A 227,582-nucleotide genomic window follows, 5' to 3' on the forward strand; every position below is an offset into this window, starting at 1 on the left:
CACCTCGATTTTAGCCAAGTCACAGATATTGAACCGGCGCTGGCGCGGCTGGATCGCCAAGGCTGTTTGCAGGGAATGGAGCTACTGGCGATCGCCCACCTGTTGAGTGCGGCGCGGCAACAGCGGCGTCAAATTGAGGAACACGCGCAACTCAATGAACTCCAACAACTAGTGGCCGGTATCCGTACCTATCCTGAGGTGACTCAGGAGATTTACCGCTGTATTACTGATCAAGGGCAAGTGAGCGATCGCGCCAGTCCAGAATTGGCTGAGATTCGCCAGCAGCAACGGCAGTGCCGTGCCCAGATCCAGCAGCAACTGCAGCAGATTCTGCAGCAGCGAGCCAGTGCCATTCAAGAGGCAGTGGTCACCCAACGGCGCGATCGCTATGTGTTGGCAGTCAAAGCCACCCACAAAGACCAGATGCCGGGAATTGTCCACGATCTCTCCGCCAGTGGTGCCACGCTCTACATTGAGCCACGGGAAACCATTGACCTGCAAAACCGCCTGCAACAGCTTGCCCATCAGGAGGCTGAGGCCGAACGCGCCATTTGCCAAGCCCTCTCGGATCAGCTGGCCACGATTAGTGATGATTTGTGGTATCTGCTCGATGTCCTGACCACCCTCGATATGGCGGTCGCCCGTGCCCACTATAGTCTCTGGTTGCAGGGCAATCCCCCGCAGTTTGTCAGTGACACGCGACTGCACCTGAAGGCGTTGCGGCATCCCCTGTTGGTGTGGCAAGAGCACCATGAGCAAGGACAGACCGTGGTTCCCATTGACATTGAATTGCCCCCCCCCACCAAGGTAGTGACAATCACTGGCCCCAACACCGGCGGCAAAACAGCAACCTTGAAGGCCTTGGGCTTGGCAGCACTGATGGCAAAAGCAGGGTTGTATGTGCCAGCGGCAGCGCCCGTAGAGTTGCCCTGGTTTACAGGGATTTGGGCAGACATTGGGGATGAGCAGTCCCTGACCCAAAACCTGTCCACCTTTTCCAGTCATATCTGCAATATCCGCGATATTCTCACAGAGCTCGAGATGACAGGGGGCAATACGTTGGTGCTCCTCGATGAAGTGGGGGCCGGCACCGATCCCAGTGAGGGTACAGCCCTAGCGATCGCCCTGTTGCGCTATCTGGCAGAGCACGCCAGTCTCACCTTTGCCACCACCCACTATGGCGAACTCAAAGCCCTCAAGTATCAGGACAGCCGCTTTGAAAATGCCGCCGTTGAGTTTGATGAGACCACCCTTGCCCCGACCTATCGGCTGCTGTGGGGCATACCGGGACAGTCTAATGCCCTAGCGATCGCCCAGCGGTTGGGGCTACATCCCAGTATTGTTGAAGGTGCCAAGGCCTTTTTAAGCGGTGACAGCAACAGTGTCAACGAGATGATTAGCGGGCTAGTGGCACAACGCCAAGTGCAGGAGTCGAAAACCACCGCTGCGGCAACCCTGCTTCGCGATACTGAAGCCCTCTACCAAGAAATTGCCACCAAAGCGCAGGAACTGCGACAACGCCAGCAGCAACTTCGTCAACAATTGGAAGAAGAGGTACGCACGGCTCTTCGTAGAGCACAGCAGGAAATTGCCAAAGTCATTGCTCAACTGCAACGCGCCAACAGTCCCGAACAGGTACAAGCTGCCCAAACGGCGCTGCATCAGATTGAGAAAACTTACTTACCACCACCTCCGCCCGTTGGCTTTATTCCTCAACCGGGCGATCGCGTTCGCTTGCCCCAATGGCAACAGGTGGGCGAAGTTCTCAGTGTCAGCCAGCAGGGGGATATAGTCGTCCAAGTGGGTTCCGTGAAATTTACTGTGCCGCCCCACGCCGTAGAGTCCCTCAAGGGCGAACCAGTACGCACACCATCTAAACCCAAGTCCGACCCAGCTCAAGCTCCCCCCCCACCCCCTTCTCGCACCCCAGCACCCGCCATTCGCACAGAGAGCCGTACCCTCGATCTGCGGGGCAAGCGCACCCATGAGGCAGAACCTCTCCTAGAGGAATTTCTCAACCGCCAGCAGGGAACGGTTTGGATTATCCACGGCCACGGCAGTGGTGCCCTCCGCCAGTTTGTGCATCAATTTTTAGAGCAGCACCCCAGCGTTCAAAGCTATCACCTTGCGCCTCCTGAAGAGGGTGGCCGGGGAGTAACCATTGTGCAGTTATAGGAACAAGACCCATGCAGCAGCGGATTAAGGATATTCTTCATCAAGGTCAAGTGGGCGATCGCGTCACCGTCAAGGGCTGGGTGCGCACCAAACGCGAACTCAAGGAATGTACGTTTGTCAACGTCAACGATGGCTCAACCCTAGCCGGATTGCAGGTGGTCATTCCCAACACCATGGCAGCAGCAACGCCAGCCATTAAAGACCTGACCACAGGGGCTGCCGCAGAATTCAGTGGCGAACTGGTGCGTTCTCCCGGCAAAAACCAAACCATTGAACTCCATGCCCAGCAGATTCACCTTTGGGGCGGTGCCGATCCAGAAACTTATCCCCTGCAAAAGAAACGCCACAGCTTTGAATTTCTACGCACCATTGGTCATCTCCGACCGCGAACCAATACCCTAGGCGCGGTGATGCGCGTGCGCAATGCCTGTGCCACTGCCATTCACCAGTTCTTTCAGGAGCGGGGATTCCTCTGGGTACACACCCCGATCATTACCGCCAGTGACTGCGAAGGGGCTGGGGAACTCTTTACCGTCACCACCCTGGATTTAGCGCAGCCGCCCAAAACCCCAGAGGGGAATATTGACTTCAGTCAAGACTTTTTTGGTCGTCGTGCCTACCTCACCGTCAGTGGCCAACTGGAGGCAGAAATTATGGCCACAGCCTTTACCAATGTCTATACCTTTGGTCCCACCTTCCGCGCTGAAAACTCCAATACCTCGCGTCACCTTGCCGAGTTTTGGATGGTGGAGCCAGAGATGGCCTTCTGTGACCTGATGGGAGATATGGAACTGGCGGAGGCCTTTTTGCAGTTTGTCTTTCGCCATGTCCTTGACCACTGCAGTGAGGATATGGCCTTCTTTCAGGAGCGCATTGACAATAGCGTCATGGCCACCGCCGAACAGATGGCAACTCAACCCTTTGCCCGCCTTAGTTACAGTGAAGCCATTCAAGTCCTAGAAAAAAGTGGCCGCGCCTTTGAATTTCCCGTGGCTTGGGGGCTAGACCTGCAATCGGAGCATGAGCGCTACCTTGCTGAGGAATACTGCCAGCGCCCTGTGATTGTCTATGATTACCCCGCCAATATTAAAGCCTTCTATATGCGCCTCAATGACGATGGCAAAACCGTAGCAGCAATGGATGTCCTCGCCCCCAAAATTGGCGAGATCATTGGTGGCTCCCAGCGGGAAGAGCGCTTTGACGTGCTGCAGGAGCGAATTGTGAGCCAAGGCCTAGACCCTGCCCCCTACTGGTGGTACTTGGATTTACGCCGTTATGGCAGTGTCCCCCATGCTGGCTTTGGGCTGGGCTTTGAACGGTTGGTGCAGTTTATGACGGGCATGGACAATATCCGCGATGTCATTCCCTTTCCGCGTACACCGGGGAATGCGGAGTTCTAGCTCAGGGGGCTTGCTGTGCCTCAAAATAGCGGCCAATCGTTTCCACGTCCTTGTCGCCGCGTCCTGAACAGTTAATGACAATGCGCGGCTGCCCTGTCAATTGCGGGCATAGCGTTTCCAGATAGGCCAAGGCATGGGCGGTTTCGAGGGCAGGGAGAATTCCCTCCAACTGAGCTAGGCGCACACAGGCAGCCACGGCCTCAGCATCAGTGACACTGTAGTATTCTGCCCGACCAATGTCCTTGAGGTAGCTATGCTCTGGCCCCACGCCCGGATAGTCTAAACCGGCACTGATGGAGTGGGCCTCAACCACCTGACCATCGGCATCCTGCAAGAGATAGCTCATGGCACCGTGGAGTACCCCCACTTCCCCTTTGGTGAGGGTGGCAGCATGGTGACCCGTGTCCACCCCTTGACCCGCAGCTTCAACACCAATTAAGCGCACCTGCGGTTCCTCAACAAACTCATGGAAGAGTCCCATGGCATTGGAGCCGCCGCCAACACAGGCGAGCAAAATATCGGGCAGCCCGCCCCATTTCTCAAGGCACTGCCGCCGCGTTTCGGCCCCAATGACGGCATGGAATTCCCGCACCAGCATCGGGTAGGGATGGGGCCCCGCCACTGAACCCAAGATGTAATGGGTGGTTTCAACATTCGTCACCCAATCGCGAATTGCTTCGGAGGTGGCATCTTTTAGGGTGCCTGTACCGGCACTGACGGGCGCCACTTCTGCTCCCAATAGACGCATCCGCAGCACATTTAACCGCTGCCGCTCCATATCCTGTACCCCCATGTAAATCACACATTGGAGGCCAAAGCGGGCACAGACGGTTGCCGTGGCTACCCCATGCTGACCAGCACCCGTTTCCGCAATAATGCGCTGTTTGCCCATGCGCTTGGCAAGGAGCACTTGACCGAGGGCATTGTTGATTTTGTGGGCACCCGTATGGTTGAGGTCTTCCCGTTTTAGATAGATCTGGGGTTGGGCTTGATCATGGGCATAGTGGGCACTGAGGCGTTCGGCAAAGTAGAGGGGACTAGGACGACCCACATAGTCTTGCAGAAGTTGCTGCAATTCGGCTTGAAAATCAGGGTCTTGGCGGTAGTGGGCAAAGGCCGCCTCGAGTTCACTGAGGGCGGGCATCAGCGTTTCGGGAACATACTTGCCACCAAAGCGACCAAAGCGACCACGGGGATCGGGGCGAGCAGCGGCACTGAGGGCAGCAGAGGGGGCAACAGTCACGGGCAAAGTCCTTTCTTCATCAAGGGTTCCTTATGTGATTGTGCCACGCTACGGGCGGGAACGGCGGGCAGTGCCTAGGGGATTGAGCCACTCCAACAGACACTCCTCCAGAATCTGCATTTCGGGAAAGAGACTTTGCTTGATCCACTGGCCGACGGCATCTAGGGGAGAAAATTCTGCGCCGACTTGCCACTTGAGTCCTTGGCTGAGGGGGGTGAGGTGATTCCCCGGTAGCTTCAAGGCAGTGACCATATCGCCAAATTTGGCTCTGAGGAGACTGCGCAGGCGGGCTGTTTGGTCAATATCGTCCTCTTGGAAACGGATCAAGAGATTACGGCGCACAGGATAGCGCTCTTGAATCAGTTTTTCGGTTTCTGTCGGGCTGGGACTGAATTCGGCACCCACGGGGGCAAGGTTTTCCATCCAAGGAATGGATTGACTGGCGGGGTAGTTGTTGAAGGCCATGAATATATTCCCAGCGCGATCGCCATCGTAGAGGCTATTGATCAGCAGGTGGAGCTTGCAGCCCATACTGTGTCCCAAACCATAGATGGGCAATGCCGGTGGGTAGCCTCGGCGATAGATCAACCAATCAAGGGCATAGTCGAGTTTATTCAGCACATCGAGGGCGATCGCCCCATGGTCAAAGGTGTTCACAAAGGGCGTGGCAATAATGCCATAGCCCGCCTCCGCTAGGTGCTCCAACAAGCGCCGATAGGTCAATTGCGGTGCCGCTGCCACAAAAGCTCCCCCTAGAAAGTGAATCCACCCCAAGGGACGCTGGGGAAGACACAGCCAACTGCCGCGAACCTCTTGCCACTCCAAAATCCAGTCACTCCAAAAATGCCTAACTGACTGTAATCTAGCGAATACGGGAAATGCAGTGGTACAGGACACGTGATGATTGCAACAGTTATCGGCATAGGGGCAGCCGCCCTAGGATTCCTAGCCCTTTTGGTGGCGATCGGTTTGGAAGGGCGGTATCGCCAGCGGCCAGCCCATCCCCTTGAAGTGATCCGTGCCACTTGGAATCTGGAAATCTATGAGCCAACCCACTACCGTTTTGTCGGGCTATTGGGACTGAGCAACCCCCACCGTGGCCTTGAGGTGATGGTGCCAGACTTACGGGCAGAGGTGGTGCTATTGTCCGATGGCCGTGTCGATATGATTCAGACGGATGTGCAGGTCATCCCCCGCCACCCGGAGCCAGAATTTCTCCCCCGTGCCGATGGCTATTGGTTTGCCTATATCGTCAAGTCCACCAAGCAAACGAATGTCGAGATTTGTGTGGATTTGCAGGGAATTGGCGTGAGCGAGGTCAAGGCTGCTTGGGTCAAGATTCACTACATTGCCTATGGCCCCCACGGTCGCTTTGCCAAAACCCACCATGAATTTATCCCCCTCAAGTTTCCGGCCACGGGAGATACAGGTGTGTGGCGACAGGCGGAGAGATGTCAGGTACTCCCCATTCGCACCCATTTACTGACGCCGTTGGATATTCCCCTAGAGGTGCTCAATCGCTATGTGATGCCCCATGCCCAACCTGGAGACATTGTTGCCATTGGGGAAACACCCCTTGCCATTATCCAAGGTCGCCTCAAGGATCCGGCACAAATGCAACCGGGGTGGGTAGCAACGCGGGTGTGTCAGTTTTTCTTGCCCACCTCAAGTTTGGCCACCGCCTGTGGCATGCAAGCGCTGGTGGAGGAAGTGGGAGCGCTACGGGTACTCTTGGCCTTTTTGGGGGGGGCGATCGCCAAAGTCTTTGGCCACAAGGGCGGATTTTATCAATTGGCTGGCGAACAAGCCCGCCTCATTGACGATGTGACAGGTACTCTGCCCCCCTACGATCAATTTATTGTTATGGGACCTGTTAACCCCCAAGCCGTCGTGGAGGATCTAGCAGCAAAAACGGGTTTGGGCGTCGCCATTGTGGATGTTAACGACCTAGGGGCAGTCAAGGTGCTTGCCGCTAGCCAAGGAGTCTCCCCTCACTTCCTCACGACTGCTCTGAAGAAAAACCCCGCCGGTAATGCCGATGAGCAAACACCCATTGTCTTAATCCGGCCTTGCGGTGTTTCTCCGAGCTCGACTGAGGGTTTCCTAGACAAGATGCATTAGCTCTTATGGCCAAGTTTCCATTAATTCGGCTGGGAAAGAATCCCAGCACGCTAATTCTAAAAGCTCATAGGAATAAACCTTAGAGTTTCCATTAATTCGGCTGGGAAAGAATCCCAGCACTCTGCGCCAAATTATTGAGCGCAACCAAGATGTTTCCATTAATTCGGCTGGGAAAGAATCCCAGCACTGATCTTTTTTGATGAATTGAATGCGGCTCCACGTTTCCATTAATTCGGCTGGGAAAGAATCCCAGCACAAGTCCGACCAAAAGGTAGAAACTCTCTCCAGTGAGTTCGTTTCCATTAATTCGGCTGGGAAAGAATCCCAGCACCTTGCCAAACCCTTTATTACTGGCAGGAGACCAGTGAGTTCGTTTCCATTAATTCGGCTGGGAAAGAATCCCAGCACCTTCCTGATCCACAAACGGAAAGAACCTCTACCACGTTTCCATTAATTCGGCTGGGAAAGAATCCCAGCACGAGCCACACGCCACCAAATCTATAGCTTTTTAGAAGTTTCCATTAATTCGGCTGGGAAAGAATCCCAGCACCAACGAGTAAACTCGAATATTCGAGTTTATGGAAGGTTTCCATTAATTCGGCTGGGAAAGAATCCCAGCACTTAGCGGAACCTGTCGAAACGAAAGCCAAATCAAAGAGTTTCCATTAATTCGGCTGGGAAAGAATCCCAGCACCTTGGCATGCGCTGAGCGGGAATTTCTGTCGGGGTAGTTTCCATTAATTCGGCTGGGAAAGAATCCCAGCACGTCAGTGCGGTCAGAAAAAGCCGCTTGCAGCGCTGTTTCCATTAATTCGGCTGGGAAAGAATCCCAGCACGTCTAGCAGAGTCATTAATGCAGTTTTTGATTAAATGTTTCCATTAATTCGGCTGGGAAAGAATCCCAGCACAAATTGACGCTCACCAAACTGATGATCATAAACAAGTTTCCATTAATTCGGCTGGGAAAGAATCCCAGCACCAGAACAGACTAGGAAGGTCAAGTTCTCTGACCTTTTGTTTCCATTAATTCGGCTGGGAAAGAATCCCAGCACGACTCTCATTGTTCGTCAACCAGTTGCTTATAAGTTTCCATTAATTCGGCTGGGAAAGAATCCCAGCACATATGACAAGTTGAAAGGTCGGCAAGTAAGAAGGTTTCCATTAATTCGGCTGGGAAAGAATCCCAGCACGGTTTCATCCCGACTGGCCAGAATGTCCTTATCTAATGTTTCCATTAATTCGGCTGGGAAAGAATCCCAGCACTTAACACACATCTTGGAGTGATATCAGGAAAAGTAGTTTCCATTAATTCGGCTGGGAAAGAATCCCAGCACAGCAAAGGTTACTGAGGATGCTCTGGCACTAGTTCGTTTCCATTAATTCGGCTGGGAAAGAATCCCAGCACTATCTATTTCATTTTCTCCTGCGGTCTTCCCCTCCAGTTTCCATTAATTCGGCTGGGAAAGAATCCCAGCACAAGTAATGGTTGGTCAAGTTTAAATATTGTTAATGATCGTTTCCATTAATTCGGCTGGGAAAGAATCCCAGCACGGCTGTAGAGGCTGAGGAATAGATCGCAATAGATCGTTTCCATTAATTCGGCTGGGAAAGAATCCCAGCACTCTATGGATTCTATTTAGCTTGGTGACGGTGGCGGGTTTCCATTAATTCGGCTGGGAAAGAATCCCAGCACATAAGATAACAGGAGTAAAAAAATGCGCACTAAAAGTTTCCATTAATTCGGCTGGGAAAGAATCCCAGCACATCCTAAAAACTACAAAGCCCAAACTACTCATTCGGGTTTCCATTAATTCGGCTGGGAAAGAATCCCAGCACTCCGAATTCTTGCGCCTCTTTGGCGGGGGGTTTGGCTTGTTTCCATTAATTCGGCTGGGAAAGAATCCCAGCACAGGAGTACCTACCGAAGTTTGGATCGACGGAAAGTTTCCATTAATTCGGCTGGGAAAGAATCCCAGCACAAATATCCACTGCAAAAATACCTTTTCCCAGAAGAGTTTCCATTAATTCGGCTGGGAAAGAATCCCAGCACGAGGTTCGGTTATGGACAAGTATCTTTTCCCAGAAGAGTTTCCATTAATTCGGCTGGGAAAGAATCCCAGCACGGCACCCTCCTAGAAGGTGCTCTACGACTACTATAGCACAGGTCATTTTCAAGCACCTAGACGGGATCATTTTTTTGTTTTTGTAAAATTTTTAGATCCGTAGGGTCACAGGACGTGAAAGTCACTCTGGAACTGAATTTCGGGAAAATTCAAGCACCTCCAAATCTGTTAGAAATTGCTCAAAGCGTTGTGGAGACTGGGTTTGAGAAAATTGCCGAGCTGAGAGGATATTTTTGTCCAGAGGTGCTTGCATGGCTGGCTAACCACTGCCCCTTTGGCTTGAGCACTAAAGACGAATGGCTAAAGCAATGACGCCAAAAGCAATGAGGAGCACACCGCTCACAGGGGTAATCCAACTCGACCACTGCCGCAGTGCCAAGAGCCTTTGCAAGGCACCGCTAAATACTCCGACTAAAATCAGCGGCGCGACATACCCTGTTGTATACGCCAACAGCAGACCAGCCCCCACCACTAGCTTTTGGGTTGTGGCCACCCATGCCAGCAGCGTTGCCAAGACCGGCGTACTACAGGGTGCTGCCACAAGGCCAAATGTTGCCCCTAGGGTATAGGCTTGCAATCCCGCAGGAACCCGATCCGGCAGTTCCTCTAGGAAGCGACTGCGGGGAAAGCTCAGGGGCAAGGCATTGAGCAAATTTAAGCCCATGGCGATCGCCACCAAGCTCACCACGATCGTTAACCCCCAGCCCACCTGACCGTAGATGCGACCAGCAACAGCAGCAATCATCCCCAACAGGGTTAAGGTGGTTGCGAGGCCAAGGGCAAACCCAAGAGACTGGCGCAAGACGGAGCCATTTTGCTTTGTGGCATAGCCAGCAATATAACCAACGGTAATCGGCAGCATGGAAAGGGTGCAGGGGGTCAGACTTGTGAGCAGTCCCGCCAGAAACACAATACCGACACTGATCACGGTGAGATCACTCAGTTGAGCCGTCACCCATTGGTTGGCCCACTGTTCTAGGTGGTAAAGTCCTAAGGTTAAGCTGGCCATCGTTCTAGGGGCTAAAGGAAACACTAGGACCGGCAGTGACAATCACCAGTCGCTCTGGATCAATCAGATCGCGCAGGGTGTGATTGACTTCATCCAAGGTCACCTGCTGCAGGCGATCGCTAAACTGCTGGAGTTCTTCTGGGGGTAAATCCACACTGGCATTCCCTACAAGCGTCCGCGCCACCACATCCACATTGGCCAATTCGACAAGGTAAGTATTACTGAGGCTGCGCTTGGCGGCTCCGAGTTCGGCGGCGGTGAATCCTTGGCGGTGGGCATCCCTGAGAAGTTGCAAGGTGGCCTGAATGGCCTTGGCGGTATCCTCAGGGGCGGTTTGCAATTGAATGATAAAAGGCCCTGCTTGACGACTGGCACTAAAGAAGCTGTAGATGCCATAGGTCAACCCCTGGCGATCGCGAATCTCTGTGCCCAAGCGACTGGCCAGCGTGTCTCCCCCTAGGATGTGATTCATCAGCATCGCTGCGTAGAAGCGAGGATCGCGGCGATCGATCCCCGGCGTCCCCAGATAGGTAATCGCTTGGCTCTTACCGGCAATCACCGCATTCTTAAAGAGGGTTTGCTCGGGCGGTGAAACTGCAGGAAAGGTTAGGGACAGGGGATCCGTTTGGGGTTGCCACGAGCCAAAAATTTCATTGAGGCGCGATCGCACCTCCACAGGGTCAAAATCTCCCACGAGGGTCAAAATCGTGTGATCGGGGGTATAGGCGGCACGATAAAAGTTCAACAGGTCTGGGCGTTGAATTGCTTGTACAGATTCAGGAGTGGCAAAGGGATGCAGGGGATGATTGGCGGGATAGAGAGTTTCTTGCAGGACGCGGCGCCCCCAGCGCACAGGATCATCCGCCTCAAGACTCAGAGCCGTGAGATAGCGTTGTCGGCTGAGCTGAAACTCCGACTCTGGGAAGGTGGCTTCTTGAAGCACTTCACCAAGGGTTTGCAAGAGGATGGGTAGCTCACTGGCAAGGGCATAGGCCTCAATATCCACTCCATCGCGGAAAGCATTGAATTCTAGGCTAATGCCGCGATCCTCAAGGGTTTGTGCCAACGTCAGGGCATTTTTACGTCGCGTGCCATTGAGCAGGTTCGCAGCCGTCAGGTGAGCCACCCCCGGTTGGGTCAAGAGATCGTAGGCTGTTCCTGCGTCAATGCGCCCCGCCAGCGTAATCGTTGGTGTACTGCGATCCACGAGTAAGAGCACCCGCAGGCCATTTTTCAGGGTGAAGGTTTCCACCCCGTTGTTTTTGACCTCAGGGGCAGCCTGCCCACTCCCTTGGGGTAAATAGGCGGCAATGGTTTGCGGATCCACTGGCTCACCAACAAGATTGTGGGCGGTGGTTTGGGTACCTAGGCGACCTGAAGGCTCAACATCGGCAAACTCACTGGGAATAAATTCCCCCACAATCCAGCGATCGCGCCCAAAGTAGGTTTGCACCACTCGTTGAACACCCGCAGCCGTGACTTTTTCAATGGCCGCAAGGTGGCGATCGCTAAAGCGGTAATCTCCCGTCAGGGTTTCATCGTTGGCTAGTTGACTGGCTTGGGCATCAATGTCGCGATTGCGCAGGATAAAGTTGGCCTTGAGCTGTTGTTTGGCGCGTTGCAGTTCAGCAGCACTCAAGGGGCGCTCTGCCAGTTGGTTGAGAATCTGGTCAATGGTCTGCTCAATGGTCTCAAGGGATTGCTCCGGGGCCGCGATCGCGCCAATTTCAAACCAGCCCCCCGCCTGTAACGCGGCCACATAGGAGTAGGCCGAACTGGCTTGACCCGTTTCCATCAATTCCTGATACAAGTACGAACTGCGTCCGCCACTGAGGAGCATATCCAGCACATCCAAGGCCGCCTGATCTGGATGGGTCATCGCTGGAATGGGTACCAAAATCTGTAATAGCGGCGCACTTCCCGGTTCTGTGAGGCGAATTCGCTGGGCTTGACCTGCCGTTGGCGGCGGTAATGAAGGAGACTTTAGAGGGTCGGTTGGCCGAGGAATCTGCCCAAAGGTTTTCTTGACCAGTTCCAGTGCCCTTGGGGGACGGACATCGCCAGCAATCACCACAACGGCATTATCGGGGCGATAGTACTGGTGATAAAAACTCTTCACCGCTGGCAGCGTAAACTGCTCCACATCACTGGCCGTTCCCCCCACTGGCAAGCCGTAGGGATGATGGGGATAGAGGGCGGCCATCACAGCACGACTGAGGCGATATTCAGGACTATTTTCATAGCCTTGCAGCTCCGAGATCACCACCCGCTTTTCACTCTCAAGGGCATCGGGGGTCATCAGGGTATTGCGCAGGCGATCCGCCTCGAGAATCAGCAGTGGTTCTAGTTGGTCAGCGCGCACCGTATGGTGGTAGGCGGTCATGTCATAGCTGGTAAAGGCATTGGAAGAACTGCCAAGGGCATAAAACAACTGACCAAACTGGACGGGACGGCTCTTGGTGCCCTTAAACATCAAATGCTCCAGTTGGTGGGCAATCCCATTTTCCCCCTTGGGCTCATGACGAGAACCGACGCGATACCACACCTGTAAACTCACGACGGGTGCTGTGGGAATCTCTTTGATCAGCACCGTAAGGCCATTGTCTAAAACGGTTTTGGTCACACCACTACCGAGTCCTTCTACCGTGTGCAGGGGAACAATCACCGCCAAACTGGTACTCAAGAGCATCAAGCCAATGGATAAGAAGATCTTAACGAATTGTGGAACCAGCCCTAGGGTCATCGTTGTAGTTAATTCCCTTGGTGGGCGATCGCGCTCACAAGGGTAGTAATTGCCGGAGAAAGACTCGCCAGAACAACAATGGATGCCGCCGCAATAATAACAATAATAATCGTTGTTGCCATCCGCACCATGGCATCGGTTCCCCGTTGATAAACTTCAAACTTGTACTCTTGATTTTTCACCTGAGTGGCTAACTCACTCACATCCCCTTGCAGTTTGTGCACATCAGTTTGGAGCTTTTCGACATCCGTTTGTAGTTTTTCAACATCGGTGCCGAGTTTCTCCACATCTACACGCAGCGTCTGCAACTCGCTGAGTACCTTGGCTTGAAATTCCTGCTCGCTCATCCTACACATTCTCTGCACTACCTCGTCTTCATTCTCGCAGAGAATGCCAACCGCCACCTAAGGTACAAAGCGCAGGAATTTTTTCTTACCCACTTGCAGCACTTGGTTCACATAGGGTTCCGGTGCCGTGAGGGTAAAGTCCACATCCGTAATTTTTTCGCCGTTGAGACGCACCCCACCCCCTTGGATCTGTCGCCGCGCTTCGCTGCTACTGGGGCAGAGCTTGGTGTGACTGAGTACATAGGTCAGCTTCACAGGGAACTGAAACTCCCCAAGGGAATACTCTGGAATGGATCCTGCCTGTGCCGTTTGTCCTTGGGTGACGATCGCGGCTAGTTCCGCTTGGGTTTGCAGGGCGAGATCGCGCCCATGGTACTGACTCACGACTTCTAGGGCCAAGGCCTTCTGGCGATCGCGGGGATTGGTGGGTAAACTGTCCAAGGGCAAATCCGTGAGCAACTCAATGTATTGGTTCACCAAGGCATCGGGAATTTTCTCCAGCTTGGAGTACATACTGGCTGCCGACTCCGTAAGCGCCACATAGTTGCCAAGGGACTTCGACATTTTCTGTACTCCGTCCGTCCCCACCAAAATCGGCATCAGCAGACCAAATTGCACGGTGGGCAAGCGAAAATGGCGCTGTAAATCGCGACCCACAGCAATGTTAAATTTTTGATCGGTACCCCCCAGTTCCACATCTGCCGCCACCGCCACTGAATCATAGCCCTGCATCAATGGATAGAGAAACTCATGGAGAAAAATGGGCGTTTCCTTGGCGTAGCGTTCGGCAAACCCCTCCTTGGCCAGCATTTGGCCAACAGTCATCGTTCCCAGTAGCTCGAGAATTTTCCGCAAGTCCAGCTTGGCGAGCCACTCCGAGTTGTAGCGAATTTCTAAGCGACCGGGGGTCTCAAAATCCAAAATGGGCTTCACTTGCTCAAGGTAGGTTTGCACATTGGTTGCCACCTCCTCAGGGGTGAGTTGTTTGCGCACCTCCGACTTCCCTGTGGGATCGCCAATTTGAGCCGTAAAGTCACCAATAATCAGTACGGCACAGTGCCCCGCATCCTGAAACTGGCGTAACTTGCGCAGGACAATGCTATGACCGAGGTGAATTTCGCTGCCGGTGGGATCAATGCCAAACTTAATTCGCAGCGGGCGCTCCGTTTGCCGCAAATAGGCCCAGAGATTTTCTTCGGGTTTGGTGGAATCAGGGACATGGGGAAACGTTTCGACAACACCGCGCTGCAGCCGTGCAATTGTGGCCTCAAGGTCTGAAGACATCACTTGATTGGGCATTGGATTGGGCATTGATTTGGGCGAGGACATTTTCTGGTCTAGGATGGCTATGATAGCAATCAATTGCGATCGCGCGGCAATCTTGCCATCCCTTACTTTTATCCCAATAAAAAAATCATATACGAAGCAAAAAATAATTGGCGTCAGGAAGCGACTGTCGTGTCCACCACTACCCTTGGCAAACACCCCTCCCAAACCCGCCCCCAAGATGAAAACTTCTGGCGTGGGGTACTGCGAATTGCTAACCGTACCTTCCTTGTCGGGATGACCTTTGGTTGTGCGGCAATCGGCGGGGGGCTGCTGGGCTTGGCAATTAGCTTTCGGAATTTGCCGGATGTGCGATCGCTGCGGGGCTACATTCCCAGTGAAACGACACACATTTACGATGCTAAGGGCACCCTCCTTGTCAGCCTTCACGATGAAGAAAACCGTGAAGTCGTTCCCCTCAGCGAAATTTCGCCCAATTTGAAGCTGGCTGTGATGGCGATCGAAGACAGTAGCTTCTATCAGCATCGCGGTATTAATCCCATTGGTATTTCCCGTGCCTTAATGGTCAACCTCACCTCGGGGCGTACCGTACAGGGTGGCTCTACCCTGACGATGCAATTGGTGAAAAATCTCTTTTTGTCTCAAGATCGCTCCATTAGTCGTAAAGTGGCTGAGGCTGTCCTGGCCATGCGCCTCGAGCAGATCTTCAGCAAAGATGAAATTTTGGAGATGTACCTCAATCAAGTCTATTGGGGACATAACACTTACGGCGTACAAACCGCCGCCCAAAGCTACTTCAAAAAAAATGCCGCTGATCTCACGCTTGCCGAAGCCGCCATGATGGCTGGCATTATTCAAGCGCCCGAGGCCTATAGCCCCTTTGTGGATTTTGACCTCGCCAAAGAACGGCAGCAATTGGTGCTGGATCGGATGGTGGAATTGGATTGGATCACCCCCCAAGAGGCGGCTGCCGCTGCCCAAGAACCGATCAAGCTGGGGGAAATTACCTCCTTCCAGCGCAGTCGCAGTCCTTGGATTACCGATGCTGTGTTGCAGGAGTTGACCCGCCAATTTGGTCGTGAAGCGGTCATCCGTGGGGGAATGCGGGTACAAAGTAGCCTTGATGTCAAGGTGCAAAAAATGGCCGAAGAGGCAATCCAACGCGGCTATCAAACCCTACGGGGCAGTGGTGTGCGCGCCGATCAGTTGGCTTTGGCGGCGGTAGATCCACGAACGCACTATGTCAAAGCCCTTGTCGGCGGTGTGGACTACAACCGCAGTCAGTTTAATCGCGCCACCCAAGCGATGCGTCAGCCGGGGTCTGCCTTTAAGCCCTTTGTCTTTTATGCTGCCTATGCCAGTGGCAAATATACGCCCGATTCTGGAATTAACGACTCACCCGTTAGGTATCGCGATGGCAGTGGGTGGTATGTGCCGCGAAATTACGATGGCTCCTTTATGGGTGGGATGTCTATGCGTATGGCTTTGGCCACGTCCCGCAATATTCCTGCGATTGTTCTTGGCCAAGAGGTGGGCATTGAGCGCGTCATTGAAATTTGCCGTACCCTTGGCATTACCAGTCCCATGCTTCCTGTGGTTTCTCTACCTCTGGGGGCTGTGGATCTGACGCCCTTGGAAATGGCCGCTGCCTATGCCACATTCGCCAACAATGGCTGGCAATCCCCCACCACGACGATTATTCAAGTTACGGATAATAATGGCAATTTGCTTTTGGATCACACCCCTCGCCCCAAACTGGTGCTGGATCCTTGGGCGGCCGCAGCCATCAATGACACGATGAAAAGTGTGATCACCAGTGGGACAGGCACAGGTGCCAACATTGGCCGACCCGCCGCAGGGAAAACAGGCACCACCTCTTCTGAGCGGGATATTTGGTTTGTCGGTTATGTGCCGCAACTCTCAGCCGCGGTTTGGGCAGGGAATGACAACTATGCGCCCCTCGGGCAGGGGGCAACGGGGGGTGGCTTTATGGCACCCATTTGGCGGGATTTCATGAGTCAGGCACTCAAGGATGTGCCCGTCGAAGACTTTACCCCGATGTCGAAGTTCCAGCGACCCAAGCCGCAGCGGCAAACAAATTAAGGATTGGTTTTTGAACTGGGTTCTGCGCCATTGAACCCATTGATGATTGCTTGGGTTGTGCTTGGGCGTTGCAACTCATTTGCAGAAAGTTCAGTAAAGCTATTGTAATTATTCTCAATAAGCTGGGATTGTTGCAAATGACACTTGTTGTCGGCTATCATGCAAACCAAATATCGGCAGATCAGGCGAATCTCCTATGCCACTTTATACAGCAGCAGCCTTAAAGGCAGAACTGAACGAGAAGGGCTGGCGGTTGACGCCACAGCGAGAAACCATTCTCAATATTTTCCAGAATCTGCCTAAGGGCAACCACCTGAGTGCTGAAGACCTGCACCATGAGTTGCGTAAACAGGGACACTCCATTAGTTTATCCACCGTTTATCGCACTGTGAAGTTGATGTCCCGGATGGGTATTCTGCGGGAGTTGGAACTGGCCGAGGGACACAAGCACTACGAACTCAATACAATGTCTCCGCACCACCATCACCACATGGTGTGCGTGCAATGCAACCGCACAATGGAGTTCGACAATGATACGATTCTCAAGCAGGCTCTGAAGCAGACGGAGAAGTATGGTCTGCAATTGATTGATTGCCAACTGACGATTTACACCATTTGTCCAGAGGCGCTGCGGCGCGGTTATCCCGGCCTGCCGGAAAACTGGGTCTGTAGTAGCGCGATCGCCCACGGCACAGAACCCCCCTCGCGGGGTAAATAAGGGATGCGACGACCCTTCGCGATCGCCCTTGTTGGCATAGCTGCTTTGCCCCCTCAGAGCCTAGGGGTTGAGTTTCCCGATGGTCAGGTGGCCTTTGATCAGCCACCCATTTTTGTTGAAGCCAATACCCGCTATCCTCAAGTGTGGCTAACGAATACCACCTACAACTTCATTGTGCAGATACCGACCACCGCAGGCGAACCCCTTGCCCGGCTTGACATTCAACAACTGCCCGGCATTGAGACGATTTACTTTTTGCCCCAACGTACCCGTGCTTTTATCGGCGATCGCTCCCGCCAGCCGATTCCCTTGGGCAAGGTGACCTTTGATGGCCATTCAGCGCTGCTCACAGTGACCTTTGATCCCCCTGTGCCACCGGGGTGGTACCTGCGGGTTGAGGTTGCTCCTGTGCGCAATCCCCAATGGGATGGGACGTATCTTTTTGCTGTGACAGCCTTTCCTCGGGGGGGAGATCGCGCCATAGGTCAAAATATCGGCACGGGGCGCTTGCAGTTTTACCGCAATTCTAATTTTTTCTAACGTGACCGTCTTTGCAACATTACCGCCGCCGCTTCAGCCGGGCGATCGCCTTGCCGTCGCCTTTCCCAGTGGTGTCCTCCGCCAAAGGGAACCTTTTTGGCAGGGAGTGGCCTGTTGGCAAGCTCAGGGCTATGAGGTGATTGTCGATGAGGCGGCCTTTGCCGGCTGGGGCTACCTTGCGGGTGCCGATCAACAGCGGCGCGATCGCATGCGGCACTTATTGCAAGATGATTCTATTAAGGGTATTCTCTGCGGGCGGGGCGGATTTGGAGCGACTCGTCTGTTGGAGCAGTGGCAGTGGCCAGCGGTATCGCCGAAATGGCTGATTGGTTTTTCGGATATTACGGCTTTGCTGTGGAGCTATGCTAACCAAGGGGTGGCCGGTGTCCATGGCCCAGTACTCACCACGCTGGCGGCAGAACCCCTTTGGAGTCAGCAGCGGCTTTTTGATCTGGTGCGGGGCAAACCCCTAGAGCCGCTCTTGGGAACGGGTTGGGGGGGCGGTGTGGTGCAGGGTCGTCTTTTGGTGGGGAATTTAACAGTCGCGACTCATTTACTGGGGACGCCTGATTGTCCTTCTTTTGAGAATGTGATCTTGGCTCTAGAGGATGTGGGTGAAGCCCCCTATCGCATTGACCGCATGTTGACGCAGTGGCGCCGCAGTGGTGTGTTGCATCAGATTCAGGGGATTGCCCTCGGTCGTTTTAGTCGCTGTGAGGATCCCACCACCCAACCCAATTTTCGCGTGATTGAGGTTTTGGGCGATCGCTTGGCGGATTTGGGGCTTCCCATTGTCAGTGACTTGCCCTTTGGTCATGAGGGGGTGAACGCTGCCTTACCTGTGGGAGTCGCAGCAGAGTTGGATGGTGATCGCGGCTCTTTGCGGCTATTGCTCTGACCCAAAATCAAAATACCACCTCTGCCAGTGCCGAGATTGGTAAAAACTAATCCTACTCATAAGCAGAAGGCGATCGCGGGCAAACAATGAAATGAAAATCTGGGTGATAAGATATGGGGGATTCCATCAAGGCGCGTAAAGAGTTATGGATTTGGTGACACTGGCCGGACAGCTGAATGCAGGCACCATTTTGCCGGAAACCATCGTGATTGTGACGCTGCTTGTTGTCCTCCTAGCAGATTTGATTCAGGGACGCCAAGCGGATCGCTGGACCCCCTACTTTGCCATTGTCGGTTTAGGGGGAGCGATCGCCACGATGATTCCCCTGTGGACTCAGCCCGACACCGTCAGTTTCTTTGGCAGCTTTATTTCTGATCACCTCAGCCTCTTCTTCCGGGGACTGATTGCCCTTTCAGCCTTGGGCACGATTCTCATGTCCATTCGCTATGTTGAGCAAACCGGCAGTTCCCTCGGCGAATTTATGACCATCCTCTTGACCGCCACGGTGGGTGGCATGTTCATTGCCGGTGCCCAAGAACTGGTGTTTATCTTTGTGGCGCTAGAGACCCTGAGTATTGCCTCCTATCTGCTCACCGGCTACACCAAGCGCGATAGCCGCTCCAACGAAGCCGCCTTGAAATATCTCCTGATTGGTGCGGCCAGTTCTGCCATTTTCCTCTATGGATCGTCACTGTTGTATGGCCTCTCCGGTGGGCACACCCAATTACCAGAAATTGCCCAAGCTCTCTCTGCGGAATCCTTGGGTCTAGTCGTAGCCTTAGTGTTTGTTATTGCTGGCATTAGTTTCAAAATTTCGGCGGTGCCCTTTCACCAATGGACGCCCGATGTTTATGAGGGTGCCCCTACGCCTGTGGTTGCCTTTCTCTCCGTTGGCTCCAAAGCCGCTGGTTTTGCCCTTGCCATTCGCTTTTTGACCTTGGCCTTCCCCAGTGTCACCGATCAGTGGCAACTGATCTTTACGGTGTTGGCGATCCTGAGCATGATTCTTGGCAACGTGGTTGCCCTTGCCCAAACCAGCATGAAGCGGATGCTGGCCTACTCCTCCATTGGCCAGGCGGGGTTTGTGATGATTGGTTTTGTCGTTGGCACTGAGGCAGGTTATGCCAGTATGCTCTTTTACCTGCTGGTGTACCTCTTCATGAACCTTGGCGCTTTTACCTGTGTGATTCTCTTCTCCCTGCGCACGGGTACCGATCAAATTAGTGAGTATGCCGGCCTCTATCAAAAAGACCCATTGCTGACCCTCGGCCTGAGCCTCTGTCTGCTTTCCTTGGGCGGGATTCCTCCCTTGGCCGGCTTTTTTGGCAAAATTTACCTCTTCTGGGCGGGTTGGCAAGCCGGTGCCTATGGTCTGGTGCTGCTGGGTCTATTAACGAGTGTGATCTCGATTTACTACTACATTCGTGTTGTCAAGATGATGGTGGTCAAGGAACCCCAAGAAATGTCCCTAGCTGTGCAAAATTATCCCGAGGTTTCTTGGTCAAGCTTTGGCATGCGTCCGTTGCAGGTGGGTCTAGTGATGACGGTGATTGCCACCTCCTTGGCGGGTATCTTGGCCAATCCCCTCTTTAACTTGGTGAATACGGCAGTACTAGATGTGCCCCAAGTGGCTCATCAACCGACGGCGATCGAGGTGGCCTACCAAAGCCTACCGCCGGCAGGTAAATCTTAAGGATGACTTTAGTACGATCCCCGATCTATCCCCCTAGAATCAAGGGGAAGCCATGCTAGGACAAATCACAGTGGTGGAATTGGCGCAACGCCTAGCCACAGAGGCGGATACCTTGCAACTCATTGATGTGCGGGAACCAGAGGAGTGGGCGATTGTTCACCTCCCCCATTTCACCCTTTTGCCCCTGAGTGCGTTTCCCCAATGGTCGCCCCAAATTTGCCAGCTCTTTGATCCAGATCGGGAAACCTTGGTACTCTGCCACCACGGTGTGCGATCGGCGCAAATGGGTCACTGGTTGATTCAGCAGGGATTCCGTAATGTGAAAAACATTGTCGGTGGTATTGATGCCTATGCTGCGGCAGTGGATCCAACCCTACCCCGTTATTAGTTGATTGCCTTGGGAGAGTTTTCATGACCTTGAAAGTCGGTATTAATGGCTTTGGCCGCATTGGCCGCTTGGTGCTACGGGCGGGTCTCGCCTGCGACAATATTCAGTTTGTCGGCATTAACGATCTCGTGCCTGCGGATAACCTTGCCTACCTCTTTAAGTACGATTCCACCCACGGCATCTATCCGGGAACCGTCAAGGCCACGGCAGAGGGCATTGAAATTGATGGTAAGTTCATTCCCTGTACGGCCATTCGCAATCCCGCAGAACTGCCTTGGGGATCGGTTGGCGCCGACTACATTGTTGAATCCACCGGTCTATTTACCGGCTATGATGGCGCCTCTCAGCATCTTCAGGCCGGTGCGAAACGAGTGGTGATTTCAGCCCCCACCAAGGATGCCGACAAGGTGAAAACAATTGTCGTCGGTGTTAATGATGCGGCCTTTGATCCAGCGGTGGATGTGATTGTCTCTAATGCCAGTTGCACGACAAATTGCTTGGCACCGGTGGCGAAGATCCTACATCAAACCTTTGGGCTAGCTGAGGGCTTGATGACCACGGTGCACTCTGTCACCGCAACCCAACCGACGGTGGATGGTCCTAGTAAGAAGGATTGGCGCGGCGGCCGCGGGGCTGGCCAAAATATTATTCCCGCCTCTACCGGCGCTGCTAAAGCGGTGACACTGGTGTTGCCCGAACTCAAGGGCAAGTTGACGGGGATGGCCTTTCGCGTTCCTACGCCCGATGTGTCGGTGGTGGATTTAACTTTCAAAACCGAGAAGGCCACGAGCTATGACGAGATTTGTGCGGCAATGAAGGCAGCGGCCGAGGGGGACCTCAAGGGCATTCTTGGCTATACCGAAGAGGCGGTTGTCTCCAGTGATTTTATCGGTGATGGCCGCTCCAGTATCTTTGATGCCACAGCCGGGATCCAACTCAATGCCAATTTCTTTAAGGTGGTGGCTTGGTACGACAATGAGTGGGGCTATTCCTGCCGTGTGGTGGATCTCCTGAAATTGATGGCCGCTAAGGATGGTCTGCTCTAGCGACCCAAGTCATGGAGACGGTGGATCACTTCGCAGCAGTGCTGTGTGACTGCTTCTAGGGCAGGGCGATCGCCCGAAGCCGGGGGGGGAATGGGGGCACCAATGCGCACCGTAATCGGAACCGGTCGGGGGAATCCACCTTTTTTGAGAATCTCTTGGGTTCCCCAAAGGCAGACGGGCAATAGAGGCGCCTGAGCTTTGGCGGCAATGAGTGCTGCCCCCAATTTCGGATCATAGATGCGCCCATCTTTCGTGCGCGTGCCCTCCAAAAAGACCCCCACTGCCCAACCCTGTTCTAGAGCTTTGAGGGCGGCCTGCAATGCGCGGCGATCGCCGGCTCCCCGCTTCACAGGATAGGCACCATACCACCGAATCAATGTCCGAAAAATGGGAATCTGGAATAATTCCTCCTTGGCCATCCAAGCCACCGGTCGGCGCACACAGTTAGAAATCAGGGGCGGATCAAAGTAGCTGGCATGATTGGCTACCACCACCAGTGGCCCTCGCAGCGGTACCTGATGGGCACCATAGATGCGCCCGCGAAAGTAGGTGTGCAGGAGTGGACTCACCACTGACCATTTGAAAAGATGGTAGAGGAGCAAGCTGATCAGCGGCTCGCGATCGCGACTCACCCAAGGCTCTCCAAACTAGCGATCGTGGCAATGCTGGTAACGGTGATCTCTGGGGTCGTGCGTTTAACCAAGCCTGCCAATACGTTGCCGGGACCAATTTCAAAGGCTTGGGTCACCCCCGCTGCCGCAAGGGCATGACAGGTGTCCACCCACCGCACAGAGCCGGTCATCTGCGATCGCAAGCGTGCCTTGATCACCGCTGCATCTGTTGTCGGTTCAGGTTCGACATTGTTCAAAACGGGAAAGATCGCCTCGTGGAAGGTGTACTCCTCCAGCAGCGTGGCAAACGTGGCTGCGGCCTCCGCCATAAACGGGGAATGAAAAGCTCCACTCACATTCAAGGGAACCGCTCGCTTCACCTTAATTTTGCCTAGCACCGCGTCCACCGCTGCCGACAGCCCCGAAATCACCACCTGCCCCGGATGGTTATCATTGGCCAGAACCACATTGGCTGTGCTGGCGATCGCCTCTTGCAACTGCTCGCGGTCAAAGCCAATCAAGGCCACCATCTTGCCCCCCCCGGCGGCATTCATCAGTTCGGCTCGCCGCTGCACTAACTTCAGTCCTGTTGTAAAGTCAAAAACCTCCGCCGCATAGAGGGCAACATATTCGCCGAGACTATGCCCCGCAACAAAGTCCGCTTTTGCCCCCCGTTCCTTGAGGGCATCCACAAGCAAGCTCTCCACCAGAAACAAACTCGGCTGGGTATAGAGGGTTTGATCTAAATTGCCGACACGCCCTGCACAGCACTCAATGACCGACCACCCCAAAATAGCCGCTGCCTGTGCGCACCGCTCCTCGGCTGGGGGATAGGCCGTTAGCAAATCCGCCATCATTTCTGGATGTTGCGACCCTTGGCCGGGAAATAACCATGCTGTCTTTGTCATCGGCAGTGCTCAACTCGAACCGCAATCTACTTTACCCGATTTGGGATGTCCGTTATACTAGAAAATTGTCGATAAAAATCTGCCCCTTTTATCTCCATAGGCTGACATGATTAAACTGCGTCTCAAACGCTACGGCAAAAAACGGAACGCCACCTATCGGATTGTGGCCATGAATAATACGGATCGCCGCGATGGGCGTGCCCTCGAAGAATTGGGCTTCTACGATCCGATCCGTGATGAAGTGCGCCTTAAGGAAGAGGCTATCAAGCGGCGTTTGGCGCAGGGCGCACAACCCACAGATACCGTGCGGCGGCTGTTTGTCAAAGCGAATCTTCTCCCTGAAACTGCCAAAAAATAGGCAATGACTGAGTCGGCTGCCCCCAATTACGCTGCCTTGATTCGCTTCCTGCTGGAACCCTTTATGGAAGCACCAGAAGCCCTACGGCTGCATGCGGAATTTTCCCCTGCCAATTCTCGCATCTGGGTACGCCTTGCCTTTGCTGGCGAGGATAAGGGACGGGTCTATGGCCGTGGCGGTCGCAATCTCCATGCCATTCGAGCGGTTTTACAGGCTGCTGCCCAAGCCGCCGGTCAGCAGGTTTACTTAGATGTCTATGACGATGCCAAAAGTACACCTAAAATAGATCATCAAGGGAGCGATCGCCCCCGACGATCCCGTCGTCGTTCTTATCCATCATCAAGGAGGCAAAGTTAGCGCGTGTCTGAAGTGCGTTTAGGTGAAAACGAATCCATTGAGTCCGCTCTACGGCGATTCAAGAAAAAAATCCAAAAAGCGGGCATTCTTTCGGAAGTCAAACGGCGTGAACGTTACGAGAAACCCAGCCTGCGCCGCAAACGCAAACAGGAGGCCGCCCGCAAGCGCAATCGCTAAGCCTTGGGTATGACCACGAGGGAAAGCCTCACGATTGACCTCCACAGCACTGAGAGTGCGATCGCCCTTGTCGGTGAGCAAGAAGCCAACCTGCGCATCTTTGCCGCCCAAACAGGGGCGACCCTTGTTTTAAGGGGGCGGGATCTCTACATCACTGGTACCCCTGCTCAAATCCAACTCTGCCAACAACTGATTCAAGACCTCGGTACCCTCTGGCGCGAGGGGCGTCCTGTGTCTGGGGTAGATATTCTCACCGTCCGCCATGCCTACGACACCCAGCAGCGGGAAGCCCTCCAAGAGCTGCAACAGGATATTCTGGCTCGCACCCGTCGTGGCGACATTATTCGTGCCAAAACCTTTCGCCAGCGCCAGTACATTCAAGCCATTCGCAGCCACACACTCACCTTTGGCATTGGGCCAGCGGGCACCGGCAAAACCTTCTTGGCCACCGTTCTAGCCGTCCAAGCGCTACTGTCGGGTACTTATGAGCGGTTGATTTTGACACGGCCTGCGGTGGAAGCAGGGGAGCGGCTCGGCTTTTTGCCGGGAGATTTACAGCAAAAAATTGATCCCTATTTGCGTCCCCTCTACGATGCTCTTTACGAACTAGTGGAGCCGGAGAAAATTAGTAACCTGATGGAGCGGGGGGTGATTGAAGTGGCTCCCTTGGCCTATATGCGAGGGCGTACCCTCAATAATGCCTTTGTCATCCTCGATGAGGCCCAGAACACTACCCCTGCCCAAATGAAAATGGTGTTGACCCGCATTGGTTTTAACTCCTGCTTGGTGGTGACGGGGGACTTGACACAAACCGATCTACCAGAACATCAAACCTCCGGCCTCAGTGTGGCCACGAAAATTCTCAAAGATGTCGAAGGGATCGCGTTTTGTTATCTAACCAAGGGGGATGTGATTCGCCATCCCCTTGTCGAGCGAATTATTGATGCCTACGATCGCCATGAGCAGGCCTTGCTTACTAAGTCAAAAGAGCGCGCATCTGGGCGTAGCGATCGCTCAGCCAAGGCCAATTAACCACCTGCCACCAAGCCTCTAGGTACTGATCGCGACGGTTGCGATAGGTCAGGTAGTAGGCATGCTCCCACAAATCATTGCCCAAGATCGGCACTTGCCCTTGCATCAGCGGCGAATCTTGGTTCAGTGTGGTGGTAATGGCCAGATTTCCTTGGGGCGTCAGCACAAGCCAGACCCAGCCACTGCCAAAGTGCTTCAGACCTGCCTGCTGAAACTGGGTTTGAAACGCTGAGAACGAGCCAAAGGTGGTTGCAATTGCTGTGGCCAACTCCCCCGTGGGTTCACCGCCCCCATTCGGTGCCATACTTTGCCAAAAGAGGGAATGGTTGGCATGGCCGCCGCCGTGGTTGCGCACGGTTTGTTGGATGGCGGTGGGTAGTTGGCGAATGTGGCGCAGTAAATCCTCAATGGGTAGCCCCTGCCATTGCCGGTAGGGCGTCAGTGCCTTGTTCAGCGTCTTCACATAGGCCGCATGGTGTTTGTCATGGTGTAGCTGCATCGTCTCCGCATCAATCACTGGCTCTAGAGCATCGTAGCCGTAGGGCAAAGGCGGCAGCGTATAAATTTCTGACGGCTCACCTTCAGCCACGGCTGGGCGCGATCGCAACCAGAGTGTAGCGGCACTGCCGACGAGGAGGCCGAGGGTTTGACGACGGGTTAGGGGCATAGCGAGTACGTGAAATGTTCCCGCTAATAGTTTAAGTCCCGCAGGATTATTCTTGGCGCAGTAGCAGTTGTTGAGCTTGGCTGGGCGTCAGCAGTTGGCCATCCACTTCAATTTGTAGCACCTTGTCAGCAGATGGTTGCAGCATCGTACTGGCCTCACGGCGGTCTTTAGAACGCCAGTGATTTTGCCAAAGGCGGTTCATTTCCGAGGATTCAAAGCCGGTGGTCGGGGAAATGGGATTCAAGATCGGGGGCAGGGGAGTCGCCAACGTGGCCAAGGGATAACATATCCCCAGCAACACCACGCTCAGCAGCAGTGGACGAGTCATATATCAATACCTCTTAGGAGCGATCGCAAATAATTTTTACAGTAGGCTTCTTCTAACCGCTTATTTTTTTTCACCAAGGTCAGCCCTCATTCTTATTATATCCTCTGGAACTAAAGTCCTTTTTGGGTTTTTTCCCTCGTACTGAAGCGTTGAAGCTACCAAGCTTCTGTATTGTTTCCTAAGTTATGATGGTAAGGCGTACGCACCAGTTTTTTGGCAATTATCAATCCAGAATGACACAGGTATACACCCCTGAAGATGTTTGGCGATTATTGGCAGAGCTACTGGCGGCTCAAAAGGAAACAGAACGCCGATTTCAGGAAACCGAGCGACAATTTCAAGAAACAGATCGGCGTTTTCAGGATCTTGAACAGCGATTTCAGGAAACGGCTCAACGGTTTCAAGAAACAGATCGGCGGTTCCAAGAGACTGACCGGCGTTTTCAAGAAACCGAACGATTGCTCCGAGAAGAAGCACGGCAGCTCAACCAACAAATTGGCAAACTGGGCAATCGCCTTGGGGAGTTTGTGGAGTGGCAAGTCCGCCCAGCCGTGTTGCGCTTATTTCAGAGTCGGGGAATTGCTGTTTCTCAACTCTACAGTGATGTGATTCTTCAAGACGGCAACGAGAGTTTAGAAATTGATCTGTTGGTCGTTAACACCGATGAAGCCGTTCTCATCGAAGTGAAAACAAAACTTAGCCAAGGAGATGTTGATGAACATTTAGAGCGGATTGCGAAATTTCGCCGTCTAGCTCACCAGTATCGTGGCACCAAACTCTTGGGTGCCGTGGCAGGGATGATTGTGCCGCCCGAGGTGGCTCGCTACGCTTATCGGCAAGGTTTGTTTGTGTTGGCGCAGTCGGGGGATGGGGTGACGATTCTCAACGACCCGCAGTTTCAGCCCCGTGCGTGGTAGGCCACTATCCCCTACTTGATTCGACGGCGGAAGCAAGGTGGAGAAAGAGGTCCGTCCCACACCTGTGTGACCTAGGCAGCGCGTTTGACCAAGGAGCGAATGACGTTGTCTTTCATCATCAATAGGCGAGAGGCTTGCAACAGTAGCTCACGCGCTTCCTGAAGGCTCATGGCACTCACTTGCTCCTCCATCACCCGCATTTGAAACTCCTGTTCAAAGCTGAGGTCAACATTCAGTTCGGGGAAGCGTTGCTCCATAGAATGTACTCCTTACTCCATGTTATCGGGCATACGTGTTAAAAAATATAACAAACACATTGACAAAGTTGCCACTCAATGAATATCACCCGTGCAAAGGATAAAATGTTCAGCATGAACGATTTCGCTAAGTTCTTGATCGGTTTCGCAAACGAGACCTGATAGACTGAGCTAAAACTCAAGTTTGATGATGAGGACGGCAAGATGCGGTTGGCAGAGGTGGCCGAACGGTTTGGGGCAACCCTTGATTGTCCAGAGCAGGGCGATCGCCCCGTGTTGGGGGTAGCCCCCTTAGAAACAGCAACAGCCACGGATATCTCTTTTTTGGCCAATCCGAAGTACACCGCTCTATTGCAGACCACGGCAGCGGCTGCTGTGTTTGTCCGTCCCGATTTTCAAGGGGAGGCAGCCTGTCCCCTGCTGCGGGTGCCCCATCCCTACCTTGCCTTTGCCAAATGTATTGAATGGTTTTATCCGCAACCCAAACCCTCCGCCAAAATTCACCCGACGGCAATTCTGGGCGCCGATGTGGTGTTGGGAGCGGATGTGACGATTGGTGCCTATACCGTGATTGGCGATCGCGTGCGCATTGGCGATCGCACAGTAATTGATAGTCATTGCACACTCTACGACGATGTGGTGGTTGGCGCCGATTGCCGTATCTATAGCCACTGTGCCCTGCGGGAGCGGGTACAATTGGGCGATCGCGTCATTCTGCAAAATAGTGTTGTCCTCGGCGGTGATGGCTTTGGCTATGTGCCTCTGCCCGATGGTCGCCACTATAAAATTCCGCAAGTGGGCACCGTGGTGATTGGCAATGATGTCGAAATTGGTGCCGGCACAACGATTGATCGCGCCACCCTTGGGGAGACCACTGTGGCGAATGGCACGAAGATTGACAACCTGACGATGGTGGCTCACAACTGTACCATCGGTGAAAACGCGATTCTCTGTGCTCAAGTGGGCTTAGCGGGTTCGACCCACATTGGTAATCATGTCGTTCTGGCGGGACAGGTGGGGGCAGCGGGTCATTTGACCATTGGCGATCGCACCATTGTCTCCGCTAAATCCGGCATCAGTAGCTCTGTCCCCCCAGATAGTCGCATGGGCGGCATTCCGGCGATGGATCAGACGCTCTACCTAAAGGTTTCAGCCGCAGTCAAGCAATTGCCCGATCTCCTCAAACGGGTTCGCAAATTGGAAGCCAAGGTGGCGGAAGCGGATAAATCCTCTAGCCACCCTCTATAGTGGAAGTAAAGGCTCGCATCCTGTTCCTGATTCTTCAGGGTGATCATTGATGGTGAGGTGGGGATCAATCCATTACACAAATTGGCAACACTCAACTTATGACTCTGCCAGCGGCTCTTCGCTTACTGCCCAGTGATCAAGAATTGTTTCAAGCACTCCTTGGCTACCATGACCTGACCACCAAGGCAGAGAAACAGACGGCCTTGCTCGCTTTGCTGCAGCGCGATCGCGCCCAAGTCATTGTCAAAAGCATTGCCCAAGCTGCTTTTCCCCAAACGGCCTTTAACTTTGCCCTCTGGATGCTCAACCATGACTTGGTGACACTGGATTGGCTCTACGACATCACCTATCGCATTTCCACCCAAGGCTGTCAAGAAACCATTGATTTGGGATTGCTCTACGGCAGTCTCAAGCACTTAAGTGCAGGGGATCAAGCCGTTGTCTTGGGTCAAACTGAGGCTGCCCTCAAGGCGATTCGTCTCGATGAGTTGGATTTAGCAGCGTTGATTAAAACGCTGGAACCAGGGGTGGCCATCAGTTTCCTCTCTTGGTTTGTCACCTTTAAGAAAATCACCACGGTGGATCTGGAGTACCTCAGCCAAATTGTCCAGAAGGTGAAACCCGCAGCAGCAGCCCCCCAAGAGACCACTGAGATTCAGTCACAGCCTCTAATCCCAGAACCGCACATCATTCAACTGACCCTTGAAGATAAATTGCTGGACTTGAATTTGCAATTGGGGGGCACAGAAACAGAGATTCTACCCAAGGTTTTGGATCGCTTTTTGTTCCGGCGCACCCGTGAGGATAAGGTGGTTTATCGTCCAAATACACGGGTGGTTCGTCTGGTCTGTGCGGGGGAAGAACGCCGGGAAATTCCAGTGCCAGTGCGCAGTGCCAAAACATGGCCACCGGGAGTCTATGTGATCTATCGCGAGCAGGAGTCGCTCCAACTGATGCGCTTGCCGGATAATGAGTTCTACGAAATTTTGCCCCTTGGGCCTGATCCCTATCTGCGCGCTGAAACGATCGCCCGCATGGTCAAGGAAGGGCAGCGCTAGCTATAAACGGGCAGTGTGAAGTGAAAGCAACTGCCTTTTCCCGGTTGGGAGTCCACCCAAATCTGGCCGTAGTGCATACGAATAATTTGGCGGCAAAGGGCAAGGCCAATGCCATAGCCTTCAATGGTGCGATCGCGATCGAGGCGAACCGTCTCGCCAAAAATTTTTTCCTGCTGCTCAATGGGAATACCGGGGCCAGTGTCACAGACGGTAACTTGTACTTTTTGAGTCATGCGGTGAAAGGCGCTCAGGTGGATTTTGCCCCCTTCAGGAGTGTATTTACAGGCATTGTCCAGCAGGTTGACCAGTACCTGACGAATGCGATCGCCATCGCCATAAACCAAGGGTAAATCCAAAGGAATGTCGGTGGTAAAGTGCTGCTTTTTACGTTCAAAATTGAGGCGCACATCCTCAACCGTTTCTTGGCACAGTTGTCGCAGATCCAGTTGCCGTGCCATAATTTGCAGCTTATCTTGGGGTCCGCGCGCCGCTAAGAGTAAATCCGTAATCAGTTGTCCCATCATCTGGGTTTGACTGCGGGCATGGTGAAACAGGCGTTGGATGTCCTCAATATGGAGTTGCTGAGTGCTCTCTTCCTGAAGGTTGGCTTCGAGGGTTTCAAGGGCAATGCCAACAGCAGTGAGGGGGTTACGCAACTCATGGGCCAGCAAGCCAATAATCCGATCTTTGAATTGCAGTTGTTCGGCAAGGCGATCGCGCTCTTGGCGCAGTTGAAACAGCTCATCCTTCAGGCGGCTGAGTTCCATCGAGCAATCGGACTGCTCCGCTGCCGACTTTTGCATATCTGCCTGTAGGCCGAGAGCCACTTCCCGCTGCCAGCGCGGCCACCAATAGTCTACTTTTTGCAGCAGCTTACGACCAGCGAGGGTTTGACGCGGTTCAGGACGGACTTTAATCAAGGCAGGCGTGGCAACCAGCTTGTACTCCTCTAGGAGATAGGGCTGCTCACCTATGGGCACCACTTTTAACTCAAAGCCAAAGTTCGAGGGTAGTTGCTGAATGTGGGCTTGAATAGCAGCGGTTTCCTCTTCATCGCCCGGACGATTGGCAACAAACAGGAGCAAACTGAGCGGCGGTGTCGTTTCTTGGGTAGAACTGGCATCCGCAGACGCTTTCATTGAATCACCAGTGAGTATTCTCAAGGGCAATGAATGGCGCTTCCTGGACAGGAAACACTAGAGAGCAATCAAAAGATTAACTAAATGTTAGCGGATTCTCCCCCGCAACCCAACCTAGGATTGTTGGCCATCCCGCCGGCCAAGTTCGTAGATTGCCCCACCGATGGTTGCCATCAGGCCTAAACTCAAGGCCCAACTTTGTCCCAAGCCCAAACTACAGAGGATAAAGCAACCCGTCCCCACCAGAATAAAGGGAACTAGCCCCACCATCCCTGCCCAGAATTCGGCACTTTGGTTTGCTTCACCCCCTAGCCACGTCACTAAACGCTGTATTAAGGCTTGCCCCGTGGGATAAAAGCCCCAGTACAGGGCGATCGCCCACAGACCAGACCCCGCAATGGCAATGGGGGAGAGAGAAACCTGCTGCAAATTGGGAATCATAGGAGTCCTTGAAAAATCTTGGGATCAAACATTTCTCGGAGAGATAGATAGTAGGGGGTAAAAACACTTGTATCATAGCCAGCGGCACGGGTTTGTATTTCCTTACCCAAAAGGTGCACCATTTGAAACACTAGCTCCCATATCACATTCAGCGAAGGATAAAGCATCAAACACAGAGGAAAGAGTTCTCGTTGCAGCGCCTCAAGGCTTTGCTCCAAAAGACATACCCAGAGGTAGATTTGGAACATCTCGACATCGCGAATACTGGAAACACGCACACTGGCTTGGGTCAAAGGGCCACTAAAACAGCGGTGCTGGGGGTTGAGTTCGGCAACACGATCACAAATAGCGGTGGCGATCGCCGTGCTCTGGGGCAACAGATGGCGCACTAAAGCCAAGGCCGGATCATTGTAGTCGTAGTTGGCTGCTGCGTTATAGGCACGGTGCAAGGGCATGTAGAGGTGATCATCAATGACTTTGAAGAAGCTACTGAGGATCGGACGTTGGCTCGTTGGTGCCACTTCTAGCAGTAATACCCCCGTGTGGTGAAACTGCATACTGACAAAGCCAATCACCCGCGGATCGACGGCAGTATAGCGGCGGCGAATCTCACTGATGGCACTAGCCAGCTTGGCGGTCATTTGCTGGGTGCCCTTGCCGGCTTCGTAGAGTTTGAGGGTGCGCTGATAAATGTCATGGATGTCTTTGGAGATGCTCCAAGGATCCACCAGTTCCGCTGGGATGCCATGGCGAATCATCTCTGCGGCCAAAAAGCCTTCAGTGCGCTGCCAAGCCTTGACACTGGCATTCCGCAATTCGGCCAAGAGCCGAGGGGCAACCACCGCTGGATCATCCTCCGCAAGGGCGGTGGTGTTGAGGTTGGTAATATAGCGCTTTGCCCAAGCCTGTGCCAGACTGCTCAAGGAGGTGGTGTCCGGTGGGATCGCGCTCGATCCGTCAGTAGTGGTATTCAACATGAGCACCTCCGCCATTTAGAACAGGGCTATAAGCAGAATTGATGTTAAGAATCGTAACTTGTTTTAAGCTGATCCTGCCACCCTGCGCCACTAGCGATCGTTGACCGCAACTGCCCATACCGTTAATCTGCCCTATAGCAGCAACATCTTTGGAGAAATTGGATGGACTGGCAATCCTTCGCCGTGAGTTTTGCGATTGTGTTCTTGTCAGAACTGGGGGACAAGAGTCAACTGGTGGCGATTACTTTAGGGAGTAATGCCCGCTCCGCTACCGCTGTCTTTCTAGGCGTGGCCTCTGGCTTGGTGTGTACAACGTTTTTCGGTGTGCTTTTGGGCAGTGGGATTGCCACATTGATCCCCGTGAAAGTGGTCAAGGCGATCGCTGCCATGATGTTTGCCTTTCTGGGGTTTTATTTGCTGTCTCAAACAGCGGCTGACAGCCTTGACAAGGAGCGAATTTGATTATAACCAAAGGATTGATTATCATAGTGACTACAGGTTAGCAAATGGATAACCCTAAAACTGCGATTTAACTGCAATAGGCTACTTAGCTAAGCAAAATCTGCTGTTTGAATTTTATTTTTTAGGATAGCGCCGTGTTCACGTCTCCTGCTCCCAGTCCCCTACCCCCCATTCGTTCCCTTGAGGATGCGATCGATCGCTGTCAGCGGCTTGGATTGCGGCTGAGTCGGCAGCGGCGTGCCATTCTTGAACTGCTCTGGGATGCCAAGGATCACCTCTCAGCGCGGCAGATCTACGATCGCCTGAATCAAGCCGGCAAAGACATCGGCCATACCTCTGTATATCAGAATCTCGAAGCCCTTTCCGAGCATGGCATTATTGAGTGCGTTGAGCGTGCCGATGGGCGCCTTTACGGCAATATCAGTGATAGTCACAGCCATGTCAATTGTCTCGATAGCCAGAAAATTATTGACGTTCATGTTGAGCTACCCCCCTCTCTCATTGCTGAGATTGAAGCAAAAACTGGCGTGAAAATTGTTGACTATCGCATTGATTTTTACGGTTATCAAAACACTGATCCGAGTGCCCAAGGATAACTGCCGTGGCCAATCCCCAACATCTTCAGCTTCTCAAGCAGGGGGTTACCGCTTGGAATCAATGGCGGGAGCAAAACAGTGATATTCGCCCTGATCTGGGACAGGCAGATTTAACGGGCGCCAATTTGGAGTTGTACAACCTCACCAATGCCAATCTTGATCAGGCCAATTTGGCAGGTGCGGATCTGCGCCATGCCCTCCTCAAGGATGCCTACATGGCGGGAGCAAACCTCTACATGAGTGACCTGATTGAGGCAGATTTGCAGGGGGCCTGTTTACAACGGGCTACCTTAGCGGGTGCTGATCTCTACAAGTCAAATATTGCCATGGCCGATCTGCGCCAAGCCAACTTGGTGGGCACGCTACTGCGGCGAGTGAGCCTAGTGGAAGCGACCCTTGCCTATGCCAACCTCACCCGTGCCAATCTCTTTCAGGCCAACCTGCACTTGGCCGATCTCAAGAGCGCAATTTTGCAAGAAGCGATTCTCGAAAGTGCCAGTCTCATTGAGGCCAACTTTGAATATGCGGTTCTCATTGCGGCCAAGATGTCGAAGGCCAATGCCCGCCGTGCTAACTTTAAGGGGGCAAACCTCTATAAAGCAGAAATGGACAGCATGGATCTGCGGGATGCGATTCTCGATAAAGCTTAGCACCAGCAACTTGTGAAAAAGCAAGGTTCAGGCTACGTTAGAGGTGAATCATCCTCGCCGATTGCAACTCGAAGGGAATGCCTGTGACTAAAAGCATCCGTAATACAGCACGTATGGTTCTTGGTGTGATTTTTGGAATTATTGGGGTTGTCGGCTTCATTTTACCCCTAGTGCCAGGAACGCCTTTTTTGCTGATAGCGGCAGCTTGTTTTAATTCTATGGAACCTGAGGAGACCGCCAGTGCCCAAGGGAATGAATCGCCACCCGTGGCATGAAATACTTTTTCCTCACTGAGGGGTGGCAGATTGGCCGCGTGTGGGAACCCCAAGGCCTCTGGAATGAGCAAGCGTGGCGGCGATCGCCCGTGATCACCCGTACCTGTCTCTACATTCTAGAGGGGGAGGAAAAGCTCTGGCTGTACCAAGTGGAGGAGATGGTTCTCATGGTAGAAGTGAAGCCCAGCCATCCTGACCCGGCCTCAACCATTGGCCAAGTGGTGCTCAAGCGCCTGATGAGTGCGGAGGATGTGCTGACCTACCTGTGTACTACCCCTGCCATTGCCAAAATTCAAGTGGAGCGAACCTCCCCTTCGGGCGATCGCCCCTAGCGATTCTTAAGCCTTTGACACAATTCGTTAACTCTTCTGGCGCAATTCCCTATCTGCGGTGGCTTAGCAGAGAGAACTTGATCAATGCTAGCCTTGGTGCTCCCTGTTTGAGGTAAACTAATTCGATGTTGTTGCCAACCGATGGAAACGCATTCGGCAACTCAACCCTAGACTTTCGTGATTGATCAATTTTTAAGGTGTCCTTTGGTTGCAAACTCCGCTGCCTGCCTTGATGGCAAATCCTTAGCCCAGTCCATTGAACGCCAGTTGGCTGATCATGTGCGGACGTTTCAAGCCCAGTGGGGGCGATCGCCCGGGTTGGCCGTGTTGCGGGTTGGTGATGATCCCGCCAGTGCCGTGTATGTCCGTGCCAAAGAACAAGCCTGTGGCCGCGTCGGGATTCAATCCTTTGGTGCCCATTTACCGGCCACCATTACAGAAGCGGATTTATTGGCCAGAATTACTGAGCTAAATCAGGACGAACGGGTGGATGGCATTCTGCTGCAATTACCCCTACCACCCCACCTTGATCCCCGTCCCCTGCTATACGCGATTCATCCGGATAAAGATGTGGATGGCCTGCATCCCGAAAATCTCGGTCGGCTCGTGCGCGATGAACCGGGACTGCGCAGTTGTACGCCTGCTGGAGTGATGCAGCTTTTGGCCGCCTATGGCATTGATGTTGCAGGTCGCTCGGCAGTGGTCGTGGGTCGCAGTATTTTGGTCGGCAAGCCCTTGGCCTTGATGTTACTCACTGCCAATGCAACGGTGACGATCGCCCACTCGCGCACCCGTGATCTTGCCAGTGTCACCCGTAGTGCTGAGATTTTAGTCACAGCGATGGGACAGCCGCGGCGGATTACTGCCGACATGATTCGGCCGGGGGCAGTGGTCATTGATGTCGGGATTAATCGCATTCAACGCCCCGACGGTAAATCGAGTCTCTGGGGCGATGTGGACTATGAGGCTGCCTGTGCTGTGGCCAGTTATATTACCCCTGTTCCGGGGGGCGTCGGTCCGATGACCGTTGCCATGTTGTTGCACAATACTGTATGGAGCTATTGTCGCCGTCACAACTGGCACAAGCCCCTGCTCTCGTTGACCTCTATGCCGCCCGCACGCTGAGGAGTTGTTCATGATTTCCGCTGATCCCCCCCAAGTCCATCCCGCCGGCACATTTGATCTCAAAGCCTACCTCAAAGAACGCCAAGCCCTTGTGGAAGCAGCCCTCGAAGCCTCGATCCCCGTTGCCTACCCAGAGAAAATTTATGATGCGATGCGCTATTCACTGATGGCGGGGGGCAAACGGCTGCGCCCGATTCTTTGCTTGGCCACCTGTGAACTGATGGGGGGCACCGTGGAAATGGCCATGCCCACCGCCTGTGCCCTAGAGATGATCCACACGATGTCGCTGATCCACGATGATCTGCCAGCTATGGACAATGATGACTACCGTCGCGGCAAGCCCACAAATCACAAAGTCTATGGCGAAGATATTGCCATTCTGGCGGGGGATGGCTTACTGGCCTATGCTTTTGAATATGTGGTGGAACAAACGAAAAACGTGCCCGCAGAGTATCTGCTGAAAATTGTGGCGCGGTTGGGGCATGCGGTGGCAGCAACGGGATTGGTGGGCGGTCAAGTGGTGGACTTGGAGTGTGAAGGGCAGCCGAACATTGGTCTAGAAACGCTGCACTTTATCCACTCCCACAAAACGGGGGCATTACTGGAGGCCTCTGTGGTTTCTGGGGCATTACTGACGGGGGCGAATGAATCTGATGTGGCTCGCCTGTCGCGCTATGCGGCAAATATTGGCTTGGCGTTCCAGATTGTGGATGACATTTTGGATATTACTTCGACCCGCGATGTCCTCGGTAAAACCGTTGGTAAAGATGTGGCCGCCCAAAAAATGACGTACCCGCGCCTGTGGGGTCTGGAAAAATCTCGCCAAGAGGCTGAACGCTTGGTGGCAGAGGCGAAGGCAGAGTTGGCTGTGTATGGGTCAGCCGCCATTCCTTTGCAGGCGATCGCCGACTACATTACCAGCCGCAGCCATTAACGATCCCGAAGTGGGTTAGGATGGGCGCAGAGTTTGTCCTTGTCCGTAACCATGATGGACGGTCTTCGTGAGCTACTGGCTAACCATGTCCTCTGGGTCGCTTTCGCCGCCAGCGCGATCGCCCAAATGCTCAAGTTACTGATTGACATTGCCAAACATCGCAAGCTCAATTTCCGCGTTCTGGTGGAAACGGGGGGCATGCCCAGTTCCCATTCCGCCTTGGTTACTGCTCTGGCGACTGGGGTAGGGCTGCAGCAGGGCTGGGATAGCATTGAGTTTGCGATCGCCGTTGTCTTTGCCTGCATTGTCATGTACGATGCGGCCGGGGTGCGCCAAGCCGCTGGTAAACAAGCCCGCATTCTCAATCAAATTGTTGATGAATTTTTCCAAGATGGGCACGAATTGGCAGAAGCCCGCCTCAAGGAGTTATTGGGGCACACCCCCATTCAAGTCATCGTTGGTTCCGCCCTTGGGGTGGCGATCGCTTGGCTAGCGGTCTAAGGGTTTGCCCAGCGGTTATCGCCCTGTCTCGCGACCATAGCGATCCTCAAAGCGGACAATATCATCTTCGCCAAGATAGGCTCCCGACTGCACTTCAATCATTTCAAGGGGAATTTTCCCCGGATTGGCCAAGCGGTGCACAGCGCCCACAGGGATATAGGTGGACTCATTCTCCGTCAGCAGAAACGTTTTGCCATTGCAGGTAACTTCCGCTGTACCACTGACAACAATCCAATGTTCTGCGCGGTGATGGTGCTGTTGCAGCGAAAGACTCGCCCCCGGCTTGACCGTAATCCGCTTCACTTGAAAGCGATGACCCGTGTCAATGGAGTCGTAGTGTCCCCAAGGGCGATAGACTACGCGATGATTGTAAGCCTCACTGCGCTTTTGGGCTTGCAGTTGCTCCACCACTTGTTTCACCTGTTGTGCCGCCTCCTGATGGGCAATGAGAACGGCATCAGCAGTTTCTACAACAATGAGGTTTTCCACCCCCAGTAGAGCAACCAAGCGGTTTTGACTATGGACAAAGCAATCTTTGCTGCCATAGGTGAGAACATCGCCACGGCAACTGTTGCCAAATTCATCCTTGGGTGTCACCTCCCAGAGACTCGACCAAGACCCCACATCACTCCAGCCGCACTCTAGGGGCACTACCGCTGCTTTTTGCGTCTTTTCCATCACCCCATAGTCCACCGATAAACTGGGACACTGACTCAAGGGTGCTTTGGCCAAGCGGATAAAGTCCAAATCCTCCTGTCCCTCCCGCAGTGCCAAGCGGCAATGGTGCAAAATGTCTGGCTGCTGCTGTGCCAATTCTGCTAAGAAGCTCTGGGCGCGGAAGAGAAACATACCGCTATTCCAAAGGTAATGGCCATCCGCTAGATAAGCCTCTGCCGTTGCCAAATCGGGTTTTTCGACAAACTCTGCCACCCGATAGGTGTGGGCCTCACTGAGAGCTTCCCCCCGCCGAATGTAGCCGTAGCCTGTATGGGGAGAGGTGGGGGTAATGCCAAAGGTCACTAACCAGTCCTTGGTGGCGGGTGCCAGTGCCCGTTGTAGCCCCTGCTGAAAGGCGGCAACATCCTGAATTAAATGATCCGCTGGTAGCACCAAAAGAATGGCATCGGTGGCGAGGACGTCTGTGACGTAGAGCGCAGCAAGGGTAATCGCAGGAGCCGTATTGCGCCCCAAGGGTTCAAGCAAAATCCGCGTTGGTGTCACCCCTAGCTCTTGAAATTGTTCTGCCACAAGAAAGCGATGGGCGTCATTGGCCACGATCACCGGGGGATGAAGATGGGGGAACCCCTGTAACCGTTGCCAGGTCTGTTGCAGCAGACTTGCGCCTTCGCTCGTTAAACGCATAAACTGTTTGGGGTGGGCTTGGCGCGATAAGGGCCAAAGGCGACTGCCTGATCCCCCGGATAGAATCACTGGAATACAATCCATGCAAGGCTTTCCTTAGGTAGTGTGGTGCTTAAGCGTAGTCTATCGCCAAAGAACTTCGTCTTGGTTCAGACCCCTGTTCTTTTTGTTGCTCATTTGCTGGGGGCTACTGTTTTGGCAGTGCCCGATGAATGGCAGTGAAGGAGTGAGGTGGCGTTTCCCCTTGGTTAAGGTTTGGCAATTGGATTCATCAACAGACTTAAAGCCCTTGGCAATTCTCCTTAGGATAGAATGTGGGCTGAGCAGCGTTAGGGTTTCCTATGGCGATTAAAAAGGGAGATTTGGTAAAGGTCGTTGCTGAAAAATTGGCCAACAGTGTTGAGGCCTTGGCCAGTGATCATCGCTATCCCCCCTATCTCTTTGAGGGACGGGGTGAGGTGGTGGAGATTCGCGGTGACTATGCGCAGATTAAATTTCCAGTGCCCACCCCTACAGTTTGGCTGCGCCTCGATCAACTGGAGGTTGCCAAATAACCGCCATTAGGGTCTCTTGCGAGTCTAGGAGCCAATGAAGAGTACCCGTGTTAGCAATTTTCAGCTTGTCTGGATATGATGGAGGCAATGCTGTTGCTTAACATTTGGTAATGTTAGTTCAACCTTCGCAACCTCAACGCTGGTTTCAGTGGCTCAAGGAGACGCTCCTTTTTGGGCAAGAACCCAGTGGCGAACTCTTAGCCATTTTGCTGGTGTATTTTGTCCAAGGGGTGTTGGGCTTAGCACGGCTGGCCATTAGCTTTTTCTTTAAGGATGAGTTGGGGCTGTCGCCGGCGGAAGTGGCAGCATTAATGGGTGTGGCTGCGCTGCCTTGGGTCATTAAGCCGGTGTTTGGCCTCATTTCTGATAGTGTGCCGCTTTTGGGATTTCGTCGCCGTTCCTATCTTGTCCTGTCGGGCTTGCTGGGCTGTGGGGCGTGGTTGAGCTTGGGGACGTGGGTGGCTAGCCCTTGGCAGGCAACGGCAGCGATTCTCGCAGCCTCGATCGCGATCGCCCTCAGTGATGTGATTGTGGATTCACTGGTGGTGGAACGGGCACGCCAAGAATCGGCCACTGAAATGGGAACGCTGCAATCCCTAAGCTGGGCAGCGACTGCCGTGGGGGGCATCCTCACCGCTTACTTTAGTGGCCAACTGTTGCAGTGGTTTAGTCCGCGTACAGTGTTTCAAATTACAGCGGCGTTTCCGCTCTTGATGTCGGGGGTTGCGTGGGCGATCGCCGAAGCACGGGTTACGGCTCGGCCTCAACTGCGTCAGACTTGGGAGCACATCAACCGTGTGCGCCAAGCAATGATGCAAAAACGGATTTGGTTGCCGGTGGCGTTTCTCTTCCTCTGGCAAGCCACCCCCGGCTCGGAATCAGCCTTCTTTTTCTTCACAACGAATGAATTGGGCTTTGAGGCGGAGTTTTTGGGGCGGGTGCGCCTTGTCACTAGCATCGCCTCCCTCTTGGGGGTGTGGATTTTCCAGCGCTACTTGAAAACGCTGCCCATTCGTACCATTTTTTTCTGGAGCACGATTCTCTCAGCCCTTTTGGGACTCTCTAGCTTGATTTTGGTCACCCACCTCAATCGCCAATGGGGCATTAGTGACCAGTGGTTTAGCTTGGGGGATAGCCTCATTTTGGCAGTTATGGGGCAGATTGCCTTTATGCCGGTACTCGTGTTGGCGGCGCGGCTGTGTCCGCCGGGGATTGAGGCCACCCTCTTTGCGCTGCTGATGTCCATTAGCAACCTTGCCAATCTGGTCTCCCATGAGTTGGGGGCACTGCTGACCCACTGGCTGGGGATTACCGAGCATAACTTCGATCGCCTCTGGTTGCTGGTGCTCATTACCAACCTGAGTACGCTATTGCCCCTACCACTGTTGAACTGGTTGCCGCAGCAGGTGCCGGCGCCCGTCTCTCAATCCTCTGTCACTGTTGAGTTGGAGCCAAGTGTCTCATGACTGGAGTTTTAGATCGCCCCTACACGATGGCGGATTGGCGGGGGGGGACCGAATCTCTCACCCAAGAATATGACTATTGGATTGAGGATGTCGAAGGTACGGTGCCCACGGATTTGGTGGGAACGCTCTACCGCAATGGCCCTGGACGGTTGGAGCGCGGGGGAGTGCCCTTAGCCCATCCCTTTGATGGCGACGGCATGATCTGTGCTTTTCGCTTTGAGAAGGGACGGGTGCATTTTCGCAATCGCTACGTGCGTACCGCCGGATTTTTGGCGGAGGAAAAGGCCAATCGCCTTCTCTATCGCGGTGTCTTTGGCACCCAAAAACCGGGGGGCTGGCTGGCCAATTTCCTCGATACCCGGGTCAAAAACATTGCCAATACCCATGTGATCTATTGGGGGGGCAAATTACTGGCGCTCTGGGAAGCCGGTCTGCCCTACTGCCTTGACCCTGTGACCCTAGAAACCATTGGCCTCGACAACCTAGGGGGTCTCCTCAAGGAGAGGGATGCCTTTGCAGCGCATCCCCGCTTTGATCCTCAGACGCAGCGGCTCGTGAATTTTGGTGTCAAGCCCGGCCTCAGCACCCGCATTACACTCTATGAATTTGATGTCAGTGGTCAGTGTGTTTCGCAACCCGTATTTCAGATTCCGGGGTTTGCTTTTATCCATGACTTTGCCCTGACCCCCAACTACGCCATTGTCTTTCAAAATCCAGTGCAGTTAAATCCGCTGCCCTATCTGCTGGGACTGCGGGGCGCTGCCCAGTGCATTCAATTCCATGCGCAGGAACCGACACGGGTTTGGCTGCTGCCTCGTCGGGGTGGGACTCCCCAGATGTTGACGATGCCCGCCTGTTTTGTCTTTCACCATGCCAATGCCTACGAAGCTGGGGATGAAATTCATGTGGAGTCCATTGCCTACAGCCACTTTCCCAATCTCGAACCGGGCATGGATTTTCGGGAGGTGAATTTTGCGGCGCTGCCCTCAAGCCTGCTGTGGCGGATTCAATTGAACCCCAAAACCAAGGCGGTGGATTGGCAAGTGGTCAGCGATCGCCCCTGTGAATTTCCCGTAGTGCATCCGGCCAAGGTGGGGCAACCCTATCGCTACACCTATTTGGCGGCAGGGCATGATCCGAAAACCAATGCGCCTCTCCAGGCTCTGTGGCGGTGCGATCGCCAGACGGGCGAGGAACAATTTTGGTCGGCGGCGCCGCGTGGCTTTGCCAGTGAACCCATTTTTGTCCCGCGGGGTCTGCAAAAGGGTGACTTTCTCTGGCAGGGTGCCCAAGGGGAAGAAGATGGCTGGCTTTTGCAGGTGGTGTATGATGCCAGTTGCCACAAATCGCAGTTACTCATCTTTGATGCGGCAGCCATTAGCGCCGGGCCAGTGGCACGATTGCGCTTGAAACACCACATTCCCTATGGTCTCCACGGTTCATTTACCACAGCGGTCTAGGCAATGGGCATCGAAATTGAGCGCAAGTTCCTTGTCATAGGCGAAGAATGGCGATCGCTGGTCACAAGTGTGTCCCAATTTGCCCAAGGCTACCTGTCCACAGTGCCTGAGCGCACGGTGCGGGTGCGTCTTGCGGGGGAGGAGGCATGGATCACGATCAAGGGCAAAGCCAGCGGTGGCCAACGCCGTGAGTATGAGTATGCTATCCCCGTTGCTGATGCAAGGGAACTCCTCGCGGAATTGTGCCTACAACCCATCATCCAGAAAAACCGCTATCGTATTCCAGCGGGTGATCTGTGTTGGGAAGTGGATGAATTTACTGGCGCCTGTACTGGCCTGATTTTGGCAGAAATTGAATTGCCCCGTGCTCACTATCCCCTGACTCTACCCCCTTGGATTGGCCTTGAGGTGACCGACGACCCCCGCTATACCAATGCCTACTTAGCGGAGCACCCCTATCAGGAGTGGGCAACCGGCAATTCCTGAGATTCGATAGGATACAAAAATATCGCCACGGCTGCGCTATGCTTGCTCGGATTCGCCAGATTACCCAAACCCTCACCCCCCGTCTCATTGAAATTCGTCGCCATCTGCACCGCTACCCCGAATTGAGTGGTCAAGAACATCAAACGGCTGCCTACGTGGCGGGGGTACTTTCCTCCGCCGGCTTAACCGTACAGCAGGATGTGGGCAAAGTGGGGGTGATTGCGGAACTGGCGGGGAATCCTAAAGAACAGCGGCTCTTGGCCATTCGCGCCGATATGGATGCCCTGCCGATTCAAGAGCGCACTGGACTCGAGTTTAGCTCAAAACATAGCGGGGTGATGCACGCCTGTGGTCATGATGTCCACACCACGGTGGGTCTGGGCACGGCAATGGTGTTAGCAGCCCTCAAGGAGGAGTTCCCCGGACGGGTGCGGTTTATTTTTCAACCAGCGGAAGAAATTGCCCAAGGGGCGAGTTGGATGATTGCCGATGGCGCTATGAAAGAGGTGAGTGCCATTTTGTCGCTCCATGTGTTTCCCACCATTCCAGCGGGGGAAGTAGCGGTACGCTATGGGGCGTTGACGGCGGCTGCCGATGACATTGAGTTAACGATTTTGGGAGAATCGGGCCACGGTGCCCGCCCCCATGAAGCGGTAGATGCGATTTGGATTGCCGCTCAAGTGATCAGTGCTTTGCAACAGGCCATTAGCCGCACGCAGAATCCCCTGCGACCCGTGGTGGTCACCTTTGGCAAAATTCAAGGGGGACGGGCTGCCAATGTCATTGCCGATCAGGTGACGCTTCAGGGAACGGTGCGATCGCTCCATCCAGAAACCCGTGCCACCCTCCCAACTTGGATTGAGCAAATTGTGGCCAATGTCTGCCATGCCTACGGTGCCCGTTACCAACTCCACTATCGGCGGGGCGTACCGGGGGTGGAAAATACGCCCTACCTATCGCAACTGCTGGCAGAGGCGGCGACTGATGTGGTGGGTGCCCCCCATGTGCATATTTTGCCGGAACCGTCCCTTGGGGCAGAGGATTTTGCCCTGTACCTAGAGCATGCCCCCGGTGCGATGTTTCGCCTTGGGGTGGGGTTTCGCGATCGCCCCAACTATCCCCTGCATCACCCGGAGTTTGATGTGGACGAACAAGCTATCCCTGTGGGCGTGATGACCCTTGCCCATGCGGCCTGTCGCTATTGGCAGATTCCCTACTAGTGACGGTTGGCATGATAGAGCATCCCGAGGGCGATCGCGCTGACGACAACCTTCGGTAACCAACTGGCCACGATGGGCGACACTGCTCCCCCCTCGCCAAAGGCGGTGAAAATAAAGGCAGCAACATAATAGCCAAAAATAATCGCCACACTGAGACCAAAGGCACGCCCCTGTCCTTGGCGAGGAGAACTGATGCCCAAAACGGCACCGACAACGGCAAAACTCAGGCACAAAACGGGAAGGGAGAGCTTTTCCTGCAACTGCACCCGCCACTGCCGCAGACGTTTGGCATCGCCACTTTCTGCCAAAACTTGCAAGTACTGATAGATTTCGCGGCTGGTCATAAACTCTGGTGCCCGCGTTTCCATGGCCAAATCAAGGGGAGTGCGGGGGTAGGCAAATGTTCGTTCTGAGAAGGTCTCGGCCACGTCATAGTCGCGATCGCGGGTCAGGTGGTGGTAGGTGCCCTGCCGAAACAGCCACGCCGAACCCTGCCACTGGGCTTCCTGCGCCGTAATAATTTCTCGCAATTGCCCCTGCTCAAAGTTCAACACCGTCACTTGACCCATGACCTCGCCATCAAAACGATGGGCAAAAAAGAGTTGCTGAAGCTGCCCCCCAGCAAAACGACGGTAGAAGATATTGCGGGTTTGAAAGGTAGGTTGCGGGCGTTGAATCGCCACTTCCAAGGTCTTGATGGCGCGGTAGGCCATGGGGGGAGCCACCAGTTCATTGAGGGCAAAGGTAAAGAGCAAGGCACAGAACCCCGCTAGGAGCGCCGGTCGCACTAAACGCAGCGGACTCACCCCACAGCTTTTGCAAGCAATCAGTTCACTGCGACGGGAGAGTTGACTATAGGCAAGGAGCGAACCAAAGAGCATCGCCATGGGAATGCCCAGCACCGCAAAGGTGGGCAAACGCAGAAAAAAGACTTGAAGGGCACTGAGGATGCCAAGGTTGTGCTCCACCATATTGCGAATGAGGTAGAACACTGTACCAATAACGGCAGCGATCGCCGTAAAAATGCCAAAACCAAAGACAAAGGGGCGAATCATCTCCCGCAGAATATAGCGATCCAACAGGGAGAATCGCGGCTGCCAAGGCATCTTCTCAAGGGATCGGGCGATCGCCAGCATCTTTTATAGTCCCAAGCGGGGTTTTGCCAACTTCCAATAACGAAAGAATCGCTTCAAATCGGCATTGGCAGGTAACGTGACAAAGGGTTCTGGCTCTAGGATCTCCACTGGATAGGCCAACTGCTGACAAATGGCGCGAAAGCGCGGGCTAGGACTGGCCATTGTCACCACGCGATCGCCGCCGTGCACCTCAACAAAGGCATTCACCAAGGGAGCGACCTCACCCCGGTACATTGCCACAGGGAGATCCAGCAGGCACTCATAGAGAAAGACCAGCCGCTTCAGGCGAATTTGCCACTCCTTGAGGAGCGCTACATCCCAGACAAAAATGGCCGGCGCGTGGGGATAGCGGTCAAAGATGGGCGCCGTGGGGTCGAGGCAGTCTCCATGAACCCAAAGAATTGGTTGCCCCATTAGCGTTGCATGGCCTCTTTTTTCAACTGTTTGCTGTCCCGCTGCGCCGCTGCTGCCAAGTCGGCATCCAAGAGGGTTTGACCCGTGGCGGCCAAATAGACATCATCTAAACTGGGTCGTGACTGCGCCACGCTAAAGAGGGGAAGTCCTGCTTCCTCTAGCGCCGTTCTAATGGCTGCGATCGCCACAGCCGCATCTGTGACCACCAGATTCAAGGAGTTGCCTTGGTTGGCATTAATCAGCGCCGATTTCACGCAGTCCAATTGACTGAGAAGGGTCTGGGCCATTTGTGCCTCTTGACGCGGTGTAAATTCTCGTACCCGCAACGTGACGCGATCGCCCCCAATATTGGCCTTGAGTTCCTCAGGCGAACCGCTGGCAATGACGCGCCCTTTATCCAGAATCGCCAAGCGATCGCTAAGGAGATCCACTTCCTCAAGGTAGTGGCTGGTCAAGATAATCGTCAGTCCTTGAGCCTTGAGATCCCGCAGCACATCCCAAATCACTTGGCGACTTTCAATGTCGAGGCCTACGGTGGGTTCATCCAAGACAAGCACTTGGGGTTGATGCAGTAGTCCTGCTGCGAGATCAAAGCGTTTGCGAATGCCACCCGAGTAGGTACCACACTGGCGATCGCGCCATGCCAATAAATCCAACCGTGCCAGCACTGCTTCAATGCGCTCTGGAATCAGGGCACGGGGAATGTGGTACAGCGCCGCCTGTAATTCTAGAAATTCCTGACCCGTGAGGATTTTATCAAGCGCCACCTCCTGAGCCACATAGCCTAATTTTTGGCGCACTAAATGAGGTTGGTGGAGAACCGAAAGACCACAGACTTCCAATACCCCAGCATCTGGTCGCGAGAGGGTACACAGACAGCGCAGTGTTGTCGTTTTCCCTGAGCCATTTGGCCCCAGCACCCCAAAAATTTCCCCTTGATGGGCGCTAAAGGAGACATCGGCCACCGCTGTAATGGTACCGTAGGACTTCTTGAGATGTTCGACCTTTACCGTGGCTGTCATGGTCATTCACTCTGTGTGTGATTCCCTTAACATTTTGACAGATCTTCCTCCTTACTTTGGTGCGCGTGCTACAACGGCAGCTAGAGCCTATTGGGTGGGTTTCCCATGGCCACTGCCGAAACTGCGCCGATTGCCGAAGTCATGCACCTCACGGGCGATCGCCTGCGATTGCGGATTCAAGAACTGAAAACGGATGCTGCCTTTCGCGATTCCCTGAGTGCCTATCTGAAAACCCTCCAAGGGATCAAATCTGTTCACGTTAACCCCCTTGCCGCCTCAATTACCATTGAGTATCACCTCGAGCAAATCACGCCCCTACAACTGTTGGCGGCCATTCAATTTTGGGGGGATGTCCAGATCATTGGCCAAGGCAATAAGGGCTTGCAAAACCTCACCCGCGCCTTTGATCTCGAACCTGAAGAGGTGGGCAACAAACTCACCTCCATGGGCGGATTTCTCATGGGCGGCTACGTGGGCGATATTCTTGGTGGCATGGTGGGGGGAACGGCGGGTGGCCTGTTTATGGGGCCTGCGGGTGCGGTCATGGGGGTGCAAGTGGGCACCTTTGTTGGCGGTGTGATTGGTGCGCGATTAGGGATGGAAGCCACGGAGCAAATCACCCAACTGCAATTTACTGCCCTTGAGGCAACGCCGGAACGGGTCGCGAAAGCCTTGGAGATTCACAGCGGTGACAAAATCGGGGGTACCGCCGGTGAAATTGCTGGCGGTTTGGCAGGGCAAGTGGTCTTGGGGCCTGTGGGCGAAACCGTCGGGCGCGTAGTGGGCAATATGGTTGGTTCGCAACTGGGGGAAGATCTCGGGCGACAGTTGGCGGCGCCATCCCCTGAGGAACCTCCTCCCCCATCCCTGCATCTTTTTCTAGAGTGGTGGGTGAAAACCAGTCAAACCTTCACTAAGGAAACGCTATGGGCGACCCTCGGTGGCATGGTAGCACGAGCCATTCTGGGGCCTCAAGCGGAAGCTGAGGGCATCCGAGCCGGTACCCGCATTAGTCGCCATCTCGATATGCAGCAGCCCAACACCGCAGCAAAAGAGAAAAAAGTATAATCCTAAAGTAATGGCCTATGGAGATGTCCAGCGCGACAGGAGCGAACTAATGCTCGATACCATCTTACTCCTCATTATCGTCGTGATGGGAATTGCCGTTGGCTTCAACAGCATTGACCTTCTGCCAGAAACGGTTCTTGCTCAAGTGGCCAATGTGCGGGGATTGCAGTGGGTCATGGCTGGCTTTGGCGCCATTGTTGGCATTGCCCTTGGTTTATTGTTGCAGTCCCTTTACCATCGTCTTGAGCGCAGTATCCGCCAATTGCCCCCAGAAACGCTCTTGTCGCGAGCCGTGGGTCTGGTGGTAGGGTTGCTCTTGGCCAACTTGATGCTGGCACCGATTTTCCTGTTGCCCATTCCCAAAGATTTTTCCTTTATTAAACCCCTGATTGCTGTTCTCACCAGTATTGTCTTTGCCTATTCGGGAACCACCTTGGCCGATAGTCACGGGCCTGCCCTGCTGCGGTTAATTAACCCCAATGCCGTTGCCAGCAGTCTCTTGGCTGAGGGCATGCTCAAACCTGCCCGAGCAAAGGTACTGGACACCAGTTGCATTATTGATGGCCGCATTGAGGCACTGTTGAATCTCGGGGTACTCGAAGGGCAAATCATTGTGCCCCAGTTTGTGCTTCAGGAGCTGCAACTCATTGCCGATGCGGGGAATGAGCAAAAACGGATTCGCGGTCGGCGGGGTCTCGATGTTCTCAATCGTCTCCAAGCCAGTTTGGGCGATCGCATTGTCATTCACTCCGCAGACTATCCAGAATTAACAACGGTGGATGCCAAGCTGGTGCGCCTGTGCCAAGAAATCAACGGCACCCTTGTCACCAATGATTTGAATCTCAACAAAGTTGCCCGCTTCCAAAAAGTGGATGTCTTTAACGTCAACGAGTTAGCGCAAGCCCTGCGCCCCATCTACCTCCCCGGCGATACGCTGGAGTTGAAGATTCTCAAGGAAGGGAAAGAACCAGCGCAAGGGGTGGGCTACCTTGAGGATGGCACGATGGTGGTTGTCGAAGAGGGGGTGGATCACATTGGCGATCAGTTGTCGGTGGTTGTGACCAGTGCCCTGCAAACCTCGGCAGGCCGCATGATTTTTGCTCGCCTGCAAATGCCGACGATGGCCTAAATTTCCTCTTTTTTCCCTAGGGGGTCTCCTTATGACCCATGAGCCACCCAAGCCCACTTCCCCCCCGCAACTGGTTTCACCGTGGGTCTGGGGTCTTTTTGTTTTCAGCATCCTATTCCTCTTTGGTGTGCTGTTGGCGACGGTGTGGCGACCGACGCTCTTTCCCGTTGATTTAGTGAATCCCGATCAGTTGCGGCCTCTGCCTGACCTCCTGCAGATGCCCACCGATGATTTAAGCGTGTGGTGGCCCATTGTCCTTGCAGCAGTGATGGCAGTTGCCCTCAATTTTATTCCCAGCAATAATGTTAGCCGCCTGATCATTCGCTTCATTGTTATTCTCTTTGGCTGCCGCTATCTGGTGTGGCGGGGCTGGGTGACGCTCAATGATGCCCACTGGTTGAGCTTTACTGCCAGTATTGGCTTCTATGGTCTTGAGGTGCTCTACTTTTTCACCTATTTGCTTTACTTCTATCAGACGGCATGGCTGACGACCGCATGGCGATCGCGACAGGCCAATTACTATCAGCAGGCAGTTCTCAGTGGTGAATACTGCCCCAGTGTGGATATTTTTATTCCCACCTATAATGAGCCTCCCTATATTTTGCGGCGGACGATTGTGGCCTGTCAGGCGATCAACTACAGGAATAAAAGTATCTATGTCCTCGACGATGGTCGGCGATCGGAAATTGCGGATCTCTGTGAGCATCTGGGGGTCAACTATCTCACCCGTCCCACCAATGAGCACCGCAAAGCAGGGAACCTCAACCATGCCCTGAAATACACCACTGGTGAACTGATTGCCGTTTTTGATGCCGACTTTATTCCCTTTCAGAACTTCCTGAGCCGCACCGTGGGCTTCTTTCAAGATGATCACGTGTCCATGGTGCAGACCCCCCAGCACTTCTTTAACCCTGACTACCACTCCCAAAACCTTGGCATTGAGTTCATGATGCCCGGCGATATGGAGTACTTTTTTGGCTTTATTCAGCCAGGGCGGGACTTTGGCAACGCCATCATTTGCTGTGGCACCTCCTATGTGGTGCGCCGCCGTGACCTAGAAGCCGTGGGCGGATACTACACCCGCTGTGTGGTCGAGGATTTCCAAACGGGAACCAAAATGCAGATCGCTGGTTATCGCCTCGTTTACCTCAATGAAATCCTCAGCATGGGGGAGTCTCCTCGCAACTTCCAAGATCATCTGGAGCAACGGCTGCGCTGGCTACAGGGGAATATGCAAATCTATTTCTGTGGTGATGATCTCCCCATTTGGTCAAAACTGTCGTGGTTTCAGCGCAGTTGCCACCTCTCGCTGCTCTTGCACAACATTAATCCCTTTATCCGCACGTGCTTTCTCGTTGGTCCGTTTTTGAGCCTAATGACAGGCATCTCCTTAACGGTGGCGACATTGGGTGAGTACCTTTTCTATGCCCTGCCCTACACGCTGTTAGTAATTGCCACCTTTAGCTGGGCGACAGAAGGGCGGTATTTTTCCGTCTGGGGTGAAGTCTATGAGGTGACCTTTGCCTTTCCGGGGATGGTGCAACTGATTAAAATCCTCCGCAATCCCTTCGGTAAAATTGGCAGCATTGTCACTAACAAGGGCACCCTCTCCAATCGGAAGCGGTTGAATTTGCGCTATACATGGCCGCTGGCGGCGTTTGTGATTGCAGTTGGGGTGGGGGTCTTTATCCGCTATGGGGGTTACTGGCTCCATATCTGGCCACCAATGGAGTATGAACGGGCGGGTTTAGAGGTGATGCTGGCTTGGACGCTCTACAACGCCTTTATTGCCTTGATTGCGGTTCTGTCCTCCATTGATCAGCCCACCCGCCGTCAGAGCGATCGCTTTCCCGTTTGCACCGTATGTCGTTTCCAACTGGGGGATCAAACCTACTGGGGCTATACCCGCGATGTGTCGGAGACTGGTGCTGCCCTGTTGCTGACCGCAGGGCGTTTTATCGAAGCCCAAAGAGATACCGTCGGCACGCTGACCTTTTTGGAACAGGACTTTAGCGTCACCGCAGCCGTGGTTCGTACCCGCACTGAAGAGGAGCGGTGCTGCATTTACCTGCGGTTTTTAGAGGTCAGTGATGAGGCACAGCGGCACCTCGTACAACTGCTCTATGGTGGCCTCACATGGTGGCACAAACCCAAAGCCCCCAATGGCCTAGATGCCTTTTGGCCAATGTTGATTCGTCTCTTCGACTTTCGATCGCTCTTTAGCCTCTATAGCAATAATTGACCGATAGGCTCATAGCTCAAAAATTTGCCCTAGGGGAAAATAAAAGTTTGGCAATAGGGGAGATGTCAACGTATAGCTATAGCTGTTTCCAAAGGGAGTGAGATATTTTCAAGAGGCATAGGCTATACTCAAAGCGTCATGAATGTTATAGCCATTTCGAAAGGAGATGAGATATTTTCAAGAGGGATAGGCTATACTCAAAGAGTCATGAATGTTACTCAAGAATATGAGCTATAGCTTGGACTTACGAGAGCGGGTTGTCTCCTATATCAAGCAAGGTGGCAAAATCAGTGAAGCGACTCAAATTTTTCAGGTGAGCCGCGCCACTATCCATCGCTGGCTGAAGCGAGACGACTTAGCCCCCACAGTTGTCCTCCGTCGTCCTTGGAAGCTGGATTGGGCGGCCTTAGCAGCGGATGTTGCTGCCCATCCCGATGACCGTTTAATCGACCGTGCCCAGCGATTTGGCGTCCAAGTTTCCACCATTAGTTATGCCCTCAACCGGATGGGCATCACTCGAAAGAAAAACAGATACGTTACCAAGAACGGTGTGAGGCAGAGCGACAAGCGTATCAACAGCAGCTCGACACATGGGTAGAGAGTCACGGCGAGGAAACGGTGGTGTATATTGACTAGCCAAGGCTGCTCACTGATCGGGGTGATTCCTTGAATGACATTAGCGGTAATTCCCAATTCCCGTGTCAAAATTTGCGGCACGATCGCGATCAGATCTTGATCCGACCCTACTCTGCCACCGGGAAAATCCACCGTAGCTCGCTGAACCCCCACCCGAAAGGTTGGCGGCAAGCAGATTAAATCCTTCCCTTGCAGCGGCAGGACAATCACCGAGTCCGCCTTTTCTACCCGCCAGTATTCTAGGGTTTCACCTGTGTCCGTCAGCCACTTCTCGGCAATCAAGGTCACCCACTTGGCTTGAATGCGTACCCGTTCATCGAGCGATCGCCAATTCACTGTTGCCACTCTTCAGGAACTTGGGCTATTTTCTCATGCCCTGTGGGGGCGTACACCGGTCTGCCGAGGGGACGGTAGGGCAGGGTGCCATTTTCATAGGCCTGAATCCGCTGGCGAGCAATGTTGACATAAGTGGGTTCCTTTTCACAGCCCATCGCCCGCCGATTGTGCATTAGGGCAGCCAAGAGGGATGATCCCACCCCCATATAGGGGTCAAAGACCCAATCCCCTTCATGGCTGAGGGCGAGAACGCACCGCTCCACTAACTCAATGGGAAACTGGCAGGGATGCAATGTTTTTTCAGGATGATTGGACTTGACATTGGGAATATCCCACACCAGTTCTTGCCAATCCTGAAGAACGATTTCCCAGACATCGGATGGATTTTTGCCCAAGGGATTGCCCGAGGGTTTGCCCTTATTGGGACCTTTGAAATGGCGTTTCCCCGGATATTTGGCTGGAATACGCACGGCATCCAAATTAAAGATGTAGTGATCGGACTTCGTGAACCAGAGAATCGTTTCATAGCGGCCAGAAAAGCGCTTTGTGGCATGGAGACCATGGCCAAATTTCCAGATGATGCGATTGCGCAGCTTCAAACCCAACCGCTTGAACAGGGGATAAAACAAAATATCCAAGGGATACACCTCTCCCCCTTGAACAAAATTCCCCACTTGCCAGCACAAACTTCCCTCTGGCCGCAGCACTCGATATAGCTCGGCAATCACTTGGCTTTGGCTTTGGAGATAGTCCTCGATCGCCACCGGCGTTTCATAGGCCTTGCCGAGGTTGTAGGGCGGCGACGTAAAGATGAGCGTCATGGCCTTATCCGGCACCTGACGAATCACCTCACAGACATCTCCACTGGCAACGACTAGCTTAGCCTCTGGAGAAAAACGCTCTTGAATGTGCTGGCCAGAACTCAATAACTATAAGCCATCCTTCCCTGTACCGCCAAAATACCATATTCGTAATCCTGAGATAAAAAAAGAGGCCGACCCCTAGGGAGTCAGCCAGCGGATTACTTGGGAACGCGCGCTAGACAGTACAAAGCAATTGGCAACAGGATTAGCTATGCACCACAAGCTTGACGTTGGCGTTCTGAAGGCCAGGACGCTTCACCTCAGCCAAGGTTTTGTTGATGGCATATTTTTGGTTGATCGAGTTGATCAGCTCCGTTTGGTTGTGTTTTTTGGCCACACCCCAGAGGTCAGCAATCAGATCAAAGGTGCCATCAGCATTGCGAGACCAGCCCAGATCATACTCGCCATCGAGGACAGCGACGATGTCAGAGCGAACACGTTGGCCATTGTAGCCACGCACATCGGCATTGGTTTTCACCGTAATGCCCAGATCCCGCAGAGACGCTTTCAAGATTTCAGCATCGGTAATTTTCGTACGCAGGGTGCTGAAGTGAGACATGTGGATTTCCTCCAGATTGAGACAGAAACATTGGACTGAATGAACCACAATTTATGGCGAACCAAACCCCTGTGGTCGGGTCTTTCTCCCATCTGCGCAGGGCAGACAGAAGGAAGCTTGTCAAAACTCCAGTCGCTGGTATTCAGCCACTGAAGCAGCCGCCGGACGCGCCCGTTGGCGTGCCCAATCCCGCAGTGCCGTGACCTGCTCTTGCATCGTCTTGGAAAGGGGTTGAGTGGCACGGCTAGCGGCAATAATGTCTAACTGGGTAAACTCGCGCCCTTGAGCAAAGGCTTCGTACATGGCAGCAATGATGGCCTGCTCAATCTCGGCACCTGAAAAGCCATCACAGATATTGGCGAGTTGCTCGAGGTCAAAGCGATCAATGTCGCGGCGGCGCTTGGTGAGGTGAATGCGAAAGATTTCCTTGCGCTCCTCGGCATTGGGCAAATCCACAAAGAAAATTTCGTCAAAGCGACCTTTGCGCAAAAATTCACCGGGGAGCCGTTCGACGCGGTTGGCTGTCGCCAAGACAAAGACGGGAGACTTTTTCTCCTGCATCCAAGTGAGGAAGGAGCCAAAGATCCGGCTTGAGGTACCGCCATCGGAGTCCGAGGAGCCTGCTCCGCCCGCAAAGGCCTTGTCCATTTCATCAATGAAGAGAATGGCAGGGGAAATGGATTCAGCGGTTTTCAGGGCATTGCGCAAATTCGCTTCCGATCGCCCCACCATTGAACCGTCATAGACGCGCCCCATATCAAGGCGCAGCAACGGCAAGCCCCAAAGGCGGGAGGTGGTTTTGGCAATCAGGGACTTCCCACAGCCGGGGACCCCCAAAATTAACATCCCCTTCGGTTGCGGTAAGCCGTATTCACGCGCCTTTTCACTGAAGGCGTTGGCGCGTTGGCGTAACCAGACTTTGAGCTCCTCCAGCCCCCCCACTGCATCTATGGTCTCCTCGACTTCCATATACTCGAGGATGCCGTTGCGACGAATAATTTGCTTTTTCTCGGAGAGAATAATATCTACCTCTGCTTCCGTAAGGCGCCCAGCGGTCACTTTGGCTTTGCGAAAGACTTTTTCAGCTTCATCCCGCGTCAGGCCAAGGGTGGCTTTGACGAGTTTTTCCCGTACTTCAGGGGTGAGGCGGCGATTGCGGGGATCCAGTTGCTCCCCGAGAACCTGATCTAGTTCGTTGATACTGGGTAGGGGGTAGTCAACGACAACGATTTCTTTTTCCAGTTCGACAGGAATCCGCTGCGCTGCTTCTGGGGACATGAGAATAATGGTTTTGTGGCTGCTTTTGAAGCTGGCGATCGCGTCCCGTAAAGAACGAGTCACAGGGGGCGAATCAATGAAGGGGTGCAAATCCTTGAAGACGTAGATGCCCGGTTCCCGTTGGTGAACAACCCATTGAATGGCAGCTTCCGGCGAGACAGTGTTGTGGTGACTGTTGTTGCGGGGATGGCCATACTCGACCATGCCGTGGGTCACTGTCCAGATGTAGAGCTTGCGGGGAGACCGCCCTTGAGGCCCGACTTGACTTTGGGCAATGGTGGCGATCGCCTGCTCAGCCCGCTCTTCTTCAGAGGTCAGGAGGTAGATCAACGGATATTGCGCTTGGATGAGGATACTCAATTCTTCTTGCACAGCAATCACCTCCTTCTTTCAAGGCTGACCCAACACCCCCGCCACTAGCGGGCAGACACCAACTCGACGGAGAGCGAAGGAACACTGAGGCTGTCGTCATCAATCACTGTGGGCTGATTGACCAAGGCCGTTAGCTCATCCCCCCGCAGGACAAGGGCACTAGCACACTCTGGGCAGTGGTAAACCCGATGCACATTGCCATGCTTTTGCTCGGCATATTCCGCCAGTACGTCTGGGTGAGCCAGCAGAAATTCAATGGCACGTTCAGCAAGGGTGGACATCGTTTCCTGCTCGACGACAGCGGCAATCTTGAGCTGGCGGTGCACATCGGGGGATAGATACAACGTAACCTTTTGCTTATCTTCCATAGGGGTTAGAGACGTACCTAGGTATGTGTGCCAGTGTAGTGAGCCGATCCGAGGGGTGTCAAGGTGAAATGCTGTCAAAACGGCAAAATCGTAACATTTAGTTACATTAAGCCCCGCGTGCTTAAAACTCAGTTACAGGGCTGAGGGCATCATATCGAATTGAGTGGCGATCGCCAGCCGTACCCCATTGACAAAATCCCACCCCGATTGGGCTTTGCGACCACTCAAGTGCACTTGACTCAGCAGCAGGCGACCCTTGCCTGTCTGTACCACGGGGCCCCATCCCTTAATTAGCTCTACCACCGTACCCGGGGCGGAAGATGCCTCAGGCTCACAAACAAAAGACTGTAAAGGTTCCGGTAATTCGGCCCTCAGTTCGGGCACCAATGGCCACGTTTGCAGCAGTTTCAAGGGGGTGTCTTGCCACTGGGTATAGGCATAGGGGTAAAAGGCGCGCACTTGGTTGTGAAGGGCTAGGGCCGATCGCCCCCAATCAATGGCATAGTCACTTTTTTGAATGAGCGGTGCGTAGGTAGCCTCAGCGTCGTTTTGGGGTTCGGGTTGAAGCTGTGGCAGTTGCTGCAAGGTTTCTAGTAGGAGGTCGGCACCGATGTCACTGAGCTTGGCACTGAGGGTAGCAGCGTTATCTCCTAGATGAATCGTTACTTTGCGCTTCAGGAGCATTGGGCCTGTGTCCATACCCGCATCCATGCGCATCGTCGTCACGCCGGTTTCCCCTTCGCCATGGTAGAGTGCCCACTGAATGGGCGCGGCACCGCGATACTTCGGCAGCAGCGAGCCGTGGATGTTGATGCAGCCGTAACGGGGAATATCAAGGATCGACGGGGGCAGGATTTGACCGTAGGCCACCACCACAAAGACATCAGCGCCTAGCGATCGCAAGACCTCAGGCAGCTCTGGATCCCGACGCAGACGTTCCGGCTGCCAAACCGGTAATCTGTGGCCAAGGGCTAAGGCCTTGACCGGAGAAGGCGATAATTGGTTGCCCCGTCCCCGTCGGCGATCGGGCTGGGTGACCACCCCCAACACTTGATAGGTCTCTGTTTCCAGCAGCCGTTGTAGCGGCGCAAGGGCAAACTCCGGTGTGCCAAAATAAATGATTTTCAACCGCTGCCCACTCCCTGCAAAACGTCAACTGCTGGTTTAGAGAGTCTCAGGAGCGTCATCCTCAGAAGGGGTGAGGGCTTCCCCACCATCACTAGCGCCGTTCAGATCTTCTTCCGTCGCTTGGGAGCCACCACTAATGACCGCCAAATCCACCTGCTGGCGGTAGGAATCCACATTTTTAATCAGGACTTCCACGCGATCGCCCAAGCGGTAGCGCAAGCGGTTACGCCGACCCGTCAAGGTTTGGGCATGGGCACGGTATTCATACCAGTCATCCTTGAGGGAGCTGACGTGGACTAAGCCCTCAACATTAAAGTCAATCAGTTCCACAAAGAAGCCATAGGACTGCACGCCGGTAATAATGCCCGAACGCACTTCGCCGATGCAGGCTTGGACTTGGCGCACCCGTTGCAAGCCCACCAAATCTTTCCATGCGGCGTAGGTTTGCCGCTCCCGCTCTTGGAGGTGAGGGGCTAATTCATTAACTAGGGTGTCCACTTCCCGCTGGGTATCGGTGGTGAAAACAGTCCAGTTCACCTGCTCCAAGCAACTGGACTCGCCAAGATTGACGCGCTCTTTTGCCCGTGGCCCGCGGCGATCGCGTCCTTCCGTCAGGAGAATGTGCAAAATGCGCTGATTCACAATGTCAGTGTAGCGTTGGAGGGGTGAGCAGAAATGGCCATAGCCCTCGCCAGTGGCCAAACTAAAGTGGAGCAGCGCCACGGCGGCATCGCTGGCGGGTTTGAGTTTATCGAGCAACAGTTCCTGCAACACGGCTGCCAGATCCGAGGTGGCCAATTGTGCCATAAAGCGCTGACAGTCGCGGGGCGTGACCTGCGCGGGATTGTCTAGGCTCAAGGGCAAGTTGAGATTTTGGCAGAGCTTGAGAAAATCCTGCACGGCATAGAGTTCGGGCACAGGCTGCGTGCGGTAGAGAGCCGGTACCCCCAACTTCGCCAAATGACGGGCAAGGAGTTCATTGGCAAGGATCACTAAGCTTGTCCAAGGGGTGACCCTCGGTAGGGGAATGGCGGGGGCGAGACCCTCATCGGCATAGGCAAGGCTCAGGGCATCCGCTGGGGTGACTTCAATACTCCCCCGTGCCTGTCGTTGCTGACTCACGGCATTGGCAAGGTGAATCAGGGCACGCAACCAATCACCAGAACTATCCCCTAGGGCAAGGGTGGCCGCCACCTGCTCACTGGTGACACAGGCATCAACGCGGATACAACTGCGGTAAATTCTGTAGGACTGAACTTCACCGGCATTGTTGATCACCATCAGCAGCGAAATGGCAGCGCGATCGCCCCCCGGCAGCAAGCGCAACCTCTCCAATTCCTGCGGCAAGAGGGGCAAACTCAGTTCAGGGGTGGCGAGGGTCATACCCTGACGGCGAGCAGTGCGATCCAGCAGTTCATCGCGGGGGAGCAATCCCCCCACATCGCTAATGTGAATCCCCAACTGCCAGAGATTTTGCTCGAGGGCATCGAGGGAAAAGGCCACTTGGGGTTCTTGGCCGGGAGCCACTAAGGTAATGGTGACCAGTTCCCGCAAGTCTTGGCGATCGCTCAAGTCCAAGGTTTCCAACTGGGCATTTAAGGTGGCGGCTGCTGTCCGCAGGGCGGGGCTAAATTGGCGGACAAGATTATGTTTGCAGCAAATCAAGTCCAAAGCAGGTGCCGATTGGGCATCACTCCCTAGGATCTGGCCAATTTCCCCCGTCGGCAGGTACCCCCCCAAGGGATAGCGGCGAATGTTCACATGCACCAGTTGATCCACCACCGTGGATAGATCGGGGACGAGGTCATTGGGTTCAAGGGCAATTTCAAAGAGCAGGCGATCGTCGAGGGGTGTGGCCCGAAACCCATCTTCGGTCTGTTTCACCCGGGCAATCACCGAGGGGTTTCCCCGCTCAAGGATCAGTTTCACTTCCCCCTCTGGAGATTTCTTGCGGCGGCCTTCACGGGTGACCCGCACCAGCACGCGATCGCCATTCCAAGCAGTGCTGAGTTGATGCTCGCGCACAAAAATATCTTCGGCACCCTCGGTATCCTGAATCGCAAAGCAAAACCCTTTGCTGGAGCAGCGCAGCCGCCCTTCAATCAAGCCATCATCACTGGCGCGGCGATACTTGCCCCGTTCTTTAATAAGCAGACCAATGCGTTCTAGGGCATCGAGGGCAATTTCCAGTTCTCGCTGGCTCTCAGGATCGTCACAGCCGAGTTTTTTTTCGAGAACCTTGGGGGCAACAAATTTATCTTCGCTAAAGTTGGCAAGCAGACTGGCAATCGTAAAATGCATCGGCAACTCGGTGAAGGGAGGGCAATAGTGGATGTAGCGTTGTTGGTGTCAAGTATCCAAACTGTAGCTTATCACAGTTGCGGAAGCATCCTAGGGGATCCCCAATCTGTCCTATAATTATGGCGCGTTGATTCTGGGCACGAAACATCCTAGATTTGAGGAATGGCGATCGCCCGCATCAATTACTGTTCTCAATCGTTGTCCATCCGGTTAAGGCATCTATGAATCAGTCTGAAATTCTCGAAAAAGTAAAAGCCATTGTTGCCGATCAACTCAGTGTTGATGCAGAAAAAGTTGTGCCCGAAGCAAGTTTTGCCGAGGATCTCAATGCTGACTCCCTTGACTCTGTGGAGTTGATCATGGCACTTGAGGAAGCGTTTGGTGTGGAAATTCCCGACGAAGAGGCGGAAAAACTGAAAACCGTCCAAGATGTCCTTGACTTTATCAACAATAAGGTAGCTGCATAGATCCATGGCAAAGGCGCACCAAAAACGGGTCGTTGTCACGGGGATGGGGGCAATTACCCCCCTCGGCAACACCCTTGCGGAGTATTGGGAAGGGTTAATGGCCGGTCGCAACGGCATTGATTACATCACGGCTTTTGATGCCAGTCGTCATGACTGCCGCATTGCGGGTGAGGTGCGTGGCTTTGATCCCACCCTCTACATGGATCGTAAAGATGCCAAACGCATGGATCGCTTTGCTCAATTTGCCGTGGCTGCCAGTAAGCAAGCCCTTGCAGATGCCCAATTGACGATTGACGAGGGCAATGCCACTGACATTGGCATCATTATTGGTACGGGTGTGGGCGGGCTGAAGGTGATGGAGGATCAGCAGGAGGTCTATCTCACCAAGGGGCCCGATCGCTGTAGTCCCTTTATGATCCCGATGATGATTGCCAATATGGCCGCCGGACTCACCGCCATTCACACCGGTGCCAAAGGCCCCAATTCCTGTTCCGTGACCGCCTGTGCAGCGGGTTCCAATGCCATTGGCGATGCCTTCCGCATGGTGCAGCACGGTTATGCCAAAGCGATGATCTGTGGCGGTACTGAGGCAGCGATTACTCCCCTATCGGTGGCGGGTTTTGCGGCAGCCCGTGCCCTGTCCACCCGCAATGATGACCCCCACCATGCCAGCCGTCCCTTTGACCTCAACCGCGATGGCTTTGTCCTTGGGGAAGGGGCAGGCATCTTGATCCTTGAAGAATTGGAATTTGCCCTTGCCCGGGGGGCACGCATCTATGCAGAAATGGTGGGCTATGGCTTGACCTGTGATGCCTACCACATGACTGCTCCCTCACCGGGGGGAGAAGGGGCGGCCCGTGCCATTGAAGCCTGCCTCAAGGATGGGGAGATTGCCCCAGATCAGGTGAGCTATATCAATGCCCACGGTACAAGTACCCCCGCCAACGACAGTACGGAAACTGCCGCCATTAAACGTGCCCTTGGTGAGGAAAATGCCCGTCGCGTTCCCGTGAGTTCGACAAAATCCATGACGGGGCACCTCCTAGGAGGGTCAGGGGGTATTGAGGCGATCGCAACGGTGATGGCGGTTGCCCACGATCGCATCCCCCCTACAATTAACTTGGAGCAACCGGATCCTGCCTGCGATCTGGACTATGTTCCCCATCAGAGCCGGGCTTGTCCGGTGACGGTGGCTTTGTCCAACTCCTTTGGCTTTGGTGGGCACAACGTGACGTTGGCCTTCCGCAAATTTACTCCCGATCGTTAACTGTCTGCTGCAAACCCAATTAGAGAGAGAAAGCAATGCCTGCGGTGACTCAATCCCTTGATGAACTCTGTATTAATGCGATTCGTTTCCTAGCGATCGATGCGGTGCAAAAGGCCAACTCCGGGCACCCCGGCCTACCCATGGGGGCAGCACCCATGGCCTATGTGCTGTGGAACCAGTTCATGCGGTTTAACCCCAAAAATCCGCAGTGGTTCAATCGCGATCGCTTTGTCCTTTCGGCGGGTCATGGCTGTATGTTGCAGTATGCCCTGCTCTACCTCACGGGCTACGACAGCGTCACCATCGAGGACATCAAGCAGTTTCGGCAGTGGGGTTCCCACACCCCCGGCCACCCCGAAAACTTTGAAACGCCAGGCGTGGAAGTAACCACCGGCCCCCTCGGTCAAGGCATTGCCAACGCTGTTGGTCTGGCCGTAGCGGAAGCCCATCTCGCAGCTCGCTTCAACAAGCCCGATGTCAAACTAGTGGATCACTACACCTACGTTATCCTTGGCGATGGCTGCAACATGGAGGGCATCTCCGGCGAAGCCTGCTCCCTTGCGGGTCACTGGGGCTTAGGCAAACTCATTGCCCTCTACGACGATAACCACATTTCCATTGACGGTTCCACCGACATTGCCTTTACAGAGGATGTCTGCAAGCGCTTTGAGGCCTATGGTTGGCACGTGCAGCACGTCGCCGATGGCAATACGGATCTTGCGGGCATTGCCAAAGCCATTGAAGCGGCCAAAGCCGTAACCGATAAACCTTCACTCATTAAAGTCACCACTACCATTGGCTATGGTTCCCCCAACAAAGCCAACACCGCTGGGGTGCACGGCGCTGCTCTTGGGCCTGAGGAAGTCAAGCTCACCCGCGAAAACCTTGGCTGGAACTATGAGCCTTTTGTTGTCCCCGAGGATGTCCTCAACCACTTCCGCAAAGCCGTGGAGCGCGGTGCTAGCTATGAAGCGGAGTGGAACCAAACCCTCGCCACCTATCGCCAAAAGTATCCTGAGGAGGCTGCCGAATTTGAACGGCTGCTGCGGGATGAGCTGCCCGCCAACTGGGATGCCAATCTGCCGAGCTACACTCCTGAAGATAAGGCTGTGGCCACCCGCAAGCATTCGGAAATTTGCCTGAACGCGATCGCCCCCAACCTGCCGGAACTCATTGGCGGTTCTGCCGACTTGACCCACTCCAACCTCACCGAACTCAAGTGCTCCGGTGACTTCCAAAAAGGCCAGTACCAAAATCGCAACATTCGCTTTGGCGTGCGCGAACACGGCATGGCCGCCATCTGCAACGGCATTGCTCTCCACAATTCCGGCTTGATTCCCTACTGTGCCACTTTCTTGGTCTTTGCCGATTACCTGCGGCCTGCCCTGCGCCTCTCAGCCCTCTCCCAAGCGGGGGTGATCTATGTGATGACCCACGACTCCATTGCTCTTGGTGAAGATGGCCCTACCCACCAACCCGTGGAAACCTTGGCCTCATTGCGTGCCATTCCCAACCTACTGGTGATCCGTCCTGCCGATGGCAATGAAACCTCGGGTGCCTACCAAGTGGCCGTCCAACGCCGCAAACAGCCAACCCTCTTGGCACTGACGCGGCAAAATGTCCCCAACTTGGCCGGTACCTCTGCGGCCAATGTTGCCAAAGGTGCCTATACCCTTGTGGATTGCCAAGGTACCCCCGATTTGATCCTGATTGGCACCGGTTCAGAAGTCTCCCTCTGTGTCAAGGCTGCCGAGGCTCTGAGCGCTAATGGCAAGAAGGTGCGGGTGGTGTCCATGCCCTCTTGGGAACTGTTTGAGGAGCAATCCCCTGAGTACAAAGCCAGTGTGCTGCCGGCGGGGGTAAAACGCCTTGCGGTGGAGGCGGCGTCCAGTTTTGGTTGGTGCCGCTATGCCGATGCAACGGTGTCGATCGAGCGCTTTGGTGCCTCGGCTCCCGGTAACGTCCTCATGGAGAAATTTGGCTTCACGGTGGACAATGTGGTGGCCAAGGCCAATGCCCTGCTTGGCTAAGTTGCCAGTGGTACGCCTTTAGACGGAAAATATCAATAGATGCTCAGGGTGGGGGGTATAACTCTCTGCCCTGTTTTGCTTCTTTTGAGTTTTTTTGAGAACGCCCTATGCCACGTCGTCGGAAAAAATTTCCCTGCGGCCACCAAGGCTATGGTCAGGTTTGCCACTACTGTGCTCAGTTGATCCAAGCAAAAGCTCTAGAGGTAGCAGAACGGGAACAGGCACGACTGGCACAGGAACAAGCACGCTTGGCACGGCAGGAATGGGAGGCTTCCTTTGCTAGGGATGTGGTGGATCTACAGGGATTGCCCAAGTGGATTGTCCTCAAAGCCCGCCAAGTGATTGCAGAACTCCTTGCAGGGGCCGACTATCGCCAGTTCAAGGGCAAGCGCCTGAATCACGATCGCCGAATTATTAGTATTCCCCTGAGCTATGACTATCGCCTCATCTGCTATGACACGGGCGATCGCATTGAACCCCGTAGTGTGCTCTCCCACGAAGCCTACAATGTCAAAAAACCCCTCGCTTAGTCTCATGACGGCCAACACGGATCATCCTTGGTATGCAGCGGCACAACTGATTCAACCGGCACTGATTCGCCTGCTTGATCATCTGCGGCGATCGCTAGAAACTTCCCCTTGGCAGGGCACCTATGAAACCGTTGAGATTCCCTGTGGTGAAGCCGAACCACAAATTCTCTACTGGCTGCACTTACGTCAGGGCGATCGCCAAGAGCGGGTGAACCTGTGGGAGCTGTGCTACCAAATTTGTTTTCAGCAGTACACCCCAGAACTGGACTACAGCGGCATCCATGACTTTCAGGTGGGGGAGGTGCAAGCTGACCTCAGCCTCTTTGACCCTGCTGGGGAGGTGGACTGGCACAAGCTCGATCAGAAGGCAGCACAGGTGGTTGCCGCCCTATTTGCCGGCTTAGATTCCCCCTAATTTTAATTTTTTGTAGAAAAATTAACCAAGGCTGCCACAGGGGATGCCCCACGGCGACCCGCTACATGGTATGCTCCAATGCCATAGGGAATCTTTTTACCGAAGCAGCATGGGTTCAAACTATCAAAACCAGCAAAACAGTAATGAGCAGCCCTGGGAGGAGGAAGACTTCGAGGAGGAGATGGAGCAACTCCGCCTTTACGATGATGACGGTCGCTTCCTCGACTGCTACATCGAGTTTCGTCTGAATGTGCAAGGGGAAACCTATGCGCTGCTGCGGCCAGTGGACTATCCCGTAGAAATTTTTGCGGTCGTGGCCGAAAACGACGAGGAAGAAACCTTGGTGCCCCTAGAGGAGCAGGAAATTGATGCGGTCTTTGATACAGCCCGTGCCATCCTTGAAGAACAAAACCTCACCCTCAAGCGCACTGCACTGACCCTCACCGTAGCGGGTGAACTACCGGATCTGGATGAAGATGAGATTCTCACGGTTGAGGTGGAAGCCGATGATGACATTGAGGAGTATCAACCCCTCGGCAGTAGTTTCTTTTGCGGTACGCGAGAATACAGCGTTTATACGCCCCTGAGTCCGACCCTGTACGTTGCCCGTCTTGTCCCCGGTCAAGAACCCGAACTGCTCTCTCCCCAAGATTTTCAACACCTGCAACCCCTCTTGGAACAGCATTTGGTGAGCCATCTCATTGAAGAGGAGGACTGGGAAGACTAGACCCTACAGATTCTTAGGGTTTGTAGCGTAGGATCGGCAGCCCCCACGATCTCTGCCCCCAGCTCTTGGAGGGTTTGCAAGGTTTCAATCACTGATGCAGTGATCCGTTCCCCGGCGATAACAGCGGGAATTCCCGGTGGGTAGGGGGAGAGTGTCTCGGCGCTAATCTTATTGCAGGCCGCCTTGAGAGGAACCGAGACCTGTGGGCAAAAGTAGGCGTCCCGTGGTGAGAGCGTAGGTTCTTCAAGGTTAGGGATTGGGGGGATGGCCAGTGGCGGCAGAGGCGCATTGTGAACGTATTCGGCGTAAACACTTTTCAGGCGATCGGCCAAGATTTCGAGCATTGTTTGGCTGGTACCGAGGCCAAGGCAAAAGGTGAGCGATCGCCCACTGGGCAACTCGGCCATAATTTGCGGTTGCAACAGCGCATCCAGCTCAAAGCCCGTCAGTCCAATTGGCCACGTCCCTAGGGTCAATCGCAGCGGATCCTGAGGGATACCTGTGGGCTGCCAGCACGGTAAAGGCCATTCAGAGGTCTTAACCCACTGGAGAAGTCGGGCGTAGATTTGCTCTCCCTGCTCAGCCATCTGCACCCCCGCCCGCTCAAGGGCTGCCAAAAACCAATAGCTGGGACTGGTGGTTTGCACGAGGTTCAGGGCTTGACTCAAGCGCTCAGGAGACACCCGCTCCCCCTTCAGATGCAGCACTGCCGTTTGGGTTAACGTGCCGAGGGTTTTGTGCCACGACTGCACCACCACATCTGCGCCTGCGGCCAAAGCGGCTACCGGAAAGGCGGGATGATAGGCAAAATGACTGCCGTGGGCTTCATCGACAATGAGGGGCAAACCGTGGTCATGGACGCACTGAGCAATCTCGACCAAGGGTGAGCAAAGGCCTTCATAGGTGGGACTGACAAGCACAACCGCCTTGGTATCGGGATAGGCAGCCAAGCCGGCAGCAACCACATCACGGGTAATGGGCAACGGCAGCCCCCACTGGGGATCAACCGCGACTCCCAAATAGACGGGCTTCGCCCCCGTTAACACCAGTCCCGCAATCACTGAGCGGTGGACATTGCGCCCCACAAGAACGCGATCGCCCGGCCCTACCGTGGCTAGAAGTGCGGCTAAAAGACCACTGGTGGCACCATTCACCAAAAACCAAGCGCGATCGCTCCCCGCCGTCGCCGCTACCGCCGCCTGTGCCTCTGCCAGCACTCCTGTTGGCTGCGCCAAATTATCAAGGCCGGGCAACTCACTTAAATCTTGGGCTAAGGCCGTTCCCCAAAGGGCACGCAACAGCGGCTCCATGCCTCGACCCCGTTGATGGCCGGGCGTGTGTAAGGGAATCGTGTGGTTTTGGTCTAAAAGAGCAGCAAGGAGAGAAATCGTCAACTAGAATGAGTATAAGGGTCTAAGTAATTATACGGATTTAGGGATGTCTATACCGCAAGACGATCGGTTGGAGTATTCACTGCTGTCGGAGCGTGAGCTACAGGTGTTGGAGCTTGTGGCGGCGGGGCTAACCAACCAAGACATTGCCGCCAAACTAGACATCAGCAAGCGTACGGTAGATAACCATATCAGTAATATTCTGATGAAAACAAAATCAGAAAATCGTGTGGCACTTGTGCGCTGGGCTTTAGCGTGGGGTAAAGTTTGCTTGAATGATGTCAATTGTTGTGCACTGCCCACCCCCCCTACCCAGCCCCATGAGTGAACGTGTGTACTACAATCCCCGCCTGCCACTGGCCGTCTATCGTGAGCTGGCTGCCCACTTACAGTTACTTGATGGGATTTCTGTGCGGCTGTTGCCCCAAACCTGTTCCCGCTTTGACTACGAATTGAGCCAAATTGAAGGCATTGCCGTGACTTGGCCGCCAACGCCAAACATGCAAGCACGCTGTGAGGAGATTCTCCAACACTATGGACTGCAGCATGGGGGCTGGCAGGGTTCACAATAGGCTTTCCTAAAAAATCAGACCCATTCAAACCTTGCTCTCTCCCTTAGACTGACGATGGAATCTGAAGAGTTTCTAGCTCGCTATGCCAAGGGTCAAACCAATTTTCAAACTGTGAATCTGGCTGGCCTCAATCTGGTTGGCGCCGATTTAATCGGCATTGATTTGCGGGGTGCTAGTTTACAGGGGGCACACTTGCAGTTCTGTCATTTTGGCCGCGCTGATTTTAGTTATGCTCTGTTGACGGGAGCACGCTTGGAAGGATGCAACTTTACCCAAGCAGTTTTTAACGATAGCCATTTTCGTGATGCCCAATGTCATGGTTGCGTTTTTGATCGCGCCAATTTGCAGGGGGCAGATCTCACATTGGCGGTTTTTCGCGACTGCAACTTCCTGAGTAGTGACTTGCGACAGGTGAATTTAAGCCATACGGTTTTGGCTGGCTCCTGTCTGCGCAGTGCTAACTTTCGCAAAGAGAACTATCAGGAGGGGGCAAGTCTGGTGGGTGCAGATCTGCATCAGGTAGATCTCCAAGGAACGAATTTGGCAGGGGCAGATCTATCGCGGGCTAACCTCAAGGGAGCCAATCTCAAGGAGGCCAACCTTAATGCCGCTAACCTGACCCAAGCCAATTTGGCAAATACCAATCTTCAGGGGGCGATTCTCACCCGTGCCATTCTCTATGAGGCGAATCTGGTGGGGAGCAATTTACGGCAGTCGCGGCTGGCTCAAGCAGACCTGCGGGGAGCGATTCTCACGCAAGCGGATTTAAGTCAAGCGATTCTCTCTGAGGCGCGACTCGATGATGCCCAAGCTCAAGGGGTGAACTTGCGGGAAGCGGTTTTGAATAAGGCGGATTTGCGGCGTACGGATCTCACTAGGGCGGATTTGCAAGAAGCTCGGCTCATTGATGCCTACCTAGCCCGCACGAATCTCAAGGGTGCCAATTTACGTCAAGCCAACCTAATACGTGCTGATCTCAGTAGTGCCCTGTTGCTGGAGGCTTGCTTGGAGCAGGCATTAATGCCCGATGGCAGTGTCTTTATCTAAAGCACTTGCTATAGTACAACAGAGACGCAGTTTCCCTGAGGGGTATGGCAGAGTTTGCAGCGGCACTGGCACCGGAGCTAACGATTCAGTGGGTGAATGCGATCGCCAGCGTTCCCGAGGAGCAGTGGGATGCTCTTGCGTTGCCCCTAGAAACCCCCTTCTTTGAATGGGAATGGCTGCACCAAATTGAAGCCTCTGGCAGTGCAACGCTGCAAACCGGTTGGCTCCCCCATCATCTCTTGGTTTGGCGCGATCGCCAAGGTCAGCGGGAACTGGTCGCTGCCGCTCCCCTCTATGTCAAAGGCCACAGTCAAGGGGAATTTGTCTTTGATCACCAATGGGCAGAGCTGGCGGCGCGGTTGGGCATTCGCTATTATCCGAAGCTGCTGGGGATGGCGCCCTTTACGCCGGCGGTGGGCTATCGCTTTCTCATGGCCGAGGGAGTGGATGTGGCTCTGATGACCAAGGTGATGCTCCACGAAATTGATCGCCTCTGTCAGCGTCACCGTTTTTCCAGTTGCCACTTTCTCTACGTCGATCCCCAATGGCAACCCGCTGCCGAAGCCTACGGTTATCGTGCGTGGCTCCACCACAGTTACATTTGGCAAAATCGCAACTATCAGACCTTTGACGACTATTTGGCGGACTTCAATGCCAACCAACGCCGCAACATCAAGCGGGAACGCAAGGCCGTGGCTCAAGCGGATCTCACGTTTCGAGTTCATCAGGGGGATGAGGTCAGCCGCAGCCTGTTGCGACAGATGTACGATTTCTATGCCGATACCTGCGACAAATTTGGCTGGTGGGGCAGCAAGTATCTAACACGGCAGTTTTTTGAAGCCCTGAGCGATCGCTATCGTCACCGCGTGGTGCTCTTTGCTGCCTATCCCAGCAATGGCGGTCAGCGTCCCATTGCCATGTCGTTTTGTATTACCAAGGGAGCCAATCTCTACGGTCGCTATTGGGGCAGTGTCCAGGAGATTGATTGCCTGCACTTCAATGCCTGTTACTATGAACCCATTGAATGGGCGATCGCCAACAGCATTCAGCGCTTTGATCCGGGGGCGGGCGGACGCCATAAAAAACGGCGGGGCTTCCCAGCGACGCCCAACTACAGCCTGCACCGCTTCTATGCACCGCAGTTAGCGCAAATTTTTGATCACTACATTGACCAGATCAATGACGAGGAGCAGCGGCTCATTGACACAATTAATGCCGACTTACCGATGAAGCAGCGCTAAGACTGGGAGGCCGTCACCAACTCTGGTGAAGCAGGGGTCTCTTGGAGATGGGCTAATTCGGCAACAAAATCACTAATCCCTTGGAACTGGCGATAGACCGAAGCAAAACGAACATAGGCCACTTCACTAAGATGACGCAGCCGTTGGAGTGCTGCTTCCCCCAATTCAGCGCTGGTGACTTCGCGGCGCGATCGCAACTGCAAATCCGCCTCAATATCATCTACGAGGGCTTCAATTTTTTGTTGGGGAATGTTGGTTTTGCCACAGGCGGTCATGATGCCCCGCAACAACTTTGAGCGATCAAAGGACTCGCGATCGCCATTGCGTTTAATGACCGTAATAGGAACGTACTCAATCCGCTCGTAGGTGGTGAAGCGACGGCTACATTGGAGGCACTCTCGACGCCGCCGAATACTTTGCCCCCCCTCTGCCGATCGAGACTCTAGAACCCGACTATCCGTATGGTGGCAATAGGGACACTGCATAGGGATCCCCGCTTATTTAGGCACCTGAGAGTATCATAGCCGATTCTTTCGAGCGATTAACATTTGCAAGGGCTGCGACAGCGTTTGTTAGGCTAGGGGTATCCATCGGGTATCCTGCCATGACCGATCCAAACCCCCAAAAGAAACGTAATCAACCCACGATCATTAACGTCGAGCCAGAAAATTTACTCCTCATTGCTGCCCTAAGCCTCTTTATTCCGCTGGTGATTGTGGGCTTTTTTGCGCACTAGGCTGAAAACACCAACCGCCTTGCCGTTATCGTTCTGAAAAGAGTTTCGTTGCAACGACCCCTCAATGGCCGCAAAAAAGCCTAGGAGACCCTAAGGATTGACTATAAAAAATGTTAAGAATTATAAAGATAAGAGCAAAGGACGAGTCTAATCAATAAAAAAGCAGCAAGAAATTAAAGAAAAATTTAGAACATTGCCTAAGATAGTGTAGCCTAAGCAACCCCTTTTCCCCGAGGTGCGTGGTAGGTTTTGAATGAAGCCAAAATTTTTCTAATTTTTCTATTGTTGCCTTGGCAAAGCAGGCATCAAGTAATTATGCTACACCTATCCATTTCCCAAATTTATTACCTACGGCATCTACTGCGCCAGTATGCGCCAATGCTCAAGCCTGTGATTACTGAAGGGGTGGCTACGGCAGAAGCGGATCTGGACGCTGTACTGGAGAGTCTTTATCCCGAGGCTGAGGAGTTGGCAACCGCTACCGAACAGTTGAGTCGGCTACTTCTTTTACATCAGAAAAAAGAGCTGCTGTCTGCTGAGCAATGTGAGGCAATTGTGCAGCAAATTTTCTGGATCTTGGGATTAAAATATACCTCACCAGAGGTGGGGCAACAATTAGATATTGCTTAACCAGTCAGGTTAGAAAATACAAAAATCTGCGGGGTTTGCAACGAATGATGTCGAAGGAGGCTCCAAGGGGAAGGGGTCTTTCTAGTGCCATTGGCTGGCTTCAGCTGTTATTTCCCAAACACCAAAGCTAGGATAGGATTATGGAGCACGATGCCTCGTTTTTGTTTCCTCAATTCGGTCGGCCAATCATGGGTGGGCAGGCGGGCTATGGTTTTGATTTTCCAGCAAGCGCGGATCCCTATGAGCTGCTGCGGAGTGTTTGTGCCCGTTTACCTCTGCTGATCCTGTTCTATGACAATGAAGGGCAGATTTACTCCATCAACCAAGAGGTGACGACCCAGTTGGGCTGGGATACAGCAGATTTACTGTCGCAGGACTTTTTGAGTCAATGCTTTCCCGATCCAGAGACCCAGCGGCAGATTCGCTACTGGATGATTCATCCCCCCAGCGGTTGGCAGGAGGTACCTGTCCATGGTGCAGATAGCCAAGTCCTAGAGGTGATCTGGGCTTTTGTGCGGTCTCCCAATGGCGCAGGCCTGATCTGCGGCTACAACATCACGGATATGAAGTTGACCCAAGCAGCGTTGCTGGAAACCAGCGATCGCTACGCGTTGCTCACCCGTGGCATCAATGATGGCATCTGGGACTGGAACTTGACGACCAATGAGACGTTTTATTCCTCGCGCTGGAAAAATATTCTCGGCTATCAGGATCACGAAATTGGCAACCACATTGACGATTGGCTCAAGCGGATACACCCCCAAGATGTCGAGCGGGTCAAATTGAATTTAATGCTCCATGTGCGCGGCCAAACCCCCCATTTCCACCAAGAGTTTCGCATTCAACATCGCAACGGCTCTTATCGCTGGGCGTTGGCACGGGGGTTGGTGTTGCGGGATGCCTACGGGAATGCCACGCGGGTTGCAGGTTCTCTGACCGATTTGACAGAACATCGCCTTGCCGAGGCACAGTTGCTCCATGATCCCCTCCATGACTCGCTGACGGGGCTAGCCAATCGCACGCTCCTCTTTGACCGCATTGAACAGGCGGCTCGCCATGGTCGGCGTCGTCCCGACTACAAGTTTGCCATTTTGTTCATTGACATTGATCGGTTCAAGGTCATTAACGACAGCCTCGGCCACAGTTGCGGTGACTTGATTTTGATTGAATTGGCCAATCGCCTCAGCCGCATTGTCCGCCCTGATGACACGGTTGCTCGTATTGGCGGCGATGAGTTTGTGATTTTGCTGGATGATATTCGTGACAACAACGATGCTTTGGGGGTGTGCGATCGCATTCGCTGTGAACTCGATAAACCCTTTATGGTCAAAGATCAACCAATTACGCTGCGGGTGAGTATCGGCGTAGCCACGCGATCGTCCCACATTGAAAAAGCAGAAAACTACTTGCGCAATGCCGATATTGCCATGTATCGTGCCAAGCTGGCGGGGGGCAATCGCTATCAAGTCTTTAGTGAAGAAATGCATTTGATGGCGCGCGATCGCCTCTCCCTTGAAGTCGGGTTGCGCCAAGCCATTGAGCGGGATGAATTTACCCTCTTTTATCAGCCCATCTATCGTCTTAGTGATAATCGTCTCTACGGTTTTGAAGCCCTGATTCGCTGGCAACATCCCACCCAAGGTTTATTACTGCCCGATCGCTTCATTCCCCTTGCTGAGGAAACGGGACTGATTTTGCCTATTGGCGATTGGGTGATCTGGCGGGCTTGCCGCGATCTTCAGCACTGGCACGAGCAATTTCCCCAGTGTCAGTTGTCTGTGAATGTGAATTTATCGAATCGGCAACTGATGTACCCTGCCCTTTTGGAGCAAATCTCAGCCGCCTTGGCGCAAACCCAGATTCCCCCCCATTGCCTGCACCTCGAAATGACCGAAAGTGTAGGCATTGATCAGCCCGATCAGGTGCGCGACATATTACTTAAACTCAAGGCTCAAGACATCAAGCTCAGCCTCGATGACTTTGGCACGGGTTATTCTTCGTTTTCCTACTTGACCAATCTTCCCATTGACATCCTCAAAGTGGATCGCAGCTTTGTGAAGCTGATCACCGAAACTAGCCAAAAACACCTCGTCATTGATGCCATTGTCAGCCTTGCCAAGGGATTGGAACTAGAAGTGATTGCCGAAGGGGTGGAGCATCCCTATCAAGTGACGCGACTGCGGGAACTGGGCTGTGACTATGCCCAGGGCTATTATTTCTCGCAACCCCTGAGTATTGAGCAGGTGGATGCCCTGTTGGCGCAGATTCATGCTACTTAGAAACACCATTTCTTGGAAACCCTAAGCATCTAGTGATGGGCTTCTGAACTGACGCGGTACATCAAGTATGTGCTGATGGCAATAATTAGAATTGCGGTGGCCAGATAGAGTAGGTCAAGGGGCGTTTTGACATTGAAGGCAATCAGTTGCTTAAAGAAAGTCACCACCAGAGCCATGACGATTGTTTTTAGCAGTTTATCCTTAAGCTGATCTAAGCTCTGAGCCTGCATCAGGGAAACATCAGTGGCGCGATCGCGAGCCAGACCCGCATCAATTTTAGAAATAAACAGTTCATAGATACCGAGGGCAAACAGCAACAAAATAATGCCAATTAAATACAAATCAATACCCGTGATGATGTAGCCAAGGGTTTTGATATAAATTGTGGAATCCCCATAATTGCGAAATTGGATGCCCAGCCCTAAAAGAATTTCATGACTGCCGAGAATAAATAGAGCAAAGGTACTGAGTAGGCTAAAAATGACGGGAATAATGACAAAAAGACGGAAATACCAGAGAAAAGGCTCAACAAGCCTCTCCAGTTGGGATAATCTTCGCATTACCAAGCGCACCAAAAGCTCCTAACATCCTAGCAGAGGCACTCGCCAATCAAAGAAGGTGGGAAATGTTGGGAGAGTAATAGCTAGGGGTTAGTAGTTGAAGATTACTAGCAAAGGAGTAGGAGCCTATTGGGATAATTCTTTAATCAAGAGGTTGCCCATTTCGCGACAGCCCACCAGCGTACAGCCCTCAGCCATTAAATCGCCAGTGCGGTAGCCTTGATCTAAAACAGCAGTAATCGCTTCTTCGATCGCTTGCGCTGCTGCTGGTTGGTTGAGGCCATAACGCAGCATCATGGCCGCACTGAGTACCATTGCCAAGGGATTCGCTTTGTCTTGGCCGGCAATGTCCGGTGCAGAACCATGAACCGGTTCAAATAGGCCCGGCCCCGATTCCCCTAGGCTGGCGGAGGGAAGCATACCAATACTGCCCGTGAGCATGGCAGCAATATCGGAGAGAATATCACCAAATAAGTTACTGGTGACAATTGTGTCAAACTGTTTCGGGGCGCGCACCAGTTGCATTGCGGCATTGTCCACATAGAGGTGGCTGAGTTCCACATCGGGATATTCAGCGCTAAGCGCAGTCAGGCGATCGCGCCACAGTTGGGAAACTTCAAGGACATTGGCTTTATCCACCGAGCAGAGTTTGCCCTGCCGTTTGCGAGCCGTTTCAAAGGCCACGTGGCCAATGCGATCAATTTCCGTGGCGGTGTAGGCCATCGTATTCACCCCCCGCTGCTCACCCGTTTCCGTGGTGAAAATACCGCGCGGTTGACCAAAGTAAATGCCGCCAGTCAGTTCACGCACCACCATGAGATCCACGCCGGCAATCACTTCCGGCTTCAGGGACGAGGCATGGAGCAGTTGCGGAAAAATCTTGGCGGGGCGTAAGTTAGCAAATAAACCCAGACCAGCGCGAAGGGCAAGTAATCCCGTCTCCGGGCGCAGATGACGGGGTAAGCTATCCCACTGCGTTCCGCCAATGGCGGCTAAAAGCACGGCATCACTTTGCCGACAGGTTTCCAGCGTTGCTGCTGGCAAGGGTTCCCCCACAGCATCAATGGCAGAGCCGCCCACAAGGGCAGGAATAAAGTCAAAGGCCAATTCAAAGCGAGGGGCGATCGCCTGTAACACATCGAGGGCAACAGCCGTAATTTCTGGACCAATACCATCCCCGGCCAAAACAGCAATGCGATACGTGGTTGCCATGCCTGTCTCAAAATCACCGATCTTCTAATCTACACCAGCAGCGGTCTTCCCTTGAGGCTATTCCGAGAGATAGCCATCCGGCAAAATCGCCTCGCTCATATCCACAGCACTGAGATCAACGCCATTGAGGCTGGCACCGGTAAGAATCGCTTCAATGAGATTGGCTCCCCGCAGATCGGCACCGCTGAGATTAGCCCCCATTAAGTTGGCACCAATGAGAATCGCGGAACTGAGATCGGCTCCCCGCAACAGTGCTTGGGCAAGGCTCACTCCCCGTAAATCGGCACCAACAAGATTGGCTTTGTCCAAACAGGCATGGCGTAAGTTGGCTTCTTTGAAGGCCACTTCCCGCAAATGGGCTTCCTCAAGACGGGCACGACGCAGATTCGCCCCAATCAGGACGGCTCGCTCTAAATTGGCTTGGTACAGATTGGTGGCACTGAGGTTGGCACCGCGCAAATTGGCCTGTACCAGTTGACTTTCCCGCAAGACGGCATCCGCAAGATCAGCGCCCCGCAGGTAGGCTTCCGTTAAGTTGGCACGGGTGAGGTTGGCACGTTCTAGCTCAGCAAGGGTAAGATCCGTGAGCGTCAAATTGGCATCCCGCAAAATGGCTTCACTGAGTTGGGCACCGGTGAGGTTGGCCTCGCTGAGATCGGCATTGGCAAGGTTGGCACGGCTGAGATCCGCCCCCGTCAGGTTGGCCTTGCGCAACGACACCCAGCGCAGATCGGCGCTGATTAAAATCACACCGCGCAGATCCGCCCCCCGCAAATCCGCCTGACTAAGATTCACGCCAGTGAGAATTGCCCCCCGCAAATCCGCCCCTTGCAGGTTCGTGCTCTGTAGGGCAGCATCGGTGAGATCGGCACGGGAAAGGTCAATGCCCGTCAAAATACACCGACTCAGGTTAGCACGGCGCAAGCGTACCCCCGCAAAGTCGCGATCGCCCACACTATATCGTTTCAGCAAAACATCTGGTTCCACAGTAATTCAGTCATGTCCTTCAGTAGCAAATCTGCGTCTAGTTTTAGGGTTCCCCCGGCGTTGGCTGAACCTCCGGTGGTGAGAGGGGTTTTAGGCGAATTCGAGCCATGTAGTGGGTAAACTGATTATCTCGCACCTGACTGGTAATGCCTAGGGCAGCAAAGGGTTGGAGCGATCGCGCCACTTCAGGTGCCAGTTCAGGCAAGAGCAAGTTATTTTGCAGTGACCCAAGGTTACTCAAATTCAGGTAGAACTGCGTGCCCTTGGGATGGGGCAGCACCGCACGATAGAGGGGAGAGTCGGCAAGGGAGCGCTCAGGGCGGGTACTCATATCCGTCAAAGGGCCGAGTCCCAAAAAGAGGGTCTGGTCATTCAGCCAACCATGCTGCCCCACCGGCAAACCTGGGGGAATACGCCAAGTGGTGATCGGTTGCGGTTCTGTTGCCGTTTGTTGTACTTGCCACCGTAGGCGATCGCGAATTTGGGTATCGAGTTGACTCAGGGTTTGACTGGCTTGGGGGCGATCGCTGGTCTGACTCAGAAAGAGCAAACTAGGGGCATTGCCTAGGGCGGGAACGGGCACAAAGGCGGCAGCAAATTCACCATCCATCCAAGGCACAAAGGCCTGTTGCCAATCAAGGCCCGTGAGATCTTTAACCGTATTGGCAATTGTTTCTTGAACAAAGACAGGGGTGTTCTGCCATAAATTCCGAAAGGAACCCGTACTGTAAAAGGCCAAGGTGGTCTCTGGCACCAGACGGCTCAGTTCACGGCTGTCACCTTCACTGAGAAGGGCTTGATCCGGTTGCGAACGCCACGTCACTGCCTCCAATTCGATTTGCTCAGGGGTCATGTCTGCGGTGAGCACTATCCCTTGCAGTTCCCGCGGCGGTTCAGGCAGACTTCCTTCAGGGGCGGCCATCTGACTGGCTAAAAAGGCGGGTAGGTTCAAATAAAGTTCCACCAAAGGGCGATGATCCGATAACCCTTTCACTGCCTGTTGATAGGTGGGCTGGCTGCCAATGCCGTTGTTGGCTTGGGCGGTGGCAATGACTTGTTGCAGGGCGCTCTGGTGCTGACTCCAAATGATGTAGGCCTGATTCTCATGCGTAATAAGGGCGATCGCGCCGCTATCGGGGTCAGGGAGAATCCCCTTGGCCTTGAAGATTTTCACGCCGTTGATTTCTGTGATCGGCTCGCCAATGACGCTTTGCAGCAGTTGCTCCCCCATCGGTACATTTAGGGTCGGCACAATCCAAACGTGGGGCGGTACCGGCAATTCTCTGACGGACTGTGGGGTAATGGGCAACAAGACCACTGTGGCTTGGTCACCAATAAACGGGCGCACATCCTTGAGGTAATCCAGTTGCGCCAGATTCACCCCCTCTGGCGAGAGCGGATCATAGCTGGGGTTCAACCAAGGTTGGGCTTGTAACAGGCCACTTTTGGCAAGGGCTTCCCAAGGCTTGGGATCCGTGGGTAAAGTGAGGGTCAGTAGGGCGCTATTGGGGGCGATCGCCATTCCGGGCGCGATCGGACGTTGACTAAACCGTTGCCACAGGAAGACCCCCGCAGCGGCGGCTGCCCCGACAATAACCACAGCAATACCACCCACCAGCCAAGGGCGGAACCGACGGGGAGACTGAACCGAAGGCTGAGATTCCGTGGTCATCGCAACTCTCCAACGGGATGGTAAAGTGTGGTGCGCTGACATGGGGTTCGCCCTAAGGAGCCAATTGCGGCCACCAGATCTGCTGGACTAACGCCCGTGCCCCCCTGCGCTCCAGCCACTGAGGTAATGTGTTCTTCCATCAGTGTTCCCCCCAAATCATTACAGCCCCAATTCAGGGCCATGGTTGCCCCCTCAAGACCCAGTTTGACCCAACTAGGCTGATGGTTCGGAATCCATCGCCCTAAAAACAACCGTGCCACTGCCGTGAGGACAAGTGTGGGTAATAACTGCGGTTGCGGGTGTCCTACCCATTGTCGCATTGCCTTGGGGGCAAGTTCCCCCACATAGGGCAGCAGAATAAACTCGGTAATTCGCGCGGGATAGTCGTGTTCCAAAGCCCTTTGCTGAAGTTGCTGTAGGTGTTGTAGGTGAGCCACCTGATCCGCTGGCGTTTCAATGTGACCGCAGAGCATTGTGCTGGTTGTCCATACCCCCAAACGATGGGCGGTTTCAACAATCTCTAGCCATGTCGCGGTGTTCATTTTCTCAGGACAGATTTTTGAGCGCACCCGATCCACCAACACCTCCGCAGCGGTACCGGGCATGGAGTCCACCCCAGTCTGATGCAGAACATCAATCACTTGGGCATAGGAGAGGCCATCCTCGCGGGCAATGAATTGAATTTCTTGGGGCGAAAAGGCGTGGAGATGGATTTCAGGAAAGGCCGTTTTAATGTCCCGCACGAGGGATTGGTAATAGCGCAAACTGGAGCCACATTCTTTAGCGGCTGGATTGAGTCCCCCCTGCATACAGATTTCTGTCGCCCCTTGGGCAACTGCATCAGCCACTTTGCTCAGGATCGTGTCAATGTCGAGCCAGTAGGCATCGGCAGCGGTGGCATCGCGACGAAAGGCACAAAAGCCACAGTGTTGCTCGCAGATATTCGTGAAGTTGATGTTGCGGTTGATCACATAGGTGACGGTGTCGCCTACCTGTTGTTGGCGCAGGCGATCGCTCGCGGTTTGTAGTGCCCTGAGGAGGGGGGGCAATGGTTCTTGAGGATCACTGCTTGCGGCTAAGGGAAGAGCGGCTGTCAAAAGGGTGAGGGCTTGTTGGGCAGAAATGCCATTGTTAGCAAGAGCCGCCTCTAGCTCAGCGATCGCCCCTATGGTCTGCATCGAATCTACTCCACCTTTAGGAAATTAGGTCACTCTTTCTTCAGCTTAAGCACAGCCCTTTTCTAAAATATGGGAGACGTGGAAGGGGGAATGGCAATGGCAGCAGAAGCGGTGGGCATGGTGCAGGTCTTGGGGTACCCGGCAGCCCTTGCTGTGGCCGATACCTTGGTCAAAGCGGCTCAGGTTACCCTTGTCAGTTGTGAGGGGATTGGTGCGGGTTATTGGACAGTGGTGATTCGGGGAGAGGTGGCGGACGTGAATGCAGCAGTTCGAGCAGCGCGATCGCTCAGTGGCCAGGAGGTCATTTCCCATCAGATTATTGGCCGTCCCGATGGCAATCTCGAACCGGTTTTACCGATTGTAGTCCCGCAGCAGCCACCCGAGGATTTTCTACTTTAAGGTGTTTTTTTAAGGTGTTTTGAATGGGCGGCTGAGGTAGGAGCCGTCGCACTGACCGTACTAGGCTATCAATGGCGGTAGCTGGAATAAAGTGAGCCGCATTATGCTTTGTTTGAAAACAACCTAGGGCAGCCTCTAGATCCCCTTCAGCACCAATCCATTCCCAAAACTGAGGAAAAGCGGTTTGAATGTCCGCTAAATCAATCGTCATTTTGTGGGTTTTGTCCCGCAGAAAGAGTTCAATGTTGCTATTCACCGTATGGCAATCGTCCCAACACACCTCTAAGGGGTCAGCATTGGCTGGCAAGTTGAGCAAGATGCCCTCGCGGTATGCTTTCATCATCTAGATGCCATAGCGCTGGCGGTAGCTGCGGGCAACACTGAGGTCATCCCGCCGCAGGTGAACGTCGTAGGCGCGATCGCCATAGGTTTGATCGAGTCGTCCCAAAAACCAAGAAAGGCGATTATCCACTTCTAATGTGGCGATCGGGGTAGGCCAAACGCGCCTCACCGAGCAGGAATGTCCGCGACTCATGGGCACTGCTGAAATTGGTGATGAAGGTGGAAGCTTTGGCAAACGTGACCGAACCGCAGCGACCGGTACAGAGGACAAAAACGTTCATAACGCTAGCGGGATCCTTGCAGTTGCTTCACTTGCTCAGGGGTGAGAATTGTCAGCATTTCGACGCGGGTATCCTGCATCACCTTCGAGAGTTGTGTCTTTTGATCAGGGCGCAATGAAACGGCGTCCATGGCTTCACCGGTAGATTTCCCCTGTTTGATGGCATTGCGAAAGATGCGCTGTTGGTCACGATCCAAAATTCTCAGGATGCGATCGTTGGTGCGCAGGGTAAGGCGCAGCACCGCCTGTTTTTGCTCAACACTGAGATTGAGTTTTTTCATTTGCTCAGCGGTCAATAGGCCGCCACTGGTTTGAGCCATCACCTGAGGTGGAATGACTGTGCCACTGATGCCAATAATCAAGGCGATCGCCACCATGAATCGCTGAATATTCTTTTTCATCGCTGCCACCTCACCACTGGTGCTACGCTTGTTGCTACCCCTATTCTAGGTTGTCCAAGCGGGATGATTGAGAAGAGCGTTGATCACCTGTACACCCCGCAGTTGATTGGTCAGGGGTAAATGGCCGCGCGGGGCACTCAAGTCCCAGATAAATTCATTCGGATAGCGCGGCCACCGCTTGCCCTGCCGCCAGCCAATTTTCTCCCACAGCCGATCCCAGTTTTGACCGCAGCCTAGCCACAGTTGCCGTTGCACCGAATAGCCAAAGCGGCCTAGGGAAAAGGCCAGCCATAGCTGATCAATGGTTTGCAAATCCACAATTGGCAACTGCTCCACCTCGGTGAAATACAGCCAGCGGCGTTTTTGTGCCATCGGGCCTGCCAGTTCACAGAGCTTTTGGCTGGTTAGGCGATCGGCGGCTTCAAATTTTTCGGCCACTAGGAGTTCAGCCAGTTCTCGATAGTCCACCCCGCGATCGGAGCGCAGCGGGATCACCCCTTGGGGATAGTGTTGTTGCAAAAAGGCTTGCACAGAGGCTTCTGGGCTGTGGAATAGAAGACGATAGGCCTGACCGCGAATCCAAGGGGCGGGTGGGGGGGAAAAGGTGGCACTGTCTTTGAGGAATTCCTGCAAGAGGTGATAGCCTTCACTGCCTGCCGTACTCAGGGTGGTCATGGCGGCCAGTTGGGATTTTTCGTTGCCGTTGTACAACTGCTCCCGTAAATCGGCTAAGGCTGGTTCTGTGGTGACCATGCGCCCGGTGACTCCTCCCCATGCAACTCTAAAATGCGTTGGACGATCGCCGTTGTCGAACTGGGAACCTCTACTTGAATGAGTTCAATGCGACCACCATAGCGCTGCACAGCCGCCGCTTCCGGTAGGGTCTCCAGTTGGTAATCGCCCCCCTTGACGTAGATCTCCGGTTGGAGAACCTCGATCAGGGTCGTGGCAGTGCGATCGCTAAATAGCAGCACCGCATCTACTGATCGTAAACTAGCCAGCACCTCTGCCCGCTGCTGTTCGGGAATAATTGGCCGTTTTGGCTTTAGAGTTGCCACCGAGCGATCGCTATTCAACCCCACCACCAAGCGTTTACCCAGGGCACGGGCTGCCGCCAGATAGCGCACATGACCCGCATGGATCAGGTCAAAACAGCCATTGGTAAACACCAAAGGGCGCCAGTCTTGGGGCGCAGCATTGATGGTAGCCACAAGGGCTTCAAGGGTGTAAAGGTTCAGGGGACTTCTCCTAAGAACACTAACTGAGTGTGCCACGAAATAGCCCTTGGGGACGTACTAAAAGCACCGCCATCATGATCACTAGGGCAACGGCCAGCTTGTATTCAGAAGGAATCATCAGGGTACTCATCTCCTGAGCCACGCCAATAATCAGGGCGCCAGCGATCGCCCCGTAGGGATTGCCAATGCCACCGAGAATCACACTGGCAAAGAGGGGCAAGATCAAAAACCAGCCCATCGTTGGCCGCACAGCCGTAATCAGGCCATAGAGACCCCCGGCCACCCCCGTGAGCACCCCCGCCAAGAGCCAAGTACACAGCACCACCCACTCAACATCAATCCCCGAAACCCGCGCTAAATCTAAATCATCTGCCACCGCTCGCATGGCTTTGCCCACCTTGGTGCGTTGCAGGATCACATGCACAGTAGCGATCGCCACCACTGCCAAAATCATGACAATCACCTTCGCGTAAATAATTTTCACGCCCCAAAAATCAAGGGCAGGCATCACTGGCAGCCGATAGGTTTGGTTTTCACTGCCCCAGATGAGAATCACGGCATTGCGCAGCAGAAACGACAGACCAATGGAAATAATAATCAGTGTTGTGGAAGTTGCGCGGCGATCGCGCATTGGCTGCCACAGGAGCTTCTCACTCAGGAGCATTAACCCTGCCGTTCCCAAGCCACCGATCGCCATTGAGAGCCAAATATCCAGTCCTGTTGCATTAGCCACCAGCGTTAGGTAGGCTCCCGCCGTCATAAAGTCGCCGTGGGCAAAATTGGGCAGGCGCAAAATCCCAAATGTGAGCGTCAAACCCACTGCTGCGAGGGCAATAATACTGCCCACCGCCAATCCGTTAACAAAGAGTTGAATCAGTTGAATATCCATGAACGATTGCGACTAAAATTTGAGAAAACGTGAAAGGGGCAGCACCTGCTCATAGAATAGCGATCAGTGGGGTGTTTAGACGAGAGCATTTTCTCTCACTGGAAAAAGTGAGTTCTATCTCGAAAGCTTCAAGCCAAACCCAAGATTATATCTTGATTTATACTGCCAAAATGTAGCGACAATAACAAATAATAGTACGGATTCCCGAAGTTTCAGGTAGGGATTTACCCCCTTGGTCTTTTTCAGTGAGATTGCGTACCGTTGAGGCAGCCATGCTGCTGAGTCAATCGCGCGATTAGCATCAAGGCAGCGGTGACCAACCGTATTGTTCGAGGAGGCTTGTATGCGCATTGCTCAAATCGCTCCCCTGTGGGAACGGGTACCGCCGCCAGCCTACGGGGGTGTGGAGTTGGTGGTGAGTCTGCTCACAGAAGAGTTAGTCAAGCGAGGGCACGAGGTCACGCTGTTTGCCAGTGGCGATTCTATTACCCAAGCCAAATTGGTTTCTACCTATCCCCACGCCATTCGCCTCGATCCCAATGTGCAGGAATATGCCGTCTATGAAGCCCTGCAACTGGGAGAAGTCTTTAGTCGCGCCAATGAATTTGATGTCATCCATTCCCATGTGGGCTATACGGCTTTACCCTACGCCAGTCTGGTGAAAACACCCGTTGTTCACACGCTCCATGGTCGCTTTACGACGGATAATGAGCGCATTTTCAGCCAATATCGCAACCAAAACTATGTCAGTATTTCCCATTCCCAGCGGCAACTACGGGATTTGAACTACATTGCCACGGTCTATAACGCCATTGCCGTGGAAACCCATCACTTCTATCCCCAGCCCAGCGATCCACCCTATTTGGCCTTCTTGGGACGGCTCTCCCCGGAAAAAGGCCCTCACCATGCCATTGAAATTGCTAAGCGAGTGGGCATCCCCCTGCGGATGGCTGGCAAAGTGGATCGGGTGGATCGCGACTACTTCAAGGAATTGATTGAACCCCACATTGATGGTGAATTGATCCAATTTATCGGCGAAGCAGATCATCCAACCAAAAATGCTCTCCTAGGTGGAGCGATCGCCATGCTCTTTCCGATTACGTGGCAGGAACCCTTTGGCCTAGTGATGATTGAGTCCATGGCAGCCGGTACGCCAGTGGTGGCGATCGCCAAGGGGGCAGCGCCTGAAGTGATTGAGCACGGCAAAACCGGTTTTCTGTGTCACTCCGTTGACGAATGTGTGGCGGCTGTTGCCCAAGTGCCGCAACTGGATCGCATGGCCTGTCGAGACTATGTTTGGCAGCGGTTCAGTGTTGAACGGATGGTGAGCGAGTATGAAGCAGTTTATGATACCGTTCTCGCCGACACCTTTGTCCATAATGGACATCGTAGGGGGACGATTGAACTGCTGGCCAGTTAAGTGTATCCCTGAACCCTGTGCAAAAGTGTTTTTTTGACCGTTATTCAAAAGGTGTATTTATGCAAGCATTATCAACCCGTACAGCAAAAAATACACTTCCTCGGGCGTTTGCCATGCCCCAACCGCAGGTGCCTGCCCGTCAACCCATTGCCTTGATTTCTGTGCATGGGGATCCCGCCGCTGATGTCGGCCATGAATCCGCCGGTGGTCAAAATATCTATGTACGGCAATTGGGGGAAGCCCTCGCGGCAGCCGGGTGGCACGTGGATATGTTTACCCGCAAAATTCATCCCGATGACCCCAATGTCATTGAGCACAGTCCCCACTGTCGCACCATTCGCCTCGAGGCAGGGTCTTTGACCTATATTCCGCGTGAGAAACTCTTTGAGACCTTGCCGAAGTTTGTCGAAGCCTTCAAGGCTTACCATGCCAAATATGGCTATCCCCTGATCCACACCAATTACTGGCTCTCTGGCTGGGTGGGTTGGCAGTTGCGTCAGGAGTTGAATTTCCAATGGCTGCACACCTACCATTCCTTGGGGGTGGTGAAATATCAAGTGGCTTCTGAGCAAGCCCAACGGGATGAAACCCGCCTCATGGTGGAAAAAGCCATCCTTGAAAATGCCGACTGTGTGATTGTGACTAGCCCCCAAGAGGAAGCTTACCTACGGCGTTGGGTCTCCAAGGCAGGGCAAACACGTCTGATTCCCTGTGGCACGAATTTGCATCTCTTTTACCCCGTGGCCGATGCCCGTGCCCAACTGAATTTGCCTGCCGATGAGCCGATTGTGCTCTATGTGGGTCGCTTTGATCGCCGCAAAGGGATTGAAACGCTGGTGGCAGCGATGGCTCAGGTACCCCAAGGGCGGTTACTGCTTGTGGGGGGGAGTGATCCGCAGCGCAGTGATGGTGCCGAACGGCGGCGCATTGAAGGATTAGTGCAGGAGTACAACTTGGGCGATCGCGTGACCTTTGTCGGGCAAATTGACCATGAGCGCTTGGCGGTTTACTACAGTGCTGCCAATGTCTGCGTTGTGCCCAGCTACTATGAACCCTTTGGCTTGGTGGCCATTGAAGCCATGGCCTGTGGCACGCCGGTGATTGCTTCTGCGGTTGGGGGTCTGCAATTCACGGTGATTCCCGAAAAAACAGGGCTACTGGTGCCGCCTCAGGATGCTCCTGCCTTGGCCAAGGCCATTCAGCGTATCTTGGCTAATCCAGCTTGGGCGCGTACCCTTGGGGAAAATGGCCGCGAGCGGGTGCAAGCCCTCTTCAACTGGGAAGCGATCGCCCTCCAGATGGGGCAACTGTACCGGCAACTCTTTGCTGCCTCCCTCATGGGGAATTCACCGCGCTTAGAGACGGTTAAGAACACAGCCCCACTGACAACCGTGACCAAAGCTGCCTTAGCCTCCTAAGCTTCTTAATGACGTGGCAGAGTGGTTGAGGACAAGATTAAGCAGCATTCCCGTGTGGAGGGATCATCTCTATCTCGCCGCTCTGCCCAATTACTGATTGCCCTTGCTGTGAACAATTTGTTAAATTCTAGGGGGTTGTTTATCATTTTGTATCATTTCTAACATCCAATGGTGCGGTGGCGATCGCTTTCTCCTCTATGGCCTGATGTCATTCTGGCGGCACTGATTCTAGGTCCTTTGTTTGCGCCTTTCTTGGCCGCTAGTCATTTTCTTTTCTTGCCTAAAATTGCCCACATTATCTACACGATGGGCAATCATGTATGTCCACAGCCAGAAATGGGCTTGATGCTCGCTCCCCCTTGGAAAATGGCGGTGTGCATGCGCTGCTATGGCACCCTTTTGGGCGTTCTCCTCACCCGTTGGTGGATTGAGCGTTCCACCACTGCCCGCGAGTGGTACTGGCTGCCGCAGTATGGTCTGGGGGGCTTTTTAGTGGCGGTGTTGTTAATGCTGTTTTATCCCCTTGAGTGGGCACTGCAACACTATGGCGTCTGGGGCTATTCCAATTGGATTGTCTTTCCCTTTGGGGCGATCGCGGGACTGGGCTTGGGATTACTGATCATGCCCCTGTTATATCCCAAACAGCGCCTTGCTACCTCCCGCTAGGGAGCAAACACCGAAATTTTGGTAGCCTCCGATACAAAAATTAACTGGGGCAACTTTCTACCATAGATTGTCGCTGTGGTGCGCCCAATACAGAAGGAGTAACCTATACATGGCAACGCCCCAAGAAATCTTGAATTTGATCAACAGCAAGTACGAGCTCATCGACTTGAAATTTATTGACATGCCCGGCACGTGGCAACACCTGACGGTTCACAAGAGCCAAATTGACGAACGTTCATTTACCGACGGTGTGCCCTTCGACGGCTCCAGTATTCGCGGTTGGAAAGCGATCAACGAATCCGACATGGTGATGGTGCCGGATCCGGATACGGCGTGGGAAGACCCCTTCATGAAAGAACCCACCCTGAGCATGATTTGCACCATCAAAGATCCGCGCACCGGAGAACTCTACGATCGCTGCCCGCGCTCCATTGCCACCCGTGCCATTGAGTACCTAAAAGCCACCGGCATTGGCGATACGGCTTACTTTGGCCCCGAAGCCGAGTTCTTTGTTTTCGATGACGTTCGCTACGACCAAAACCAAAAGTCTGGCTACTACTACGTTGATAGTATTGAAGGTCTTTGGAACACTGGCCGCGAAGAAGAAGGGGGCAACCTCGGCTACAAAATCCGTAGCAAAGAGGGCTACTTCCCCGTTGCGCCCACAGATACGCTGCAAGACCTGCGCACAGAAATGCTCTTGACGATGGCCAAGTGCGGTGTACCCATTGAAAAACATCACCACGAAGTGGCCACAGCCGGTCAGTGCGAGCTGGGTTTCCGCTTTGGCACCCTCATTCAAGCCGCCGACTGGCTGATGACCTATAAGTACTGTGTCAAGAATGTTGCCCGCAAGCATGGCAAAGTGGCAACCTTTATGCCCAAGCCTGTCTTCAACGACAATGGTTCGGGGATGCACACCCACCAGTCGATTTGGAAAGATGGTCAGCCCCTGTTCTGGGGCGAGGGCTACGCCAATTTGAGCCAAATTGCCCTCTGGTACATTGGTGGTATTCTCAAGCACGCTCCAGCGCTGTTGGCCTTTACCAACCCGACAACGAACTCCTACAAACGACTGGTTCCCGGCTTTGAAGCCCCCGTGAACCTTGCCTATTCCCAAGGCAACCGCTCTGCCTCTGTGCGGATTCCTCTCACTGGTCCCAATCCCAAAGCGAAGCGCCTAGAGTTTCGTTGCCCCGATGCCACAAGTAACCCCTACCTTGCCTTTGCGGCGATGCTGTGTGCAGGGATTGATGGCATCAAGAATCAAATTGATCCGGGTAGCCCCTTGGATGTTGATATCTATGACCTCAGCCCCGAAGAACTGGCCAAAATTCCCTCCACCCCCGGTTCACTCATGGCGGCTCTGGAAAACCTGCAAAAGGATCATAGCTTCCTCACAGCAGGCGGTGTCTTTAGCGAAGACTTTATCCTCAACTGGATTCAGTACAAGCTGGACACAGAAGTGATTCCCATGTCCCTGCGTCCTCACCCCTATGAATTCACCCTCTACTTTGATGCCTAGGGCAGTGAATCGCTAGAGCCTTGCATTTAGGGATATAGCACTTAGAGGCACTCATCAAGGGTTGCCTCTTTTATTTTTGCTGCCGATTCTTCTCTAACAGCGGTTTTGGGTGTGCCCGTAGTTGCCTAGGGCTGGAATTTCTGATAAGTTGGAGTGTTATTAAAAATTAACATTCCCATTTTTGGGTGTCATGTTTGGGAAAAGTCTTTCCTTAAGAATGAGGTTGTAGGGTCTGATGCTACGCGCGGGAATTGTCGGCCTACCGAATGTGGGCAAATCAACGCTGTTTAATGCCCTTGTGGCCAATGCTAAGGCCGAGGCGGCCAATTTTCCGTTTTGTACGATTGAACCCAATGTCGGTGTGGTGGCCGTCCCCGATGAACGGCTGGAGGTATTGGCAAAAATTTCCCAATCAGCGCAGATCGTGCCGACGCGGGTGGAGTTTGTGGATATTGCGGGTTTGGTGAAGGGAGCCAGTAAAGGGGAAGGATTGGGCAACCAGTTCTTGGCAAATATTCGCGAGGTGGATGCCATTGTTCACGTGGTGCGCTGCTTTGAAGATGAAGATATTGTCCACGTGGCAGGTCGCGTCAATCCTGTCGAGGATATTGCGGTCATTAACTTAGAGTTGGCACTGGCGGATTTAGCGCAAATCGAAAAGCGTATTGAACGTACCCGTAAGGCAGCGCGATCGCAAAAAGAGGCACAGATTGAACTCACGGCTCTTGAAAAGCTCCTTGGTGTGCTCAATGAGGGACAGCCGGCTCGTCTGTGTCAACTGACGGAGGACGAAGAAGCCGCCATTCGCTTTCTGGGATTGCTCACCCGTAAGCCCGTGATCTATGCCGCTAATGTGGCTGAGCAGGATTTGGCCACTGGCAATGAATGGACAAGGGCGGTTCAGGAGATTGCCCGGCAGGAGGGGGCGGAGGTGGTGATTGTCTCGGCTCAGGTGGAGGCTGAACTTGTGGATTTGCCCGAGGGCGATCGCGCCGAGTATCTCGCCAGTCTTGGCGTCAGTGAAGGGGGCTTGCGATCGCTGATTCGTTCTACCTATAAACTACTGGGTCTGCGAACTTTCTTTACTACCGGCTCCAAGGAAACCCGAGCATGGACGATTCCGGCCGGTGCCAAGGCACCCCAAGCAGCGGGCGTCATTCACAGTGACTTTGAGCGGGGCTTTATTCGCGCTGAGACAGTGAGCTACGCAGACCTAGTGGCCTGTCAGTCCATGACGGTAGCTAAGGAAAAGGGTCTAGTGCGCAGTGAAGGCAAAGATTATGTTGTGCAGGAGGGGGATGTGATGCTCTTCCGCTTCAACGTTTAGTGGCTCCCCCCGATTTATGACAATTTATAACAACGTTCCGACAATGGGGTAAACCAAGGGGGGCACAATTAAGGCCATCGCCACCCCCACCGCTGCGATCGCACTGAGCAGAACCGCACCAGCGGCACAATCTTTGGCAATGCGGGCAAGCTCGTGATATTCCTTGCCAACGGTGAGATCCACCACCGCTTCAAGAGCCGTATTCAGCAGCTCTAGCCCCATGACCATCCCAATCGTGAGCAAAATCACTGCCACCTCAACGGGGGGAAGTTTTAGCAAACCACTGAGGGCGATCGCGCTAAGACCAACTGCGGTGTGAATCCGAAAATTGCGCTGAGTCTGAAAGGTATAGACCACCCCCGCCCATGCATAACGGAAACTATTCAGTAAAGAGGGCGCCACACGGTAGGAGCGCTGTCGCAGTATGGTTATCCCTGATGTTTTCTCAGCGTAGGTGGCAAGAACTTTTTGTGTCATAACGTTATCCATCACACCAAACATTGGTCTTTAAGTGTTGACGCTGGATTCCATACACCTTAAAAAGTTTTTCAAAAAATTTGGCTGTTAACGCCTCCCATTTAAGCACATCCTTTGGGATTTCGTTCCTATGGATTATCGGCAGAATAGGGAGGGGTAAGACCCACTGCCCTAAGACACTCAGCCTGCTGGGCAAGCATGCGCGCCAATTGCGTCTCATCGGGATGATCCCAGCCCAAAAGATGGAGTAGGCCATGGCAAGCCAGCCAAGTCACTTCTATGGATAGAGAATACCCCCTTTCCCTGGCTTGCTTTCGGGCAGTGTCGCCAGAAATAATGATGTCGCCAAGGTATTCAGGTTCCTCTAGGGGCAGCGGCAGAGCGTCATCGCGGGTGGCAAAGGCGAGTACATCCGTAGGGGTGTCGCGATCGCGATACTGATGATTAAGTACCTGAATTTCAGCATCCGTCGTCAAACGCAGTGTTACCTCATAGGCCTTACCTTGGTTTGGTTCAACCATGGCAATCCACGTGCGAAACCACACTTGCCAAGGAAGGGCGGCTATCTCATCGCTCAGGGAAGGATCGTGAAGTTCTAGATAGACGGTAACCGTCATGCATTTTTTCTGCGTTCTCACTAGCGGGTGAGGTAGGACAAGCCCACCAACAACGCCAACAGACCGATACTCGTGAGGGCAAAATGGATCAGAGATTTGCCCCCCTTGCGCACCATGTTCCGCATGGCCAATTTGACATAACTGGGCTGCTCGACAGGGGAGGACGTGGGTTCTGGGGACTCGCTCATGGGATTTCACTGCTATTGGCAATCTTCATGAATTTTAACAAAGAGTGCTTGACTTCAGTAGCGCGATCGCGGGCGATGATTGGCCACCGATTGCACCAAGCCCAAACCAATATAGGTTGCCAAAAGGGCAGAACGACCATAGCTGAGGAAGGGCAAGGGAATGCCTGTCACAGGAAATAGGTTCATGGTCATGCCGATATTGACCACCGCTTGGAACATCAACATGGCAAAAAGACCGATCGCCAGCAGCGAGCCGAAATCATTGCGGGCACTATTGGCAATTTGCAATAGCCGCAGGCCAATCAACCAAAACAGTCCCAAAACCAGCAGCCCCCCCAAAAAGCCTAATTCCTCACCGATGACGGAAAAAATAAAGTCCGTGTGCTGCTCAGGGATAAACCCCAACTGTGTCTGTGTCCCGTGAAACAGACCTCGCCCCCACAGTCCACCCGCACCAATGGCAATGCGGGACTGAATCAGGTGATAGCCCGCTCCCAAGGGGTCCTTATCGGGATCTAAAAACATTAAGAGGCGATCCTTTTGATAGTCCTTCAGCACACTCCACAGCAACTGTCCTAGACCGGCACCTGAAAGGTTCAAAACAATGCCGCCGATCGCCCCAATCCACCCCAAGGGCAGGTTTTGCCATGCCACAACCCCCATCCCTAATGTCCACAAAAACCACAGCACCAAATTCAGTTCATAGGGCAGGGGTAGGGCAAAGAGAATCGCCGCCACCAAAGGGGAGAGCATGAGCACAATCCAGCCCAAACGGGCATTGGCCCAATAGAGCATGCCCAAGGTGATGGCGCCAAAAACAAGGGAGGTCCCCAGATCAGGTTCGGATAAAATCAACCCTAGGGGCAAGACCGTTACCGCAAACACCCGTAGAATGCCGCTGAGGCCATTGGCAGGCACCCGCTGGAGTAGGGCAGCTTGGGTGAGGATGATCGAGATTTTGGCAAATTCTGAAGGCTGGAGGTTAAAGCCCGCAATGGGCAGCCAACTTTGGGCACCGTTAGCTTCAACACCAAATAAGCTTACAGCTAGTAGGAGGGCACAACTGATACCATAGACCCACCAATGGACTGAGATAAAGACCGATGTCGGCACCCGTGCCAGTAGGAAAAGCAAAATCGTCCCCACGCTCGCGATCGCCAGATGTTGGAAGCCATCCTTTTCGCCAATGTGCAGCTCGGCACTGTGAATGGCCACTGCCCCCAACAGCGTAATCAGCCATACGGCAATTAAAAGGAGCCAATCCATCCCCCGCCAAGGGTGGAGCCAAGCAGACCAGCGGCGTTGCCATAGCCGAGTTGTCCAAAACATCGCCCAATATCCTTCGTTCGCACTAGGCTGGAACAGTGGTGGTTTGATCAAGATTCCCATTCTAGCTTGAGTGGATCCATGCTTCGGTGGCGACAGGGTTGGTCAAGGCTTTTGTGGTCAATTTCGGGGCGGCTGCTGCTGGTGATGCTGCTGATTTCCCTATTACCGATGGGGATGGTGGTGCTCTACAACCAAACTGAAAGCGCTGAAATGATGAAGCGTTGGGAAATTGATGCCCTGCAACTGCTGGCGATCAGCAAAGCCCGTTCCCTTGATCAGCTGTTTCAGGATGCCCTCAATGATGCTCTCTTGGTAGCCAATGACAGTGACGTACAGTATTTCCTGAGGCGTGGGAGCCATAGTGCCATCGAGCAAGCGACGATGAATAACTTCCTCGAAGATGTCAAGAACCTGAACCCAGCCTATTATCAGGTGATTCTCCTCAACCGTGATGGCCAAGCGATCGCAGGGACACGGCGTACCCGTCTGGGGCTAGACTACAAGAACACCCCCCTCTGGCAGCAGTCGGCAACAGCAGACTACTTCATTTCTCGGGTCAAAATCAATAGCGCGATCACTGAGCGACCCCTGTTTGTTGTCTTCCAAACGATTATTGATAGCAATAATGAACGATTGGGAGCAGTTCTACTACCTCTACAAGCGACCGCAGTCAAAGACATCGTGACCTACCTAGTGCCCGATATTCACGGTGAATCTTTTCTCATTGATGATCACGGTCTGATTCTGAGCACCACAAATCCTTACCTGAATTTGCATAGCATTGAACCACTCCCCCCCGAGATTCGCGACCAATATTTTCTCTTGACATCACCTCAACCCATTCCCACAGTGGCAGATCGCAGCTACACCTTGCGCAATGTCTTTCTCAAGGCCAAATCAAAAGAGGTCGGTGCTCTCCTCGCCAGTCGTTCTTCCGGAGGCGATGCCGATTATATCTATGCCTATGCGCCCCTGACCCGTCATCAGGGCGTTGTTGTGGTCAGTGTACGGTTGAGCGAGTTTCTAGCGCCCTTAGAGCGGTTGGCGACCCAAGGTTTCCTCAGTCTTTTCTTTGTTGGTGTTGGGGTCATTCTCATTTCCCTGATTGTGGCTCGTTCGATTACTAAGCCGATTCGTGCCCTTGTCGGTGCTGCCCACGCCCTCAAGCATGACCAGTTTAACGAGTTTAATCCCAGAGTTCTCAGGCACTATGCTCAAGGGAGTGATGACATGGCAGAACTTGCCCAAGTCTTTTTGGACATGGCACAGGCGGTAGAGCAGCGCCAAGATCAACTGAAGGAGGAACTGAGTGAACTAAAAATCGAAATTGACCAAGAAAAGCGAAAGAAATCCGTTACCGAAATTACCAGCACCGACTACTTTCAAGAACTGCGCCAACGAGCACAACAACTGCGCCAACGTGCCCATACCCAATCTCCCACTCCTGCCACACATCCACAGATAGGGCATACTGAGGGTGAAGCACGCAAAGATGAGCCACCCCTGCCAACATGAGCTTTCCTGCGCCGACTTTGGCTGAATTGCCCTTCCATCCCTACATTGATGATGCAGGCCGGGTAGCACCGGAGCTTAAGGGGGCGATCGGTCTCTATGCCATTTTTGATGCCACTGGCAGCGTGCAATACATTGGCTATTCGCGGGATATGCGACTGAGTTTGCTGCAACACCTTGTGCGTTGTCCCCAGCAGTGTCGTGGCTATAAGGCGATCGCCATCGAACGTCCCGATCGCCCGTGGCTAGAAGCGGTAAAACAACAGTGGCTAGCGGAATTGGGGACCGTCCCCCTCGGCAATGATCGCGATCGCCCCCAGTGGGAAAATGCCATTGATGTCAGGGAGCAAATGACCGAGGCCGAACGCACTGCATGGGCAAGTGCCGATCCATTGACGCAACCGAAACTGCTAAAACAGGTGGCGCGGCGGGTTGAAGCAGCAATTCTGGAACAGCTAAAGCAGCGATCGCTACAGGAGCCGCTGGTCTTTAACGCCAAACTAAAGGAAAGTGGACGGCTGGACCTCAAATGATGACTTCTCCCCCCCTGACCTCTAGCCAAATCTGGCAAATCAATCAACTCCTGCGCCAAGCGGGGCAGCGGGCACGGCAACTGGCACAGCAACCCTTTGAGGTCATTGAAAAGGGACGCCAAGACTTCGCTACGAGTATTGATCGCTTTTTGGATCGGCTCTTGAGTCAAAAATTTCGCGCTTGGTTTCCTGAGGATGGCATCATCAGCGAAGAAAATGCTGACTCCCAAGCAGTCTTTCAAGAACCGAAAAGCCGCTACTGGCTGATTGATCCCCTCGATGGCACGGATGATCTGATTCACCATCGCCAAGGTTACGCCCTCATGGTGGGCCTGCTGGCGCACTACAGTCCAGTGGCGGGTTGGATCTATGCTCCCAATCTAGATCACCTCTACTATGGCGGTAAAGATTGGGGACTCTTTCAGATGAGCAGTGGTGGCCCCCCTGTCCCCCTATTACCGGTTTGCCCGCCTTCCCCTCGTGAAGACCATTGCCCGATCATGATTGGCTATCGCGACTACCGCACCTACGGCGATGCAATTCATCGGGTGTTGCCCCAAGTGGAATTTCGCTTTCTGGGCAGTTTTGGCCTCAAGGTGATTGAAGTGATTTTGGGACGGGCGGGACTCTACCTCTACTTAAATCAGCGGGTGAAGCTCTGGGACACCACCGCCCCCTTGGCTTTAGCAACGGCAGCAGGTTTGGTGTGCACCGACTTGCAGGGAAATCCCTTGCGCTTTGATGCTACGGGGTTACAGGGACAGACCCTTGCCCATCAGCAACCAATTCTCATTGGCTGGCCAGAGTATATCGCTGCCTTGCGATCGCCCTTGGTGGAGGCGATTACCGCCGTTCAACTGTCCCTTGGCTCTACCTAGCATCTCTGAGAAATAGGCTATCGTGGGGCTAGAGTCTGCTTGGAGGCATCCCGATGGGGCGCTGGCACAGTTGGTCATTGGTAGGAATGGCGATCGCCACCGTCCATATTGCTCAGCCTTTTCCGGCTCAAGGGGTGAGCGTTACAGAAGTTGCCCGCATTGCCAAAAATATCACTGTGCTCATTGAAGGTACCAACAGCCATGGCTCAGGTATCCTATTGCAGCGCAAGGGCAGTACCTACGTTATCCTCACCGCCTACCATGTGGTTGAAAAGGCCGGCCAGTACACGGTGAAAACGGTTGATGGTCAGCGCTATGCCATGCAACCCAACTCCATTCGTCGCTTGCCCGGTGTTGATCTGGCCACGCTGGAAATTGAAAGCAACCGCGATTACACCCTTGCCACACTGGGAAACTCCGTAGAGGCAGTGGAGGGCATGCCCGTTTTTGTGGCTGGTTTTCCTGCTCAGGAGGCCTCGGTTCTGGGGGGCATTTACCAATTTACCGAGGGGCGGTTGACGGCCAATGCCTCGCGTCCGATTCAAGATGGCTATGCCTTGGTCTATAGCAATCCCACCTTGCCGGGGATGAGTGGCGGCCCTGTCCTCGATGAAAATGGCCGTTTAATTGGGGTTCATGGCAGTGCCGATATTGCTTCTACCCTTGTGCAGGAGGGCAGTGGCTCCAGTACTGTCTTTGTGAAACGCGGCTTTAATCTCGGCATTCCCATCAATACCTACTTGAGTTTGACCACACCGTCGCGGGAAACCACGGCTCTGCCTGCCCCGACCCCCCTGAAGGCAGCGGACTATTTCCTCGCCGCTGAGGAGCACTTCCAACGCAAGAATTTTGCCGCCGCCATTGACAACTATAGCCAGGCGATCGCCCTTAATCCTAACTACAGTGAAGCCTATCTGGGACGGGCTGTGGCGCAAATGTTTGCCCTTGTGCCTCACCAAGACTTTAATCAGCTCGGTGAAGAACTGGGAACCAAGTACCTGAGTCGTCTGACCCAAGGCAACCCTATTCTCAAGGATGCCTTTCCCCCCCACCCGCCCACCCCCATGCTGGATACGTTTGTCCGCAATATGGCTGAACGCCCCGGCACGATTCAGCAGGACATTGCCAAGGCGATCGCCCTCAATCCCCAGTACACCGAAGCCTATGGCATCCGTAGCTTTTTGAATTTGCTCCTCGGCAACTTTGGTACTGCCGTTGCGGATAGCGATCGCGCCCTTGCCCTCAGTCCCAACAACAGCGATCTACAGATGATTCAATCCTTGGCGTTGTTTCTCAGTGGCGATTTTCGCCGCAGTATCCCCGTGTTTGATCGTCTCATTGCCGCCAATCCCAAGAGCACCGACTATCATTTGCTGCGGGGAATTGCGGCTTTTCTCATGGGAGACTATGCCCTCAGTCGCCCCAGTTGGACAGCCTTGACGCAACTTACCCCCAAAGATCCCATCCCCTTTGCGGTGCGGGGTGTAACGTATCTCCTTGAACAGAACCCCAAAGCGAGCCTACCGGATCTGCGCCAAGCCGCTGAACTCTATCGCCAACAGGGGAAGATGCAGTCCTACAACGAAATGATGGAGGCAATTCGTCAGATTGAGAACCGCTAGCGTTGCCACTGCTGCAAGAGCCAACGACCGAAACGAATCAGGTGTTCTTCAATCCAGAGAAACAGGCGATCGCACCACAGCAGGAGGCGTTCAAACCAGTGGAGTTCATAGCCAATCAGGGCAGCATCCACATCAAGAATTAACTGCTCTGGATTTGGAGGGACACTGGTGGCCGCAGTTTCCGAGGGTGGCGAATGGGCTAGGGAATCAGAGCGACTGCCTAGGCTAAGAAGGGTCTCCACGGGAGAAAAGACTGGCAAAGGATCCGTAGCCGCCAATAGCGGTGAATTTACGGCTGCCACCACTGGAGGTTGGAATCCCCCTAGCCAATAGGAGAGTTGACTCAGCCCGTCTGGGAAGGGCAGCTTGAAGGGGTTGAGATGACGTTCAATCCAAGCCAGAACTTGCGCCTGTTGGGCAGGGGTGAGGGTATAAAGAATCTCGTTATCGCTGCCGATGAGCACCATCTGCTGGGTTTCTAGAAGGGTGGCAATCCCCTGCACCCGCACTTGGGACAGCGTATTTTTGCGGCCGAAGGGAAGGCGCGATCGCAACCAATGGAAGACAGCGGCTAGGGGAGACACTGGGGGTAGGACTAAATCCCCTTCACTAGCACCTGTTAACTGAAGTTGCCCTAGAAAATTGCCCACCAAACAGGACGGTGGGTTAGAGCCTGCTTTGAGCGATCGCTGCTGCCAACCCCAGAGCCAGTGATGCCGTCGCCGATACCACTGCCGAAGGTGCTGATAGTACACTGCCAAGGCATAGGCAATGCGTTGCTCAATTTGCCGCTGTTCTGTGGCGGTGAAGATTTTCAAGGGACGAGCAGCCTCATCCACAAGCAATAGGGATTTTGCGGCGCGATCGCAGGCAAGGTAAAAGGGCTGCCGCTGTGCCAAAGGTGCATCCTGTGGTGGTAACGTCTTGGACTGGGGTTGAAACCAGCGTTGCACAGTAGCAATCCAGCGCTGCCACCAAGGAAGTGGACGGGCAATGGGGGCGATCGCCACCACCCAAGAGTCATCCTCCCCTTTCGTCAGGGAGAGGGCAGACATCACGGTTAGCAGTGCTTCATCGGCAGGGGGTGCCGCTGTGGGTTGCGCTAGGAGGCGTTGACGCATTCGAGAGACGCTGCCCATGAGTTGGGGGAGTCCCCGCTGCCAAACCTGTGCCAGAATGGCGCCAATCACCTGCAGCGTGCCACTGAGGCTGCTTTCAATTTGCCATAGTTGGCGTTGCCAGTGTTGCTGCCAACGGTGCCATTGCTGTTGCCAAAAGCTCAAGAAGCGACTCTGATAGGAAACTGCCATCGCAGCTTTGGGGGTAGAGGAATATAAAACTAGATTAGCGTTCTGAGGTGCTCAATAGGCACCTAGTATTGATCCCGTTTACCCCGCAACCGTGTAAAGGTTTGGAGGGGGGTGGTTGCCCCCACTGCTGCTTGAATGGTGTTGACTTCACAGCGTAAAAAAGGATTCGTTGCCTTTTCAACGCCAATCGTACTGGGAATCGTGCTTTTTCCTTGGGTGCGATCGCGACAGACTTGAGCATAGCGCTCTTGCAGGGCAGGATTATTGGCATCCACTGTCAGGGCAAAGCTGAGGTTCTTTTGGGTATATTCGTGGGCGCACCAGACCCGCGTTTGCTCCGGCAATTGCCGCAGTTGATTCAAAGACTCCAACATCTGTGCCGGTGTCCCCTCAAAAAGACGACCACAGCCACCGCCAAAGAGGGTATCACCGCAAAACAGATCGCCCGTTACTGGCCCATAGTAGGCAATGTGACCGCGGGTATGGCCGGGAACAAACAGCACCTCAAAAGCATGTTCGCCAAAGGGCACGCGATCGCCGGCACTAAGAAAAACCGTTTGCTCTGGAATGCGGCCTTGATCTTCGCGGCTGCCATAGACTTCGATATTGGGGAAGCGCGATCGCAGGGCACGATTGGCCCCCACATGATCCCAGTGGTGGTGGGTATTGAAGATTGCCGTCAGTGTTGCTCCCAATTCCGCTAATTTGGCAAGAACAGGTTCTGGCTCTGCCGGATCCACCACTGCCGCTGTCCCCGTTTGCGGATCATGGAGCAAAAAAATGTAGTTATCTGTAAGGGCATTGAGGCGATAAATCATCATGACCGTTGTTCCTGTACCCAGCGTCGCCAATTTTTCTCTGCCTCTACCTCATCCATTTTGGCCTCTGCCAAGAAGCGATAAAGGCATTCCTTGGGCACCCATGGAAACAAAGGGGAGCGATCGCACCCTTGATAGCATCCGTCCCACAACTGGAAAATTTGCCATTCCCGACCATTGTACCGCCATAGCTCCGGTACCCCTAAGGCTGCATACAGCTGGTTTTTATCGATATCGGTATGGGTCATGTCCACCTCAATCACTAAATCAGGCGGTGGATCAATGCTCAGATCAATGCTGCGGCCAGCCACCTGTGGTTGATGGTGGATGTAATAGGCATTATCTGGTTCTGCTCCTCGCTTCAGATCCGGTCGCCACAGGGTTGTTGAGCGCAGCGATCGCAGCCGCAGTCCTGTTTCCACCACCAGAATGCGCAAAAATAGACCCATTAGCTCACTGGCAAACTCATGCTCTTCAAGGGGCATCGTAATTTCAAGGGTTCCACAATCAAATATCAAGTGGGCAGCACGGGTTTGCGGCAGGGCATTAAGAATCTCTTGGTACTGCTGCCAAGTGAGGCCGTGGAGCGTGACACGCTGTTCGCCCGTAGTTGTGGTTAGGGTTTTCATGGCAAATCCCCTATGACTTTGGTATCAGCTTCCTACCTGTGGCACACAAATCAATGAGTTCACAGCCTTCGCACTGGGGTTGGCGCGCTTGGCAAACGGCGCGGCCATGGTAAATCAAGCGAATTGACCAGTTTTCCCAATCGGGCTGGGGAATCAGGCGCATTAAGTCCCGCTCAATTTTCACGGGATCCGTTTCTTGGGTCAGCCCCAACCGCCGACTCAGCCGCTTCACATGGGTATCCACCGTCACTCCCCCCAAAATGCCGTAGCCATGGGCAAGAACCACATTGGCTGTTTTGCGAGCTACCCCCGGCAGTGAAAGCAAATCTTCCATCACCTTGGGCACTTGACCCCCATAGACTTCGACAATGCGGCGACAGGCGCCTTGGATATGGCGGGCTTTATTGCGATAAAAACCAGTGGACTTGATGTACTGTTCTAGCTCAGCCAAATCAGCCATGGCAAAGTCCTCGGCATCACGATAGCGAGCAAACAGCGCCGGTGTGACTTGATTCACCCGCTCATCCGTACATTGGGCAGAGAGAATCGTGGCTACCAGCAGTTGCAGCGGATTGGCAAAGTTGAGGCTACAGGTGGCATCCGGATAGAGGCGTTTGAGGCGGGTGAGAATTTCCAATGCTCGCTGTTGCTTGGCCGCAAGACGACGGGTAATCGCCATAGAAGCCCTTAAAAGAGTTGCTGCACCCAGCCCAAGCCCGTGAGGTTCACGGTGTCCCGCACGATGAGGAACATCCCCAGTCCAAGGAGCAACACCAGCCCCGTTTGCATGACGCCCTCTTGAATGCGATTGGGTAAGGGACGACCCCGCAGCGCTTCCACCAGTAAAAAGAGCAGTTGACCGCCGTCAAGGGCTGGAAAGGGCAGAATATTAATAATTGCAAGGTTAATACTGATCAAGGCGGTAAAGGTAAAGAGCTGTTCAGCATTGGAGCGGGCAATATCCGCGCCCATCGCTACGATCGCCACCGGTCCAGAGACCTGTTGAGCCGCTTGATCAAAATGCTGGAAAAGTTCGCGAAACCCCTCTAGGGTCAGCACAATCACCCGCTGAAACTCCGCCGCAGCCGCCGTGACTAATTTAATCGGGTTTAAGGTGTGTTCACGGTGAATGTCGGCATGGGGGGCTAATTGAACGCCAATCCGGGCTTGACCATCCTCACTCACTTCTGGCGTGACGGTAATCTCTTGGATGTGCCCTTGACGTTGAATCGTCAGTGTCAGGGGTTGCTGCGGATGCTGCTGAATGGCTCGCATCAGGTTTGGTAAGCTATTGGCATCGGCACCCAAGGGTTGGCCATCCACCGCTAACACCAAGTCCCCCGGCTGAATGCCCGCTTTGGTGGCCACAAGGCTACTTTCCGGGACAAGCGCTGGAATGAGGACACCCTCATAGTAGGTGGCCTGACTAATCCCCATGACGCCCACTTGCACCAGCAGTAGCAAATAGGCAAAGACCAAGTTGGCAATCACCCCCGCGCTGATGACAATGGCGCGATCCAAAATCGGCCGGTTGCTCAGGAGATTGGGATCGTTGGCGGGAACGCTGCTATTGGGGTCATCGTCTGGGAATCCCACATAGCCCCCTAGGGGAATCAGGCGCAGGGCATACTCCGTATCCTTGCCTTGAAACTTCCAGAGGATGGGGCCAAAGCCAATAGAAAAGCGGTTGACATGAATGCCTTGGCTGCGGGCAGCGATAAAGTGCCCCCACTCATGGACAAAAATCAAGATTCCTAGGATGGCGATCGCCACCACGACTGCAACCATGGACATAGATTCAACCCAGTGCTACGCTGCGAATTGTTAACTCCCTTTTATTGTGACACCGAACTTCCCCTTGGATCGGTGATCTCGCCACAGCCCCTTGCATAATTTCTCAAACTTGTGCGATATATTGCAAAAATGCAACAAAGTGGGATGATAAGTAATTATTCTTAGTGGACGCTCCTGAGAGAGACCCATACAAACGTGCTATTTGAGACCTCAACGTTAAAGGGAATTTTCTACAATGTCTTTATTTGATTGGTTTGCAAATCGCCGTAAAGAAACCGCCTTGACCCCCATGCAGCCAGAGCGGGAGATCGCTGATGGTCTCTGGACAAAGTGCGAAGCCTGTGGCGTCATGATCTACAGCAAAGATCTGCATAGCCATCAACTGGTGTGCCCAGAGTGCGGCCATCACCATCGCGTCAGCAGTAGTGAGCGTATCCAACAACTGATTGACCCCCACACATGGCGCCCCCTCGATGAAAATTTAGTCAGTTGTGACCCCTTGCAATTCAAGGATCGCAAGCCCTATAGCGATCGCCTGCGGGAATATCAAGAGAAAACCGGTCTCAAGGATGCCGTGCAAACCGGCCTCGGCCAACTCGAGGGTCTGCCAGTTGCCTTGGGGGTGATGGACTTTGCCTTCATGGGCGGTAGCATGGGCAGCGTGGTCGGCGAGAAAATCACGCGCCTGATTGAACGGGCCACTTGGGAGCAGATTCCCCTTGTGATTGTCTGTGCCTCTGGCGGTGCCCGCATGCAAGAAGGGATGCTCAGCTTGGTGCAAATGGCTAAAACGGCTGCTGCCCTCGAACGGCATCGCAGTGCAGGTCTGCTTTATATCCCCGTCTTGACCCATCCCACTGCTGGGGGCGTGACGGCTAGCTTTGCCATGTTAGGGGATATTATTATTGCCGAGCCAAAAGCAACGATCGCCTTTGCGGGGCGGCGGGTTATTGAGCAAACGCTGCGGGAAAAACTTCCCGATGACTTCCAAACCGCCGAATTTGTCCAGAAATGCGGCTTTGTGGATGTGATTGTGCCGCGGACTCACCTGAAGTCAACTTTGGCACAGTTAATTCGTTTACATCAACCGGTGACGCGCCATGTTTCCTCAACCCTGTTGCCCAAATCATTTCCTGTGATGGCAATGGCTGAGGAATAACAGCAGCAACCCCCAGATCAAGGGCTGTCCTAGGGCGATCGCTATACAATAGGGGATACCGCTCCCACACCGCAAGGGGTGGTCGTCACTGTGCTGTCTTTGCTGGCTCACCTGCTCTAATGCCTACCGCTCAAACTGATCAAAACCTCAAACTTTGGTGGGGCGTTCTCTATCCTGCCTATACCGATCACCCCATTTTGGCTGTCTCCAACCGTAACTCTGAGGGCACTGTGTTTGAGCAGGACACCAATCCTCCCAATGCCGCCGCTTTTTTTGACCCACAGCACCGCTACCAACGCTGGGATCACCGTTACGCCTGTGATTTGCCCCAACTGGTGCAGGATCTACAGCCTGAGGAACCGACGCTCTTAGAAGCCCTCCGCGAAACGGCTCAGGATTGGGCACAGGGGTTAAACATTCTCGACCCCAGTGTGGTCATTTCCCATTTGCAAGCTCAATACCCTGACCTCAGTGCGGTGGCGATCGCCTACCTTGCCTTGCACCTTGTCTATCCCGAAACCATTCCAGCCATTCACGATGCGTGGCTAGATACCGTTTCCACAAGCAACTTACCGGCCAACTACTGCCACGGCATTATTCTCGACTACAATCACACAGCGCGCCCTCTGCAAGATGTCTGGCAAGACGACAACATTTCCGATGAGCAAATTTTCCAGTACCTAGAGGACATGATTGAGCTGTGGAAGACTCTAGAACCGTGGCACTGCCATTATTCCTTGCTCACAGTTAGGAATTTAGCCGTCAACCCTGACGATCAATTGCGGCTGCATCAACTGGACTTCACCTTGCCCTTAGTGAAAACCTTTGAGCGACCCACGCCACCCCCCAGCCTCGTTACTGTTTGGGAAGAGTTATTTCGCCATGCCTCTAGTCGTCGTCAAGCCGTTTTTATGCCGCTCTTGGTCTCCTTGAGCACGGCTCCTCTGGAGAAAATCTCAGAAATTCAGATGTTGCTCGACTCTCTCGCCTCCACCCTGCGCAGTGAACCCCTGCCAGACTTTGAGGAGGAGACAGGTGAAAGTACGGGTGACTTGATTAATGAACTGCCAGACATCACCCTCTCATCAGAATCACCAGAAGAGGACCATACCGCTATTGAGGATGCACCCACTGCCCTCTTACCGCGACAACTGGTTCAAGTGGATGTTGCTGCCCAGACAGACACCGGGCGCGATCGCCACCACAACGAGGATTTCTATCTCATCAATCATCGGCAGCAGGTGCGCATGACCCCCAACGGTCAACAACTAGAGGTTCAGGGGGTGTATGTTCTCTGTGACGGCATGGGCGGCCATGCCGAAGGAGAAGTCGCTAGCTCCTTAGCCACTAAAACTGTTCATGAATACTTCGAGCAGACTTGGCCGTGGCAGGGAGAACTGCCGAGTGCGGAGGAAGTACGCAACGCTATTTACCGTGCCAATGAAGTCATTTTTGCTACTAATGATCAAAAAGGGAAAACCGGCAGTGGTCGCATGGGGACAACGCTTGTCATGGCTCTACTGCATAACTACCACCTACGCCTTGGCCATGTCGGTGATAGTCGCATTTACCGCTTCACCAAACGCCAAGGACTGCAACAACTCACCATTGATCACGAAGTCGGTCAACGCCTGATTCAACAAGGGGTAGAGCCTGAAATTGCCTACGGTCGTCCCGATGCCTATCAACTCACCCAAGCCCTTGGCCCCCGCAGCAATGAAGCCATTGCCCCTGAGGTTATAGACTTGGACATCGAAGAAGACACCCTGATTCTGCTTTGCTCCGATGGCCTTTCCGATAACCGCTGCCTCGAAACCCACATTATTAGCCATTTGCTGCCAATGCTGGATTTTAGCCTCCCCCTCAATCAGTCGCTTCATAAACTCATTGATATTGGAAATCAAGTCAATGGCCACGATAACTTGACGGCGATCGCCCTCCGCTTCAAATTGCGCTCTGTTCTTAACGCCCTATTTTAGACAGTATCTCCAGCAGACACTTTACCAAGTGGTACATTGCCTTGATCGCACTTAAAATAGTCCCTGAGGATAAAACTATCCTCATTAGCAAGTTTTTTACATAACGTCATATGAATTCTCGATGCTTAACAAAAGTGTTGCCCTACAGCTGGGTGATCCTGACTAGCTTGACCTCTTTTCTTGGTACACCCGCCCTTGCTGAAATTACCCCCGCTCCCAATGCCACTGGCACCACCGTAGAAACCGTCAACCATCAGTTCAACATTGGTGGCGGACAACGTTCTGCCGATGGCCAAAACCTCTTTCACCTGTTTCGTGATTTCAATGTCCAGCAGGGGCAAACCGCCAACTTTCTTTCTACCCCGCAAATTCGCAACATTCTTGCTGGCGTCAATGGTGGCAGTGCTAGTTATATCAACGGCGTGCTGCAAGTTACAGGCGGAAACAGTCATCTCTACCTCCTGAATCCTGCAGGTATTGTTTTTGGTCCGAATGCGCAGTTGAATCTACCAGCGGCATTCCATGCCTCGACAGCCCAGCGCGTTCACTTTGGCAATGGCCTCTTTGATCTCAATGGTTCAAACACCTACAGCCAACTCAATGGCTCCCCGATTGGCTTTGAATTTGCCAATAGAGGCATCCTAATTAATGAAGGCAATCTTAGGGTCAATGCTGGTCAATCCCTGACCCTGATGGCGCATCAGGTGATCAATACAGGTACCCTTGGCGCAGCAGGGGGCACGGTCAATGTTGTGGCGGTACCTGAATCAGGTCTGGTGCGCATTTTCCAAGAGGGCATGCTCCTCAGTCTAGAGATTCCCAAAGAGCGATTACCCGCCGCAGGCATTATTCAGCCAATTGATCTCCCGACGTTACTCACAGGGGGTAATGGCTATCCTGCCGTCAATAGCGTGATTCAAAATCCAGATGGCACGATTCATTTGGTTCACGACAGTACCAAGATTCCCCTAACCACAAATACAGCAGTCATTGGCGGCACGATTGATGTGAGTCATACCACCGGCGCCGGGGGTAAAATCACCATTGCTGGCCAAGGCAGTAATATTGCTCTGATTAATGCCCAACTGAATGCTGCGGGTAATACAGGGGGCGGCACAATTCTCATTGGTGGTGACTATTTAGGGGGAACAACAGGAACTGGCCGGCTAGGCAGTAGCTTCAATGCGCAAAACCTTTTTGTTAATGCCGGTACTCTTTTGAATGCTGATGCCACCCATCAGGGTAACGGGGGCACAATTATCAATTGGGCAGAGCACAACACACGTTTCTATGGCCAGATCAGTAGCCGTGGCGGTGCGCTTGGGGGAGATGGCGGCTTTGTCGAAGTTTCTGGCAAACAGTTTCTAGATTTTCAAGGCACAGTCGATACCACTGCCCTAAATGGCAACACAGGAACATTATTACTTGATCCGACAGACATATACATCACTGACAGCATGTATGATGTCAACATTACTTCCTCTTCGCCCTTTAAAGCACTATCAAACTCTTATCCAATTTCTGTGTTAACTATAGGAACGCTGTTATCAGCACTCAATTCCACAGACGTTGTCATAACAACAGACAGTACGGCGCTAACTACTGGGAATATCTATGTAGAAACCTCAATTTCCAGCAGCTCGACAAACTCACTCACGCTACAGGCTGATAATGATATCATCATCGGCTACCCCATCTCGCTTCAGGGGAGCTTGGTATTACAAGCAGAGGGAGTGATTCAAAATCAATCATCCTTCAATAATCCAATTAATATCAGTGCAGCAAACATTAGTGCCAATGCTCCCATACAAACTAATGGCGCCAATATCACCCTCCAAGCTAGTGGCAATATCTTCCTTCCTTCTAGTGGCAATGTTCTCAGTACATCAGGTGGAAGTATTAATCTACAGAGTAGTGGGGGTACGATTTCCCTTGGAGGTTTAGTTAATGCATCTGCAGGCAGCATTCAATTCAGTGGTAACACAGCTCTACTGAACTCAACGAGCTTTTCAGGGAAAAATATTACATTCAATGGCAATATCAACGGCAATCATTCTTTGAATATTGACTCAACAGGTCAAACCGTAGTTTTAGGAACAATCAACACTGCAAGTCTAAGCATCAATGCTCTTGGTGATATTCAGCTGAACAATGTCACCACTAGTTCAGATATTAGTCTAGACTCTGTACTTAATATTACTGCTGGTAATTTGCAAGTAACTCAAAGTAGTGGTACTATCGGCGTAGTTGCTTTTAATGACATCACTCTCGGCAACCTAATCAGTGCAGGCGGAGCGATCGCAGTCTTTTCAAGAAGCGGGGGTATTTCAACTGGCAATATCAACAGCAACGGTGGTTTTGTTTATCTTGATTCCATAACTGACATAACAACTGGCAATATTACGACTCACGGCGGTGATTTGGCTGCTGTTGCCTACAGGGGTGCTTTAACAATAGGTAATATCAATACAGCTGGCAGTGGTGGCAATGTTACACTGTTTGCGCCTACGATTACGACGGGTGATATCTTCACCAACGGTGGTAACTTCTTAGCTTGGACTGGTGATTTCCCTATTCCAACCTCTAGAGGTACGATTGATCCAATTCCGGATGATGATGATGATTTAACACTGCCTGATCTATTCACTAACCTCCAGACAATACCCAGCGGCAACTTAACGCTGGGCCATTTGACGACTGGTGGTGGGGATGTCAACCTAAGGGGCGGCAATCTAGTTTTCAACTGGATTAATGCTGGGGCGGGCAGTGTTGATATTTATGCGCAAAATTCACTGCGTGGCTTGGGTACGTTTGTTTCCAATGGTGTACCTACCACGATATGGGGTGACTCAGTGAATATCTTTATCAACAATGCCACTCCATTTTTAGTGGGCAATTCCGAAAGGAATGGAACTGCAGGAGCAATTCAAGCCGAGGGATCGATTATTCCTGTACCCACAACACTTTTAGGTCTTGTGGAGGTCGGAAATATTCGTTTTGAAAATACAGGTAAAAATCTTGCCGATAGGAGCTTCGTTCCTTCTGAAAAAATCAATCCTCTCTTAGAACCCCCTACACCAGCCATCTCCGATCCCCTTAAAGTACCTACCGCTCCCCCTGAAATTCTCTTGACTAGAGATATCGAGACTGCCCTAGCTAGCAATAACATTGAGGGTGCGCTGGCGTTACTCGATCTACGGGGCTGTCAAGAAGTCAGCAGTTACCTACAACGTACTTGTGATAGGCAAGATTTCTCCCTTGAGGATTTACAGGCAGCCCTCAATGAAATTGCCAAGCAAACAGGTAAAAAGCCAGCGGTCATTTATACCCTAGCCCGGCCTGACCAATTTGATCTCATCTTGGTTACCCCAGAGGGGAGGCCGCTTTATACACCCCTACAGAACGTGGGACGTGAACAGTTATTGAAAACAGTGGATACTTTGACTAACAGGGTGCGTGATCCACGCCTGATCAATACCCGTACTTATCTACCGGCGGCACAACAGCTTTACCAATGGTTGATTGCCCCCTTGCGTGCTAACTTGAATGCCCAGGGCATTGATACACTGGTCTTTGTTCTAGACAGTGGTATGCGTAGCCTTCCCTTGGCAGCGCTCCATGATGGTCAAAACTTTCTTGTAGAGCAATTTAGTACGGCGCTGGTTCCCAGTATAAGGCTCATAGATATTCGCTACCGCAGTATTCAACGGGAACCCATCTTAGCAATGGGGGCATCGGAATTCCCAGATCAGTCCCCCTTGCCGATGGCGACCCTAGAGGTGGCGCAGATTGTTAAAAACCTAGGAGGAGGCCAAGCCTTTCTCAATGAGGCCTTTACAATTGCTAATTTTAGACAACAGCGCCGTCAAGGAATCTATCCTGTGATCCATTTGGCCACTCACGCTGAGTTTCAACCGGGGGCTGCAGAAAATTCCTACATTGCTTTTAGGGATGGGCGATTGAATCTTTTGCAGTTCCAAGGCCTACAGCTTAACCGTCCCCAAGCAGAATTGTTGACCCTCAGTGCCTGCCGCACGGCGGTTGGAGATTTGGATGCAGAACTGGGGTTTGCAGGTCTGGCGGTACAGGCGGGGGCGAAGTCGGTGCTGGCCAGTTTGTGGTATGTCAGCGATGAGGGGACGTTGGCGCTGATGACTACTTTCTACGATTTGTTAAATACGGTACCCATTAAGGCCGAGGCGCTACGGCAAGCGCAGCTAGCAATGCTGGGCGGCAATATTCGCATCCAAGACAATGAACTGCAAACAATTCGTGGCCGCATTCCGTTACCCCCAGAAGTTACCCAAGGGGCTGGTCGTCGTTCCCTCGATCATCCCTACTACTGGGCTGCCTTTACCATGGTAGGGGTTCCATGGTAGGGATAAACTAACGCTCGAGACGGGCAGTAGCAAAAATCTCTTCCAAAATCTCTGAGGCTCCCTGTTCCCGCAGCTTCAAAGCAAGGCGCGTCCCTAGTGCTTCTGCACTGGCAGGCTCCCCTGTGAGAGTGTCTTTGACAAGGCGTTGGCCATCGAGACTGGCGACCAATCCTGTGAGGGTGAGTTGACCATTTTCAATCACCGTATGCACCCCAATGGGCACTTGACAGCCCCCTTCCAATTGCCGCAGGAAGGCTCGCTCTGCTAAGCAACGGGCTGCTGTTTCTCGATGTTCAAGGGTCTTGACCAAGGCTAAAATGTCGGGATCGTCGGCGCGGCATTCAATGCCTAAGGCACCCTGACCAACGGCGTAGAGGGACACTGTTGCGGGTAAGACTTGGCTAATGCGATCGCCAAAGCCCAAACGCCGCAGGCCAGCTACCGCCAAAATCAAGGCATCGTATTCCCCAGCATCTAATTTGGCCAAGCGAGTATTTAGATTGCCCCGCACATCCTTAAACGTGAGATGGGGGTAGTGGTGGCGCAACTGTGCCAAGCGACGCAGTGACGAAGTACCAATGACCGTGCCTTCAGGTAGGGTATCAATGGTGTGTCCTGTCCATTTTGCACCTAAAACAAGGGCATCTGCTGGGTCTTCCCGCTCAGTAATCGCGCCTAAAACTAAACCAGCGGGCAACTTGGTGGGTAAATCTTTGAGGGAGTGAACGGCCAAATCGGTCTCACCCCGCAGCATTGAAAGTTCTAGCTCTTTGGTAAAGAGGCCTTTATCGCCAATTTTGGCAAGGGCGACATCAAGGATATTGTCTCCTTGGGTGGTCATGGTCACCACCTCAAAGGCGCGATCGCGATGATGGGCTTGTAACTGCGCCTGTACCCATTCCGTTTGCACAAGCGCCAGTTGACTTTTGCGGGAACCAATGCGAACTGGGCGGGAGGAGGTGGCAATCATAGGGTTGAGTGTGCAGCGGACAGCATCCAGCCATTATAGGTTGCGGGGATCCCAAGGGGCAAGATCAGGCATTTTCGGGGTGAGTACAAGCAGCAATAATCGCTGCCGCGCCACCAGAGACCACTTGAATGGGGACCCCTAGCGCTTCCTCCACAGTGGCTAAAGACACATCATCGAGAAAAACGGGTTCATCGTGCTTGAGCATCAGACTGGGCAGAAGCAGGCGATCGCCCAAGGGTTTGCCCTTCAGGTGATAGATCAAATCATGGCCGGTTAATAGCCCTGTCACGGACATCTGCTGTCCCCAATAGTCGCTAGCAAGGGCATAGAGATCAAGGCGCAGGTTCTCAATTTGGTTAAGGCGAGCCACCAAGGGTGCAAAGGCCTGTTCCACGGTATTACCCACCACCCAACTCAGATGACGCGGCTGCGGTAAGCGTTGGGGAAGCTGTTGGGCGTGAAGCTCAAACTCTTCTAAAAACAGGCGAATCGTTCCCACGCCATTACTGAGTTGCGGATAGTCCTGATAGTGGGCGGCGGGGGGTAAGGGCGATCCGGCAATCAAGAACCATTCATCTGCTAGCCAAGCAAAGGGGGTTTGCCACTGCTGTTCAAACCGCTGTTGGAGTGCCTGTACCCGTTGAATCACCGCTTGGGCGTGATCAGGGGTGACGGGAATCAGTTCATCCTCAGCAGGGCGAAAGCGAGTCAGCCCCACCGGCACCACTGCCACTGAAAGCACGGTTGGCCATTCAGGATCATAGAACTGGGCTAAATCCCGCAGTGTTTGCTCAAGGCACTCGCCGTCATTAATCCCCGGACAGACAACCACTTGGGCATGGAGTTGCAGCCGTTGCTCTTGAAACCAGCGCATCTGTTGCAGAATTTCCCCCGCCCGTGGATTTTTCAGTAGGCGTTGGCGAACACTGGCTACTGTGGCATGGACAGAGACATAGAGGGGGGAAAGGCGCAAGCGAGCAATGCGTTGCCATTCTGAGGGAAGCAGGTTCGTCAGGGTAATGTAGCTGCCGTAGAGGAAGCTGAGGCGGTAGTCGTCATCCTTGGCGTAGAGGCTTTCCCGTTTGCCGGGGGGCTGCTGATCAATAAAACAAAAAGGGCAGCGATTGTTGCACTGCATCAACCCATCGAAGAGGGCAGTGGTAAACTCCAATCCTAAGTCTTCATCAATGTCTTTTTCAATTTCGAGAACGTAGGTTTGGCCGTCTTTCCCTAGCACTTCTAGGGTGAGGTATTCCTCGGCACAGAGAAACCGATAATCAATCAAATCGCGGGGGCGATCGCCATTAATGGCCACCAACGCATCACCGGGTTCAAATCCCAACTCAGCGGCAATGGAGCCGGGTTCCACAGCAGCCACAACAGCCGGGCGAAGGGCGCGATCGCTCATGGTTGATTGTTGAAAAGAGGGGGGACAGTCAGCAAAACTTCTTTATCTTGTACTGTACCTTAGGCAGCACAGCCGCTTCCAACTCTCAGGATTCTCAAAGCAACCATAGGGTTGATATAGTGGTGTTCTACATATTTCTAAAAAATGTTAACGAGGACGATGATGGGGTCATTGGGGATTAGCTTTACCGTTGGTGCAGGTAACTTTGTCCCCTTTTATGGGGTATTGCTGCTGGGTCTTGTGGCGGCCGTGAGCATTGGCCTCATTGCATGGTACAACTCGAAGCGTCCCCCCGGTTGGGAAAATGCCGATCGCCCCAGTTTTATTCCCAAGTTGAATCTCGAAGAGTCTGAGTCCAATCCCACCCCTGATGAGACAACAGATTCGTGAAGCTCTTTCGGATTCTTTTACGGGCAGCTTGGCCGACGATTGTTGCGGCAGCGATCGCTGGACTTCTCAACGGTGGCAGTACGGCTGCGCTCATTGCCCTGATGAATGCCGCCCTGCAGAAAACCCCTGCCCTCCAACACCTCTTACCTTGGGGATTTATTCTCCTCGGAACCCTCCTACTGCTGACCCACTTTAGCTCTCAAGTGCTCCTGGTGCGGGCTGCCCAACAGGCGGTTTATGAAATGCGCCTCCTCCTCAGCCGCCAGATTCTCGCTTCACCCCTACGCCAGTTAGAAGCCATTGGCAATCCGCAACTCCTTGCGACGCTGACAGAGGACGTGGATGCCGTCTCCCGTTCCTTTTCTGTCCTGCCCAATCTTTTTAATGCCATTGCCATTGTTATTGGCTGCCTGATTTACATGGGTTGGTTGTCGCCGCCCCTCTTTTTTGCCCTTGTGGGCTTGATTGTCATTGGTACTGGCAGCTACTTGTTTCTAGCGGGCAGAGCACGCAAATTTCTAGAGCGGGCACGGCAGCAACAGGATCACCTCTTTCAACACTTTCGGACACTCACCGAGGGCAACAAAGAACTCAAGCTCAATCGGCAACGGCGGTTGGCCTTCTTTTATCGGGAATTGGAACCCACTGCTCAGAAAACACGGCAGCAAAACGAGCTAGGGTACATGGTCTTTGCCATTGCTGCCAGTTGGGGGCAGTTGCTGCTCTTTGTTACCATTGGCTTCTTTCTCTTTACGCTGCCCCATTTGCTGGGAGCCACACCCACAGTTCTCTCAGGGTATGTTCTGACGATCATTTACCTCATGCTGCCGATGCAACAGGTGATTGATGCCATTCCGGTATTTAGTCGTGCCAGCGTTGCCCTCAAGAAGGTGGAATCCCTACAACTGAGCCTTGGAGATCCGCGCCAAAACCTCAACGATACAGGCGAACTCCCTCCCCTTGGCTGGAAAACCCTCTCACTGCGACAGATTCGCCATCAGTACCACGGTACCCACGAGGATGAACCTGCAACCTTTACCCTCGGCCCTTTGAGTTTAACCGTGCAGGCTGGGGAACTCCTTTTTATTGTCGGTGGCAATGGCAGCGGTAAATCCACCCTAGCAAAAATTATTACCGGCCTGTACATTCCCGATCAGGGAGAAATTTGGGTAGATGATCACTGTTTGCAGCCTGAGGACTACGAATGGTATCGCCAACACTTTGCCACCGTTTTTAGTGACTTTTATCTTTTTGAGTCACTGTTGGGCATTGAGTCCCCCGAACGCCTTGCAGAAGTGCCAAGTTACCTCGAAAAATTGCGATTGAGCCACAAAGTTCGCCTAGAAGGTAACCGCTTCTCTACGACATCTCTTTCCCAAGGGGAGCGCAAGCGTTTGGGGTTGTTGATGGCCTATCTCGACGATCGCCCCGCCTACCTCTTTGATGAATGGGCAGCGGATCAAGATCCTGTGTTTCGGGAGATTTTCTACCGCCAACTCCTACCCGAGCTAAAGGCTCAGGGCAAAACGGTATTTGTGATTAGCCATGACGATCGCTACTTTGACGTGGCCGATCGCCTGATTAAACTGGACTATGGCCAACTGGTGGTGGCCTCTCACCCCTAGGTAAACTGCTGGCTCAGCATCAGCGGATTATGCACGGTGATTTTCTTTTTGTGAATTGAGATCATTTTTTGATCGCGGAGTTCCCCCAATAGGCGAGTCACAGTGACCCGTGTCGAACCAATGGCCTCGGCGATCGCCTGATGGGAAAGTTTCAAATCCACCGTCACCCCGGCACTCGTGGGAATTCCAAAATCACGGCAAAGAATCAGCAAAAAGCTCACCAAGCGGGATCCCATATCGCGATGGGCAAGGGTCTCGATCATCATCTCCGTTTGCAGGATCCGCGATGACAGCCCCTGAATCATAAACATCGGCAAATCGGGATCCTCGTGCATCGCCTTTTCCACCTGTTCGATGGGAACGGCCAATAGCTCCACATTCGTAAACGCCACCGCATGGTAAAAGCGATCGGAGCGGGTGCCCGTAATCAGGGACAGCACCCCAAATACGGTATTTTCCCGCAGCAGTGCCACCGTAATTTCTTCGCCCGCTTCATACACCCGTGAGAGCTTCACTGCCCCCTTGAGGAGAAAATAGACCTTTTCCGCTGGATCCCCCGGAAAGAAAATGGTTTTGCCGCGTTCGTAAGTTTCAGTGGTGGATGGAAACAGGCCACTGGCCATGTGGCGAAAGACGGGTGCTAAGGGTTGATCTTTGTTCATGAGTCGTGTGTCAATCCAAGGTGGTTTAACTGGTGGTGTGGCGATCGCATAGGGTGCTGTCGGCATTGATATCCCCCCAACAATGCAACTCTCTCAACGCCAGCGAATCTTGCTCTGGGTGAAGAGTTCAGCATTGACAGATTAGTAAAACCAATTCAGGGGCATTTTTTTGTATCATGCCACACTTTTTTTCGAGAGAATTAAGGGCGGACGCAAAAGCAAGTACCCTAATGCTCCCAAGAGGGGGACAAGGCTCCACCAGCGCCACGGTGACTTTTCCAGCCCTCGCCGTTGCCAGTCATCCACTAGTAGCACCGGCAAGAGCAACGACAGGAGGCAAAAGTCTAGGCTCATCACATGAATAAAGCGGCTGGTTTGCCACTGCTGCCAAAAGTCTGGCCAATCGCCGCCAACCAAGCCATAGCCAAGAAAGCCCACAGCCAATAAACCAATGACAACGGCAGTGAGCCGTGATTCCCAAAGGCGTATCCCCCGATTGAGTTCTCCGCTGAAGATCGGTGCTGGCTGGCGCAGGATGAAGTAAGGTAACAGGGCAAACGCACCCACGGCAAAACTAAAAACCGCAAATGGCCACGCGGGAAATCGCTGTTCTTGACCATCCACCACCAGTAATGCGGTATAAATCAGTGGCCAGACGCCCATCAAATTAAAAAGACTGACAATGAGGGGGTTAATGCCTTGCCAGTCTCCCGTTGCTAGCCGTTGAATGAGTGTCAGTGTTTGCGGTTGATCGGGGGGGGCAAAACCAAAGCTATAGACAATCAAGCCCAGCCACAGAACCGCAAAGAAAATCCGCATACCGCCCTAAGCTAAAACCGTTTCGGGTACCCCCGCTTTTTGCAGTTGCTTCGTAAATTGCGGCAGCACTCGTTGGCACTGGCGGATAAAGGCCTCTAGCCAACCTTGCAAGTGCTCTAGCTGCTCCTCACTGAGAAACACATCGCGGCTGGACTGGTAAGATTGACAAACCACACGACCGTCATTGGTCACTGTAAAGTCAGCGAACCAACTGCTGTAGGGACGAGTCCCCCGCCAATAGTTGGTCACAATCATCTTGCCAAGGTATTTCTGGGCGATATCGCCAATTTTGTTAAAGTGTTCTAGCACTTCCGCCAAGGTGAGGACTTTTGCTGCGGCGCCTTTTGTTTCTTCAAGCTGCGGCAGGGTAATGTCTGTCAGTTCTTCGCGAGGCTGTCCCCCCAGACCCATGAGGGCAAAGAGTTTTTGTTCCAGATTGGCGAGGTAGCTATTGTAGGTTTGGCCGTTGCGGCTCAGGGTTTGATGCATCCGCACAATGAGATCAATTTCTGCCAACTTAGTTGCCGCCAAGGATTCTAGGCGTGCCAATTGATCGGCAAAGGCTTGACTGTCACTTTCGGTACCACTTACGGTCAACCCAAGGGATTCAGCACGCTTTGCAAGGAGACGGCGAATGTAATAGCGGGTCATGGGTGTGAGCGACATAATCTGAACCTCAAATGCAGCCAATGTGGAACACGAGTGGAATGTGAACTTTTGTAAATCAGCTTAACATGTCTGCTGCCTTTGTTGCAAAATGTAATAGCTCTGTTTAACTAATCCATCCTAAAGGCAGTAGAAATCTAGTGTTAAGCGAAAGCTAGGCCACTCGTCTCTTTACCAATTTAAGAGATGAAGGGTGCCCTATGGCCAGTAATTTTACGGAAATTCACTAACTCTTGGAAAAATTCAATCCCTCTCAAATCAGCTCGGGTTACCGAGGTTTACGGCTGCGGCAACGGTTCTCCCATTTCGCCATTGAGAAATGAAAAAAGGGGGCGATCGCCCCCCTATCACAATACGCTTCAGCCTTAATCAGGTGCTAGCTGGCGCTGACCAACTCCGCTAAGCGTTTCGAGACCACAGCCAAGTGTCCTTTCTCCAGTACCTCATCGGCGTCGAGAACATTGAGTGCCATGATGATCCGTGCAATCAAACCCGTCCAGCCGGTTTGGTGACTCGCACCTAGTCCTGCGCCATTATCCCCATGGAAGTATTCATAAAACAGAATTAGATCACGCCAGTGGGGATCGCTTTGGAATTTTTCGGTGCCACCATAGACCGGTCGCCGCCCCGATTCATCCTTGAGGAAGATACTGGCCAAGCGGCGGGCAATTTCTGCCGAGACCTCCCAGAGGTTGAGCCAGCGGCCTGAACCGGTGGGGCATTCCACCGTAAACTCGTTGCCGTAATAGCCATACATTTTGCGGAGGGCTTGCACCAAAAGGGCATTCACGGGCATCCAAATGGGGCCACGCCAGTTGGAGTTACCGCCAAAGAGGCCGGTGGTGGATTCACCGGGTTCATAGCTAACGCGATAGGCCTCGCGGCCGAGTTGGAAAATATAGGGGTGATCGTAGTGGTAGCGGGAGAGGGCACGGATGCCATAGTCACTGAGGAATTCACTCTCATCCAACATGCGGGTGAGAATCCGCCGTAGTTTGGCCTCGTTGACGGGGGAGAGCAACCGCCGTTTTTTTACACCCGGGCGATCGATGGGGTTAATGTTGGCCAAAAGCTCAGGGTGGCGGGCATTAAAGGCAGCAATGCGTTCCCTAAAGGTGGGTAGGGAGTCCAGCAACTCTTCCGAGAAAATGGCAGTGGCACACAGGGGCAGCAATCCCACCATCGAGCGTACCTTCAGGCGCTGGGCACGACCATCGGGCAGCCGCAGCAGGTCATAGTAAAAGCCATCTTTGTCATCCCAGAGTTCATCTTTCTGGACACCAATGCGATCCATCGCTCCGGCAATGTAAACGAAGTGCTCATAGAATTTGCAGGCAATATCCTCATAAACGGGATTGTGCTGTGCTAGCTCCAGCGCCATAGAGAGCATATCGAGGGCAAACATTGCCACCCAAGCCGTACCATCCGCCTGCTCAAGAACACCACCTGTGGGTAGGGGCGCACTGCGATCAAAGACGCCAATATTGTCTAAACCAAGGAAGCCACCCTCCATGACGTTGTTGCCGAGGGAATCTTTGCGGTTGACCCACCACGTAAAGTTGAGCATGAGCTTGTGGAAGACACTCTCAAGGAAAGCCAAATCGCCTTCGCCTTTTTTCATGGCTTTGTCCAAGAGATAGATTTGCCACGTGGCAATCCCATGCACAGGCGGATTCACATCACCAAAGTTCCATTCGTAGGCGGGAATTTGACCGTTGGGGTGCAGATACAGTTCATTCACCATCAGCTTAAGCTGCTCTTTGGCGAAGTCGATATCCATCAGAGCTAAGGGCGAGCAGTGGAAGGCCAAGTCCCAAGCGGCAAACCAAGGATATTCCCACTTGTCGGGCATGGAGATAATGTCGGCGCTTTCAAGGTGGAACCACGATTTGTTGCGGGTAACGATGCGCTCTTCCACATCGGGGGGCAGCGCTTTATCTTCCAGCCACTGCTTGACAGGGTAGTAGTAGTACTGCTTTGTCCACATCATGCCGGCAAAGGCTTGACGAACCACATTGCGCTGATCAGCCGTGCAGTCACTGGGGATGAGGTGATCAAAGAAGAGATCCGCTTCGGTGCGGGCTTGGTTGAGGCGATCGCTAAAGGCATTGCCAAAGCTGAGGGGGCTACTTTTGGCAGATGCTAGGCGTAGTTGAATGATCTCAACCCCTTGGGCGGCAACTGTGACTTGGTAGTGGGCAGCCACCTTGGTGCCGACTTTGTCGGGGTTGACGGCATTTTGCTCACCATTGATCAGGTAGCGGTGAAAGGCATCCTTAACGTAGGGCGAGGCATTGGGCTGGCCAAAGAGCCGCTCAAAGTTGGTTTCGTTCTCAGTGAAAAGAAAGGGCACTGGGCGATCGCTGGTCAGTTCGTATTCCCCTAGCTCGTCATGGCGTGCCCGCACCAGGGTCGCATCCATTTGCTTCAGTTCTGGTTTGGCGAGAACCTTGTCCGGTGTCCAACTCCACGTATTGCGGTACCAGAGGGTGGGCAGAACGTGCAAATGGGCAGCTTCGTTGCCGCGATTGTGAATGCTGATTTGAATCAAAATGTCATTGGGAGCCGCTTTGGCATATTCGATGAAGACATCAAAGTAGCGATCGCCCTCAAAGACCCCTGTATCCAAGAGTTCATACTCCATTTCAAAGCGGCTGCGGTGGCGGTTGGTCATCACCAGATCAATGTAGGGATAGGCAGCTTGGGGATACTTGTAGAGGTATTTCATGTAGGAATGGGTGGGCGTACTGTCGAGGTAAAAGTAATACTCTTTAACGTCCTCCCCATGATTGCCTTCATTGTTGGTTAAGCCAAAAAGCCGTTCCTTGAGAATTGGATCGTTGCCATTCCAAAGAGCCAAGGCAAAACAAAGCCGTTGCTGTGCATCACAAATGCCACCGAGGCCATCTTCACCCCAACGGTAGGCGCGCGATCGCGCTTGATCATGGGAAAAATACTCCCAAGCATTGCCGTCGGTGGAATAGTCTTCCCGTACAGTGCCCCACTGCCGCTCGCTCAAGTAAGGTCCCCAAAATTTCCAAGGGTTGGCTTGGCCATGAACTTGATTGAGTCGTTCCAGTTCAGGATTGACAGGAGAAACCATTTTTAACCTCGCTTGTTATCTCAAAAATTCCATAAAGGTCTACGAACTTATATGAACTTAAGCGAAAACTGTTAATAAATAAAAAAATAAAAAAAGATAAAGAGCTTAAGCTCATAAATTTTGAGTATAAGCAAAATATCCTAAATTCCAAGAAAGGAAACATTAAGGTTTAGTAATCTGCTAGGGCAGATATAGCCCTTTCCTGAACTAGGGGGACATCTAAGAATCCAATCCGCTACAGTAGGAGTTGTCGCAGTGTTGAGCGTCTTCGTGAAAGAGGTAGTACCCGACCCAGATTTTGCTTGACCTGATGCGCGGCAAGCCCCGGTATTTATGCCGGCGGCGAAGGATAGTGCGGATGGCGGCGGCATCCTAATCATGGTATTGCCACTGAAACCCAAGGTGGCCTACGGCAGGGCATGCCGGCAAGATACAAGCAGCGGTTAGAACCCGCCGAAACGATTGCGCAGTCATCCCCGTCGTAGGAATCTGCGGCTTTCAGGCCGGGGAGGAGGTCAAGTCTTCTCCAATCTCTGCTATGATGAAAGGAAGGGCTGGTTGTTTGCTCGTTAAACGTAGATTGTTTAGAAAGCCATTTCTCTAGGCATCTAGGTAAAAAGCAGTCGTAACCATCTTTGCTCTAAGGGAGCAGCCTACAGGGCTCAACTCCACTTTGAGTTTGTCAATGTGTTCGAGAGTTTTATGACATCTGTTTCTTCGTTGCCTGCGCGCCCCCTGCGTCCCAATTGGGGGGTGATTTTTTTTATGGGCATTGTGCATTTGGGAGCGTTGCTGGCATTGGTACCGGGGCTGTTTTCCTGGCCGGCTGTGCTGTTGTGTGTTGTTCTCTATTGGGTGTCTGGAGGCCTTGGCATCACCCTAGGCTGGCATCGCCTGATCACCCATCGCAGTTTCCAGTGCCCGAAATGGCTGGAATACTTTTTTGGCTTTTGCGGCAGCTTGGCCTGTGAGGGTGGAATTATTGAATGGGTTGGCCTCCACCGTAATCACCACCTCCACTCCGATCAAGAACTGGATCAGCACAATTCCCAAAAGGGGTTTTGGTGGTCGCACATGGGTTGGATGCTCCAAGAAGTGCCCGCCAAGGCAGAGGTAGAACGCCTCACCAAGGACATTAACACTGATCCGGTGTATCGCTTTTTGAATCAGTACTTTGTGCCCATTCAAGTGGTTTTAGGGGTCTTGCTGTATCTGTGGGGGGGACTGCCCTTTGTGGTCTGGGGTATCTTTGTCCGCCTTGTGCTGGTGTATCACCTCACGTGGTTTGTCAATAGTGCCACCCATAAATTTGGCTACCGCACCTTTGAATCGGGCGATCGCTCCACGAATTGTTGGTGGGTTGCCCTGCTGACGTTTGGCGAAGGCTGGCACAACAATCACCACACCTACCCCCATTCGGCACGTCACGGTCTGCAATGGTGGGAATTTGATATTACGTGGATCACGATTCGGGCATTGCAAGCGATTGGTCTGGCCCAAAAGGTGCGGCTCGTGGAAGTCCCCACGAATCAGTAACAGCCCTTAAAAGGGGTACTGGAGTTCCGCCTCTTGCCAAATGCGGATCAATTCCCTCGCCTCTGGGTAGAGGGGATGCGTGGGGGGGATGAGTTCGGCGGTGGCGATCGCCTGCTGGTTGTCCCGCCCCACCCAATAGCGCGCCTGCTCCAAGATATTATTGCCCCACTGCACAATCAACTGGTTGGCGGTGGCATAGACACTGGAGTTGGGGGAGATTTCTTGGGCAATGGCAATGGCAGCAGCAAAGTCGCGATCGCGCCCCCCTCGAGCATGGCGCTGGGCTTCATTCAGGCGAGCCGTATCCACATCAGGCTGCCAGCTCACCGCTTCCGTTGCAACGGGGGGAAAGAGTTCTTTGAGGCGATTTTGAGCCGTTTCATAGAGGGCACGCTGGGGACGAATTCGCTCAAGGAGTTGGCGGGCTTGCAGCAGGGCTTCAGGGGTGCCTTGGCGGGCAAGGGCGTTGGCCTGATCGATCAGGGGTTGATCCTCAGCAATCTCGATTTGACGTTGCCACAGCCGTCGCTGATCGCGGATTTGGTCTTGGCGGTAGGGACTCGCGTCCGCCAAAGGAATGTTGAGGCGGTTGAGGGCAAGGTAGAGGCGATCCAGCGTGCCGCCACGGGCAATGGCTTGAGCTTCTGCGAGGGTTCGCAGTACCTGCAAATCTGTTTGCCAGCGCCGAATGGCCTGCTGGGCTTCAAAGTAGAGGGGGCGTTCTGCCGTAATCGTCCGCGCTTGGGCAATGGCTCGATCAATGTCCTGTCCCATCCCCGCTTGAGCAAATTCTTCCGCTGCGGCTAGCTTGGCTACATCCTCAGCGCTGCGGGCACTCCTGACATCACGGGGAATTAAACCAGCAATGCGCCTTGCCTCTTGGGGGTCATAGCGATTCAGAGCCGCCACTGCTGATGCAAGTAACTGTTCACCCAACTCATTGAGCAATCGCCGCGCACCGGCATAAATATCACTGGTGGGGGGAATTCGCCGCACAATTGCAATGGCAGCGGCCAAGTTATCGGCTCCCCCCTGTGCCATGAGGGCACGGGCTTCATCCAACTGCCGATCTTCCCGTTGGGCACGGATAATCCGCTCATTAAAGGCGCCAAACTGATCCTGTGCCCAATAACGACAGGCAACAAATTGCAACTGGAGCGAGATTTGAAAAGCTTCTCGCCATTCGAGGTTTTTTAAGGCGGCTTCGGCGCGCTGGTAGATGCTCTCCCCCTCTTGCCAAATTTCCTGCCAGCGTTGAATGCGTTCTTCCACCTTGGTATAGGCTTGGACATCCCGAGGAATCCACCGCGCAAAGGCGATCGCCCGATGTAATTGCCCCTCATGAAAGGCTACCTCTGCCAAGGCCAAAACCTGATCTGACCACGCTTCTAGGCGGCGATTAATCTCAGGGGCAAGGGGATGATCGCGAGGCAAGTCATCAATGAGATCAATGGCATGGAGCAAATCTTCAAGGGTGTGTCGCTCCGCCGCTTGTTGGGCGCAGTAGAGGCGAAAGGAGGCCGATGCCAAAGGCCAAAGGACAAAATCACAATTGCCGGGAGTCGTCGGTTGCCGCAGCAGCAGCCACAGGGATAGCCCGGAAATCCCGACGGAGGTGAGGAGGGAGAGGCTGGCCACCACTTGCCAGTGTTGCAACCAAGGTAAGCAGGCATACCACTGCTTTTGGACAAGGGGGACTAGACGATTGAGTTGGCGCGATCGCCCACCAAAGCGTTTTAAGATCGCGATCACTGCGGTTGATTTAGTTTGATCCTGCACCGTCTCCCACTCCCCAACACTCCCTATTGGCATCCCTAACTGTGAGCACAATGCCCAGTGACAGCCCTTTTCTTAGGCGTTAAGGAACTGAAATGTTCCCGACACTCACTTGCGCAGTGTTGCCTGGGTTCCATCCTTGGGAAAAGGGCTGTACCTAGGGAATGGCCGAGCCTTTCAAAATTATCCTAATCAATTTAGAGCGAGAGCTAGACCCAAGACAAACTCAACAAACTAACTGTTCGCCGTTTCACTGGGGGTTGTCGCTTCGCTCGGGGCAGGCGATTGGGAGGCCAGATTGCCTCGGTTAAGGGCTTCTTGCAACTTGGCTTCATCCTCTTTTGACAGGGAGGTGCGCAGGACTTTACCGCCAAAGGGAGCAATTTCCTCAAGGACTTTGTCGGGTGTGGCTTGACGCACCAACGTAAAGATGGCCGAGCTGCCGGGGGCAATGGTTTGTCCCAATTCCTTGATGAAATTATCGTCAATGCCAATATCGGTAAATTTGCCGGAAATCGCCCCGGCCACAAGACCCGCAGCCCAGCCCAAGAGGGGATTGAAGAACAATAGACCAATGAGCAGCCCCCAAAAGCCACCGCCAAGGGCCCCCTGGAGGGTCAAATCCTGAGTCTGGTTGATTTTAACCTTGCCATCTTTGGTGCGCACGACAACAGCCGCGTCCTCAAGGTCAATGAGATGCTCACGCTGGAGTTTTAATAGCTGGATTAATACTTCGTTCGCCTTGTACTCATCATCAAACGCAATGACCACTAAGGTACTCATAACTTTAGGTCTCCCTACGAATGTGGGTCATAGAACCGCTCCTACCCTAGCATTGTCATTAGCAGGTTGGGATTGCGGTATTGTAGCTAAGGGACGAAGCAAGGTCTTTGACAGCCCTTTTCACGGTAAGATAGCGAGACCATGAGCACGCCACAAACCTACACTGTGACCATTCACGTGCGTCCCCTCAAGCCGGGGGATCCACCCACGCGGACGTACACAATTACTGTTCCGAGCGATCGCTATATCCTGCAATACGCTGAGAGCCAAGGCCTTGAGTTGCCCTTTTCCTGTCGTAACGGTGCCTGTACTACCTGTGCCGTGCGCATTCTCTCTGGCCATGTCTATCAACCTGAAGCCATGGGACTCTCCCCCGCCCTGCAAGCCCAAGGCTATGCCCTCTTGTGTGTCAGCTATGCCCGCTCTGACCTTGAGGTAGAAACCCAAGATGAAGATGAGGTCTATGAGCTGCAATTTGGCCGCTACTTTGGCAAGGGACGGGTACAGCTGGGGCTGCCCCTCGATGAGGACTAGTGATCCATGACAGCTGTGAGTTGCCCACTGCCGGCGAGTGAGCGGCAGCGCTATTTAGAAATTGCCACGGAGGCAGCCTTGGCGGGGGGCGCTGTCCTGCAGCACTATTGGGGCAAACTGAGTGAGATTGAGGAAAAGGGGCGCTCTGGTGACCTCGTCACGGTGGCCGATCGCCAGTCAGAAGCAGCGGTACTGGATGTCATTCATCGCCATTGTCCAGACCATGCGGTGCTCGCGGAGGAATCGGGTCTTTTGGGACTGAAGGATAATCCATTTCTGTGGGCGATTGATCCTCTGGATGGCACCACCAACTATGCCCATCAATACCCCTTTAGTGCGGTGTCAGTAGCTCTCTTAGTAGAGGGAGAACCCCACATTGGTGTCGTCTATGATCCCTTTCATCGCGAACTGTTTCGCGCTGCTACAGGCCTCGGTGCCACCCGCGATCGCCAGCCCATTCAGGTTTCCACCACCGCAGAACTGAGTCATAGCCTTTTGGTCACGGGCTTTGCCTACGATCGCCGTGAAACCGAAGACAACAACTATGCGGAATTTTGCTACCTGACTCATCTCAGCCAAGGGGTACGGCGGGGTGGCGCGGCAGCCATTGACTTGGCCTACATTGCCTGTGGTCGCCTTGATGGTTATTGGGAACGGGGTCTGTCCCCTTGGGACTTAGCGGCTGGTGTGGTTCTGGTTCGTGAAGCTGGGGGCGTCGTCACTGCCTACGATCAATCCCCTTTTCAACTGACATCAGGGCGGATTTTAGCGACGAATGGGTATCTCCACACTGCCCTGAGTGAGGCACTCCTGCGGGTAAAACCCTTGGGCTTTTCGTTTCTGCCAGAGGGAGGTTAGGCCTCTAGGCGTATCGCTTCAGCTAAACACGTCCGTACCTGTAGGGGTTGATAGAAATTGGTTTGTTGGAGATCCACCTTAGACTGGGCAGTGAGGAATAGCAGCGCCCAAAAGACCCCCACAGGATCGGGTTTGCGCCGCAGTAGCTCTTGGAAGTCTAGCCATGTCCCTTCGGGAGCCATTTCTCCGAGGAGACTTTCTACTTCGTTAGCTATCTCCGTCAGGTTTTCTTGGTGCGCCAGTTGGGTAATTGCCTTGAGGGTTGTGGGACGGCGACGCCGCCGCGGTTGATGCGGCCGCAGCACCTTTGCACGGTCGTTCTGAACTGCCATGGTTTTCAGGTGGGCAATCAATTCCTCAAGGGTGACGCGGCGCCGTTGTTGGGGGGGAGCCACGGGGCGACGATGCAAATACTGCTCTAGGGCATGGGGCAAGACCACAAAGGACTGGTTTTCGCTGATCTCTGGCGGTTCTGGGAATTCTGTTTCCTCGGGCATCGGTTCAGCAACTGCAACTAGGCGATCGCTCTTCAGGAGCACCAGCATCGCTGCATACAAAAAGGCCTGCCCTGATTCACTGAGATTGGGTTCCCCCCGCCGTGTCAACTCCGCCAAACAGCGATCGAAGACCTCAATCACTTGAATATCCCAAGGGTCAATTTCCCCCCGCTCAGCCAAGTCAATCAAAATGTCAATCGCGGTATCGGCAAAGGATTGGCTCATGGTTGGCTGACCACTCGTTGTTGTCTATCTTAGGAGGCTTGGCAGCCCCTATCCAGAAAAAGGCTCAGCAATGGGAATCGTAAAGTGAAACTCACTACCGCGATCGCGCCCCGCCGACTCCGCCCAAATTTGCCCCCCCAAATTGGTAATGATCTGGCGACAGATCGCGAGACCCAAGCCCGTCCCACCCGTAGAGCGCCGCAGTGCTCCCTCCTCCTGATAAAAGCGATCAAAAATCGTTTCCAAGCGATCCGGCTCAATACCGCGCCCCGTATCGGCAACCGTCACTTCCAATAGACCATCGGGACGAGGCTTGGCAGCAATGGAAACCTGACCCGACTGTTCCGTAAACTTGCAGGCATTATCGAGTAGCTTCGAGAGCACCTCCACTAGCCATTCGCCATCTGCTCGGATCAAGGGCAATTCCTTGGGCAAGACTGTGCGAATGGTCGGTAGTTGATCCTTGGGGGTGCGCAGACTACTGAGGGCTAGATCCACCAGTTCTTGGAGGGGGAGGGGTTCCGGTCGCCACTGCACCCGGCCACTTTCCAACTGCGAGAGGGTAAGGAAGTCCTGAATCAGTTTCCGCATGCGCTCAGCATCAGCGAGAGCCGTACTCAACATCACCTGCCGCAGTTCTGAATCCATATCGGGTTCACTCGCTAGACTTTCGAGGCAGACTTGAATAGTCGAAAGGGGCGTGCGCAGTTCATGACCCGTAATTGCAATCAGATTACTGCGGGTGCGATCTAAGGCCTCCAGTTGCGCGTTGAGTTCCTCCAGATCTGCGTAGGCCTCCGCCTGAATCAGGGCAACCCCCACTTGGGTGGCGATCGCCTCCACTAATTCTGCGTCCATATCGTGCCACGGCAGCGGTTCGCCGCGGTGGAGTTCAACAATGCCCAACAGCCGCCCTTGATAGAGAACAGGCGCCAGTAGGAGGGCTTTGACGCCGGCGGCCTCGAGGGGTTTGAAACGGGTCGCCTCGTAGTGGGGATCGGCGGCTACGTCATCCACCTGAATCACCTGCTGATGCGCCAGTGCCTGCTGGGTGTAGGGGTGCTCACTCACGGGCCAATACTGGTACTGCAATGGCAGTAGGGCACCGCTGGTGTACTCGTGCTCAATGCGCACGCGAGTATCGGTACTGCGGCAACGGTAAATGAGACAGCGATCGCCCTTGAGGGCTTCCCCTAGTTCTGCCACCGCACGAGTGAGAATTTCTGTGGGATTAAGGGAGTTGCGAATCGCCGTGGTAATTGCATTGGTGAGGCGTTCCTTGCGCTCTTGAATGGCAATTTGGCGGTAGGCCTTGATTTGCTTGTACTGGCCAGCTTGGAGATAGGTCACTAGGCGATCGGCAAAGGGGGCAGGATCACTATTGCACCCCGCCACTTGGCGATAGGTCTCAACCCATGCCAGACCTTCCTTGAGTTTCTCCTTCAGTTCAGGGCGGTACTCCCGAATACGGTTGAGGAGGATTTCAGCGGTTGTCGCTGCCACCTGCCGATCAAAGGTCCAAATGCCCTCAAAACGACGCGCCGCATCCATCGGCGGCAACACATCCAAGCGCTGGGCAGGCGATCGCTGGACTTCGCGGCAGACCAAGCAAGTGCTGTAATTTTTGCCCAAGACGGTCAAATGCCATTCTTGACTGAGGGCATCGGCGGGATCAAAGGCAACCATTTCATAGTCTCCCGAGCAGTTCTTAAACTCGGTTTCCGGGGCAGCCAAAACGTAAACGTGGTGGGACTTGGTGGCAATACGGCGGTAGCGATGGGCTTCTTGGCGATAAAAGCGTTCCCGCTGAAAGCAGGCAATAATAATCGGCGCATCCTCATTGGCCAAAACCTGATCCTCCATTGCATGGGAAAGCGCCGTCAGCGATGTCTTGAAGTACAGTTGCGATCGCAAGCGAGGCAACCGCGCCAACAACTCCTCAAGAACAGATGTGGCAATGATCCTGTTGGCCATGGAAAAGTGTGAATAAGAAGATGCCCTACGGTACCATTATCGGCAAATCCGCACCAGCGAACCTATTGAAATTCAGTTCGAGCGGCTGTACCTAAGTCAACCAACGGCTGAATTGCTGGAACCTTCAATCTTAAACTTTTGTTAAGAATTTTATTGATCGGCAGGGCTTATGTGTAGTTTTCTATACTATATTTAAGCAAACCTCAAAAGATCAGCTCCTCTAGCACCGGGGATCAACAAAATCCTCATCATTGCAATGGTTGCTTACAGTGTTCCCAAAAGCGCTCCGTGGAAACACCCATGGCAAAGCAAGAGGGGTGTAGTAAGTTGGGTTTCAGAGAATAAGGTGAGAAAGCTGTGACTGCCCGTATTTCTGCTGTCCCTAGTGCTGGTCATCGTCGGTATGATCCTGAGGCGATCGCCCGCTACTACTGGCGACATCCCTGGCGAGTTATCTGGCGGTTCCTGAACATTGCGGTCTCTTTCCTAACATTTTGGCTGTTATTGCAGTGGGACAAGTGGTTAGGGCAACAGGAAAGTCAGCGTCCTTTGCGGGCAATGCAACTGCGCAAACTCCTAATCCGTTTAGGCCCAACCTTCATTAAAGTCGGTCAAGCCCTCTCCACTCGCCCCGATTTGATTTGTCCCGACTACCTCGAAGAACTGACGCTCCTTCAGGACAAATTGCCCCCCTTTGCCAATGAGATTGCTATTGCCATTATTGAGCGAGATCTGCGCTTAAACCTAGGGGATATTTTTGCCGAATTCTCACCCCAACCGGTGGCCGCCGCCAGTCTCGGCCAAGTCTATCGAGCCAAACTCCACAGTGGTGAAGAAGTGGCCGTCAAGGTGCAGCGTCCCAACCTTTTGCCCGTGATTACCCGCGATCTCTTCTTGATTCGCCTTTTGGTGCAGTGGGTCAAGCCTTGGCTACCGATTAACCTCTGCCATGATTTGCGAGACATTGTCGATGAATTTGGCCGCAAGCTCTACGAGGAAATTGACTACCTCAATGAAGGGCGCAATGCCGAGAAATTTGCTGCCAACTTCCGCGATGATCCCACGGTCAAGGTACCGAAAATCTATTGGGAATACACCACGGAGCACGTGCTTACGCTGGAGTGGATCCATGGCATTAAACTCACCCGTACGGATTGTATGGTGGCGGCGGGCGTCAATCCCGATGAGCTGATCCGTGTTGGCGTGATTTCTGGTTTGCGGCAACTCTTGGAATTTGGCTTTTTCCATGCGGATCCGCATCCGGGGAATCTCTTCGCCATGCCCGATGGCCGTATGGCCTACATTGACTTCGGCATGATGGATCAACTGGAGGAGAGCACTAAAGAATCCTTGGTGGATGCCGTCGTTCATTTGGTGAACAAGGACTATCAAGCCTTGGCGACAGACTTTGTCAAACTGGGCTTTTTGACCCCGGAAACGGATATTACGCCGATTATCCCTGCCCTTGAGTCGGTCTTTGAAGAGGTGATTGGCTCCAGTGTGCGGGAATTCAACTTCAAAGTGATCACCGATCGCTTCTCCGAGTTGATGTATGCCTATCCCTTCCGGGTTCCCGCTAAGTTTGCCCTGATCATTCGCTCTCTAGTCACCCAAGAGGGCATTGCCCTGTGTCTCAACCCTAACTTCCGCATTGTTGATGTCAGCTATCCCTATGTGGCACGGCGTCTGCTGCAAGGAGAATCGCCCCAACTGCGGCGACGGTTATTGGATGTCCTCTTCAAGGATGGTCGTCTGCAGTGGCAACGCCTAGAAAACCTAATTGCGATCGCCCGGCAGGATCAGCACTTTAACCTCGCGCCAACGGCCACCTTGGGCTTGCAGTATCTCTTTTCTGAGGAGGGGCAGTACCTGCGGCGGCAAATTGTGCTAGCGTTAACCGAAGATGACCGTCTCCACACCGAAGAGGTGCAACGCCTTTGGAATTTGGTCAAGTCTGATCTGCGTCCGCTCTTCTTGATTGATGTGGCATGGGAAGCCCTCAAGGCCTCTGTCTCCCACACGCTCGGTAAAGAAGAAGACAGCAATTCCTTGGTGGTGGCCAGCTAAGGGTTGGCAGCGGTTATCAACGTTCCTGAGTGTCCAAGAAGGATTAGGTATCCCGTGTTTGATCCACCCATTGTCTTGCTACTGGCGGGTATTTTTATGGGGTTGACCAGTGGTAAAGCCTTTGAAGCCACCCTCAAGCAGAGTGTCCAAGAATGGAACCGCAGTCGCTCCACCCGTGTTCTGAGTCAATTGCGCGGCCCCCAACTTCAGTTGCCCTACTTGGGGATTTCCATTGGTATCTGGCTCTTCCTGATGGCGGGATTGTGGACCTATGGCTTTGGTGCAGGGCTGAGTATGGTCATTGCCTTTGTGCTGACGATCGCCACCGCCCTTTTGGTGTGGTATCAACTGGGGAAAGTGCTGACCATTTTAAGTACGGGTGGCTCTCGTGCCCTTGATCTCGATGCCCTTGAGGCCAAGGAATAGTTTTTTATAACTCCTAAAGGAGGCGTTGTGGATTTACTGACCCAAGTGGATGAACTGATTGCCAACGCCCCCGATGACCCTGCGACTGTGGCGGCGGTACAGGCGATCGCCCCCATTCTCTACGAGGAAGCCCAGCGCTACGGGCAAACGGTTTACTACGTCCTGCAAACTCCCGATGGTCAGTGGCAGGTGATTACCCTTGAGGAACAGCAGCCCCCCCACCAGCAAAAAAATGTGATCCACGCCTACGGTAGTGAAGCCATGGCTCAAGAGGCCTGTGATGAACAAGTGATCCCAGTGCCCATGCCAATTATTCCCCTTTTGTTTCAACTGTTGGCGGCAGAGCCAGTGGATAGCCTGATGATCCTTGAGGCGGATGGCGAACGAGGCTGGGAAGTGGGGCGAGAATGGTTACTAGCTCAAGTGCGCGCAATCCTCAGTGCCCCCCCGAATATGGCCTAGGACGGAAGTTGCTCACCACGAATCGCCAAGTCTAGCAGTTGCATCGGGTGGTAAATGGGCACGGAGCTACTCTGCTCTTGGAGATACTGCCGCAATTGCACGGTGCAGCCCACATTGGCTGAGACAATGACATCAGGGCGAGTATTCAGCAGGTTGCGTACCTTTTGGCGTCCCAATTCCGCTGCGACATCGGGTTGAAGAATGTTGTAAACCCCGGCACTGCCACAGCACAGGGCTGCATCGAGGGGTTCGCGCAGTTGCACTTGGGGAATTTGTCGCAGCAGTTGCCGCGGTTCAAGGCGAATCTTTTGGCCGTGGATCATGTGGCAGGCATCTTGATAGACCAAGGTCAAGGGGCGATCGCCCAGGGGGTGGAGCGGTGTCACCAAGCCCTGTTTGACCAAAAAGACCTGCACATCCTCCACCTTTTGCACAAAGTCACGGGCGCGATCGCGGTACTCTGGATCGGCAGCCAAAAGGCGATGATATTCCTTGAGGGTGTGGCCACAACCCGAGGCGTTGATTAAAACCGCATCCACCTTGGCCGCTGCAAAACAGTCAATCATTTGGCGCGCAAGGGTTTGCGCCTGATCCTCCTCCCCTTGGTGATGGGGCAGGGCACCACAGCATCCCTGTTGCGGCGGCAGCACCACCTCAAAGCCATTGGCACTTAAGACGGAGATCGTGGCTTCATTCACTTCCGGCAAAAAGAGCCGTTGGACACAGCCCAGAATCACCCCCACGCGGCCACGCTGTTTCCCTTGGGCAGGCAGGACTTCAGGGGAGCGATCGCGAAATGTTTTAACTGAAAGGGGCGGTAGCATTTGATACATGGCCGCAAGGGACTTGGGCAAAAGCCGTTTCAGGAGTCCCAGCCGCTTTTCGAGATTGGCCAAGCCTATTTTTTGGTAGAGCCAGAGCGGCCACAGGAGGGCACGCAGCCGTTGGGGATAGGGCAGCGTTTGGAAAATCAACTGCCGCAACCAGCGATCGCCCACAGGCCGCTGATAATGGCGCTGCACTTGAACCCGCGTGGCCGCAATCAACTTATCGTACTCAACCCCCGATGGACAGGTGGTGACGCAGGCCAAGCAACCCAAACAGGAGTCAAAGTGCTGTACGACATCCGCCAGTTGCACCTGTTCCTCATGAATGGCATCCATGAGATAGATACGACCACGGGGAGAGTCCATTTCAGTACCCAACACCCGATAGCTAGGACAGGTGGAGAGGCAAAACCCGCAGTGGACACAGGCATCAATCAGGTGTGGATCAGGGGGTGACTGGGCATCAAAGCCTGTCACAGGATCAATTGCAGTCATTGAAATGGCCTAAAGATTGCCGACAAAAACGCCAGTGCCAAAGACACCCGTTGCATCCAATTGTTGCTTAAGCTTCCGCATCAATTCAAGGGCATTCCCGCGATAATCCCAAGGATCGAGTTGCTGCTTGAGGTTCAGGGGGGCGGCTAAGACGGTGACATAGCCCCGTGGTAGCCCTTGGCGCAGCCTGAGAATGAGTTGACGGAGATGCTCCTCCTGTCCGTGGAGATAGGCGTAACCGACCCCTGCACTCATTTCGCCTCGGCACTCGCAGGCCAATTCCCTTGCCAACTGCTGAAGCTGGGTGAGAGCGGGCAACATTTCGCTTAGAGGCACACCGATTTTGAGAGTCACTTGATCGGGGGTGGGGTTGAGGGTAATGCCTAGAGGGGCTTGGGGTTCCAGTTGCAGATTATGGGTCTGGGCAATCTGACTCAGGCGATCGCCCAACGTACCCGCAGCAATCACTTCCCGCAGGGTATGGAATTCCAATTCCAACAGCAGCGTCCCCCGTGGTTCAAGGCGCAATACACACCGCGCGGGCGCAAGGGAACTCGTCAAAATCACCTCAAGTCCCTTGGCCAAAGCAGAGACTTCCCCCCGCAACTGCCAGATTTGTACCGCATCCGGCAGAGGATACACCCGCAGCGTCACCTCTGTCAGAATCCCCAGTGTGCCATAGCTGCCGATCAGGAGTTTCATCAGGTCGTAGCCGGCAACATTTTTGACCACCCGCCCTCCCGCTTTGACGATTTGGCCATCACTGCGAATGAACTTCACCCCCAACAATTGATCGCGCCATGACCCATACCGCTGCCGTAGTGTGCCATTGCTTTGGGTGGCCAAGCAGCCGCCAAGGGTGGCCGTTTCTCGAAAGAGGGGATCTGCGGCAATCCATTGTCCTGCGGGTGCTAGGTGGTGCTGGAGCTGCTGAAAGGGAATACCCACTTGGGTGGTGACGGTCATATCGGCAGCCGCATGATCAATGAGCTTCTGCCACGCCGTTGTCCGCAGAAAAATATCTGCCTTGGGGGTGTTCCCGAGCCAGTTGAGTTTGGTGCCTGCTCCAATGGGCAACACTCGCCAGCCTTGGCGCCGGGCATAGGCAATCACTTCTGCCCCCGCTTCTGGGGTGGGGGGAGTCACCAGCAGGGCATGCTCAGGAAGGTAGGGACGCAGGTGGGGGGCGCGATCGCCCAATTCAGCAAGGGAGTGAACCGCTGCATTCCCCAACAGTGCGCTCAGCGTGCGTTTCATGGATTACGGGTGGACAGTTCAAAAACAAACCCTTCGTAGTATAAAAGTTGACCGTCCTCACTTTTGACGGGGCGGGCGCATTCGCAAATGGTGGTGATTGTTTGGTCAGCACGATACACCTTGGAAACCAAGTTGCGCACAAAGCCACGAGTTTCAATTTGCTGTTGGAATTTTTCCCAAGCGCTGTCATCCACGTAGGGACGATGATTATGGTGTTCTATATCCGCTAGCCAGTCTTCAGCATCGGCATAGCCATAGATGCGTGCCAAGGCATTGTTGACTTTGAAGTAAACCCCCTCGGGCGAACTTTGGTAAATCCCAACCACGGCTTCCTCAAACATCTGCCGATACTGTTCTTGCGCTGCTTGCAGTGAGGAAACCAAGTCACGCCGCTCCTCGACGATTTCCTGCAACTGCTGGTTTTGCTTTTGCAAGAGGGCATTTTTTTGCCGCAGCTTCCGCTGTAGGAGAGCGATCGTCAACTGATTTTTTACCCGTGCCAGCACCTCCGCCTGCTGAAAGGGTTTGGTGATGTAGTCGGCACCGCCAATCTCAAAGGCCTTGACCTTGTCAAAGACATCATCGAGGGCACTAATGAAAATAATGGGGATATGCTTGGTCTTGGGATTCTCCTTCAGGGTTTGACAGACCTCGTAGCCATTCATATCAGGCATCATGATGTCCAAGAGAATGACATCCGGGGGTTCGGCCTCAATCCCCATGAGCGCCATTTGGCCACTAATGGCACCGCGCACATCGTAGCCTTCCAGTTGCAGCAGCGTTGTGAGAACTTCAACATTTTCGGGGGTATCATCGACTATCAGAATGCGACCAGCCCCTGAATCAAAGAGGTCGGTGGTCATGCACGGGTCTCCCAATGGCGATCGTTTGTCAGCGCCCTGACACTCCCCATCCTATCAAAGTTTTTTCTGACCGTAGGCGATCGCTAGCCCCTTGAGCGTTGCCAAGATCTAAATCTACTGTGCACCTTTTCTATACCATGGTGATGGCAGACAGCGGCGATAGGTATCGATGACAACGAACTGGAACAACTTTCGCAAAAACCTTGGGGAATGGCATGGCTCCTTTACGGCGGTCAGCCCCAGCGGTGAACTGGGAACCTCTGTCCCTTCAATTCTGATCTTGGCTGATACTGCTGACGGTCAACGGGTGCGCTTTGAACTGCGACGCTTTGGCAATGGTCTCGATCAGCCCCCCACCAGTGAAACGGTGCAGGAGTATGCCACCATTGGCCGCCAAAATGTCTTTTTTCCGACGGGGGCTTTTTCTAAGGGATCGTTGCAGGTGGCGCCCTTTGCCGAGTTTGGTGCGGAGTATGGCTTTGTCATGGGCGATCGCCGACTGCGGTTTGTCCAACTCTTTGACAAAAATCAGCACCTCCAATCCATGACTCTGATTCGCGAGTTTCGTGCCCACAGTAACGCCGTTGAACGTCCTCCCTTAACCGTGGATCAACTCCTAGGGGAATGGCGCGGTACCGCCTACACCGTCTATGCCGACTGGCGATCGCCCACGGAAACCCCGACCCATCTAAGTCTTTGGCGCGAGGGCGATCGGCTCTACCAACTGCTGCAAACCCCCGACCACGAGGTGAAAACAACGGCCACAATTGCTGGGTCGCGCCTACTCTTTACGGATACGGATCAACCCAAGCAGCTTTTGTTGCTCCCCGACGGTACCTCTAGCCTAACCCCCTTGCAGGTGTCCTTTCGTCACCCCTTTTTTGTGGAGGTGGGCTGGTTGTGGGCAGAAGGACAGCGGCAGCGCCTCATTCGCACCTATGGCGATCGCGGCGAATGGGTCAGTGCGACACTCGTTGTCGAAGAACGGATAAGCTAAGCATCCCCAGCAAGAGGGGTAGCAACCAATCCCCATAGCGAGTGTAGAGAGTCTGGGTTTGCCGCCGCAAAATCGTTGCCGCATGAATCACAAACTCATCGGCATTGGAGAGCCAAACAGTTTCCCCTGTAGGCGCAATCACCGCAGAAAGACCCGTATTCGTGGAGCGCACAAGCCAGCGATCGCCCTCGACGGCTCGCAACACATCATGGCCATGGTGCTGGGTCATCAGTTGGCGACGGTAGGGATCATTGTTGGCAACACTGAGGATAAACTGCCCCCCATGAACCAGTTGCCAGCGGCTGCGGTGGGAAAAGGCAGATTCAAAGCAAATCAGGACAACGGCGTTGCCCCAAGGGGTGGTAAAGACCTGATCAGGGTTCCCCGGCAGGAGGCGCGATCGCAACGTGGATAACCGCTGTACTACCCCCGCCAGCCAATCGGGAATATATTCCCCCAAAAGAACAAGGTTGACTTTGTTGTAGCGACTGTAAATCTCCCCCTGCCCATCGAGGGTCAGGAGCACCTGATGATGCCCCCCTAGCGTCTCCATGAATGTCCCTAACCACAGGGGAACCCCTGCCTCGCGAACAGCGCTGGTGATGGGATTGACTTGGTGTGGTTGCCACAAAATCGGCAGTGCCCCTTCCGGAGTCAAGACGGCATCAACCCCTAGAACCACCAGTTGGCGATAGCCACGGGGATAGTCCTGCCAAGCGCGGCGGATACCCTCTGGCGTGAGCTTTTCCCGCGTTGGGATATTGCCTTGGATCAAACCCACCCGTAGGGGTTCCCCTTGATCCGCCATGACCCTAGCGCCTAAAACAGCATTGAGGGCGATCGCCCCCAAAAGAGTAACAACGAGCCATCGCTTTGCCCATGTGTGCCGCTGCAGACTGAGGGTGACCAAGCCATTCAGTGTCATCACGACTGCCGTAATCGTGGTGGGTCCTGCCAGACGACCCAGTTGAAGGAGTCCCGTTGGACTTTGGGTCAGGGATAAACTAATCCACCACAGGGGCGAATAGCTCCAGAGGGCTTCAAGGGCACACCAAAGGGTGACACCCCACCGAAGTTGCCAAGGGGCAGATCGCTGCACCCCATAGCGTGCCATCAAAAAAGCCCAACTCCCACTCAGGACTGCCCCCCAACCACTTAGGAAGAGCCAAATCCCCCGCGAGATCAACCAACTGGGCACTGGCGCAATGCCAATCCACGTCAGGGGATGCAAATCCCACACCCAGACTAAGCTACTGCCGTAGAACCCTAGTCCCCAACACAGGCCGGCGATCGCTGCCCACAGTGGCGATAAAACCTGACACTGCCACCACAGGGGCACAATTCCTATGAAGGCCAAGAACCACCCGCTTACTGGCGGTAGCGCCAACTGCGTTCCCCAGCCCGCGATGCCTAAACCAACACACAGCAGCCACCTAGGCAATACTTTGGCGTTTGCGTTGCTCTTTGGGGGAAGGAGCCACATGCCAGTGTCCTGCTTTAATCAGTTCCCGTTCCAGTAAAGCAAAAAAGCGTTGGCGATCGCTGCCGCGCACAACGGCTAAATTGTGGGCTTCTGCTAATGCCACGGGGTAACCCCGCCCTTTTTCAATTTGTGCTGCCGTCAACGCAACTGCCTGTTGCCACAGGTCTGCATCCCGCGCCACCCATTGAGGAACTTCCAAACGCACCACTTCCGAGCCACCGTGGAGGTAGGCAACGTAGATCTGATGTTCACCGTAATGTTCCAGAATGCGACTGCGGCTGCGCCAGAGGGAACTATACTGTTGCGGTGCCAAGTGTGCTTGCCAGAGGAGCACATCCCGCAGGGGATCAAAGACTTGACAAGGGGGGCGATCGCGAGTCGCCTCGAGGCCAGTCTGACTTGTCTGACCACAGTGGAGGGCACAGTTGGGTTCAGGGTAGGGGCAAACCCCCAAGCGCAGAAAATTCACCGTTTCATGACTGCGAGAGGCGCTGACATAGCCCACCAAGGGAATTCGCTTCGCGCGCAATTCATCCCAAGCAGCTAAGATGGGCGTCAACAATTCCTCACGCACCATTGGCGGCAGTGATTCCCACGCCCAGAAAATCAGTGAACCATCCACGAGTGCTAGGCGGGGGGCTTTCTTGTTTTGCGTTTGAATGAGTTCAACAAGGGCAAGAATTTCCGCTTGAGTGCGGCGGTAGCGTAACCAGTCTTCTATGGTGAGTCCCCAGCCCCGCGATCGCCCCAATTCATCGGGGTCATAAACCAACTGCGGCACACTATCTAAATGGGGGCGTTGCCCTTGACCGTAGGCGATCGCCACCCGTCCCACATTAATCAAATAGCAATAGGCAATTTCGTGGTGACTGGGGGCAATTTGCGAGCCATCGGTGGCAAAAATTGTGTGTGACCTTGGGGCAGGGGGGACAGCGTGCTTCACCGTCAAGGATTCAATGGGTTCAGCAGCATTAAAGGGAAAGGACTCGCCCCACGCTTGGATGGCTTGGCGATAGCGTTCTAAATTTTCTGCCATCGCTGTCAACACTTCGAGGGCACGGGCTTGTTTTTGTTGGCTGGCGATCGCCCCTTGGCGGATCACTTGACCCACCGTTCCCATTTGAGCAGCTACTTTGACGAAGTCTAACACTGTTTTCGTATCTGGAGATACAGCTGTCCTGAAGACCTGCTCCAATACTAAATCTAAACAACATCTCAATAATTGCTCATGGGTACTGAGTTACAGGTGAGCACACTGCTAATCGTTGGAGTCCGTCCCTATGCCGAAGACCCTGTTCAAAGTGGATTTGACTAAGCCCATGGATCAGCAAGAACTGCCGGGGCATAATCGCTGGCATCCAGAGATCCCCGCAGTGGTTTCAGTCAATCCCGGTGATGAAAGATGCCCCTTTATGAGTTTCGCTGCTCTACGTGTGGCATTTTTGAGGAATGGCGATCGCTCGCCCAATCTAGTGAACCCGCCTTTTGTCCAGAGTGTCAGCAGCTTGGCCGACGTATTTTTCCGTACCAGCGGTAAATCTCTCTTCTTCCTTACCCCGACCCTCGCGGGGGAGTGACCCAGAACTGGTGCAGCGATCGCCCCAAGAACCCAAGCCTCCCCGCTTTCAGCAGCACTCCTGTGGTCGCCCGTGGATGCTCAATCACTAATTAACCGCTCACACAGGATGAGGTGAGCATTTTTGCCGCTTTTTCAGCCTTGGCTAAACTGACATCCGAACATCTAGCTTCTCTTAAAAGAGCTGTACTGGCCACGCTGAATTCGTGTGAAGAGATCCCTCTGAAAAAAGCTGTATTAAGATTTATTACAATTAGGAGTTTCGCGTAACTTCAGCTATTGTGAGAGGTACTGTCAAGAGTAACGGATGTATGTCCTTGAAAAAACGGCAGCCCTTTTCTGAAATATGTCATAACATATTGTGCCTAAACACAATAAGCACAAAAATGTGTGACCCGTCCTACAGCGGCGTTGGCTGCTGCAAGGATGTTCGATCTCTGTGAAAGGGGCTGTACCCAATTGATGTCCCATTGTTGTTGAAAGTTGATGATTTTCTACTCGTAGGGGCAATCATGAGAATTGGTGAATTACTACTGAAGGCGGGGTTAATTACACGAGGCCAACTCCAAGTCGCCTTAATGGAAAAAAGCATTTATACCAACTTGCGCTTTGGTGAAATTGTTGCCCTCCATGGTTGGTTGCCCCAAAAAACCATTGACTTTTTTGTAGAAGAGTGGCCAAAACTGATCCAAGACAAAGCAAAACGGCCGATTGGTTTTTACCTGAAAAAGGCAGGCTTATTGACGGAAGAGCAAATAAAACAAATTCTCAAGGAGCAGTGGCAGGTGAACTATCGCTTCGGTGCCTTGGCTGTCCTCAATGGCTGGGTAAAACAGGAAACAGTAAACTTCTTCCTAGAATACGTCAACCCCAATGCCCTCAAAGAAAGGACGCGCATCGAGAAGGCTACACTGTCGGATATCAAGCGCCCAACTCCCCAAAGTCGCAAGCCTTCAAAACAATCCCTTGCCTCCCTGAAGAAGGTGGCCGATCCAGAGGACTTGGCGGAGATCGATCTCGATCTTGATTTTGATCTTAATGAGATTGAATGGCTAAGTTAGGCCAAGTGCAGCCATTGCTTGACGCCCTAGGCTGAAATAAAAAACTCGCACCAGAGATAACTCCCATGCGAGTGCCGTTACGAATCAGTCTTGAGAGAGGACAATCACACCCCTGTGCTAGCTCATCGTGGCATGACTGCGATCGTAGCTTGTCCAGACATGGGGCTTAATTTTGCCCTGAATTTGGTTCCAATAGTGACCTGCGGCCGCAGGTAATCCCATTTGGGCAATCATTCGCGTGAGGAGGGATTGTTCGCGGTTTTTGATCACTTGGTGGTGATGGGTGAGAATGACCCGCGAAAGTTGATTAAGATCAAGCGCTGGCATATTCACTTCCTTGGCTGTGTTGGCAGCAGTGGTTGCTGTCGTATTCACAGCTTCCGTTTGACCCGTACGGTAGACCACACCGCGATAGATTAAATCCCGCACAGGTTGAGCCGGAGGATTCACTGCTCGAGTGCAGTGGTAGTTCCAACCCCGATATTTGGCTACAACATCGGTTGCTTCAGTACGGACTGCCGGAGGAACGTAGTCGTATTGAACGCCGCGATAGGTGAGTGTAGTTGTCATCATCATCGCCCCAAATGATGTACTGGCTAGTTGTTGTCAGCTGAGGCGCGTTCCTTCGGGACAATTGCCCTACTTCCGTCTTCGCTATTCACCTAAGTTTTTTGGTGGTTCATAGCAAAGATGAACGATTTATTTCTGTATCTAATTTAACAGTTTTGCCACTATGAGTGCAAGTGGTTACAAAAATTTACACTAGAAACCTTCTCTTTTGTACCAGAGGTGCCCTGATCAGGGGAGAACTAACCTAAATCACTTAAATCTGAGCGGCGTTGGTGAGAATAATGTGGCGATCGCGATCGTAGGTGAGCCACTGCTCCTTTTTGAGTTTGCCCAACAGACGTGTGATGGTCACTCGACTTGTGCCAATCGCCGTTGCCAGTTGCTGGTGGGTGAGGCGAACACTATAGCGAGTGCCGAGGGGATGGGGTTGACCAATTTCTTGCTTCAAAAGCAAGAGTAAATGGCGTAATCGCTCCTCAATCCGGCGATGGCTGGTAATTCCTAAAAGACCTTCCGCTTGCCGTAGGCGACGAGCCAGACCCCGCACAAGGCTTTGGGTCAAGTTGGGTGAGGATTCTACCTCCACCAGTGTAAAGAGCATCAACTCTGCCTTGGAAAGTGCCTTGGCTTGGTAGGCCGTTAAACTGGTCAAGGGTAAACCAAAAGCAGTACCGGGTGTGGCCAGTCCCACCACCACTTCTTCACCATCGGGGTGCAAAAGGTTTAACAGCACGACGCCCCGGCTCACTAGCCAAATGCGTTCTGGCTCCATCCAGATGCTGTCCCCCATGCCAAACGTGTGTAGTCGAGAGGGGCAACGCCAGCGTCCATCCACAGGGGGAGTGATTGCAGCGGTGGAGACGTTTGCCATGGCAGTAGAACCTCAAGCAAAGGAACCAGCCCTTAGGTGTGTGCCTGAGAGATGGGTGGTTTTTCCAACATTCCCAGTGCCTGTGTTCTGGGTAACGTTAGCAACAACCGCCTATTAGACTAAGGGGTAAATGTAAAAATCAGATGATGGCTCCTTGAACATTTGGTTAAGGCTTGCCGCCCAGCACAGAGATGGCCTCCAATAAACCGCGAGCTTTGTTCAAGGTTTCTTCGTATTCCCGCTGCGGATCGGAATCCGCAACAATACCAGCACCGGCTTGGACGTGAATGAGGTGTTGGTGGTCGCTTAGCAGTTGCACCACCATCGTGCGAATAGCGATCGCGGTATTGAGTTGACCTTCAAAGTCATAGTAACCATAGGCACCAGAGTAGGGGCCACGGCGGCAGCCCTCCAATTCATAGATGATTTCCATGGCTCGAATTTTGGGGGCACCACTGACGGTTCCAGCCGGAAAACAAGCTTGGAGCAGATCCCATGCCGTTTTATCGGGCAATAGTTCGCCGACAACATTACTCACAATATGCATGACGTGCGAGTAGCGTTCAATCACCATAAACTCCTCGACGGTGACACTCCCCTGACGACACACGCGCCCCAAATCATTGCGCCCCAAATCAACGAGCATGACGTGTTCGGCCACTTCTTTGGTATCGGCAAGGAGTTCTGCGGCGAGCTGCTGATCTTCGGCGTAGGTGTGACCCCGCTTGCGGGTACCGGCAATGGGCCGGACAGTGGCAAGGAGAGACCCACGTTTTTCAGGATGGTGTTCGGCTTTGACCATGACTTCTGGGCTAGAGCCAATGATCTGCCACGTGCCAAATTGAAAGTAGGCCATGTAGGGGGAAGGGTTAATCAGGCGCAAGGAGCGATAGAGGGCAAAAGGATCGCCGCTGTAGGTGGCACTGAGGCGTTGGGAGAGAACGACTTGGAAAATATCGCCCGCACGGATGTAGTCCTTGGCCCGCGCCACATTGGTACAGAAGGCTTCGGGAGTGATGTTGCTGGTATAACTAGGGGTCTGGCGACTGGGTTGCCAGTGCAGCTGGGTGGCCGCAGCGGGAATCGGAGTTCGCAGTTGACTCAAAAGCCGCTCTAGGCGATCGCTGGCATGGGTATAGGCCGTTTTCAAGTCCGTCTCACGGGTATCAGCATAGACCACCGCCCAAATTTTCCGCTTCACCTGATCAAAAATCAGGATTTGATCCACCTGCATCCACACGCCATCCGGCAAATCCTTTTCAGTGGCAGGATGAATCGGAACCCGCGGCTCAATCCACTGAATCAGTTCATAGCCCCAAAAACCAAAAAGACCGCCAATGCCCCCCGGCAGTTGGGGTAGCTTCACGGGTTGATAGGGGGCAAGGCAATTGGCCAAAATTGTGAAGGGATTGCCCGTAAATGTGGTGAGTGAGCCATCGCGATGGGTTTGGGTGGTTTGGTTGCCCCGCGTTTCTAGTACCCAGAGCGGATCACAACTGAGGAGGCTGTAGCGAGCCAATTGTTCACCCCCCTCGACGGACTCGAGCAAAAAGTTGTAGGGGCGATCGCGACAGACCCGATACCAAGCCGATACGGGCGTGTCCATATCCGCCACCCACTCCTGATAGATGGGGATGAAGTTACCCTGCTCAGCAAGCTGACAAAAGGTCTGAAAATCGGGGTACATGGTCGCGTCTGTGAAAACCTTTCTATTTTCTCCCTAAAGGGGGGCAACAGCAATCTCAACGCCAAGGGTGAGGTGCTTTTGGGGTGGCACGTGCAGGAGATCTACCCCCGTATTCAAGGCATTGCGGGGGGCAGTCCAAGGTTCTAGACAGTAGTAGGGTTTGCCCTGAACCGTCCAAAAAACAAGGGTTGTAAACGCTGTATCGTAGCGCAGCGTCAGGCAGTACTGTTGTTGCAGATCACAGACGCGAGCCACTTGACCCGTGAGGGGACGACAGGCCAAATCCAGTTCTGCTGCATGCCAGTCAAACGTGCCGCTAAAGGTGAGGGGTTGTTGCGTTTTCTGATCCACCATGGCATGGATTGGCAGGTCAAACTGCAATTGCTGCTTGTCAGCAACGGCAAAGTAGGGATGCAAGCCAAAGCTAAAGGGCAAGGGGGTGTCACCGGGGTTAGCCACCTCAAAGGCGATCGCCAAGGCATCAGCAGCGAGGGTGTAGGTTAAGGTCAGATGAAAGGCAAAGGGATAGACTTGGCGCGTGGCCGGCGTATCCTGCAATCCCAGCTTCAAGAGATGTTCCTGCTGATCTAACACCTGCCATGGCAAATTCCGTGCAAAGCCATGCTGCTTGAGGTGATAGGTTTGGCCATTGTGGTGAAATGTATCCTCGGGCAAATTGCCACAAATGGGAAAGAGAATGGGAATACCGCCACGCACGCTTAACTGCGGGTTGGCAAAGCGCTCCCGATCCAAGTACAGCAGCTCATGACCTTGCCACTGCCAGCGGCTAATCAGGCCACCGCGCTCTGGAATCACTTCAACGCGAGTACGTTCGGCGTGGAGAGTATAGGGCATTACCATAGCTGGACAGTACGCCTGCTTTTTAGGATACACTCGCGACTACGCTAGAATAGCGGCAATGCCCTTGGAGGGAGGCCAATGTCCCTAAGATTTACCCTAAACCCCACCCTGCGTTTTTGGTTCAGTGTGTTGCTGGTAACTTGGTTGCTGGGGCTACTGGGGCTAGGCTGGTTAGTGCAATCCTTTCTGGTGCTGTTTTTCATCTTGATGTTGACCCCTGTACTCCTTTTTGCAGGGTTACAACTTTGGTTTCGCTGGAAGTTGGTGACGGCGGCTTGCCCAGTGTGTGGCTTTAAATTTAGCAGTTTGAAGAATACCCAAACCCAATGCCCCGCCTGTGGCGAAATCCTGATGGTGCGCGATCGCCAGTTTCAACGCTTGGCTCCCCCCGGCACCATTGATGTCCAAGCAGTGGAAGTCAGTCACTCAGTGATTGAGGACTAGCCACAGTGGTATGATTAGCGCAAGATTGTTGGTCGCTGGCAAGAGGCCCGATGCGACAATCCCTGTCTATGCTTAGATTTGTTACAGGATGCCCTATGCGACAACTGAACTTCTTGATGATATTTGTCATTGGCTTGGGCTTAGTTCTCTTTAGTATTCAAAATACCGAACCCGTAAGTATTAAGTTCTTTGAAGGGAAAGTGATTCAAGCCCCATTGTGCATTGAACTCATCGTGGCCATGGGCATTGGTGCCGTCTTTGCTTGGGTCTTTAACGTCTGGGTACAGGTGCAGCGCATCTTTACGATCCGGGTGGAAATGGAAGCCCGCGATGAGCAAATTGCCCACCTTGAGGAGGATGTGGAACGCTACAAAGCTGCCCTTGAGGAGCAACAACGCCTCTTACCCAGTGTCAGCAGTGCCTCGACGGAAAAGTAGCCGAGAGCCTTGAAAATTCGTTAGGCTAGGAAATGATTAACTTTTGTTATTTTGTGTTAATCGGCGTGTCCTATGGCTACCTCTCTGGCTGTTGAAAAGAAAAAGTTAAAAAATCCGCCCCTGCAATTGCACTATTTGGGCGATCGCGTGCTGCGTCAACCCGCCAAACGGGTCAGCAAAGTGGATGACAGTATCCGCGATATTGTGCGGAAAATGCTGCAAACCATGTACAGTGCCGATGGCATTGGCTTGGCGGCACCGCAGGTGGGCATCAATAAGCAAATTCTCGTCATTGACATTCATCCCGACGACCCGGCAGCAGAACCGTTGGTGATGATTAACCCGGTCATTAAGGACTTCAGTGAAGACCTTGAAGTGTGTCAAGAGGGCTGCCTGAGTATTCCGGGGGTGTACCTAGAGGTGCGCCGTCCGGCCATGGTGGAGGTGGCCTACAAAGATGAGTGGGGGCGTCCCCAAGTCATCATGGCGGGTGGGCTACTGGCGCGGGCGATCCAGCATGAAATTGATCACCTGACGGGGGTGATGTTTGTCGATCGCGTCGAGAACCAAGCCCTACTGCGCCACGAACTCAAAGAGCATGGGTTTACCGCCAGTGCCGTGCGTCCCATTGCTGCCTAACCCTGAGGATCATCGTCTGTGGCCAAGAGTTATCTATACCTACTGGGTGCCTGTGTGGCAGCGATCGCCACGGTGGGTTGTGTTTTTGAACTGAGTTCGGGAGAAGCCCAGTTGGGAACCCTTCCAACTACCGTGATTTTGCTCCTCAGTGTGCCCCTTGGTTTAGTAGCCTTTGTAACGGCGGTGCGCCTTGCCCGTGCCAGCGATCGCCCCTGATGGATTGGAATCTGCTATGACGCTCACCTACCCTGACGACCTGCAATATCTCGACAGCCATGAGTACCTGCGCCTTGAGGGCGATACAGCCACCCTCGGCATTAGTGCCTTTGCCGTCGATCAACTGGGGGATATTGTCTTTGTTGAGTTGCCTGCCGTTGGCGATGTCCTAGAATCCGGCGAACGCTTTGGCACCATTGAGTCGGTCAAGGCCGTTGAGGATCTCTATGCACCCCTCGCCGGAACCGTGATTGAGGTCAATCAAGCTGTCATTGACAACCCAGAGCAAATTGCTGCCGATCCCTATGGGGAGGGGTGGTTGGTGAAGGTGCAAGTCAGTACCCCCCCTACGGGACTCCTCTCAGCAGCGGATTATCGTGCCCTTGTGGAAGGAGCGTAGGTGCTAACAAGCGGCCTGCAAGTCCTTGTGGATGGATTGGCCACAGGGAGTGTTTATGCCATCTTTGCCCTCGGCTATACCCTTGTCTTCTCGATTTTGGGCATCATCAACTTTGCCCACGGTGCTGTTTTTGCCATTGGCGCTTATCTCACCTATGCCCTCTTAGGGGGACGCTTTGGCTTTAATGGTCTGTTGGCCAATGGACAGCTTCCCGTTGCCTTACCCTTTGCGCTGGCCTTAGTTCTCAGTGCCCTTGGCTGTGGCCTGTTGGGGGTTGGCATTGATTGGGTCGTCTTTCGACCCCTGCGGCAACAGCGCGCCGATACCCTCTTGACCGTGGTGGCCAGCCTTGGGGCGGCTGTTCTCCTCACCAACCTGATCCAGTATTTGGTGGGTGCCGAAGTCTATACCTATCCCGATCAACTCTGGGGGAGATTGCCCCTCACCCTGCGGTTGGGGGACATTGCCCTGCGCACTAGTCAATTTGTCATCTTTGCCGTGGCCGTGGCTTTGATGATTGCCCTGACCTATTGGGTCAAAGGGACGCGCATGGGGAAAGGATTGCAAGCGGTGGCCGAAAATCCGACTGCCGCGACATTACTGGGCATTGATAGCGATCGCATTATTCAAGTGACGTTTTTTGTCAGCAGTGCTTTGGCTGCCGTTGCTGGTACCCTCGTCGCCTTGAGTGTCGGGATTACGGGGCCGCAGTTTGGCGTGATCTTTGGTCTCAAGGGGTTAGCGGTGATTGTTCTGGGGGGCCTAGGGAGCTTACCGGGGACAATGTTGGCGGGTTTTTTGCTGGGACTAGTGGAGGCAATGGTGCCTGCCGCTGCTTCGGGGTTTCGGGATGCTGCGGCCTTTGCGATTCTCTTTCTGGTGCTGCTTGTGCGCCCCCAAGGACTGTTGGGGCAGCCCCCAGTGGAAAAAGTTTAAGGCTGTTGAATTAGTAGTTGACTGCTGTGGCTAGAGCTGTACTACTGGCGGGCACTAATTCCACCTTCAAACTGACGCCAAATTGGCTTTCAAAGGGTTCTTTTTTGTAGTTGACACTCCAAATTTCCAGTTCACAGCGATCGCTCGGATCAGCGGGATGTACCTGCACACAAAACTCCCGTTGTACAGCGCGCCACTCACAGGTCATGTGATCCACTGCCCCAATTTGTCGCCGATCCAAGGCCGAAGCCAGCCGTAGAATCGCACTCAGTTGCTCGACAATTTGCCGTTCTCGCCGTCCCACCAGTTGGCGGAAGTTTTCATGCTTTTTCTTGGGGGGACTCTTGCGGTGATAGCGACAGAGGTTGGCAATGATCTCGATTTCCGTATCGGTGTAGCCGAGCAGACCCCCATGGCGCACAAGGTAGTAGGAATGTTTGTGGTGGGCAGAATGGCTGACGTAGTGACCGGCATTGTGGAGAATCGCTGCTGCCCAGAGGAGTTCTCGCTCTGCTTCTGTCCAGTTGTGGAGAATCCCTTGGGTGCGATCAAAGAGCGTCAGGGCGAAATCGGCCACCCGTTCACTGCTGGCAAGATTGACATGGAACTTTTGCGCCAAACTGTAGGTACTGCGCTGACGCACCGAGCTTTGATAGCGGAGGCGGTCTTCAATCAGGCCGTGGGTAAGCATCCAGTCCACAATGATGCCTTCCCGCAGGGCGCGATCGCAGGTGATCAGGCTGGTTTGACCAAGCATCTCCATGGCCTCAGCGAGAATCACTGCCCCTGCAACAATAATTTCAGCGCGCCGCTCCGACATCCCCAAGAGTTGACAGCGCTGGTTAAAGTTTAGTCGCCGCAATTTGGCCACAAGTGCCTTTAAGTCCCCTAGCGTCAGTTCATAGCCGCGTAGGGAGGGGGGACAAGCACCAAGGCGATCGCAGGTGTGAATCATCATCAGGCTTTCAATCGTGCCTGAGGTACCCACCAATTGCGGTTTTTCATGGGGGCCAAGCTGCTGCCGCAGGTCTTCAACGGCACGATCCAACATTCCCCGTACATAGGCGCGCAGGGCCGCGTAGTCCTGATCGCTAATGGGATCGCTTTTGACAAATAAGTCCGTCAGGCGTACTGCCCCCACTTTGGTACTGCTGAGGTAGCGGGGTTCATGACCATCCCCCAAGATTAACTCTGTGGAGCCACCGCCAATGTCAATGATGATGTGGGGCTTGCCGTTGAACTCTAGCCCCGAGAGCACGCCCAAGTAGATGCGCCGCGCTTCCTCTTCGCCGGAAATCAGATCAATGGTCAGGCCGGTCTCTTCCTTGACCCGCTCTAAAAACTCGCGACCATTGGGGGCTTCGCGCACCGCACTGGTGGCCACGCCAATAATTTCTTCGGCCTTCAGACCTGTGGCCAGTTCACGACAGCGGCGCAGGGTGGCGATCGCCCGCTTCATCGCTTCCTCTGTCAGTTGCCCCGTAATTTGGCAACGTTCCCCCAGCCGCACCATATCTTTTTCAGCAGCAATGATTTTGAAACTGGGTAAACTGGGCTGAATTTGCACCACCACCATGTGAATTGAGTTTGTCCCAACATCAATGGCCGCTAGAATGCGATCGCTGAGATTCACTGCTCGCCACAGGTGGAGATGTTGTTCAGCCGTCATTGGACTTGTAATAAAGGAGACAAACACCCCCTATCCTACCCTAAGTGTTTCCCGTTAGATGATCCTTAATCTTGGCAGCAATACGCGAGCCTAAATAATCGGGAATCACACTGCCATTGGGTCCCAGCAGATAGAGTAACAGTCGCACCCGTCCCTGCCAAAGCATAAAGTTGATATTCACCACCAGCAATTCCTCTTGCCAAATGGCATGCATTACCTTGTAAAGCAGCGCGGGATGATTCGCGGACTCCACCAACAGTGCCGGCAGATGAAAGACCTGATCCTGATAAAAGCTGGTGGTAATTTGCGGCAGGCCTTCGTTGAGGTTAAACTCCATGGCCAGCATTTCCTCAACGGCAAATTCACCACTGAGGGTCTGTTGGAGGGCACGGCGCACGCTTTCACTACGCTTTTTCGTCAGGGGTTTGCCCTGCTCTGAGAGCACCAGTTTGACAAACACCAGCATCGGTGGTCGCACATGGCCATAGAGCGAGACATTGTGAATTGTCAGCTTGTAGGCGGCCATCACCCCAAAGAGATCACTGAGCAGGTAAGAGTGATTGCGGTGGGCAAAGTGGAGAACAGAGCGATCGCCCTCAGGGACAATCTGAATCACCGCCTGATTGGTCTTATGAATTTGAAACCCCAGTTTCAGGTTTTGCAGTTGGACATCCCGACCGACAAATTGCTCATAAAAGTCCGGAAAGGAGCGGTTGAATCGCTTCAGGACATCAAGGTTACGCAGTTGAAAATCGGAAACCATGGGTGAGAGTCGCTATACTATAGCCTAGGCCGGGTGATACTTGGTCGTTTCCCCATCTCCAGCATACTTGCATGAGCTTCTGGAAATCGCTGTTCAATTCGCAACCGACTGCCAGCGCCACCACGACGTCCCCTAGTGTAGGTTCTCAGGTAGAGCGGGACAATGGCAGCGAAAGCCAAATTATTTTCAGCAAAGAAAAAGATATTGATGTCTATGAACTCGAGGAACTTTGTGATGCCGTGGGCTGGTCGCGCCGCCCCATTCGCAAGGTGAAAAAAGCAATTCAGCATAGCTTTTTAGTGATCTCGATGTGGGAGCAGCGGGGTGCCTATCGTCGCCTCATTGGTTTTTCGCGTGCGACCTCGGATCACGCCTTTAATGCCACGATTTGGGATGTGGTCGTGCATCCAGAGTTTCAGGGACGGGGGCTGGGCAAAGAATTAATGCGGCAGATGATCAAAGAACTGCGCAGCGAGGACATCAGCAACATTACCCTCTTTGCCGATCCCCATGTGGTCGACTTTTACCGTCAGTTGGGTTTTCGCCCGGATCCCGAGGGGATTAAGGGGATGTTTTGGTACCCCAATTCCCGCTAGGCTCGATAATCAATAACGTAGCCGAAATCATCCTTTGCCATGAGCCAAATCCCCCTCGTTACTGAGGCTGAGATTGCTGCTGAAGGCCTCAAGCCCCAAGAGTACACCGAAATTGTCCGCCGCCTTGGCCGCCATCCCAACCGCGCGGAATTGGGCATGTTTGGGGTGATGTGGTCAGAGCATTGCTGCTACAAAAACTCCCGTCCCCTGCTCAAGCAGTTTCCCACCCAAGGGGCACGGGTACTGGTCGGTCCCGGTGAGAATGCCGGCGTCGTGGACTTAGGGGATGGCTTGCGCCTTGCTTTTAAGATTGAGTCCCACAATCATCCCTCGGCCATTGAACCCTTTCAGGGGGCAGCGACCGGCGTGGGGGGGATTCTGCGGGATATTTTTACGATGGGGGCGCGTCCCATTGCCTTGCTGAACGCCCTGCGCTTTGGCGATCTTAAGGAAGCCAAAACCCAACAATTGGTGAAAGGAGTCGTGGCGGGTATTGCCCACTATGGCAACTGTGTCGGTGTGCCCACGGTGGGGGGCGAGGTCTATTTTGACCCTTGCTATGCCGGTAACCCCTTGGTGAATGCCATGGCCTTAGGCCTCATGGAAACCCCAGAAATTGTTAAATCGGGAGCGAGTGGCATTGGCAATCCGGTGCTGTATGTGGGATCTACAACGGGTCGTGATGGCATGGGGGGGGCAAGTTTTGCCAGCGCTGAACTCACTGATGAATCAATGAGCGATCGCCCCGCCGTCCAAGTGGGGGATCCCTTCATGGAAAAATGCCTCATTGAAGCCTGTCTGGAAGCCTTTCAAACGGGGGCAGTGGTGGCCGCCCAAGATATGGGGGCAGCGGGCTTGACCTGCTCGACTGCGGAAATGGCTGCCAAAGGCGGTGTTGGTATTGAACTGGACTTGGACAAAGTGCCCGTACGGGAACAGGGGATGGTGCCCTACGAGTTTCTCCTTTCGGAATCCCAAGAACGGATGCTCTTTGTGGCGGCGCAAGGGCGGGAAGCCGAACTGATTGAGATTTTCCATCGTTGGGGCTTGCAGGCGGTGGTTGTGGGTCGCGTCATTGCTGAACCGCTGGTGCGGGTGCTTTACCGGGGCGAGGTGGCCGCAGAGGTGCCTGCCCGTGCCCTTGCCGAAGATACCCCCCTCTATGAGCGACAGTGTCCCAGTGAGCCACCTGTCTATGTCCAACAGGCGCGGCAATGGTCGGTGGATCAATTGGCGCTACCGGCGCGATCGCCCGCGGAGATTTTGCTCACTCTTCTCGCCACCCCCAGTATTGCCTCTAAAGCATGGGTCTATCGTCAGTACGATCACGAGGTGCAAAACAACACCCTCGTTTTCCCCGGTGATGCTGATGCAGCGGTCATTCGCCTGCGGGGCACCTCCAAAGGGATTGCGGCGACGGTCGATTGCCCCAGCCGCTATGTGTATCTGGATCCCTACGAAGGCGGCAAAGCAGCTGTGGCCGAAGCCGCTCGTAATCTGAGTTGTGTGGGGGCAGAGCCTCTGGCCGTCACCGATAACCTCAACTTTGGCAGTCCCGAAACGCCCGTAGGTTACTGGCAGTTGGCCCATGCCTGCCGCGGTCTTGCGGAGGCCTGCCGGGCTCTACAAACGCCAGTCACGGGTGGCAATGTCTCCCTCTACAACGAAACAATTGATCGCAATGGCCAACCACAGCCAATTTATCCGACCCCCGTGGTGGGGATGGTGGGGTTGATTCCCGATTTGCAGCGGGTTGTCGGTCAGGGCTGGCGATCGCCCGGAGATGCCATTTACCTATTGGGGTTGCCTCTGACCACGCCCTTGAGTGATCCGCGCCTGAGCCTCGGTGGGTCGGAATACCTTGCCCAGATCCATGGCCTTGTGGCGGGGCGTCCACCTCAGATTGATTTAGACCTAGAGCAGCGAGTGCAGGCGGTGTGTCGCTATGGCATTCAGCAGGGGTGGGTTGCCAGTGCCCACGATCTCAGCGAGGGGGGCTTGGCCGTGGCCTTGGCGGAAAGCTGTCTCAGCAGCCAACGGGGGGCAACGATTCAATTGCCAGCGGGCACCTATCCGCGGTGGGATGTGCTGCTGTTTGCTGAAGGGGGGGCGCGCATTCTGGTTTCGGTGCCGCCAGCGGCACAGACGGTGTGGGAAGCCTATGTGCAGGCGCAACTGCCCAATGCTTGGACACGCCTAGGGGTTGTTAATGGTGAACATACAGAACTGTGTATTGACACCTGTGACAATTCTCCGCTTATCAAGGTTACGATGGAAGAGTTAGCTCTTGCGTGGCGATCGCCCCTGCCGAAGTATTTGGACTAAATGACAGAACAACAATTTGCTGATAAGCCGGAAGAAGCCTGTGGTGTCTTTGGGGTCTATGCCCCGGGGGCGGATGTGGCTCGCCTCGCCTACTTTGGTCTCTATGCCCTGCAACATCGAGGTCAGGAATCGGCGGGAATTGCCACATTTGCGGGTGACACCGTCCACTGTTACAAGGATATGGGCTTGGTCTCCCAAGTCTTTGACGAAGAGATTCTTGGAGGGCTGGTGGGAGATTTGGCTGTCGGCCACAACCGCTACTCGACCACCGGTTCTAGTCGCATTGTCAATGCGCAACCCGTTGTGGTGGACACTCGCCTTGGGCCTTTGGCCTTAGCCCACAACGGTAACTTAGTGAATACCTACGCTCTGCGCGAACAAGTCCTAGCCTGTGATGCCCCTACGGCGGTCTTGGCAAGCACAACGGATTCGGAACTCATTGCTTGGGCGATCGCTCAAGCCGTGGCCACCGGTCAATCTTGGTCAGAGGGGATCATTACCGCTGCTCAACAGTGCCAAGGGGCTTTTAGTCTGGTGATGGGGACACCAGCAGGATTGTTTGGCCTGCGAGATGCCCATGGCATTCGTCCCTTAGTGATTGGCCGCCTCATGGGTGAGACCACGCCCCATTACGTGCTAGCTTCTGAAACCTGTGCCCTCGATATTATTGGTGCGGACTATGTGCGGGAGGTGGAGCCTGGGGAACTCGTCCACATTAGTGCCGACGGGATTGGCAGTGTGCAATGGGCAGAGTCGCAACGCAAGCTGTGTGTCTTTGAGATGATTTACTTTGCCCGCCCTGACAGTGTGATGCAGGGGGAGAGCCTCTATAGCTACCGGCAGCGGTTGGGACAGCAGTTGGGTCGCGAAGCTCCCGCCGAGGCGGACATCGTCATTCCTGTACCGGATTCTGGTATCCCTGCCGCCATTGGCTTTTCCCAAGCGACGGGGGTGCCCTACGCCGAAGGCCTGATTAAAAATCGCTATGTGGGGCGGACGTTTATTCAGCCCACCCAGTCGATGCGGGAGTCGGGAATTCGGATGAAGCTGAATCCGCTGCGGGATGTGCTGATGGGACAGCGGGTGGTGATTGTGGATGACTCGATTGTGCGGGGCACCACTAGCCGCAAAATTGTCAAAGCGCTGCGGGATGCCGGTGCAGTGGAAGTACATATGCGGATTTCCTCGCCGCCGGTCACTCACCCCTGCTTCTATGGCATTGACACCGATACCCAAGATCAACTGATTGCAGCCACCAAGTCCGTGGCTGAGATTGCCGCTCAGATTGGTGTCGATTCCCTGAGCTATCTCAGTTGGCAGGGAATGATTGCCGCCACTTATGATACGGGCGATCGCTTTTGTTCCGCCTGTTTTACGGGCAAGTATCCCATTAGTATCCCAGAGCCAGTGAAACGGCAAAAGTTGGTGCTTGAGCAAATTCCCCAATGAGTTTGGACTACGGTCACTGGCCTTCGATCCTCTCTGCCGCCGAAGTCAGTGCTGCGGCCACCAGTCTCAGTGAATTGCGCGCCACTCCCCTAGGTTTGGTGGGGTTAGAGCGGCGTCCCCAAGAAAAGGGGCGAGTAGTGCTGGTGCGTCAAGGGCAAGAACTTTTGGCTGCCCCTTGGAGTGCGCGATCGCGCGTGAATGAGTATGGCGGCGGTGCCTACTGGTACCACGGTGATCAGATTTATTTTGTCAATGATGCCGATCAGGGAATCTATGCCCTTGGGGAACCCAGCCCTCAGTTAATCTATCAAGCGGCGAATACGCGCTTTGCCGATGGTTGCGTCGATCCTTGGCGCGATCGCCTGTTGTGTGTCGAAGAGGCGCATTTTGCCGATGGCTCCAGCCAACAGTCCATTGTTGCCATTCACCTGTCGGGAAAACGGACAGTGCTGGTTCAAGGAGCGGGCTTCTATGCGGCGCCACGCTTGAGTCCAGGGGGCAACACCTTGGTTTGGTTGCAATGGTCAGCACCGCAGATGCCTTGGGATGGCTGTGAACTCTGGGGGGCAACCCTCAATGACGACGGCTTCCTTGGTACCCCCTACCGTATTGCTGGCAGCAGCGATGAATCGGTTCAGCAACCCCAATGGCAGGGAGAGACCCTCTACTACATCAGCGATCGCTCTGGCTGGTGGAATCTCTATCGTTACCGTGATGGCCGCCATGAACCCGTTTGGCAGGCCAGTTATGATGCCGGTGTGCCCCTGTGGGTCTTTGGTCAATCCACCTATGCTTTGGTGAACCCGGAAACGGTGGTGTTAACCTATAGCGATCGCGGCCTATGGCGGCTGGCAGTCGTCTCCCTAGCCACGGGTGAGTGGCAAACTGTCCCGACGGACTACACTGAGATTCATTCTCTCGTTCGCCTGAGCGATCGCGCCGTTGCCTTGATTGGCAGTTCGCCCCTGTTGCCCCCCCATATTGTTGAGTTCAATCTGGATGACGGCACCACCACACCGCTGCAACCCATTGCTTCTCCTCTGCCACGGGAGTGGATTTCCCGGCCCGAGGTGATGGAATTTCCGACGAGTGACAGCGCAACCGCCTACGGCTTTTTCTACCCGCCCCAAAATCCCCAAGTACAACCCCCGGCAGACTCACGCCCCCCCTTAATCGTGAGAAGTCATGGCGGGCCAACGGCAGCCAGTGGCACAGGTCTCGATTTGCGCATCCAGTTTTGGACCAGTCGCGGCTTTGCGGTGTTGGATGTCAACTATCGTGGCAGTACGGGTTATGGTCGTGCCTATCGCAATGCCCTGCGGGGACAGTGGGGCGTGGTGGATGTGGCGGACTGTAGCGCTGGGGCAGAGTATTTAGTTCGCCAAGGAAAGGTGGATAGCGATCGCTTGGCCATTCGCGGCAGCAGTGCTGGGGGCTATACCACTCTGTGTGCCCTGACGTTTACGACAACCTTCCATGTGGGAGCAAGTTACTACGGCATTGGTGATCTCCTTAGCCTGCTCAAGGAAACCCATGCTTTTGAAGCCCATTATTTTGATCAACTGATTGCCCCCTATCCCGAAGGGGCAGACCTCTACCGGCAGCGATCGCCCCTCTACCATGCGGATCGCCTCACCTGTCCAGTGATTTTCTTTCAGGGGCTAAAGGATGTCGTTGTTCCCCCCAGCCAAGCGGAACAGATGGTAGCCGCCCTTCAGGCCAAGAGCATTCCCGTAGAATATTACACCTTTGCCGAAGAGGGACACGGCTTCCGCCAAAGCAGCACGATCGCCACCGCCCTTGAGGCAGAATTAAAGTTTTATCAAAGGCATTTACTCAACGGCTAGAAGAACAATGTTTACTGGCATTATTCAGGCGATCGGTGTGCTCCAGCAACGCTCCGAGTCCCAGTTGGCAATTAACGCTACCGATGCCCCTTTTCTTAAGGACGTGGCCATTGGCGATAGTATTGCTGTGGATGGGGTCTGCCTCACAGTGGAAACAGTTGATGCCACGGGGTTTACGGTCAGTGTCTCCCCGGAAACGCTGCAACGCACCACATTGGCGGCCAAAGCGGCAGCAGGCGCAATGGTGAACCTAGAACCTGCCCTGCGCGTTGGGGATAGGGTGGGAGGGCATTTTGTGACCGGTCATGTGGATGGTGTGGGTAGCGTGCTAGCGATCGCACCCACAGGCACGAGTTGGGAATTCACCTTCTCTGCCCCTGCAGTGGTAGCGACGTACATCATCCCCAAGGGCAGCATTGCCATCAATGGCATTAGCCTCACCGTTGCCCATTGCAATGAAAAAGGGGATGAATTCAGCATTGCTGTTATCCCCCATACCTACGCAGAAACGACGTTGCAATTTCTTAGGGTTGGCGATGGTGTGAACCTAGAGGCGGATCTGTTGGGCAAATATACCCGCAAGTTTCTCCAGCCTCAAGACGCCTCAACCGCAGTCGAAATTGACCTCGCCTTTCTCCAAGCCCATGGCTACGCCTAGGGTCATTATTTTTTCTTCTTGGCAGTCCGAGACTTGCCACCAGATTTTTTGGCAGCAGCACCAAATCCCTTACTTTCAGCCGTAGGTTCAGCGACTGGTTCAGGGTTTTTGGCAGCAGGCTCAGCCACTGGTTCCACTGTCTGCTCAGAAACTGTGACAGGTTCTGGGGCTGGCTCGTCAGGTGTTGTTTCCGCTGCTGGTTCAGGGGCACTCACTTCAGGTGGGGCAGTTTCGGCCACTTCTGGGGGTGCTTTGGCCGTTTTTGCGGCAGCACTCATGGCTTGGGTTTGGGCAGCCACCTCTTCAGCAAGGTTGGTTTCTTGCTTCTCAATCCCCTCACCGAGGACAAAGCGTTGGAAGCGGCGAATCTGGATATTTTCCCCCAGTTCGGCAATGTGCTCTTTGACCAACTCTTCAACGGTCTTGGACTGATCGCGGATAAAGGGCTGGTTGAGCAGGCACAGCTCTTTGAGGGTTTTCTCTAGTTTGCCAGCAACGATTTTCTCCTTGACTTCCGGAGGTTTCCCCTTGAGAGCATCGGAGCCAAGGGCAATCTGGCGTTCTTTTTCCTTGTACTCAGCGGGAATATCATTCACTGAGACAAATTCCACATTGGGGCAAGCGGCAATTTGCTTGGCAATGTCTTGGACAAGGGCTTTGAATTTCTCGTTGCGAGCCACAAAGTCGGTCTCACAGTTCACCTCCACCAGCACGCCAATGCGCCCGCCAGTGTGAATGTAGCTATCCACCAGACCTTCACTGGTGACGCGCCCGGCTTTTTTGCCCGCAGAGGCTAGACCCTTTTGCCGCAACCAAGCAATGGCGGCTTCCATATCGCCGTTGGACTCCTGCAAGGCTTTCTTGCAGTCCATCATGCCGGCACCGGTTTTGTCCCGCAGTTCTTTGACTAGTTTGGCTGAAATCTCTGCCATGATCTGTTCCTCAAGGATTAAGCGTCAGAATCATCTGGAATATCTAGGGCGTCAGCATCACCATCGTCGCTGGCGGTCATCCCATCGTCGTCCTCATCACCGAGATCCGCTTCTGGTTCGTCCAACTGACCATGGCGGCCTTCGTAAATGGCATCGGCTAGTTTACCCACAATCAGCTTAATCGAACGGATGGCATCATCGTTAGCGGGAATGGGAATATCCACTTGATTGGGGTCGCAGTTGGTATCCAGCAGCGCCACGATCGGAATCCCCAATTTGTGGCACTCGGCAACGGCGTTGTATTCCCGCTTGACATCAACAATAATCGCGACATCAGGAAGCCGCCGCATCTGTTTAATCCCGCCAAGGTATTTTTGCAAACGTGCCAGTTCTCGCCGCAGGGCTGAAGCCTCCTGTTTTGGCCGCAGATCAATGAGGCCATTTTCCTCCATGCTTTCTAATTCTTTGAGGCGATCGACACGGGTTTTGATGGTATTCCAGTTGGTGAGCATCCCCCCCAGCCAGCGCTGGTTGACGTAGTAACTGCCGCAGCGGAGCGCTTCCTGTTCGACAATGCCGGCGGCTTGGCGCTTGGTACCAATAAACAAAAAGCGTTTGCCTTTTTCAGCGGCGTTGCGGATGTAGTTGTAGGCTTCATCCACCAGTTGGGCGGTTTGCACGAGGTCAATGATGTGCACCCCATTGCGAACCGTGAAGATGTAGGGTGCCATCCGGGGGTTCCAGCGGCGGGCTTGGTGGCCAAAGTGAACCCCTGCCTCCAGCATTTGGGCAAGGCTAAGAACTGCCATTGAGTTGTACTCCTATGGGTTAAACAACCATCCGTCCATCATCCGGTGAGGACACCCAAGGGGACGAATGTGAAAGATTTGCAGATTTACTATCATAGCCAATGATCAAGGCTGTTGGAAAGCTCAATCCACAGTGATTTGGTAGCGTCGTGATCTTGACGCTCAGGGGTGGCCAACCTATTCTGTAAAGATTCAAGACGGCTGGATGGTGCTGAACGTTGGATATTTCCCGCTTGCGATCGCAATGGCAACAAATTCACGGTGACGAAACCTCTGAAGCCGTTATTGAGCAGCACTTTGTGCAACCGCTCCTGAGTGTGTTGGGCTTTGGCGATCGCGATCGCGTCTCCTCTTTTGACACAGGTATGGGCATTGCCGATGTGGCAGCCCGTTTTCCCCGCGAACATCAGCCTCCTTTTTGTCAGACTCAAGTTGACCCCGATTTAATTGTGGAGATTAAACCCCCTGCCCGTCGCTCCCGCAATACCCCCAGTCAAACCGTGGTCTTGAGCCTTGAGAATGGGTCTGCCCATCATAGCCGCGCTCTGCAACAACTCCGCCAACTTCTCAGGGGTTGCCATTGCCAAGGAACCGCTTGGGGGTTGATCACGAATGCTCGCCATCTACAGCTTTTTCAACGCCATGGTCACTTGGTCTATCCAGTGACGCCCAACTATGAACTGACGGGCGATCGCCTTGAGGGCATTATCGAAGACCTCAAAACCTGCTTGCGATCGCGCCCCCGTGCCACCACCCTCTGTCTCTATAACCATAAGGGGGGAGTGGGCAAAACCACCACCACGATTAACTTGGGCGCCACCCTTGCTGTGGCAGATGCCGCTGTCTTGCTTATTGATTGCGACCCTCAGGGGGATCTCAGCCGCGCCCTTGAGCTAACCCCCACCAGTACGACCCTTGCGGCTTGTCTGCAAAACCCTGATGAGCCGATTACGGCTACGATTCGCCCTTTTGACCTGCGCATCCGCACCAGCAGCAGTATCAAGTCTGCCCATATTTTTGATGTCATTCCCGCTGCGCCGCAACTGCAAAGCATTCTTATTCAGGCGATGCAAACCCAACATCCACCCATTACTCGCCTGCGGGAACTCCTCGCCCCCTTGCGCGATCGCTACGACTACATCCTCATTGACTGCCCCAGTGCTTGGCTCTTTTTAAGTAAGAGCGCCGTGTATGCCAGTGACGCCGTTTTGATTCCCACCCGCCACACCGATCTCTCCTCCCTCAACAATGCCGCTCAGGTGATTCACCAATTTCTCTTTAATGAAATTCACACCTTGCGCCGTGAAGGCGGCCCCCTTCCTTTGCCTATTTTCTTTAATGGTGCTCCCACAACCGACAAGGCGATGGCTGTTGCCCAAGCAGAAATTGAACGGATTCTCCAGAAACTTCCCCACCTCACTCCCTACTTTTGGCCACAGTATCAAGCCAATGACACAAGCGTATTTGCCATTCCTGAATATGCCATTATTTCCCGTGCCGCCTTTGCCCGTGTTCCTGCTGTCTTCAAAGATAAGCGCGTCTTAGGCTTTTATCAAACATTGGTGCAGACCTATCTTCGCCCCTTAGCTGCTGTCAATGACCTCCCCTAACCAACAACCTTCCTAACAAGATTTATAAAAAATCTGAAAACAGAAATTGCTTGTTCCCCTAAAATGAAATTACCCCTCCCTGAGCAGCCGTCATGACCGAGCCTGTCACCCAATCCCAACTAGCCGAAGTTCTGGAAACCGTCAAGGCAATCCAGTCGCAGTTGACAGAACTCACCCTTGAAGTGAAGGTGGGGCAAGCAGAAATCCGTGAAAAGTTCAACACCATGGAGGCCAAAATCGAGGCCGTTCGCCTAGAAGTACAGAACAATCGCGAACAGTTAGTGGAGCTAGGGAAACGCCAAAGTTCAACGGACAATCGCCTGTGGGCATTACTGGTGGCACTGTTTTTGATGGTGGCAGGACTCTTGGCCAAAATTACACTGTTTGACAGAGTTTAGAGGAAAATTGCTGTGACTCAGTCCCAATTGGCCGAAGTTCTAGGGCGTATCATCAGATCGATTGACCATCGAGGCAGTGTTTTGCTGAGGCATTACTGGCGGACAAAGCCTATGATGCAGATGAGCGGCAGGTGCTAAGACGACTAGCGGAGAAAGGGTGCGCGGCTGTCATTCCGCCCAAGTCTTGTCGTAAACAGCGTCGTGGTTATGACAAAGAACTGTACAAAGCTCGGCACTTGATTGAGAATTTTTTTGCTAGGCTCAAGCCGTATCAAGGGATTGCCACACGTTACGATAAGACAGCGCGAAACTTTTTAGGTGCGATATATCTCGCTGCCGCTGTTATCTGGCTTAACTGATGACCCACCCTAGGCGATCGCCGCAACCTACAAACCAAGTTTTAGTTGGCACAAAACAACCCCTGACACTGAACTCCACTTGTGGCTAATGTTGCAAGTAACTGGGTACCAAGGGCAGTGCATCCTGAAACAGGGGTGTGGTTAAGTAGCGTTCACCAAAGCTCGGCTGCACCATGACAATTAACTTGCCCGCATTTTCGGGTCGTTGAGCCACCTGAATGGCAGCGCAAAGGGCAGCCCCACTGGAAATGCCTGAAAGAAGGCCTTCTTCACGGGCTAGGCGGCGACCAAAATAAATCGCTTGATCATCAGAAACAGTAATCACTTCATCAATAAGTTCCCGTTTGAGAACGGGGGGCACAAAGCCGGCGCCAATACCTTGAATTTTGTGCGGTCCTGGTTTGCCGCCTGAAAGGACAGGACTATTGCTAGGTTCGACAGCGATCGCCTGAAAGCTGGGCTTCTTGGCTTTGATCACTTCTGCCACTCCCGTAATCGTACCTCCAGTACCCACTCCAGCCACCAAAATATCCACTTGACCGTCCGTATCTTGCCAAATTTCGAGGGCAGTGGTTTCACGATGAATCTTGGGATTGGCGGGATTTTTGAATTGTTGCAGCATGAAAGCATCTTCAAGGGAGGCAGCAATTTCTTCGGCGCGACGAATGGCACCACTCATCCCCTCTGTGCCGGGGGTCAAATCCAGCTCTGCTCCATAGGCACGCAGCATAGCTCGCCGCTCTGCACTCATGGTCTCTGGCATAGTGAGAATCAGGCGATAGCCCTTTGCCGCCGCCACCATTGCTAAGGCAATCCCGGTATTGCCCGATGTGGGTTCCACCAAAACCGTCTTACCGGGGGTAATGAGACCCGCTGCTTCTGCCTCCTGAATCATACTCAGGCCAATGCGATCCTTAACCGAGGCCGCAGGATTCATGCTCTCTAGTTTGACGACAATTTCTGCCACACAGCCTTCCGCTTGGGGAATGCGGTTCAGGCGTACAAGGGGCGTCCGACCAATGAGGGCAGTAATATCGGGGGCAATGTTCATGGGATATCAATCTCCAATTCAAGACAAAAACCTTAGAAAAATTAGATGAATGTCAACCCCAGCCTAGATGTAGTACATGACATCCACTTGCTGGTAAGCCTGCCGCCGATCGCACAAATCTTGAAGGGTATGCTTTTTCAAAACATCATTGGCTGCTGCGCAGGCCTCTAGCCACACTGAACGGATCAGACTACGCTCCAGATCGCCCTTTTCAGGCGGCTTTTGGGCGAGCTTGGACTCAATCCCCTCGATACAGTTGAGCACGTCCAAAATTGAGATTTGCCAAGGTGCTTTTGCCAGCAAGTAGCCACCCCGAGCGCCCCGCTGACTGCGAATCAGCCCCTTGCGGCGTAGGGTCGCCATCAGTTGCTCCAGATAGCGATCGGGAATGTTGTGCAGGGCAGCAATTTGGCGAATTTGTAGCGGCTCCGCCTGTTCATAGGCCGCTGACATTTCCAAGAGCGCCAAGAGGGCGTACTCACTTTTGGCAGACAGTTCCACAAGACGTTTGGCACACGCACGACATTGAGCAGATTGCCCAACCCATAGTATATCCTACTTCTTGATCGGGATTTAGGAGATTCTTAAGAATCTTCACCGTAGCGCTGGTTGCAACCTCGAGAATTCACGGCATTGCGCAAACGCCCTTCAGCAACTTCACTCGAAAAACCGGCTAGACTGAAAAGAGGCTCTAGCTTCATGCCCACGTCTGCCCGATGGTAAGAATTCTGGCCATTGAAACCAGTTGTGATGAAACGGCAGCAGCCGTAGTGTGCGATCGCGCCATTGAAAGTCATGTGATTGCCTCCCAAGTGCGTGCCCATCAACCCTTTGGCGGTGTCGTACCGGAAGTCGCCTCCCGTGCCCACTTGGAAAACATTAACGGCGTGATCACAGCAGCGATGAGTGAGGCCGGTTGTGATTGGTCTGCCATTGATGCCATTGCTGTCACCTGTGCTCCCGGATTGGTGGGGTCGCTGCTCATTGGGGTTACGGCGGCAAAAACCCTTGCCCTTGTGCAGCAAAAACCGTTCTTGGGAATTCACCACCTTGAAGGCCACCTCTATGCCTCCTACTTAGCGGAACCGACCCTTGAACCACCGTTTCTCTGCCTCTTGGTGTCTGGCGGGCATACCAGTCTTATTGGCGTTTATGGCTGTGGCGAGTACCAACTCTTTGGCCAAACGCGGGATGATGCGGCGGGGGAAGCCTACGATAAGGTAGCACGCCTACTGGGCTTGGGCTATCCAGGGGGGCCAGTGCTCGATCGCTTGGCGCAGCAGGGCAATCCAGAGGCCTTTGATCTACCAGAGGGAAATATTCGCCTCCCCGATGGCAAGGTGCATCCCTACGATTCCAGTTTTAGTGGGCTGAAAACCGCAGTGGCACGACTCGTGGAGGAGCTGCGTCAAACCCATGATGAATTGCCGGTGGCTGACCTTGCGGCCAGTTTTCAGAAGGCGGTGGCACAGGCCTTGACCAAGCGGGCGATCGCGGCAGCAGTGGATCATGGATTCAAAACCCTCGCCATTGGGGGAGGCGTAGCGGCAAATTCTGGACTGCGACAACACCTGAGGGCTGCTGCTGAACCCTTGGGGCTACAGTTGATTTTTCCGCCTCTGCGGCTATGTACCGATAATGCAGCGATGATTGGCTGTGCGGCAGTGGATCATTTCCAGCGGGGCGATCGCTCCCCCTTGGAGCTGACAGCCCGTTCACGCCTCAGCTTGCTGGAGATTTCTGCCCTCTATGCAGCCACGCCCCTCGCAGTGAGTTAATCGCGATCGAGCCTAAAAAGAACACCAGTTGACAGACCACAATACTCGGCCCCGATGGCCAATTCATCCCTGCTGACAAGAGCATACCAACAATGGCACTGCCTACCCCTACTAGAGCCGCCAAAACCACGTACTGCGAAAATTGCCGACTCCACAGGCGAGCGCCACAGGCGGGAATCACCACAAAGGCACTAATGAGCAATACCCCCACTGTCTTAATCGAGACGGCAACCACCAAGGCCAATAGGGTGATAAACAGCAGCCGCTGAATCCCCACCGCCGCCCCCCGCGCCACCGCCAAGGCCTCATTCACTGTGATTAACAATTGCACCCGTAACGTGAGCAGGATGAAAGTGCCGACAAGGGCGCAGAGCATGCCACTCATGACGAGATCGGCTGGGCGCACCGCCAAAATATCGCCAAAGAGTAAATTATTTAGCCCCCCCTGATAGCGATCGCTCATACTCAGCAAAATCACCGCAAGCGCTAAGGAGGCTGAGTAGATGATATTCAAGAGGGCATCCGTCCACAGTCGCGTATGCTCCAGCAGATAGGTCACCCCGAGGGCAAACACCACGGCAAAGGGCAGCAACATCACGGAGGGATGCAATCCTAGAATAATTCCTAGGCTAATTCCCAGTAGGGCTGAGTGCCCCAAAGCATCACTAAAAAAAGAAAGTTGCCGCAGGATTGTAAAACTACCGAGGGCACCCGCCATCCCTCCCGTAAAGATCCCTGCCCACAGTGCCCGCTGCATAAAGGGCAACTGCAACAGCTCAATCATTCGTTCCAAAATCATGGGGACTTCTGTTTAGCGCCTGCCAAAGAGGAATAGAAGAATAATATGCTATTGAACGAGGTGGTTGTGAGGATGGGGCTGCGTGTATCGTCTGCTGGCACCTGCCAAAATTAATCTCTTTTTACAAATTGTTGGCAATTGTTTAGATGGCAGTGGCTACCACGAGCTGGTAATGGTCATGCAGGCGGTCTCCCTCATGGATCGCATTGAACTCATCCCGCGGCGCGATCGCCAAATTAAAGTCCATTGCACCAACCCGGCTGTCCCCTGCGATCAACGAAATCTCGCCTACAAAGCAGCGGCCTTACTCCAGCAGCATTTTCCCGATCGCGATGGCGTTGAAATTTTCATTGAAAAACGAATTCCTATGGGGGCAGGCTTGGCCGGGGGTTCCACCAATGGAGCAGCGGTACTCGTGGGCTTAGATCTCCTGTGGCAGTTGGGACTCACCCAAGAGGAATTGCAAACCTTTGCAACGCAATTGGGGGCTGATGTGCCCTTCTGTCTGCAAGGGGGAACCGCCTTAGCCCTAGGGCGCGGTGAACAGTTGACACCCCTAGCGGATTTACAGGGATTAACTGTGATCCTAGGGAAGTATCGCTCCCTTAGTGTGGCCACCCCTTGGGCCTATCAAACCTATCGGCAAGAATTCGCCGCCACCTATGCCCAAACCCCCAACGAGCAGGAAAAAGCCCGCCAAGAGGGGGGATCCGCAACCCTGTTACAGGCCATTCAGCAGCGTGACATCGCCAAATTGGCCGCCAGCCTCCGTAATGATTTAGAGAAGGTAGTGTTGCCCCGCTATCCCTTGGTGGCAGAGTTAAAGGAGCAATTCCTCGCCGCTGGGGCGATCGCCAGCATGATGTCCGGATCTGGGCCAACAGTGTTTGCCCTAGCGCCCTCTGCCGATGAAGGTTACAGCATCATGCAACGGGTACGGCGCGCCCTACCAGACCCCGACCTTGATCTGTGGATCTGTGAGTGCTGTCCCCACGGCATTCAGTTGGAGACGCCCTAGACAAACTCCTCAAGATAGTCTTGAATTTCTCGGCGCCGTTGGGGCTGCCGCAACTTTTGCAGGGCACGGTGCTCAATTTGGCGAATCCGCTCCCGACTCAGTCCCAGCAGTGCCGCAATTTCCGCCATCTCAAGGGCGGGCTGCTCCCCGAGGCCATAGCGCAGTTCCATCACTTGCCGCTCACGGGGCGATAGATCACTGAGGAGTTGCTTCAAAGTAGTACGCAGGGACTCACGCATGATCACTTGATTGGGGGTGGGGGCAGTGGATTCAATTAGCTCCTGCAATTCCGTTTCTTGGTCGGAGCCAACCCGCTGTTCCAAGGCCACGGATTTGGGAACAGCCATGAGCACTTCCCGCACCTGTGACACCTCCAGATTCAGTTCTTGGGCAATGTCCGCTAGACTGGGCATCGCGCCTTGTTGAGCCGCAAGACGCCGTTGGGCACGCTTAATTTTATTGAGTTTTTCCACCATGTGAATGGGCAAGCGGATTGTGCGGCTTTGGCTAGCAACGGCACGGGTGACACTTTGGCGAATCCACCAGTAGGCATAGGTGCTAAAGCGAAATCCCTTGGTCGGATCGAATTTTTCAACGGCACGTTCTAGACCCAAACTCCCCTCTTGGATCAGATCTAAAAATTCCACGCCGCGATGTTGATATTTTTTGGCAATATTCACCACCAAGCGCAGGTTGGCTTGCAGCAATTGGGTTTTTGCCCGCTGTCCTTGCCGCTCAATGTGCTGAAGTTCACTTAGGGTCATATTCGCTGCCTTTGCCCAAGCTTGACGACCCGCCTGCACACAGGTTTGCAATTCAGCCACACTCATCTTAAGTCGCGCAGCCCATTGGGTACGGGTAAGGGGACGCCCCAACTGCCGCTGCTGGCGATCGCGCTCCCTCACAGCCGCCACATAGCGCTTGATCTGGGGGTCATCGGACTGATCTCGCACTGCGAGCAGAGCTTGGTACTGCTGAACCTGTTGGGCAAGGCGCAGTTCTTGGCTAGGGGTGAGCAAGGGCACACGGCCAATTTCCTGCAAATACTGCCGCACCAAATCCGTTGTCAATGGACGGTCGGACACGGGTTGAATGGGGGTAGCCACCATAGGACAACTCAACTCACAACATCGAGAATTCAGCTCGATAGTGGTATTCTCTGCCCTTGGCGAGGGGGAGGGCAGTGATGGAGCTGGTGCTTAAGTTGTGATATTGATCAACCTATTCTGTGCTTTCTGAGGCACCCGTCATAAGCTTTGTGGCTGAAGACGGCTGTTCCTTGAGAATCGTGGTATCAATCACGCAGGGCAATCGGGCAGCCTTGAGACCGCGCTTGATCACGGCAAGGGTTTCTTGAAAGAGGACAAAGAGGGGAAATTGACGATTGGCGCCCTCACTAAAAACATCCCGATGCTGCAAGGGCATATCCCAGCTATAACTGCGACTGAGGAGCACTTGGGACTGGCGCCAGCGGGTCAGCAGTTCCGTAAAGCTTTCCCCTGGCCGATGGATAAAGACCAGCAGTTCAATGTCGGTTTTGACTTTCCACTCGGGATCGCACAGGACAAAGACCAAATCACAGGGCACCATCACCGACTTCACTTGGGGACGTTGGTTCGAGGTTGTGGCAGCAGGCACCTGAATATGGGCGATCGGCAGCGGAATTGGAATTAAACTCTCTTGAGGTCGCCGCATACTGGGAATCATTTCTAGGTACGGGCGATATTGCCGCAGGAGTTCTGTCGCATGCAGCGGATCCGTGTAGCGAACCAAGGTGTGTTCGTAGAGGTTGGGGGCGATCGCCATAGCAGAAAGAGCTTGCAACTATTGCTATCCTAGGCGAGGTCACTGCGCCTCAACAAGCCAACAGAACTTTAATTCACCGCTTGCTGTGCCAATTGCTCTAGTTGCGGCAAATTGAGAATTTGGAGTTGTTGCTTGGCCGCATCAATCTTGATCCAGTTTTTCGCCACCAGTTTATCCAGCAGTTGCTGGGCTTCATCAGGGCTAATGTTGGCCACATCCGCTAAATCCTTGATGGGCACATTGAAAATCACGGCTGTGTTGGCATTGCCCCCTGGATGCTGACCATAGCGCCGTGCCAAATTCACCAAGACATGGGCTAGTTTGACGGCAGGAGGTTTGTGCAACAGTTCAATGCGCGTATTGGTCAAGCGTAGCCGCTGTGCCATCAATTGCAGCATCCGATAGTGCAGATCCGGCTCATGGCGCAGGACATGGACAAATTTTTGCGCCGGCACAGACAAAACTTCCGCTGGACACAGTGCCACCACATCTGTTGAGCGGGGTGATTGGTCAAGAATGGCCATTTCACCAAAAAAATCCCCCGGCCCAAGGATCGCTAGGGTCATGAAATCCCCATCAGCGAGCAGTCGCCGCACCTTCACCCAGCCTGAGAGGATAAAGTAAACCGCATTGCCCCACGCATCTTCAATTAGAATGGCACGCCCCGCCGGGTAGGTGTTATGCCAAGCCACTGACAGCATCGAGGAAAGCGCCTCTTGGGAACTGGCACCAAAAAGCGGAAAGAGTTGACTAAAGTTTTCGGCCTCAATACTTGACATAACGACCTTAAGTGGAGTTGTTCAAAGGTAAAGCTTCTTCCCTACGATACTAGAATACGCGATCGCCTCACTTCTCCCTTGCTAGCCACTGATTCTTGCCAAAGGTCTCGGTAAGGCCTTTGCAGAGAGAGGCCGCCACTTTTCCCCTCAGGATTCAATGGAGTGGAAAAAACTAGGCACCAATAACATACTTACGCCATTCTTGGTGAGTACCCGTGCGCACGTGCTTTGTAACCTCAAAGTATAGGCTACTAATGGGGCGCCGAGGGGTTTGCCGTAGGGGCATATTGGCCTCTTTTGGGGTGCGATTCCCCTTCTTGACGTTACAGCGAACACAGGCGGTCACAATATTTTCCCAAGTGTCCCCTCCCCCTCGCGATTTGGGGATGACGTGATCAAGGGTGAGCTCATCCCCGGTATAGCCACAGTATTGGCAAGAATGGCCATCTCGATGCAGGATATTACGGCGAGTAAGGGGAATTTCTTTGTAGGGAGTGACGACATAATGCCGCAGGCGAATGACGGTCGGCAAGGGAAAATTGTTGTAAACCATCTTGCCGTTGTGCTCGACTTGCTCCGCCTTGCCCTTGATTAAAAGGACAACTGCCCGTTGCCAACTCGTAATATTGAGTGGTTCATAGGAGGCATTGAGTACCAGAACCTTCGCCATATCCGTTGACACGCGGCATTCTCTCAGATGGTAGCATATCCTTTGTGATTGGAGTAACGCTAGGAAAGATTTTTGCAGTTCCCACTCTCCCCTAGGATCGTGATAGTCTGGCAGAAGCTTCTTCTTTGTTATTTGCGTTTTCAATGGCCACTGGGTCTCTAGCAGCACTGCTGCAACCGGATTTAATTCTTGAAAGCACCATTGAACAGTTGCACCCCAGTCTGTTGGAAAAATATCATCTGCGGGGCATGGTGCTGGATGTGGATGATACGCTCCTCCCCACGTGGGATGAAGATCTGCCGCCGAAAATTCTGGCGTGGCTACTGCAGATCAAGCATCAGATGCCGATCTGGCTAGTGAGCAATAACTTGAACCATCGCCGCATTGAACGTATTGCCCAGCAGGTGGAGTTACCCTTTTTGATGGGGGCAGGCAAGCCCTCGCGGCGTAAGATTCGTCAGGCCGTGCAAGCCATGAATTTGCCCTACCATGAAGTTGCGATGGTGGGCGATCGCCTGTTTACGGATATTCTCGTGGGCAATCGCTTGGGGATGTTCACGATCTTGGTGCAACCCGTTCTTGTCAAGCGCCTTGATGGTAAATCTTGGGTACGCAATCTGGAATTTTGGCTGGCACGACAGTTGGGAACACCGCTGGCGATCGCCCCCCCCGCTGAGAATTAGCCTTTTGCTTGTAAATAATTGACCAGTGCCCGTAACCCCAACAAATAACTATCAGCACCAAAGCCAGCAATTTGACCGATCGCCACCGGCGCAATGTAGGAATGATGGCGAAAAGTTTCCCGTTGATGAATGTTACTCAGGTGAACTTCCACAGTGGGCAGGGCAACCGCAGCAATCGCATCTCGTAGAGCTACGCTGGTGTGGGTATAGGCTGCGGGGTTAATCAAAATGCCTTGGGCACGCCCCATTGCCTCTTGAATCGCATCTACCAAGACCCCTTCATGATTGGATTGGAGGCACTCAATGGTTACCCCTAACTCCTGCGCCAAGGCTGCCAAAGATTGGTTGATGCTCGCTAGTGTCACAACCCCATAAATCCCCGGCTCCCGTTGCCCTAACAGGTTTAGATTGGGGCCATGAAGCACCAAAATATGAAAGGCCAAGCTTAACCTAACCGTTCAAAACTGACTCAATGGTGTTGAATGCTGTCGCTCTATCGGCGATCGCGCACGGGAATCGGAATTGGCTCCAGCTCAGGGGTGGGATCGGCGCCACCTAGAAGTTCCAACAGTTTTTTTAACCACGATTTGAGGGTGTCAAGCAGGCTCTCTAGATAATCCATTGATGTCCCTACTGTATCGCTATAGAACTTGCAGATGCCCTGTGTCCTGAATAAAGACAAAAAAGGCATCGTAACTTTAAGCTAGCACAATCTTTTTGAATCGGCACCCGATCAATTTAAGACTGGTTAGGACTTCTGGAAGCCAAGGCCATGGCTGGCAGCGTAGCGATCCATAAAGCGAATAAAGCGATCCCACTCTTGGGGGCTGCGCATCGTGTAGGTGGCCTCAATGGCAACGGGCTGGCCGTTAATGAACTTGGCATTGACATCACGGGTAACAATTTCGCCTTCTTCGTCCACCATGTACATCCCCGTGATCTCCAAATTGCCCTCTTGGACGATTTTCGGGTTATCAAAGTAAAACATGGCTTGACCACTGCTGCCATCCCGTGCCCGCGTCAAACGCACATCGGGAACCACTTCTTCATCAACGCCACGGATAAATTGAATTTCTGCCATTGCACCAATACTTCAAGCAATACTTCTAGGATACCTGTATCGGGAACAACTTAAAGCAAGAAATCGCGCCGCAGGCTGTAGATCACCCATTCGGGTTGCTCCAGATGGGGTAAGACCCCTGCTTTGGGGATCACGTGAAACTGTTGCAGGCGATCGCGGGCGGTGGCATAGAGTCGCTCACCTAGAGAAAGGGGCGTGAGCTTGGCCTTTTCTCCCCAGAGGATCACGGTGGAGATCGTTAACTGGGGTAAATACTGGCTGAGATCAAAGGAGAGATTTCCCTTCAGGGTGGCCAGAGCTGCCCATTCAGCATTGGGACGACAGGCAGAGTGGAGGTACGCTTCTACGGTTTCTTCTTTAAGCCGCTGGGGGTCGGCAAAAATAAACTGGCTCAGGAAGTTGCGCACTGCCAAGGGGTTAGCAGCAGCAACGGTGTAAATGAGGCGATCGAGGATCGGTACCCTCAGCAGGGCATTCGCGATCGCCTGTCCTTGATCTTCACCAAAGTCATTGAATCCACTGGGGCAGACCAGACACAAACGCTCAAAAAGATGGGGTTGCTGAATCGCCAAGCGCACCACAATGCCCGCCGTTAGGGAGGAGGCAACCACCGGCACAGGGGAACCCAGCATCCGCAACAGTTCAGCAATCATTAGCCAGTAATCACTAGTGCTGTAGTCGCGGGCAGGGTGATCCGACTCGCCCCAACCAATGAGATCCGGGGCAATAACGCGGTAGCGAGCCGCAAAGGCAGGATACACCTGCGACCACTCGTAGTGGCTAGACCCACCCCCCAAACTGTGGAGAAAGACCAGGGGAGGGCGAGATTGCACCTGACCCCAGTAGCGATCGCTGGGGGTGTAATAGACCATACGGCCACTGCTGGTGCTAAAGCTCTGCTGGACAAACGTGGGCGGACAAAAGGCCATGCTACTTCAGAGGACGAATCAGGTAACCACAGCGATGTTCACCATCCACAAGCCAATGGGTGCGCTCCACAGCACAATCCCCAAGGGCGATCGCAAACATCTCTAACTCATGATTACAGACGGTGGGAAAAGACTGGGCAACCGCGGAAATTGCACAATTGTATTCCGTAAAGAGATAGGCACCTTGAGGCTCACTTACGGGGTAAAACTCTGCCATATACCCTTCCTGTCGCCGCAGGGCCACCAGTCGTGCCAAGCGTTCCGCCAACGTACCGCTTCCCATTTGCTCGCGATAGGCCAATGCCTTGCGCTGCCAAGCTGCCTGCAATACGTCCTGCATCTGCTCGGGGCCAAGGGTTGCTGCTACGGATTCCAAGAGTTCAACGGCAAAGCCCTTTGTCTGACTCGACTGTTGCCGCAGTTGCAGTTGCCGTAGTTCCTCTCGTCCCGCCTCGCTAATCGTGTAACGGTATTGGGGACGCCCCACCGTACCCGACAGGACTTCATAGGTCACTAGTTGCTCCGCCTCTAGATCCTTGAGGTGCCGCCGCACCGCTTGCGGACTAATCGCCAGTTGTGCCGCCAACTCCTGGGCACTGAGGTGACCGTCGCGGAGAAGGCAGTGTAAGATGTCCTGTTTAGTATCTGATGTGAGCGTCACGCAACGCCCCCTTGACTAAAACAACCGTTTTGTTGCTAAATTAGTCCTAGAGATAAAGCAACCATCTTGTTGCTTAATATACTCTAAATTTTGGCCATTCCTTCACCCAAGAGAACACTCGATGTCGGCAACGGTACAATCCCTCGTCAATCAGCCCTATAAATACGGCTTTGTCACCCAAATTGAGACGGAAACCATTCCCCGAGGTCTCAACGAGGACATTATCCGCCTCATCTCTGCCAAAAAGAACGAGCCAGAGTTCATGCTGGAGTTTCGCCTGCGGGCCTATCGCCAATGGCTGAAGATGAGCGAACCCACATGGCCACGGGTGAGCTATCCCCCCATCAACTACCAAGACATTGTCTATTATTCGGCTCCAAAACAAAAGGAAAAGCTGAAGAGCTTGGATGAAGTGGATCCCGTCCTGCTGGAAACCTTTGAGAAACTGGGGATTCCCCTTTCAGAGCAAAAGCGGCTGAGCAATGTGGCCGTAGATGCCATTTTCGATAGCGTGTCAGTGGCTACCACATTCCGTGAGGAGTTGGCCAAGCAGGGGATCATTTTCTGCTCCATTTCTGAAGCGCTCCACGAATATCCCGAGTTGGTGCAGAAATACTTGGGCAGCGTTGTCCCCATTGGCGATAACTTCTATGCTGCTTTGAACTCCGCCGTCTTTTCCGATGGCTCTTTTGTCTATATTCCCAAGAACACCCGCTGTCCGATGGAGCTATCCACCTATTTCCGCATTAACAATGGGGAGTCGGGGCAGTTTGAGCGCACGCTGATTATTGCTGATGAGGGCAGCTATGTGAGCTACCTTGAAGGCTGTACTGCTCCCATGTTCGATACCAATCAACTCCACGCAGCAGTCGTAGAACTGGTGGCCCTTGACAATGCCGAAATCAAATACTCCACGGTGCAAAACTGGTACGCTGGCGATGAAAACGGCAAGGGGGGCATCTACAACTTTGTGACCAAGCGGGGACTCTGCCTTGGCCGCAATTCCAAGATTTCTTGGACACAGGTGGAAACAGGTTCAGCCATTACTTGGAAGTACCCCAGTTGTGTCTTGGTGGGGGATAATTCCGTGGGTGAATTCTACTCCGTTGCCCTCACCAATCATTACCAGCAGGCGGACACAGGGACCAAGATGATCCACATTGGCAAAAATACCCGCAGCACGATTGTCTCCAAGGGGATCTCGGCAGGGCACTCCCAAAATAGCTATCGCGGCTTGGTGAAAATTGGGCCGAAGGCCACGGGAGCACGCAACTATTCCCAATGCGATTCGATGCTCATTGGTGATACGGCAGCCGCCAATACCTTCCCCTATATTCAGGTGCAAAACCCCACGGCACAGGTGGAGCATGAGGCCTCAACCTCAAAAATTGGTGAGGATCAACTTTTCTACTTTGCCCAGCGGGGCATTTCTACCGAAGATGCGGTCTCAATGATGATTAGTGGCTTCTGTCGCGATGTCTTTAACCAGTTGCCGATGGAATTCGCGGTCGAGGCCGATCGCCTGCTGAGCCTGAAGCTAGAAGGCAGTGTTGGCTAGGTGAATCTTTAAGCCGTTGTTCTCGGTGGCTAGGATGCTTGGGAATCTTAGCCATTTTTTTTTGCAACAGACGTGGCCGATCATGTCCCTGGAAACAGGCGCCACACTTTGATGGTGCTGTCTTCACTGGCGGAGATCAGTTGATCCTGACCAAAGACGACACTGTACACCGCGCCCGAGTGTCCCTTGAGGTTACGTAATGGCTGACCAGAGAGGGACCAAAGTTTGACGGTTTGATCGCCGTGACCACTGGCAATGGTGCTGCCATCGGGACTCACCGCCACACTAAAGACTTGCCCACCTTCGGTGCCAAACTGATGCTGAAGTTCTCCTGTGGCCAAGTTCCAGACTTTGATCCCGTCTTTGTCGCTGCCGCTCACTAGTTGGCTGTTGTCGGGAGTGAAGGCGAGGCTGTTGACATCGCTGGTGTGTCCTTCGAGGGTGCGCAGGAGGCGGCGCGAGGGCAAATCCCAAATGCGGATCAGCTTATCCACTCCGCCAGTGGCTAAAAAACGCCCATCGCGACTAATGGCAACGCTGAGCATGATGCCCTCATTGCCTTTTAGGGTAGTGATTTCCTGACGGCTAGGGAGATCCCACAGTTTGACGGTGTGATCATAGCTGGCACTGGCAAGGGTGCGGCCATCGGGACTAAGAGCTAAGCCATTTACAAAATCTTGGTGGCCAGTGAGGGTGGCTTGGAGCTGGCGATCGCTCACACCCCAGAGTTTGATGGTTTTGTCTTTGCTGCCGCTAATCACGGTTTGACCATCGGGCGTGATCACAAGGGCGTAGATCCAATCAGTGTGACCGGTGGCTTGTCCGAGGGCAGTTCCCGTAGCCAAATTCCAAAAATACAGCTTGCGATCGTCGCCACCACTGACGAGTAAATTGCCATCGGGACTGAGGGCGATCGCGTTCACTTCATCTTGATGGCCGCGCAGCGTCGTAGCGAGGGCAATTTTTTGCCACTTGGAGGTGGTTTCTGTAGGGGAGCCACCATTCTGATCGGGGGAGGGCGTCCAGCGTTGACTGAGTTGCCAATAGGCCAGTGCTGCGACCAAGCCGCTGATGACAAGCGTGCTCAAAAGAAGTCGCAGATCAGAACTGCCTTTGTTCCTCATCCGTCCCGTACCCCAATAGCTTGCGAAAGGGCTGTACCCTACATTAACAATAAAGGCTGTGGCGCGTTTTTGCGTACGACTTGTACGACTTGTGTTGGGCAACCCTATGGGATGGTCGTCAATGAATACCACACCCCTTCGCGACTATGAGCGCACGGTTCATTTTGCTGACACGGATGCCGCGGGGGTAGTTTACTTTGCTAATCTGCTGCGGTTTTGCCATGAGGCCTATGAGGATGTCCTTGCCCAGTTGGGGGTGGATCTGCGGCAATTTTTTAGCAACAATGGCCTGATTGTGCCGATTACGGAGGCGCAGGTGCGCTTTTTGAAGCCCCTCTACTGTGGCGATCGCCTGCGGGTGACCATTGACCCCCAAAGACTGGATCACAGCCGTTTTCAACTCACCTATACGCTCTACAATGCGGGGGGCGATCGCGTGGCCATTGCCCAGACACAACACATTTGCCTGCAAGAACGCCAACGGGTCGCCATCCCTGAACCTTTGAGCCGCTGGCTAAAGTCCGCACTAGAGGAAACCAGCGATCGCGAGGATTAGGGGGATAATAGGAAAGATGTTGCGTCATAGCTCACTGCAAGAATGACCCAAACCTTTCGTGTTGAGATCCTGCACCAAGGACAAACCTACACGTTTGAAGCCAGTGCCGATAAACCCATCCTGCGATCGGCCACCGCTGCTGGCATTGATCTCCCCAGTTCCTGTAATGCGGGAGTGTGCACTACCTGTGCCGCCCAAATTCAAGAGGGTACCGTTGATCACGGCGATGCCATGGGGCTGAGTCCCGAACTGCGGGAAAAAGGTTATGTGCTCCTCTGTGTGGCTCGCCCCTGTTCAGATCTCAAACTCATCTCTGAAAAAGAGGAAGAGGTCTATAACTTCCAATTTGGTCAATTCCAGAAAGCGTAGGCCTATGGAGGAGTCCCCCCTGCCCGATGAGCCTCTGAGTCGTACGCAGGTCTTAGTGGCCATGGCGTTGACGGCCATCCTGTGGCTGATTTTGGCGCGGGTGTGGTTATTGACCCCCTTTTCCGCGGGACTTCTGCCGCTGCGCTGGGATGGTTGGGCAGTGGTTTTAGGGATTGTCCTCTGCTTAGGAATTACGGGGATGGGGGCTATTTTGTATCGGCTCTGGCCCGCCTACCGCCATGCGTCGGATACCTACCTGAAACTGGTACTTTCACCGCTGCTGTGGCCTGATTTATTTTGGATTGGCATTCTGCCCGGCCTCAGTGAAGAGCTGCTCTTTCGCGGGGTGCTCCTACCAAGCTTGGGTCTCAACTGGGCAGGGATCATCGGTAGTTCAGTGTGCTTTGGTATTTTGCACGCTGGATCGCGGCAGCAGTGGCCCTATGCCCTGTGGGCAACCATTGTGGGCGGGCTGTTTGCCTATAGTGCCGTCGCAATGAATAATTTACTCCTAGCGATCGTCGCCCATACCTGTACTAATTGGCTGGCGGCTACGCTTTGGAAAGTCTCCTTTTTGCGATCGTCTCCCCATCAACCCTAGCGCTGGTGCCCCAGCACCCGAAAGACCTCCTGTTGCTCAAAGAGTTCAACGAGATCGGGATTAATCTTAAATTCCTTGGCCTCCTGCCACAGAATCTCTAGGGCCGCATCCACGGGTAGGCTCTTTTTGTAGGGGCGATCCTTGGCCGTCAGGGCATCGTAAATATCGGCGATCGCCAGCATCTGGGTTTGCAAAGGAATCTCCGCCGCCCCAATACCTCGCGGGTAGCCACTGCCATTCAATCGCTCATGGTGACCATAGGCAATGATCGGCACATTTTTTAGGTGGGGTGTCCAGGGAATGCGAGAGAGAAATTGGTAGGTATAGGTCACGTGGGCTTCAATGAGCCGCCGCTCCTGTTGGGTAAGATTCCCTCGCCGCACCAAGAGTTGCTCGAGTTCGCTGGCCGTAATCAGGGGATGGAGTTCGCCATCAGTCCCGCGATAATAAAACTGGGTTAATTCCTGAAGGCGGGCAAGGGGCTCTTCATCAAGAATTTGCGGCTCATTGGCCTGCTCGAGCAACTGCCAATAGACTTCGAGGGTGAGCAGTTGTTGCTGGAGTTCCTGATCGAGGTGCCGTAAAAAGGCGCAGTGGTGACAGGCCTGTTCTGGGCTATGAACCGTGTGGGGATGGCACAGGAGATAGTTCACCTTGGCTTGAGCCGTTTCCATTTCTAGGGTGCGGCGCACAAGGGCAAACCGTTGGCGAATCACCTCCAGTTGCTCAGGGAAAAATTTCTTTTGCTTGTTGAGAATGGCTTCAGGGACGGCCACCTTACCAAAATCATGGAGCAGCGCTGCATAGCGAATCTCTTGCAGTTGGCGATCGCTAAAGGAGACTTCCCGAAACACCCCCCTTGAGGTTGCATGGGTGATCTCCGCTAGGCGTACTGTCAGTGCTGCCACCCGTTCCGAATGTCCCGCCGTGGTGGGATCCCGCACCTCAATTGCTTGTACTGAGGCGGTGACAAAGCCCTCAAAGAGCTGTTCAATACTTTCTAGGAGATGGTTGCGCTCAATAATCACAGCCGCCTGACTGGCCAGCGATCGCACAATGTGTTCTTCCCAAGGGCTATAGGGTTGGGTGAGAGCCACAGTCGTTTCTGGCGTCAGCCGCGCGTCGGGCGATCGCTTGCGGTTAATCAGTTGCAGAACGCCAATCACCTCACCACTGACATTTTGCATCGGCACCACCAGCACCGAGCAGGTTCGATAGCGCAGGGCTGCATCAAAAGAACGATTGAATTGGTACAGCTCGTTTCCCGCTAGGGCATACACATCGGGAATATTCAGGGATTCCCCCGTGAGGGCGGCATAGCCCACCAAGCTATCAGGGGTGAGGGGGACTGTAGTGTCCTGTACCTGCTCAGGGAGAGCAACACTATCATTTTGAGCCGCCTTAAATTCCAGAACTGCTCGTTCGCCCTGAACTAGAAAAATTGTGCCGGCATCGCTAGCAGTAATTTGGCGACTTTTCGTGAGAATGAGATGCAGTAGTTCCTCTAGGGATTGGCTCGCGGAAAGGGCAATGCCAATTTCCAGAAGCTGATCAACAAGCGTTTCGGCACTCGATCCAAGCACCGCTCGTTCAAGGGGACTGACAATCATCGCAAAAGACCCGTGAGGAATGCGCCCATTATAGATGCGTTGCAAGCATGGGGTTGTGATCTAATTGCGGTGGTTGTTGTGGTAAGGAATGCGTGCCCCTGCCCAAGCCAACTTCTCCCGTAGCGTTTGATAGAAAGAGTAGTGATCCCGCAGGAGGATAAAGCGTGCCTGACAATCGGCCCTCGTCACCTGTACCCGCTGTCCCGGCCAGATGGAGGTGGCCAGTACGCCATCCATCCACAGTTTAGTATTGAGGCTGTGATCGTCCAACGGCCAAATGCTCACTGACGAGCGTGCAGGCAAGACAATGGGGCGACTCGAAAGACTCAAGGGGCAAATCGGCGTCACCACAAGCGCTTCCATCCCCGGATGCAAAATGGGGCCATTGGCGGCGACCGTATAGCAGGTGGAGCCGGTGGGGGTGGCCACCAGCAACCCATCCCCCTGGTACTGATCCACCACATCGCCATCAATTTCCATTTCGAGGATGGCGGTGATCATGCGATCGGCAGATGCCGGCTTAATGCACATTTCATTCAGAGCATAGTAGCGATCGCCCACCACTTCAGGATGCAATTTTGATCCCTCAAACACTTGGGCTTGCAGCATCATTCGCTGTTGCATGGCATACTCATCCCGCTCAAGGCGATCCCAAACCGCCTCCATATCGCGAAACAGCTCTAATGGTTCCGTCAAAAACCCCAAATGCCCCCCCACATTGACCGCCAGAATCGGAACCCCCGCCGCAGCCAGATGCCGTGCCGCCGCCAAGGAAGTGCCATCTCCCCCCAGAACAACGGCCAGATCTATCGGCTCTGTTACCGAGGCCATAAAGACGGGGTAGGGGTTGTCCTTAGGTCCACTCGGCCCCACAAGCACATTGGCGCCACGCTGTTGCAGTTGACGGGAGGCGCGATCCGCCCATTCCTTGCTCTGGCGATCGCCCGCCTTATGAACGACAATGACCTGATTTAGTTGCATCCAGCGTGCCTACATGGGGGACATAAACAGGACGTGGCTATAAGGCAAGGGTTGGCGCCTACTCCCTCCTTCTGCAACGGACTCTCTGTTACTCGTTGTCTAGATCCTGCACCTCTTTCACAATGCGTGCCAACTCAGTTTTTTCATCCACAGCAATACGAGTGGGGGTACCGCTAATAATTCCCTCAAAATTGCGGAAGGAATCGCGAATTTCCGCCCCCTTCTCACTAATCACGTACTCACGAATGCCCTTATCGTGCCAAGAACCCCGCATCTTGAAGACGTTAATCGCCCGTGACATTTCACCGCGAATTTCCACATACTGCAACAGCAAAATTGTGTCCGTAATGGTCGAGATATGGGACTCCGTAATCGAGTTCGACCCCATAAATTGATCCGTTGTGTTAGTGAAAAAGCCAGTGATCTCCTCCTGCTTGGCAAAGCCTGTAACCCCAATCACAAACTGCCGGAAGGCATTATTGCTCACCCCCCGATCCAGCGCTGATAGGGAGTCAATGGCCACCCGCGAAGGCTTAAAGTCTGCAATCTCCGACTTGATAATTTGCAGGTGATCCTCAAGACCCGCTGATTCTGGATAGGCACAGACAATCCGCAGCAGACCTTGGCGTTCTAACTCCTCAAAATCAATGCCCCAAGAGGATGCGTTACGCGACAACTGCGCCCGCGATTCTTCATAGGCAAACAGCAGTGCCCGTTCTCCCTGTTGGCAGCCCGTCTCCAAGAATTTGCTGACCAAGAGGGTCTTGCCAGTACCCGTAGCACCCGTGGCCAAAATAATGGAATCCTTGAAGAAACCGCCGCCACACATCTCGTCGAGGGTCTTGACCCCCGAAGACACCCGCACATTGGAGGAGCGCTGGGTAAGACGCATTGCCCCCAAGGGGAAGATATTGATACCGTTGTTGATCGTAAAGGGATATTCCCCCTTCATGTGGGTGGTGCCCCGCAGCTTGAGAATTTCGACCGTGCGCCGCCGCCGTTCTCCCTCCAGCACATTACGCAAAATCACCACATTATCGGAGACAAACTCTTCGACGCCAAAGCGTGCCACTGGGCCATATTCATCAATGCGCTCCGTGGTCATAATGGTGGTGACCCCCAGTTGCTTGAGGCGGAAGGCCAAGCGGAAAATTTCCCGCCGCACCACCGAGGCCGCATCGTATTGCTGAAAGACGGCTGTCACGGAGTCAATGGAAACCCGTGTTGCTTTGTATTTGCGGATGGCGTACTGGATGCGCTCAATCAGCGCCGATAGATCAAAGTCTCCCGCCACATCTTGGCCATCGGGATCTGGGGAGGCATCAAGGATAAAGAGCTTCCCTTGATCAATGAGACTTTGGAGATCCCAGCCAAAGCTCAGGGCATTTTTAATAATGTCGTGGGGAGACTCTTCAAAGGTGACGAAGATGCCCGGCTCATTGAAAATCGTAATGCCGTTGTAGAGAAACTGCACCGCAAAGAGGGTCTTGCCGGTACCCGATGTACCACTGACGAGTGTCGTGCGTCCTTGGGGCAGGCCACCATGACTAATGTCATCAAAGCCCTCGATCATCGTGCGGATTTTTTTGACTTCGGCAGCCACCTTCGGGGTTGAACTGGGCTGGTTTTCTGGTGTATCAGTCATAGAGGTTCTAAGTCGGCACTCTTAAAGGGATTTCCAAAGGGTTATTCTAAACCGAGGGGAAGAAAGGTCTCATTCCAAATCAAGATCGTCTTCGGCTTGCTCACCAATTTCTTCATACAGCAAGTCAAGACCAATGAGCACCTTTTCGCGATTCGAGAGATCGCCAATGATGCGGCGCACCGGTGGGGGCAAGACTTTGGCAAGGGTCGGGGTCGCTAGAATTTTATCCTCCTCCGCCAGTTGCGGATTTTTGAGGACATCAATGACTTTGAGGGCATAAACCCCCTTAAATTCTTTTTCAAGAATATTATTGAGGGTTTTGAGGGCACGCACGGAGTTGGCGGTGTTGCCAGCCACATAGAGCTTGAGAACGTAGGTTTTCCGCAGTGGGGCCATAGAAACTACACCTCACGCGGAATAGAGCGACGGTACATTTCACACAGATGGGCAATGACATCGATGAGCGTCAGGCGATAGTCCAGCAAAATGTCCTCACTACGACCTTCGAGTTTGAGTTGCTTGGAAAAGTTATCCATGAGTTCAACGTGAATCTCTAGCACTTGGGAAACAGAAATATCCGCGAAGAACGCTTTACTAACAAACTCGTCAATATGCTCATTAACTTTGGCATCGGTATTAAAGTATTCAAGGATAATGGTACGATAAATTGAGCGCAATTCATCCAGCAGCTTGCGTTTATCGGCAGTGGACATACGGCGGAAGAAAAATTCCGTGTCTCGCTTGTAATAGACCCCTAGGTAGCCGAGCCGCTCCTTCAATTTTTGGGAAAGACGATGCTGCGGATCGACATTACTACTTTCTTTCAGGGCTGGCATGCGAAACATGACATGGGGCGGCACCGCACAGCCCGGACAGAGTTTGACAAATCCCGTAATGGCTTCCTCAATTTGGTGGTTGAGCTGGTGGAGGTTGTCAGCGGTGAGAATGCTTTCAGCAATGTGGTAGTGCGGCCCCGGCGGAACGGGTGAGGTGCCGGCAGGAAAGATAATGATCGCGGGCAGGAGTGTGGCGCTGTGGTGAAGATAGGTAATGATTTGCGGCGTCCCCTCTCCCCATTCTAAAATTAAACAAGCGACATTATTGCGCCGCTGCTCTAGGTAAGTGCAAAACTCTCTCTCGTCGGAAAAGTAAACCAGTTCATCGATGTCGGAGTTGTGCAAACGGACTAATTCTTGGCCAATAGCGGGCGAGTAAACTAAGCCACAGATTGTTAGTGCGGTTGACTGCGCCACGTGCTTTCAGAACTTGAGTTTGCATCTGATAGCATCCTATCACTTTCTCGCTGGTGGTGGCAGTGTTTTCTGGAGGAGTGTTGCCATTTCATTACAAGCTTAGGACCAACAGCCCTGCTCACAAGGACAGAACACACTCAAGAATGGCAAAGCCGGCGTAAAACGGCATCCTACTTCATTATTTGATGTATCCCCCGTTGCAAAAAAGGGCTGTATCCATGAATTCCCTCTCCCTAGCCAGCTTTACTGAACCTGCAATGACGGTGGGGGCAGGTTTGTCTCTCAGCGAGGTGTGCCAGCGTTGGCAAGAAACCCTCCCAGAGACGATCGTCATTGTGGATGAGGGGCAAAAACCCTTGGGAGTGGTGCAGGGCTGGCGGTTGGCGTTGAGTTTGGAGCGGGAAGGGACGTTAGCCGACTTGGCGGTGGGGAGTGTGACGGCTTCTTGGCGATCGCCCGTGATGGTGGTACCCGCAACGTGGACACTATTGCAGTTTCAGGGGTGGTTGCGCAGCCAAGTCCAGATGCCAGCCTATATTGCGGTTGTGGATGCACAGGGTTGTTTTTTGGGACTGCTGGATCAGCAACGCTTGCTCTATCGCTGGGCGTGCCAGCCCCCTTTGCCTTGGCTGGAGGTGATTGAAGAATTGCCTTTGCCGGTACAAATTCAAAACGCCCAAGGGAGAGTCGTTTGGCAAAATCGCGCTTGGTCAGAACACTTAACTGATTTCTTGCCACTGGTGCAGCCTAAATTTGAAGGCATGAATTGTCAGGCACTAGAGGCGCGATCGCGTAGCGCGCCCTTCGGGCGATCGCTCTGGCAGGTGTGTTCGTTTCCCTTGAATTTAACGTCGTTGGACTGGGAGAAGGCAGAAAGCGGCGTCGCGGTGGCGAGCGATCGCTATTGGTTATTTTTTGCCCAACGGCGGCAGGAGTCAGATCCGACGACCCCCACCCGCTTGCACCAACTGCGCCTCCACCAGCAAAAGCGCCTCCTCCTGAGCTTGGGGCATGAACTCAAAAATCCCCTAACGGCGATTCTCAGCCTCACCCAACTTTTGTGGCAGCACCCTCTACCAGAGCAACAGGACTACCTTGCCCTGATCCAGCGTAGCGGTTGGCAAATGAATCGCCTCATTCAGGCGTGGCAGGACCACACCCGTGCCCTTTGGCGAGAGTTGGAATTGCAATGGGAAACCGTAGAATTGGTGGGTTTGTGGTTGCGATCGCAGGAGTTGGCGGAGCATCTTTACCATCTAACCCCGCCGGGTTGGCAGTGGCAGTGGCACATTGATCAGTCCTTGAGCCATGTGTACCTCTACGGCGATGCTCTGCGGCTACGGCAGATTCTTGCCCATCTCTTGGGGTGGCTGATGCTCTTTCCCAGCGATCGCTATGGACTGCGCTTGAGTCGCTGGCAAAATTGGCTGGCGCTGCAACTGTGGGAAGAGGGACATGGCATTCCCCTCAAGGATCACGATCGCCTGCTGCACGAATGCCTCGAGGACTACGCCGAAGTCACCATGGGGCTGATGCTCGCCCGCCAACTCTGTCGTCTCCACAATGGTGAGCTTTCCTTTATTGCCCAAGCTGACGACTCCAGTGAGTGGACAGTACTACTGCCCTTTGCTGAGGAACTTCCCCCTGAATTACCCACTACGGCTCAATTGATCCTTTTGGTCAGTAATGATGCCACGTGGATCATGGACACGACTTCCGCATTGCAGCGCAGTCACTACGGCTATGTGGTCGCTCGCCATCCCCTTGAAGCGCTGGATAAGCTGGAGCAACTGCAACCCACGGCCATTGTTGTCCGCCCCGCCAGTAGTCTCATTTTGGCTGATGTGGTTGAGAGTCTGGCCACCAGCCCCTTCACGGCCACTGTTCCGTTGATCATCCTCTCCGATGAAGCCACTCCCTTGGGCTTGACCGGTTTTGTGCAACGGCTGCCCTTGAGTAGTCATCCCAGCCTGCTGATTGATGTCCTCGATCGCTGGTGTTTCCCGCGATTGGCTGCTCCAGTCGAAGAATCGACTTTTGAGCGTCCCCTCCTCAATCAAACGGTACTCCGCCTCGGCCTCCTCCATGACATTAGCCTGCCCCACCTGCGGCTCCTCGAAGCAGAAGATCTCGAACAGGCCGATCTCTTGGTGGAGATTTGGCAACCCGATGTTCTGATTTGGGATTTGCCCGCTGACGAGGTCGCCGATCTGGAGAATCATCCCAAACTGCGAAAACTCCCCATGATTACCTTGGCCGAAGATAGCAGCCGAGCCATTCATCAATTGGGGGATGTCATGGTCTTTCCCTGCCTCAACCTTGCGGACTTAATGGATGTGGTGCTCCTTGCCGCGACGGTGAAAGCTCAAAGCTGACTCAGCACTGTCCGCGCTGCCGCAATGGTGCGCTCAATATCCGCCTCTGTATGGGCAAGGGAAGTAAAGCCCGCTTCAAACTGGGATGGCGCAAGGTAAATCCCCTGCTCCAACATACCCCGGTGGAAGGCCGCAAACTTTTTCAAATCGGACTGCTTGGCTTGCTCATAGTTCGTCACCGGACCAGCGGTGAAAAAGAGACCAAACATGCCACTGATGTGCCCACCACACACCTCATGGCCAAATTCCCGTGCGGCCTCTAACAGTCCTTGGATCAGCTTGCCTGTGATCCGATCCAGCTGCTCATAGCTACCGGGGCGGCTGAGAATTTCCAAGGTTTTAATGCCCGCTGTCATTGCCAAGGGATTGCCAGAGAGGGTACCCGCTTGATACACCGGTCCTGCCGGCGCCACCATCTTCATAATGTCAGCGCGACCGCCATAGGCACCCACCGGTAGGCCACCGCCAATCACTTTTCCGAGGGTGGTGAGGTCTGGTGTCACACCAAATTTTTCCTGAGCACCACCATAGGCGATGCGAAAGCCGGTCATGACTTCATCAAAGACCAAGAGGGCACCGTACTGTTTTGTCAGCTCTCGCAGCCCTTCGAGAAAGCCGGCATCTGGCGGAATAAAACCCGCATTGCCGACCACAGGTTCAAGGATCACCCCCGCAATGTCATCGGGATACTGTTCAAAGAGGCGACTGACCGCTTCGAGATCGTTGTAGGGTGCGGTTAATGTGGCGGCGGTGGTTGCTTTCGGCACGCCGGGAGAATCGGGTAAACCCAATGTAGCGACTCCTGACCCTGCTTTGACCAAGAACATATCGGCATGACCGTGGTAGCAGCCTTCAAACTTGATCACCTTTTCCCGCTGGGTATAGGCACGCATGAGCCGCAGCACTGCCATACAGGCTTCGGTGCCAGAATTCACAAAGCGCACCATCTCGACACTAGGGACAGCGGCAATCACCATTTCCGCCAAGATATTCTCAAGCACGCAGGGGGCGCCAAAGCTGGTTCCCTTTTCAAGGGCGGCATGGAGAGCATCAATGACTTCGGGATGGGCATGGCCGACGATCGCGGGTCCCCAAGACCCCACATAGTCAATGTATTGGTTGCCGTCTACATCCCAAATGTGGGCACCCTTGACGTGATCAAAGACAATGGGCTGGCCGCCGACGGACTTGAAGGCACGCACAGGTGAACTGACGCCACCGGGCATGAGTTTTTGGGCAGCGGCAAAAATTTCTTGGGATTTTGTGGTTTGAAAAACGGTCGTGGTCAACGTCAACTCCCTCAAGCATTGGCGTGCTCACAGTATTATAGGCAATTCTTCTGCCCCTTAACCCGACAAAGGCGCATGTTGCAATTCTTTACGGTTTGGGCGGCTCATTTATGGCGTTTGGGAGAATAACACTGGAGTTGTACCCACAGAACGGCTACCTCTGCAAGATGTCTATGTCCTCCACGCCACTTCTGCCCACCTTCTCCATCATCTTGGAAACTGAGCACTTGGCAAATGCGGATATGGCTGGACTCCACCGTGCCCTCCAGTCCCTTGCTAGCCAAGATTTACCCCCCACTGCCGCCAATGAAGTCCTGCTCTTGAAACAGGGGATGCTCCCCAAGCGTATCTAGTGCTGGCTGGGGAAACTGCGATTCGCGGGGCTGGTGTTTACCGCACAGCTATGGCACTGACTGACATTTTTCCGCAATACAGTGGGGGAAGGCAAATGGAACCGGCGGGCGGGCTACTTTTTGAATAATGTGGCTTTTCGCCGTCAGTTTTTGCCGGATCACCCCATTCCCACTGAATTGTCCCTCTATCGCGGTAACTGCGTCATTCATGCCCACACACTGCTGCAACAAGGGGAGTGTATTTGGCGTCAACCCCAAGCCCGTGCGAGTCATGCTCCCCCCAATGGCCTCTGGCACTTCTACTGGCGATTTTTGCTCATTGGCCACGATGACTACTGGCAGCAGCGCTTGTTAGGAAAGCCCTCCCAAAGACCACGGGTGCAAGATCATCAGGGCTGGCGGGGCAAGTTGAAAATTTTTGGCCAGCGGTTGCGGCGCATGATTAGCCATGATCCAAAGCATAGACTGTTCCTGCCCTTGGGGCTACCGATCGCCCTCGTGGCTGTGCTACTGATTTTGGTGGGCTACCAAGTGACTGCTCTCAAGCCCCACTATTTGCTGAAGGCCTACGAAAGAGTTCTCACTAAGCAAGAGTCTAAGCATAGCAATAGCGATCGCGCCCGCCCCGCTTGGCGAGATAGAGCTGCTGATCAGCAAGGGTGATGAATTCATTCACCGGTTGGCCGACTTGGGGCAGCAAGCTGACAATGCCCATACTCAAGGTGACGCGATCGCTCACTGAGGAGGCCATATGGGGAATCTCCAAGGCATAGAGAAGCTGTTGGATGCGTTCGGCGACGCACAGACTGCCAGTGAGATCGGTATTGGGCAAAATCAAGGCAAATTCCTCACCACCGTAGCGTGCGGCTAAATCGGTGGGACGGCGCACCGCTTGGGTTAATATTTTCGCGATCGCGATCAGGCAGCCATCCCCTGCTTGGTGGCCGTAGTGGTCGTTGAAGTTCTTGAAGAAATCGACATCACAAAGAATCAGGGAAATGTTCGTCTGTTCTCGCTGGGCTAACTGCCACTGCTGCTGCAAATCCTGGTCAAAATAGCGCCGATTGGCAATCTGGGTGAGGCCATCAATGGTCGCAAGGCGGGAGAGTTCGGCATTGGCCAATTGCAGTGAGTCATACAAGTTTGTTTGCTGAATGGTAATTGCCAGTTGATCGGTGAGGGAGAGAATGAGTTGGCGTTCCTCATCTGTCCAGCCGCTGGAATGATTAAAACGCTGAAAGGAAAAAGCCCCCCAAATCTGCTGATTGATCCGAATTGGGGCAATGAGCCAGCCACCACCGAGCACTTGAGCAATTGCACGGTTCACTGCATCGGTGGGATCCAGATTCTCTAGGGCAGGCAGCTCGGCAATTTTTCCTTGGCGGAGGATTGCGGCAATGGGATTATGCTCGTCTGGAATCGTTAGCCCCACGCTAGGGGTTATATAGGGTTTGTTGAGAAACTCCACTAGGGGAATCCAGTGGTGCTGTTCTGGCTCGTACTTGACGACAATGGCGCGATCGACCCGCAGGATATGACACACCTCCTGTACCGCCTTGGCAAAGGCCTGATTGAGATCAGGGGCTTCGCGAATCTCCTGAATGAGCTGGTTGAGTTCCCGCTGGCGAACGACTTGATCTTGAAGGTAGGCCTCGTAGTGCTTGCGATCGCTAATATCGCTAAAGGTGAGAATCACCTGCTCAATGCTCCCCGTTGCCGTGACTTCTGGATCAGCGGTCACTTGCAACCACAGCCGCTGTTGGGTTTGTTGATTGAGAATGCCCATCACCCCTTGTACCCGTTGCTTTTGAGCAATGGCAATCATCAGCGGAAAAGCCGCTGGCGGCATTGGTTCCCCGGCATCGTTGAGGGCATCCCAAGCCATTTCTGTTGGTTTTTGACCAATGATGTCCGCTTCCTTGACCCCCAGCAGCTCACAGCCCCGAGGATTAATCACTTTTGCGGAGAGATCGGCAGACAGCAGCATCACTCCCACATCTAAATCGTTAATGAGATTGCGAAAGAGTGCTTCCCGTCGGCTGAGTTCTTTGGCGATCGCCACTTGAGTTTCTTCAAAACGCTTGATTTGTGTAATATCGCGGATGACGCAGAGGACTTGATTTTTGCCTTTGTAGCGCAACCTTGTGGCAAAGATATCCACATCAATAACCTGGCCATCGCTACAGCGATGCTTGCTGACACCGTGCCAAGTGGGCTGATGCCGAATCGTCTCTAGGAATTCCTGAAACTGATCGCGGTAGTCGGGGTGCAGAAAATCCTCAGGTTGGAGTTCAAGGCATTCACTACGACTGAAACCATAGATGTCGCAGATGGCATCATTGACCTCAACGATCTGTAGGTTTTCGGTGTCATAGATCACTAGGCCATCGGCCACAGACTCGAAAACACTGCGATATTGAGCCTCGCGCTCATCCAGTTCAGCAAGGGCACGTTTGCGATCGCTAATATCAGTACAGACCACCACACAGCCGACAATTTCTTCCTCCTCATCCAGCAGGGGAAAAAGGTGGCTGAGCATATCACAGGGAGCATCGGTGCGGCAACGCAGCAGAATTTCTTCGTCGTTAATGGTTTCTCTGTCCAGAACGCGGTCAATCAGGGCTTCCACCCGAGTCACTGATTCTTGGGGATGGAGCAGTGCCGAAAATGGCATACCGGGCACCACTTGAGCCGCTGCCAGTGTCTTCAAGCCAACCCAATTACTGGTTAAGAGAGTTTTGTCGCGATTGAGAGTCAAAATGATGACGGGACAATTGTTCACTAACTGCTCATAGCGGTTGCGCTCGCGATCGAGGGCGAGTTGCAGTTGGCGTTGGCTAGTAATGTCATCAATTAGGGCAATCAGCAGGTGAGGCTCACCATTGGCATTGCGCACACAGGAGAGGGTTAAATTTCCCCAGACGGTGTGCCCCTTTTTGTGGCGGTAACGCTTGACAATTTGATAGGTGTTGCGCAGTCCCAGTTGACACTCTTGGATGAGAGCCGCCTCCTCAGGCCAATCTTCAACAAAGGTGAGATCATGGGCGGTGAGATTTGCCAGTTCAGGAGCGGTGTAGCCGACAAATTGGCAAAAAAAGGGATTGCAATACACAAGGCGGTAGTGGTGAGCAGGGCTAGTGACAATAATCCCGACTTGGGCATTTTCAAAGACCGCCCGCCAGCGATACTCACTTTCTCTGAGGGCTTGCTCTGACTGAATCCGTTCTGTTTCATCCACAATGATGCCCTCAATTGCATAGGCTTTGCCGGTTACGTCATAGACTCCCTGACCGTACTCATGTACCCAACGCTCCGACCCATCGGCACAGAAAATGCGGTAGCCGACACTAAAGGGGAAGCCCTTGGCAAGGGCCTCATGGATTGTGCAATCAACGCGATCGCTATCTTCTGGATGCGTAATACTAGCGTAGCTACGAACCTGATTGTGCACCAGTTCGCTCGGGAGATACCCCGTCAGCTCGGTGAACTTGGGACTTAGGTATTCCATCGTCCACGAAGCATCAATGGCACAGCGATACACCACGGCGGGTAGGTGATCTACGAGGTTGCGATAGCGTTGTTCGCTTTCCCGCAGGCGCATTTCCTGTATCTTTTGGTCATGGATATTGACCATGACGCCGATGACGGTTGTGGTGTTTGGTGGTTCCTGCCGATATTCCCAGCGATCGCGCACCCACACATACGCACCATTGGCATGGCGCAGGCGATATTCCAAATCGCAGGGTGTTGCTCCCCCTTGCTGAGGGATGGCTTGCCAAAAGCGCTCTTGATCCTCTGGGTAAATGAGTTGGTGCCACGCTCGCAGGGTTTTGGGCAATTGCTCTAGGGGGTACCCCAGCACCCCTTGACTGTCACCGTACCAATAACACCACTCTCCTTGGATTTCCCAGAAGAGCTGTTGACCTATCTCCGTCAGGGTGTGAAATCGCTGCCACCATTTTTCCAGTTCATTAACCCGCGCTTCTTGGAGCAGCCAATGGCGATAGCGTTCGGTAATTTCCGTTAGGGTCAGGGTCCAGCCGTGAGCATCAGCGGTTAAATCCAGTTGCCACCACTGCTGTTTGCGCGGATCATAGCAGTCCCATTGTGCCGGGGTTTGGGTGTTGAGCACCTGCTGGAACCGCTCTAGGGAGAGGTCAAAGTTGGCGGACAGTAGCTCGATAACGGAGAGGCCCGCTAAATCGGTACTAGCGGGGTTCAATAACCGTTGCGCCGCAGCGTTGGCATAAAGAATGGTACCCTTGCGATCGCCCGCCAAGACAGGATGAGGTAAATGGTGCAGATGATTGGCAAGGGAGAACTGCTGTGAGTTCATGGTTGGGTCAAAGGAGTTGTGAGGAAACAAGGAACACAGTCAATAGCTACAGGGCGAGGCTAGCGATCGCCAGGGGGCTGGGCATGGTGAAACAATCAATTCCTTCATGAATACTCTCCTGAGGTGATTTCACGAGGAAGATGTCTTAGCGCCATCCTACCCCTATGCTATCGCTTTGCTAAGACAAGATGATTGATAGTCAGGTAGAGGATTTCAGATCTGCTTTTGCATAGGCGGAGCGCTTGGCGAGAACTGATGATTGGCTCAAAACCAAACATAACCGTTTCTAATTGTTCGCTTGCCGAGGAGTGGGGCACATGCCAGTTTTGCAGACCATGGAAACCGTTGATACCCCCCTATTAGCCGCTGCTCAATCCATCTATAATCTCTACCAGCAGGTTCATGGGGCAAAAACGGTGCCTGCGGGTGTCGCTGTTAATCGGCAAACCCTGCGGGGCTATGTGCTGTTTACTAGCCAACCAGTGCTGCTGCCCCAAGAATGCTTTATTCCCTACGATCATCTGCCGGAAGTAACACGCCTATAACTGCACTAACTTTTTTGACCTTTGCTAGCTACTGCCTTGTCTTTGGCCTTGGGGCAGCGGTGGGGAGCTTTCTCAATGTTGTGATCTACCGTGTGCCGAGTAGGCGATCGCTCCTTTATCCGCCGTCTCGCTGCCCGATCTGTTTGACCACACTCAAGCCCTGGGACAATATCCCAATTTTGGGCTGGCTATTCCTGCGGGGGCAATGTCGTTACTGCCATGCACCCATTTCTTGGCGGTATCCTGCGATTGAGCTGTTGACGGCACTGCTGTACGTCCTGATTGTGGCTGTGAGTGGCTGGCAAGTGCAAACCCTTGTGCTCTGGCTGCTGAGTGCGTGGCTCTTGGCCTTGGCCTTGATTGATCTAGACACGATGACGCTGCCCCATCCCCTGACAAAATGGGGGTTGATTGTCGGCCTGCTCGTGAGAGGGTTAACGACGGGTCTAGGCGGACTCACGGAAGGCATCATTGCCGCAGTGATTGGCATTTGGCTCTTTGATCTGATCCGCTGGGGGGGGGCGATCGCCCTCAATCAGGAGGTCATGGGGGGAGGGGATAGTAAACTCGCAGCGATGATTGGGGCTTGGCTGGGTTGGCAAGGGCTACTTCTTACCTTTTTGTTGGCCTGTGCTCTTGGGGGCGTCATTGGTGGTTTGGGGATTGCCCTCGGTTGGATTCAGCGTCGGCAACCCATTCCCTTTGGCCCTTTTTTGGCAGTGGCAGCCATCTTTACTGGTCTGTTCGGGCAGCAATTAATTCAGCTTTACCTTGAAACCTTTTTGCCGGGTGTGTTTGTACCCTAGAGCCTATCAAAGAAGGACAACTTGACAAGATAAGCCAAAATCCCCTGACAAGGGCGACAATAAAACCCCATAGGCGGGCATCTACCACTCGCTGGCGATCGCTCAGATCAGCAACTTTCTCATATTAGCGCGCATTCCTCTCACTTCCTCAAGGAGTTGACCCATTTCAGAGCGGGTGGCTGGCTCAGTCATGGCTATTCTCGTAAATCCTGCCAATGGGGTGCCTTATTCCCAGAGTACAATCCAGTATGATGAAATAATGTTCTTGCCGTTTGTTGCGCTCCGTTGAGACTTTGCTCCAATGACCTCGTCCCCCTCTGCGTCGGCGACAATTGCCCTCACAGGTGATCAAATTCGCCAAAAATTCCTTGAGTTCTATGCCGCTAAGGGACACACGATTTTGCCCAGTGCCTCGCTGATTCCAGAGGATCCGACGGTGCTGCTGACGATCGCCGGCATGCTCCCCTTCAAACCCATTTTCCTCGGCCAAGAAACGCCAAAGGTACGCCGCGTCACCACTGCGCAAAAGTGTCTGCGCACCAATGACATTGAAAATGTGGGTCGCACTGCTCGCCACCACACGTTCTTTGAAATGTTGGGCAACTTCAGCTTTGGCGACTACTTCAAGGCGGAGGCCATTGGTTGGGCATGGGAATTGATGACCACGGTTTATGGTTTGCCCCCGGAACGGCTCGTGGTGAGCGTCTTTGAAAATGACGATGAGGCCTATGACATTTGGCATCGCCAAGTGGGCTTGCCCAAGGAGCGCATCCAGCGCATGGGAGAGGAGAGCAACTTCTGGACGGCGGGGCCAACGGGTCCCTGTGGCCCTTGTTCTGAGATTTACTACGACTTCTATCCGGAAAAGGGGCTAGCTGACGTTGATCTCGATGACGATCGCCGCTTCATCGAACTCTACAACTTGGTGTTCATGGAGTTGAACCAAGACGATCAAGGGCGCCGCACCCCCCTCAAGGCGAAAAACATTGATACCGGTATGGGCTTGGAGCGGATGGCGCAGGTTCTGCAAGGGGTGCCCAACAACTACGAGACAGACTTAATTTTCCCGATGATTGAGGCGGCAGCGCAGCGCGCCGGGATTCAGTACCGCAAAGCCAATGCCAGCACCAAAACGTCCCTCAAGGTGATTGGCGATCACACCCGTGCCGTGGTTCATCTCATTGCCGATGGCGTCACCGCCAGTAATGTGGGGCGTGGCTATGTCCTGCGGCGATTGATTCGGCGCATTGTCCGCCATAGTCGGCTGTTGGGGATCAATGAACTGGTGACCCCTGCCTTGGCTCAAGTGGCGATTGATCTGGCTGCCAATGTCTATCCCAATGTGCGCGAGCGGCAGGCAGTGATTCTCAGCGAACTCCAGCGGGAGGAGGAACAGTTTCTTAAGACCTTGGATCGGGGTGAGAAGCTCTTAGCGGAGATGCTCGCTCCATTGAAGACAACTAAGGGCAAAAAACGCAGTAAACCACAATTGGCAGGGCGCGATGCTTTCGTTCTTTTTGATACCTATGGCTTCCCCTTGGAGTTGACCCAAGAGATTGCCGCTGAGCAAGGCATTGGTGTGGATGTGGCTGAGTTTGAGGCCTGTATGGCCGAGCAGCGGCAACGCTCCCAAGCCGCTCACGAAACCATTGATATTACCGTTCAGGAGGGGATTGACTCCCTAGCGGATCAACTGCATCCGACGCAGTTTCGTGGCTATGACGAGTTTAGTTTGACCACGACCGTAACAGCGATTTTGGTGGCGGGTCATCCGGTAACAACGGCAACAGCAGGGACTGAAGTGCAGGTGATCCTTGAAGAAACTCCCTTCTATGCTGAATCCGGTGGCCAAATTGGCGATCGCGGGTATCTCGCCACCAGTGATGCGCTAGTGCAAATCCACGATGTGCAAAAGCAAAAGGAAGTGTTTGTTCACTACGGCAAAGTGGAGCGGGGCAGCCTCAGCGTTGGCGATCGCGTGAGCGCCCAAATTGATCTCAGTTGTCGGCGGCGGGTACAGGCGCACCACACCGCAACGCATCTCTTGCAGGCGGCCTTGAAAAAGCGGATTGACGAAAACATTTCCCAGGCGGGATCACTGGTGGCTTTTGATCGGCTGCGGTTTGACTTTAACTGCCCCCGTGCCCTCACTCGCGAAGAGCTGCAACAGATTGAAGATCAAATCAACACGTGGATTAGTGAAAGCCATGCCACCCACACGAGTATCATGGCGCTCAATGAAGCCAAGGCCAAGGGGGCGATCGCCATGTTTGGTGAAAAATACGGTGAGCAGGTGCGCGTTCTCGATATTCCCGGTGTCTCTATGGAACTCTGTGGTGGCACCCATGTCCACAACACTGCTGAAATTGGCCTCTTTAAGATCATTAGCGAAAGTGGTGTGGCGGCTGGGATTCGCCGCATTGAAGCCATTGCTGGACCGGCGGTGCGTGACTATTTGCAACAGCGCGATAGCATTGTCCGCGAGTTGTGCGATCGCTTCAAAGCCAAACCGGAAGAGATTCTAGATCGCATTAGCCAACTCCAAGCGGATCTCAAAGCCCAGCAAAAGGAACTGGAACACCTCAAAGCCGAACTAGCTCTTGCCAAAACCCAAGCCCTCTTGGAGCAGGCTGAAGCCATCGGCGCTACCCATCTGCTTATTGCCTCGCTGGCGGGGGTAGATCCCCAAGGGCTAAAAACCGCTGCTGAATGGCTCCTGAATAAACTGGGCAGTGGAGCTGTGGTGTTGGCCACTCAACCGGCTGCTGACAAAGTGAACCTTTTAGTCGCCGCCAGTCCGGATGTTGTAGAGCGGGGGGTTCATGCCGGTCAACTGGTGGCGGAACTCGCCCAAGTCTGTGGTGGCCGCGGCGGCGGGCGTCCCAACTTTGCTCAGGCCGGCGGATCTCAACCTCAGAAATTGGCCGAGGCCTTTGAAAGGGCGCGATCGCGGCTACAGGAAATACTCGAGGGTTGATCGATTGGCATCACTATCTTTTTTGTCGATCTTTGCTCAGTTGGAGTGAGAGCCGTGAAGCACAACTGGCTGCCCCGGAGACAGAAACACTTAACCGAGAGCAGCAGTCTGCTCGTGCAGGCGAGAGGTCACAACCTATCGGTACGTTTAGTATTCAGCTATTGAAATGCAATATACTACGGCATCCACTGCTGTATTGTCTCAACCCCCTGAGTTCCTCAGCACTATTAGACATCTTGATAAGCAGCTACACGATCGGTTCAGAAACAGATTCGACATTGACCCTACACTCTCGCGTTTTTTGGTGAGTTTCCAAGGCAATAAAACTAGACCTTCTTATCGCTGGTACAAGTTCAAAGAAGCGTTTTCAGCTTCTTTAGTCGAACATTTATAGCTATTTCGAAAGGGAGTGAGATATTTTCAAGAGGGATAGGCTATACTCAAAGCGTCATGAATGTTACTCAAGAATATGAGCTATAGCTTGGACTGACGAGAGCGGGTTGTCTCCTACATCCAGCAAGGTGGCAAAATCAGTGAAGCGACTCAAATTTTTCAGGTGAGCCGCGCCACCATCCATCGCTGGCTGAAGCGAGAGGACTTAGCGCCCACGGTTGTCCCCCGTCGTCCTTGGAAACTGGATTGGGCGGCCTTAGCAGCCGATGTTGCTGCCCATCCCGATGACCGTTTAATCGACCGTGCCCAGCGATTTGGCGTCCAAAGTTTCCACCATTAGTTATGCCCTCGCCCAGATGGGCATCACCCGAAAAAAACAGATGCGCTAGCAAGAACGGTGTGAGGCAGAGCGACAAGCGTAATAGCCCCAATGCTGTTTTGCGGATACTTGAATGCGGTAGGGTTTGTGAGCTGGCTGAGTCAGTACTGTTTGCCGGCATTAAAGAGACCGTCGTTGTTGATGATGGATAATGCACCGATTCATCCGAAAGGGGCGATTCAGGAAGCGGTCAAAGCGGCGGGTCACGAGGTGTTATTTTTACCGAAATACTCTCCTGATTTGAATGTGATTGAGCACGACTTCAGTGCGCTGAAGCGAGCGCGGATGTATGCAGGGTCAAACAGTTCGATTGATGAAGTGATTCGCAAGTATTGTGCTGGATGATATCTCATTCCTTATTGGAATAGCTATATTTCATAAGTACGGCATTAACGCAGGTAGAATTCTGGATCCTTTCGCAGGCAGTGGAACAGCTTTGTTTGCTGCAAGTGCAATGGGTATAGATGCAGATGGGATCGAGTTGTTACCCATTGGTCGCGAAATCATTGCGGCTCAACAAATTCTAGATGCCGAATTCACCCCTGAAGACTTCGAGAGATTGTGCCAATGGTCGACGTTGAGAATTTGGAAAGAGTCGCAAATAAGTGTTCCCTTGCCAGAGCTGCGAATCACACAGAGAGCTTATCCCAAAACAACAAAGGAGGCCATCGAAAAATATATAGGCGCGTACCAAGTCGAGAATCGTAGAGTTCAATCCATCTTGCGCTTTGCTTTACTTTGTGTACTGGAATCCATCAGTTTTACTCGAAAGGATGGTCAATACCTTCGGTGGGATTACCGCTCTGGACGCACACAGGGTAAGAAAATTTTCGACAAGGGCGAAATCCTAGAGTTCGATCAGGCTATTTGTGAAAAGATAAACGAGATTTTAGAAGATGTATCACCCAATCATCAAACAACTTTGTTTGCTGCGGAAAAACTTCAGGCTCAAATCCGTTTGTTTGAGGGTTCATGTCTTCAAATATTGCCGCAATTACCCGACAGCACCTACGATGCAATTCTGACTTCTCCGCCTTACTGCAACCGCTATGACTATACGCGTACCTATGCGCTGGAACTCGCGTTGTTGGGCACAGATGAACAAAAACTACTGAGACTTCGCCAAGAGATGCTTAGTTGTACAGTGGAAAATCGCCCAAAAGACTTGTTGGGCATTAACCCGCAATGGGCAACGGCATTGGCTGCTGCTGATGAGGAGGAATTATTACAAGCCATTCTGAAGTACTTGGAAGACCAAAAAGCGCAACGGGCTCTGAACAATAACGGAATTCCTAGGATGGTGAAGGGCTATTTTTATGAGATGGCTTGTGTTATCGCCGAATTTGCGCGTGTGCTGAAACCGAACGCACTGTTGTTTATGGTCAACGATAATGTCCGTTATGCAGGAGCGAGCGTTTCGGTCGATATGATCCTCTCTGATATTGCAGAAAAATTAGGCTTTCATGTTGAACGTATTCTCGTTTTGCCAAACGGCAAAGGCAATAGTAGCCAGCAGATGGGGGAGCATGGACGCGAAGCCCTACGTAAGGGCATTTACATCTGGAGAAAATTGTAATGTCTTCGCGCCCATACCGAAACCATCTTCAGTCTAGTGCTGATCTCGTCACGAGCCATGAAGCCACACGCGCGGGTTTTGTTGCTCTTGCACTCGAAAAGAATCGTCGCTCTAGACTTTATGTCGCCGAAGCAAGGGCATTGCAAGAAGCTGCATCAAGGGCTAAAACCCCTGCTGATTTGCTGGCTATCAAAGGCATAGAAGTAGGTCTTCTCAGGGCAGCAGGATTATCTGACAAGGCGCTGGTTCATCTGAGCATTGGAAAACTGCGCGAGCGGCTCTTGACCGTATCTGTGAAGCGTTTTCGAAAGCGAAACACTCCCCGCATGTTTTCTTTATAGGTGCAGCGATTGAGAAGAAAATGGCGGTCGAGATATGGGATCAACTGGAAAAGGGATTACTTGCCAACGCTGCTAACCTAAACAATCCAAATCAAATTGCATCGATCTGTCGCTGGTTATGTGATTTGTAAAAGTGCTGACCCAATTTAGTTATACCAACCAGCGATCGCCCCAATCGAGGACTCACCTTTGCTGCAAGTACTGCTTTTCAGACCGTGAGCTTTACTGTGCAGTTCCAGAGGCTTATAGAGCAATCGCTGGCGAATATGAGTGAGGAAAGCGTGAATAATCCCGTATTCTTTAGGGTGCTCATCCTGAAAGATATTGAGTTGCCCAAATTAAAGCATCACTTTAGAATGTTTGAGGTTAAAATTTAACAAATCTCCCTGATTGCAGTCTAATCTATGGCCTTTGTTAACGCAAACTACCTCAAACTCAAGGCAGGGTATCTCTTTCCGGAAATTGCCCGCCGTGTCAATCAATTCTTGCAAGCCCATCCCGATGCCCCCCTGATTCGTCTCGGCATTGGGGATGTCACCGAACCGCTGCCGGCAGCCTGTCGTCAAGCAATGATTCAAGCGGTGGAAGAAATGGGCGATCGCGCCACCTTCAAAGGCTATGGGCCTGAGCAGGGGTATCCTTGGCTACGGGAAAAAATTGCCGCCCACGACTTCCAAGCCCGCGGCTGCGACATTGATGCCAGTGAAATTTTTATTTCCGACGGCTCCAAGTGCGACACAGGGAATATCCTCGATATTTTTGGCGACGGCAACCGCATTGCCGTTACCGACCCCGTTTATCCCGTCTATGTGGATACCAATGTCATGGCAGGGCACACGGGGGAAGCCAATGAACGCGGGGAGTACACTGGACTGGTCTATTTGCCGATTACCGCTGAAAACCACTTCACCGCCACGCTACCCAGTGAACCTGTGGACTTAATCTACCTCTGCTTCCCCAACAATCCCACCGGTGCGGTGGCCACACGGGAGCATTTACAGGCGTGGGTGGACTATGCCCGTGCCCACAAAGCAATTATTTTCTTTGATGCCGCCTACGAAGCCTTTATTACCGATCCCGCTATTCCCCACTCGATCTATGAAATTCCCGGTGCCCGCGAGTGTGCCATTGAATTCCGCTCCTTCTCGAAAAATGCCGGATTTACGGGAACTCGCTGTGCCTTTACCGTAGTACCCAAGGGTCTCAAGGGGCAAACCCCCAGTGGCGAGGCCGTCGAACTCTGGGCGCTGTGGCAACGGCGGCAATCCACGAAGTTTAATGGTGTGTCCTACATTGTGCAGCGGGGCGCCGAGGCGGTTTACTCTGAAGCCGGTCAAGCCCAAGTACGGGAACTGGTGGCCTTCTATATGGACAATGCCCGTCTCATTCGCGAAAAACTCACCCAAGCGGGCTTTGCAGTCTATGGTGGGGTCAATGCTCCCTATGTCTGGCTGAAGACGCCCCAAGGGATTGGCAGTTGGGACTTTTTCGATAAATTGCTGCACACTTGCTATGTAGTGGGTACCCCCGGTGCTGGTTTTGGGGCAGCGGGTGAGGGCTATCTGCGCCTTTCGGCCTTTAATAGTCGGGAAAATGTGGTTGAAGCCATGGATCGGGTGGTGGCAGCCTTTGCCTAGGGAGGCGTAGGCTAGAATCGGGAAGACACCAGAGGAGGAGAGCAGGATGTTCCAAAGTGCGGTAACCTTGGGTCTCGGCCTTGGTCTCCTATGGAGTGGTATAGCGATCGCCCGCCCTATCGAGGCAGAAGAACGGGACAGCAAGCGTTTAATTGCCCAAGGAACCACTGCCGCTCCTTTACAACAGGGGGGCACCATTGAAGATCGAGGGATGCCCTTGCCTCTTCCCCAACCCAATCCCAATCTGCAACAGGACGCCCAAGTGCTGGATCGGGAGGCACAGCAAGCGCAGCAGCAAGCAGTGGCCGAGGTCATTCGTCAAGCCCAAGATTATGCCCTTGTCAACAATGCCTATGTGGACAGCCCAAACTACATCTACAGCACGGGTGGTGAGCAAATGGGCTTGGATGAACTGAACTTAGGTGGTTGGGGCGGCTTCAACCTCTATACCCTTGGCTTTTAGCATGACGAATGGCGGAAACACATTGGGGCGAACAGGCGGCTAAACAGGAGGGCATTCTGCTGGGGTTGTTCACAGCAGCTGGCTATACCTTTTTTACGCTTCTACCCGATAGTCACAGTCTGATGGTGGCGTGGCCTTGGGTCTTACTCTGGCAAGCCGCGCTGGGGGTGCCTCTGCTTTGGTTTTTGCAGGTGTTGGCCTATCAACGGCGGGTGCAGCCCTTGGGAAATGGCTTTGATGGCGTGGTGCTGTTGCTGCTGTTGGCATTGGCGATTTCAGGGACGTGGAGTGCTTTTCCCCATCAGGCTCGCTGGTATGGCTGGGCACTCTTGGGAAGCATCGCTGTCCTTTATCCCCTCGGGGCTTGGTTGCGCACCCCAGAACGCCGCTGGCAAATTGTGCGCTTTCAAGGCTATCTCACTGCTCTCGTGATTCTTGTCAGTTTAGGCCTTTGGCTGGGCACAACGATCGCCCCCGCAATTTTGAATAGCCCTCAAGGATTAACGCCCCACCTCAATGTGGACACTTTGGAACTCCGCAACTGGGCACCCTTTGGCCACCAAAATTACGTGGCGGGCTATCTCCTATTGGCTCTACCCTTGGTGGGATTTTTGGCCATAGAAGCAGAAACCAGTGGATCGCGCCGGTTTTGGATGGCGGTGCTGCTTTTGGGTCTTGTAACCCTCTATACAACATTTTCACGGGGGGGTGGCCTCGGCTTGCTGGCAATGGTTATTCCCCTTGGGGTGGGTTGGGTTTGGCACTATCGCCGCCAGCGTCGCTCTTGGTGGGGATTTTTGGCTTTGGTGGGCTTAGCGGTGGTCGCTTTGGCCAACGATCGCCTGCGCCGCAGCTTAGTGGCTCTCTTGCAGGGAGGACAAGGGAGCGAACTGGCCTACCGCTGGATTACCAGTATTGTTGGCTGGCGGATGGGGGTAGTCCATCCTCTGAGGGGCAATGGCTTAGGCAGTGTGCCCCTGTGGTATCAGCACTATCGCCCGGGCTGGGCTGGCCGTGAAGCGGAGTGGATCTATCAACTCCACAGTACCCCCGTACAACTCTGGGCTGAACTTGGGCTTTGGGGCATTGCCGTATTGCTCTTGGGGGTAGGGCTACTGGTCTATTGGGCAATGCGCTACCGGCGCTGGTGGCGCAACCTAGAACAGCGGGAACAACGGTTGGCGATCGCCCTCTACCTTGCGCTTTGGGGCTACGGCGTGCTCAGTCTTACGGATTTTCAACTGGACAATGTTGGCATTGGTGGCCTCTTCCTAATTGAACTCACCCTCTTAACAACCCTGATTCGCACAGGCCAAGGGCAAGCTCCTCCTCAACGGTTGCGGGTACGCTGGGCACTCTCGCTGGTGGGCGTGGGTTTAGGAATCATCCTAGTGATGGTGGGTTGGCTGACACCGATTCACCGTGCTTGGGCAAGTAGCAGCGAAGGTTTTCTAGCCCTCTTGGAAACCCCTCCCGACTGGAATCGCTTTACTGAGAAGCTCTTCCATGCTCAGGAACTCGCCCCTTGGGAACCCTACTATCCACTGCAACTGGGGTGGAACTATGGCCAGCGGGGCATGATGGCAGACAATCCCGAAGCACGAACCAACCTCTTGCGCACAGCGATGGTTAACTTTGAGAAGGGAATTGAGCTGTCTCCCTACCTAGAGTTTGGCTACAGCAACTTGGCGTGGCTCTACTGGCGAGATGCTAATTTTGGCGCAGCAGCACAAACATTTGCCAAAGCGGCTCAACTTGTACCGGCTAAACGGGGCAATTTTCTGGGGCTAGGGTTAGCTCTCATTGGCGAGAATCAACCGCAACTTGCAACTGAAGCCCTCACCCTTGAGGTGCTGCGCTATCCTCTCTTCATCACCAGTCCGGCTTGGCGGGTTGCTCCCCTCGCACCCTTTTATCAACCAGTTCTGACGGCGGTCACGGAGCGTTATCGTCAGCTTGAGCAGAACATTGGCAGCGATCGCCCCTCAGGCGCCTATGTGCGTCAAGTGTCAACCCTCCTCCGCTGGTGGCAAGGGGAACTCCCTCGGGACACCGACCCCCTAGCTGCATGGCTGCAACCCTTGGCCAACCCCCAAGAGGCAACATTGAAGGCTCCTGCAACGCTGCAAACCTTCCTCAAGGCATGGGATGACCCTAACAACCGCCGTGACCTCTTGGCCTCCATTTGGCCGGGAAGTCCAGAGCAACTGGAACAGATGGTGCGCTCCATAGCTGGTCAGCCAACACCCCTTGATTGGTTGCGTTCGGCGGCGCCTGCCGTGGCGATTACCTATAGCCGTACCGGTTTTGGCGTCAATAGTCGCCACATTGATGGCCCCCAACCTACGGACTTTTTCATTGCCATTGACAGTCTGCCAATGGTGACTTTATTCGCGCCGCTGTGGCCAGACAACACCTTTTTGCCAGAACTAGATCAGGCTCTAGAGGGCGATCGCCAGCGTCTTTTTGCTGCTCTTAACCAAAGGCTCTAACGGCAAACCCCCGTGGGTCGCTCAATTTGGGTGGTGGGGGGATGGGCAGCAATGTCCAAGACAATCTGTAGGGTTCGCACGGCTGCACACTGGTCTTGGGGCAAAGGCATGGGCATTAAGGGCCGCGTCACCCCTGCAAGAACATATTCCCGTTGCGGGCGCAGCTCAAAGAGCTGTTGACCATTCTCCGCCAAGCCTCTGACTGTGATTTGATCCGCCTCGATATGCACATTGCCCCGATTACTGACAGTCATTTGCAGGGTTCCCTGCTGCACTTGGGCATTGAGGAGTTGCCCCTGCCGCCGAATGACCGCTGGTTTGATAAATACGGGTAGGCTATGCACCGTTACGAGGCGCGTTTCTGAGCCGATTCCTTGAGGGGCTGGAGGAATTTCTGCAACTAAAAGCCGATATGTCCGCTCGACATCAGCAGCCGGCAAGCGATGGCCAATGCGAATTTCAGCCCGTCCGCCCACGGGCAGATGCAGGAGGTTGGGAAAGGCGACTAGCTCTAGGCTATTTGCGGGTAAAAGATGGAGTTCATCTTCCCCCGTTGCCCGCTGTTGCCACTGCTGCACCCGCACCTTAAAGTCGAGGGGGACATTGCCCGTATTAGCGATCGCCAGTACCGTAAAAGGTTCTTGGGGTGCCAGTTCAATCTTCAGCGCACTCAAGCGATATTGAGCCGTCTGCGCTGTGGACATGCCAAGAATCAAGCTAGGGAGAGGAATGAAAGGAGCTAAGAAGCGCCAGAATCGATTGAACATCATGAATGGCGGGGCATGGATTTGAACCATGGACCTTCGGGTTATGAGCCCGACGAGCTACCAGACTGCTCTACCCCGCGTTGCTCTAGCTTGTCTAAGATAGCGTATTCCCTAGAGGATTGGCAAGCGATCGCTAGAAGATTTATAACATCCTATCAATACCCTAAGTTTTTCTTGGGTCAACTGTAGCAACCCTTACTTCCATCATCCCGACAAACACATATAAAGAAAGTATTAAGATTACCTAGGTCTTTTTAGACTAACTCCTTGAGCAATGCTGCTACCGCCTCTTCTCCTCGATACTCTGAGGGAAATTTATCAGCGCCAAGGCTCAGCCCTCTCTGCCAGTCCCCTGGGAACTGAAAATCAGCTTCTTCTCCTGATTGAGCGACTTCCAGAAGCGAGCCGTGCCACCCTAGAAACACTACTGGTGTCCTACTCTCGGGCTAAGGCGTCTCTCCCTATCAATTTGGCCTACCTCTTGGCACTAGGGGGTGAAATCCTGAACCTGCTTGGTGTGACATCCGCAGTACGCCCCTTGTTTACGCCACCAGTGGTACAGACGCTGCAAAACTATCTGCCATGGTTTAGGAAGGCAAGCCAGATCGTGCAGAATCACCTCGGTCGTGCCCTTGTGCGTAACTACTGGTTGATTACCCGCCCGACTCATCCTTGGCTGCGCACGATTCGGGTTGAGACCTTTTACACTGAGCAAGTACCTGCTCCCGATCGCTACCTCAATGAGAAGCAGCAAGACCTGCTACAAACATGGTTAGAGCAATTTCTTCTCTACTGTTATCGCCTTGTACCCACACTGCCAGCGGAGGCGATCGCAGCGGGAATTCCGATTCCGCCTCAGTTGCTACAAGCAGCCGCCTAACTCAAGAGGATTTCGCTAAAATTTTGGTGTTCATCGGCCATCAATTGATGTTGTGGAGCACATTCTGCTGCTAGAGGATGAAACGGAACTCGCCGACCCCTTGGGTCACATCCTGCGCCAAGAGGGCTACCACGTTGACGTGGCCTACGATGGTGAAACGGCTCAAACCTACTGGCAAACGCAGCGCCCCTACCACCTCTTAATTTTGGATTGGATGGTGCCACCGCCTACGGGGCTAGAACTTTGTCAACGATTGCGCCAAGCCGGTGATGAGACTCCCGTTCTCTTTCTCACTGCTCGAGATACGGTGGATGACAGGGTGCGGGGTCTGGATGCCGGTGCTGATGATTACTTGGTTAAACCCTTTGAACTGCGGGAATTGCTCGCACGGGTACGAGCACTGCTGCGACGGCGACATACCATGGGGTGTACGGCACCGATTCTTTGCTGGCAGGATCTGCGGCTCGATGTCGAAGGTCGCTTGCTCTACCGCGGAACACAGTGTATCTCCCTTTCTGAGAAGGAAACAGCGCTCCTAGCTCTTTTCCTCAAGCACCCGACGGAACTTCTCAGCCATGAATTGATTGCTAGTCAACTGTGGCCGGATCAGACCTGTGTCAATCGCAACCTATTGGCCGCCCAGATTCGACTGCTACGGCGCAAAATTGAGCATGCCGACGAACCCTCCCTAATTCAAACGGTCTATGGTCAAGGCTATCGGCTACGCCCCGTTGCGGCACCGGCAAGCTAAGACCACTGTTCCCGTATCTTGGAGAGGAACGTGCCAGATACAATAGATAAGCTGTTCTTTTGGGAAAACTGTTGTGGACGATCGCTACGACCCCCAAGTGATTGAGGCCAAGTGGCAACGGGAATGGGCTGCCTGCCAGATCGATCGCACCAACACCGATCCGCAAAAGCCGAAATTCTATGCCCTCTCGATGTTTCCCTACCCCTCCGGGAATCTGCATATGGGGCACGTCCGCAACTATACGATTACCGATGTCATTGCCCGCTGTCGGCGGATGCAGGGCTATCGCGTTCTCCACCCGATGGGCTGGGATGCCTTTGGCCTGCCGGCAGAAAATGCCGCCATTGAACGGGGGATTCATCCTCGCGTCTGGACACAGCAAAACATTGCCCAAATGCGCCAAGAACTGCAACGCCTTGGCCTTTCCTATGACTGGGAACGGGAAGTGAGCACCTGTCACCCCGACTACTACCGCTGGACGCAATGGCTCTTCTTGGAATTCTTTGAGGCGGGTTTGGCCTACCAGAAGGAAGCAGCGGTGAACTGGGATCCCGTGGATCAAACAGTTTTGGCCAATGAGCAGGTGGATAGCGAAGGGCGATCGTGGCGATCGGGGGCTTTGGTGGAACGGCGCCTCCTCAAGCAGTGGTTTCTGAAAATTACTGCCTATGCTGAGGAACTCTTGAATGACCTAGAACAACTGACGGGCTGGCCAGAGCGGGTGAAATTGATGCAGGCCAACTGGATCGGCAAGTCCACGGGTGCCTATCTGGAATTTCCCGTTGTTGGCAGTGATGAGAAAATTGCTGTTTTTACCACCCGTCCCGATACTGTCTATGGGGTGACCTACGTGGTGCTGGCGCCCGAACATCCCCTGACACCGAAAGTCACCACTAGCCGCCGCCGCAAAACCGTCGAAGCCTTTATTGCCAGTGTCCAACAGGAAAGTGAACTGGAACGCACAGCGGGCGATCGCCCCAAGCGCGGGGTGGCCACCGGTGGCAAAGCCGTCAATCCTTTTACTGGGGAGGAAATTCCTATCTGGATTGCCGATTATGTCCTCTACGAATACGGGACTGGAGCCGTGATGGGCGTACCTGCCCACGATGAGCGCGATTTTCAGTTTGCCAAGGCCCACAAGCTCCCCATTCGCCAAGTGATTATCCCCCCAGACGGCAAAGCCAGTGACCGCCTCAAGGCCGCCTATACGGAGCCGGGGAGATTGATCAACAGTGGTCCATTTGATGGCATGGAGTCCACCACAGCTAAAGCAGCGATTACCGAGTATGCTGCTACCCAAGGTTGGGGACGCGAACAAGTGCAGTATCGGCTGCGGGATTGGCTCATTTCTCGCCAACGCTACTGGGGTGTGCCCATTCCGATCATTCACTGTCCGCAGTGTGGGGCGGTGCCGGTGCCGCGGTCAGAGTTACCTGTGCTGCTGCCAGAAGAGGTGGAGTTTAGCGGTCGGGGGCCTTCTCCCTTGGCGAAACTTGCTGCATGGCGGGATGTTTCCTGCCCGAAATGTGGTACCCCTGCCCAGCGGGAAACGGACACAATGGATACCTTTATTGACTCCTCTTGGTACTACTTCCGCTACGCCGATGCGCGCAACAGTGAAGCCCCCTTTGACCCAGCGGCCATCAAGGACTGGTTACCCGTGGATCAGTATGTGGGGGGGATTGAGCACGCCATTCTCCATTTGCTCTACTCGCGCTTTTTCACCAAAGTTTTGCGCGATCGCCAGCTTGTCCATGTCAGTGAACCCTTCCAACGCCTACTCACCCAAGGCATGGTTCAAGGGCGCACCTACAAAAATCCGCGCACGGGCAAGTACATCATTCCTAGCCGCATCGCCGATCTCAGCCAACCCACCGACCCGGACACAGGGGAAGCCCTAGAGGTGGTCTATGAAAAAATGTCCAAATCTAAGTACAACGGCGTTGCCCCCGGCGATGTGATTCAGAAGTACGGGGCGGATACCGCCCGCATGTTCATCCTTTTCAAGGCGCCCCCCGAAAAAGACCTCGAGTGGGACGATGCCGATGTCGAAGGCCAATTTCGCTTCCTCAACCGCGTTTGGCGCCTCGTGCAAACCTTCAAAGCCAACGGCGGTCAGCTTGGCCAACCCCTACCTACCACCCTGACTAAAGCGGAAAAAGACCTGCGCCGTGCCATTCACACTGCCATCAAAGAAATTAGCGACGATCTGGAAGGCGACTATCAACTCAATACCGCTGTTGCCGAACTAATGAAACTCAGTAATGCCCTTGGCAGTGCCGACTGCCACACTTCGGGGGTCTATAGCGAAGGCATCCAAACCCTACTCACCCTGCTTGCCCCCTTTGCCCCCCACATCAGCGAAGAACTCTGGCACCAACTGGGTGGCACTGACTCCATCCACCGCCAGCCCTGGCCAAAAGCAGACCCCACTGCCCTCGTTGCCGATGAAATCACCCTTGTCATTCAGGTGATGGGCAAAACCCGTGGCGCGATTCAAGTCCCTGCCACAGCTAGTCAAGTGGAGCTGGAGGAAGCCGCCAAGCAGTCGGAGATTGGCCAACGCTACCTAGCGGGCAAAACGATCAAAAAAGTGATTGTCGTTCCCGGCAAGTTAGTGAACTTTGTCTTAGCCCCCTAGACCCTCACTGGTTGCCGCAGTCCACCTGCAGGAACTCCTATTGCTGATGCTTAAACGGGATTTGCGGTGTTGGCGCATCCTAGGTATCCAATTCTCTGGCGAAAGAGTGAATAGCTTGCCACTATCTAGACTGACAACAGCGTAAACTTTGACTCTATTTAACTGTATTGACCTCCTATGACCCACTCCGAAGGCTTAACTCTCTAGTTTACTGGTCTCTCTGGGGCTGGTAAAACAAGGCTGGCTCACTATGTCCACAAGCAGCTTCAGGCGGCTGGCCATGCTGTTGAACTTCTCGATGGCGATATTGTCCGCCAGCATTTGACAAAGGGGCTGGGGTTTTCTAAAGAGGATCGGGATGAAAATATCCGCCGCATTGGCTTTGTGGCTCAACTGCTGACTCGCCACGGGGTGATCGTGATTGTCTCGGCAATTTCGCGCTATCGCGAGATTCGGGATGAGGTGCGGCATAAAATTGGCCGCTTTGTTGAGGTTTATGTGAATGCCCCCTTGGCAGTGTGTGAGCAGCGGGATGTAAAGGGACTCTATAAACGGGCGCGGGCAGGGGAGATTCGCAATTTTACGGGGATTGATGACCCCTATGAGCTACCCTTGAATCCAGAGGTGGAATGCCGCACGGATTTGGAGACGATTGAGGAGAGTGCGGCTAAGGTGTTGCAAAAGCTGGCGAAGTTTGGTGTGGTGTGCCCGATCGTTGAGTCCTAGAGGGTCATTGCCCCGCAAAAGTATCTAGGATAGAGATTGTAACCGTTCGAGCAGCGAGTATGGGTGAGGCAAAACGGCGCAAGGAAACCCTCGGTGAGGCCTACGGTCAACAAAAGAAGGGCTGGCTCCAGAAAGAGCAACTGCTGCTAATCCAGAAGTGGGTAACGCGGGGCACCTGGGTAGGGATTGGCCTGCTGGTGGTGATTTGGCTAACGGTTCGCTTTATTGGCCCCAGTTTGGGATGGTGGCAATTGACAGCAAATTAGAACGGGTATGCTAGATTTGTTGGCAGCATTGGCATGGTACTGGGGACAGCCGCGCATTGAGGCATTAAAGGCAGTCATCTTTCCCTCTGAGGTGGCACTGCATCAGTATCGCGATCGCTACCTGCAAACCTTGGCTCAGGAGGGTTTTTCTCCCAATCAACAGGGCATCTGGGTTCAAAGTGCTCAGCAGTTACTCGTGAACCACCAGGGCGATCGCCCCCTTGCGGCTGCATCGGTCACTAAAATTGCCACGAGCCTCGCTGTGCTGGATAAATACCCCTTTGACTATCAGTTTCTGACGCGCATCGGCACCACAGGCACGCTGCAAAATGGTGTCCTGAAGGGGGACTTGGTCTTGATTGGCGGCAATGATCCCCTCTTTGTCTGGGAGGAGGCGATCGCCATCGGTAATGCCCTCAATCGCTTGGGCATTCGTCAAGTGCAGGGGAATTTAGTCATCGTTCCCCCTTTTGTAATGAACTTTTACCCTGAACCCCAGACCGCCGCAGCGCTCTTCAAACTCGCCCTAGATCACCGCCGCTGGACGCCTGAAATTCAAACGGCCTATGAACAGCACCTGAAGGGACAACCCCGCCCCCAAGTCACGATGACGGGTGGAATCCGCCTGCAAGGCACCATTCCTGCCAATGTGACCCTTCGTTTGGAGCATCACTCTCTGCCCTTGGGGGAAATTGTGCGGCAAATGAATATCTACAGTAATAATGAGATTGCGGAAACGCTAGCAGAAATGGCAGGGGGTGCTGCAACCGTAGCTCAAGTGGCCGCCCGTAAAGCCAATGTACCCCCCAGTGAAATTCAACTGATCAACGGCTCAGGTCTGGGGGAGGAGAATCGCATTTCTCCCCGGGCGGCGTGTGGGATGCTTTTGGCGCTTCAGGAGATGCTCGCTCAGAAAAACCACAGTTTGGCGGATGTGCTACCCATGGCGGGGCGCGATCGCGGTACGTTAGAGTATCGTCAACTACCGGCGGCAACCCTAGTAAAAACGGGGTCTCTTTGGAATGTGAGTGCGTTGGTTGGCGTCTTACCCACAGCAAAATACGGCACCGTCTGCTTTGCGCTTCTCAATGGCGGAGACAACCTAGAAGGGTTTCGGCGGGCACAGGATCGCTATGTGCAGCACTTGAGTCAAACGCTACAAGCGACGCCAAGACCGGGTGCTGAATTCCACAGCCCAGCCCCTGCTCCGCGGTTTGGCGACCCGCAACGCATCCAACTCATGACGGCTCAATAGGCAATGACGGCTCAACAACTGGGAATTGTCGTCCAAGGTTCCCTCAGTCAAGGCCTTGAAGTGCGGCTCAGTGGCAGCGTCTCCGTTGAGGAACTGCGGGTTGGTCAATTTTTGGTGGTGCAAGGCCAGCGATCGCGCTTCTTTTGTCTGCTGACGGATGTCGTGCTTGGTACGGCCAATCCCCGCATTCTGCTCAATCCCCCCGCCCTTGAGGATACCTTTTTGCAGGAGGTACTGGCGGGTACGGGCACGTTTGCGACGCTAAGTGTGGCACCGATGTTGATGATCCTCAACGATGAGCAGGATTTACTGCCCGTAAAAACGATCCCTGCCCATTTCAGTCCTGTCTATGAGGCCAGTGAACGGGAGTTTCGCGCCGTGTTTGGCTGGGAAGACGATCCGCAGCGGCGCAATTTTGCCATTGGGACTCCCTTAGATATGCAGGTGCCCATTTGCTTGGATTTGGATCGTTTTGTTGAGCGCAGCAATGGCGTATTTGGCAAGTCGGGGACGGGCAAATCCTTCCTAACGCGGCTCCTCCTTTCGGGAATTATTCGCAAACAGGCGGCAGTGAACTTGATTTTTGATATGCACTCGGAGTATGGCTGGGAAGCCACCCGTGAAGGCAAGTCAGTCAGCACCGTTAAGGGATTGCGGCAACTGTTTCCCCGCCAAGTCAAGATCTATACCCTTGACCCTGAATCCACCCAACGGCGAGGGGTGCGCGATGCCCAAGAACTCTACATTGGCTTTGATCAAATTGAGGTGGAGGACTTGGCCTTGGTGCAAGCGGAACTGAACCTCTCGGAGGCCAGCCTTGAAAATGCAATTATTCTGCGCAATGAGTTTGGCAAGGGTTGGATTAGTCGCCTCTTGGTGATGACAAATCAGGAGATTCAGGAGTTTTGCGAAACGAAGATGGGCAGCAAAGCCTCGATCATGGCGCTGCAACGCAAACTGACACGGCTAGAGCAACTGAAGTACCTGCGCAACACCTGTACCAAGAACTACATTGGTCAGATTTTGGACACTCTTGCGGCGGGTCAACATGTGGTGATTGAGTTTGGCTCCCAAGCCAATATGCTCTCCTATATGCTGGCGACGAATATTATTGCCCGCCGCATCCACCAAGCCTATGTGCAGCAGTCGGAGATTTTTTTGCAAACCAAAAATCCCAGCGATCGCCCGCGTCAACTGGTGATCACAATTGAAGAGGCTCACCGCTTCTTGGATCCAGCGACGGTGAAACAGACAATCTTTGGCACGATCGCCCGCGAAATGCGCAAGTACTTTGTCACGCTCCTCGTTGTTGATCAACGGCCTTCGGGCATTGATAGCGAGATCATGTCGCAAATTGGCACCCGCATCACCGCACTCCTTAACGATGAAAAGGACATTGAGGCCATTTTCACTGGGGTGGCGGGTTCGCAGCAGTTGCGATCGGTGTTGGCCAAGCTGGATTCTAAACAACAGGCGCTTGTGCTGGGTCATGCGGTGCCGATGCCTGTGGTGATCCAAACCCGCAGCTATGACGAAACCTTCTATGCCGAGATCGGCGATCGCGATTGGGAGGAACTCCCTACACCCATGTTATTGGAGGCGGCTCAAGCGGCGAAGTCAGATCTGGGGATCTAGCCTAGAGCTTTAGAATTGATCCTGAATCAACTCTCAGTGAGGAAAACGCTGTGGCGCACACCATTGTCACGAATACCTGCGAAGGGGTTGCCGATTGCGTTGAGGCGTGTCCGGTGGCCTGTATTCATCCGGGACCGGGGAAAAATGCCAAGGGCACCGATTGGTTCTGGATTGATTTTGCCACCTGTATTGACTGTGGCATTTGTTTGCAAGTGTGTCCCGTGGAGGGGGCAATTGTGCCTGAAGAACGCCCTGATCTGCAAGCAACGCCGGCATGATGACTGAGCAATGGCTCGATCGCGTGCGGCTTTTGGGGAGCGATCGCTGGCAACAAGTACAACTCACAAATGGTAAAGTGACGGCGATCGGCACTGACCTGATTCCCCCCGATGGCTCTGAGGTGCTGGACTTCGGCGGCGATTATCTCTCCCTTGGGGGCGTCGATCTGCAAATTAACGGTGCCTTGGGCATTCCCTTTCCTTGGTTAAAGACCACCGAACCACTGCCAAAAATTGGCCGCTATCTTTGGCAAGAGGGGATTGATGCCTACGCCCCGACGATTGTGACTGCTCCCCTGGCGGAAATTCACACTGCCTTGAGGGTGATCCACGAATACGTGCCCAATGCGCAAGAGCCTGAAGCCAAAATTTTAGGTGTGCATTTGGAGGGGCCTTTCCTCAATCCCCAGAAGCGCGGTGCTCATCCTCAGTCCCATCTTCAGCCCTTGAGCCTAGAAAGGGTGCAAACAGTTTTAGGGGAGTTCAGTGACACCGTTCAGATTCTCACCCTTGCTCCAGAGTTAGATACCAATGGTGAAGCGCTGCCCTATGTGCGGCAGTTGGGAATTACCGTGAGTTTAGGTCACTCTTTGGCCACCGTGGAGGAAGCGCAGGCGGCTTTTGATGCCGGTGCCACAATGATCACCCATGCCTTTAATGCCATGCCCCCTCTACATCATCGCCAGCCGGGGTTATTGGCGGCGGCCTTGACGGATCAGCGGGTCTGGTGCGGCGTGATTGGCGATGGGGTGCATGTTCATCCACAAATGCTGAAGGTATTGTGGCAGTGCGCAGGCGATCGCCTGTTTTTGGTGAGTGATGCCCTTGCTCCGCTGGGGTTAGGCGATGGGGTCTATCCTTGGGATCAGCGGCACATTGCAGTGAAAAATGGGACGGCACGACTGGCTGATGGCACCCTCTGTGGCACAACGGTTCCCCTCTTGGCAATGGTGGGGCGCTTGGTGGATTGGGGAGTTTGCGATTTTGAAGCAGCGTTGACGCTCGCAACGGTGAATCCTCGCCGCGCCATCGGTTTGACGACGGCGTTACTCGGGCAACCGGTGACCCATCTTCTGCGCTGGCGATCGCCCCACCACTATGAACGACTGGCCAGCGAGCTACATCCCCCCTTGCTCAGCCATGATTGAGAGCACCATGAGTACCGCATAAAGGGCACCACCGAGCAATCCCGCAATCACCGAAATCCAAGTAAATAGCTTGGCCTTGTTTGAGGCCTCCAACGCCCCGGCGCGATCGCCTACTGCTAACCTTGAATTGACTTGGGCAGCAAAAATAATAGCGACAATACCGAAAGGCAAACAGCAGCAAATCGTGGACAGAATCGCTGGAACCATGTAGTTAGGAATGTTTTCATTTGAAGGGTTCATTGTTAAATTTCCTTAAAAATCAGGTTTGAATAGGGTTTAAAAAATTGACAGCAATTGATTAGCGATCTTTGAATAAGCACAGGCTAGCCTATTTTTTCTCTAAAGGCAATCATCTCCCTTCCACTTTTGTCAAGAATCGCCCTCAGTCACCGCAAACGTCGGTAGGGTATGGCAAACTAAAGAGGAATTCACTTAGCTTGCAACACGGAAATTGATCGTGCCTAAAATGCTTGCCCGTTTAACCCTGAGTCTGGGTCTTGTTCTCCTGAGTGGCAGTCTGGCAACGGCACAAGTGGTGTTACCGCGCACCCTTGAACTCAATGCCAAGGAGATGGAGCAAAATGGTTTTATTGTGGCGCAAGAAGCCCTGCAACTGGCACAGTTCCAGCAATTTCAAGAGGCGTTGGTGCGGGCAAAACTGGCAGTGCAGTTGGCACCTCAAGCCCACGAAATTTGGGCATTGCTGGGGGGACTCTACCTCACGGTCAATCAACCCAAGGATGCAGTGCCAGCCCTAGAGCAGTCTTTGAAACTCAATGATAAAAATCCGGGGGCTTATTTCAACTTAGGCTCTGCCCATTTTCGCCTCGGACATTATGGAGCCTCAGTGCGGGCGATCGAGCAGGGATTGGCACTGAAACCCGATGCTAAAGAGGAATGGTTCAACCTTGGCAACGCCTATCTAAAACTGGGACAAAAGGATCGGGCGATCGAGCAATACCGCCGCTCATTGCGCTTGGATCGTCAGTTTTGGCCAGCCTATACCAACATTGGCCTCGTGCTCTATGAACAAGGCAATATCCGCCAAGCGGCAAAAAACTGGGAACAGGCGGCAAACATTGACCCCAAAGCCAGTGAGCCGAAACTTGCTTTGGCCACAGCCCTGCTGCAACTGGGGAATGAAGCGAGGGCACTACAACTGGCAGCGGAAGCCCTGCGTCTCGATAGCCGCTACGGCACGGTGGAATTCCAGCGGGAAAACCTCTGGGGCGATCGCCTAGTGGCCGATACGCAAACCCTATTGGCCAAGCCCCCTCTGCGGGCACTGATGAGCCAACTCCAACCTGAGCAATCTGCCCTTCCTCAGCCCTAGAATGATTGAGATTCGTGCGGCAGAGATCACTGACCTTGCCAGCATTGCCCAATTAGTGGCCTTGAGTTTTCACCCCGGTGGTGGTTGGCAAGCCCTTTGGCGCAGCTTTGTCCAGTTGGGGATGGAGCAGGATTTGCGCGATCGCTGGCAGCGCGAGCGTCCCCACTACCAGTGTTGGCTAGCCGTCCTATCCATGGGAACGTCTGCTCTATGTGTAGGGAGTGTGGAAGTGCAGCTCCGTGAGATCAAGGGTGAACCCAAACCTTATCTCTCCAATTTGGCGGTGCATCCGGACTACCGGCGGCGTGGCATTGGCCGTCGCTTGTTGCACACTGTTGAGGGCAGCCTTTGCTCTACCTATTGCGATCTCTATCTGCACGTCCTTGCTCACAATCAAGCGGCGCGGCAGTTATATGCCCGCTGTGGCTTTGCAGTGGTTGAGGAAGGCTTCACCTTTTGGGGAGAGCGGAAATTGCTCCTACGGAAGTCCCTTGCGGGCGATCGCCCCTATTCTCCGTCACCCATGTCATCGTGGGTATGAGTCACCGTATTGGCGGAGACAACTGCCCCTTGGTCTAGCTTTTGCCGCACCTGCTGTTCGACCTCTTGGGCAAAGCTGGGGTTCTCCTCCATGTATTTAATTGTGTTGTCGCGCCCTTGGGCCAAATTTTCACCGTTGTAGGAGTACCAAGCCCCTTTGCGGCTAATCACACCCGTTTCCTCGGCCATATCAAGAATACAGCCAAGATTGGAAATGCCCTTACCAAAAATAATGTCAAACTCGGCAATACGAAAGGGCGGCGCCACCTTGTTTTTGGCCACCTTGACTTTGGCGCGAATCCCAAATTCCTCCGTTCCCTTCTTCAGGGTTTGCACCCGCCGAATATCCAAACGCACTGAGGCGTAGAACTTAAGTGCTGTTCCCCCCGTTGTCGTTTCTGGGTTACCGTAGGTAATACCAATTTTTTGCCGCAATTGGTTCAAAAAAATCACGGTGCAGCCTGTTTTACCAATATTACCGGTAATTTTGCGCAGGGCTTGGCTCATCAGGCGGGCTTGCAATCCCACATGGCTATCCCCCATATCCCCCTCAATTTCGGCGCGGGGCACCAAGGCAGCAACGGAGTCCACCACCACAATATCTACGGCTGTCGAGCGCACCAGTTGATCAACAATTTCTAGACCCACTTCGCCAGTGTCTGGCTGAGCCACCAGTAGGTTTTCAATGTCCACACCGAGGGCAGCTGCATAGGTGGGATCAAGAGCATGTTCAGCATCGACAAAGGCAGCCACGCCACCGGCTTTTTGGACTTCAGCTACGGCATGGAGCGCCAAGGTAGTTTTCCCCGAACTTTCAGGGCCATAAATTTCAATGATCCGCCCCTTCGGCAGTCCACCCCCCAAAGCAAGGTCAAGGGTGAGTGCCCCGCTAGAGATGGTTTCCACTTTCATGCGGGTGGCATCCCCAAGGCGCATGATGCTGCCCTTACCAAAGTTGCGTTCGATTTGGGAGACGGCAAGCTCAAGGGCTTTGCGCTTTTCGGGGGAAAGGGTGGTGTCACTCATAGCAAGCTGAAGAAGTTGGCACTTTTCTAGGTTAGCGGATTGGCGAAATTGATGGCTTAAGCTGCGAGGGTGAGTTAGATCAGCTTGCGACGCACAACGATGGCATTATCACCCACCACCGGATCACGGACAAGCAGGTGACCTTCGGTATCCACCACAATGACGGTCTGATACCCCAAGTCATGGGCAGTTTGCCAAAGGTTCTGGGCTAGTTGATCCTGCTTTGTAGGACTGAGATCATACCAACTGTTGGCCAGCATCAATTCCAAGCGCTGTTCGCTGGGGGTGAGGGTGAGGGTGGGATCAAGAGCGTTGCTGTAGCGATCGCAAAGGGCTAGCAATTGCTGGCGGACGGTGAGGCTGTCACTGACGAAGGTGGAAGGAGCGATCGCCCCTGGTGACGGAGTGGGTGTCGGTGTCGGCTGGGGTGTTGGGGCGGGTGTTGCCGCCATGGGTGTGGGTGCCGGGCGGGGTTGCACAAGGACACTGGGTTGGGGACGCTGGGTTGCTTTCACCGTTGGCCGAGGGGGAGATTGAAACCAACTCAGGGGATTCAACCAGAGCAAAATGAGAAGCAGGGCGATCGCGATCCCAGTTAGAGTAGCGCGGTTATACCGCTCCTGGAGATGGTTCGGCAGCCGTTGCTGCACCCAGCCCATTCCCTGCCACCATAGGGCTGCCCCTCGACTGACCCATGAACGTTCCGGAGTCAACTGCTCTGGGGCGATCGCCCGTTGTGTGGCCACCCCCTTGAGTTGCTCTGTGGCCTTGCTGAGCAGGTTATTGATCCCCTGTAGCATGGCGATCGCTTCCCGTAACAGCAGGGGGAAAAGTTTTTGCCAAAGGGTGGGCTTGGGGGTCATTTGGGAGCGCCAATCGATCGTACGAGCTATTTTTGATCCTACGGCATCAGATCGCCGCAAATCGCTGCTGCAAAACCGCCGCTGACTGCTACCATGATCCCAAGACAAAACGAGATAACAACGTGAAGGGCATTCAGCAATTTAATATTGAAGGATTCCAGCGGCAAATTCGCAGTGCCCCTGTGCCTGTGATCGTGCATTTTTGGGCTCCTTGGTGTGGCCTGTGCCGCCTCATTGATCCCCTGCTGGATCAACTGGAGCAGTCGCTGCCCCAACGGTTGCAAATTCTCAGGATCAATGCTGATGAAAACTTTGCCCTCAGTCGTCACTTCCAACTGACGAGCTTGCCAACCCTTCTTTTTTTCGATCGCGGCGAATTGGTACAGCGGTTTGATCCTGCTCTTGTCAAGGGGGACTTTCGTCAAGCCTTGCAGCAACTGCTTGCCCACTCCTTTCCTAGCCTCTTGCCTGCTGAGTCCCACCGCTCCTAAGACCCGAAGTTGCGATGACTAAGCTGCGTCGCCTCAGTCAGTTTTTAGAGGAACGCTGGGTGACCCCCGCCTATGCGGGACTGCTGCTATTGGGCATGAATCTCTTTCTTTTTGCGGCAGCCATTAATTCGATGGCGGGTTGGCTGTACGTGATTACGGGGATCATTTTTGGTCTGCTCTTGGTGGCGGCGATTCTACCGCCGCGCTATTTGCGGGGATTGGTGCTGGAGCGAGCCAAGGTGGATCCAGTTCATGCGGGCGATCGCCTACGCCTGACCGTCTTTCTGACCAATGCCACCCAAACGCCTCGCCACAATTTGCAAGTGATTGACCCCGTTCCCCGTGGCCTCTGGTCAGCCACCCAGCGCGAATGTCCCCAACAGGCGATCGAGCGGCTGCCACCACAGGAAACAACCACTTGGCAGTACGATCTCATCCCACCGCGGCGGGGGATTTATGAGTGGCAACAGCTTCGGCTGCGCACCGCTGCCCCCTTGGGCCTCTTTTGGTGTCAGCGCTCATTTCCCGTACCGCAGCAGGTGGTGGTTTATCCGCAGGTTTTGCAACTGCAACAGTGTCCTTTACTCGATCAACTGGGGCAAGAGATTTCCCAAGAGTGGCGCGATCGCCAGCATCATCTTCACGTTGCCCAAGAGGGCATCACCCGTGCCTTACGTCCCTACCGCTGGGGAGACCCTTTGCGTCTAGTGCATTGGCGCACCAGTGCCCGTTATGGCGAACTGCGGGTGCGCGAGTTTGACACCTTTAGCGGTGGTAATGCCGTGACCGTTGCCCTCGATACCCGTCCCCATTGGATTGGCGAGGACTTTGAGCAGGCGGTGATTGCGGCGGCTAGCCTCTACCTTTACAGTTTGCAACAGCAAATTCCTGTCCAGTTTTGGAGTCCCGCCACGGGGATGCTCCACGGTCAGCCAACGGTACTGCGGGCCCTAGCAGCGATCGCCCCCGGCGACACCGATGCTGAGTATCCCATCGATTCCCTTGTCTGGCTCACCAGTCAATGGCCTAGTCCTGAACCTTTGCCCCCCGGCAGTATCACTGTGCTCTGGGGAGAGCCACCCTCACGGCGGCAAGGGGCACTTCTGTGGATTGATCGCGATCGCCCCCTCGGCAGCCAATTACAAACCCCTATCAGCTACCCCCTGTCTTAGGGCAGCGGGCGCCACTCACCACTGCTAACAAAGGCCGCCCAAAAATAGGGAATTTGCTTACTGGAGTCAGTCATTAACTGCAACTGCGCTTGCCGTAGGGCTTCACTGCGTCCCTTGCCAGCCGCTAGATTTTGATAAAAGGCAACCATCAGTTGTTGGGTCGTGGTGTCATCCACCTTCCAGAGGGAACTCACTTGGGTACGTGCCCCCGCCAAGGTAAAGGCTCGCCGCAAGCCATAGACACCATCGCCATTGAGAATATCGCCACGCCCCGTATCACAGGCGGACATCACCACTAACTCGGTACCATCAAGGTTAATGCTGGTGACTTCAAAAGCCGTTAACACGCCATCATCCACCCCACTCTGCCGTTGATTGAAACCCGCCAAGGCCAAGCCGGAGCGCAACAGTGGATTTTCCCCCCTAAAGGGAGTATTGGCATTGAGACCACGAGTGTTTTGGAGCACTTGGGGAGAGACGGGCGGACTCTCTAGGAAAAATCCATGGGTGGCGAGGTGAAGTACCCGTGGCCGCTGCGTTTGTTTGATGGTAGTTTCGGTGGCACTGCTACCCGTGAGGATCTGCGCTTGGGGCAAGAGCGTGCTTACGGTTTTCACCTCCGTGGCGGTTCCGGGTAACTCCGTAAATGTCAGGCTGCGCAAATCCAGCGATCGCGGGTTCACTCCCCGCTGACTACCGGCCACAGCACGACCACTCCCTTGACTAAACGTGGGATTACCCACTACCAAGGGGGGATTTGCCGGTTTGCCCCGCTGTTGCAGCCGCAGCAAGTCGCGTCCTGAGGTGAGCAGTGTGATTGTATAGGACTGCACCAGATAGCGATCCTGCCGATCCACCAAGGCCTCAAAGGAGAGAGTATTGAGCTGACCGTCGGGAGCCACCAGCAGATGGGTACTGCCCGCTAGGAAGGGTTCCAGAGGAGCCAAGAGGCGCTCATAGGCCGCCTTCAAAGAGGGCTTCGTTACCGTAGCGGGCAATCTTGGATCCGCCATCCGCTGGCGTGCTGCCTTAATGGCCGTATCGAGATCAGCGACGGTACCCAAGTCACGCCATTGGGGGGCACCCCTATTTTTCAGGGCATAGAGGGCGTAGCGGGGCGCTTCCCAGCGGTTGGTTTTTGGGTTGTAGGGCACATACTGGATAAACTCCAATAGCACAGCATTGGCGGGAATCGCTTGCTGCACGGCACTGAGGGTGACGGGGGTAACGTCTAAACGGAAGTTGGCATTTTGACTCACCAGTTGCGCTTCCAGTTGGTTAGCACGCTGTTCGAGTTGGCTAATTTGGCTGGCCGGCGGTGGGCGATCGCGCACAAAGGTGAGGCTAGCAATCTGTGTTCGCACACGAATTAATTGATCCAGTTGCTGCTGCCCCGAGGCATCCAATTGATGGCGTAGGCGACTGGCCGTTGCCGCTAAAACATCCAACAACCGACCTTTACGGCGCAAAATGGTCGTCAAGGCTAGGTTGGCCACTGCTGGATTCTGGGGATTCCCCTGCAAATGGAAGGAAATCGCGGTGTTGGTGGAGTCTTGAAACGTGGCCAGATAGTTGCGCTTGTATTCCTCAGAGCCAACCACGAGGTTGCGGCTGAGGTTGACCTCTTCAATCTCAAGGGCGCGGTTGAGAGCCGTTAAGGCCTCGTTGATCATTCCCTGTGCCCAGTAGGCTTTGGCTAAATTGGCAAGACTCAGCGCCAAGTAGGGATGTTCGCCACCAAGGGTACGCTGCCGCAGGGCAATACTGCGTTGATAGAGGGGAAGCGCTGCCCCGTAATTGCCTTGGACTCGATAGAGTTCAGCCAAGTTGTTGAGGCTAGTGGCCACATCGGGGTGATCTGCCCCCAGCACTTTTTCGCGGATGGCCAAACTGCGTTGGTAAAGGGGTAGTGCCGCGCCATAATTGCTCTGAGCACGATAGAGTTCGGCAAGGTTATTCAACACCGTTGCCACCAAGGGATGTTCTGCCCCTAAGGCGGGTTCGAGGAGACCCAGACTGCGCTGGTAGAGGGGCAAGGCTGCACTCAGGCTGCCCTGCAAATGGTACATCACTGCCAAGTTGTGCACACTCAAGCCCACATCGGGATGGGTCTTGCCAAGGGCTTGTTCACGGATGGCAAGGGCGCGTTGATAGAGGGGCAGGGCCTCACCGTAGTTGCCTTGATCGGTGTAGAGGTTGGCGAGGTTATTGAGGCTGGTGGCAACATCGGAATGATTGGCGCCAAGGGCTTGTTCACGGATGGCTAAGCTGCGCTGATAGAGGGGAATCGCCTCACTAAAGTTGCCCAGTTCCTTGTAGGTGACAGCAAGGTTATTCAAAGTTGCAGCCACAGTGGGGTGATGGGCACCTAAAACCCGCTCAGCGATCGCCACCAATTCCCGCGAGGGTGCCACTGCTGCGCCATAATTTCCCTGTTTTTGCAACTGCTCAATCTGATTTGTGAGGGCAATGACATGATTACTATCGCCGCCAAAAGAGGTTTTGCGAATCACGTCTAGTTCACTGACGGCGGCACTATAGCGCTGTTGTAGGGCATCCAACCGCTGCATAATATCGCGCAACTGTTGGGCTTCATTTTGTGCGAGTCCCCGCTGGTAAAATCCTGTGGTTGTGGCGATCGCCAACAGAAGCGCAAAACCACACCGATGACCCGACATCTGTCTCATAAAGCACCTGCCGCTGCTGTCATCTCTATCCTAGACAGCCAACTTTCAGAATGCGTTCCCAATGTAACGACAAATTACAGTTATCCCCTAACCCCTAGGCGTTGCCTATAATAGAAGTGTTACGCTTGTTAACAATTCACGATAATCTCTCATTTGCAACCGAACTTAGCAATAGTAATAGCAGCCTTAATGCCTGACGGGCAGGGTTTTCGGCTATTCTTGGGAACACTCGCAGAAACAAGAATCGCAGTTAGGGTAGGCTTATCTAAAGGTCATCAATTTGTAAAGACGTGTGATTCATTTTTCAATTCTTTATTTGTATTGATGAGAACGAAGTGCCTATGAAGTATTTCCACTCACCAATCATCCCAACTGATCAATGTTTCTTTAGGTGATTTTCTGCGTCAACTCAGCCGAGAGTATTTTTATGGATAGTGATGCTTATTTACCAGAGATTCTTACCCTTCTAAGACAATTGCTACCTTTGTTGATTAGCCTTTTAGATGATGCCTTTGCCCTTATCCTGACCCGCCTCGGTTGCCATCTTCCTTGGCTCGAGAAGATCATGCCTTTTGTCCTCAGTGGAGTGACGCTCTATGTGATTATTCATGGCGGTAAGGTGATCCACGAGTTTTGCCAGCAGAAATGGGAATCACCTCAATCCCCGAATGTATCCCCGTTGCAATAGTGTTAGGAAATCCCCACAAATCCCACTGCATTTTGGTAGTCATTTTTACAATCGTGGGCGATCGCCATTAAGATCAAGGTGAAGCCTATGACCGGTTGAATGTGGGTGTGGGAAGCGCACGGAAGCCTGTGTTGCCGTGAACAACGGTGAATTCGAGGCAACCTATGGAACTGCAACGTTCAGTCCCCCCAGCAATTGAGCAAGCATTTATTCGACGTCAGGTGGTGAGTCAACTCCTGCAAGCGCGTTTGCGGGCAACTTGTGGGCTGACGCAGACCTCGACACCCCTTCCCCTAGGGACACCAACGGGCGATCGCCCGCCCCTAGAGCCATTGCAGGAGCCAAGGAATACCAGTGTGATCGAGGCTAGCCAACCCTAGAGTCGGCCACGGGCTTTCAGCAGCAGATAGCGATCCACCAGTTGCTCACTTATTCGATCCGCAGGAGCATCAAGAACCAAAACCCCCTGTTGCTCCAGATGGGCAAAGGCGCGCTGGCGCTGATGCAGCAGATCGAGGGCAACGGCTTGCTCGTAGAGGCTGGAAATTTGATCTACGGAGCCTGTGAAGGGGCGGTGGGCAAGGGTTTCAATGTAGCGATCGCGCAAAGCAACGCAGAAGGGTAGAAAACGCGGCGTGAGGCGAGCCATGGCTGCGAGGAGTTCTTGGGAAGCCACCTCATCAATGACCTCTGTGAGAACCACCACAAGGGCACGGCGGGTATAGTGTCCCAAGATCGCGCTGACGGTGCCCACATAATCAGATTCTTCGAGAACGGGTTCACAGCGATACACCTGACTCAGAATCTGCCCCAGATGGGAATCGCCACTTTGAGGCGCAATCCACGTGTGCAGTTGCTGATCAAAAATCCCCAAGCCCACCTTATCCCCCCGTCGCAAGCCCGTCAGCGCCAGTGCCAATGCCGCGTTTAAGCCCCAGTCAAAGCGTTTCAAACCAGCGACAGTAGCGGTCATCAAGCGGCCTCGATCCAGCAGAATGATCAGGGGTTGATCCCGTTCGGGTTCCATGGCGCGCACAAGAGGCCGTCCGCGGCGGGCACTCGCTTTCCAGTCCATGAGGCGCAGATCATCCCCCAAGTGGTACTCCCGCAATTCGGCAAACTCGGTGCCCCCCAAGGCATAGCGTCGTCGCCGCAAGCTGCCACTGGAGTCTAAACTGAGGCGAATCGAGAGCGATCGCAAGCCCATCAAATCGGGATAGACTTCCACTTTAGTCACAACGGGTGCAAACCAGCGTCGCCACGCCAAGCCCCAAGAACTGCGCAGCTGCACATCGCAGCCTGACCATTGAAAGGCACCCCGTCGCGGTGGAAACACATGGTAGAGCAATTCCAACGTACTCTGGGCTGAGGCCGCAAAGGCAAAGTAGGGGATTTCACCCGTAAACTCAGCAGGCACATAGTCGTAGAGTTCAACCCAGATCTGCTCATTCAAGGAAACCTGACCACGGGTGTGCAGCCTGAGGCGAATCGGGTTTTGCCGACCAATGGAGAGCCGTGACTCACAGGCGCGATCGAGGGTCAGTTGCCAGCGACCGATGCGGATATAGTCCCACAGGGACAGGCCGAAAATGACCAGATCGTACAGTCCCATCAGGAGCCATCCCAGCCCCAGAGGCCAGTGGTGCAACCATTCCCGCAACTTCCCTTGGGGAACCGCCTCGGTGATCGGCCATAGCTCTGCTGGCAGAAAGCTGGTCAGCACTGGAAAGAGAAGCCCCAGCAGCAACAGGCCATAGAAGCGAACCGTGGGCACCCAGCGGGGGCGATGGCGACCAAACTGATAACTGGCAGGTGCTTTCATCGGGGGACAGCAACTTTCGCGAGAATACCTTGGATCACTTGGGGCAGCGTGGTGCCGTCTAACTGGGCTTCGGGCTTGAGGATTAAGCGGTGTTGCAGTAGCGGGGTGGCGATCGCCTTCACATCTTCAGGGGTGACATAGCTGCGATCCTCTAACCATGCTTGGGCTTGGGTGGCACGTAACCAGCCCACCGCCGCTCGTGGGGAAGCCCCCAACAGCAGTTCGGGATGTTGACGACTGGCCTGCACCAAGGCCAACAGATACTCCAACACCGCAGGCGCCACATGGACTTGCCGCACTTGCTGCCGTGCTGCCAAGACTTGCTCAACGGTAATCAACGGCTCCAAATTGAGTTGATCGAGATCCCGCGCCTCAAAGCCCCCAAGGGCATTTTCAAGCATTTGCCGTTCTGAAGTTGGCTCTGGGTAGGGGACGACTAGCTTAAATAGGAAGCGATCCAGTTGGGCTTCTGGCAGCGGATATGTCCCTTCAAATTCCAAAGGGTTTTGGGTGGCCACTGTCCAAAATAAACCCGAGAGGGGGAGAGTGGTGCCGTCAAGGGTTACCTGCCGTTCTTCCATGGCTTCGAGGAGAGCCGCTTGGGTCTTAGGCGGTGTGCGGTTAATTTCATCCGCCAGCAGCACTTGGGTAAAAATTGGCCCCTTGCGCAGGCGAAATGTGCGACTGTTAAAGTCAAAGATACTCGTACCGAGAATATCGGCGGGGAGGACATCGGGGGTGAGTTGGATCCGGCGAAATTCCGCTGCAATCAGGCGAGCGAGGAGCTTCACAAGGAGGGTTTTGGCGGTTCCCGGCACCCCCTCAAGGATGACATGGCCTTCGGCGAGGAGTGCCACAACCAACCCTTGGGCGATCGCCCCTTGACCGACAACAATCTCATTGAGACGCTGCTGAAGGCGATGAAAAAGCTCTTTCACACCCGTTCTGTCACTGCTAAACTCTCCCAATGCTAGCAGAGGTCTTGACAATCTCCCCTTGATGACAATCAATAAATTATCGTCTAGGAAAATTGGCTAGAATACAGATCGAGGGACTTTGGGCAAACCTGTGACGACAACGACTTCTCCAATTGCCACCGCTGCCCAACAAATCGTCCAGCATCCGCAGCACAACCGTCTTTTTAAGCTACTGTATGCCCTGCAGCAGAATCAGTGGCCGACCCAAACACCGCCGTGGACCGTGAGCGAGGTACAACAGGCCGTGATCCAAATTCTTGAGCGGCTGAAAACCCCCACCCTTTTGGGACAGCGCCTAACGGCCATTGTCAATAGTCTCAACAAAGCACAGGCTTATCAGGTTCTCTCAGCGGCACTCCTGCAAATTTTGGTGCCCCTCTACACCCAATCCCCAACGGCCACACTGACCATCGAGGCGCCAACCTTCAGCACCGCCGATCTCTACGATTTGCGCTTGGAAGTCACTCGCTACTGTACCCCCCTGCAGATGAAGCTTCTTGTGGCTGCCCTGTTGACCACCAAACCGGTGCATGCTCAAGGCCTAGAGCGGTTTACCCTCATTGATTTACTGCAACGGCTGACTCGCCGCTATGGGGATTTAGAGATCTTGCAGACGCAGATGGCCGCTGCTTTGGCGCGCTTGCCCGATGACCCTCTCTATGCCAGTGCGGGCGATCGCCTGATCAAACTCCTAAGCACGCTCTATCAACGGTATCCACAAAACCAACCCCCAGAGGATACCCTTGGCAGTACCCCACCCACTGTTATTCCAGCCGTCACTTCACAGACAGACGCAGAGGAAGAACTCACCTGCCAACTCTTTCTCCAGAGTCAATGAGCACCTGCTAAGGTTCCTTTGGGATATTCCGCCCTTTTCTGGTAAAGAGATTCTGTACTTAGCGGGGAATCCTTGGCGATCGCGGTAGAACAGAAGGGAAGGGCTGACTACTAATCGCGTTAATTCTTTGCGAGGATTCCCACAATGACCAGTCTCATTCCGCCCGGTTGTCCCACGGTGCTGACGGAAGACGATCGCACCGGTACGAGTATTGAAACGCTGCGCCGCGCCTTTATGGATAATCTCTTCTTTATCCAAGGGCGGTTCCCCGAAGTGGCGACGAAAAATGATTACTACTTGGCCTTGGCCTACACCGTGCGCGATCGCCTGCTGTTGCGCTGGCTGAATTCTGCCAAAACCTATCGAGATCAAGAAAGCCGCACTGTTTGCTATCTTTCAGCGGAATTTTTACTGGGGCCACACCTTGGCAATAACCTAATTAACCTTGGGCTCTATGAAGCCGTTGAGGAAGCCATGCGGCAAACGGGTTTAAACCTCAAGGAACTCCTTGATCAGGAGGAAGAGCCGGGCTTGGGCAATGGTGGCTTGGGTCGCTTGGCCGCCTGTTATATGGATTCCCTCGCCACATTGGAAATCCCCGCCATTGGCTACGGCATTCGCTATGAGTACGGCATCTTTGACCAAGAGATTCGCGATGGCTGGCAAGTGGAGATTACGGATAAGTGGTTACGCTACGGCAACCCGTGGGAAATTCCGCGGCCAGAGTTGATTTTGCAGGTAAAGTTTGGCGGCCATACCTATAGCTACACCGATGATCAAGGGCGCTATCGGGTCGTTTGGGAACCTCACCAAGTGATTCAAGGGGTAGCCTATGACACCCCAATCTTGGGCTACAAGGTGAATACCGCCAATCTTCTGCGTCTGTGGCGGGCAGAGGCGGTAGAGTCCTTTGACTTTCAAGCCTTTAACACGGGCGATTACTACGGTGCCGTCAACCAAAAAATTGCCTCAGAAAACATCACCAAGGTGCTCTATCCCAACGATGAGCAATTGCAGGGCAAAGAACTGCGGCTGATGCAACAATATTTCTTCTGCTCCTGTGCCCTTCAGGACATGATCCGCCTCTACAAGCAATCGGGGAATAAGGATCTCAGCCGCTTCCACGAAAAGTTCACCGTGCAGTTGAATGATACCCACCCGGCGATTTCGGTGGCAGAACTGATGCGCCTGTTGGTGGATGAGCATCTCATGCCTTGGGAGCAGGCGTGGGACATTACTTGCAAGACATTTGCCTACACCAACCACACCCTCTTGCCCGAGGCACTGGAAAAATGGCCGCTAGATCTCTTTGGCTCACTACTACCCCGCCACTTGCAAATCATCTACGAAATTAACCAACGCTTCCTCGATCAGGTGCGCCTGCAATATCCGGGGGACAACGATCGCCTACGGCGGCTGTCGATTATTGATGAAAGTGGCTGTCGTTATGTGCGCATGGCACACTTGGCAGCGGTGGGGAGTCATGCCATCAACGGAGTGGCGGCGCTGCACTCAGAACTCTTGAAACAAACGGTGCTCAAGGATTTCTACGAACTGACGCCGCAGAAATTTTCCAATAAAACCAATGGCGTCACCCCTCGGCGCTGGATGGTGCTCAGTAATCCCGGATTAACTCGCCTGATTACCGAACGCATTGGCGAAGATTGGGTGAAGCACTTGGATCAACTGCGGCGATTGGAACCCTTGGCAGAGGATCGCGACTTTGCGGCTCAGTGGCGATCGGTGAAGCATGGAAACAAGGAACGCCTTGCGGAATACATTCACGATCGCGTGGGCGTGAAGGTGGATCCCCATTCCCTCTTCTCCATTTTGGTGAAGCGCATCCACGAATACAAGCGGCAGCACCTGTGTGTCCTTAAAATAATCACGCTCTACCAGATGTTAAAAGACAACCCACAACTGGAGATGGTGCCCCAAACGTTTATTTTTGGTGGCAAGGCAGCACCGGGCTACTACATGGCCAAGTTGATCATCAAGCTCATTAACTCGGTGGCTGAAGTCATTAACCGTGATCCAGCGGTGCGCGATCGCCTGAAGGTGGTCTTTTTACCCGACTACAATGTGACTCTGGGACAGCGCGTCTATCCCGCAGCGGATCTCTCACAGCAGATCTCAACGGCAGGCTACGAGGCCTCAGGGACAGGGAATATGAAATTTGCCCTCAATGGGGCGCTGACGATTGGCACCCTCGATGGTGCCAATGTGGAGATTCGCGAAGAAGTAGGAGCAGAAAACTTCTTCCTCTTTGGCAATAGGGTGGAGCAATTGCAGGAATTGTGGCGTAACGGCTACCGTCCGTGGGAGTTTGCCAATAATAACCCGATGCTGAAGCGAGTCCTTGACCTCATCGGCTCTGGTTACTTTTCCCATGGGGATACGGAACTCTTTCGCCCAATTGTGGAACACCTCTGGCAAAACGATCGCTATTGCCTCTTGGCAGACTACCAAAGCTACATGGACTGCCATCAACGGCTGCTTCAGGTCTATCAAGATCAAGCCCAATGGGCAAAAATGTCGATTCTGAATGTGGCACGGATGGGCAAATTTTCTAGCGATCGCGCCATTCGCGAGTACTGCCAAGACATCTGGCACGTTGAACCGGTGAAAATTGTTCTACCGGAAACGTCCTATATGACGCCCGCTGTGCAGTAGGCTGGCCGTCTCTGGCTCAATCCGAAATCACCCTAATGCTCCCCCTCTGCGCGAGGGGGGTTTTCGCAGCAAAACGTTAAGGTTCTCGAGGCTGGTAATCTCGACAGTCTTGGCAGGAACCTTGAGGGTTCACAGCACACCGCAACAAGGGTGAAAGCGCATTCCAGCGGCAGGAGGGATCGCCAATCACCCACTGGCCATTGACGAGATGGCGATCGCTCGTGGTGTCACTATGCTGCACATAGAGGGCAATTTTTTCCAGTTGATAACGTCCGCCACGAAACCGGTAGCGATGACGGCGTTCTAACACGGTATAGGTTTCCCCTTCATGATCCACATGGCAACCAGGTTGGGGTGTCCAGTCGAGATAAACATGACCCAGCGATCGCCGCGGGTTGATCAGGTGCAACTCTGTCGGTAAGTCGGATGGGGTTGCCATGGCTTCAGATTGATCGCGGCCTTAGGATCGCCTGTCAACTGTGTTGGGCATAACTAACGATCAATCTATCGTATCCTAGCAGTGGCAACATTTCCACCTCCCGTAATTTTTTATGGCAAAACTGTCCACTGACCTCGAACGTGCCTTTTTGAGTCCTGTGCCCAGCCCCAGCGATGGCGAGGTGTTAACGCAGCAACTGGTGTCCTTGGGGGATATTTTCCAATTGGCGGGGGAGCGAACCTTTGGCTTTTTGTTGGCTGTTCTTTCACTGCCCTCGGCGCTACCCTTGCCAGCTCCCGGTTACTCCACTCCCTTTGGCATTGTGCTGTTACTGTTGGGCTGGCAATTGCTCGTGGGTGCCTCAACCCCTTGGTTGCCCCCGCGGCTGCTCAAGCGCACGATGCCGCGATCCCAGATTCAAAAGATTGTGCGCACAGCTTTGCCTTGGCTGCAGCGGATTGAATTGATCTCCCGTCCCCGCTTGCACCCCATTTGCACGACCCGAGGCGGACGTTTGGGCTTGGGAATTGCCGTGTCACTGATGGCAATCTCGATGATTTTGCCCATTCCCGGCACCAACACCATTCCAGCGATGGGCATTTTTACGATTGGCTTTGGTCTTTTGGATGACGATGGTTTGATTAGTCTGGTAGGGGTGGTCATCTCCTTGATTGGTTTAGCAGTCACCACATCCATTCTCATTGCCCTTGCTTGGGGGGGAAATAGCCTCCTCGATGTATTGAGGGCATGGCTGCATTCGTAATATTAGGAGGTAATCTCCCTCACGCCTAAGGATCAATGAAAAGCCTATCCATACTGAAGTCTTGCGGTCTCTGGCTCAGCACAGTTGGGGCAATTGCTTTAGTGGCATTGCACCCCGTTAGAACTACCGCCAATCCCAGTACAGAAGACCTACCGCCAGCGGTTGCCGAGGCGATCGCGCTGCCGGTCAATGAAAAGCAAGTTGTGGTTAGCGAGCAACCCTCGGCAGTGGGCTTGACCGTACCGAGTCTCTGGTGGGCAGTTCAGCAGTTTGGGGATAGGGTGATTCAGCGCTGGCAGGCTTTTCCGTCCATCACAGCGCCGGGGGGTAGAGTTGAAGCCTTTGTGTCGCCGTCTGCTTGGGGACGCCTGACCTATTTACGGCGTTTTGCCCTGATCAATCAGTTGGGGAATGCCAGTCGCAGCTTTGGTTATCAGTTGATCCTGCGCGATCGCGCAGCGCGCCCTTTGGGCGATCGCCGGCAGGTCATTTATGGTGCCTACACCTGTCAATTTGATGCCCTACCCCTTGAATATCTGCCAGAAGTCACCGATGCCGCAGGCAACCCGATTCCTTTTTTCCCACCCAGTACCGAACTCGACTGTCAAGTATGGGTGAATCCCAATATTCCCGTCATGTTCCCAACTCAAGAACTTCGCTAAAAGGACTGTATCTAGGCCAGAGTCGCCTTTTCCATCACTGTTAATAATTCCTGCCATAGCTTTTGGGTCACAGGGCCTGGACAGGCGGGAAAGATCACCTCATCCACTTGGCGAATCGGCATTAGCAGGCGCACCGATGAACTCAGAAAGCCCTCACTGGCTCTCGCCAGATCCTGTGGGGTGAGAATCACTTCCCGATGGGGCATGCCCAAGTTTGCAACGATCTGCAACAGCGTCGCTCGCGTAATTCCGTGGAGCATCCCAACAGCAGTGGGGGGTGTCTCGACCACACCCTCACGGACAATCCAGAGGTTACTGGTCGTGGCCTCGGTCATCTGCCCTTGGGCATTGAGCAACAGGGCGTCGTCAAACCCAGCTTGCTGCGCTTCCAATAGCGCCAAGATATTGTTGAGGTAATTGCCCGTTTTGGCGGCAGGATCAAGGGCAGCGGTGCTCGTGCGTTGACGCTTGCCTATGGTCAGGCAAATTCCCTGTTCGCTCAATGTTGGTTCGGGGGCGATCGCCATCAACACAATCAATAACCTTGGTTGGGTCGTTGGTTCTGGCAGTAACCCAATCCGCTGGTCGGCGCCACGGGTCACGACAATCCGAATGTAATATTCTCCCGCTGGGGCAGCCGCTAAGGTGCGTTGCACTTCTTGGGTAATGTGCTCATCAGACCACGGCACGCTCATGTAGAGATAGGCGGCTGAGGCGCGCAACCGTGCGAGGTGCTCTGGTAGGGCAAAGGGAATCCCGCGGTAGGTACGAATCACTTCATAAACACTATCACCGTAGAGAAACCCGCGATCAAAAACAGAAATCGAGGCCTCTGGCGTAATCACCCCATCCAAATTGCAGAGCAACACTCGCCCTCTCCCCTAGGGTTGGCGTTCCACTTCGGCTTTCATGCGCTCAAGGGTTTGATGCATTTGATCAAACATGGTTTGGGCAGACATACCAAACTGGCTGAGTTGGGTCTCCAATTGTTTGATGGTCATCTGCGCCATGAAGTCATCGGACAACTCAAAGCGCTTCATAAAAATACGGTAGCGCTCCATGAGTTCTTCCATTTTTGCAATATAAATCTTCTTCCCTTCGCGGTCAAACTTGCCGTACTCGGAGCCAAGCTGCATCAACTGCTGGTAGTCCTGAAACAGGCGTTGTGCTTCCTGTTGAACAATTTCTGAATCAAAGAATCCCATATGACTCTGCCCGATACAGCAACAACCCAAATGCCAACGATTGACCGTTTGGTTTGTTATCTAGTTGCATTCTATCAAAGGCACTTTAGGCGGGGGTAAGAGGGAAAACCGATCCTTGACTCAGGGTTTGCGCCCAAGCGATCGCCGCCAGAAAACTCTGGGGGTCTGCCATCCCTGTACCCGCAATATCAAAAGCCGTACCGTGATCCGGGGACGTGCGAATAAAGGGCAAGCCAATCGTCGTATTCACCGCTTCCCGAAAAGCGAGCATCTTCACGGGAATTAACCCCTGATCATGGTAAAGCGCGAGGTAGGCATCGTAGGCAGTTGCCGGGGCAGGGCGTCCCCACCACGCATCGGCAGCTCCAATCCAGAGGGTATCGGGGGGCACAGGACCAATCAGTTCAACTTGGGGATACTGCTGCTGGGCTGCTGCGAGCCATGGAATCAGCCAAGTCACTTCCTCTTGGCCTAAGTGTCCCTGCTCACCACTGTGGGGATTCAAGCCAGCAATGGCAATGCGAGGCCGCTCCAGATGCCGCCGCTCCCTCAGAAATTGCACAAGGAGCGCGAGTTTTTCATTGAGGCGTTCGGGGATTAGTGCTTTGGGCACCTCTTGCAAGGGGATGTGGGTCGTCGCGAGTAAAGTGGTCAGCACCCAGTTGGTTACAGGCGATCGCCCCAAGAACACCATGCCCACGTTGGTAGCTCCTGTAAAGTGAGCCAGCACTTCTGTTTGACCGGGAAAAGCATAGCCTGCCGCCTGCCAACTGGCCTTAGAAATCGGTGCCGTCACAATCCCTGCCACCTCGCCAGCGATCGCCCGCTGAATGGCTGTTTCTAAGTAGGCAAAGCTCGCCGCCCCACTCACCACACTCGGTTGCCCCGGCACAATCACCGCATCGAGGGGATGCTCCCAAATCCGAAGCTGGGCAGGATCAATGGCCACCTGTCCCTGCTGGCAGAGGCGAGCGTACGTTTCCTCTAATACTTGGCCTGTACCAGCAATAAAAAACTGCCCTAACATTTCTGAGGGCAGGTGAGCTAGGGCTTTCAGGAGAATTTCTGGGCCAATGCCCGCTGGATCCCCAAGGGTGAGGGCAAGGGACATCCTAGGCTTCTTGAAGAATCGGCTCAGCCGTATCGTCTTCAGTGGCTTCGGGAATGTCTTCAATGACTTCCTCAGTGGTCTCTGCGGTGGCCTGCTGCTGTTGTTGCAGGAGTTGCTGACGATAGCGCTCTGCCATCTCTTCAGCCTTTTCATAGACCAACTGCGGATTTTTCACCATGTCACCGGGTTCTGGCTCCAGTTGCTTGGTGGACAGGGAAATCCGACCCCGCTCAGCATCAAGGTCAATAATCATCACCTTGACTTGGTCATTGACATTGAAAACACTGTGGGGCGTATCAATGTGATCGTGGGAAATCTCGGAAATGTGCAGCAGACCGCTAACCCCACCAATGTCAATGAAGGCACCGTAGGGCTTAATCCCACGCACCGTTCCCACCACCACTTCACCCACTTCCAGTTTGTTCATCTTGCGTTCGACAAGGGCACGGCGGTGACTGAGGACGAGGCGGTTGCGCTCTTCATCCACTTCTAAAAACTTCAGGGGTAGCTCTTCACCCACCAATTCTTCTTTGTTGACACGGGTGCTGATGTGGGAACCGG

224 protein-coding genes, 1 tRNA gene, 4 pseudogenes, 1 CRISPR repeat array and 1 riboswitch (2 of these 231 cut by a window edge) are annotated in these 227,582 nt (G+C 53.7%); of the genes and pseudogenes, 125 read left to right on the forward strand and 104 right to left on the reverse strand.

Annotation, left to right across the window (positions count from 1 at the left end; genetic code table 11):
• Together RHJ31_RS05450 and asnS are read left to right on the forward strand one after the other, a co-directional pair.
• A protein-coding gene (locus tag RHJ31_RS05450) for an endonuclease MutS2 (protein ID WP_302677640.1) crosses the window boundary here: on the forward strand, positions 1–2,175 show its 3' portion. The gene continues 216 nt to the left of window position 1, outside the view; the window shows 2,175 of its 2,391 coding nt (coding positions 217–2,391); its start codon lies off the left edge, out of view; the stop codon is at positions 2,173–2,175.
• Between the two features lie 11 nt (positions 2,176–2,186).
• On the forward strand, positions 2,187–3,575 hold the full coding sequence (asnS, locus tag RHJ31_RS05455; RefSeq protein ID WP_302677641.1) for an asparagine--tRNA ligase: 1,389 nt from the start codon (positions 2,187–2,189) through the stop codon (positions 3,573–3,575).
• A 1-nt stretch (position 3,576) separates the two neighbouring features.
• Here the strand turns inward: asnS and trpB are convergent, their stop codons facing one another.
• Complete coding sequence (gene trpB / locus RHJ31_RS05460) at positions 3,577–4,818, reverse strand: tryptophan synthase subunit beta (protein ID WP_302677643.1); 1,242 nt, start codon at positions 4,816–4,818, stop codon at positions 3,577–3,579.
• A gap of 48 nt (positions 4,819–4,866) precedes the next feature.
• Entirely contained in the window at positions 4,867–5,643 is a 777-nt protein-coding gene (locus tag RHJ31_RS05465; RefSeq protein ID WP_302677644.1) for a DUF1350 family protein, read from the reverse strand.
• Positions 5,644–5,718: 75 nt separating this feature from the next.
• Here RHJ31_RS05465 and RHJ31_RS05470 point away from each other — a divergent pair, with 75 nt between their 5' ends.
• Both RHJ31_RS05470 and RHJ31_RS05475 read left to right on the forward strand, forming a co-directional pair.
• Positions 5,719–6,939, forward strand: a complete 1,221-nt coding sequence (locus RHJ31_RS05470) for a F420-0:Gamma-glutamyl ligase (protein ID WP_302677645.1) — start codon at positions 5,719–5,721, stop codon at positions 6,937–6,939.
• 13 nt (positions 6,940–6,952) lie between these two features.
• A CRISPR array of direct repeats spans positions 6,953–9,062; the repeat unit is 36 nt; unit sequence GTTTCCATTAATTCGGCTGGGAAAGAATCCCAGCAC.
• 114 nt (positions 9,063–9,176) lie between these two features.
• Positions 9,177–9,374 (forward strand): hypothetical protein, encoded by a 198-nt coding sequence (locus tag RHJ31_RS05475; protein WP_302677647.1) that lies wholly within the window; start codon positions 9,177–9,179, stop codon positions 9,372–9,374.
• On the opposite strand, the gene RHJ31_RS05480 is transcribed toward RHJ31_RS05475, so the two are convergent.
• The 4 genes from RHJ31_RS05480 to tyrS all read right to left on the reverse strand — a co-directional run bounded on the left by RHJ31_RS05480 (position 9,349) and on the right by tyrS (position 14,445).
• Complete coding sequence (locus RHJ31_RS05480; RefSeq protein WP_302677648.1) at positions 9,349–10,071, reverse strand: cytochrome c biogenesis protein CcdA; 723 nt, start codon at positions 10,069–10,071, stop codon at positions 9,349–9,351. The genes RHJ31_RS05475 and RHJ31_RS05480 overlap by 26 nt on opposite strands.
• Before the next feature lie 4 nt (positions 10,072–10,075).
• Positions 10,076–12,760, reverse strand: coding sequence for a pitrilysin family protein (locus tag RHJ31_RS05485; RefSeq protein WP_302677649.1), 2,685 nt, complete (start codon positions 12,758–12,760; stop codon positions 10,076–10,078).
• Positions 12,761–12,822: 62 nt separating this feature from the next.
• Positions 12,823–13,161, reverse strand: a complete 339-nt coding sequence (locus tag RHJ31_RS05490) for a hypothetical protein (RefSeq protein WP_302677650.1) — start codon at positions 13,159–13,161, stop codon at positions 12,823–12,825.
• Between the two features lie 57 nt (positions 13,162–13,218).
• Positions 13,219–14,445 (reverse strand): tyrosine--tRNA ligase, encoded by a 1,227-nt coding sequence (gene tyrS / locus RHJ31_RS05495; RefSeq protein ID WP_302677794.1) that lies wholly within the window; start codon positions 14,443–14,445, stop codon positions 13,219–13,221.
• A gap of 174 nt (positions 14,446–14,619) precedes the next feature.
• Here tyrS and RHJ31_RS05500 point away from each other — a divergent pair, with 174 nt between their 5' ends.
• From RHJ31_RS05500 to gap, 7 genes are all read left to right on the forward strand, one after another.
• A complete protein-coding gene (locus RHJ31_RS05500) occupies positions 14,620–16,551 on the forward strand; it encodes a transglycosylase domain-containing protein (protein ID WP_399375689.1) in 1,932 nt (643 codons plus the stop codon).
• A gap of 196 nt (positions 16,552–16,747) precedes the next feature.
• Positions 16,748–17,269 carry a transcriptional repressor gene (locus tag RHJ31_RS05505; protein WP_190278270.1) on the forward strand — a complete coding sequence of 174 codons (522 nt, stop codon included), beginning with the start codon at positions 16,748–16,750 and terminating at the stop codon, positions 17,267–17,269.
• A gap of 3 nt (positions 17,270–17,272) precedes the next feature.
• On the forward strand, positions 17,273–17,809 hold the full coding sequence (locus RHJ31_RS05510; protein WP_302677652.1) for a DUF2808 domain-containing protein: 537 nt from the start codon (positions 17,273–17,275) through the stop codon (positions 17,807–17,809).
• 1 nt (position 17,810) lies between these two features.
• A complete protein-coding gene (locus RHJ31_RS05515; protein WP_302677653.1) occupies positions 17,811–18,707 on the forward strand; it encodes an LD-carboxypeptidase in 897 nt (298 codons plus the stop codon).
• Positions 18,708–18,852: 145 nt separating this feature from the next.
• On the forward strand, positions 18,853–20,400 hold the full coding sequence (locus RHJ31_RS05520) for an NAD(P)H-quinone oxidoreductase subunit N (RefSeq protein WP_302677654.1): 1,548 nt from the start codon (positions 18,853–18,855) through the stop codon (positions 20,398–20,400).
• Between the two features lie 52 nt (positions 20,401–20,452).
• Entirely contained in the window at positions 20,453–20,788 is a 336-nt protein-coding gene (locus RHJ31_RS05525; RefSeq protein WP_206200088.1) for a rhodanese-like domain-containing protein, read from the forward strand.
• Positions 20,789–20,811: 23 nt separating this feature from the next.
• Entirely contained in the window at positions 20,812–21,834 is a 1,023-nt protein-coding gene (gap, locus tag RHJ31_RS05530) for a type I glyceraldehyde-3-phosphate dehydrogenase (RefSeq protein ID WP_302677655.1), read from the forward strand.
• On the opposite strand, the gene RHJ31_RS05535 is transcribed toward gap, so the two are convergent.
• Entirely contained in the window at positions 21,831–22,466 is a 636-nt protein-coding gene (locus RHJ31_RS05535) for a 1-acyl-sn-glycerol-3-phosphate acyltransferase (RefSeq protein ID WP_149819182.1), read from the reverse strand. The two genes, gap and RHJ31_RS05535, sit on opposite strands and share 4 nt — an antisense overlap.
• Entirely contained in the window at positions 22,463–23,353 is an 891-nt protein-coding gene (fabD, locus tag RHJ31_RS05540; protein ID WP_302677656.1) for an ACP S-malonyltransferase, read from the reverse strand. Before fabD ends, RHJ31_RS05535 begins: the two co-directional genes overlap by 4 nt.
• A 106-nt stretch (positions 23,354–23,459) precedes the next feature.
• On the opposite strand from fabD, the gene rpsP reads away from it, so the two are divergent.
• The 4 genes from rpsP to RHJ31_RS05560 are packed head-to-tail and all read left to right on the forward strand — an operon-like array spanning position 23,460 to position 25,277.
• Positions 23,460–23,711 carry a 30S ribosomal protein S16 gene (gene rpsP, locus RHJ31_RS05545; RefSeq protein ID WP_149819178.1) on the forward strand — a complete coding sequence of 84 codons (252 nt, stop codon included), beginning with the start codon at positions 23,460–23,462 and terminating at the stop codon, positions 23,709–23,711.
• Positions 23,712–23,714: 3 nt separating this feature from the next.
• On the forward strand, positions 23,715–24,068 hold the full coding sequence (locus RHJ31_RS05550; protein ID WP_302677657.1) for a KH domain-containing protein: 354 nt from the start codon (positions 23,715–23,717) through the stop codon (positions 24,066–24,068).
• 3 nt (positions 24,069–24,071) lie between these two features.
• Positions 24,072–24,245, forward strand: a complete 174-nt coding sequence (rpsU, locus tag RHJ31_RS05555; RefSeq protein WP_015126245.1) for a 30S ribosomal protein S21 — start codon at positions 24,072–24,074, stop codon at positions 24,243–24,245.
• 9 nt (positions 24,246–24,254) lie between these two features.
• Positions 24,255–25,277 carry a PhoH family protein gene (locus tag RHJ31_RS05560; protein WP_149819174.1) on the forward strand — a complete coding sequence of 341 codons (1,023 nt, stop codon included), beginning with the start codon at positions 24,255–24,257 and terminating at the stop codon, positions 25,275–25,277.
• Here RHJ31_RS05560 and RHJ31_RS05565 read toward each other — a convergent pair.
• Positions 25,222–25,944, reverse strand: a complete 723-nt coding sequence (locus RHJ31_RS05565; RefSeq protein WP_302677659.1) for a superoxide dismutase — start codon at positions 25,942–25,944, stop codon at positions 25,222–25,224. The two genes, RHJ31_RS05560 and RHJ31_RS05565, sit on opposite strands and share 56 nt — an antisense overlap.
• Before the next feature lie 46 nt (positions 25,945–25,990).
• Entirely contained in the window at positions 25,991–26,272 is a 282-nt protein-coding gene (locus RHJ31_RS05570) for a hypothetical protein (protein ID WP_302677660.1), read from the reverse strand.
• Between the two features lie 233 nt (positions 26,273–26,505).
• Between RHJ31_RS05570 and RHJ31_RS05575 the strand changes: the two genes are divergently transcribed.
• A complete protein-coding gene (locus RHJ31_RS05575; RefSeq protein WP_302677661.1) occupies positions 26,506–27,189 on the forward strand; it encodes a hypothetical protein in 684 nt (227 codons plus the stop codon).
• A 71-nt stretch (positions 27,190–27,260) separates the two neighbouring features.
• Here the strand turns inward: RHJ31_RS05575 and RHJ31_RS05580 are convergent, their stop codons facing one another.
• Complete coding sequence (locus tag RHJ31_RS05580) at positions 27,261–27,446, reverse strand: NblA/ycf18 family protein (protein ID WP_024125509.1); 186 nt, start codon at positions 27,444–27,446, stop codon at positions 27,261–27,263.
• A 204-nt stretch (positions 27,447–27,650) separates the two neighbouring features.
• On the opposite strand from RHJ31_RS05580, the gene lpxD reads away from it, so the two are divergent.
• Both lpxD and RHJ31_RS05590 read left to right on the forward strand, forming a co-directional pair.
• Positions 27,651–28,694 carry a UDP-3-O-(3-hydroxymyristoyl)glucosamine N-acyltransferase gene (gene lpxD / locus RHJ31_RS05585; protein WP_302677662.1) on the forward strand — a complete coding sequence of 348 codons (1,044 nt, stop codon included), beginning with the start codon at positions 27,651–27,653 and terminating at the stop codon, positions 28,692–28,694.
• Between the two features lie 98 nt (positions 28,695–28,792).
• Positions 28,793–29,752, forward strand: coding sequence for a hypothetical protein (locus RHJ31_RS05590; RefSeq protein WP_302677663.1), 960 nt, complete (start codon positions 28,793–28,795; stop codon positions 29,750–29,752).
• On the opposite strand, the gene RHJ31_RS05595 is transcribed toward RHJ31_RS05590, so the two are convergent.
• The 3 genes from RHJ31_RS05595 to RHJ31_RS05605 form a co-directional block, all read right to left on the reverse strand.
• Positions 29,749–30,891, reverse strand: coding sequence for a histidine kinase (locus tag RHJ31_RS05595; protein ID WP_302677664.1), 1,143 nt, complete (start codon positions 30,889–30,891; stop codon positions 29,749–29,751). The two genes, RHJ31_RS05590 and RHJ31_RS05595, sit on opposite strands and share 4 nt — an antisense overlap.
• 114 nt (positions 30,892–31,005) lie before the next feature.
• Positions 31,006–31,332, reverse strand: coding sequence for a hypothetical protein (locus tag RHJ31_RS05600; protein WP_149819160.1), 327 nt, complete (start codon positions 31,330–31,332; stop codon positions 31,006–31,008).
• Positions 31,329–32,309: a hypothetical protein gene (locus tag RHJ31_RS05605; protein WP_302677665.1), complete on the reverse strand. Its 981-nt coding sequence runs from the start codon at positions 32,307–32,309 to the stop codon at positions 31,329–31,331. The genes RHJ31_RS05600 and RHJ31_RS05605 overlap by 4 nt, the downstream gene beginning before the upstream one ends.
• Positions 32,310–32,471: 162 nt before the next feature.
• On the opposite strand from RHJ31_RS05605, the gene RHJ31_RS05610 reads away from it, so the two are divergent.
• The 8 genes from RHJ31_RS05610 (at position 32,472) to RHJ31_RS05645 (ending at position 37,184) form a co-directional block, all read left to right on the forward strand.
• Complete coding sequence (locus RHJ31_RS05610) at positions 32,472–32,771, forward strand: TMEM165/GDT1 family protein (protein WP_286627074.1); 300 nt, start codon at positions 32,472–32,474, stop codon at positions 32,769–32,771.
• A gap of 134 nt (positions 32,772–32,905) precedes the next feature.
• Positions 32,906–33,367 carry a Fur family transcriptional regulator gene (locus RHJ31_RS05615; protein ID WP_206200077.1) on the forward strand — a complete coding sequence of 154 codons (462 nt, stop codon included), beginning with the start codon at positions 32,906–32,908 and terminating at the stop codon, positions 33,365–33,367.
• Between the two features lie 5 nt (positions 33,368–33,372).
• Positions 33,373–34,017: a pentapeptide repeat-containing protein gene (locus RHJ31_RS05620; protein WP_302677667.1), complete on the forward strand. Its 645-nt coding sequence runs from the start codon at positions 33,373–33,375 to the stop codon at positions 34,015–34,017.
• A gap of 113 nt (positions 34,018–34,130) precedes the next feature.
• Positions 34,131–34,292 carry a DUF454 family protein gene (locus tag RHJ31_RS05625; protein WP_226972028.1) on the forward strand — a complete coding sequence of 54 codons (162 nt, stop codon included), beginning with the start codon at positions 34,131–34,133 and terminating at the stop codon, positions 34,290–34,292.
• Positions 34,289–34,624 (forward strand): hypothetical protein, encoded by a 336-nt coding sequence (locus RHJ31_RS05630; protein ID WP_149819148.1) that lies wholly within the window; start codon positions 34,289–34,291, stop codon positions 34,622–34,624. The genes RHJ31_RS05625 and RHJ31_RS05630 overlap by 4 nt, the downstream gene beginning before the upstream one ends.
• A gap of 204 nt (positions 34,625–34,828) precedes the next feature.
• On the forward strand, positions 34,829–35,749 hold the full coding sequence (gene folD, locus RHJ31_RS05635; protein ID WP_302677668.1) for a bifunctional methylenetetrahydrofolate dehydrogenase/methenyltetrahydrofolate cyclohydrolase FolD: 921 nt from the start codon (positions 34,829–34,831) through the stop codon (positions 35,747–35,749).
• 10 nt (positions 35,750–35,759) lie between these two features.
• A complete protein-coding gene (crtE, locus tag RHJ31_RS05640; RefSeq protein ID WP_302677669.1) occupies positions 35,760–36,683 on the forward strand; it encodes a geranylgeranyl diphosphate synthase CrtE in 924 nt (307 codons plus the stop codon).
• Positions 36,684–36,734: 51 nt separating this feature from the next.
• Complete coding sequence (locus tag RHJ31_RS05645) at positions 36,735–37,184, forward strand: divergent PAP2 family protein (RefSeq protein ID WP_302677670.1); 450 nt, start codon at positions 36,735–36,737, stop codon at positions 37,182–37,184.
• A gap of 15 nt (positions 37,185–37,199) precedes the next feature.
• On the opposite strand, the gene RHJ31_RS05650 is transcribed toward RHJ31_RS05645, so the two are convergent.
• Entirely contained in the window at positions 37,200–38,630 is a 1,431-nt protein-coding gene (locus RHJ31_RS05650; protein ID WP_302677671.1) for a mannose-1-phosphate guanylyltransferase/mannose-6-phosphate isomerase, read from the reverse strand.
• A gap of 257 nt (positions 38,631–38,887) precedes the next feature.
• Between RHJ31_RS05650 and ndhO the strand changes: the two genes are divergently transcribed.
• The 5 genes from ndhO to RHJ31_RS05675 all read left to right on the forward strand — a co-directional run bounded on the left by ndhO (position 38,888) and on the right by RHJ31_RS05675 (position 43,732).
• Positions 38,888–39,100 (forward strand): photosynthetic/respiratory NAD(P)H-quinone oxidoreductase subunit O, encoded by a 213-nt coding sequence (gene ndhO, locus RHJ31_RS05655; RefSeq protein WP_181494778.1) that lies wholly within the window; start codon positions 38,888–38,890, stop codon positions 39,098–39,100.
• Between the two features lie 110 nt (positions 39,101–39,210).
• Positions 39,211–40,566: a folate/biopterin family MFS transporter gene (locus RHJ31_RS05660; RefSeq protein WP_302677672.1), complete on the forward strand. Its 1,356-nt coding sequence runs from the start codon at positions 39,211–39,213 to the stop codon at positions 40,564–40,566.
• Positions 40,563–42,026: a carotenoid oxygenase family protein gene (locus RHJ31_RS05665; RefSeq protein WP_302677673.1), complete on the forward strand. Its 1,464-nt coding sequence runs from the start codon at positions 40,563–40,565 to the stop codon at positions 42,024–42,026. Before RHJ31_RS05660 ends, RHJ31_RS05665 begins: the two co-directional genes overlap by 4 nt.
• Positions 42,027–42,029: 3 nt before the next feature.
• Complete coding sequence (locus RHJ31_RS05670) at positions 42,030–42,512, forward strand: CYTH domain-containing protein (RefSeq protein ID WP_206200070.1); 483 nt, start codon at positions 42,030–42,032, stop codon at positions 42,510–42,512.
• 38 nt (positions 42,513–42,550) lie between these two features.
• Positions 42,551–43,732 (forward strand): M20 family metallopeptidase, encoded by a 1,182-nt coding sequence (locus tag RHJ31_RS05675; protein WP_302677674.1) that lies wholly within the window; start codon positions 42,551–42,553, stop codon positions 43,730–43,732.
• On the opposite strand, the gene RHJ31_RS05680 is transcribed toward RHJ31_RS05675, so the two are convergent.
• From RHJ31_RS05680 to RHJ31_RS05690, 3 genes are read right to left on the reverse strand one after another with little or no spacing between them, the layout of a single operon-like run.
• Entirely contained in the window at positions 43,729–44,868 is a 1,140-nt protein-coding gene (locus tag RHJ31_RS05680) for an LptF/LptG family permease (RefSeq protein WP_206200068.1), read from the reverse strand. The genes RHJ31_RS05675 and RHJ31_RS05680 overlap by 4 nt on opposite strands.
• 3 nt (positions 44,869–44,871) lie before the next feature.
• On the reverse strand, positions 44,872–45,282 hold the full coding sequence (locus RHJ31_RS05685; protein ID WP_302677676.1) for a hypothetical protein: 411 nt from the start codon (positions 45,280–45,282) through the stop codon (positions 44,872–44,874).
• Positions 45,282–46,304 (reverse strand): ATP-binding cassette domain-containing protein, encoded by a 1,023-nt coding sequence (locus RHJ31_RS05690; protein WP_302677677.1) that lies wholly within the window; start codon positions 46,302–46,304, stop codon positions 45,282–45,284. Before RHJ31_RS05690 ends, RHJ31_RS05685 begins: the two co-directional genes overlap by 1 nt.
• 105 nt (positions 46,305–46,409) lie before the next feature.
• Between RHJ31_RS05690 and RHJ31_RS05695 the strand changes: the two genes are divergently transcribed.
• The 4 genes from RHJ31_RS05695 to RHJ31_RS13240 all read left to right on the forward strand — a co-directional run bounded on the left by RHJ31_RS05695 (position 46,410) and on the right by RHJ31_RS13240 (position 51,341).
• Positions 46,410–47,372, forward strand: a complete 963-nt coding sequence (locus RHJ31_RS05695) for an HMA2 domain-containing protein (protein ID WP_206200065.1) — start codon at positions 46,410–46,412, stop codon at positions 47,370–47,372.
• 49 nt (positions 47,373–47,421) lie between these two features.
• The gene (locus RHJ31_RS05700; protein WP_149819124.1) at positions 47,422–48,501 is read left to right on the forward strand and encodes a PIN/TRAM domain-containing protein; all 1,080 of its coding nucleotides are present in this window, start codon (positions 47,422–47,424) and stop codon (positions 48,499–48,501) included.
• A gap of 31 nt (positions 48,502–48,532) precedes the next feature.
• Positions 48,533–50,743 (forward strand): glycosyltransferase, encoded by a 2,211-nt coding sequence (locus RHJ31_RS05705; protein WP_302677678.1) that lies wholly within the window; start codon positions 48,533–48,535, stop codon positions 50,741–50,743.
• Positions 50,744–50,969: 226 nt separating this feature from the next.
• Positions 50,970–51,341 (forward strand): IS630 transposase-related protein, encoded by a 372-nt coding sequence (locus tag RHJ31_RS13240; RefSeq protein WP_399375700.1) that lies wholly within the window; start codon positions 50,970–50,972, stop codon positions 51,339–51,341.
• On the opposite strand, the gene RHJ31_RS05710 is transcribed toward RHJ31_RS13240, so the two are convergent.
• The 7 genes from RHJ31_RS05710 to RHJ31_RS05740 form a co-directional block, all read right to left on the reverse strand.
• Entirely contained in the window at positions 51,233–51,724 is a 492-nt protein-coding gene (locus RHJ31_RS05710; RefSeq protein WP_302677679.1) for a hypothetical protein, read from the reverse strand. The genes RHJ31_RS13240 and RHJ31_RS05710 overlap by 109 nt on opposite strands.
• Positions 51,712–52,536: a site-specific DNA-methyltransferase gene (locus tag RHJ31_RS05715; RefSeq protein ID WP_206201684.1), complete on the reverse strand. Its 825-nt coding sequence runs from the start codon at positions 52,534–52,536 to the stop codon at positions 51,712–51,714. The genes RHJ31_RS05710 and RHJ31_RS05715 overlap by 13 nt, the downstream gene beginning before the upstream one ends.
• A 247-nt stretch (positions 52,537–52,783) precedes the next feature.
• The gene (locus tag RHJ31_RS05720) at positions 52,784–53,137 is read right to left on the reverse strand and encodes a DUF1257 domain-containing protein (protein WP_149819118.1); all 354 of its coding nucleotides are present in this window, start codon (positions 53,135–53,137) and stop codon (positions 52,784–52,786) included.
• Between the two features lie 120 nt (positions 53,138–53,257).
• Positions 53,258–54,787 (reverse strand): AAA family ATPase, encoded by a 1,530-nt coding sequence (locus RHJ31_RS05725; RefSeq protein ID WP_302677796.1) that lies wholly within the window; start codon positions 54,785–54,787, stop codon positions 53,258–53,260.
• A 44-nt stretch (positions 54,788–54,831) separates the two neighbouring features.
• Positions 54,832–55,155: a ribbon-helix-helix domain-containing protein gene (locus tag RHJ31_RS05730; RefSeq protein ID WP_206200060.1), complete on the reverse strand. Its 324-nt coding sequence runs from the start codon at positions 55,153–55,155 to the stop codon at positions 54,832–54,834.
• A 132-nt stretch (positions 55,156–55,287) separates the two neighbouring features.
• The gene (fmt, locus tag RHJ31_RS05735) at positions 55,288–56,283 is read right to left on the reverse strand and encodes a methionyl-tRNA formyltransferase (RefSeq protein ID WP_302677680.1); all 996 of its coding nucleotides are present in this window, start codon (positions 56,281–56,283) and stop codon (positions 55,288–55,290) included.
• A 36-nt stretch (positions 56,284–56,319) separates the two neighbouring features.
• Positions 56,320–58,584: a ribonuclease R family protein gene (locus tag RHJ31_RS05740; RefSeq protein ID WP_206200058.1), complete on the reverse strand. Its 2,265-nt coding sequence runs from the start codon at positions 58,582–58,584 to the stop codon at positions 56,320–56,322.
• A gap of 221 nt (positions 58,585–58,805) precedes the next feature.
• Here RHJ31_RS05740 and acpP point away from each other — a divergent pair, with 221 nt between their 5' ends.
• From acpP to RHJ31_RS05770, 6 genes are all read left to right on the forward strand, one after another.
• On the forward strand, positions 58,806–59,051 hold the full coding sequence (acpP, locus tag RHJ31_RS05745; protein ID WP_149819108.1) for an acyl carrier protein: 246 nt from the start codon (positions 58,806–58,808) through the stop codon (positions 59,049–59,051).
• Positions 59,052–59,055: 4 nt separating this feature from the next.
• Entirely contained in the window at positions 59,056–60,318 is a 1,263-nt protein-coding gene (gene fabF, locus RHJ31_RS05750) for a beta-ketoacyl-ACP synthase II (RefSeq protein ID WP_206200057.1), read from the forward strand.
• 35 nt (positions 60,319–60,353) lie between these two features.
• Positions 60,354–62,348, forward strand: coding sequence for a transketolase (tkt, locus tag RHJ31_RS05755; RefSeq protein ID WP_302677681.1), 1,995 nt, complete (start codon positions 60,354–60,356; stop codon positions 62,346–62,348).
• Positions 62,349–62,455: 107 nt separating this feature from the next.
• A complete protein-coding gene (locus RHJ31_RS05760; RefSeq protein WP_302677682.1) occupies positions 62,456–62,878 on the forward strand; it encodes a hypothetical protein in 423 nt (140 codons plus the stop codon).
• A gap of 4 nt (positions 62,879–62,882) precedes the next feature.
• Positions 62,883–63,293, forward strand: a complete 411-nt coding sequence (locus RHJ31_RS05765) for a hypothetical protein (protein WP_302677683.1) — start codon at positions 62,883–62,885, stop codon at positions 63,291–63,293.
• A 181-nt stretch (positions 63,294–63,474) separates the two neighbouring features.
• On the forward strand, positions 63,475–64,020 hold the full coding sequence (locus RHJ31_RS05770; RefSeq protein ID WP_302677684.1) for a DUF3727 domain-containing protein: 546 nt from the start codon (positions 63,475–63,477) through the stop codon (positions 64,018–64,020).
• Here RHJ31_RS05770 and RHJ31_RS05775 read toward each other — a convergent pair.
• Positions 64,017–65,414 (reverse strand): aminotransferase class I/II-fold pyridoxal phosphate-dependent enzyme, encoded by a 1,398-nt coding sequence (locus RHJ31_RS05775; RefSeq protein ID WP_302677685.1) that lies wholly within the window; start codon positions 65,412–65,414, stop codon positions 64,017–64,019. The two genes, RHJ31_RS05770 and RHJ31_RS05775, sit on opposite strands and share 4 nt — an antisense overlap.
• 43 nt (positions 65,415–65,457) lie before the next feature.
• Between RHJ31_RS05775 and RHJ31_RS05780 the strand changes: the two genes are divergently transcribed.
• The 4 genes from RHJ31_RS05780 to RHJ31_RS05795 are packed head-to-tail and all read left to right on the forward strand — an operon-like array spanning position 65,458 to position 68,271.
• A complete protein-coding gene (locus RHJ31_RS05780; protein WP_011057702.1) occupies positions 65,458–65,739 on the forward strand; it encodes a helix-turn-helix transcriptional regulator in 282 nt (93 codons plus the stop codon).
• On the forward strand, positions 65,732–65,983 hold the full coding sequence (locus RHJ31_RS05785; protein ID WP_302677686.1) for a hypothetical protein: 252 nt from the start codon (positions 65,732–65,734) through the stop codon (positions 65,981–65,983). Before RHJ31_RS05780 ends, RHJ31_RS05785 begins: the two co-directional genes overlap by 8 nt.
• A gap of 54 nt (positions 65,984–66,037) precedes the next feature.
• Entirely contained in the window at positions 66,038–67,030 is a 993-nt protein-coding gene (locus tag RHJ31_RS05790; RefSeq protein WP_302677687.1) for a pentapeptide repeat-containing protein, read from the forward strand.
• 44 nt (positions 67,031–67,074) lie between these two features.
• On the forward strand, positions 67,075–68,271 hold the full coding sequence (locus tag RHJ31_RS05795) for a GNAT family N-acetyltransferase (protein ID WP_302677688.1): 1,197 nt from the start codon (positions 67,075–67,077) through the stop codon (positions 68,269–68,271).
• Here the strand turns inward: RHJ31_RS05795 and nrdR are convergent.
• Complete coding sequence (gene nrdR, locus RHJ31_RS05800) at positions 68,268–68,756, reverse strand: transcriptional regulator NrdR (protein ID WP_206200049.1); 489 nt, start codon at positions 68,754–68,756, stop codon at positions 68,268–68,270. The two genes, RHJ31_RS05795 and nrdR, sit on opposite strands and share 4 nt — an antisense overlap.
• A gap of 119 nt (positions 68,757–68,875) precedes the next feature.
• Here nrdR and RHJ31_RS05805 point away from each other — a divergent pair, with 119 nt between their 5' ends.
• The 3 genes from RHJ31_RS05805 (at position 68,876) to RHJ31_RS05815 (ending at position 71,916) form a co-directional block, all read left to right on the forward strand.
• Positions 68,876–69,007 (forward strand): hypothetical protein, encoded by a 132-nt coding sequence (locus tag RHJ31_RS05805; protein WP_302677689.1) that lies wholly within the window; start codon positions 68,876–68,878, stop codon positions 69,005–69,007.
• 315 nt (positions 69,008–69,322) lie between these two features.
• A complete protein-coding gene (locus RHJ31_RS05810; protein WP_302677691.1) occupies positions 69,323–69,637 on the forward strand; it encodes a hypothetical protein in 315 nt (104 codons plus the stop codon).
• A gap of 140 nt (positions 69,638–69,777) precedes the next feature.
• Complete coding sequence (locus RHJ31_RS05815) at positions 69,778–71,916, forward strand: bifunctional diguanylate cyclase/phosphodiesterase (protein WP_302677692.1); 2,139 nt, start codon at positions 69,778–69,780, stop codon at positions 71,914–71,916.
• A gap of 29 nt (positions 71,917–71,945) precedes the next feature.
• Here RHJ31_RS05815 and RHJ31_RS05820 read toward each other — a convergent pair whose 3' ends face one another.
• The 5 genes from RHJ31_RS05820 to cofH form a co-directional block, all read right to left on the reverse strand.
• Positions 71,946–72,476 (reverse strand): YqhA family protein, encoded by a 531-nt coding sequence (locus RHJ31_RS05820; RefSeq protein WP_149819084.1) that lies wholly within the window; start codon positions 72,474–72,476, stop codon positions 71,946–71,948.
• 126 nt (positions 72,477–72,602) lie between these two features.
• On the reverse strand, positions 72,603–73,688 hold the full coding sequence (gene leuB / locus RHJ31_RS05825) for a 3-isopropylmalate dehydrogenase (protein WP_206200046.1): 1,086 nt from the start codon (positions 73,686–73,688) through the stop codon (positions 72,603–72,605).
• A 57-nt stretch (positions 73,689–73,745) separates the two neighbouring features.
• Positions 73,746–74,660 carry a pentapeptide repeat-containing protein gene (locus RHJ31_RS05830; protein ID WP_302677693.1) on the reverse strand — a complete coding sequence of 305 codons (915 nt, stop codon included), beginning with the start codon at positions 74,658–74,660 and terminating at the stop codon, positions 73,746–73,748.
• A 58-nt stretch (positions 74,661–74,718) separates the two neighbouring features.
• The gene (locus RHJ31_RS05835; protein ID WP_302677694.1) at positions 74,719–76,347 is read right to left on the reverse strand and encodes a DUF3352 domain-containing protein; all 1,629 of its coding nucleotides are present in this window, start codon (positions 76,345–76,347) and stop codon (positions 74,719–74,721) included.
• Positions 76,344–77,525, reverse strand: coding sequence for a 7,8-didemethyl-8-hydroxy-5-deazariboflavin synthase subunit CofH (cofH, locus tag RHJ31_RS05840; RefSeq protein WP_302677695.1), 1,182 nt, complete (start codon positions 77,523–77,525; stop codon positions 76,344–76,346). Before cofH ends, RHJ31_RS05835 begins: the two co-directional genes overlap by 4 nt.
• 96 nt (positions 77,526–77,621) lie before the next feature.
• Here cofH and RHJ31_RS05845 point away from each other — a divergent pair, with 96 nt between their 5' ends.
• Positions 77,622–77,924, forward strand: a complete 303-nt coding sequence (locus tag RHJ31_RS05845; protein ID WP_310445765.1) for a carbon dioxide-concentrating mechanism protein CcmK — start codon at positions 77,622–77,624, stop codon at positions 77,922–77,924.
• Here RHJ31_RS05845 and RHJ31_RS05850 read toward each other — a convergent pair.
• The 7 genes from RHJ31_RS05850 to RHJ31_RS05880 are packed head-to-tail and all read right to left on the reverse strand — an operon-like array spanning position 77,842 to position 81,074.
• Positions 77,842–78,267 carry a hypothetical protein gene (locus RHJ31_RS05850; protein WP_302677697.1) on the reverse strand — a complete coding sequence of 142 codons (426 nt, stop codon included), beginning with the start codon at positions 78,265–78,267 and terminating at the stop codon, positions 77,842–77,844. The genes RHJ31_RS05845 and RHJ31_RS05850 overlap by 83 nt on opposite strands.
• Complete coding sequence (locus RHJ31_RS05855) at positions 78,268–78,396, reverse strand: hypothetical protein (protein WP_255521451.1); 129 nt, start codon at positions 78,394–78,396, stop codon at positions 78,268–78,270.
• On the reverse strand, positions 78,389–78,547 hold the full coding sequence (locus RHJ31_RS05860) for a hypothetical protein (protein ID WP_302677699.1): 159 nt from the start codon (positions 78,545–78,547) through the stop codon (positions 78,389–78,391). The genes RHJ31_RS05855 and RHJ31_RS05860 overlap by 8 nt, the downstream gene beginning before the upstream one ends.
• A gap of 4 nt (positions 78,548–78,551) precedes the next feature.
• Positions 78,552–78,947 carry a Spy/CpxP family protein refolding chaperone gene (locus tag RHJ31_RS05865; RefSeq protein ID WP_206200040.1) on the reverse strand — a complete coding sequence of 132 codons (396 nt, stop codon included), beginning with the start codon at positions 78,945–78,947 and terminating at the stop codon, positions 78,552–78,554.
• A gap of 45 nt (positions 78,948–78,992) precedes the next feature.
• The gene (locus RHJ31_RS05870; protein ID WP_302677700.1) at positions 78,993–79,700 is read right to left on the reverse strand and encodes a GUN4 domain-containing protein; all 708 of its coding nucleotides are present in this window, start codon (positions 79,698–79,700) and stop codon (positions 78,993–78,995) included.
• Entirely contained in the window at positions 79,676–80,221 is a 546-nt protein-coding gene (gene rfaE2 / locus RHJ31_RS05875; RefSeq protein WP_225901559.1) for a D-glycero-beta-D-manno-heptose 1-phosphate adenylyltransferase, read from the reverse strand. Before rfaE2 ends, RHJ31_RS05870 begins: the two co-directional genes overlap by 25 nt.
• Entirely contained in the window at positions 80,205–81,074 is an 870-nt protein-coding gene (locus tag RHJ31_RS05880; protein WP_302677701.1) for a branched-chain amino acid ABC transporter permease, read from the reverse strand. The genes rfaE2 and RHJ31_RS05880 overlap by 17 nt, the downstream gene beginning before the upstream one ends.
• A gap of 343 nt (positions 81,075–81,417) precedes the next feature.
• Here RHJ31_RS05880 and RHJ31_RS05885 point away from each other — a divergent pair, with 343 nt between their 5' ends.
• From RHJ31_RS05885 to ychF, 5 genes are all read left to right on the forward strand, one after another.
• Positions 81,418–82,494 (forward strand): glycosyltransferase family 4 protein, encoded by a 1,077-nt coding sequence (locus tag RHJ31_RS05885; protein ID WP_302677702.1) that lies wholly within the window; start codon positions 81,418–81,420, stop codon positions 82,492–82,494.
• 59 nt (positions 82,495–82,553) lie between these two features.
• Positions 82,554–83,912 carry a glycosyltransferase family 1 protein gene (locus RHJ31_RS05890; protein ID WP_302677703.1) on the forward strand — a complete coding sequence of 453 codons (1,359 nt, stop codon included), beginning with the start codon at positions 82,554–82,556 and terminating at the stop codon, positions 83,910–83,912.
• A 168-nt stretch (positions 83,913–84,080) separates the two neighbouring features.
• Complete coding sequence (locus tag RHJ31_RS05895; protein ID WP_206200036.1) at positions 84,081–84,578, forward strand: DUF2085 domain-containing protein; 498 nt, start codon at positions 84,081–84,083, stop codon at positions 84,576–84,578.
• Positions 84,579–84,687: 109 nt separating this feature from the next.
• Positions 84,688–86,103 carry a type I glutamate--ammonia ligase gene (gene glnA, locus RHJ31_RS05900; protein WP_302677704.1) on the forward strand — a complete coding sequence of 472 codons (1,416 nt, stop codon included), beginning with the start codon at positions 84,688–84,690 and terminating at the stop codon, positions 86,101–86,103.
• A 235-nt stretch (positions 86,104–86,338) separates the two neighbouring features.
• On the forward strand, positions 86,339–87,430 hold the full coding sequence (gene ychF, locus RHJ31_RS05905; RefSeq protein WP_302677705.1) for a redox-regulated ATPase YchF: 1,092 nt from the start codon (positions 86,339–86,341) through the stop codon (positions 87,428–87,430).
• 24 nt (positions 87,431–87,454) lie between these two features.
• Here ychF and RHJ31_RS05910 read toward each other — a convergent pair whose 3' ends face one another.
• The 4 genes from RHJ31_RS05910 to rodA all read right to left on the reverse strand — a co-directional run bounded on the left by RHJ31_RS05910 (position 87,455) and on the right by rodA (position 90,041).
• Positions 87,455–87,907 carry a diacylglycerol kinase family protein gene (locus tag RHJ31_RS05910; protein ID WP_302677706.1) on the reverse strand — a complete coding sequence of 151 codons (453 nt, stop codon included), beginning with the start codon at positions 87,905–87,907 and terminating at the stop codon, positions 87,455–87,457.
• 128 nt (positions 87,908–88,035) lie between these two features.
• On the reverse strand, positions 88,036–88,524 hold the full coding sequence (gene ybeY / locus RHJ31_RS05915) for an rRNA maturation RNase YbeY (protein WP_302677707.1): 489 nt from the start codon (positions 88,522–88,524) through the stop codon (positions 88,036–88,038).
• A gap of 20 nt (positions 88,525–88,544) precedes the next feature.
• Positions 88,545–88,712: a DUF3285 domain-containing protein gene (locus RHJ31_RS05920; protein WP_302677708.1), complete on the reverse strand. Its 168-nt coding sequence runs from the start codon at positions 88,710–88,712 to the stop codon at positions 88,545–88,547.
• A 54-nt stretch (positions 88,713–88,766) separates the two neighbouring features.
• Entirely contained in the window at positions 88,767–90,041 is a 1,275-nt protein-coding gene (rodA, locus tag RHJ31_RS05925; RefSeq protein ID WP_302677709.1) for a rod shape-determining protein RodA, read from the reverse strand.
• A 78-nt stretch (positions 90,042–90,119) separates the two neighbouring features.
• Between rodA and RHJ31_RS05930 the strand changes: the two genes are divergently transcribed.
• Genes RHJ31_RS05930 through RHJ31_RS05945 form a run of 4 tightly spaced genes read left to right on the forward strand, consistent with a single transcriptional unit; the run spans position 90,120 to position 94,586 of the window.
• The gene (locus tag RHJ31_RS05930) at positions 90,120–91,556 is read left to right on the forward strand and encodes a cache domain-containing protein (RefSeq protein WP_302677710.1); all 1,437 of its coding nucleotides are present in this window, start codon (positions 90,120–90,122) and stop codon (positions 91,554–91,556) included.
• On the forward strand, positions 91,553–92,086 hold the full coding sequence (locus RHJ31_RS05935; protein WP_302677711.1) for a GIY-YIG nuclease family protein: 534 nt from the start codon (positions 91,553–91,555) through the stop codon (positions 92,084–92,086). Before RHJ31_RS05930 ends, RHJ31_RS05935 begins: the two co-directional genes overlap by 4 nt.
• Positions 92,083–92,964: a 3'(2'),5'-bisphosphate nucleotidase CysQ gene (locus RHJ31_RS05940; protein ID WP_302677712.1), complete on the forward strand. Its 882-nt coding sequence runs from the start codon at positions 92,083–92,085 to the stop codon at positions 92,962–92,964. The genes RHJ31_RS05935 and RHJ31_RS05940 overlap by 4 nt, the downstream gene beginning before the upstream one ends.
• A gap of 53 nt (positions 92,965–93,017) precedes the next feature.
• Positions 93,018–94,586, forward strand: coding sequence for a serine protease (locus tag RHJ31_RS05945; protein WP_302677713.1), 1,569 nt, complete (start codon positions 93,018–93,020; stop codon positions 94,584–94,586).
• Here RHJ31_RS05945 and RHJ31_RS05950 read toward each other — a convergent pair.
• From RHJ31_RS05950 to rseP, 5 genes are all read right to left on the reverse strand, one after another.
• Entirely contained in the window at positions 94,583–95,896 is a 1,314-nt protein-coding gene (locus RHJ31_RS05950; RefSeq protein ID WP_302677714.1) for a hypothetical protein, read from the reverse strand. The genes RHJ31_RS05945 and RHJ31_RS05950 overlap by 4 nt on opposite strands.
• A gap of 62 nt (positions 95,897–95,958) precedes the next feature.
• A complete protein-coding gene (gene gloB, locus RHJ31_RS05955; protein ID WP_302677797.1) occupies positions 95,959–96,717 on the reverse strand; it encodes a hydroxyacylglutathione hydrolase in 759 nt (252 codons plus the stop codon).
• Positions 96,714–97,343, reverse strand: a complete 630-nt coding sequence (locus tag RHJ31_RS05960; protein ID WP_302677715.1) for a Uma2 family endonuclease — start codon at positions 97,341–97,343, stop codon at positions 96,714–96,716. Before RHJ31_RS05960 ends, gloB begins: the two co-directional genes overlap by 4 nt.
• A 10-nt stretch (positions 97,344–97,353) precedes the next feature.
• Complete coding sequence (gene nth, locus RHJ31_RS05965) at positions 97,354–98,022, reverse strand: endonuclease III (protein ID WP_149819035.1); 669 nt, start codon at positions 98,020–98,022, stop codon at positions 97,354–97,356.
• Between the two features lie 8 nt (positions 98,023–98,030).
• Positions 98,031–99,137 carry an RIP metalloprotease RseP gene (gene rseP, locus RHJ31_RS05970; protein ID WP_302677716.1) on the reverse strand — a complete coding sequence of 369 codons (1,107 nt, stop codon included), beginning with the start codon at positions 99,135–99,137 and terminating at the stop codon, positions 98,031–98,033.
• A gap of 235 nt (positions 99,138–99,372) precedes the next feature.
• On the opposite strand from rseP, the gene accD reads away from it, so the two are divergent.
• The 3 genes from accD to RHJ31_RS05985 all read left to right on the forward strand — a co-directional run bounded on the left by accD (position 99,373) and on the right by RHJ31_RS05985 (position 106,654).
• Positions 99,373–100,296 carry an acetyl-CoA carboxylase, carboxyltransferase subunit beta gene (gene accD, locus RHJ31_RS05975; RefSeq protein ID WP_206200021.1) on the forward strand — a complete coding sequence of 308 codons (924 nt, stop codon included), beginning with the start codon at positions 99,373–99,375 and terminating at the stop codon, positions 100,294–100,296.
• 119 nt (positions 100,297–100,415) lie between these two features.
• Positions 100,416–102,275 (forward strand): serine/threonine phosphatase, encoded by a 1,860-nt coding sequence (locus tag RHJ31_RS05980; protein WP_302677717.1) that lies wholly within the window; start codon positions 100,416–100,418, stop codon positions 102,273–102,275.
• A gap of 110 nt (positions 102,276–102,385) precedes the next feature.
• Positions 102,386–106,654, forward strand: coding sequence for a CHAT domain-containing protein (locus RHJ31_RS05985; protein WP_302677718.1), 4,269 nt, complete (start codon positions 102,386–102,388; stop codon positions 106,652–106,654).
• 7 nt (positions 106,655–106,661) lie between these two features.
• On the opposite strand, the gene hemC is transcribed toward RHJ31_RS05985, so the two are convergent.
• Together hemC and RHJ31_RS05995 are read right to left on the reverse strand one after the other, a co-directional pair.
• Positions 106,662–107,624 (reverse strand): hydroxymethylbilane synthase, encoded by a 963-nt coding sequence (gene hemC, locus RHJ31_RS05990; protein ID WP_302677719.1) that lies wholly within the window; start codon positions 107,622–107,624, stop codon positions 106,662–106,664.
• 64 nt (positions 107,625–107,688) lie between these two features.
• The gene (locus RHJ31_RS05995) at positions 107,689–109,032 is read right to left on the reverse strand and encodes a TIGR03279 family radical SAM protein (protein ID WP_302677720.1); all 1,344 of its coding nucleotides are present in this window, start codon (positions 109,030–109,032) and stop codon (positions 107,689–107,691) included.
• A 144-nt stretch (positions 109,033–109,176) separates the two neighbouring features.
• Between RHJ31_RS05995 and psb35 the strand changes: the two genes are divergently transcribed.
• Together psb35 and RHJ31_RS06005 are read left to right on the forward strand one after the other, a co-directional pair.
• The gene (gene psb35 / locus RHJ31_RS06000) at positions 109,177–109,422 is read left to right on the forward strand and encodes a photosystem II assembly protein Psb35 (protein ID WP_315862889.1); all 246 of its coding nucleotides are present in this window, start codon (positions 109,177–109,179) and stop codon (positions 109,420–109,422) included.
• Positions 109,419–111,047 carry a cyclic peptide export ABC transporter gene (locus RHJ31_RS06005; RefSeq protein ID WP_302677721.1) on the forward strand — a complete coding sequence of 543 codons (1,629 nt, stop codon included), beginning with the start codon at positions 109,419–109,421 and terminating at the stop codon, positions 111,045–111,047. Before psb35 ends, RHJ31_RS06005 begins: the two co-directional genes overlap by 4 nt.
• Here the strand turns inward: RHJ31_RS06005 and ntcA are convergent.
• The 4 genes from ntcA to RHJ31_RS06025 all read right to left on the reverse strand — a co-directional run bounded on the left by ntcA (position 111,044) and on the right by RHJ31_RS06025 (position 116,297).
• A complete protein-coding gene (ntcA, locus tag RHJ31_RS06010; protein WP_190278317.1) occupies positions 111,044–111,709 on the reverse strand; it encodes a global nitrogen regulator NtcA in 666 nt (221 codons plus the stop codon). The two genes, RHJ31_RS06005 and ntcA, sit on opposite strands and share 4 nt — an antisense overlap.
• Before the next feature lie 174 nt (positions 111,710–111,883).
• The gene (locus RHJ31_RS06015; protein WP_302677723.1) at positions 111,884–112,528 is read right to left on the reverse strand and encodes a DUF2834 domain-containing protein; all 645 of its coding nucleotides are present in this window, start codon (positions 112,526–112,528) and stop codon (positions 111,884–111,886) included.
• 6 nt (positions 112,529–112,534) lie between these two features.
• Positions 112,535–113,194: a hypothetical protein gene (locus RHJ31_RS06020; protein WP_310445754.1), complete on the reverse strand. Its 660-nt coding sequence runs from the start codon at positions 113,192–113,194 to the stop codon at positions 112,535–112,537.
• A gap of 376 nt (positions 113,195–113,570) precedes the next feature.
• Positions 113,571–116,297, reverse strand: a complete 2,727-nt coding sequence (locus tag RHJ31_RS06025; protein WP_302677725.1) for an MGH1-like glycoside hydrolase domain-containing protein — start codon at positions 116,295–116,297, stop codon at positions 113,571–113,573.
• Between the two features lie 702 nt (positions 116,298–116,999).
• Here RHJ31_RS06025 and RHJ31_RS06030 point away from each other — a divergent pair.
• The gene (locus tag RHJ31_RS06030) at positions 117,000–117,833 is read left to right on the forward strand and encodes an acyl-CoA desaturase (RefSeq protein ID WP_302677726.1); all 834 of its coding nucleotides are present in this window, start codon (positions 117,000–117,002) and stop codon (positions 117,831–117,833) included.
• 6 nt (positions 117,834–117,839) lie between these two features.
• Here the strand turns inward: RHJ31_RS06030 and RHJ31_RS06035 are convergent, their stop codons facing one another.
• On the reverse strand, positions 117,840–119,612 hold the full coding sequence (locus RHJ31_RS06035) for a hypothetical protein (protein WP_302677727.1): 1,773 nt from the start codon (positions 119,610–119,612) through the stop codon (positions 117,840–117,842).
• A gap of 231 nt (positions 119,613–119,843) precedes the next feature.
• A complete protein-coding gene (locus RHJ31_RS06040) occupies positions 119,844–120,392 on the reverse strand; it encodes a DUF1269 domain-containing protein (protein WP_206200010.1) in 549 nt (182 codons plus the stop codon).
• A 141-nt stretch (positions 120,393–120,533) separates the two neighbouring features.
• Here RHJ31_RS06040 and RHJ31_RS06045 point away from each other — a divergent pair, with 141 nt between their 5' ends.
• Positions 120,534–120,926, forward strand: a complete 393-nt coding sequence (locus RHJ31_RS06045; protein WP_225901556.1) for a 2Fe-2S iron-sulfur cluster binding domain-containing protein — start codon at positions 120,534–120,536, stop codon at positions 120,924–120,926.
• A 6-nt stretch (positions 120,927–120,932) separates the two neighbouring features.
• On the forward strand, positions 120,933–121,784 hold the full coding sequence (locus RHJ31_RS06050; RefSeq protein ID WP_302677729.1) for an inositol monophosphatase family protein: 852 nt from the start codon (positions 120,933–120,935) through the stop codon (positions 121,782–121,784).
• Here the strand turns inward: RHJ31_RS06050 and RHJ31_RS06055 are convergent.
• Both RHJ31_RS06055 and RHJ31_RS06060 read right to left on the reverse strand, forming a co-directional pair.
• Positions 121,781–122,506, reverse strand: coding sequence for a segregation/condensation protein A (locus RHJ31_RS06055; RefSeq protein ID WP_302677730.1), 726 nt, complete (start codon positions 122,504–122,506; stop codon positions 121,781–121,783). The two genes, RHJ31_RS06050 and RHJ31_RS06055, sit on opposite strands and share 4 nt — an antisense overlap.
• Positions 122,507–122,554: 48 nt before the next feature.
• Positions 122,555–124,480: a DICT sensory domain-containing protein gene (locus tag RHJ31_RS06060; protein WP_302677731.1), complete on the reverse strand. Its 1,926-nt coding sequence runs from the start codon at positions 124,478–124,480 to the stop codon at positions 122,555–122,557.
• 357 nt (positions 124,481–124,837) lie between these two features.
• On the opposite strand from RHJ31_RS06060, the gene RHJ31_RS06065 reads away from it, so the two are divergent.
• The 3 genes from RHJ31_RS06065 to RHJ31_RS06075 are packed head-to-tail and all read left to right on the forward strand — an operon-like array spanning position 124,838 to position 127,435.
• Positions 124,838–126,547, forward strand: a complete 1,710-nt coding sequence (locus RHJ31_RS06065; RefSeq protein ID WP_302677732.1) for an AarF/ABC1/UbiB kinase family protein — start codon at positions 124,838–124,840, stop codon at positions 126,545–126,547.
• Positions 126,548–126,601: 54 nt separating this feature from the next.
• Positions 126,602–126,973 carry a hypothetical protein gene (locus RHJ31_RS06070; RefSeq protein WP_149818994.1) on the forward strand — a complete coding sequence of 124 codons (372 nt, stop codon included), beginning with the start codon at positions 126,602–126,604 and terminating at the stop codon, positions 126,971–126,973.
• 27 nt (positions 126,974–127,000) lie between these two features.
• Positions 127,001–127,435: a hypothetical protein gene (locus RHJ31_RS06075; RefSeq protein WP_302677733.1), complete on the forward strand. Its 435-nt coding sequence runs from the start codon at positions 127,001–127,003 to the stop codon at positions 127,433–127,435.
• Here RHJ31_RS06075 and RHJ31_RS06080 read toward each other — a convergent pair.
• The 3 genes from RHJ31_RS06080 to RHJ31_RS06090 are packed head-to-tail and all read right to left on the reverse strand — an operon-like array spanning position 127,432 to position 130,877.
• A complete protein-coding gene (locus RHJ31_RS06080) occupies positions 127,432–128,757 on the reverse strand; it encodes a (Fe-S)-binding protein (protein WP_302677734.1) in 1,326 nt (441 codons plus the stop codon). The two genes, RHJ31_RS06075 and RHJ31_RS06080, sit on opposite strands and share 4 nt — an antisense overlap.
• 9 nt (positions 128,758–128,766) lie before the next feature.
• The gene (locus tag RHJ31_RS06085) at positions 128,767–130,014 is read right to left on the reverse strand and encodes an FAD-binding oxidoreductase (RefSeq protein WP_302677735.1); all 1,248 of its coding nucleotides are present in this window, start codon (positions 130,012–130,014) and stop codon (positions 128,767–128,769) included.
• Positions 130,011–130,877: a response regulator gene (locus tag RHJ31_RS06090; RefSeq protein WP_302677736.1), complete on the reverse strand. Its 867-nt coding sequence runs from the start codon at positions 130,875–130,877 to the stop codon at positions 130,011–130,013. Before RHJ31_RS06090 ends, RHJ31_RS06085 begins: the two co-directional genes overlap by 4 nt.
• 169 nt (positions 130,878–131,046) lie before the next feature.
• On the opposite strand from RHJ31_RS06090, the gene RHJ31_RS06095 reads away from it, so the two are divergent.
• Complete coding sequence (locus RHJ31_RS06095) at positions 131,047–131,874, forward strand: DUF3598 family protein (RefSeq protein WP_302677737.1); 828 nt, start codon at positions 131,047–131,049, stop codon at positions 131,872–131,874.
• Here the strand turns inward: RHJ31_RS06095 and lnt are convergent.
• Entirely contained in the window at positions 131,837–133,357 is a 1,521-nt protein-coding gene (lnt, locus tag RHJ31_RS06100) for an apolipoprotein N-acyltransferase (protein WP_310445755.1), read from the reverse strand. The genes RHJ31_RS06095 and lnt overlap by 38 nt on opposite strands.
• Positions 133,308–134,477: a DNA double-strand break repair nuclease NurA gene (locus RHJ31_RS06105; protein WP_310438132.1), complete on the reverse strand. Its 1,170-nt coding sequence runs from the start codon at positions 134,475–134,477 to the stop codon at positions 133,308–133,310. Before RHJ31_RS06105 ends, lnt begins: the two co-directional genes overlap by 50 nt.
• Before the next feature lie 160 nt (positions 134,478–134,637).
• On the opposite strand from RHJ31_RS06105, the pseudogene RHJ31_RS13150 reads away from it, so the two are divergent.
• The 3 genes and pseudogenes from RHJ31_RS13150 to RHJ31_RS06115 all read left to right on the forward strand — a co-directional run.
• A pseudogene (locus tag RHJ31_RS13150) lies at positions 134,638–134,754 on the forward strand (acetamidase/formamidase family protein); the annotation flags it as partial.
• Positions 134,755–134,759: 5 nt separating this feature from the next.
• Positions 134,760–134,894: an FmdB family zinc ribbon protein gene (locus RHJ31_RS06110; protein WP_225901716.1), complete on the forward strand. Its 135-nt coding sequence runs from the start codon at positions 134,760–134,762 to the stop codon at positions 134,892–134,894.
• A 551-nt stretch (positions 134,895–135,445) separates the two neighbouring features.
• Positions 135,446–135,994 carry a hypothetical protein gene (locus RHJ31_RS06115; protein WP_302677741.1) on the forward strand — a complete coding sequence of 183 codons (549 nt, stop codon included), beginning with the start codon at positions 135,446–135,448 and terminating at the stop codon, positions 135,992–135,994.
• Between the two features lie 117 nt (positions 135,995–136,111).
• Here the strand turns inward: RHJ31_RS06115 and RHJ31_RS06120 are convergent, their stop codons facing one another.
• From RHJ31_RS06120 to RHJ31_RS06135, 4 genes are all read right to left on the reverse strand, one after another.
• A complete protein-coding gene (locus RHJ31_RS06120) occupies positions 136,112–136,564 on the reverse strand; it encodes a DUF4278 domain-containing protein (protein ID WP_206199997.1) in 453 nt (150 codons plus the stop codon).
• 44 nt (positions 136,565–136,608) lie between these two features.
• Positions 136,609–136,693: riboswitch (Glutamine riboswitch) on the reverse strand.
• A gap of 124 nt (positions 136,694–136,817) precedes the next feature.
• Complete coding sequence (locus RHJ31_RS06125) at positions 136,818–137,435, reverse strand: Crp/Fnr family transcriptional regulator (RefSeq protein WP_206199996.1); 618 nt, start codon at positions 137,433–137,435, stop codon at positions 136,818–136,820.
• 166 nt (positions 137,436–137,601) lie between these two features.
• Entirely contained in the window at positions 137,602–139,122 is a 1,521-nt protein-coding gene (gene trpE / locus RHJ31_RS06130) for an anthranilate synthase component I (protein ID WP_302677743.1), read from the reverse strand.
• A gap of 33 nt (positions 139,123–139,155) precedes the next feature.
• Positions 139,156–139,983, reverse strand: a complete 828-nt coding sequence (locus RHJ31_RS06135) for an aldose epimerase (RefSeq protein ID WP_302677744.1) — start codon at positions 139,981–139,983, stop codon at positions 139,156–139,158.
• A gap of 78 nt (positions 139,984–140,061) precedes the next feature.
• On the opposite strand from RHJ31_RS06135, the gene RHJ31_RS06140 reads away from it, so the two are divergent.
• The 6 genes from RHJ31_RS06140 (at position 140,062) to RHJ31_RS06165 (ending at position 143,055) form a co-directional block, all read left to right on the forward strand.
• Positions 140,062–140,427: a hypothetical protein gene (locus RHJ31_RS06140; RefSeq protein WP_302677745.1), complete on the forward strand. Its 366-nt coding sequence runs from the start codon at positions 140,062–140,064 to the stop codon at positions 140,425–140,427.
• Between the two features lie 95 nt (positions 140,428–140,522).
• Positions 140,523–140,864: a LapA family protein gene (locus RHJ31_RS06145; protein ID WP_149818967.1), complete on the forward strand. Its 342-nt coding sequence runs from the start codon at positions 140,523–140,525 to the stop codon at positions 140,862–140,864.
• A 72-nt stretch (positions 140,865–140,936) separates the two neighbouring features.
• The gene (def, locus tag RHJ31_RS06150; RefSeq protein WP_302677747.1) at positions 140,937–141,503 is read left to right on the forward strand and encodes a peptide deformylase; all 567 of its coding nucleotides are present in this window, start codon (positions 140,937–140,939) and stop codon (positions 141,501–141,503) included.
• Positions 141,504–141,521: 18 nt separating this feature from the next.
• Positions 141,522–141,719: a hypothetical protein gene (locus tag RHJ31_RS06155; RefSeq protein ID WP_206199992.1), complete on the forward strand. Its 198-nt coding sequence runs from the start codon at positions 141,522–141,524 to the stop codon at positions 141,717–141,719.
• Positions 141,720–141,735: 16 nt separating this feature from the next.
• Positions 141,736–142,119, forward strand: coding sequence for a glycine cleavage system protein GcvH (gcvH, locus tag RHJ31_RS06160; RefSeq protein WP_302677748.1), 384 nt, complete (start codon positions 141,736–141,738; stop codon positions 142,117–142,119).
• Entirely contained in the window at positions 142,120–143,055 is a 936-nt protein-coding gene (locus tag RHJ31_RS06165) for a branched-chain amino acid ABC transporter permease (protein WP_302677749.1), read from the forward strand.
• Positions 143,056–143,065: 10 nt separating this feature from the next.
• Here RHJ31_RS06165 and RHJ31_RS06170 read toward each other — a convergent pair whose 3' ends face one another.
• The gene (locus RHJ31_RS06170; protein ID WP_302677750.1) at positions 143,066–144,724 is read right to left on the reverse strand and encodes a Ppx/GppA phosphatase family protein; all 1,659 of its coding nucleotides are present in this window, start codon (positions 144,722–144,724) and stop codon (positions 143,066–143,068) included.
• Positions 144,725–144,764: 40 nt separating this feature from the next.
• Positions 144,765–145,487, reverse strand: a complete 723-nt coding sequence (locus RHJ31_RS06175; RefSeq protein WP_302677752.1) for a hypothetical protein — start codon at positions 145,485–145,487, stop codon at positions 144,765–144,767.
• A 71-nt stretch (positions 145,488–145,558) separates the two neighbouring features.
• On the opposite strand from RHJ31_RS06175, the gene RHJ31_RS06180 reads away from it, so the two are divergent.
• The 5 genes from RHJ31_RS06180 to RHJ31_RS06200 are packed head-to-tail and all read left to right on the forward strand — an operon-like array spanning position 145,559 to position 152,362.
• Positions 145,559–146,083, forward strand: coding sequence for a GNAT family N-acetyltransferase (locus RHJ31_RS06180; RefSeq protein ID WP_302677753.1), 525 nt, complete (start codon positions 145,559–145,561; stop codon positions 146,081–146,083).
• Between the two features lie 39 nt (positions 146,084–146,122).
• A complete protein-coding gene (gene purL / locus RHJ31_RS06185; RefSeq protein ID WP_206199986.1) occupies positions 146,123–148,408 on the forward strand; it encodes a phosphoribosylformylglycinamidine synthase subunit PurL in 2,286 nt (761 codons plus the stop codon).
• Entirely contained in the window at positions 148,409–149,857 is a 1,449-nt protein-coding gene (gene purF / locus RHJ31_RS06190; protein ID WP_302677754.1) for an amidophosphoribosyltransferase, read from the forward strand.
• Entirely contained in the window at positions 149,854–151,704 is a 1,851-nt protein-coding gene (locus RHJ31_RS06195) for a S9 family peptidase (RefSeq protein WP_302677755.1), read from the forward strand. Before purF ends, RHJ31_RS06195 begins: the two co-directional genes overlap by 4 nt.
• A 7-nt stretch (positions 151,705–151,711) precedes the next feature.
• Positions 151,712–152,362 (forward strand): riboflavin synthase, encoded by a 651-nt coding sequence (locus tag RHJ31_RS06200; RefSeq protein WP_302677756.1) that lies wholly within the window; start codon positions 151,712–151,714, stop codon positions 152,360–152,362.
• 5 nt (positions 152,363–152,367) lie between these two features.
• On the opposite strand, the gene tsf is transcribed toward RHJ31_RS06200, so the two are convergent.
• A complete protein-coding gene (gene tsf, locus RHJ31_RS06205) occupies positions 152,368–153,294 on the reverse strand; it encodes a translation elongation factor Ts (RefSeq protein ID WP_206199982.1) in 927 nt (308 codons plus the stop codon).
• A gap of 17 nt (positions 153,295–153,311) precedes the next feature.
• Entirely contained in the window at positions 153,312–154,103 is a 792-nt protein-coding gene (rpsB, locus tag RHJ31_RS06210; protein WP_149818942.1) for a 30S ribosomal protein S2, read from the reverse strand.
• A gap of 218 nt (positions 154,104–154,321) precedes the next feature.
• Between rpsB and RHJ31_RS06215 the strand changes: the two genes are divergently transcribed.
• The 3 genes and pseudogenes from RHJ31_RS06215 to RHJ31_RS06225 form a co-directional block, all read left to right on the forward strand.
• Positions 154,322–155,713, forward strand: a complete 1,392-nt coding sequence (locus RHJ31_RS06215) for a ParA family protein (protein WP_302677757.1) — start codon at positions 154,322–154,324, stop codon at positions 155,711–155,713.
• 92 nt (positions 155,714–155,805) lie between these two features.
• Positions 155,806–156,111 carry a hypothetical protein gene (locus RHJ31_RS06220; protein ID WP_149818940.1) on the forward strand — a complete coding sequence of 102 codons (306 nt, stop codon included), beginning with the start codon at positions 155,806–155,808 and terminating at the stop codon, positions 156,109–156,111.
• Between the two features lie 83 nt (positions 156,112–156,194).
• A pseudogene (locus tag RHJ31_RS06225) lies at positions 156,195–156,470 on the forward strand (transposase); the annotation flags it as partial.
• A gap of 85 nt (positions 156,471–156,555) precedes the next feature.
• Here RHJ31_RS06225 and cysK read toward each other — a convergent pair.
• Positions 156,556–157,521, reverse strand: a complete 966-nt coding sequence (gene cysK, locus RHJ31_RS06230) for a cysteine synthase A (RefSeq protein WP_302677758.1) — start codon at positions 157,519–157,521, stop codon at positions 156,556–156,558.
• Positions 157,522–157,584: 63 nt separating this feature from the next.
• Positions 157,585–158,022: an Rrf2 family transcriptional regulator gene (locus tag RHJ31_RS06235; protein ID WP_149818936.1), complete on the reverse strand. Its 438-nt coding sequence runs from the start codon at positions 158,020–158,022 to the stop codon at positions 157,585–157,587.
• 215 nt (positions 158,023–158,237) lie between these two features.
• Between RHJ31_RS06235 and tsaD the strand changes: the two genes are divergently transcribed.
• Positions 158,238–159,299, forward strand: a complete 1,062-nt coding sequence (tsaD, locus tag RHJ31_RS06240) for a tRNA (adenosine(37)-N6)-threonylcarbamoyltransferase complex transferase subunit TsaD (RefSeq protein ID WP_206199977.1) — start codon at positions 158,238–158,240, stop codon at positions 159,297–159,299.
• On the opposite strand, the gene RHJ31_RS06245 is transcribed toward tsaD, so the two are convergent.
• Positions 159,244–160,098, reverse strand: coding sequence for a metal ABC transporter permease (locus RHJ31_RS06245; protein ID WP_302677759.1), 855 nt, complete (start codon positions 160,096–160,098; stop codon positions 159,244–159,246). The genes tsaD and RHJ31_RS06245 overlap by 56 nt on opposite strands.
• A gap of 82 nt (positions 160,099–160,180) precedes the next feature.
• Here RHJ31_RS06245 and ispE point away from each other — a divergent pair, with 82 nt between their 5' ends.
• Positions 160,181–161,116 carry a 4-(cytidine 5'-diphospho)-2-C-methyl-D-erythritol kinase gene (gene ispE / locus RHJ31_RS06250; protein ID WP_302677760.1) on the forward strand — a complete coding sequence of 312 codons (936 nt, stop codon included), beginning with the start codon at positions 160,181–160,183 and terminating at the stop codon, positions 161,114–161,116.
• On the opposite strand, the gene RHJ31_RS06255 is transcribed toward ispE, so the two are convergent.
• From RHJ31_RS06255 to RHJ31_RS06270, 4 genes are all read right to left on the reverse strand, one after another.
• Entirely contained in the window at positions 161,113–162,225 is a 1,113-nt protein-coding gene (locus RHJ31_RS06255) for a sigma-70 family RNA polymerase sigma factor (RefSeq protein ID WP_302677761.1), read from the reverse strand. The two genes, ispE and RHJ31_RS06255, sit on opposite strands and share 4 nt — an antisense overlap.
• 112 nt (positions 162,226–162,337) lie before the next feature.
• Positions 162,338–162,922: a hypothetical protein gene (locus RHJ31_RS06260; RefSeq protein ID WP_302677762.1), complete on the reverse strand. Its 585-nt coding sequence runs from the start codon at positions 162,920–162,922 to the stop codon at positions 162,338–162,340.
• Positions 162,923–162,990: 68 nt separating this feature from the next.
• On the reverse strand, positions 162,991–163,701 hold the full coding sequence (locus RHJ31_RS06265) for a Crp/Fnr family transcriptional regulator (RefSeq protein ID WP_302677763.1): 711 nt from the start codon (positions 163,699–163,701) through the stop codon (positions 162,991–162,993).
• Positions 163,702–163,873: 172 nt separating this feature from the next.
• Complete coding sequence (locus RHJ31_RS06270) at positions 163,874–164,371, reverse strand: HNH endonuclease (RefSeq protein ID WP_206199972.1); 498 nt, start codon at positions 164,369–164,371, stop codon at positions 163,874–163,876.
• 143 nt (positions 164,372–164,514) lie between these two features.
• Between RHJ31_RS06270 and RHJ31_RS06275 the strand changes: the two genes are divergently transcribed.
• The gene (locus RHJ31_RS06275) at positions 164,515–165,054 is read left to right on the forward strand and encodes a YqeG family HAD IIIA-type phosphatase (RefSeq protein ID WP_302677764.1); all 540 of its coding nucleotides are present in this window, start codon (positions 164,515–164,517) and stop codon (positions 165,052–165,054) included.
• Here the strand turns inward: RHJ31_RS06275 and aroQ are convergent.
• The 5 genes from aroQ to sufR form a co-directional block, all read right to left on the reverse strand.
• Entirely contained in the window at positions 165,051–165,497 is a 447-nt protein-coding gene (gene aroQ, locus RHJ31_RS06280) for a type II 3-dehydroquinate dehydratase (RefSeq protein ID WP_190278250.1), read from the reverse strand. The two genes, RHJ31_RS06275 and aroQ, sit on opposite strands and share 4 nt — an antisense overlap.
• A gap of 50 nt (positions 165,498–165,547) precedes the next feature.
• Complete coding sequence (locus tag RHJ31_RS06285; RefSeq protein WP_255451719.1) at positions 165,548–165,676, reverse strand: hypothetical protein; 129 nt, start codon at positions 165,674–165,676, stop codon at positions 165,548–165,550.
• A gap of 126 nt (positions 165,677–165,802) precedes the next feature.
• Positions 165,803–166,135 (reverse strand): photosystem II reaction center protein Psb28, encoded by a 333-nt coding sequence (psb28, locus tag RHJ31_RS06290; protein WP_149818920.1) that lies wholly within the window; start codon positions 166,133–166,135, stop codon positions 165,803–165,805.
• A gap of 50 nt (positions 166,136–166,185) precedes the next feature.
• Positions 166,186–167,064: an alpha/beta fold hydrolase gene (locus RHJ31_RS06295; protein WP_206199970.1), complete on the reverse strand. Its 879-nt coding sequence runs from the start codon at positions 167,062–167,064 to the stop codon at positions 166,186–166,188.
• A 1-nt stretch (position 167,065) separates the two neighbouring features.
• Entirely contained in the window at positions 167,066–167,725 is a 660-nt protein-coding gene (sufR, locus tag RHJ31_RS06300; protein WP_149818916.1) for an iron-sulfur cluster biosynthesis transcriptional regulator SufR, read from the reverse strand.
• A 121-nt stretch (positions 167,726–167,846) separates the two neighbouring features.
• Between sufR and sufB the strand changes: the two genes are divergently transcribed.
• The gene (sufB, locus tag RHJ31_RS06305) at positions 167,847–169,283 is read left to right on the forward strand and encodes a Fe-S cluster assembly protein SufB (RefSeq protein ID WP_206199969.1); all 1,437 of its coding nucleotides are present in this window, start codon (positions 167,847–167,849) and stop codon (positions 169,281–169,283) included.
• Between the two features lie 80 nt (positions 169,284–169,363).
• Here the strand turns inward: sufB and RHJ31_RS06310 are convergent, their stop codons facing one another.
• Positions 169,364–170,371, reverse strand: coding sequence for a WD40 repeat domain-containing protein (locus RHJ31_RS06310; RefSeq protein WP_302677765.1), 1,008 nt, complete (start codon positions 170,369–170,371; stop codon positions 169,364–169,366).
• A gap of 157 nt (positions 170,372–170,528) precedes the next feature.
• On the opposite strand from RHJ31_RS06310, the gene RHJ31_RS06315 reads away from it, so the two are divergent.
• From RHJ31_RS06315 to RHJ31_RS06325, 3 genes are read left to right on the forward strand one after another with little or no spacing between them, the layout of a single operon-like run.
• The gene (locus RHJ31_RS06315; protein ID WP_302677766.1) at positions 170,529–170,963 is read left to right on the forward strand and encodes a thioesterase family protein; all 435 of its coding nucleotides are present in this window, start codon (positions 170,529–170,531) and stop codon (positions 170,961–170,963) included.
• Between the two features lie 42 nt (positions 170,964–171,005).
• Positions 171,006–171,332 carry a 2Fe-2S iron-sulfur cluster-binding protein gene (locus RHJ31_RS06320; protein WP_149818908.1) on the forward strand — a complete coding sequence of 109 codons (327 nt, stop codon included), beginning with the start codon at positions 171,006–171,008 and terminating at the stop codon, positions 171,330–171,332.
• A 4-nt stretch (positions 171,333–171,336) separates the two neighbouring features.
• Complete coding sequence (locus RHJ31_RS06325; RefSeq protein WP_206199966.1) at positions 171,337–171,933, forward strand: CPBP family intramembrane glutamic endopeptidase; 597 nt, start codon at positions 171,337–171,339, stop codon at positions 171,931–171,933.
• Here the strand turns inward: RHJ31_RS06325 and RHJ31_RS06330 are convergent.
• From RHJ31_RS06330 to RHJ31_RS06350, 5 genes are all read right to left on the reverse strand, one after another.
• Positions 171,930–173,543 (reverse strand): HD family phosphohydrolase, encoded by a 1,614-nt coding sequence (locus RHJ31_RS06330; RefSeq protein ID WP_302677767.1) that lies wholly within the window; start codon positions 173,541–173,543, stop codon positions 171,930–171,932. The two genes, RHJ31_RS06325 and RHJ31_RS06330, sit on opposite strands and share 4 nt — an antisense overlap.
• Before the next feature lie 60 nt (positions 173,544–173,603).
• Complete coding sequence (locus RHJ31_RS06335; RefSeq protein WP_302677768.1) at positions 173,604–174,524, reverse strand: NAD(+) kinase; 921 nt, start codon at positions 174,522–174,524, stop codon at positions 173,604–173,606.
• Between the two features lie 88 nt (positions 174,525–174,612).
• On the reverse strand, positions 174,613–176,169 hold the full coding sequence (gene kaiC / locus RHJ31_RS06340) for a circadian clock protein KaiC (protein ID WP_206199963.1): 1,557 nt from the start codon (positions 176,167–176,169) through the stop codon (positions 174,613–174,615).
• A 69-nt stretch (positions 176,170–176,238) separates the two neighbouring features.
• Positions 176,239–176,565 (reverse strand): circadian clock protein KaiB, encoded by a 327-nt coding sequence (gene kaiB, locus RHJ31_RS06345; RefSeq protein WP_206199962.1) that lies wholly within the window; start codon positions 176,563–176,565, stop codon positions 176,239–176,241.
• 5 nt (positions 176,566–176,570) lie between these two features.
• On the reverse strand, positions 176,571–177,422 hold the full coding sequence (locus RHJ31_RS06350; protein ID WP_206199961.1) for a circadian clock protein KaiA: 852 nt from the start codon (positions 177,420–177,422) through the stop codon (positions 176,571–176,573).
• Between the two features lie 218 nt (positions 177,423–177,640).
• Here RHJ31_RS06350 and RHJ31_RS06355 point away from each other — a divergent pair, with 218 nt between their 5' ends.
• On the forward strand, positions 177,641–179,797 hold the full coding sequence (locus tag RHJ31_RS06355) for a histidine kinase dimerization/phospho-acceptor domain-containing protein (protein WP_302677769.1): 2,157 nt from the start codon (positions 177,641–177,643) through the stop codon (positions 179,795–179,797).
• Here the strand turns inward: RHJ31_RS06355 and hemL are convergent.
• Positions 179,788–181,023 carry a glutamate-1-semialdehyde 2,1-aminomutase gene (hemL, locus tag RHJ31_RS06360; protein ID WP_315862931.1) on the reverse strand — a complete coding sequence of 412 codons (1,236 nt, stop codon included), beginning with the start codon at positions 181,021–181,023 and terminating at the stop codon, positions 179,788–179,790. The genes RHJ31_RS06355 and hemL overlap by 10 nt on opposite strands.
• 230 nt (positions 181,024–181,253) lie before the next feature.
• Here hemL and RHJ31_RS06365 point away from each other — a divergent pair, with 230 nt between their 5' ends.
• Both RHJ31_RS06365 and RHJ31_RS06370 read left to right on the forward strand, forming a co-directional pair.
• On the forward strand, positions 181,254–181,439 hold the full coding sequence (locus RHJ31_RS06365) for a hypothetical protein (RefSeq protein WP_302678163.1): 186 nt from the start codon (positions 181,254–181,256) through the stop codon (positions 181,437–181,439).
• An 81-nt stretch (positions 181,440–181,520) separates the two neighbouring features.
• Positions 181,521–182,102 (forward strand): hypothetical protein, encoded by a 582-nt coding sequence (locus RHJ31_RS06370; RefSeq protein WP_302677770.1) that lies wholly within the window; start codon positions 181,521–181,523, stop codon positions 182,100–182,102.
• On the opposite strand, the gene RHJ31_RS06375 is transcribed toward RHJ31_RS06370, so the two are convergent.
• Positions 182,035–185,775, reverse strand: a complete 3,741-nt coding sequence (locus tag RHJ31_RS06375) for a PAS domain S-box protein (protein WP_302677771.1) — start codon at positions 185,773–185,775, stop codon at positions 182,035–182,037. The two genes, RHJ31_RS06370 and RHJ31_RS06375, sit on opposite strands and share 68 nt — an antisense overlap.
• A 317-nt stretch (positions 185,776–186,092) precedes the next feature.
• Between RHJ31_RS06375 and RHJ31_RS06380 the strand changes: the two genes are divergently transcribed.
• The 9 genes and pseudogenes from RHJ31_RS06380 to RHJ31_RS06420 all read left to right on the forward strand — a co-directional run bounded on the left by RHJ31_RS06380 (position 186,093) and on the right by RHJ31_RS06420 (position 197,384).
• The gene (locus RHJ31_RS06380; RefSeq protein ID WP_225901554.1) at positions 186,093–186,320 is read left to right on the forward strand and encodes a hypothetical protein; all 228 of its coding nucleotides are present in this window, start codon (positions 186,093–186,095) and stop codon (positions 186,318–186,320) included.
• A complete protein-coding gene (locus RHJ31_RS06385) occupies positions 186,275–187,126 on the forward strand; it encodes a prepilin peptidase (RefSeq protein ID WP_399375692.1) in 852 nt (283 codons plus the stop codon). The genes RHJ31_RS06380 and RHJ31_RS06385 overlap by 46 nt, the downstream gene beginning before the upstream one ends.
• Before the next feature lie 301 nt (positions 187,127–187,427).
• Positions 187,428–190,103 (forward strand): alanine--tRNA ligase, encoded by a 2,676-nt coding sequence (alaS, locus tag RHJ31_RS06390; RefSeq protein ID WP_302676008.1) that lies wholly within the window; start codon positions 187,428–187,430, stop codon positions 190,101–190,103.
• A gap of 511 nt (positions 190,104–190,614) precedes the next feature.
• Positions 190,615–191,220, forward strand: a pseudogene (locus RHJ31_RS06395) (IS630 transposase-related protein).
• Positions 191,210–192,451, forward strand: coding sequence for a hypothetical protein (locus tag RHJ31_RS06400; protein ID WP_302676009.1), 1,242 nt, complete (start codon positions 191,210–191,212; stop codon positions 192,449–192,451). The pseudogene RHJ31_RS06395 and the gene RHJ31_RS06400 overlap by 11 nt, the downstream one beginning before the upstream one ends.
• Positions 192,451–192,923, forward strand: a pseudogene (locus RHJ31_RS06405) (AvaI/BsoBI family type II restriction endonuclease). The gene RHJ31_RS06400 and the pseudogene RHJ31_RS06405 overlap by 1 nt, the downstream one beginning before the upstream one ends.
• A 273-nt stretch (positions 192,924–193,196) precedes the next feature.
• Entirely contained in the window at positions 193,197–194,429 is a 1,233-nt protein-coding gene (locus RHJ31_RS06410) for an LL-diaminopimelate aminotransferase (RefSeq protein ID WP_302676011.1), read from the forward strand.
• A 46-nt stretch (positions 194,430–194,475) separates the two neighbouring features.
• Entirely contained in the window at positions 194,476–194,892 is a 417-nt protein-coding gene (locus RHJ31_RS06415; protein WP_302676012.1) for a hypothetical protein, read from the forward strand.
• A gap of 8 nt (positions 194,893–194,900) precedes the next feature.
• Entirely contained in the window at positions 194,901–197,384 is a 2,484-nt protein-coding gene (locus tag RHJ31_RS06420) for an O-antigen ligase (RefSeq protein WP_302676013.1), read from the forward strand.
• Here RHJ31_RS06420 and RHJ31_RS06425 read toward each other — a convergent pair.
• On the reverse strand, positions 197,381–198,088 hold the full coding sequence (locus RHJ31_RS06425; protein ID WP_302676014.1) for a molecular chaperone: 708 nt from the start codon (positions 198,086–198,088) through the stop codon (positions 197,381–197,383). The two genes, RHJ31_RS06420 and RHJ31_RS06425, sit on opposite strands and share 4 nt — an antisense overlap.
• Positions 198,089–198,157: 69 nt before the next feature.
• Positions 198,158–198,231: transfer RNA gene (locus RHJ31_RS06430), tRNA-Met, on the reverse strand.
• Between the two features lie 194 nt (positions 198,232–198,425).
• Here RHJ31_RS06430 and RHJ31_RS06435 point away from each other — a divergent pair.
• The 9 genes from RHJ31_RS06435 to nagA all read left to right on the forward strand — a co-directional run bounded on the left by RHJ31_RS06435 (position 198,426) and on the right by nagA (position 207,731).
• The gene (locus RHJ31_RS06435; protein ID WP_302676015.1) at positions 198,426–199,031 is read left to right on the forward strand and encodes a hypothetical protein; all 606 of its coding nucleotides are present in this window, start codon (positions 198,426–198,428) and stop codon (positions 199,029–199,031) included.
• Positions 199,032–199,083: 52 nt separating this feature from the next.
• Entirely contained in the window at positions 199,084–199,782 is a 699-nt protein-coding gene (locus RHJ31_RS06440; protein ID WP_206199946.1) for a response regulator transcription factor, read from the forward strand.
• Positions 199,783–199,855: 73 nt separating this feature from the next.
• On the forward strand, positions 199,856–202,423 hold the full coding sequence (gene leuS / locus RHJ31_RS06445) for a leucine--tRNA ligase (protein ID WP_302676016.1): 2,568 nt from the start codon (positions 199,856–199,858) through the stop codon (positions 202,421–202,423).
• A 240-nt stretch (positions 202,424–202,663) separates the two neighbouring features.
• A complete protein-coding gene (cysC, locus tag RHJ31_RS06450; RefSeq protein WP_302677798.1) occupies positions 202,664–203,149 on the forward strand; it encodes an adenylyl-sulfate kinase in 486 nt (161 codons plus the stop codon).
• 59 nt (positions 203,150–203,208) lie between these two features.
• Positions 203,209–203,415 (forward strand): DUF2839 domain-containing protein, encoded by a 207-nt coding sequence (locus RHJ31_RS06455; protein ID WP_206199944.1) that lies wholly within the window; start codon positions 203,209–203,211, stop codon positions 203,413–203,415.
• 7 nt (positions 203,416–203,422) lie between these two features.
• Complete coding sequence (locus RHJ31_RS06460) at positions 203,423–204,670, forward strand: D-alanyl-D-alanine carboxypeptidase (protein WP_302676017.1); 1,248 nt, start codon at positions 203,423–203,425, stop codon at positions 204,668–204,670.
• A gap of 3 nt (positions 204,671–204,673) precedes the next feature.
• Positions 204,674–206,305, forward strand: coding sequence for a helicase HerA domain-containing protein (locus RHJ31_RS06465; RefSeq protein ID WP_302676018.1), 1,632 nt, complete (start codon positions 204,674–204,676; stop codon positions 206,303–206,305).
• Positions 206,306–206,355: 50 nt separating this feature from the next.
• Positions 206,356–206,583, forward strand: a complete 228-nt coding sequence (locus tag RHJ31_RS06470) for a ferredoxin family protein (RefSeq protein ID WP_011057929.1) — start codon at positions 206,356–206,358, stop codon at positions 206,581–206,583.
• Complete coding sequence (gene nagA / locus RHJ31_RS06475; protein WP_302676019.1) at positions 206,580–207,731, forward strand: N-acetylglucosamine-6-phosphate deacetylase; 1,152 nt, start codon at positions 206,580–206,582, stop codon at positions 207,729–207,731. Before RHJ31_RS06470 ends, nagA begins: the two co-directional genes overlap by 4 nt.
• Here the strand turns inward: nagA and RHJ31_RS06480 are convergent.
• Positions 207,702–207,971: a CD225/dispanin family protein gene (locus RHJ31_RS06480; protein WP_149818861.1), complete on the reverse strand. Its 270-nt coding sequence runs from the start codon at positions 207,969–207,971 to the stop codon at positions 207,702–207,704. The two genes, nagA and RHJ31_RS06480, sit on opposite strands and share 30 nt — an antisense overlap.
• A 226-nt stretch (positions 207,972–208,197) precedes the next feature.
• On the opposite strand from RHJ31_RS06480, the gene RHJ31_RS06485 reads away from it, so the two are divergent.
• Together RHJ31_RS06485 and RHJ31_RS06490 are read left to right on the forward strand one after the other, a co-directional pair.
• Complete coding sequence (locus RHJ31_RS06485; RefSeq protein WP_302676020.1) at positions 208,198–209,064, forward strand: tetratricopeptide repeat protein; 867 nt, start codon at positions 208,198–208,200, stop codon at positions 209,062–209,064.
• Between the two features lies 1 nt (position 209,065).
• The gene (locus RHJ31_RS06490) at positions 209,066–209,605 is read left to right on the forward strand and encodes an N-acetyltransferase (RefSeq protein WP_302676021.1); all 540 of its coding nucleotides are present in this window, start codon (positions 209,066–209,068) and stop codon (positions 209,603–209,605) included.
• Here RHJ31_RS06490 and recA read toward each other — a convergent pair.
• Both recA and RHJ31_RS06500 read right to left on the reverse strand, forming a co-directional pair.
• On the reverse strand, positions 209,572–210,630 hold the full coding sequence (recA, locus tag RHJ31_RS06495) for a recombinase RecA (RefSeq protein WP_302676022.1): 1,059 nt from the start codon (positions 210,628–210,630) through the stop codon (positions 209,572–209,574). The genes RHJ31_RS06490 and recA overlap by 34 nt on opposite strands.
• Before the next feature lie 74 nt (positions 210,631–210,704).
• Positions 210,705–211,493, reverse strand: coding sequence for a hypothetical protein (locus tag RHJ31_RS06500; protein WP_302676023.1), 789 nt, complete (start codon positions 211,491–211,493; stop codon positions 210,705–210,707).
• Positions 211,494–211,525: 32 nt separating this feature from the next.
• Here RHJ31_RS06500 and RHJ31_RS06505 point away from each other — a divergent pair, with 32 nt between their 5' ends.
• Positions 211,526–211,984 carry a co-chaperone YbbN gene (locus RHJ31_RS06505; RefSeq protein ID WP_302676024.1) on the forward strand — a complete coding sequence of 153 codons (459 nt, stop codon included), beginning with the start codon at positions 211,526–211,528 and terminating at the stop codon, positions 211,982–211,984.
• A gap of 14 nt (positions 211,985–211,998) precedes the next feature.
• Positions 211,999–213,156: a DUF58 domain-containing protein gene (locus RHJ31_RS06510; RefSeq protein WP_302676025.1), complete on the forward strand. Its 1,158-nt coding sequence runs from the start codon at positions 211,999–212,001 to the stop codon at positions 213,154–213,156.
• Here the strand turns inward: RHJ31_RS06510 and RHJ31_RS06515 are convergent.
• The gene (locus tag RHJ31_RS06515; RefSeq protein ID WP_302676026.1) at positions 213,153–215,843 is read right to left on the reverse strand and encodes a CHAT domain-containing tetratricopeptide repeat protein; all 2,691 of its coding nucleotides are present in this window, start codon (positions 215,841–215,843) and stop codon (positions 213,153–213,155) included. The two genes, RHJ31_RS06510 and RHJ31_RS06515, sit on opposite strands and share 4 nt — an antisense overlap.
• Before the next feature lie 427 nt (positions 215,844–216,270).
• Here RHJ31_RS06515 and RHJ31_RS06520 point away from each other — a divergent pair, with 427 nt between their 5' ends.
• On the forward strand, positions 216,271–216,531 hold the full coding sequence (locus RHJ31_RS06520; protein ID WP_302676027.1) for a hypothetical protein: 261 nt from the start codon (positions 216,271–216,273) through the stop codon (positions 216,529–216,531).
• A gap of 164 nt (positions 216,532–216,695) precedes the next feature.
• Positions 216,696–216,911 (forward strand): hypothetical protein, encoded by a 216-nt coding sequence (locus tag RHJ31_RS06525; RefSeq protein ID WP_302676028.1) that lies wholly within the window; start codon positions 216,696–216,698, stop codon positions 216,909–216,911.
• Here RHJ31_RS06525 and RHJ31_RS06530 read toward each other — a convergent pair.
• Together RHJ31_RS06530 and RHJ31_RS06535 are read right to left on the reverse strand one after the other, a co-directional pair.
• Positions 216,908–218,353 carry a DUF58 domain-containing protein gene (locus tag RHJ31_RS06530; protein WP_302676029.1) on the reverse strand — a complete coding sequence of 482 codons (1,446 nt, stop codon included), beginning with the start codon at positions 218,351–218,353 and terminating at the stop codon, positions 216,908–216,910. The genes RHJ31_RS06525 and RHJ31_RS06530 overlap by 4 nt on opposite strands.
• Positions 218,350–219,291: a MoxR family ATPase gene (locus RHJ31_RS06535; RefSeq protein ID WP_302676030.1), complete on the reverse strand. Its 942-nt coding sequence runs from the start codon at positions 219,289–219,291 to the stop codon at positions 218,350–218,352. Before RHJ31_RS06535 ends, RHJ31_RS06530 begins: the two co-directional genes overlap by 4 nt.
• Positions 219,292–219,421: 130 nt before the next feature.
• On the opposite strand from RHJ31_RS06535, the gene RHJ31_RS06540 reads away from it, so the two are divergent.
• Positions 219,422–220,168 (forward strand): hypothetical protein, encoded by a 747-nt coding sequence (locus RHJ31_RS06540; protein WP_302676031.1) that lies wholly within the window; start codon positions 219,422–219,424, stop codon positions 220,166–220,168.
• 144 nt (positions 220,169–220,312) lie between these two features.
• Positions 220,313–222,841 (forward strand): glycogen/starch/alpha-glucan phosphorylase, encoded by a 2,529-nt coding sequence (locus tag RHJ31_RS06545; protein WP_302676032.1) that lies wholly within the window; start codon positions 220,313–220,315, stop codon positions 222,839–222,841.
• 76 nt (positions 222,842–222,917) lie between these two features.
• Here the strand turns inward: RHJ31_RS06545 and RHJ31_RS06550 are convergent, their stop codons facing one another.
• Complete coding sequence (locus RHJ31_RS06550; protein ID WP_302676033.1) at positions 222,918–223,280, reverse strand: DUF6464 family protein; 363 nt, start codon at positions 223,278–223,280, stop codon at positions 222,918–222,920.
• A 112-nt stretch (positions 223,281–223,392) separates the two neighbouring features.
• Here RHJ31_RS06550 and RHJ31_RS06555 point away from each other — a divergent pair, with 112 nt between their 5' ends.
• Together RHJ31_RS06555 and RHJ31_RS06560 are read left to right on the forward strand one after the other, a co-directional pair.
• Positions 223,393–224,043, forward strand: a complete 651-nt coding sequence (locus RHJ31_RS06555) for an exopolysaccharide biosynthesis protein (protein ID WP_302676034.1) — start codon at positions 223,393–223,395, stop codon at positions 224,041–224,043.
• A gap of 101 nt (positions 224,044–224,144) precedes the next feature.
• Positions 224,145–224,705 carry a hypothetical protein gene (locus RHJ31_RS06560; RefSeq protein WP_302676035.1) on the forward strand — a complete coding sequence of 187 codons (561 nt, stop codon included), beginning with the start codon at positions 224,145–224,147 and terminating at the stop codon, positions 224,703–224,705.
• Positions 224,706–224,716: 11 nt separating this feature from the next.
• On the opposite strand, the gene RHJ31_RS06565 is transcribed toward RHJ31_RS06560, so the two are convergent.
• The 4 genes from RHJ31_RS06565 to RHJ31_RS06580 all read right to left on the reverse strand — a co-directional run.
• Positions 224,717–225,574 carry an aminotransferase class IV gene (locus RHJ31_RS06565; RefSeq protein WP_302676036.1) on the reverse strand — a complete coding sequence of 286 codons (858 nt, stop codon included), beginning with the start codon at positions 225,572–225,574 and terminating at the stop codon, positions 224,717–224,719.
• Between the two features lie 12 nt (positions 225,575–225,586).
• A complete protein-coding gene (locus RHJ31_RS06570) occupies positions 225,587–225,910 on the reverse strand; it encodes a DUF1825 family protein (protein WP_206199926.1) in 324 nt (107 codons plus the stop codon).
• A gap of 85 nt (positions 225,911–225,995) precedes the next feature.
• A complete protein-coding gene (pdxA, locus tag RHJ31_RS06575; RefSeq protein ID WP_302676037.1) occupies positions 225,996–227,021 on the reverse strand; it encodes a 4-hydroxythreonine-4-phosphate dehydrogenase PdxA in 1,026 nt (341 codons plus the stop codon).
• Position 227,022: 1 nt separating this feature from the next.
• A protein-coding gene (locus RHJ31_RS06580; RefSeq protein ID WP_149818829.1) for a 30S ribosomal protein S1 crosses the window boundary here: on the reverse strand, positions 227,023–227,582 show its 3' portion. The gene runs 433 nt beyond the window's last position; 560 of the gene's 993 nt are visible here — the last part of the coding sequence; its start codon lies off the right edge, out of view — the gene reads right to left on this strand; the stop codon is at positions 227,023–227,025.

It is taken from the genome of Thermosynechococcus sp. JY1331, from assembly GCF_031583475.1.
Classification (GTDB): domain Bacteria; phylum Cyanobacteriota; class Cyanobacteriia; order Thermosynechococcales; family Thermosynechococcaceae; genus Thermosynechococcus.

Bases quoted from the DNA above. Each gene is read 5' to 3' on its own strand.
- RHJ31_RS05645 (WP_302677670.1), top strand. From the start codon at position 36,735: ATGATGGACGGTCTTCGTGAGCTACTGGCTAACCATGTCCTCTGGGTC.
- RHJ31_RS13240 (WP_399375700.1), top strand. From the start codon at position 50,970: ATGAGCTATAGCTTGGACTTACGAGAGCGGGTTGTCTCCTATATCAAG.
- RHJ31_RS06200 (WP_302677756.1), top strand. From the start codon at position 151,712: ATGTTTACTGGCATTATTCAGGCGATCGGTGTGCTCCAGCAACGCTCC.
- RHJ31_RS05835 (WP_302677694.1), bottom strand. From the start codon at position 76,347: ATGACCACGGAATCTCAGCCTTCGGTTCAGTCTCCCCGTCGGTTCCGC.
- RHJ31_RS05650 (WP_302677671.1), bottom strand. From the start codon at position 38,630: ATGGATTGTATTCCAGTGATTCTATCCGGGGGATCAGGCAGTCGCCTT.
- RHJ31_RS05550 (WP_302677657.1), top strand. From the start codon at position 23,715: ATGACTGAGTCGGCTGCCCCCAATTACGCTGCCTTGATTCGCTTCCTG.
- RHJ31_RS06460 (WP_302676017.1), top strand. From the start codon at position 203,423: ATGCTAGATTTGTTGGCAGCATTGGCATGGTACTGGGGACAGCCGCGC.
- RHJ31_RS05705 (WP_302677678.1), top strand. From the start codon at position 48,533: ATGACCCATGAGCCACCCAAGCCCACTTCCCCCCCGCAACTGGTTTCA.
- fabF (WP_206200057.1), top strand. From the start codon at position 59,056: ATGGCAAAGGCGCACCAAAAACGGGTCGTTGTCACGGGGATGGGGGCA.
- RHJ31_RS06095 (WP_302677737.1), top strand. From the start codon at position 131,047: ATGACAACGAACTGGAACAACTTTCGCAAAAACCTTGGGGAATGGCAT.
- cofH (WP_302677695.1), bottom strand. From the start codon at position 77,525: ATGCAGACCATAGGGGCGATCGCTGAGCTAGAGGCGGCTCTTGCTAAC.
- crtE (WP_302677669.1), top strand. From the start codon at position 35,760: ATGATTTCCGCTGATCCCCCCCAAGTCCATCCCGCCGGCACATTTGAT.
- kaiC (WP_206199963.1), bottom strand. From the start codon at position 176,169: ATGACTGATACACCAGAAAACCAGCCCAGTTCAACCCCGAAGGTGGCT.
- psb28 (WP_149818920.1), bottom strand. From the start codon at position 166,135: ATGGCAGAAATTCAATTTATCCGTGGCGTTGATGAAGAAGTGGTTCCC.
- RHJ31_RS05505 (WP_190278270.1), top strand. From the start codon at position 16,748: ATGCCACTTTATACAGCAGCAGCCTTAAAGGCAGAACTGAACGAGAAG.
- RHJ31_RS06055 (WP_302677730.1), bottom strand. From the start codon at position 122,506: ATGAGCCAATCCTTTGCCGATACCGCGATTGACATTTTGATTGACTTG.
- hemC (WP_302677719.1), bottom strand. From the start codon at position 107,624: ATGATTGCCACCTCCTCCCGCCCAGTTCGCATTGGTTCCCGCAAAAGT.
- purF (WP_302677754.1), top strand. From the start codon at position 148,409: ATGACAGAACAACAATTTGCTGATAAGCCGGAAGAAGCCTGTGGTGTC.
- RHJ31_RS06570 (WP_206199926.1), bottom strand. From the start codon at position 225,910: ATGGGATTCTTTGATTCAGAAATTGTTCAACAGGAAGCACAACGCCTG.
- RHJ31_RS05805 (WP_302677689.1), top strand. From the start codon at position 68,876: ATGACCGATCCAAACCCCCAAAAGAAACGTAATCAACCCACGATCATT.
- RHJ31_RS05485 (WP_302677649.1), bottom strand. From the start codon at position 12,760: ATGCTCTTGAGTACCAGTTTGGCGGTGATTGTTCCCCTGCACACGGTA.
- RHJ31_RS06255 (WP_302677761.1), bottom strand. From the start codon at position 162,225: ATGGTGGCTACCCCCATTCAACCCGTGTCCGACCGTCCATTGACAACG.
- RHJ31_RS05780 (WP_011057702.1), top strand. From the start codon at position 65,458: ATGTCTATACCGCAAGACGATCGGTTGGAGTATTCACTGCTGTCGGAG.
- tyrS (WP_302677794.1), bottom strand. From the start codon at position 14,445: ATGTCTTCAGACCTTGAGGCCACAATTGCACGGCTGCAGCGCGGTGTT.
- glnA (WP_302677704.1), top strand. From the start codon at position 84,688: ATGGCAACGCCCCAAGAAATCTTGAATTTGATCAACAGCAAGTACGAG.
- RHJ31_RS05795 (WP_302677688.1), top strand. From the start codon at position 67,075: ATGGCAGAGTTTGCAGCGGCACTGGCACCGGAGCTAACGATTCAGTGG.
- RHJ31_RS05565 (WP_302677659.1), bottom strand. From the start codon at position 25,944: ATGCCCCTAACCCGTCGTCAAACCCTCGGCCTCCTCGTCGGCAGTGCC.
- recA (WP_302676022.1), bottom strand. From the start codon at position 210,630: ATGAGTGACACCACCCTTTCCCCCGAAAAGCGCAAAGCCCTTGAGCTT.
- RHJ31_RS05580 (WP_024125509.1), bottom strand. From the start codon at position 27,446: ATGGAGCAACGCTTCCCCGAACTGAATGTTGACCTCAGCTTTGAACAG.
- RHJ31_RS05480 (WP_302677648.1), bottom strand. From the start codon at position 10,071: ATGGCCAGCTTAACCTTAGGACTTTACCACCTAGAACAGTGGGCCAAC.
- gap (WP_302677655.1), top strand. From the start codon at position 20,812: ATGACCTTGAAAGTCGGTATTAATGGCTTTGGCCGCATTGGCCGCTTG.
- RHJ31_RS05850 (WP_302677697.1), bottom strand. From the start codon at position 78,267: ATGATGAAAGCATACCGCGAGGGCATCTTGCTCAACTTGCCAGCCAAT.
- RHJ31_RS05520 (WP_302677654.1), top strand. From the start codon at position 18,853: ATGGATTTGGTGACACTGGCCGGACAGCTGAATGCAGGCACCATTTTG.
- RHJ31_RS05960 (WP_302677715.1), bottom strand. From the start codon at position 97,343: ATGAAAACCCTAACCACAACTACGGGCGAACAGCGTGTCACGCTCCAC.
- RHJ31_RS06180 (WP_302677753.1), top strand. From the start codon at position 145,559: ATGAGCTTCTGGAAATCGCTGTTCAATTCGCAACCGACTGCCAGCGCC.
- RHJ31_RS05910 (WP_302677706.1), bottom strand. From the start codon at position 87,907: ATGACACAAAAAGTTCTTGCCACCTACGCTGAGAAAACATCAGGGATA.
- gcvH (WP_302677748.1), top strand. From the start codon at position 141,736: ATGACGCTCACCTACCCTGACGACCTGCAATATCTCGACAGCCATGAG.
- RHJ31_RS05760 (WP_302677682.1), top strand. From the start codon at position 62,456: ATGCCACGTCGTCGGAAAAAATTTCCCTGCGGCCACCAAGGCTATGGT.
- RHJ31_RS05940 (WP_302677712.1), top strand. From the start codon at position 92,083: ATGATGACTTCTCCCCCCCTGACCTCTAGCCAAATCTGGCAAATCAAT.
- fabD (WP_302677656.1), bottom strand. From the start codon at position 23,353: ATGACAAAGACAGCATGGTTATTTCCCGGCCAAGGGTCGCAACATCCA.
- ybeY (WP_302677707.1), bottom strand. From the start codon at position 88,524: ATGACGGTTACCGTCTATCTAGAACTTCACGATCCTTCCCTGAGCGAT.
- ntcA (WP_190278317.1), bottom strand. From the start codon at position 111,709: ATGAACAAAGATCAACCCTTAGCACCCGTCTTTCGCCACATGGCCAGT.
- rpsB (WP_149818942.1), bottom strand. From the start codon at position 154,103: ATGGCAGTTCTTAGCCTTGCCCAAATGCTGGAGGCAGGGGTTCACTTT.
- RHJ31_RS06315 (WP_302677766.1), top strand. From the start codon at position 170,529: ATGAATACCACACCCCTTCGCGACTATGAGCGCACGGTTCATTTTGCT.
- RHJ31_RS05765 (WP_302677683.1), top strand. From the start codon at position 62,883: ATGACGGCCAACACGGATCATCCTTGGTATGCAGCGGCACAACTGATT.
- tkt (WP_302677681.1), top strand. From the start codon at position 60,354: ATGCCTGCGGTGACTCAATCCCTTGATGAACTCTGTATTAATGCGATT.
- RHJ31_RS06135 (WP_302677744.1), bottom strand. From the start codon at position 139,983: ATGGTAATGCCCTATACTCTCCACGCCGAACGTACTCGCGTTGAAGTG.
- RHJ31_RS06060 (WP_302677731.1), bottom strand. From the start codon at position 124,480: ATGGCCAACAGGATCATTGCCACATCTGTTCTTGAGGAGTTGTTGGCG.
- RHJ31_RS06025 (WP_302677725.1), bottom strand. From the start codon at position 116,297: ATGGTTTCTCCTGTCAATCCTGAACTGGAACGACTCAATCAAGTTCAT.
- RHJ31_RS06015 (WP_302677723.1), bottom strand. From the start codon at position 112,528: ATGCGGATTTTCTTTGCGGTTCTGTGGCTGGGCTTGATTGTCTATAGC.
- RHJ31_RS05685 (WP_302677676.1), bottom strand. From the start codon at position 45,282: ATGGGGCAACCAATTCTTTGGGTTCATGGAGACTGCCTCGACCCCACG.
- RHJ31_RS06380 (WP_225901554.1), top strand. From the start codon at position 186,093: ATGCCAGTTTTGCAGACCATGGAAACCGTTGATACCCCCCTATTAGCC.
- RHJ31_RS05730 (WP_206200060.1), bottom strand. From the start codon at position 55,155: ATGGAAGATAAGCAAAAGGTTACGTTGTATCTATCCCCCGATGTGCAC.
- RHJ31_RS05985 (WP_302677718.1), top strand. From the start codon at position 102,386: ATGAATTCTCGATGCTTAACAAAAGTGTTGCCCTACAGCTGGGTGATC.
- RHJ31_RS05600 (WP_149819160.1), bottom strand. From the start codon at position 31,332: ATGATTCCCAATTTGCAGCAGGTTTCTCTCTCCCCCATTGCCATTGCG.
- RHJ31_RS05895 (WP_206200036.1), top strand. From the start codon at position 84,081: ATGGTGCGGTGGCGATCGCTTTCTCCTCTATGGCCTGATGTCATTCTG.
- rodA (WP_302677709.1), bottom strand. From the start codon at position 90,041: ATGTTTTGGACAACTCGGCTATGGCAACGCCGCTGGTCTGCTTGGCTC.
- RHJ31_RS05630 (WP_149819148.1), top strand. From the start codon at position 34,289: ATGAAATACTTTTTCCTCACTGAGGGGTGGCAGATTGGCCGCGTGTGG.
- nagA (WP_302676019.1), top strand. From the start codon at position 206,580: ATGATGACTGAGCAATGGCTCGATCGCGTGCGGCTTTTGGGGAGCGAT.
- RHJ31_RS06435 (WP_302676015.1), top strand. From the start codon at position 198,426: ATGCTGCTACCGCCTCTTCTCCTCGATACTCTGAGGGAAATTTATCAG.
- RHJ31_RS05575 (WP_302677661.1), top strand. From the start codon at position 26,506: ATGACACAGGTATACACCCCTGAAGATGTTTGGCGATTATTGGCAGAG.
- RHJ31_RS06500 (WP_302676023.1), bottom strand. From the start codon at position 211,493: ATGACCCCCAAGCCCACCCTTTGGCAAAAACTTTTCCCCCTGCTGTTA.
- RHJ31_RS05665 (WP_302677673.1), top strand. From the start codon at position 40,563: ATGACTGGAGTTTTAGATCGCCCCTACACGATGGCGGATTGGCGGGGG.
- RHJ31_RS05595 (WP_302677664.1), bottom strand. From the start codon at position 30,891: ATGAAAGCGTCTGCGGATGCCAGTTCTACCCAAGAAACGACACCGCCG.
- ndhO (WP_181494778.1), top strand. From the start codon at position 38,888: ATGGCGATTAAAAAGGGAGATTTGGTAAAGGTCGTTGCTGAAAAATTG.
- RHJ31_RS06115 (WP_302677741.1), top strand. From the start codon at position 135,446: ATGAGAATTGGTGAATTACTACTGAAGGCGGGGTTAATTACACGAGGC.
- RHJ31_RS06105 (WP_310438132.1), bottom strand. From the start codon at position 134,477: ATGGGAACGGTGGGTCAAGTGATCCGCCAAGGGGCGATCGCCAGCCAA.
- lpxD (WP_302677662.1), top strand. From the start codon at position 27,651: ATGCGGTTGGCAGAGGTGGCCGAACGGTTTGGGGCAACCCTTGATTGT.
- sufB (WP_206199969.1), top strand. From the start codon at position 167,847: ATGTCGGCAACGGTACAATCCCTCGTCAATCAGCCCTATAAATACGGC.
- RHJ31_RS06330 (WP_302677767.1), bottom strand. From the start codon at position 173,543: ATGATTGTCAGTCCCCTTGAACGAGCGGTGCTTGGATCGAGTGCCGAA.
- RHJ31_RS05675 (WP_302677674.1), top strand. From the start codon at position 42,551: ATGCTTGCTCGGATTCGCCAGATTACCCAAACCCTCACCCCCCGTCTC.
- RHJ31_RS05570 (WP_302677660.1), bottom strand. From the start codon at position 26,272: ATGACTCGTCCACTGCTGCTGAGCGTGGTGTTGCTGGGGATATGTTAT.
- nrdR (WP_206200049.1), bottom strand. From the start codon at position 68,756: ATGCAGTGTCCCTATTGCCACCATACGGATAGTCGGGTTCTAGAGTCT.
- RHJ31_RS06020 (WP_310445754.1), bottom strand. From the start codon at position 113,194: ATGTCGCTCACACCCATGACCCGCTATTACATTCGCCGTCTCCTTGCA.
- RHJ31_RS05845 (WP_310445765.1), top strand. From the start codon at position 77,622: ATGGCAGCAGAAGCGGTGGGCATGGTGCAGGTCTTGGGGTACCCGGCA.
- RHJ31_RS06140 (WP_302677745.1), top strand. From the start codon at position 140,062: ATGTCCCTAAGATTTACCCTAAACCCCACCCTGCGTTTTTGGTTCAGT.
- RHJ31_RS06285 (WP_255451719.1), bottom strand. From the start codon at position 165,676: ATGGATTATCTAGAGAGCCTGCTTGACACCCTCAAATCGTGGTTAAAA.
- RHJ31_RS06050 (WP_302677729.1), top strand. From the start codon at position 120,933: ATGACAGCTGTGAGTTGCCCACTGCCGGCGAGTGAGCGGCAGCGCTAT.
- RHJ31_RS05680 (WP_206200068.1), bottom strand. From the start codon at position 44,868: ATGCTGGCGATCGCCCGATCCCTTGAGAAGATGCCTTGGCAGCCGCGA.
- cysK (WP_302677758.1), bottom strand. From the start codon at position 157,521: ATGAACATTGCCCCCGATATTACTGCCCTCATTGGTCGGACGCCCCTT.
- RHJ31_RS06030 (WP_302677726.1), top strand. From the start codon at position 117,000: ATGACATCTGTTTCTTCGTTGCCTGCGCGCCCCCTGCGTCCCAATTGG.
- RHJ31_RS05715 (WP_206201684.1), bottom strand. From the start codon at position 52,536: ATGACGCTCATCTTTACGTCGCCGCCCTACAACCTCGGCAAGGCCTAT.
- RHJ31_RS06420 (WP_302676013.1), top strand. From the start codon at position 194,901: ATGGCGGAAACACATTGGGGCGAACAGGCGGCTAAACAGGAGGGCATT.
- RHJ31_RS05560 (WP_149819174.1), top strand. From the start codon at position 24,255: ATGACCACGAGGGAAAGCCTCACGATTGACCTCCACAGCACTGAGAGT.
- RHJ31_RS06090 (WP_302677736.1), bottom strand. From the start codon at position 130,877: ATGACCACCGACCTCTTTGATTCAGGGGCTGGTCGCATTCTGATAGTC.
- RHJ31_RS05525 (WP_206200088.1), top strand. From the start codon at position 20,453: ATGCTAGGACAAATCACAGTGGTGGAATTGGCGCAACGCCTAGCCACA.
- kaiB (WP_206199962.1), bottom strand. From the start codon at position 176,565: ATGGCCCCACTGCGGAAAACCTACGTTCTCAAGCTCTATGTGGCTGGC.
- tsf (WP_206199982.1), bottom strand. From the start codon at position 153,294: ATGGCAGAGATTTCAGCCAAACTAGTCAAAGAACTGCGGGACAAAACC.
- RHJ31_RS06555 (WP_302676034.1), top strand. From the start codon at position 223,393: ATGGCAAAACTGTCCACTGACCTCGAACGTGCCTTTTTGAGTCCTGTG.
- RHJ31_RS06525 (WP_302676028.1), top strand. From the start codon at position 216,696: ATGGAACTGCAACGTTCAGTCCCCCCAGCAATTGAGCAAGCATTTATT.
- RHJ31_RS06550 (WP_302676033.1), bottom strand. From the start codon at position 223,280: ATGGCAACCCCATCCGACTTACCGACAGAGTTGCACCTGATCAACCCG.
- RHJ31_RS05720 (WP_149819118.1), bottom strand. From the start codon at position 53,137: ATGTCTCACTTCAGCACCCTGCGTACGAAAATTACCGATGCTGAAATC.
- RHJ31_RS06145 (WP_149818967.1), top strand. From the start codon at position 140,523: ATGCGACAACTGAACTTCTTGATGATATTTGTCATTGGCTTGGGCTTA.
- RHJ31_RS06040 (WP_206200010.1), bottom strand. From the start codon at position 120,392: ATGAGTACCTTAGTGGTCATTGCGTTTGATGATGAGTACAAGGCGAAC.
- RHJ31_RS05695 (WP_206200065.1), top strand. From the start codon at position 46,410: ATGGCCACTGCCGAAACTGCGCCGATTGCCGAAGTCATGCACCTCACG.
- RHJ31_RS06325 (WP_206199966.1), top strand. From the start codon at position 171,337: ATGGAGGAGTCCCCCCTGCCCGATGAGCCTCTGAGTCGTACGCAGGTC.
- RHJ31_RS05660 (WP_302677672.1), top strand. From the start codon at position 39,211: ATGTTAGTTCAACCTTCGCAACCTCAACGCTGGTTTCAGTGGCTCAAG.
- RHJ31_RS05880 (WP_302677701.1), bottom strand. From the start codon at position 81,074: ATGGATATTCAACTGATTCAACTCTTTGTTAACGGATTGGCGGTGGGC.
- RHJ31_RS06455 (WP_206199944.1), top strand. From the start codon at position 203,209: ATGGGTGAGGCAAAACGGCGCAAGGAAACCCTCGGTGAGGCCTACGGT.
- hemL (WP_315862931.1), bottom strand. From the start codon at position 181,023: ATGCCCGGTGGCGTCAGTTCACCTGTGCGTGCCTTCAAGTCCGTCGGC.
- RHJ31_RS06110 (WP_225901716.1), top strand. From the start codon at position 134,760: ATGCCCCTTTATGAGTTTCGCTGCTCTACGTGTGGCATTTTTGAGGAA.
- pdxA (WP_302676037.1), bottom strand. From the start codon at position 227,021: ATGTCCCTTGCCCTCACCCTTGGGGATCCAGCGGGCATTGGCCCAGAA.
- RHJ31_RS06485 (WP_302676020.1), top strand. From the start codon at position 208,198: ATGCTTGCCCGTTTAACCCTGAGTCTGGGTCTTGTTCTCCTGAGTGGC.
- RHJ31_RS06320 (WP_149818908.1), top strand. From the start codon at position 171,006: ATGACCCAAACCTTTCGTGTTGAGATCCTGCACCAAGGACAAACCTAC.
- RHJ31_RS05815 (WP_302677692.1), top strand. From the start codon at position 69,778: ATGGAGCACGATGCCTCGTTTTTGTTTCCTCAATTCGGTCGGCCAATC.
- RHJ31_RS05930 (WP_302677710.1), top strand. From the start codon at position 90,120: ATGCTTCGGTGGCGACAGGGTTGGTCAAGGCTTTTGTGGTCAATTTCG.
- tsaD (WP_206199977.1), top strand. From the start codon at position 158,238: ATGGTAAGAATTCTGGCCATTGAAACCAGTTGTGATGAAACGGCAGCA.
- RHJ31_RS06260 (WP_302677762.1), bottom strand. From the start codon at position 162,922: ATGGCGATCGCCCCCAACCTCTACGAACACACCTTGGTTCGCTACACG.
- RHJ31_RS05890 (WP_302677703.1), top strand. From the start codon at position 82,554: ATGCAAGCATTATCAACCCGTACAGCAAAAAATACACTTCCTCGGGCG.
- asnS (WP_302677641.1), top strand. From the start codon at position 2,187: ATGCAGCAGCGGATTAAGGATATTCTTCATCAAGGTCAAGTGGGCGAT.
- RHJ31_RS05885 (WP_302677702.1), top strand. From the start codon at position 81,418: ATGCGCATTGCTCAAATCGCTCCCCTGTGGGAACGGGTACCGCCGCCA.
- RHJ31_RS06080 (WP_302677734.1), bottom strand. From the start codon at position 128,757: ATGACTGCAATTGATCCTGTGACAGGCTTTGATGCCCAGTCACCCCCT.
- ychF (WP_302677705.1), top strand. From the start codon at position 86,339: ATGCTACGCGCGGGAATTGTCGGCCTACCGAATGTGGGCAAATCAACG.
- RHJ31_RS06085 (WP_302677735.1), bottom strand. From the start codon at position 130,014: ATGAAACGCACGCTGAGCGCACTGTTGGGGAATGCAGCGGTTCACTCC.
- RHJ31_RS05935 (WP_302677711.1), top strand. From the start codon at position 91,553: ATGAGCTTTCCTGCGCCGACTTTGGCTGAATTGCCCTTCCATCCCTAC.
- gloB (WP_302677797.1), bottom strand. From the start codon at position 96,717: ATGATGATTTATCGCCTCAATGCCCTTACAGATAACTACATTTTTTTG.
- RHJ31_RS06545 (WP_302676032.1), top strand. From the start codon at position 220,313: ATGACCAGTCTCATTCCGCCCGGTTGTCCCACGGTGCTGACGGAAGAC.
- RHJ31_RS06520 (WP_302676027.1), top strand. From the start codon at position 216,271: ATGGATAGTGATGCTTATTTACCAGAGATTCTTACCCTTCTAAGACAA.
- RHJ31_RS05860 (WP_302677699.1), bottom strand. From the start codon at position 78,547: ATGAACGTTTTTGTCCTCTGTACCGGTCGCTGCGGTTCGGTCACGTTT.
- nth (WP_149819035.1), bottom strand. From the start codon at position 98,022: ATGGCGATTACCCGTCGTCTTGCGGCCAAGCAACAGCGAGCATTGGAA.
- leuB (WP_206200046.1), bottom strand. From the start codon at position 73,688: ATGGCAACCACGTATCGCATTGCTGTTTTGGCCGGGGATGGTATTGGT.
- RHJ31_RS06465 (WP_302676018.1), top strand. From the start codon at position 204,674: ATGACGGCTCAACAACTGGGAATTGTCGTCCAAGGTTCCCTCAGTCAA.
- RHJ31_RS06045 (WP_225901556.1), top strand. From the start codon at position 120,534: ATGAGCACGCCACAAACCTACACTGTGACCATTCACGTGCGTCCCCTC.
- def (WP_302677747.1), top strand. From the start codon at position 140,937: ATGGCTACCTCTCTGGCTGTTGAAAAGAAAAAGTTAAAAAATCCGCCC.
- RHJ31_RS06125 (WP_206199996.1), bottom strand. From the start codon at position 137,435: ATGGCAAACGTCTCCACCGCTGCAATCACTCCCCCTGTGGATGGACGC.
- RHJ31_RS06425 (WP_302676014.1), bottom strand. From the start codon at position 198,088: ATGTCCACAGCGCAGACGGCTCAATATCGCTTGAGTGCGCTGAAGATT.
- RHJ31_RS06220 (WP_149818940.1), top strand. From the start codon at position 155,806: ATGACCGAGCCTGTCACCCAATCCCAACTAGCCGAAGTTCTGGAAACC.
- RHJ31_RS06515 (WP_302676026.1), bottom strand. From the start codon at position 215,843: ATGAGACAGATGTCGGGTCATCGGTGTGGTTTTGCGCTTCTGTTGGCG.
- RHJ31_RS05870 (WP_302677700.1), bottom strand. From the start codon at position 79,700: ATGGTCACCACAGAACCAGCCTTAGCCGATTTACGGGAGCAGTTGTAC.
- RHJ31_RS05770 (WP_302677684.1), top strand. From the start codon at position 63,475: ATGGAGCAACTCCGCCTTTACGATGATGACGGTCGCTTCCTCGACTGC.
- rseP (WP_302677716.1), bottom strand. From the start codon at position 99,137: ATGTCCATGGTTGCAGTCGTGGTGGCGATCGCCATCCTAGGAATCTTG.
- RHJ31_RS05510 (WP_302677652.1), top strand. From the start codon at position 17,273: ATGCGACGACCCTTCGCGATCGCCCTTGTTGGCATAGCTGCTTTGCCC.
- RHJ31_RS05690 (WP_302677677.1), bottom strand. From the start codon at position 46,304: ATGACAGCCACGGTAAAGGTCGAACATCTCAAGAAGTCCTACGGTACC.
- RHJ31_RS06195 (WP_302677755.1), top strand. From the start codon at position 149,854: ATGAGTTTGGACTACGGTCACTGGCCTTCGATCCTCTCTGCCGCCGAA.
- RHJ31_RS06170 (WP_302677750.1), bottom strand. From the start codon at position 144,724: ATGACGGCTGAACAACATCTCCACCTGTGGCGAGCAGTGAATCTCAGC.
- RHJ31_RS06120 (WP_206199997.1), bottom strand. From the start codon at position 136,564: ATGACAACTACACTCACCTATCGCGGCGTTCAATACGACTACGTTCCT.
- RHJ31_RS05740 (WP_206200058.1), bottom strand. From the start codon at position 58,584: ATGCATTTTACGATTGCCAGTCTGCTTGCCAACTTTAGCGAAGATAAA.
- purL (WP_206199986.1), top strand. From the start codon at position 146,123: ATGAGCCAAATCCCCCTCGTTACTGAGGCTGAGATTGCTGCTGAAGGC.
- RHJ31_RS06295 (WP_206199970.1), bottom strand. From the start codon at position 167,064: ATGGCCTTTTGTCCGCCCACGTTTGTCCAGCAGAGCTTTAGCACCAGC.
- RHJ31_RS05625 (WP_226972028.1), top strand. From the start codon at position 34,131: ATGGTTCTTGGTGTGATTTTTGGAATTATTGGGGTTGTCGGCTTCATT.
- RHJ31_RS05605 (WP_302677665.1), bottom strand. From the start codon at position 32,309: ATGTTGAATACCACTACTGACGGATCGAGCGCGATCCCACCGGACACC.
- RHJ31_RS06355 (WP_302677769.1), top strand. From the start codon at position 177,641: ATGAATTCCCTCTCCCTAGCCAGCTTTACTGAACCTGCAATGACGGTG.
- RHJ31_RS06265 (WP_302677763.1), bottom strand. From the start codon at position 163,701: ATGTCAAGTATTGAGGCCGAAAACTTTAGTCAACTCTTTCCGCTTTTT.
- RHJ31_RS05785 (WP_302677686.1), top strand. From the start codon at position 65,732: ATGAGTGAACGTGTGTACTACAATCCCCGCCTGCCACTGGCCGTCTAT.
- RHJ31_RS05590 (WP_302677663.1), top strand. From the start codon at position 28,793: ATGACTCTGCCAGCGGCTCTTCGCTTACTGCCCAGTGATCAAGAATTG.
- RHJ31_RS05865 (WP_206200040.1), bottom strand. From the start codon at position 78,947: ATGAAAAAGAATATTCAGCGATTCATGGTGGCGATCGCCTTGATTATT.
- RHJ31_RS06245 (WP_302677759.1), bottom strand. From the start codon at position 160,098: ATGATTTTGGAACGAATGATTGAGCTGTTGCAGTTGCCCTTTATGCAG.
- trpE (WP_302677743.1), bottom strand. From the start codon at position 139,122: ATGTACCCCGATTTTCAGACCTTTTGTCAGCTTGCTGAGCAGGGTAAC.
- RHJ31_RS06335 (WP_302677768.1), bottom strand. From the start codon at position 174,524: ATGCAACTAAATCAGGTCATTGTCGTTCATAAGGCGGGCGATCGCCAG.
- RHJ31_RS05945 (WP_302677713.1), top strand. From the start codon at position 93,018: ATGGGGCGCTGGCACAGTTGGTCATTGGTAGGAATGGCGATCGCCACC.
- RHJ31_RS06510 (WP_302676025.1), top strand. From the start codon at position 211,999: ATGACTAAGCTGCGTCGCCTCAGTCAGTTTTTAGAGGAACGCTGGGTG.
- RHJ31_RS05980 (WP_302677717.1), top strand. From the start codon at position 100,416: ATGCCTACCGCTCAAACTGATCAAAACCTCAAACTTTGGTGGGGCGTT.
- RHJ31_RS05670 (WP_206200070.1), top strand. From the start codon at position 42,030: ATGGGCATCGAAATTGAGCGCAAGTTCCTTGTCATAGGCGAAGAATGG.
- RHJ31_RS05920 (WP_302677708.1), bottom strand. From the start codon at position 88,712: ATGAGCGAGTCCCCAGAACCCACGTCCTCCCCTGTCGAGCAGCCCAGT.
- RHJ31_RS05700 (WP_149819124.1), top strand. From the start codon at position 47,422: ATGCTCGATACCATCTTACTCCTCATTATCGTCGTGATGGGAATTGCC.
- RHJ31_RS06385 (WP_399375692.1), top strand. From the start codon at position 186,275: ATGCTTTATTCCCTACGATCATCTGCCGGAAGTAACACGCCTATAACT.
- RHJ31_RS05610 (WP_286627074.1), top strand. From the start codon at position 32,472: ATGGACTGGCAATCCTTCGCCGTGAGTTTTGCGATTGTGTTCTTGTCA.
- RHJ31_RS06415 (WP_302676012.1), top strand. From the start codon at position 194,476: ATGTTCCAAAGTGCGGTAACCTTGGGTCTCGGCCTTGGTCTCCTATGG.
- RHJ31_RS06375 (WP_302677771.1), bottom strand. From the start codon at position 185,775: ATGAACTCACAGCAGTTCTCCCTTGCCAATCATCTGCACCATTTACCT.
- RHJ31_RS05820 (WP_149819084.1), bottom strand. From the start codon at position 72,476: ATGCGAAGATTATCCCAACTGGAGAGGCTTGTTGAGCCTTTTCTCTGG.
- RHJ31_RS06365 (WP_302678163.1), top strand. From the start codon at position 181,254: ATGTCTATGTCCTCCACGCCACTTCTGCCCACCTTCTCCATCATCTTG.
- RHJ31_RS05950 (WP_302677714.1), bottom strand. From the start codon at position 95,896: ATGGCAGTTTCCTATCAGAGTCGCTTCTTGAGCTTTTGGCAACAGCAA.
- RHJ31_RS06275 (WP_302677764.1), top strand. From the start codon at position 164,515: ATGGCCACTGGGTCTCTAGCAGCACTGCTGCAACCGGATTTAATTCTT.
- RHJ31_RS05810 (WP_302677691.1), top strand. From the start codon at position 69,323: ATGCTACACCTATCCATTTCCCAAATTTATTACCTACGGCATCTACTG.
- acpP (WP_149819108.1), top strand. From the start codon at position 58,806: ATGAATCAGTCTGAAATTCTCGAAAAAGTAAAAGCCATTGTTGCCGAT.
- RHJ31_RS05995 (WP_302677720.1), bottom strand. From the start codon at position 109,032: ATGAGCGATCGCGCCCTTCGCCCGGCTGTTGTGGCTGCTGTGGAACCC.
- RHJ31_RS06490 (WP_302676021.1), top strand. From the start codon at position 209,066: ATGATTGAGATTCGTGCGGCAGAGATCACTGACCTTGCCAGCATTGCC.
- psb35 (WP_315862889.1), top strand. From the start codon at position 109,177: ATGTTAACGAGGACGATGATGGGGTCATTGGGGATTAGCTTTACCGTT.
- RHJ31_RS06480 (WP_149818861.1), bottom strand. From the start codon at position 207,971: ATGAACCCTTCAAATGAAAACATTCCTAACTACATGGTTCCAGCGATT.
- RHJ31_RS06175 (WP_302677752.1), bottom strand. From the start codon at position 145,487: ATGGTTTCCGATTTTCAACTGCGTAACCTTGATGTCCTGAAGCGATTC.
- RHJ31_RS06270 (WP_206199972.1), bottom strand. From the start codon at position 164,371: ATGGCGAAGGTTCTGGTACTCAATGCCTCCTATGAACCACTCAATATT.
- RHJ31_RS05470 (WP_302677645.1), top strand. From the start codon at position 5,719: ATGATTGCAACAGTTATCGGCATAGGGGCAGCCGCCCTAGGATTCCTA.
- rpsP (WP_149819178.1), top strand. From the start codon at position 23,460: ATGATTAAACTGCGTCTCAAACGCTACGGCAAAAAACGGAACGCCACC.
- RHJ31_RS06530 (WP_302676029.1), bottom strand. From the start codon at position 218,353: ATGAAAGCACCTGCCAGTTATCAGTTTGGTCGCCATCGCCCCCGCTGG.
- accD (WP_206200021.1), top strand. From the start codon at position 99,373: ATGTCTTTATTTGATTGGTTTGCAAATCGCCGTAAAGAAACCGCCTTG.
- RHJ31_RS05790 (WP_302677687.1), top strand. From the start codon at position 66,038: ATGGAATCTGAAGAGTTTCTAGCTCGCTATGCCAAGGGTCAAACCAAT.
- lnt (WP_310445755.1), bottom strand. From the start codon at position 133,357: ATGTGGCTCCTTCCCCCAAAGAGCAACGCAAACGCCAAAGTATTGCCT.
- RHJ31_RS06410 (WP_302676011.1), top strand. From the start codon at position 193,197: ATGGCCTTTGTTAACGCAAACTACCTCAAACTCAAGGCAGGGTATCTC.
- alaS (WP_302676008.1), top strand. From the start codon at position 187,428: ATGACCTCGTCCCCCTCTGCGTCGGCGACAATTGCCCTCACAGGTGAT.
- RHJ31_RS05490 (WP_302677650.1), bottom strand. From the start codon at position 13,161: ATGAGCGAGCAGGAATTTCAAGCCAAGGTACTCAGCGAGTTGCAGACG.